The sequence below is a fragment of the Lysobacter sp. HA35 genome (genome assembly GCF_054061195.1).
Map to the genome: position 1 here is coordinate 2,477,166 of NZ_JBSSDY010000001.1, position 227,207 is coordinate 2,704,372.

Consider the following 227,207-nt stretch of genomic DNA (forward strand, 5'->3'; position numbering starts at 1 on the left):
GATCGGTCGACATTCCCATCCTCCAAGCCTACGAAGCGACCGCGACGGCCGGGTGACGGGCGCGCGACGACCGCCCGTAAAGTAGCGGCCATGCCCCTGCCCGCCGACGTGCGCGACGCCTTCCTGATTCCGGACGGCGCGATCTATCTCGATACCGCCTCCAACGCGCCGCGCACCCGTCGCGTCGATGCCGCATTGCGCGAGGCCTGGAGCGAGCAGGCCGCACCGTGGCGGCTGTCATTCGCCGACTGGGAGGCACACATCGAGCGGGTGCGGACGCAGGCGTCGCGGCTGTTCCATGTCGACCTGAAACCCGAGCCCGACGCGGTCGCGCTGGTGCCGTCCGTGGCGCATGCGATGTCGACGGTCGCGTCCGGCTGGCCACTGCAGCCAAGTGACATTGTCGGCATCGTCGACGGCGAATTTCCGTCGGCCCTGCTGCCGTGGCAGATGCGTTGCGAAGCGACGGGCGCGACGTTGCAATCGGTGCCGCGCGAGGATGCCAGCGACGGTTTCGTCGACCTCATCGAACGACGCAAGCCTGCGGTGATCGTGTTGTCGCATGCGCACTGGCGCGACGGCCGCCTGCTCGACCTGGACCGCGTTGCGATGACTGCACGCGCACACCACGTGCCTGTCGTGCTCGACCTCAGCCAGAGCCTCGGCGTGCTGCCGTGTGATGTCGAACGCTGGCAGCCGGCGTTCGCGATGAGCGTCGGCTACAAGTGGTGGCTGGCGCACAAGGGTCTGTGCGCGCTGTGGGTGTCGCCGGAGTGGCGCGGGCGTCTGCAGCCGCTGGAGCAGCACTGGCAGGGGCGCTTGCCGGCGCAGGCGTGGCGGTTCGATACCGACGAGGCGCCGCCGTATCGTGCCGGCGCCCGGCGTTTCGACGGGGGCGAGATTTCGGATCCGTTGCGGCTCGCCATCACGGAAGCAGGTTTGCACGATGTGCTGGAGTGGACGCCGCGTGCAATTTCCGAACGTCTCGGCGAACTGGTCGATCGGCTCAAGCAGCGACTGGCAGCAGCGGGACTCGCGCACTGGTACGTCGAGCCATCGTCACCACACCTGCTCGGCCTCGCACCGGACCAGGATCGCATCGACGCGGTGCGTACTGCATTTGCGGACAACGTGATCATCTGCATCGAGCGTGACAATGTCTTCCGTCTCGCGCCCCACCTGCATATCGACGAGCGCGACATCGATCGCGTCGCCGACGTCGTCATCGGCGCACGCTGACATCTATCGGGTGGCGCCTTAGCGCTGCGGCGTACGGATGAACTGCAGGAATTCGGCGCGCGTGCGCGCGTCTTCGCGGAACGCGCCGAGCATGGTCGACGTCGCCATGCTCACGCCGCGCTTGTGCACGCCGCGGGTGGTCATGCATTCGTGCGTCGCTTCGACCACCACGGCCACGCCCTTCGGCTGCAGCACGCGGTCGATCACTTCGGCGATCTGCGCGGTCATCTTTTCCTGCACCTGGAAGCGGCGCGCGAAGCTTTCTACCACGCGTGCGAGCTTGCTGATGCCGACGACCTTGCCGCTCGGCAGGTAACCGACATGCGCGCGGCCGATGATGGGCGCCATGTGGTGCTCGCAGTGGCTTTCGAATTCGATGTCGCGCAGCACGACCATCTCGTCGTAACCGGCCACTTCCTCGAACGTGCGTTCGAGATATGTTTTCGGGCAGATGCCGTAGCCGACGAACCAGTCGCCGTAGGCATCGACGACGCGGCGCGGCGTGTCGAGCAGGCCTTCGCGGGTCGGGTCATCGCCGGCCCAGCGCAGCAGCGTGCGCACCGCCGCTTCGGCTTCTTCGCGGGAGGGCTTTTCGATGTCGGCCATGCGTGCGGATCCTGCTCGTGATCGCGCGCATCGTAACCGAGCGGCCGTATGTCACGGGCATTGCAATGCGGGATGCGGCGTCCCGTGGCGCAAAAGAAAGAGGCCGGCAATGCCGGCCTCCGGTGCTGCGGGTAGCAGTCGCAGCGTTGGGAACGTACCGACCGTCGCGCGTGGCGCGTGCGGCGGTCGGTGTGGCTACGGTCGTGCTGCGGTATCGCGCACCTTCCGCGCTTGCGCGTTGAGAGGCTGCGCGAGCAGCCGATTAACGCCCGTCGCCGTCCGCATCACCCGGCATCGCCCGCTCGATGTGATGCCAGCCGTCACGCACGGCGCCGCGGGCTTCGCCCCACGCAAGGCGCGAATTGCCCTTGGTGGCATCCCACTTGCGCTCGAGCTCCGGCTCGACCGAGTCGAAATCCTTGCCGCGGTAGCTGCCGTAGGTCTCGTAGCCGTAGCGGTACGCCGGCTGGTAGTCGTTCCAGTCGCGCGAGCTGTTGTAGTAATCGGTCTTGGTGTAGTTGTCCTGGAAGTGCTTCTCGTAACCCGTCGGGTTCACGGCTTCGGCGATCGAGTCGCCCGCCTTCGAGCCGACGATGCCGCCCGCGACGGCGCCGACGAGGCTGCCGACCGGACCCGCGGCCGAACCGACCGCTGCACCGGTGAGGGCACCTGCGACAGCACCCGTGCCGGAACCGAGGTTATGGTCTTTCTTGACGTCGCTCATCGTTGGACTCCGTGTTCTACGTGGGGAAGCCGGCAACCGGCCGGCAGCGGTGCGAGTGACTCTGGGCGGCCGCCGGTACAACGCGAGTGAAGAAATGATGTGATTTCGCGAATGGCCGCTTAACGCGATGCGCGTTCGACTTCACTGCAACGCGACGTCACGCGTGCGTTACGCGCCCAGGCGACGCGCGAGTCCCGATACGCGACGTGCATGTCGCGACAGCGCAGTTGCGATCGACGCCGCCGGCCCAAGCACGTGCAATGCGCTGCGCGCACGCGTGATCCCCGTATAGAGCAGCTCACGCGACAGCACGCGCGTGTCGACCGCCGGCAGTTGCAGCCAGACGGTGTCGAACTCGGAGCCCTGCGCCTTGTGCACGGTCATTGCGAACGCACCGGTGTGCGCAGGCAAAGCGCCCGGCGGAAACGCGCGCAGGCCATCTGCGCCTTCGAACCATGCGAGCGTCGCGCCGTCGACATCGCGCAGGCAGACGCCGACGTCGCCATTGAACAGACCGTGTCGCGCGCTGTTCTCGGTGACCATCAACAGCCGGCCGGGAAAATAGGTATCGTGCTGTGTTCCCGCAAGCGCGGTTTCGATGCGCGCATTGAGCTGCGTCGCGCCCTGCGGGCCATCGCGCAGCGCGGTGAGCAGGCGTACGCGATTGACGCGTGCGAGCGCATCGGCCGGATCGGTGCAGCTGCGCAGTTCGCGCCACGGAGCCAGCAGTGCGTCGCGAAGATCCGACGCGAGCGGATCGATCGCGTCTTCATGGAAACGCACACCGCGCGCGCCGGACCGCAGCCCGGTCAGTGCCGCATCGACATCGCCACGTCGCACCGCATCGGCGACAGGTTCAAGCACGAGCGCGTCGGTCTGGCGATAGCCGCGGTCGAGATGCGCGCGCCGTCCGGCAAGGGGCGCGTTCGGTGACGGCAAGGCATCGGCAGCATCCGCCAATGCAGCGAGCACATCGCCGGCGTCGACCGACGGAAGCTGGTCGCGATCGCCAAGCAGCAGTAGTCGCGCGCTTTGTGGGAGCGCTTCGACGAGCTTGCACATCAGCGGCAGGTCGACCATCGAGGCTTCGTCGACGACCAGCACGTCGACCTTCAACGGATGCTTGGCGTCGAAACGCGCGCGTGTCTGTCCCGGCACCAGGCCGAGCAACCGGTGCAAGGTGCTCGCGCTGGTCGGCAACGTATCGCAGAGATCGCTGTCGATGCTGTCGTCGCGCAAGGCGTCCGCGATGCGACGCACGCTACCGGCCATGCGATCGGCGGCGCGACCGGTCGGGGCAGCGAGTGCGATGCGCGGCGGTGCGTGGCCGTCAGCGCGCGCCTGCGCCGCGACAAGCAGCAGCACGCGAGCGATTGTCGTGGTCTTGCCGGTGCCAGGGCCGCCCGTGACGAGCAGCAAAGGCGACTCCAAGGCACGCAGTGCCGCATGCGCCTGTGCATCGCCGGTGTCGCGCTCGGGAAACAGGCGCGCATGCAATGCATCGACGTCGGCATGCATCGCAGGCGACACGCCCATGCACAGACGCGACAATGCAATCGCAAGTCGGCGTTCGTATTCGCGATAGCGGCGCAGGTAGATGCGGCCGTCCTCGACCACCAGCGGCGATGCAGCATCGCTCTCGACGTCGCGATCGGGCTGTGCGATCCATGCGCACCCGGCAAGTGCGCCGCGCCACGAGGTCGCGTCCGGCCAGTCGATCGGCGTTTCGACGAGTTCGGGCGCGCTGTCGGGGTCGAACGCGGCATGGCCTTGTGCGACGGCGTACGACGCGAGTGCCGCGGCGACCAGCACCGGATCGGTCGCCGCACCATCGATGCGTTGCAAAGCGTGCGCGAGCGCAAGGTCGATCGGGCGCACTGCGCCGCTGCGCTGCAAGGCGTCGAGCAGGCTCATGCGCCGCCTCCGAACAGGCGGTCGAGTGCGTCGACCAGTGCGAATGGCAGGCGATCGGCGTGGACGCCCGGAGACGGCGAACGATGCGCATCGACACCGCGACAGAACACGTAGCGCACGCCGCCCATGTCGCGCTCGTAGTCGTAGGCAGCGCCGAGCCGGAAGCGCAGCCAGCGATGCAGGGCGAGCGTGTAGATCGCGGCCTGCAACGTGTACTCGCCCTCGTGCATCGCGCGCGCCAGCGTCGGCGGCATGTAGTCGGGCAGGCGGTTGGTCTTGTAGTCGAGAACGAAGTAGCGGCCGTCGTGCACGTAGACGAGATCGATCTTGCCGGTCATCAGGCCATCGAGCACGCGGCGCGCACCGAAACCTTCTCGCGCGCTGAGCAGGCCATGCGACTGCACCGTCGACAGCAGCGCATCGACGCCCACGTGGTCGAGTGCGAAGTGGAATTCCATTTCCGCGCGGCGCGACGTGTCAGGCAGGTCGCACAGTCGTGCACCTTCCGGAAGCGCGACGGTCAACGTGTTGCCAATGAGTGCGGTGAGCAGCGGCAGGCCATCGTCGATCTCCGACTGCGAATAACCGCCCGCACGGAATGCGTCGACCAACGCATCCTGCTGACCGTCCGGCGGCGGACCGTCGCGCCAGCCGCGCCATGCGGTGAAGTCGACGTTCTCGAACACCGCATGCACCGCGTCGCCGAAGCGCGTGCCGGCGAAGCGCGGGTCGTCCGCCGCTGCAGCGACGAGTTCGGCGGCGACGTCGAGCGGGGCGGCGGTGACTAGCGGTTCATCCATCGCTTCTTCGCGCTCACCGCGCGGCAACAGCGTTTCGACCGTGCCACTACCGAGTCGCGCGAGCGCACTGAAGGAATAGATCGACCAGTCGCGCGTCAGTGCGCGTTTGGCGGCGCGCGCTCGCGGCACCTGCGTGGACGCGATCGCTCGCAACGGTGCGGCGTCGACCGAACCGACCTCGCGGTCATCGATGACGATCTCGCCACCGGCAAGCGCACCGACATCGGCCAGCATCGGCGCGAGCGGCGTCGACGCATGCGCATACAGCGGGCCGGTGCACAGCCACAGCGCGTGCTCGGCGCGAGTCAGCGCGACGTAGAGCAGGCGCGCGTCCTCGGCCGCCTCGTCCTCGCGCCAGCGTTGCTTGCAGGCATCGTCGGGTTGCAGGTCGAGCACGCGCGTGTCGCCGTCGTGCACGCTGCACCAGCGCGGCGTCTTCGATGCGCCGCCGATGCCCGCGAACGGCAGGAACACCAGCGGGAACTCGAGGCCCTTGCTCTTGTGCACGGTGATCACCTGCACGCGGCGCGCGTCGGATTCCAGGCGCAGCTGCTGTTCCGGGTCGCGATCGTCAGCGCTCGCAATGCGCGCGCGCAGCCAGTCGACCAGACCTTGCGGGCCAAGCGCGCGCTGCGCGGCGTCCTGCAGCGCTTCGCCCAGCTGCATGAAGTCGGACAGGCGACGCTCGCCATCGATGAGCTCGAGCAGCCGCGGCGCGTTCTGCGCGCAGAGTTCGTTGACCAGCGACAGCGGACCCGCGCGCAGCCAGCGCTCGCGCCAACCGATCGCGCGCTGCAGTTCGCGCGCGCGGGCGACGTCGTCGCGGGCGAGCGCATCGATGCGATTGGCATCGAAGCCGAGCAGCACGGTGGCGAGCGCGGCATTGAGTCGCGGGATGTCCGCCGGTGCGAGCAGCGCGTCGAATACCGCGAGCAGTTCCATCGCCTGCACGGTCGCGAACAGGCTGGTGCGTCCTGCGGTGACTGCAGGAATGCCGAGCATCGACAGCGAGCGCTGCATCCGCGCGGCCTCGTCGTGCTTGCGCACCAGCACCGCGATATCGCCCGGCTCGACGGCGCGACCGTCGATGCTCATGCGCCCGGCCGCGGCGAGCGCCAGTGTTTCGTGCACGGCTTCGGCGCAGGCGTAGGTGGCAAGTTGGCGCGATGTGTCCGCGTCGAGCGGCTTGCCGTCATCGCTAGCAGGCAGACGACGGATCGTCAGCGCGGCCGCGGGTTCGCCATCGCGCAGGCAGGCACGATCGTCGCGACGCCCGCCGGCCTCGACAGAATGGAAGCGGATGCGCGGGTCGACGAACGCCGTCGAGCCCGCGTTGTTGTACATACGTTCGACGGCGCGCAACACGCAGGGGCGCGAGCGGAAGTTGCGCAGCAGCGACGGCGCCGGTTGCGCGACGTCGCGCGCGCGCAGGTAGGTGTGCACGTCGCCACCGCGGAAGCGGTAGATCGCCTGCTTGGGGTCGCCGATCAACGCGAGGAACGGCGCGCTGCGCACCTCGTCGTCGAGCAGCAGTGGCGCATCGGCGCCGTCGTCGGCGAACACGCGGCGGAAGATCGACCACTGCCGCGCATCCGTGTCCTGGAATTCGTCGACCAGTGCAGCGTGGTACTGGCGACGCAATTGCGCGCATAGCGTGCGGCCGCGCGGGCCTTCAAGCGCGTTCGCGACGCCGTCGATGAGATCGTCGAAGCTGCGCACGTGGCTCTGGCGCTTCGCCTTCGCGAGTTGACGCGCGGCTTGGTCGCGCACGCGATGCAGAAGCGCGAGGCGGCGTGCGTCGATCCAGTCGTCGTGCTGCCGTCTCGCCTCGACGTACGCCTGCGCTATGTCGAACAGCGGCGACGTCGGGCGCTGTGCGTCCTTGCCCTTGTTGGTGCAGGCGACGAGCTTGGCGGTGGTCAGCAGTTCAATCCTGTCGTGCGCGATTGCGTCGCCGTCGCGCCACGCATCGAGCGCCGCGTAGAGGTTGGCGAGCGTCGGAGCCTTGTAGCTGACGGCGCTGATCGCTTTCCCGGCGAGCGCGGCATTGATCGCGGCGTTGGACATCATCGCCATGCGCTCGCCATGCGCTTCGCAACGCATCAGCGGCACCGTGCAGCGCCGGCAACGGCGATTCGCCGATCTGCGGTGCTTCAGGACGCAGCGACGGCGCACGCAGCAGTTCGCCGAGATCGGCGGCCAGCGCATCCGGTGTGTTCCACCAGGTGTCGAGCAGGTCCGCGGCGTCGCTGTCGGCAGCGAGGGTGCGCCACAGGTCGTGCGCGACCGTTGCGAGCAGTTCGCGATCGTCGCCGGGCGCGCCGGCATCGTGGAACGACTCGCCCGTTTCGAGCGCGTGGTCGGCGAGCACGCGTGTGCAGAAGCCGTGGATGGTGTGCACTGCAGCGGCATCGATCTCGCGCGCGGCCTGTTGCAGGCGCCGGCGCAGCGCGACTGGATCCTCGACCTGCTGCTGGCGTTCGACGAGTTGCCGGCACAGCCCGACTTCCGCGTCGTCGCCGGGAATCACCGCCCCTGATGCCACCCGAGCGACAAGCTGCAGGCGTCGACGCAGGCGCTCACGCAGTTCCTGCGTCGCCGCTTCGGTGAAGGTCACCGCGAGAATCTGGCTCACGCGCATGCCGCGCTCGATGATGAGCCGCGTGACGATCGTCGCCAGCGTGAATGTCTTGCCTGTACCCGCGCTCGCTTCGATCAGTCGGATGCCGGTGAGCGGCATGTCGAGGAAGGCGTCCACGTCGTCGTGCGTGTCGATGTCGGGTGGCGGCAGGTCGACGATGCTCATGCGTCGATCTCGGCGCGCGCATGCAGCACCGCGTCGAACACGCGACGTGCGAGCGCCTGGAAGCGTGCGGCCCCGTCTTCGCCCGCGAACGGATCGCGGCCGCGCAAGGTGAGCTGCGCTGCCGCGGTGCCGCCTTCCGCCCATTGGCGCAGCCCGAGCCATCGATCGCGCGCGGCGCGCCATGCGCGATCATCCTGGCCGTCGTACCAGAGCCAGCCGGCGTACGCGCCGAACGGAAGCGGTTCGGTCAATCCATCGGAACGCAGCTTCAGCAGCATCGCGAGGATGTTGCGCGCCTGCGCGGGATCTACCGGCGCGCGTTCGATCGCATCGACGCGGCCGTCGTGGACGATGAACTGCACCAGCGGCACTGCGCGACCGAGCGCGCAGGCCACCAGCCAGTCGAGCCCATGCGCGATCTGTGCGGGGCCGTTCGCCTCGCCGAAGCGCAGTCGCGCAAGTCCGTGCGGATGCACATTGCGCAGGCGACCGTGCAGGCGCACCGCATCGACGTCGAGATCGAACCCGAATTCCTCGGCGACGGTCGATTCGTGCCAGCCGGTGAACAGCTCGGCGAACGGACGAATTTCATCGACGACGTCGTCGAGCACCCGCTGGCCGAAAACGCCTGAGGGCAGAAGACCCTGCGCGCGCAGTCGTCGCGCGAGTTGCTGCGTGCGGCCGGTGATGTGCGCGTCGAAGACCGCATCGCGCAGGCGATCGGCGCTGCGATGCTCGAGCACCAGCGGTTCGATATCGATGATCGGTGCGCCTGCGTCGGGCAGGCGCAGTTGCAGGCGCTGGCGCAGGAACGCGTCGGGCGGGCTGCGCAGGAATGCGGCGAGATCGCCGAGCGCGACTTCGCGCGTCGGCGGATGCGGCGGCGGCAACGGCGTGTTGACCCACGGCGGCGCTTCGCGTCGACGCTGCGGCGTGGTGCGCGCGGCCTGCTGCCACTCGCCGCGATAACTGAAACGCCGCGGTTCGATCGCATCGCCATCGACACCGAACGCTTCCGCGCAGAACGGCTGCAGCGGATGGCGCACGACGAAGCGCTTGCGTGTGTCGGCCGGGTCGGCGTGGTATTCGGCGGCGACGTCGAGCAGCTCGTTCACCAGCACCGACGGCTCGCGCACGCTGCCGTCGTGTGGATCGGCGCCGAGATAGCTCAGGTAGAAGACATCGTTCGCCGACGCGAGCAATTGCAGGAACATGAAACGGTCGTCGTCGCGCACCGAGCGATCGCCGCGGCGTCGATTCGGGCCGTCGAGTTCACGCAGGCGCTGGTCGAGGCCGCCGCCGGGATCGCTGCGCGGAAACTCGCCGTCGTTGAGGCCGAGGATGCAGATCGCGCGGAACGGCAGCAGGCGCATCGGCACCATGCGGCCGAAGCTGACGCCGCCATTCATCAGCGGCGCGCGCGTGTCGGGCTCGGCGAGCTTCGCGTCGAAATGCGCACGCACGACGTCGGGTTCGAGCGGCGCGGTGAACGCGGCGCGGCGTGCGGCGTCGGCGAATTCATCGATGAGCGTGCGCAGGCGATCGAGCGCGCGTTCGTCGGCGACGTCCCGCGGGCGTTCGGGGAACACCGCCGCGAGCAACGCCAGCAGGCGTTCGCGCCATTGTTCTGGCGGCATCGCGTTCGACAGCACGCGCTCGTAGCGTGTCAGCACGCGAATCAGGCCGATCAGCGTGTCGAGCGCGGCAAGATCGCCGCCTTCGAGTTCCGGCCAGCCGGCGACGTCGCCGAGCATCGCGTCCGAGCCCGTGGCGTGGCCGATCAGCAGGCGATCGAGCGCGAACTGCCAGGTGTAGATCGCATCGTCCGGCGCGCCGTGGCGCGCGCGATGCGCACCGTCGAGACCCCAGCACGCGCCGGCGTCCTGCAGCCAGTCGTGCAGGCGATCGAACGACGCGGGTTCGAGCCCGGCGTGTTGCGCGATCGCCGGCGTCGCCAGAAGATCCAGCACTTCGTTGAGGCCGAGGCGCGACACCGGCAACGCGAGCAGGCGCGAGAACACTTCGGCCAGTGGCTCGCTGGCGAGCGGGCTGGCGTCGGCGACGGTGTAGGGAATGAAATCGGTGCGCCCGTGCACGCCGCCGAACACGGCTTCGACGTACGGCAGGTACGGATCGATGTCCGGCGCAAGCACGGCGATGTCGCGCGGCTGCAGCGGCGGATCGAAGCGCGGGTCTTCGAGCAGCGCGCGCAACTGATCGTGCAGCACCTGCACTTCGCGAAGGCGCGTCGGTGCGGCATGCACCTGCAGGCTGGCGTCGCTGCGATCGAGCGTGTCGCGCCATGGTGTTGGCGGCGACGGGCGACGATGCAGCAGGTCGCGCCTCAATCGTTGCAGCAACGTTTCCTTCGATAGGTCGAGCTGCGCATCGGATTCGGGGTCGGCGTACGCGGCCAGGTCGAAATCCGGATGCACGATCTCGTAGCCGCCGAGCACCGCCATGAAGTCGCGGCCGGACGCGCCCCAGGCCTGCAGCAACGGGTTGTCCTCGACGTCCAGTACGTCGCCGAACGCGGCGTCTTCGCCGAGTTCCAGCCGATGCGGCAGCGTGCGCACGTCGCCCCAGTACGCGGCAACCGGCGACGGCAGGTAGAAGTGCAGCGGGCCGACGCGCGCCGCGGTGGCGATCACGCGCAGCGTGTCGGGCGAGACGTTGAGCGTGGCGAACACGAACAGGCGCGGCGGCAGGCCGGCGGGCGTTTCCGTCGCGTCGGCGCCGAAGCGGTCGAGGTAGCGCTGGATGCGTCGCGCGCGATGCGGGCGGTCAGCGCCGAGGCGTCGCCACAGCACCGCCTGCGGATCGCGCGGCGCCTGCCCGGCATCCCACGCGAGCAGCCAGTCGCGGCGCCAAGCCTGGTACTTGTCGAAGGTGCTAGCGAGCGCACCGGCCAGCGACCAGGCCTTGAGCGGGTCGGCGTCCCCGGCGTCGGGCGTCAGGTACGTGCGCAGCGGACGCAGCACCGGGTCGCGCATCGCGCGCTCGTCCTGCAGCAGCGCGAGCAGGCGCCAGCGCATGGCCTCGGCGTCGAGATCGTCGGCGCGGCCGTCGACATTGGCGTCGAGCACCTGCGCGACCAGCTCGCCGGGCGTGAGGAAGACGATGTTCGCGGCGATGCCATGCGCCTGCGCGAGCGTGGCCTGCAGCCAGCGGCGCATGGACGGCTGCGGGATGACCACAATGTCCGGCGCCAGCAACGCCTGCCCGGCCGTCGGCCGCCGGAGCTCCTCGGCCATGAGACCGGCCAGGATTTCCAGAGAATTCGAGTGGTACAGGCGGAAATCGGTGGCGGCAGCCATCCGGCCATCTTGCCGCAGGACGTCGCAGCCGGTGAGATGCGCGGCTCACGACACGGCGAGATGTATCGGAACGAGCGCGAGCGTCGCGAATCTCCGGCGTGCGGGAGATTGAACGTCGAGCCTCGCGACACACGCCGTTGCAGCCGCGATTGGTGCGCCGCTGGCCGCCCTGCGACAATGCGCGCACTCCCGGCCTGTTCAGCCGCGCGCCCGTAGCCTTCGCGCCGCCTTCGTGCGCGTGCACGTGACCGACCCCATGACCCAACCTTCGCCCATCGTCGCCCTGCGTGGGCTGCGCCTCACGCGCGGCGACCGCACGATCCTGCACGACGTGAACCTCGAGGTTCTGCCGGGCGAAGTCGTGGCCGTGCTCGGCCCGTCGGGCTGCGGCAAGTCGACGCTGCTGTCGGCACTGACCGGCGAACTCGCGCCGGCGGCCGGTACCGTCGAAGTTCTCGGTCAGACGATGCCGCGCGCCAGCCGCGCGCTGCTCGAACTGCGCCGCGGCATCGGCGTGATGTTGCAGGGCAATGGCCTGCTGACCGATCTCACCGTCGCCGAGAACGTCGCGCTGCCGCTGCGCACGCATACCGATCTGCCCGACGCGGTGATCCGTCGCCTGGTCGAAATGAAGCTGCATGCGGTCGGCCTGCGTGCGGCCGTCGACGCGTATCCGCGCGAACTCTCCGGCGGCATGGCGCGGCGCGTCGCACTGGCGCGTGCGCTCGCGCTCGACCCACCGCTGATGATCTACGACGAACCGCTGACCGGCCTCGACCCGATCGCATCGGGCGTCGTGATGTCGCTGGTGCGTCGCCTCAACGACACGCTAGGCCTGACCTCGATCGTGGTGACCCACCACGTGCACGAGACGCTTCCGGTCGCCGACCGCGCGCTGGTCATCGCCAACGGCCGCATCGTGTTCTCGGGCACGCCGTCCGAGCTCGAGCAGTCCGACGACCCGTTCGTGCAGCAGTTCCTGCGCGGCGCGCCGGACGGCCCGATCGCCTTCGATGCCGCGCCGCGCGCGGCGGGAGCCGCCGCCTGATGTTCGCGACGACCATCCGCACGCTCGGCCAGGCCGGGATGTTCTCGTTCTCGGTGCTGCGCGCGAGCCGCCCGACCGGCGACTTCCTGCGCGAGCTCGTGCGCGAGATCTACAAGATCGGCGCGCGCTCGCTGCCGATCATCTCGGTCGGCGGCGCCTTCGTCGGCCTGTCGCTGACGCTGCTCGGCTACAAGGCGTTGACCACCTACGGCGCGGCCAACCAGGTCAGCGCGCTGCTCGGCCTCGGCATGTACCGCGAGCTCGCGCCGGTGCTCACCGCGCTGCTGTTCATCGGCCGCGCCGGCAGCTCCATCGCCGCCGAACTCGGGCTGATGCGCGCGACCGACCAGATCACCGCGCTCGGCCTGATGGGTATCGACCCGGTCGGCAAGGCCGTCGCGCCGCGCTTCTGGGCGGCGGTGCTGAGCGTGCCGCTGCTGACCGGCTTCTTCTGCGCGGCCGGCATCCTCGCCAGCTATCTCGAAGCCGTGCACGTGATCGGCCTCGAGGCCGGCCCGTTCTGGCAGGTGATGCGCGACGCGGTCGACTTCCACGACGACTTCCTCGTCGCGCTGGAAAAGGCCGCGGTGTTCGGCGCGCTGTCGGCGTGGGTCGCCGCGTTCGTCGGCTACCACGCCGAGCCGACCATCGAAGGCACGTCGCTCGCGACCACGCGTGCGGTGGTCAATGCCTCGCTCTTGGTACTGATGTTCAACTTCGTGCTGTCGGCGCTGCTCTTTAGATAAGCCGCCATCGCCCTTGAATCCGGCGCGAAGCGCGCCAAGTAACGCTGGGAACCCGTCCAATGCGCAGTCCACGAATCGAATTCGCCGTCGGCGCCTTCCTGCTGCTCGCACTCGCGACGCTGCTGGTGCTCGCGATCGCGTCGACCAACGGCCACTGGGGCGGCCGCGGCGACACGTACGCGATCAAGGCGCGCTTCACCAACATCGGCGCGCTGCGTCCTAACGCGCCGGTAAAGATCGGCGGCGTGATGGTCGGGCAGGTGGCCGATATTCAGCTCGACCCGGTTAAATACGACTCCATCGTGACGCTGGCGATCGAGGGGAAGTACAAGCAGCTGCCGTCCGATACCGCCGCCGGCATCTTCACCAACGGGCTGCTCGGCGAAAGCTACATCGGCCTGACGCCGGGCGGCGATCCCACGCCGCTGAAAGCCGGCGACGAGCTCTACCTCACGCAACCTGCCGTCGACCTGATGCAGCTCGTCGGCAAGTACATGTTCAGTGGCGCCGGCAAGTCCGATGCCGCAAGCGATAGCGGCGCGGATGCCGCACCCAAGGAGTAAGTCATGAAGCGCACCGCATTGTCCGTCCTGCTCGCCGCCGCGTTCGTCGCGCCTGTCGCCATGGCTTCGGCCGCAGCGCCCGTCGCCTCCCAGCAGGCCGGCACGCCGTCCCGCCTCGTGCTCGAGAACAGCACGCGCATGCTCAACACGCTGGAAACGCGCCGCGCCGAGTTCGCCAAGAACCGCACCGCGCTCAAGCAGTTCGTGTCGAGCGAGTTCAACCAGATGTTCGACCGCAACTATGCGGCGCGCCTGGTGCTGGGCGCGCACGGCCGTGGCGCGTCGGATGCCGACGTCGCGACGTTCGCCGACGCGCTGAGCGAAAACCTGATGCAGCGTTACGGTTCGTCGCTGCTCGACTTCAACACGCGCCTGACGGTGAAGGTGAAGTCGGAGACGCCGATCGGCAACGGCCTCGCCACGCGCGTGTCGACGCAGATGCTGCGCTCCGGCGGCGAGCCGATTCCGGTCGACTACCTGATGCATCAGGTCAACGGCCAGTGGAAGGTGTTCGACGTGCTGGTCGAAGGCGTGAGCTTCGTGCAGACCTTCCGCAGCCAGTTCGACGGCCCGCTGTCGCATGCCTCGATCGCGCAGGTCGCCGCCGATCTCAAGGCGGGCAAGCTGCAGGCGAAGGCCAAGCAGTGACGACCGCGCGCGTCCGCCGCGACGGCGACGTGCTGCACCTGGACGGCCGCCTCGACCGGGCGGCCGTCGCTTCGACGTGGCGCGCCGTACAGCCGCTGCGTGCCGGCGCCACGCGCATCGACGTCACCGGCGTCGATGCGGTCGACAGCGCGGGCCTCGCGATGCTGGCCGAACTGGCCGCTGGCGGGCTTGCCGTGAACGGCGAACCGGCCGGCCTTGCCGAGCTGCGCGCGGCCTATCGCCTCGATGGATCGCTGGGTTTCGGCGCCTGACGGATCGCCCGTCCCGCCGTCCCCGCTAAAATGCCCGCATGACCCCTACCGCCGCCCTACGCCGCGCCCGTCGCCCGGGTGTCCCGGCCCGGTCGCTGCTCGTCCTCGCACTGATCGCCGCGACCTCGCCCGCATGGGCGCAGGACGCGACGCCGATCGCGACGCCGGCGCCGACTGAAAACGCTGCGCCGGTGGCGGATACGCCGCCTGTTGAAGCGTCGACGACGGCGCGCGATGCATCGACCGATGCGTCGACGCCGCCGACCGATCCGGCGCAGGACGCCACGAGTTCGCCGCCTGCTGACACCGCGACGTCGAGCGTTCCTGCCCACAGCGCCGAAGCGCTGCCGACCAACGAGCCGACATCCGCAGGCACGCCGCCGCCGACAGACGCAACACAGTCCCCGACGCCGGATGCCACCGCTGCCGAAGGCGACTTCGACACGCTGTACGGCCCCACGGGCGGCACCAACGTCGGCCGCGGGTCTGCCGGCGTGATCTGGGATCCGTGGGAGCCCTACAACCGCAAGATGCATCGGCTCAACAACGCGGTCGACAAGTACGCCGCGCATCCGCTCGCGAAGGCCTACGTCGCCGTGGTGCCGCGCCCGCTGCGCAGTGGCGTCAGCAACTTCTTCAGCAACCTCGGCCAGCCGATCACCGCGGTCAACGCGCTGCTGCAGGGCAAGCCCAAGCTCGCGGCGCATGCACTTGGTCGGTTCGTCATGAATTCGACGCTCGGCATCGGCGGCGTGTTCGACCCGGCCACCGACGCCAAGCTCGAGAACGGCAACGAGGACTTCGGGCAGACGCTCGGTGTCTGGGGCTGGAAGCGATCGCGCTATTTCGAGCTGCCGTTCTTCGGCCCGCGCACCGTGCGCGACATCGTCGGCATGGTCGGCGACGCGCCGCTGTCGCCGATGCGTGGCATGGAAGAGGACAAGGTGCGCATTCCGCTGCAGGGCCTGCAGCTGGTCGACCTGCGCGCGCAGCTGATGTCGACCGACGCCCTGCGCGAAGGCGTGCAGGACGACTACGCGCTGGTGCGCGATGCGTGGATGCAGCGCCGCATGTATCAGATCAACGGCGAGACCGGCCAGGATCTGCCCGAGTACCTGCGCGACGCGCCGATCGTGCCGGTCAACGCGATGCCGGTGCGCGGCGGCAGGTAATCACCGCGCGAGCGACGCTCAGCCGTCGCTCGGAATCAGCCGCCCCGTTTCGCCTTCGGCGACGAACGCGATGTCGTCGAGTTCGGGCAGCAATTCTTCCGACACCTTGCGCTTGCCGCGCGCGCCCAGCGCGACTAGACGACGTGCGCGCGGAATGACCGCCTGACGCGATTCGCTGAGGCGATTGCGTGCGTCGAGATACGCCTTGCTCGCGTCTTCGAGACGATTGCCGACGCGGTCGAACTCGCCGAGGAAACTGGTCAGCGCGTCGAGCAAGAGGCCGCCGGCCTCGCCGATCTCGCGCGCCTGCTTCTGGATGCGATCACGCGTCCACAGACGTTCGACCACGCGCAGCACCGCCATCAGTGTGTTGGGCGACGCGAACACCACACCCTTCTCGAATGCCTCGGTCTGGATCGCCCCATCGAAGCCGAGCGCCGCCGACAATGCGCCTTCGATCGGCACGAACGCGATGGTGACTTCCAGCGCGGTCTCGCCCATTAGGCGCGGATAGTTGCGATCGGCGAGGTCGCGCACATGCTGGCGCAGGCCGACCGCATGACGACGCATCGCATCGTTCTGCGCATCGGGCGTTTCGGCGTTCATCGCCTCCTCCCACGCGACCAGGTTGACCTTGCTGTCGACGACGACGCAGCGATCGCCCGGCAGGCGCACCACGACGTCGGGACGCAGCACGCGGCCGTCCTCGTCGCTGCCCTGCTTCTGGCGGTCGTAGTGCGTGCCTTCTTCCAGACCCGAGCCGCGCAGCACGTTCTCGAGCATCAGCTCGCCCCAGTCGCCGCGTACCTTCGCGTTGCCGCGCAGCGCCTTGGTGAGCGCAGCGGCCTGTGCCGCCATGTCCTGGTTGAGCGTGCGCAACTCGTTGACGGCGCCGACCAGCGTCGCGCGTTCGCGCGCTTCGTCGCTGTAGACGGTGTCGACGCGCTGGCGGAACTGGTTGAGCTGTTCCGCAAACGGTTTCAGCAGCGTTTCGATGTCGGCCTTCGACTGCACCGTCGCGTGGCGCACGTTCTTCTCGAACTGCTCGCCGCGCTCAGCGAACACCTTGCCCGCCATCTGCGCGAACGCATCGGACAACTTGGCCTGTGCCTGATCGACGAACGTGCGCATCTCTTCGTGCTGGCGTCGTGCGTGCTCGAGATGCGCGGTCGCCTGCGCGTGTTCCTCACGCCAGCGGGTGACGTCCGCATCGAGCGCGACGGTGCGGGCGCGCGCGGCTTCGAGCTGGCGGTTGCGATCCTCGAGTTCTGCGAGCGCGGCCGAACGGGCGACGCGCTCGTCTTCCAGCGCGACACGCAGGCTGTCGACCGCCACCTGCACCCGCGCGTGTTCGTCCTTTAGTCGCGCATGCGCTTCGGCGTCTGCGCGCAAACCACCCAATGCTTCGGCGTCGACGCGTGCACGATCACGCGAGGCATCGAGTTCCGCCGCAAGGCGATCACGATCGGCCAGCACCGCGGCAAACGCCGGATCGTTGCCGCTGCGCTTCTGCAGTCGCACCAGCGCATGGCCGACATAGCCGAGCGCGGCCACCGCGGCCAGCAGCAGGCCGTAGACGATCAGTGGGGACGTCGGGCCCATGCGGCCTCCAAGGCGGGAAAGCGTCACAGGGTAGGGTCATTTACGTCTCAATGCGTGAGACAGCCGGCGTCACGCCACTGAGACTGCGGCGGATTTGTGCTTTCCACCTTCCACGCGAGACGCACGCATGTTCTTCGACGGCTGGTGGGGTCCCTTGCGCATCGTGATCGTGGGCGTACTCGCCTACGTCGCCTTGTTGCTGCTGCTTCGCGTGTTCGGCAAACGCTCGCTGTCGAAATGGAACGCCTACGACCTGGTGCTGACCGTGGCGCTGGGCTCGACGATGGCGAGCGTGGTGATGTCGAAGGACACCACGCTGGTCGAAGGCATCGTCGGCTTCCTGCTGCTGCTCGTGCTTCAGTACCTCGTCACCAGCATCGCCGTGCGTGTGCGTGGATTCCAGACCACGCTCGCGTCGAAACCGACGTTGATGCTTGCGCGCGGCCGGCCACTGGCGCACACCCTGCGCGAGCAGCGCGTCACCCAGGAGGAAGTGCTGGCCGCCGTGCGCGCCAAAGGCCTGGGAAGCCTCGACGACGTGGCCGCCGTGGTGCTGGAAACCGACGGCAACTTCAGCGTGATCCCGAACGACGGCCTCGGCGACGGCTCCGCGCTGGCCGATGTACCGGGCGCGCAGGACCTGCGCGGCAAACGCACGTCTCACGGCGGCGGCAACGAACAGACGCGCCACGCGCAGCAGTCCGGCGGCGGTGAAACGATCCCGAAGTAAGCGCGCCGCCGGTGCCGCGTCTGCGACGATGGCGCCATGCTGAGCTTCGTAATTCCCGCCCACGACGAAGCGCCGCGCCTGCCGGCGACGCTGGCGTCGCTGCATGCGGCGGCGCGCGACTGCTGCGTGGAGCACGAAATCGTGGTGGTCGACGACGCGTCGACCGACGGCACCGGCGACGTCGCGAAAGCGAACGGCGCGCGCGTGATCCGCGCCGAACACCGGCACATCGCCGCGACCCGCAACTCCGGCGCGCGTGCGGCAGTCGGCACGATCCTCGTATTCGTCGACGCCGACACACTGGTGCCCGCGGCGACGCTCGCGGCCGCGCTCACTGCATTACGCGACGGAGCCATCGGCGGCGGCGCCGACATCCGCATGGACGGCGTACTGCCCTGGCATCAACGCATCGGTGTCACGCTTGGCGTCGCACTTGTGCGCGTGCTGCGCATCGCCGCCGGCTGCTTCGTGTTCTGCACCCGCGAAGCCTTCGACGCCACCGGCGGCTTCGACGAACGCTGGTACGCCGGCGAAGACGTGGCGATGAGTCGCGCGCTCGCGAGCGTCGGTCGATTCGTGCTGCTGCGCGAACCCGTGGTGACTTCGTCGCGAAAACTGCAGACGTTTACGCCAGTCGAGCATTTGCGATTGATGCTGCGTGTCGCGTTGCGAGGTCGAGGCGTACTGCGCTCACGCGAGCATCTCGGGCTCTGGTACGAGCGGCGCGAGAAGGATTGAGAGCGACAGGCAACGCGCCGCGATGTGTCGCGTGCCGTGTTGCATGTGGGCAGTCGCCGTCGCAACAAATCTACGCATGCTTGCGACGCGATGAGATCGAGTAGCAAGAAGCCGACGGCCGCTCCGCTCCGTAAAACGCGCTAACCCCTCAACTCACACGAGACCCGAAGGGCGGCGAGCAGGACGCGCGCCGTCCGCACCCGAGCCAGGATGGCGAGTGTGCGGATCGTATGGACCTACACGCCGCGGGCTGTAGATCCGTCGGGGAAGGTGCTTTCTTTTGGTTAACTTTTCTTTGCACCAGCAAAGAAAAGTAACTTGGGCGCTTCAGCGCACGAAACGCTCTTGCTTCACACCAAGACCAAACCCGGACTCAATCCAAAACCCGACAAAACACCGCCTTCAAATACCGCGACTCCTGCACGCTAGCCAGCACAGGATGATCCGCCCCCGCACCCGAAACCCGCAGAATCTGCACTGTGCGATTCGCATAGAACGCCGCACGCCGCAGCATGTCGAGGAACTGATCCTCGCTCACCAGACCCGTGCACGAGAACGTCGCGAGCAAACCGCCCGGCTTCGTAACGCCAAGCGCGAGCTTGTTCATGTCGAGATACTTCTTCAGCGCCGGGATCACCTGCTCGCGATCGCGCGTCATCTTCGCCGGGTCGAGGATCACCACGTCGTAGGCGTCACCGCGATTTCCGGCATCACGCAGCCACGGAAAAATGTCGGCCTGCACGAACTTGATGCGCTGGTCGTTGAGCTTCGCATTCGCCTTGGCGATCGAGAGCACGTCGTCATCGATGTCGATGCCGGTGACTTCGCTCGCGCCACGTACCGCGGCATACACGCCGAAGCCGCCGGTGTTGCAGCAGAGATCCAGCACGGTCTTGCCGTGGACCCGCTGGCTCAGCCACTCGCGGTTGTCGCGCTGGTCGGTGAAGAAGCCGGTCTTGTGCGCGCCCGACGGATCGGCGCGGAAGCGGATGCCGTTCTCGGTGATGATGGCGGCCGGCACTGCGGACTGCACGCGGAAGTCGAAGCTTTCCTGCTTCTGCACGTGCTCATCGGCGAAGCTGAAAAAGCGGCAGCCCGGGAACTGCTCGGCGAGCGCGACGTAGACCCATTCGCGATAACGGAACATGCCGGCCGAGAAGAATTCGACGACCAGCAGATCGGCATAACGATCGACCACAAGACCCGACAGCCCATCGCCCTCGCTATGCACCACGCGCCAGGCATCGGTGACGTCGTCGAGCTTGAGCAGGTCGCGGCGCAGCGACACCGCTTCGGCGATCTTGCGCGAAAACCAGCGCTCATCGACCACGACGTTGCGGTCAGTCTCGAGGATGCGCACGGCGATGCGCGAGTGGCCGTTGTAGAAGCCGCGGCCGATCCATTCGCCGTCGACGCCGATCACGTCGACCAGCGCGCCGGGCTTGGGCCGCTGCGCCGGCTTCTCGACCAGGCGCTGGAAAATCCACGGATGCGTGGACTTCCACGCGTTCTTGAGGTGTACGACGGGCAGTTCGTTCATCGGCCTATTGTAGGTGGCGCGGCGTTCGCGCCCGGCTGATGGGTCGTCACGGCCGTCACGCTGCGTCCGGTTTTATCGCCACAGCGTTCCACGGCCGCCACCAGCCAGCGGCCTTGCAATCGCCCGACCACGGCGCCAAGTCGATCGCATGCACCTGCACACGCCCGCGATGCCGACCGACCCCGCGCAGCAACGCCAGCTGGACCGGCGTCGCTGGCGGCGGGCCTTCAACGTGTCGCTGGCCGGCGTGCTCGCGCTACTGGCGATCTATTCGGCGCAGTCGACCTTCGACGTCGGCGCGTGGTCGGTGCGGCCGCACGATATCGACGGTCTGCGCGGCATCGCCACCGCGCCGCTGCTGCACGGCTCGATCGAGCATGTCGGCAGCAATGCGCTCGGCCTGCTCGCGCTCGGTACGTTGACCATCGCGCAATACCCGCGCGCCCTGCTGCGCACGGTGCCGCTGGCGTGGATCGGCTCGGGCCTGGCGGCGTGGTGGCTCGGAACGGCGGGCTCGGCGCACCTCGGTGCAAGCGGCGTCATCAACGGCATGCTGTTCATGGTGCTGACGCTGGGCCTGATGCGGCGCGATCGTCCCGCCGTCGCCGCGGCGATGCTCGGGCTCACCCTCTTCGGCGGCATGCTGTTGTCGGTGCTGCCGCACGAGGCCGGCATCTCGTGGCAGTCGCATCTCGGCGGTGCGATCGGCGGCGTGATCGGTGGTGTGTGGGCGCGTCATGCCGACCCGCTGCCGCCGCGCGTGCGCTACAGCTGGGAAGACGAGGACGAAGACGCTGCGGACATTGAGGTACTCGACGCGCCGGTCGAACCCGTGCGTCGCGACGTCTCGCGCATCAGCTGGGGCTGATCAGCGCGACGCGAGATCCAGCGCGAGGCCGGCGAACACCGCAAGCCCGACCCAGTGGTTGTGCAGGAACGCGCGGAAGCAGGCGCTGCGTTCGCGATGCCGTGCGATGTGGAATTCCCACACCACCAGCGCGACCGAGATGGCGAGCCCGACCACGTAGGCGGGCCCGAGCTGGCTCATCACGCCGACCACCGCAAGCAGCACGAAGAACAGCGTGTACAGGATCGACTGCGCGGTGAGGTCGTGGCGACCGAACAGGATCGCGGTCGACTTGCTGCCCATGCGCAGGTCGTCTTCGCGATCGACCATCGCGTACCAGGTGTCGTACGCCGTCGACCAGACGATGTTCGCGATGTACAGCACCCACGCGACGGTCGGCACCTCGCCGCGAATGGCCGCGAACGCCATCGGGATGCCCCAGCCAAACGCCATGCCGAGATACACCTGCGGGAAGTAGGTGTAGCGCTTGAGGTAGGGATAACTCGCAGCAAGCACGATGCCGACGAAACTCATCAGTATCGTCAGCCGGTTCAACGTGCATACCAGCGCGAACGCGGCGACCATCAGCACGCCGAACACCGCGAGCGCTTCGCGACCACGCACCGCGCCAGTCGCAAGTGGTCGATCCTTCGTACGTTCGACATGCGGATCGAGCCAGCGATCGGCGTAGTCGTTGATCACGCAACCGGCCGACCGCGTCAGCCAGACGCCCAACGAGAACACCGCCAGCGTCCACAGCGGCGGCAGCCCGCGCGCGGCCAGCCACAGGCCCCACCAGGTCGGCCACAGCAGCAGCAACCAGCCGATCGGGCGGTCGCCGCGCACCAGCGCCCAGTACAGGCGCAGCCGTTGCTGCCAGCCGGTGGACGGGGAAGAGGTCGGGTCGGAAGCGCTCATCGTGGGTCTGCGACGCCGCGACGCGCGGCGCCTACAGGGTACCGGCGACCAACGGCGACGTTCACCCGCAGCCGCCGCGACACCCGGCGAATACGGCTAGAATGCCCGTCCCGCGCGGCCTGCCGCGTGCGGTTTCAACGCAACGCGCCTGTAGCTCAGCCGGATAGAGTAGTGGCTTCCGAAGCCATTGGTCGGGGGTTCGAATCCCTCCAGGCGCGCCAATCATGCGGACTTTCGCGGCCGGGTCGGAATGACGACCACGGGATCCGAGCACGTGGAACGATCGCGTCGGCGTCCTTTGCAGCCGCCGGTGTCGTAACTGGCGATTTGTCGGCCGAATCCTTATCGTCCCGGCTCGCATTCGCCAGCAGGAGATTCCATGACTTCATCACGCAGCCACCTCGACATCGCGCTCGCCTCGATCGCCGTGTTCGCCAACGACGGCCGCCTCGACCACGCCGAACTCGACAAACTCCTCGAGCTCGCAGAACGCGACGGCACCTACGACGAGGATGAGAAGCGCGTGCTGGAGAGCATCTTCAAGCAGGCCGAACAGACTCAGCTGGACCCGTCGGTCGCCGCGCGCATCGCGGACGTCCGCAAGGCACACGGACTGGCTTGACCCACCGAGGTGCGCGGCCATTCGCCGCGCATTTCAGGCGAAACGATTCCACAACGTTTCGAAATGCCCGGCGAAGACCCGCGCGAGATACGGGTCTTTGCTGACGACGAGGTTCTCGAAGTTGTTGGCGCTGGCCGATCGCGTCCAGTTGAAGCTGCCATTGGCCACTGTGGCGCCATCGAACACCGCGAACTTGTGATGCATGTGATACGGCGTGGCGTCCGTGCGAACGTCAATGCCCGCAGCCGACAGTTCGTCGAGGTCACTACCGGTATCCAAGCGCTTGTCGTCGTCGCTGACGATGCGAACCGTGACGCCCCGGCGCTGGGCGTCGAGGATTGCGCGGGTGATGCGATCGTCGGAGATCGTGAAGACACACGCGTCGGCCGTACGTTTCGCACCCTGCCAGAGCGACTGCAACTGGCGTAGGCAGGCGTCACCGGGCGAAAAAAACGCGGTGGTGGCGGCGCTCGCGCCGACAGCCGCGACCTCCAGTGTCTTGACCACCTGCTCGAGCCAACGCAGCAGCTCGAGCGCTGTCGAGGGATCGGCGCGTACCGAGTCCCGCGCGATGTCGAAGGCGCGGTTGCGGAGGTAGCGCACCTGGTCCGCCGTGGCCTGCTGGCCGATGTCGCGCAGCTCGAGCCGCTCCTCGTTGTCGAGATGAGCGTCTTCTGCCGACTCGCGAAGTACGCGGTCGAGCGCCTGGAGATCGATCATGCCGGTGGCGCCGCCAGCCGCTTCTGCACGTCGTCACGCATGCGGGCAAGATCCTGCTCGGCCTGACGGCGCTTCTCGAAGCCATCGCGGTGTATCTGGCGCACATCCTCCACGGTCTGGATCAGCTGCTCGTGCACGTGCTGCAGTGTCTCGATGTCTATCACACCGCGCTGGTTCGCGCGCGCGGTGGCGATCGAGTTCTCGCGTAGCAGGTCAGCATTGCGCCGCATCAGCTCGTTGGTCGCGTCGTCGATCGCGGTCGCGAGCTGGACGGCGTTCTGCTGTTCGTTGAGCGAAAGCTGGATGGCGAAACTGCGCTTCCACGCCGGAATGGTGATGTCGCGCACCGATCCAAACTTCTCGATGAGCTGCATCGAGTTCGCTTGGATGAGGCGGATCATGGGCAACGTCTGTTCGGCCGCGTGCCGCATGAGTTGCAGGTCACCGACCCGTTTGTCGAGCAGGCGAATCGCCATGTCGAGTTCGCTTCGGCGCGCACGCGAATCCGTGTCGTCGGCGATGTCCAGTGCGCCGCGCTCTTGTTCGAGCTCGACCAGGCGCAGCTTGCCGGCGGCAACGTGCAGCCCCAACTGGCGTCGCTCTTCGCCCACGATGTCGTGCATTCGATCGAAATCGCGCACGCGTTTGCCGAGGTCATCCTGTTGCCGCGAAAGATCGCGCATCAGCTGATCGATCTGCTGATTGGTCGTGCTGAACTTCTGAACCAGCTCACCGCGAGCGTCGCGGAAGCGATCGATAAGAGCGCCGATTACCGGCACCTTGGAGCGACCCGCGAACTTCTGCAGGTTGAGTGAGCGCGCAATGCGCACCACTTCGCCGAGTTTCGAACCCGCATCGTCGAGATCCTTGTTGCGCACCTGGTCGAGCAGTTGGCTCGAGAACTGCGTGGTCCGCAGCGAGGCGTCAGCACCGAAGCCCTGCAGCTCCGTTGCGGGCTGCGCGGCGAGCGCGCTGCGCAGCACCTCGACGGCTTGCGCATCTTCGGGTTGCAGGTCGAGCGTCCGCAGGTCGGCTTCGCCCAGTTGGGCAGGAGGCGTCGCGGCGACGAGGTCTTGGGTCGATGCGGTCATTGCGGGCTCTCCGGTACGGAAGGGGGTGATACAGCAGGAGCGGCAGAGGCACGGGCGTGCAATGCGGACTGCAGGTCGGCGAGTTCACGCGCGGTGCGCGCGTGCGCGGCGGCCGCTTCGGCGAGACGCCCTTGCCGCCAGAGCGACACCAGCAGGTCGCGAACGTGGCGGTGCTGATCGAGTACAGCGCCCGCCGCCGCACGTGCAAGCACGAGTTGCGCACGGCTCATGCGCCAAGAGGCATCGAGCGCCTTGAGGCGCACCGGGTCATCCGGCGTCACGGGTGCCTGGTCCGCCTTGTTCTCAGAGCTGCGCGCGAGTCGCTCGGCCAGCGCCTCGAGATGAAAGCTCGCAGCGTCGATCGCCGCGTCGACATCGCGCATGAATGCCTGCGTCGCCTCGGCATGTGCTGCGCTGCGCTCCATGTGCACACGCAGCCGCGCATCCACAGGGTCGGGGTGCGCCGCCCGCACGAGGTCACGTGCGAACAACCGGTCGAGAAGACGCGAGCCACCGGTCGCGCCCGGCACCAATGTCTCAAGCACACGGTGCAATTCGGTCAGCAGCGCGGTAGCAGGCTGACGTGCGAGCAGATCGGCCATAGCCGCGAGCAGCACAGCGTCGGCCGGAGCGTCGACGTTCTCGCCGCAAGCTTCGTCGGGCACGATCACGGCGATGGAATGGAGCCCAGTTGTTCGAGCGCGCGATCGAGCGTGGCTTCGTCCGGCGTCGGATGATGCGGCCCGCGTACGGTACTCGACGGCGCCACGATCACCTGTCGCACGGCCTGCGCCTGGCGCAGTGATTCCGCCAATTGCAGCAGTGCGGCCCCAACGTGAGCCTGTTGATCGTGCGTGACACGAAGTGCATCCAACAGTGGCGACAAGGCGCCGTGAAGCGCCTCAGGTACGCGCGCCAGCAGTTCGTCGCCGTCGATCCCCGTGCGAGCCTGATCTGCTGGTGGGGCCGACGTTGCCATGCGATCCACCGTTTGGCGAAGCAGGTCGACCAGCTCACCCCATGGCGCCGGCGGCACCGCTTCAGCCGGTCGCGCGGCGATCGCTTCCATGGCCTGCAGGCCGCTCGCGATGTCCGCCAATTGCGCGACGACGCGACCGCCGACATCGGCGTCCTCGCTGCCCATCGCGCGGTTGCGCAGGAAGTCGCGCTTGATTTGCGCCCAGCGCGCGGACTCCTCATCGGTCAACAGCCCACGCAACTCCTTGAGCTTGAGCAGGTTCTCCTCGGCGCCCTGCGTGAGCAACTGCGCTTCGCCGAGATAGTGATCGGAGATCAGTTGCTGCAGCTCGGCGTCGTTCATTACCGGCGACACCTTCTCGGCGAGCTTGCCCATGTTGCGGTAGCTGCCCTGGAGCTTGAACGGCGGCTCCGTGCGGTACTTGTCGGCCTGGGCTGCGCTCGCGATGTACTCCTGGTTCACGCGGTACACCACGTCGCGCACGGCAAGCAGGCGCTGAAGGGTTGCGACGACCTCGTTGACCTCCGCCGCGCTATAGGCATGCGACAGCGCGTTGGTCGAAACCTCCTTGCCCATGGCGCGGTCGATCAGCAGGTACAGGTCGGCCATGTCGCGCGTCGCGAGCGGCGCCAGCACCGGGTTCGACGTCAGGCTGTTCTCGAGGTAGCTGAGCAGGAACGTATCCTCCATGCCGCCGAGGACGTCGCCCAAGTTGTAGACGTCCGCACGGTTGGCGAGCATGTCCGGGATGCGAAACACCTCGCCGGACTCCGTATAGGGATTGCCGGCCATGACGACGCAGAACCTCTTGCCACGCATGTCGTAGGTCTTGGTGCGCCCCTTCCACACGCCCTCGATGCGGCGCGTGCCATCGCATAGCGAGATGAACTTCTGCAGGAATTCCGGATTCGTATGCTGGATGTCGTCGACATACAGCATCACGTTGTTGCCCATCTCGAACGCAAGGTTGAGCTTCTCGAGTTCCTGACGCGCGGTGGCGTCGGGTGCCTGCGCGGGATCGACCGAACGCACGTCGTGCCCAAGCGCGGGGCCGTTGATCTTCATGAAGATCAGTCCGAGCCGGTTCGCCACGTATTCCATCAGCGTGGTCTTACCGTAGCCGGGTGGCGAGATCATCATCAGCAGGCCCATCAGGTCGCTGCGCTTGCCTTCGCCGACCGTACCCATCTGCTTGGCGAGGTTGTCGCCGATCAACGGCAGATAGACCTCGTTGATGAGCCTGTTGCGCACGAACGACGTAAGCGGACGCGCCTGGAATTCCGTGAGTCGCAGCGCTTCGCGTTCCCGCGTTGCGATGGCCTGGCGAAGCGATTGGTAACGGCGGTAATCGGGCACGAAACGCGTGCGGTGGGAACGCAGGCGCGCGAGCAGGTCATCGATGGCGAGCACCAACGTACCATTTTGGATACGTGGATGCTCCCCGAGCAGGCCTTCTACATTGATAACCAGCGAGGCCGCATTGTCATAGCGGACGGTCGCGTCCCGGGTCATCAGCCAAGCCGCCGCCTCGGGCACATAGGCGCGCAGAGGCGACAGCGTCGCGTCACCGCACATTGCGTCGAGCCAGTGCAGGGCGTGCCGCCAACGCGCGCCGGGGCGGTCGCGGAACTGCTCGAGCGTGAGGTCGAAGCCAGTTTTCAGGCCTGCACTCTCGAGGCGCGCGGCGAGCGCTTCGCCGAGCTCGCGCCCGTAGCGCGAAAGCACGAAACCTTCCTGCCCGGCCGTCAGTTCGTCCGCGAGATACGCCGCTGCGTCGCTCGCGACCGTTGGGTCGAACGGCAACGTAGAGGTTTCGATAAATGCCAGGAGTCGCTTCGCCATGTCCTCGAGCAAGGCGTCCAGACTGCTGCGTGCAGTGAAAAGCGCCTGCATGGCCTTCGCACCGGCGGCGCGACCCGCCCATTCGCGCACATCACCGTCCTCGGCTTGCCCCGCGACGAACAGCAGCGCGAGTGCACGCGCCGTCGGCGCGTGCACGAGCGTGCCGGCCGCGCCGCGCTGGCTCAGGAACGCTCGCAGGATGCGCGCGGCATCGTGGTCGTGGATGCCACGCTCGTAGCCATCGCGATAGCGCGGCGCGGCGAAGTCGCGAACGGCCTTGGCAAGCGCGTCGGGGTCCGCAGCAAGTTGCTGCAGTGCGTTTGGTGAGAGGCCATCGGTGCCGGCCTCGGCGGCGGCCAACACCTCGCCCGCGAGATATTCGCCGCGATAGAGGTCCGTCGATTCGGACTCCAGCGATACCTGCCAGTACTCACGCAGCTCATCCAGCTCGGCACCGGCGATGGGCTCCATGAAATCGGTGCCGGTGAGGTGCAGCGCCAGATGGTCCCCACGCGGAAGAATGGTGAGATCGAGCGGCTGCGTATTGACGCTGAAGCGATGACGGCCGAGGCGGATCACGTCGCCACCGCTCTCGAACAGGTCGCCACGATCACGCAGACCACGCACCGCCTGGTCGCGCGTCGCTTTCAGCCGCGCTTCGACGTCGTCGGCTTTCACGCTGTCGCGCAGCGCGCGCAGGCGATCGGCGAGTTCCCGCAGCTTGAGAATCAGCGCGTCGCCAGCGAAGAAGGCATTGAGCTCGTCGATGGTCTTGAATTTTTCGCAGCGCTTGCCGAGGCCGCCGAGGATGCGGTCCGCCGCATCCAGCACGGCCTGCGACTTGCGCTGGCGCTCATCGAGTAGCGCCTGCTTGTGGCTTTGGAACGTCTCGAGCAGTTCTTCACGTTTGGTGAGGATGTCGCCGAGAAACTGTTCGTGTTCGCCGAACTGGCTCTCGATTTCCTCGAGCTGCACCATGAGTCGTGACAGCTGCTCGTCCGCCTTTTCGGGATCGGTCGCGAGCCCGAGCGCGCCGGTGATCGACTGGCCAAACAGCGTGAACTGTGCGCCGAACTGCGCGACCGCCTCCGCGGAGCCGAGTGACTTGCGACGCTGTTCGGCGCGCGCGCGCGCCTGGTTGAGCCGCGCATAGATGCCGGCGATGGCGTCGACGACGCGGGTACGCTCGGTCGCGTCGTCAACTTTCAAGCCGGCCATGAGCGCGGACAACATGTCGAGATCGGCGGAGAGCGCCTTCAACGCTGCGAGCTGCTCGGCTAGTTGCTTCGCGGTCTGCGCCTGCTGCGCCGCGGTGTCGAGTTCGTCGACGCGCTTTCCGAATGGCGCGAGCGCGGTCGGGCCGGCGAGGAACGTGCCCGTCGCCGCACCGATGCGCGCCTGCGCCGCCTCGAGTTCGCCGCCCATGGCGTCGATGGCTACGACATCGATGTAGCGATAGTCGCGAATCGTCAGCAACTGCCCACGTTGACGCGTGATGTCGTTGAGCGCACCGACATAATCCTGGACCTGCGTCCAGTTCTCGGGCGTGAGTCGGGAGAGCAGCGCCTTGTGCTCCGCGCGCGCCTGTTCGATGGCCTGCTCGGATTGGCGGCGGATGCCTTCCACCTTCTCGAACTCGTCGAGCATCGCCTCGCCGGTTGCGGCGACCTCGCGCAATGCACCGGCCGCGCCGTTGCAGTGGGCGTCGTCAAGCCAGTGGTGTGCGTCGAACAACCGGCGGGTCTGTTGCACGAGCAACTGATAACGCGCCATCGAGACGTCGCTACGCTCGATTTCCCGGGCGAGCTCGACGAGATTCGAAATACCCCGCACCAGCTCGGCGTTGCCCAGTCGTCCCATGAAGCTGTTGCCCGCGGGTCGTGCGGCGGCGACCTCGTCGGAAACGAACGGGGTCTGCCAGACCTGCATCGCATGCACACGCGTCGGCGCGTCGCCCTCGGCACTGAAAAGCACCATGCGGCCGTCCGGCAATTCGGCATGGCCATGGCCGAACAGCGGGTTTTGTAACTGGCGCTGGATCATGTTGTAGACGAACAGCGCCGACCTGCCGGCCTCGTGTTCGTAGAACATGTACAACACATCCTCGCCGTTCGGCGAGCGGATGGCGCGCTGGAACTGCATGCCGTCCATCTGCGCGTCGAACGCTTTGTGCTCGCCGTTCTGCAGGTAGTAACCGCCGGGAAACAGCAGGCCGTGGTCCTCGGGCAACTGCACGCACGCCTGCACGATCGCGTCGAGCCGGGTGATTTTGCCGGTCAGCGTGTTGTAGATGAAACCGCGCCAGGCCTGCTCCCGATACGGCAGCACCTTGAGCAGGATCAGCGAGCCGAGCCTGGCGAAATCGAACTTGGCGTCGTCGAGCGATTGCGTCGCGTCATCGACTGCTTCAGCGTGCAGGCCCTCTCCGGTCTCCGTATTGTTTTCGACCTTGATCGTGAGGTCGCCACCCGTCGTCTCCACGAACAGCGTGTCGAGGATATTCAGGTGTGGATAGCGGCCGCTGACCATCAGGTCGCGCGTCGCGCGCGTCCATTCGAAGTCGAAAGGCGGCGGCAGCACGATGTCGCGTTCGCCACGCGCGTCGATATAGGTGATCTCGCCCTGCGGCGAAACCGCCCAGCGGAAGACACGTATATCGGTGTTTCGCTCGCCGATCTGGAACGCGGCGAGCAGCCTCCCCGCGGAGACGTCGAGCTGCAGAAGGCGCGCGTTCTTGTAGTACGCGTAGAGCTCCGCGAAGTCACGCACGAACTGCGCGTCGCCGAGGAAGGTCGAAGCGGCATCCACCGCCTCGACGTCGAATCCGTCCGCGTTTTGGACCAGGCGGTACAGCGCGAAGACGTCCGACACGGCCGTCGTCGTCTTCAGGCCCATGAAAACGTTGTAGCCGAACAGCAGCATGTCGCCGACGGGGACGATGTCGCGCCCGACGCAGTTGTGCTCGGTGCGCACGCGCAGACGGCCGATGACCTCAAGCCGGCTGTCGCCGAACTCGCTGATGCGCTGCGCATTGAGCGCGTCGGCGATGGCGCGCACCCTCGCGCCCTGCTCGGTCAAGCGCCGGCGCAGCACCTCGTACGCGCTGCCGTCGGCAACGGCGCGGTCGACCGCGGAGGTGGACGCATCCACGGACGCGACCGCTGGAATGGACTCGGACATCGCAGAAACCTTCTATTCCGTGAGCGAGCCGGGCGCATCGGAGCGCCCGGCGGTCCTTGGTCAGGCGGTCGGCTTAGCCGTCGCTGCGTCCGCCGCGTGCGCCGCGCGTTCGATAGCAGCGGCGATGGGCGCGGCACCACCGGGTTCCGTTGCATCGATCACGCGCTCGCGCGGCGCGGGCTTGGCGACGCCGAGGTAACGCTCCATCAGGTCCTGCGCGATCGGGCTCTTGGCGGCGAAACCTTCCACCGCCTTGCCGAGCGACAGAGCCTTCGAGAAGCTTTCGAACAGGCCGCCGTCGCCGCCGACCAGGTCAATGTTGGCCCCGCGCAGTGCCGTCGCGATGACCTCCGCGTTCTCCTTGCTGACGTCCTTGCCCGCAGCGATCGCGGCGAGAGCCTGCTCGAGGTTCTTCTCGAGCACCATGCGGAACTCCTCGTGTGCACGCGCGCTGTCGCTGAGCTCGTCGAGGGCGGCGAAGCGCTTGTTCAGGCCCTCGGCTTCGACATTGAATCGCTTGCCCAGCACCTCGGCTTCCGCGGTACCGATCGCCTCGGTCGCCTTGGCCTTGGCCAGGCCGAGCTTTTCCTCGCCCTGCGCACGCGCGGCGAGCGTTTCGGCGAGCACGCGACCCTCGGCATTGCCCTGCTTGTAGGTCGCCTCCGCTTTCGCCTCGAGCACGCGAACCTCGGCGATGCCCACCTTTTCGATGGCCGACGCGCTCGCTTCGCGCACTTGCGCATCGGCAAGGCCCGGCGCCGCACGCTCGGCCTTGACGCCTTCGGCAAGCACGCGCTTGGCCTCGGAGCGCTTGATCGACGACTGCAGCTCCGATTCCGCGGTGATCGTCGTTTCGTTCGCGCGATGCTTGGAGGCAGCTTCCGCGGCTTCCGCTTCCTTGACGGTCCGCACGAGCGCTTCCTGCGCGATGGCCTCGGCAGCAATGACTCGCGCCTGGCGCTGGCGCTCCGCTTCGGACACCACGCGCACTTCCTTGATGCGCTCTTCTTCCTGCGCAACGGTCTTGTCGATGGAAATGCGCTCGCGGGTGATGTTGGCAACGTCCATGCGTCCGGCTTCGACCGCCTTGTCGCGCTCGACGTTCTGCAGCTGAACCTCGCGCTCGGTGGTCACCTGTTCGAGCGAGCGTGCGCGATTAACGCGCTCGGCTTCGATCGCGACCGCGCGCTGGCGGTTCTGCTCCGCCACCTCGATCTCGCGCAGCTTGTTCTGGTCGCGGATCTGCAGTTTCTCCTCGGTCTCCAGACGCGCCTGCTCCGAAATCAGGCGCTGCTCTTCCTGCGCCTTCTTCGCGGCAGCTTCCTCGCGGGCACGGACTTCGGCGACCTCGCGCGCCTGGCGCGCTTCGGCCTCGGCGACCTGCTTTTCCATGGCGAGCGAGGCTTCGCGCGCGCTCGTGTTGCGCTTCTGGATTTCGAGCGTGGCGTTCTGCTCGAGATCGTTCGTGCGAACGTTCTGCGCCGAGGTCAGCTCGGTGATCTTCTTGATGCCTTCGGCGTCGAGGATGTTGTTCGGGTCGAGCAGATTCTTGGGCGTCTGTTCGAGGTAGTCGATCGCGACGTCTTCCAGCGCATAGCCGTTGAGATCGCTGCCGATGACCTTGACGATTTCGTCGCGGAACTCCTCGCGCTTGTCGAAGAGCTCGGTGAAATCGAATCGCTTTCCGACCGTCTTGAGCGCCTCGGAGAACTTGGCGTTGAACAGCTCGTCGACCGCCGCCTTGTCCGACGCGCGATGCGCCCCGATCGCCTTGGCGACGCGCAGCACATCCTGCTGGGTCTCATTGACGCGCAGGTAGAACGCGACGGATATGTCCGCGCGCATGTTGTCCTTGCAGATCAGGCCTTCCTTGCCCTTGCGATCGACCTGCAGGGTGATCAGCGAAATCTGCATGTACTCGGCCTTGTACAGGACCGGAATGATCAGGCCGCCGGTGAAACGCACCTTCGGCATGCTGCTGAGGTCGTTGACGATCAGCGCGGTGCCCTGCTCGACCTTGACATAGAAGGCCTTGAACAGGCCGAAGATGCCGAACAGCACCACCAGCAGTGCGCCGGTGCCAATAACGAACGGCATGATCAGGGACATACTCATTGCGACCTCTCCTTGAGGTGTGATGCTTACAGGCTGTTGAACTGCTGTTCGGCGATGACGCGGTAGGCATGCTGCGCATCGAGGTATTCGATGAGCACGACCCGGTCGCCGCGCTTGAATCGGCCGGAGTCGTTGGAACGGATCTGCAAGATCAAGCCGGCGCCGCCGTCGTCGACGGTGGCCTGCCCGTAACGATGGTCAACGTCAGGCGTGCCCACGACCGCGACGCGGCCCAGCAGGCTCGGCTCGATAGGCGGGCGCAACGCGAGGATCCAGCGGCTGACGGGCCGTAATACGAGCGACGTGGCGATGAGCCCGGGCACGAGCGCTGCGACATCGAGGGCGATGCCAAGGACGATTCGCAGCGACGTGTGCAGATGGTCGAGCACCAGCAGCTGGGCGTAGTACGCGCACATCCAGCCGAAGAAGCTGAGCACGGTCGCGATCACCATGACCGGCACGCCGGCAAGTCCAAGGCGGCCGAGCAACGCAGCGAGATCGCTGGCCTCGGCGTGATGGCCGTGGGCGTGCAAGTCTGCGCCGTGCACGTGCGCATGCAGCACCGCATCCGGCGCGTGGTAGTCCATGACGCCCGTCGCGGCGAGAAGCCAGTACAGCAGGCAAACCGCGAGCAGAACGCTGTAGACGAGCGTGGGAAAGGTAAGCGCAGTGACAAGGAAGTCGTGCATTACGGCGTCCTGCGTGTGGTGCGCGAGGTGGTGCGCGCCGGCGCCGGTTCTACGGCCGCACGTATGCGCGCAAGGATCGCGTCGACGCGTGCGCGACGATCGACACCGCTGTCCTGCAGCTTCGCGTCGAGCTCGTCGAGGTCACTGACGCTGGGGGCACTCGCGACGTGGTTTGCCGCGGACTCCTCCTGCTGGCGACGCGCGCGCTGTAGGGAGTCGAGTGCGGTGCGGGGGCGCGCGTCCTCGCCTTCCGAACGCTCGGCCACCGCGTCCTGGGCGCGCTGTACGGCCTGCGCAGCGCGCAGCACGTCGAGCTGGTGCCGCAGCCGCCGCAACTGGCGTTCGCCCTGCTCCACAAGCGGCGTCATCTGCGCGATGCATGCGTCGAGCTGGGCCATGAGTTCGGCTTCGTCATCGCGCGCCTGTTCCAGGCGGTCGATTTCGGCGGCCACTTCGGTCGCGAGTGCGTCCTGTCCGGCCTGCAAGGCGACCGCCGCCTGGGCCTCGCGTTGCAGGATGGTCGCTACCGTCGCGTCGTGGCGTTCTTTCGCAGCAAGCTGGCGCGCGCGGAACTCGGCAAGCGAGCCGCGCCAGTCGCGCAGCTGGTCATCGGCCGCGCGAATGCGGTCGTCGAGTGCGCGTTCGGCCTGCAGGCCGGCAAGGCTTTCGCCCAGCTCGACGAGCTGCTCGCGCACGCGCCCCACCAAGCGGCTGATCGGGTTCATGCGGCCGCCTCGTCGAGCAGGCCGGGCCGAAGGAAGGGCGCGTACGACTCAGCCGCACTCAACACGTTCTCGGCGAGGGTCTCGATCTCGAAGACGACATTGGCCAGGCTCGAGTGCGTGTCGAGCGAGCCGAACATGATGTAGCTCATGACGCCGCCGACCGGCTCGATGCCCATGGTGCTCAGCGGCAGCAACTTATGCGTACGAAGCACGTGGACGTCGAATGCGGCGGTGTCCACGACGTCGTGCACCGGCCACATCAGCACCTGCACGATGATCTGCTCGCCGCCGATCGCCACGAACACCGGCAGGTCGCCGTAGTCGTGCATCACCACGTGGAGGCTCGGCTCGGCGCCCTCCATCAGCTCGACGGTCACGCGGCCGGCCAGCACTGCACGCGTCGCGGCCAGCGCCGCGGCCAAGGCGTGGACCGTCCAGCCGGGTAACGCCGAGCGCTCACCGTCCAGACCCGACGCCGCACCCGGCATTTGCCGCAGCTGTTTTTCCACGGCGGCCAGCTCGGGCGCCCGCTCGGGACGAATCCAGACTTCGCGCTTGACGAGGCCCGACTCCCGCATCCGCTTGCGGAATTCGCGGACATAGTCCGTCGAGCTGCGGGGGCGGTCACCTTTCATGGAAGACGACTGTACGCTTACATGAAATGGTCCGCCAGATAGTGACGACCAGTTCCGACAAGCGGCAGTCGGCGGCATGCTGGCGAACGCGCGACAGTCATCGACGAGCGACTGCCTGCTGTGGCGCGCCTCGTTGTTCCGAACGTGACCAGCACGCTCATCGGCCTAGACATTCGGAATGTCCGCATCACCCCACGCAGGCAGCGAGTGTCCAGCGCTGTGACTTGCGCGCGCAGCCTCCGTACGGCCTCGGCCACGCTGAACACGTGAACTCCCGCGCAACACCGACTGTGCGAGCGTCGGCGGCTGTTGCTCCGTCCGGTGGATGCACGTGGCCCTTTCCCGCCTGTCCTGCCTCGCGTTTGCTGCGCTCGCGTTCGGCTTCGCGGTCGATGCGAAGGCCGACGTCTGCGCCGATCCGTCGACCGCCAGCGCGAACGACACGGCGTCGCGCATCGCGCGCATCGCCTGCGCCGAGCACGACCTCTGGTACGCGCCCTTCATCGACGAGAACGGGCGTCTCGCCAACATGCACATCTCGGAAGCCGAGAGTTCGCGTCTGCGCGACGGTGCGACGCCTGCATGGCGGCGCGTGGCGATGTACTGGCAGGGCAGCGGCGTGTCGTGGCCGGCATCGGGGCTGGCGGGCGATGCCGACTGCAATAGCGCGAGCGGCAGCAGCGTCGGCGCGGCGCTGTGCCGCACGTTCCTGATCGACACGCCATGGTCGGCGGTGTTCGTTTCCTATGTGCTGACGCATGCCGGCGTGCCGGGCTTCCAGCCGTCAGCGCGACATGTGGACTACGTGCGCGACGCGTTCCGCGGTGGCGACGCCGGGCCGTATCGGCTCGCCGACCCCGATGCGGAGGCGCCGACCACCGGGGATCTGGTGTGCTTCGTGCGTACCTCGCAGGTGTACGGCGTGCAGGGGTTTCGCACCTGGCTCGGTCAGTCGTCCGGCGCGTTGCCGATGCACTGCGACATCGTGGTGTCGACCGCCAACAGCCGCGCGCGCCTGGTCGGCGGCAACGTGCTGCAGGGCGTGACCATGCGCGTGCTGCCGCTCAATCGCCAGGGCAAGTTCTGGTCGCTCGCGCATCGCAGCGGTGGCGAGCCCGAATGCGACCCCGGCCTGCCGACCGCATGCAATTTCAATCGGCAGGACTGGGTCGCGCTGCTCAAGCTCAATCCGTCGGCGAACGTGCCACTGTCGGGAATGCCCAACAGCGCGCCGACGAAGTGCTGCACCGTCTGCATGCTGCCGATGCCGGCGGACATGCATCGCTGCCCGGTGCCGCCGCCGACGACGACACCGACGCCCTGACTCAGCGCTGCGCAGTCGACGCGTTGACCGCGTCGGCGACGTGCACCTGCCGGTTCGGCCAACCCGACGCGAGCGCGCGATACACCGCCACGCCCGACACCGCCGAGCGCGCGCGTGCATCGGCCAATGCATCCTCCGCCTGCAGTCGTACGCGGTCAGCGTCGAGCACTTCGAGCAGACTCGACGCACCCGCGCGATAACGCAGGCGTGCGAGTTCTGCGGCGCGTGTGCTGTCGGCCGCGGCGCGCGCGAGACCTTCGGTTTCAGCGTTCGCACGGTCGTGCCGCAGCAGCGCGGTTTCGGTGTCTTCGAGCGCGAGCAGCACGGCCTGCTGGTAGTCTGCGAGCGCGGCATCCGCATCGGCATCCGCCGCACGAATGCGTGCGCGCACGTGGCCGATGTCGAGGAACGACCAGTCGATGCCGAGCGCGACGAAACGCGTGCGCGTGCCCGACCCGAACAGGTCGCCCGAATCGATGGCCTGCGTGCCGAACAGCCCGCCAAGCGTCAGCTTCGGGAACAGATCCCCGGTGGCGACGCCGATGCGCGCCGTTGCTGCGTGCAGCCGATGTTCGGCCGCGGCGACATCGGGACGACGACGCACGACCGATGCCGGCGTCTCGCCATCGAGCGTGGCATCGACAATCGGAATCGGCGCGACCGGCGACAACGTCGCGATCAATGCCTCCGGCGTTCGACCGGTGAGCACCGCGAGCCGATGCATGGCCGCGCCCTCCTCGGCTTCCAGCGCGGGAATGCGCGACTGCGTGGTCTCGAGCAACGCGCGGGAACGCACGAGGTCGAAGTCGTTGTCGCGCCCGGCATCGACGCGTGACTTCACGAGCCGCAGCGACTCCTGCTGGTTCGCCGCGTTCTCGCGCGCCACGCGCAGACGTTCCTGCGTGCCACGCAGTTCGACGTACGTGCGCACTGCATCGCCGACCAGGCTGACCTGAAGCGCGTCGAGATCGGCAGCAGTGGCCCACGCATCCGCACGCTGCGCTTCGATGCCGCGACGGATGCGGCCGGAGAGGTCGATCTCCCAGCTCGCCACCGCCTGCGCCGAATAGCTGCGCAGGTCGGTGCCGTCGCCGCCCTGATCATGGCTGAGGTGATCGCGCGAAGCCTCGCCATGCGCGGTCACCGTCGGCAACAGGTCGAGACGTGCGCCGCGCAGCAATGCATTCGCGCGATCGAAACGCGCGACCGCCGCCTGCAGGTCGTAATTCGCGGCGAGCGTGTCGTCGACGATGCGATCGAGCACCGGGTCGTTCAGGCGATGCCAGAACTCGCGCGCATCGCCTGCGTTCGACGGCGCCGGTGCGTCGTTCGCCACTGCACGCACGAAGTGATCGGGCATCGGCGAATCCGGCCGCACGTAGTTCGGCCCGACGCTGCACGCCGCCAGCAGGGCGCTGGCGACGGCGAGCGGAAGCAGTCGTCTCACCACGGCAGCACCTCGCCCAGGTGATGGAAGCCGCCATTCGGGCCGTCGGCGCCGAGCAGCGCCATTTCGACGGCGGTGCGCGCACCCGTCTGCACGTCGAGATCGCCCTGCGCATTCATGTCGGTCTTCACCGAACCCGGATGCACGGCGTTGACCTTGATGCCGGTGCCGCGCAGTTCGTGCGCGAGATGCACCGTCCATGCATTGAGCGCGCTCTTGGACGCGTTGTACGCCGGCATCTTGAACTCGAAGATCGGCGACGACGGATCGGTATGCGAGGTCAGCGAACCGAGCAGACTGGAGACGTTGACGATGCGTGCGGCGGGCGCGGCGCGCAGCAGCGGCAGGAACGCCTGCGTGGTGGCGATGACGCCGAACAGGTTGGTGTCGAACGTGTCGCGCCAGGTGCGCAGCGACTGCTGCGAAGGCGCCAGGCTGAAGTCGTCGACGAACACGCCTGCGTTGTTCACCAGCACGTCGAGGCGGCCGAACTTCTCGGCAACGTCGCGTGCGGCCTTGTCGATGCTGACCGCACTGGTGACGTCGAGCGCGATCGCTTCGACCGACAGGCCTTCGGCCTGGAACGGCAGCGCGGCGGCGACGGCGCGGGTGTGGTCGCGGCCGGCGAGCAGAACGTGCAGGCCTTCGCTGGCGAGCTGGCGGACGGTTTCGAGGCCGAGGCCACGGGTGGCGCCGGTGACAAGGGCGATGCGGCGGGAATCGGTGGTCATGTCGTTGTCCTTGGTTGATCAGGCGGGGAGGAAGTCGGTGTCGCCGTCGACGACGTCGGCCGCGGGAGCGGCGCGACGCGTCACCAGCGTTCGCAGGGCGACGTAGAACACGGGGGTGAGGAACAGGCCGAACAGGGTGACGCCGAGCATTCCGGCGAAGACGGTGATGCCGGTGGCGCCGCGCACTTCCGCGCCCGCGCCGTGCGAGAGCACCAGCGGCACGGTGCCGGCGATGAAGGCGATCGATGTCATGACGATGGGGCGCAACCGCAGGCGACAGGCTTCGAGCGCGGCGTCGACGATGGAGCGGCCCTGCATTTCCAGTTCGCGGGCGAACTCGACGATCAGGATCGCGTTCTTGCATGCCAGGCCCATCAGCACCACGAGGCCGACCTGCACGAACACGTTGTTGTCGCCATGCGTGAGCCACACGCCGACCAACGCGGACAGCAGCGTCATCGGCACGATTAGGATCACCGCGAGCGGCAACGTCCAGCTTTCGTACAACGCAGCGAGCACGAGGAAGGCGAGCAGCACCGCGAGCGGGAACACGACGAGCGCGGCACGCCCCTGGCTGGCCTGCTGATAGCTCAGGTCGGTCCATTCGACGTCCATGCCCGGCGGCAGCACTTTCGCCGCGATGCCGGCCATCGCGTCCATCGCCTGCGCCGACGACATCACGCGCGGATCGGCTTCACCGGCGAGATCCGCCGCGGGATAACCGTTGTAGCGCAGCACCGGATCGGGGCCGTAGCTCTGGTGCACGGTCACCATCGAACCGATCGGCACCATCTCGCCACGAACGTTGCGCGTGCGCAGCTTGGCGATGTCCTCGACGCTGTCGCGGAACGGCGCGTCGGCCTGTGCGATCACCTGCCAGGTGCGGCCGAACTGGTTGAAGTCGTTGACGTAAGCACTGCCGAGGTACGTCTGCAGCGTGTCGAACAGTTCGGTGAGCGGCACGCCCTGCGCCTTGGCCTTGACGCGATCCACGTCGGCATCGAGCTGCGGCACGTTCGCCTGGTAGCTGCTGATCGGGAAGCTCATTCCCGGCGTCTGCGCGACGGTGCCCTGCATCGCCTGCACGGCGTTCTGCAGCGCGCCGAAGCCGGCACCCGAGCGATCCTCGATGAACAACTGGTAGCCGTTGCCGTTACCGAGCCCGAGGATCGGCGGCGGCATCATCGAGAACGTGAAGCCTTCCTGCAGCCCGGCGATCTTCTGGTTGATCTCGGCGTTGATCTCGGCCGCACTGCGATGGCGCTTGCCGAACGGTTCCAGCGACAGGAACGCGACACCGGTGTTCGGCGTATTGGTGAACTGCAGCGCATTGAGGCCAGGGAAGCTGATCGTGTGCTCCACGCCCTCGGTGTGCATCGCGATGTCGGTGACCTTGCGCAGCAACGCGTCGGTGCGTGCGATGGACGCGCCTTCCGGCAGCTTCACGCCGGCGATCAGGTAACCCTTGTCCTGCGTCGGGATGAAGCCCGGCGGCACGGTCTTGAACATCAGGCCCGTCGCGACGAGCAGCACCGCGTAGACCACGAACACCGCGCCGCGGCGACCGAGCGCCTTCGACACCGCGCCCTGATAGCGGTGCGAGCCCGTGTTGAACAGGCGGTTGAACGGACGGAACAGCCAGCCGAACAGGCGATCGATCAGGCGCGTCGGTGCGTCCTTCGCGGCGCCATGCGGCTTGAGCAGGCGCGCGGCGAGCGCGGGCGACAGCGTCAGCGAGTTGATCGCCGAGATCACCGTCGAAATCGCGATGGTCACCGCGAACTGCTTGTAGAACTGGCCGGTGACGCCGGACAGGAACGCCATCGGCACGAACACCGCGCACAGCACCAGCGCGATCGCGATGATCGGGCCGGAGACTTCCTTCATCGCCTGATGCGCGGCAGCGAGCGGGCTCAGGCCTTCCTCGATGTTCCGCTCGACGTTCTCCACCACCACGATCGCGTCGTCGACGACGATGCCGATCGCGAGCACCAGTCCGAACAGTGTCAGCGTGTTGATCGAGAAGCCGAGCAGGTGCAACGCGGCGAACGTGCCGACCACCGACACCGGCACCGCGATCAGCGGAATGATCGATGCGCGCCAGGTCTGCAGGAACAAAATCACCACCAGCACGACCAGCGCGATGGCTTCGAGCAGCGTCGACACCACCGCCTTGATCGAGTCGCGCACGAACACCGTGGTGTCGTAGACCGAGCGATATTCGATGCCGGCCGGGAAGGTCTTGGACAATGTGTCCATCCGCGCGATCACCTGGTCGCGGATGTCCAGCGCATTCGCGCCGGGCGCCTGGAAGATGCCGATGGCGACCGCGTTCTTGCCGTCGAGCTGCGAGCGCAGCGTGTAGTCGCCGGCGCCGAGTTCGATGCGCGCAACGTCGGCGAGCTTCACGGCTTCGCCGTCCTCGCCGTTCTTGAGCACGATGTCGCGGAACTCGTCGGTGTTCGACAGCCGGCCGCGCGCGTTGATCAGCGTCAGGAACTCGCTGTTGGGCATGGGCTCGGCGCCGAGCTGGCCGGCCGACACCTGCACGTTCTGCTCGCGCATCGCACGCACGGCGTCGCCTGCGGTCAATCCGCGTGCGGCGAGCTTGTCCGGATCGAGCCAGACGCGCATCGCGTAGTCGCCGCCGCCGAAGATCTGCGCGTCGCCGACGCCGCGGATCTTCGCGAGCTCGTCCTTGACGTGTAGTCGCGCGTAGTTGCGCAGGTACAACGTGTCGTACTTCGCATCGGGCGAAACGAGGTGCACCACCATCAGGAACGTCGGCGATTGCTTCTGCGTGGTCACGCCCTGCCGGCGCACGTCCTCGGGGAGTCGCGCCAGCGCCTGGCTTACGCGGTTCTGCACTTTCACCGCCGCGTCGTCGGGGTTCGTACCGGGACGGAACGTCACCGTCATCTGCAGAACGCCATCGGAACCGGCGACCGACTTGACGTACATCATGTCCTCGACGCCGTTGATCGCTTCTTCGAGCGGCGTGGCGACGGTTTCGGCGATGACTTTCGGGTTCGCGCCGGGATACACGGTGCGCACGACCACCGACGGCGGCACGACCTCGGGGTATTCGCCGATTGGCAGCAGCGGAATGGCGATGAGGCCGGCGGCGAAGATGATGATCGACAGCACGGCCGCGAAGATCGGGCGGTCGATGAAGAAGCGGGAAAAATCCATGTCGGGGTCCTTGCGGATATCCGGGCCGAACGGCCCCACGCCTCCGCGCATGGCGGAAGCGGGGGAATCAACTGCGGTGCGAAATAGTTACTTCGCGGCGAGCGTTTGCGAAGGCGGCGATGCGGTCATCGCAACGGTCTTCGGTGCGACCGGCATGCCGGGCATGAAGACCTTCTGCACACCCTGCACGATCACGCGGTCATCGGGTTTCAGCCCCGACGCCACCACGCGCAGGCCATCGACCACGCGACCCAGCGATACATCGCGACGCTCCGCCGTGTTGTGCGCGCCGAGCACGTAGACGTACTTGCGATCCTGGTCGGTAAGCACGGCCTTGTCGTCGACCAGCATGGCCGACTGCGCGGTGCCGCCCTGCAGCTGCACGCGGGCGAACAGGCCCGGCGTGAAGCGGCGATCGGCGTTGTCGACCACGGCGCGTGCGCGGATCGTGCCGGTCTGCGGATCGACCTGGTTGTCGACGAAATCGAGTCGGCCTTCGTGCGGATAACCGCTCTCGTCGGCAAGCCCGACGCGCACCGTGCTCTGCGCACCGCCGCGGCCGTCGCGCTCGAGCTGCTTGTAGCGCAGGAACGCCTGCTCGTCGGCGTCGAAGTAGATGTGCACGGGGTCAACCGAGACGACGGTGGTGAGCAGCGTGTTGTCGGCCTGCGCGAGATTGCCGCGCGTCACCATCGCGCGACCGACGCGACCCGACACCGGCGCGCGCACCTGCGTGTACTGCAGCTCCAGTCGCGCGGTGGCGACCGCCGCTTCGGCCGCACGCACCGCCGCACTGCCCTGCGCGCTGGATGCACGGCGGCTCTCGAACTCTTCGCGCGAGATGGCCTGTGCGTCGACGAGTTCCTTGGCGCGACGGTCCTGCGCCTGCGCGAGGCGTGCCTCGCTGCGTGCGCGGTCGAGATCGGCGAGCGCGCGATCGAGGTTCGCCTTGTAGCGACGCGGGTCGATCGAGAACAGCAGATCGCCCTGCCGCACTTCCTGCCCTTCGGCGAAGCTGACGCGGTCGACGTAGCCGCTGACGCGCGGTCGTAGTTCGACGGTATCGACGGCGGTAACGCGACCGGTGAATTCGTCCCACTGGCCAACGGGCTTGGTCAGCACTTTCGCGACGCTGACTTCGGGCGGTGGCGGCATGGCGGCCGATGTTTCCGCATGGCTGTTGCAGCCGGCGGCGGCGAGCAGCGCGGCAGTCGCGAGGGCGAGCACGACGCTGCGGCTGAGGATGTGCATTCGGCTCATGAAGAGGCGTCCTGGGGAGGAAGGGGAACGGCAAGTGATTCAAGAAGAGCGCGCGCGTCGGCGATATCCGCATCGCGTGGTGATGGCAGTCGCGGCGGCGGACGCGGTGCGTGGTCGAACTCGACGACCGGCGAAATGCAGACGCCGCGCGGCGCGGTCGCGAGCGCGACGGCCTGCGCGCCGATCGCACGCACGCGCGGCCATTGCGGGCACGCGTGCGCGGCGTTGCTGTCGGTGCATGCGGGCGCGTCGACGTGCAGCATCTGCACGCGCACGCCGCCGGGCAGTGCTTCGTCGTGCAGCACGCGCACCAGCATGCGCAGCGCGGCGGCGGTGACCGAGCGGTGTCCGTAACCGGCCCACGGACGCGTGCTGCCCGGCCCACCGATGACGACGTAGCGCGTCGCCTCGCCGTTGGATTCCAGCCACGGCAGCAGGTGGCGCGCGGCGATGGCTTGCGGGATCAGGTCTTCGTCGAGCCGATGGCGCAGGGCGTCGGCGCCGACATCGAGCACGCGGCCGCGATCGAGGCTGCCCTTGATCGCGACGATCACCGCATCGACCGGGCGGCCGAGCTTGCGCAGTTGCGCCACAAGCTTGGCGGCGCCTCGATCGCCGGACACCGTCGCGCGCAGCAGGGTGAGGTCGGCGTTCGGATGCGCAGCTTCCAGCGTCTTCAAAGCGCTGCAACCGCGCGCGACGGCAATGACCGCACGCCCGGCCTCGACCGCCGCGGCGACCACCGCGCGGCCCACCGTGCCGGTCGCGCCGAGCACCAGAATGGCCGCGGTCATTGTCCCGTTCCCGGGATTTTCCAGCCCGTATTCGGGATGACGACCCGTGGACCATGGCGGCGCACCACAGGGGCGACCACCGCGGCCGCGGTCACCGCGACGGGCAGGAGCACCGCGAACCCGGCGGACCAGGCGAACAGCCACAGCCCCGCATGCGAGCCGCCGGCCACGTGCCGGGCCAGCGTCGCGGCAAGCGTGAGCACCGCCACGGCGCCTGCGAGCAGCAGCGCGGTGGTCAGCATTCGGAGCGGAGTGGTGGCGGTCATGGCGGCGCCTCGTAGCAGAGGCTGCGCAGGCTAGACCTGCCCCCGCGTTTTGATTAGCCACAACTTTGGGGAATTATTATCCCGGCATCGGGACAGTCTGCCGGGTGGACCCGTGCGATCCTGCGATCCCGGATCCCAAGGAGGCGGCCCATGTCCCGCGACCTCAACGACACCCTGGTCTTCGTGAAGGTGGTCGAGCACGGCAGTTTCATCTCCGCCGCGCGCGCACTGCGCCTGCCCAAGACCACCGTCAGCCGCAAGGTGCAGGACCTCGAGACGCGTCTAGGTGCGCAGCTGCTCCATCGCACCACGCGCAAGCTCGGGCTGACCGAAGCGGGCAACGTCTACTTCGAACATTGCCAGCGCATCTCGCGCGAGCTCGACGAAGCCGAGAGCGCGGTGAGCCAGTTGCAGGGCGGCCCGCGCGGCTGGCTGCGCATCACCGCCCCGTATTCGATCGGCATCGCGTGGATCGCGCCATTGCTCGGCGAGTTCCATGCGCTGCATCCGGAAGTGCGCGTCGAGATGATCCTGACCAACGAGTCGCTGGACCTGATCGACAAGGAGATCGATGTCGCGCTGCGCGTCGGCTCGTTGCCCGATTCGAATCTGATCGCGCGCAAGCTCGCGTCGTTCCGTTCGCAGGTGTACGCGAGCCCCGGCTACATCGAACGCCATGGTGAGCCGCTGCATCCGGACGACCTGCAGCACCATCGCGCGCTGACGTTCTCCAAGTTCCGTCGCAATGGCACGTACGTGTGGCCGTTGTCGGATGGGGAGCGCAGCGTCGAATACCGCGTCGATCCGGTGCTGGTCGCGAACGATCCGGGCTTTCTCACCGGCGCGTTGCTGTGCGGCGAAGGCCTGATGCTGTCGAGCGACGTCACCATCAAGAGCTTCGTCGAGCAGGGCCTGGTGCGCCACGTGCTCGCTGGCTGGACCGGCCCGGAGCACGACTGCAATGCGGTGTTCCCGAAGGGCCGCGTGCAGTCGCCGAAGGTGCGTGCGTTCGTCGACTTCCTCGTCGACCGCCTGACCTTCGACGCCGACTACGTGCAGGCGGTGTGCCCGAACAAGCGCGCGTGTCCGAACATGGTGGACGAAGCGGTCGCGGTGGCGAAGGCGCAGGCGGAAACCGAAAAGGCGATCGCGCGACTCGACGTGTTCGAAGTCACCTGACCGCCACGGCGCATCGCTAGGCGGCGATGCGCTGCATGAATTCGTCGCCGGATTCGGGCTTCGCGAGCAGGAAGCCCTGCACACGGCGGATGCCCATGCCCTGCAGCGTCGACTTCTGGATGTCGGATTCCACGCCTTCGACCACGACATCCAAACCGAGGCTGCATGCGAGCGTCTGGATCGCCTGCAGGATCACGCGCACGGTTTCGTCCGACTCGACGTCGTCGACCATCGTCTTGTCGAGCTTGAGCGCGTCCACCGGGAATCGCTTGAGATACGACAGCGACGAATAACCCGTTCCGAAGTCATCGATGGCAAGACAGACGCCGAGCGCCTTGAGTTGATGCAGGTGATCGAGCGCTTCCTCGGCCTTCGCCATTACCGTGGTTTCGGTGATTTCCAGGCACAGGCTGCCGGGATCGAGCCCGCCGTCCGCAAGCGCGCTGGACACTTGCCGGCTCAGGTCGTCGCCGGAGAACTGCCGCGCCGACAGGTTCACGCGCACTGTGCGCGTCGAGCCATCGGGACGACGCGGCCATTGCGCGGCCGCGCGACAGGCGTGCTGCAACACATGCCGGCCAATCGGTTCGATCAGCCCGGTCGATTCCGCGACCTCGATGAACTCGCCCGCCGCGATCAATCGACCATCGGGATGACGCCAGCGCGCGAGCGCTTCCGCACCGACGACCTCGCCCGTTTCCAGGTCGTACTCGGCCTGGTACGCGACTTCGATGCGGTCTTCGCGCAGTGCTTCGCGCAGGCCGCGCTCGATCGCCAAGCGCTGCATCAGGCTCTGGTGCTGCTCGGGGTCGTACACCTCGACACGATTGCGACCGGCCTGTTTGGCGGCCTTGCTCGCCATGTCGGCGTCGCGCACCCATTCCTCGACACTGAATGACGGCGCCGCACGTGCGAACGCGATGCCGATGCTCGCGCTCGCTTCCCAACTGCGGCCGTCCTGCACGATCGGTTCCGCGATCGCCTGCAGCAATGCATCGGCGCGCGAGGTGACGTGCCATTCGGGGCCCGGCCGCGGCAGCAGCACGCCGAACACGTCACTTTCGAGACGGCCGATGGTCGCGTCGTCCGGCGTGTTCGCGTTGAGCCGCGCGGCAAGTGTTGCGAGCGCGCGATTGCCGCCGGCCTCGCCGAAGAATTCGTTGACCGAATGGAAGCGGTCGACATCGATGAAAAGCAAGGCCGCGCCGCTGCAGTCCCCGCTCTCGTGCAGCCGGCGCAGGCGCTGGTGCAGCATGCCGAGGAACAGCGCGCGATTGGCGACGCCGCTGGTGTCGTCGTACATCTGCAGGTATTCGAGTCGCGCTTCCGCTTCGCGTCGACGCTCGCGTTCGATGGCCACGCCGAGCACGTCGGCGAAGTGACGCGCGGTGGCGCGTTCGTCCGCATGCCAGGACCGCGTCGTATCCGACTCGAACACCATGCGGCCCCACGACACGCCGCCGACGATCACCGGCACATCGAGCAGAGCGAGCGTGCCCAGCTGTGCGAGTTCGCCGGCCCAGCCAGGCACGTCGCCGCTCAACTGTTCGTACGCGGCCATGCGTTCGGCGGCGGACGGCGTGGCTTCGCGGCGACCGAGCCCGACATGCGTGGACGCCGGCGGCCAGATCGATTTGCACTCCAGCCGATCGCCGTCGGTGCGTTCCCACAGGCTCACGCGCGACAGGCCGAGCGCATCGAGCGCAGCGGGTGCGAGCGTCGCGAATGCCCATTGCGTGCTGTCGCCCGACCGCAGGATTTCCGCCGCGGCGCGCACCAATGCGACGGTATGGCGGCGCAACCGCGCGGCGCGGGTGCGCGGAATGATGTCCGACGGCTGGCTCATGGCGACCTCCGGGTACAACGTCCGTGTTCATGGAAGCCTACGCCGCGCAGTGATCGACGACGCTCCGTCGGTCGCGCGGGCGGGTGACGCTACTGCGGAATGAAACGCAGGCCGACGCGCGGTTCGGTGGCGATCCAGCGCGGCGCCATCGCGTCGTCGCCCAGCTTGTTGCGCAGGCGGCCGGCGAGGATGCGCAGGTAGTGCGTGTCGTTTTCGTAGGTCGGCCCCCACAGCTCGCGCAGCAGCTGTTTCTGGGTGACCACGCGTCCGGCATGCTGGATCAGCATGGCCAGCAATGCGTATTCCTTGCGCGTCAGTTGCACGGGCACGCCGCCAACGGCGACGAGTCGACGTGAGATATCGACGCGCAGCAATCCATCGTCGAACACCTGCGGTTGCGGCGATTCGCGACGTGGCGTGCGAAGCAGCGCACGGATGCGCGCAAGCAGTTCCTGCACGCCGAACGGTTTGGTGACGTAGTCGTTTGCGCCGGCATCGAGTGCGCCGACCTTCGCGACTTCATCGTCGGTGACGCTGAGCACGATCACCGGCACGTCGGACCACTGCCGCAACTCCTCGATCAGGTCGCGACCGTTCGAATCGGGCAGGTGCAGGTCGATCATCACCAGGTCCGCGCCTTCCAGCGCGAGGCTTTCCAGGCCCTGCCGCCCGCGATCGGCCAGCGCGACGTTGTAGCCGTGGGCACGCAGGCTGATGTCGAGGAACTTGCGCATCTGCGGCTCGTCCTCGACCACGAGGATCCGCGCAGGCGCACTGACGGCGACGGCCGACGCACTCACGTGCAGGGCTCGCATCCGACCGGCGCGACCGGAAGCACGAGGCGCATGCGCGTGCCGGCGCCATCGCGGCCCGCATGCGCGCTGACTTCGCCACCGTGCGCGCGCACGATGCTCTGGCTGATCGCAAGACCGAGGCCGGTGCCGGCGCGCGCGGGGTCGCCACGGTCGGCGGAATAGAACATGTCGAACACGCGTTCGCGCTCGGCATGCGGAATGCCGGGGCCGACGTCGAGCACGTCGATCACCACCGATTCGGATTCATCGACCGACGCACGCACCGCGACCGCATCGCCATCCGGCGAGAACTTCGACGCGTTGTGCAGCACGTTGAAGATGGCCTGCTCGATCAGCGCGGCATGCACGCGGATCGGCGGCACGTTCGCGTCGATGCGCACGTCCAGCTTCACGTCCGGGTCGTAGCGACGCAGGCGCGCGGCGGCGGATGCGATCAGCTCGTCCATGGTCGTGGCTTCCACGTCCATCGACAGCTGTCCGTCGCCGATGCGGGTGACGTCGACCAAGTTCTGGATGTAGCGATCGAGGCGGCGACCTTCCACTTCGATGGTCGACAGCAGTTCGCTGCGGTCGTCCGAATCCAGCGATGCGCCGAACGAACGCAGGCTTTCCGCCGCGCCCATGATCGTGGTCAGCGGCGTGCGCAGGTCGTGCGATACCGATGCAAGCAGCGCGGTGCACAGGCGCTCGGATTCGTTGGCGACGCGTTCCTGCTGCAACTCGCCGGTCAGGCGCGCGCGCACCACCGAATGCGCGATGTCGGAGCTCAGCGACAGCGCGAGTTCTTCTTCGGCCGCGGTGTGGTGCGGGCCGCGCTGTACCCCGACGGCGCCCAAGCGCGAATCCACGCCGTTGAGCGGAATCCACAACCAGTCGCCCTGCTGCACGTGGCCATCGGCGAGAGCGGGCGGGCGCGGCACGTCGGTGGCGTCGCCGGAATAGAAGGCGCGCTCACCGAGCCACAGCACCGCGCGACGGCGCAGCGATGTTTCGACGAAGGCCAACGCGGCACGCACCACGCCGCTTTCGTCCGGCGCCTCGGCCAGGCGCTCGGCCAGCTCACGCCGGATCGAGCCATGCGCCTGGCGCACCGTGAGCGATTTCACCAGGCGTCGCTGGCCGGCGGCGATCCATGCGACCAGGCCGGCCGAACCGACGAATGCCGCGAGCACCACGACGTCGTTGCTCGAAAACAGCGGCATCGCGAGCGGGTCGTGCGACATCTTCACGCGATACATCACGAAGCTCAGCAGCGCGGCGACGAGCGCGTGCACCGCGGAGCCCGACGTGCCGATCAACGCGATGCCGACGAGGAACAACGCGGTCACCGCATCGCGCAGCAAACCATCCGCCGACGCCATCGACGCCAGCGCATACGCGGTGAGCGGCGCGGCGATGGTCGCGAGCCAGAGAAGGGGCAACGGAGCACGCGCCAGGCCACCGGCGGCGTCGCTCGCATTCGACATGCGCATGTGCACGGCGCCGGGGAAACGAAGGAAAGCGAGATTTTTCATGGCACCTCGCATCCTCGCAATACGTGAAGAAAATGTTACGGCGAATTTACGGAAAACACGGGTTTCAGGCTTTAGCCGTTACGGAAGCGCTCCGCATACTGGGCCGCCCCGTCTCTCCAGTCCGCGTGCACGGCAACGCCGATCGCCGCCGATGGATCCGAATCTTCCCAAGCGACTGTGCAGACGGGGTCACGGCTGCTTGGTCCTCCATGACCAAAGGCCTAACCGAATGATGAAGACGTCCCCGCTGCAACCCACCATCAGCTCCGGCGTGCCGGGCCTGGATCCCATCCTGGCCGGCGGTTTCACCTGCAATCGCCTGTATCTGGTCGAGGGCGTGCCCGGCGCCGGCAAGACCACGCTCGCGATGCAGTTCCTGCGCGAAGGCGTGGCGCGCGGCGAGAAGGTGCTTTACGTCACCTTGTCGGAAACGCTCGACGAACTGCGGGAGATGGCCGATTCGCACGGGTGGTCACTCGACGGCATCGAGATCTTCGAGCTTCTCGAGAACAACGAACATCTTGATGGCGACGCGCCGTACACGATGTTCCACCCGTCGGAAATCGAACTCGCCGAGACCACGCAGCGCGTGCTCGACAAAGTGCGCGCGACGCAGCCGCAACGGCTGGTGTTCGACTCGCTGGCCGAGCTGCGGCTGCTGTCGGGTTCCGCACTGCGCTACCGCCGCCACGTGCTGTCGCTGAAGCAGGCGTTGGCGGGACAACAGTGCACGACGCTGCTGCTCGACCACGCCGGCACCGACCAGCAGGGCCTTGAGGTGCACACGATCGTGCACGGCGTCATCCACCTGGCGTCGGCTGCATCGCAGTTCGGTGGCGACCGGCATCGTCTGCGCGTGAGCAAGTACCGCGGGCGACGCATCGTCGGCGGCTATCACGACTACCGCATCACCACCGGCGGCCTGCGCGTGTTCCCGCGCCTGATCGCCTCGCAGTTCCGCCGCGACCGCGTCAAGGAAACCGTATCGACGGGTTCGGCGCCGCTGGACGCACTGCTCGGCGGCGGCATCGATCGCGGCACCAGCACGCTGCTGGTCGGCGCATCGGGCACCGGCAAATCGTCGCTGTCGATCCTCATCGCGGAAACCGCTGCGGATCGCGGCGAGCGCTCGGCGGTGTTCGCATTCGAGGAGAGCCTCGCATCGCTGCTCACGCGAGCGGACGGGCTCGGCATGGCGCTGGAGCCCTACGTCGCTGACGGGACGGTGCACGTGCAGGCGGTCGACCCTGCCGAATTTTCGCCCGGCGAATTCGCCCAACTCGTTCGCGAAGCGGTCGAAGTGCGCGGTTCGCGCGTCATCGTCATCGACAGCCTCAACGGCTATCTCAATGCGATGCCGGAAGAAGAGCACATGATGCTGCAGCTGCACGAGCTGCTGGCCTACCTCGCGTCGATGGACGTGCTGACCGTGCTGGTGAGCGCGCAGCTCGGCCTGATCGGCACGATGACCAGCAGCGTCGACGTGAGCTATCTCGCCGACTCCGTGGTGCTGCTGCGCTATTTCGAGAACGCCGGTGAAGTGAACCAGGCGATCTCGGTGCTCAAGAAGCGCACCGGCAGCCACGAACGCACGATCCGCCCGATGGAACTCACTTCCAACGGCTTCGTCATCGGCGAGCCGCTGCGCGATTTCCGTGGCGTGCTCACCGGCGTGCCGCAGGAGCGTAAGCCGCCGGCCGGGGACGGGACGGCCAGCTGAGCATGGAGCGCGGACCCATCCCCGGGCTGCACATCAGCCTGTTGTTGCCGACCCCGCGCGACACCGCGCTGACGGCGCGCATCCTCAACAGCGCCGGCATCGCGACGCGGCGTTGCAGCGGCATCGAGGATCTCGATCCGCCGTCGCTGCTGCGTTCCGGCGCGATCATGATCGGCGAGGAATGGCTGGCGATGGGCGCGATGCACGCGCTGCGCCATGCGATCGAGACGCAGCCGTCGTGGTCGGACCTGCCGGTGCTCGTCGTTGCGCGCGCCAGCATCGATTCGGACCAGATCGGCATGTTGCTCGAACAGCTCGGCAACGCGACGCTGCTCGATCGCCCGTTGCGCATCGCCGCGCTCACCAGCGCCGCGCGCGCCGCATTGCGTGCACGCGAACGCCAGTACCAGATCCGCTCGCAGCTCGATGCGCTCGAACGCGCGAGCACCGAGCTCGCCGTCGCCGCCGAACGCAAGGACGAGTTCCTCGCGATGCTCGGCCACGAACTGCGCAACCCGCTCGCGCCGATCCGCAACGCGGTGCACATGCTGCGCCAGCTCGGCCTCGGCGGCCCCACCGAACGCCAGTTGCTCGACACCATGCAACGCCAGACCGACCACATGGTCCGCCTGGTCGAAGACCTCATCGACGTCGCGCGCCTCACGCGCGGCACCATGGAGCTGCGCCGCGAGCGCGTCCGGGTGCAGGAACTCATCGACGCCGCGATGGCACTGAGCCGCCCGCTGTTCGAGCGCGCCGGCCACGATGTGCGCGTCAACACCGAAGCGAATGATCTGATCGTCGACGCCGACCCCGTGCGCATGGCGCAGGTGTTCAGCAACCTGCTCAACAACGCCGCGAAGTATTCCGGCCCGCGCGGCCACATCGACATCCGCATCGCACGCGACGACGACGAAGCGCTGATCGCGATCGGCGATCACGGCATCGGCATCGAACCCGACGTGCTGCCCTACGTGTTCGATCCCTTCGTGCAGGGCAAGCGCAATCCCAGCGAATCCAACGACGGCCTCGGCATCGGCCTGGCGCTGGTCAAGCGCCTGGTCGAGCTGCACGGCGGCCGCGTGACCGCGAGCAGCGACGGCGCGGGTCACGGCTCCACCTTCGAAATCCGCCTGCCGCTCGCCCCCGCGGCGGCCGACGACGCCACACCCGAGGCCACGCCCATGTCCCTGCCCCAACACGAACCGTTTTCGCGCGGCCTGCGCGTGCTCGTCGTCGACGACAACCGCGATTCGGCCGACACGCTCGGCATGCTGCTGCAGACACTGGATATCCAGAACCGCGTCGTGTTCAGCGGCCCCGAAGCGCTGGAAGCCTTCGATATCTACCGGCCGACGGCGGTGTTCCTCGACATCGGCATGCCCGGCATGGACGGCTACGAAGTCGCCCGCCGCATCCGCGAACATCCGGCCGGCGAGCAGGTCGGGCTGGTCGCGCTCACCGGCTGGAGCCAGGAGCAGGACAAGGCGCGCACGCGCGAGGCCGGCTTCGATTTCCACATGACCAAGCCGGCGGATTTCGCCGAGCTGCAGCGCATCCTGCAATTGATGTCGACCGCGGCCGACGTCGGCTTCGCCTGGCAATGACGGCACTGAATGCATGGCATCGCCCTCACGGATGCGCGACGCGTCGCTTCGTATATCGAAGCGTCCGTTCGATGAGAACGGCGGAAACGAGCAGGGCGGCATGAATTACGATTTTCCGCTGGTGGGGATCGTCCAGCGACTCGCGGGCTGCATCGACGCCCAAAGCATCGTGTCGATCCTCGCGCGCTCCACGCGCGACCTGATCGGCTCGGATGGCGTCACCGTGGTCATGCGCGACGGCAGCCGCTGCCGCTACCTCGAGGAAGACGCGATCGGCGCGCTGTGGAAGGGTCAGGATTTCGCACTGGATTCCTGCATTTCCGGCTGGTGCATCACCGCCGGCGAATCGGTGGTCATTCCCGATATTCGGCAGGATTCACGCATCCCACTCGCGTTGTACGAAGCCACGTTCGTGCAGGCCATGGCGATGGCGCCGATCTCGCGCGACAAGCCGCTGGGCGCGCTCGGCGTGTACTGGTCGACGCAGCACGAGGCGACCGAACTCGAAATGGCCGCGCTGCGCGCACTCGCCGATTCCGCCGCGCTCGCGCTTTCGAACGTACGCCTGCTGGAGCAACTGCGCCGCGACAACGAGCGCAAGGACGCGTTTCTGTCGAGCCTCGCACATGAACTCGGCGAAACGCTGGGACCGATGCGCACCTCGCTGCACCTGCGCAAGGATGCACGCGACATGGCGGTGCAGGCGCGGCTCAACGAAGTCTTCGTCGAACAACTCGCGCGCCAGGCGCGGCTGATCGAGAACCTGGTCGACGGCAGCCAGCTGCTTACCGGCCAGGCGCGCCTGCATCCGCGTTTGCTCGACCTGCGCGAGATCGTCAGCCACGTCGTGCATAACCGCACGCCGCGCGCATCGCATGCCGAGCTCGACGTGCACGTGCAGATGCCCGGCGCGGCGGTGGACGTCTGGGGCGAGGAACGCCGCATCCAACAGGCGCTCGGCCACGTGCTCGACAACAGCATTCGCTGCACGCCGCCGGAAGGCCGCGTCGACGTGATGCTGGAAATGCGCGACGACTGCGCATGGCTGACGGTGCGCGACACTGGTATCGGCATCGCCGCCGACACCCTGCCGCACCTGTTCGAACCCTTCTACAAACCCGTGCACGAACCCGCGCGCAGCGTCGCCGGCCTGGGCCTCGGCCTGAGCATGGTCGCCAGCATCCTGCAGCTGCACGGCGGCGACGTGCGCGTCGACAGCCGGGGCGTCGGCCACGGCACCGATGTCGTCATGCGGTTTCCGCTGGGTTGCGTGTCGGCGCCGACGCGGGAGTCGGCGTTTTCGGTGTCGTAAGCGATCGCTGCGACTGCCGCTTTGACGCGCAGCAAGGCGCGATGCAGCCGTTACGCGCGACACTGCTCGCATTCCGCAATCGCACCGCCATGACCGACACCCCGCTTACCGAAGCCGACATCGCGCGTCTGGTCGATCGTTTCTACGAACGCGTGCAGGCACATCCGACGCTGGGGCCGGTGTTCGCGCCGGCGGTCGGCGACTGGGTGGCGCACAAGGCGACGCTGGTGGACTTCTGGTCGTCGATCGAACTCAAGACCGGGCGTTATCGCGGACGGCCGATGGCGGTGCATCGTCCGCATCCGATCCAGGCCGCGCACTTCGCCGACTGGCTGGCGTTGTGGGAAACCACTGCGCGCGAGGAGCTCACGCCGGCCCAAGCCGAACGGTTCATCGAGCACGCGCAGCGCATCGCGCGGTCGTTGATGTACGGGCTGGGGCTGGATGCGGACCGGCGTCCGCTGGGGTTGCCGCTGCTGGGCTGACGGCGGTCAAGCTTTCGGCGCCGCGGTCGATACCGAACGATGGAGCACCTTCGGCGCCAGTGCCGCGGGTGTAGGCTGGATGCGGGCCACGGCCCGACGTGACGCCGAAGGGGACGGCATGCGGATACGCACAGGATTCGGGGCGCTCATCGCGCTGCTCGCTTGCGGGCAGGCGATGGCCGCGCAACTAACGGTCGACATCACCGATCACCAGGGCAAGCCCATAGGCGATGCGGTGGTCACGCTGCTGCGTCGCGATGGCAGCGGACCGAAGCCCGGCACTGCGACGATGCATGCGATCGACCAGAAGGACCTGATGTTCCGGCCTTACGTCGAGGTCGCGCGGCCCGGCGATTCGGTGGTGTTCCGCAACAGCGACACCACGCGCCACCACGTCTATTCGTTCTCGCCGGTGAAGCAGTTCGAGTACGTGATCGCGCCGCACGACGCCGCGCCGGCAGTGAAGCTGCCGCGCGCCGGCGTGGTGGCGGTGGGCTGCAACATCCACGACGGCATGATCGCCTATCTCTACGTCACCGATGCGCCGTGGACTGCGCGCACCGATGCACGCGGCCACGTCGCGTTCGATGACCTGCCCGCCGGCGCGTACGACGTGCGCGTCTGGCATCCCCGCCTGCCGCCCGCGAAACCCGACCTCGTGCAGGACGGCGTGGTGCTCGGCGCGACCGACAGCCGCCGCGTGCCGTTCGCGCTGACGCTGCTGCCCGACCTGCGCTACCAGTTCGACCGCGAGCGCACGCGGTACTGAGCGATGACCTTCCGCACGCGCCTGGCGCTGTTCCTCGTCGCGATCCTGATCGTGGTGCAGGCGCTCACGGCCGGCCTCGTCTACGGCGTGACGCGACACGCGTTGATCGACGAAGGCCGCCGGCAACTCGACGTCGCCGCCGGTGCGTTCGCGCGCCAGCTCGATGATCTGTCGGCGCGCGTCGCGTCGAGCGTGCAGGTGTTGTCGCTGGACTTCGCCCTGCGTTCGGCCATCGCACAGCGCGATCGGGACACTGTGCTGTCCGCATTGCGCAATCACGGCCGCCGCGTCGGCGCGACGCAGATGCTGCTGGTCGGGCTCGACGGCCGCGTCGAAGCCGATACCGCCGGGCGCTTCGCGGAAGGCACCCCGTTCCCGTATGCGGATCTCGTCGAACGCGCGCCGCAGCAGCCCGCATCGGCAGTCGTCGCGTCGAATGGTCGCGCGAGCTGGATGGTGGTGGTGCCGGTGTTCGCACCGGATCTCGTGGGTTTCATCGCCGCGGCGATCCCGGTCGACGACGCACTGCTCGCGCGCCTGCAGGCGCAGTCCGCGTTGCCGAAGGAAGTGGAACTCGCGACGCGCGATGCATCCGGTTGGCATTCGATCGCGCGCGGCACCGGCAAGGGTGCGCTGACGCCGGCGCTCGACGCCTATGGCGCGGCACTGCCGACCACGCCGGAACTCGCGACGCTCGAGGGCCGCGAATATGTCGTGCAGGCAGTGGCACTCGATCATTCGCGCAACAGCGCGCCGGTCGCCGCGGTGCTCGGCTATTCGGTCGACGCCGCGTTGCAGCCGTATCGCGCCGTCGCGATCGCATGGGCCGGACTGCTGGGATTCGGGCTTGCGATCGGCCTGGCCGGCGCATGGCTGATCGCACGCGGCGTGTCGCGGCCGGTCGAACGCCTCGCCGCATCCGCGCGCCGCATTGAAGCGGGTGATTACGCGCCGGTCGACGCACCTGCGCGCGACGACGAGATCGGCGCGCTCGCCGCCGCATTCGATTCGATGACGCAGGCGATCCGCGAACGCGAGGCGCACATCGTTCATCAGGCCACGCACGATCCGGTGACTGGGCTCGCGAATCGGAGTGCGGCGGAAACCGCGATCCAGCGTGCGCTCGATGATGCGAGCGGCGATGCGGCATTGCTGATGGTGGGACTGGAGCGCGCCCCCGCGATCGTCAAGACACTCGGCCATGGCGTCGGCGACCGACTGATGCACGAGGTTGCGCAGCGTCTGCGCGGGCCAGTTGGTGATGGCCTCGTTGCACGCGTCACCGACAGCCAGTTCGCGGTGTTCGTGCCGGGCGCGACACGACAGGACGCGCATTCGCTCGCCCTGCGCCTGATCGACGTGCTGTCCGATCCGTATCGCGAAGCGGAACTGCGGCTCGACCTCGCACCCGCCGTCGGTCTTGCGTTGTCGCCAGTGCACGGGCGCGATGCCGCGACGTTGCTGCGTCGCGCTGATGTCGCGCTGATCGCCGCGCTCGGTGCGGACGAACCGGTGGCGGTATACGACGCCGCCACCGATCCGCATCGTCCGGAACGTCTGTCGCTGATGGGCGATCTGCAACGCGCGCTCGGCGGCGATGCGCTCGCGTTGCACTATCAGCCGAAACTGCATCTCGCGAGCGGCCGCATCGACGGTGCCGAAGGCCTGGTGCGCTGGTCACATCCCGAACGCGGCCCGCTCGCGCCGGACACGTTCGTTGGGCTCGCGGAAGAAACCGGCAACATCCGTCGCCTCACGCGCTGGGTGCTCGATGCCGGCATCGCGCAAGCGAGCCGCTGGCAAGTTGCCGGGCATCCGGTGCGTGTCGCGCTGAACGTGTCGGCGCGCGATCTCGAGGATGCGGAACTGCCGCGTCGGGTCGCGACGTTGCTATCGACGCACGATGTCTCGCCCGAACGTGTCGTGCTGGAGATCACCGAGAGCGCGCTGATGCGCGACCCGGACGCCGCGTTGCCGGTGCTGCATCGCCTCGCCGACCAGGGCATCGCGCTGTCGATCGACGATTTCGGCGTGGGGCAGTCGTCGTTCGCCTATCTGCGGCGGCTTCCGGTGCGCGAACTCAAGATCGATCGCGCGTTCGTCGCGCCGCTGGCGAACTCGCGCGAGGACCGGATGATCGTGCGTTCCATCGTCGAACTCGCGCATGCGCTCGGTTATCACGTCACCGCGGAAGGCGTCGAAGACCCGGCCGCGCTCGACTACCTCACCGGCATCGGCTGCGATCACGCGCAGGGCTTTCTGATCGCGCGACCGATGGAGGCGTCAGCGTTCGATGCGTTCGTCGCGACGCGTGCGAGTGGAGCGACCGCTTGAAGCGCGCCGTCGCGGTGCTGCTGGCGAGCACGCTGAGCGTCGGCGCGAACGCGCAGTCGCTGCAGGTGCACGGCGTCATCGATGCACGCGTCGGTACGACGAACACGAACAGCGCGAGCACGTTCGACGGCGGCCTCGGGAAGGCACGGCTCGGCGCGCACGACGACGCGTTCGACCTGCGCGGTGCGCTGCTCGCGACATGGCAGGTCGCACCAACCGTTCTTGCCTCTGCCGAAGCACGTTACGCGCCGGAATCGCGCAAGCCACTCGACCTGATCGACGCGTGGGTTCGCTGGCGTCCGGTGTCTACCAGTGCATGGCGCGGCTCGGTGAAGGCCGGCATGTTCTTTCCGCCGATCTCGCTGGAGAACGACGCGATCGGTTGGACCAGCCCGTACACGCTGACGCCGTCGGCGATGAATACGTGGGTAGGCGAGGAACTGCGCGTATTCGGCGTCGAAGGACGCATGGAACATCGCAGTGCGCGCGGAACGCTGACGACGAACGTCGCGCTGTTCCAGAAGAACGATCCGGCGGGTGAGCTACTCGCGACGCGCGGCTGGGCGATGCACGACGTCTTTTCCGGCCTCGACGGCAGCCTGCGGGAGCCGGATTCCATCGCGGCGAATGCGTCCGACATTCCGGTGCGTTTCCGCCCGTATCTCGAGATCGACCATCGCATCGGCGCGTACGCATCGATTGACTGGCAGACGCCGGCACAGGACCGCGTCAGCGCGCTGGTCTACGACAACCGCACCGACCCGTCGCGCGAAGTCGATTACGCCGGCCGCGAACTCTACGGCTGGCGCACACGCTTCTGGAGTTTCGGCGCGCAGCATCGATGGAACGACATCGTCGTCATTGCGCAGGCAATGCGCGGCAGCACGATCATCGAGCCGGTGCCGGCGCTGCAGTTCGATACGCGGTTCGCAGCGGGCTACCTGATGGCCGCGCGCGACGTCGGAACATGGCGCCCGGCCGCGCGGCTCGACCTGTTCCAGGCGAAGCAGACGCCCGGCGGTGGGCCGGCTGCGATGGACGAACACGGCCGCGCGATCACGCTCGCGTTGAACTGGCGACCGGACGATCGCTGGCGCGTGACCGGTGAAGTGCTGCAGATCGACAGCGTGCGCAACCAGCGTCGCATCGATGGGCTCGACCCGCGCCAGCGCGAACTGCAGATGCAGGCGAACGTGCGCTGGCTGTTCTAGCCGATCACTCGTTCGCGTTGTCGCGCGCTTCCAGTCGCTGCACGATCGCGCGGATCATCGTCAGCTGTTCGTCCTGTGTCTGCAGCAGCGCGGTGAGTTGCGCATCGCGCATGGCATCGAGTTTCTCGTGTAGCGCCATGATCTCCATCTCGGCCTTGAGGTTGACCTCGTAGTCGTGCGCGGCGTCTAGGCGATCCTTCGCGCCTTGGCGGTTCTGACTCATCATGATCACCGGTGCCTGTATCGCGGCGACCATCGACAGCACCAGGTTGAGGAAGATGAAAGGGTAGGGATCGAACGGATGCCGCAGCAGTTCGGTATTGACCGCCACCCACGCGACCAGCACCAGCGCGAACAGGATGATGAAGGTCCACGAGCCGCCGAACTGCGCGACGCGATCGGCGAGGCGTTCGCCCAGCGTCATGCGGTCGGCGAATGCGTTGTTGGTGTCGGTGCTGACCAGCTTGCGCTCGGCCGCGCGCTCGATCACGCGCCGCTCGCCTTCGTGCAGCTCGGCATAGGCGCGACCGAACCAGCGTCGCGCGGCGGGATCGTGGTCGGAAATCGTCATGACGCAGCTCCGGGAGCGGTGCGCGGACTGTAGCGTTGCGGCGTCAGCGAAGTTCGGTCGACATGTCGAAGTGTTCGATGCGGCGACCGAGCCAGCGCAGCAGCACGGCGGCCTCCGCACCCAGCACCGCAGCCGCGGCGATCGCGCCGACCAGCACCGCGAGCGTCCAACCCGTCAGCAGATGGACGACGAACATCAGTGCACCGGCGACGGCGGCCGCGGGCAGCAGCGACAGCACGAGCACCAGCAGATACACGCCGCCGAAGATCATGCGCTGGCCCATGACGTCGAAGCCACCACCGCGACCGCCGGGCGACCAGCCGGGAAACACGAGCATTCCTGCGAATGGCAGGCACAGCATCACCGCGCACAGCGTCGGCGCGAGCAACAGCGCGGCAACGGTGAGCGATGCGAGCAGTCCCGGCGTCAGCCATTCCATGCCGTGGAATGCGCGCGCTGCGGCGAGCAGCAACAGCCACTGCGCAGGCACGAGCATGGCGATCGGTGCGAGCAGTTGGCCCAGCGCGATCTGCCAGCCGCGTAGTGGTGTGGCACGCAGCACGTCGAGATGGTCGAGCATGCCGCGCAGGCTGCCCTGCACGAACATCGGCCCGACCACGGTGCTCCACGCAGCGACACCGAGGCTCACGATGCCGACGATCTTCAGGAAGGCGACGCCGACTTCGTGCGTCGACAACCACTGCGTGCCGGCCACGATGACGACCGCGGCGATCACCAGCGTGCGCAGGCGCCAGAACGGGCCGGCGGCGATCAGGCCTTTCCACAGGAATGCGATCGGTGCGAAGCCGCGCGGCCCGAGCGCGAACGGCGGCTTGCGTGCACGCGTGGGTGCCGCGCGCAGGCGCGAGCGGCCGTCGCGCATGGCCGACACTTTTTCGGCGCGACGCTGCGCCGACACCATCGTCGCTTCCTCGAACGACACCTGCGAACGCACGACCCAGATGTAGTGCAGCGCGAGCATGAGCAGCGCGCCGGGCAGCGCACGCACGAACGCCATGGTCGACGTCGCCACCATCGGCGCGGTGAGCGCGCGGAACGGCGTGAGGATCCAGAACGCGGGCCCGCTGCCGAGTACCGAACCCACATACGCGGTGACCTCGCGCGGCCCGGCGAGGTTCTGCGGCAGCGGTGCATGCGCGCGTGCCCAGTTGAAACAGATGGCGACGAACGCGACCAGCAAGGCGATCGCGATCAGTCGACGCCAGATCGGCCGCACGCCGAGGTCGAGCAGGCGTTCGCGGGTGAACGATGCGCCGAGGAAATGCAGGCGCGTGGTCGCGACGATCAGCCACAGCGCGGCGGCGTACTGGAATGGATTGACGCCGACCGCGCGACCGCGCTGCAGCAGCAGCGACAGCAGGAACACCGACACGAACAACATCAGCTGCGAGCGGATCACGCTGAAATGGATCAGCCCGGTGCGCGAGATCGGCGCCGGAAACAGGAACGCGGCTTCCGCCTCGTTGAAGCGCAGCGCCGCGCGGTCGCTGGCGAAGATCCACGCGGTCAGCATGAAGATCAGCGTGCCCACTGCCGCTAGCGCACCGAACACCTCGCCGAAGCCGGCCGGCATCATCGTGAAGCGCGCATGCCCGGCGGTCGGTCCGACAAGATGGCGGAACACCACGCCGTAGAAATACGCGACGCCCGCGATCGCGCCGATCAGGTACTTCGGCTGCTTCAAGCGACGGATGCGCTGGCGCACGCGGTTGGCCAGCGACACGCCCTGCATGTACGCCAGCGCGCGGACGACGTCGCTCATGCGCGCGGCGCGACCGGCGCGTCCTCGGTGGCGAGGAAGAACACGTCCTCCAGCGTCGCGCCATCGCCCGCGTACTTCGCGCGGATGTCGGCGACCGGGCCGACCGCCATCGCGCGGCCGTCTTTCAGGATCAGCAACGTCGTGCAGACCTCTTCGACCAGCCCGAGCAGGTGCGAGCTGAGGATGATCGACGCGCCCTGCGCCGCGAGCGTGCGCATCATGTCCTTCATGCGCCGCATGCCGCGAGGGTCGAGGCCGGTCAGCGGTTCGTCGAAGATCACCGCCTTCGGCCCGTGCAGCAGGCCGCAGGCGATCGCCAGCTTCTGCTTCATGCCGCGCGAGAGTTCGGCCGGCAGCAGGTCCTGCTTGTCGGCCATATCGAGATCGGCGAGCAGCGCGTCGCCGCGCGCCTTGTAGTCACCGATGCGGTAGAGCCGCGCAATGAAGGCGAGGTGCTGGGCGACGGTGAGGTATTCGAACAGCCGCGGCTCGTCGGGAATGAAGGCCATCGTGCGCTTGGCGCCGACCGGATCGGTCGCGAGATCGATGCCCCCGAGGCGGATGCTGCCGAGCGTGGCGGGAATGATCCCGGCGACGCAGCGCAGCGTGGTCGTCTTGCCGGCGCCGTTGGGCCCGACCAGGCCCATGACCTCGCCCGGTCGCACCGCAAAGGACAACGTATCGACGGCGGTGAAATCACCGTAGCGCTTGGTGAGTCGCTCGACTTCGATCATGCCCGCTCCCCTTCGGAGCCTGCATTGTGGACTCGCGCCGGGTGCGCGCAACCGCCGGTCGTAATGCCGCACCAGCCCGTTCCATCCATCGGTCTCGCGATGGCGACGCCGCGCGCCTATAACGTCGACGACCGCAACGGAGCGCCGCCATGATCCAGCTCGTGATTCCCGCCCGCCGTCGCGACCTCGGCGGCTTCGAGGTCGGGCGCGTGCTGCCGGCGCCGCTGCACCGCATGGTCGGCCCCTTCATCTTCTTCGACCACATGGGCCCGGCCGACTTCCCGCCCGGCCTGCCACGCAGCGTGGACGTGCGCCCGCATCCGCACATCGGCCTGTCGACGGTCACCTACCTGCTCGACGGCGAGATCATGCATCGCGACAGCGTCGGCTCCGAGCAGGCGATCCGCCCGGGCGAGGTCAACTGGATGACCGCCGGCCGCGGCATCACCCATTCCGAGCGGTTCGAGAAGGCGCGCGCGCAAGGGGATCGGCTCGACGGGCTGCAGGCCTGGGTCGCGCTGCCGGAATCGGCCGAGGAGTCGGATCCTGGCTTCGCCCACTTCGACGCCGCGGCGCTGCCGGCTTTTGCCGACACCGGCGTTCGTGGTCGCCTGATCGCGGGCAACGCGCTGGGGCTGACGGCGCCCGTGTCCGTTGCGTCGCCACTCTTCTATCTGCATCTCGACCTCGACGACGGCGCGCGCTTCGCGCTGCCGGCGGACCATCCGGAGCGCGCGTTCTACGTCGCGCGTGGCGAGGTCGACATCGACGGCCAGCGCTTCGGCGTCGGCCAGATGGCGGTGCTGACACCGGGGCGCTCGTCCGACGTCGTCGCGCGCGGAGCCGCCACCGTGATGGCGCTGGGCGGGGAGCCGGTCGGGCCGCGCTTCATCGAATGGAACTTCGTGTCCTCGCGCAAGGAGCGCATCGAAGAGGCCAAGGCCGACTGGCGTGCCGGCCGCATGAAGCTGCCCGACCTCGACCACGACGAGTTCATCCCCCTGCCCGCGGACCCGCCGCCGCCGGCGAATCCCATGTCCTGAGCCCGAATCGCGGGCCCGTCGCCGCGGGGCCGGTGATAAACTCCCGTGCCCGGTGGCGCCGCTGTGCGTGCGTCCACCGTCCCGACCAAATTCGGCTCCCGCGCGCCCGCACGCGCGCACAAGGTGGATCGTGCGCAATTACGACCTGGTGTTCCTCAAGAAATTCTCGATGGTGATCGGCTTCCTGTTGCTGATCATGCTCAGCCTCATCGGCGCGGCCATGTACATCAACAGCTCGCTGCCGCATGACCGCGATCCGTCGGTCGTGCGCATCACCGAAGACCGCATCGCGCCGATGGGCTCGGTCTACGCGGGCCAGACCGGTGCCGCGCAGCAGGCCGCCGCGGCTGCGGCCGCCGCTGCCGCCGCGTCGTCGCAGGTCGCCTACGGCGGCACCAAGGACGGCTCGGTGATCTTCGGCAACCTGTGCTCGGGCTGCCACGGCTCGGGCGCCGGCGGCGCGCCGACGCTGGACCACGCGCATTGGGACGCGCGCATCGCCAAGGGCAAGGACACGCTGCACAAGCACGCGATCGAAGGTTTCCAGGGCGCGGCGGGCGTGATGCCGGCCAAGGGCGGCAACCCGGCGCTGACCGACGAGCAGGTCATGGCCACCGTCGACTGGATGCTCGGCAACCTCAAGTAAGGCGTTCCGCCTTCCGCCACGACGCCGCCTCCGGGCGGCGTCGTCGTTTCCACGCCCCGCCGCGTAGGCTGCAGCGCATGCCGAATCCCGCATTTCCCGACGCGCCCGCCGGTGGCGTCGTCCCCGTGATGCTCGACGGCCCCGCCGGGCCGATCGAAGCCGTCATCGACACGCCCGAGGCCGGCGTCGCCGTGCGCGAGGTGGTCGCCGTGGTCTGCCATCCGCTGTCCACCGAGGGCGGGAGCCTGACCAACAAGGTGGTGACGATGGCCGCGCGCGCGCTGCGCGAACTCGGCGTCACCACCGTGCGCTTCAACTTCCGCAGCGTCGGCAAGAGCGCCGGTGCGTTCGACGACGGCATCGGCGAATCCGACGACCTGCGCGCGGTGGTCGACTGGGCGCGTGCCGAGAAGCCCGGCGCGTCGCTGTGGCTGGGCGGTTTCAGTTTCGGCAGCTTCGTCTCGCTGCGCATGGCCGACGAGCTGCAGCCCGACCTTCTGTTCTCGATCGCACCGCCGGCCGGGCGCAGCTGGGATTTCGAGAACATGGGGCTCTACACCGGCCCGTGGTTCGTCATCCAGGGCGAGGCGGACGAGATCGTCGAGCCGCAGCGCGTCTACGACTGGATCGCGCGCCTGTCGGAACTGCGCACGCCGCCGACGCTGCTGCGCATGCCGGGTGCGAGCCATTTCTTCCACGGCAAGCTCATGGACCTGCGCCAGGCGATGAAGGACGGCGTGGCGGCCGCGCTGCCGGGTTTCGACGCGCATGGCTGAGCCCGTCCGCACGCCATCGCAGCTGTATGCCGACGGCGTGGCGCGGGGCGGCTGGCAGTACGACGTTGCGCAGCAGCCCGCCCTCGCCGAGCTCGACCGCCTGCACGCCGCGCTGCTCGATCCGCCGAAGCTCGGCCTGTTCGATCGCCTGCAGGGCAAGCGCCCGCCCGCGCCGCAGGGCCTGTATCTCTGGGGCGGCGTCGGTCGCGGCAAGACGTTCCTGATCGACCTGTTCTACGCATCGCTGCCGTTCGCCGAAAAGCAGCGCACGCACTTCCACCGATTCATGCGCGAGATCCACGACGCGCTGCGTCGACACGCGGGCGCCAGCGATCCGCTCGCGATCATCGCCAAGGAATGGCGCGCGACGCTGCGCGTTCTCGTGCTCGACGAGTTCTTCGTCAACGACATCGGCGACGCCATGCTGCTCGGCCGCCTGCTCGATCGCCTGTTCGCCGAAGGCGTCGCGCTGGTCACCAGTTCGAACACCGAACCGGCCAACCTCTACAAGGACGGCCTGCAGCGCGATCGCTTCCTGCCGGCGATCCGCCTGCTCGAAGCGAACACGAAAGTTCTCTATCTCGACAGCGTCACCGACTACCGCCTGCGCGCGCTGACCAAATCACCGGTCTACCGCGCGCCGCTCGATGGCGCATCCGATGCGTGGCTCGCGACGCGTTGGCAGGAACTGTGCGGGCAGGCGCAGGTCGCGCACGGGCCGCTGCATGTGGAAGGCCGCGAGATCCCGGTGCGCGCCTGTCTCGACGGCCATGTCTGGTTCGACTTCGCCGCGATCTGCGAAGGGCCGCGCGCGGCGAGTGATTACATCGAGATCGCGACCGAGCACCACAGCATCTTCGTCGGTGGCATCCCGAAACTCGACGACACCCGCGCCGACGCCGCCCGCCGTTTCGTGCACCTGATCGACGAGCTCTACGACCGCCACGTCAACCTGGTCTGCACCGCCGACGGTGCGCCGACCGAGCTCTATCGCGGCGACAAGCTGTCCGGCGCGTTCGAGCGCACGGCGTCGCGCCTGATCGAAATGCAGTCGGCGGAATACCTCGCGCTCGAGCACCGCGGCTAGGCGGTGCCCGGCGCGTCGGCGTCAGTGCGCGGTGCGCTTCTTGCCGCGGGTGACGATGTCCTCGTCCACCCAACCCAGCGCCGCGTCGTCATCGTCCCAGCCGTCGGCGTAGTTGGTGCGGCGGAAGTCGTCGAGTTCGAGCCGCGCGATCACGCGGGTGCGGACCGGCGCAGCGGTGCGGGACGTTTCGGCGACATCGGCAGGCTTCAGCATCGCATTCATGGCGCACTCCCCTTCGTTGGTGAGCCGACGCTAGCCAGCGCGTTTTCAAACGTTTGTGAAGACGGACGTGCACGTCGCGCGTCGCGCAGCTGGCGTTCAGCGTCGAAGCGCGGCGTGTAGATCGCCGTCACGCAAACCGTCGCGCGGCTCATTACTCTTCGCGCCGTGATCCGACCTGCCCCGCTCTGTCTGCTCGCCTTCGTCGGCGCTGCGCAGGCCCAAACCGCCGCCCCCTCCACCGACCCCGCGATGCTCGATCGCGTGCAGGTCATCGCCACGCGCGCGCCACGTGCGATCGACAGGACGCCCGCCGCGGTAAGCGTGATCGAAGGCGATGCGCTCGATACGTCCGGCAACGGCGCGACGCTGGCCGAGAAGCTCGTGGGCGTGCCCGGCGTGCTGGCGCGCACGCGGCAGAACTGGGCGCAGGACGAACAGATCTCGATCCGCGGCTTCGGCACGCGTGCGAGTTTCGGCATCCGCAGCGTGCGTCTGTATGTCGACGGCATTCCCGCGACGATGCCGGACGGCCAGGGCCAGGTTTCGCACTTCCCGCTCGGCGATGCGCAGCGCATCGAAGTGCTGCGCGGCCCGTTCGCCGCGCTGTACGGCAATGGTGCGGGCGGCGTGGTGCAGCTCACCACCGCCGACGGCGGCGAACCCGATCGCGTCGGCGTGGATGCGTCCTTCGGCAGTTTCGACACGTGGCGGCTCGGCGCGCACGCACGCGGCGCGGCAGGCGATCTCGACTATGCGGTCGGCGCGTCGCACTTCAGCACCGGTGGCTGGCGCGAGCACAGCCGCGCGCGTCGCGAATCGATCGACGCCAAGCTCGGGATGTCGTTCGCTGGCGGGCATCTCACGCTCGTCGGTAACGCGTTCGATTCGCCCGACACGCAGGATCCGCAGGGCCTCACGCGCGAACAGGCCGAGGCCGATCCGCGGCAGGCGAGCCCGAGCGCGCTCACCTTCGACACTCGCAAGAGCGCGCGACAGGTGCAGCTCGGCGCGGTGTTCGAACGTTCGCTCGGTGCGGGCGAACTGCGCCTGCTCGGCTACGGCGGGCATCGTCGCGTCGAACAGGTGCAGTCGACGCCGCCATCCGCGCAGCGCAGCCCGCTGAGCGCCGGCGGCTGGATCGATCTCGACTCGCCGTACGCGGGCATCGATGCACGCATGACCTGGCATCGCGACCTCGCCTCGCGCCCGCTGGATGTCGTGCTCGGCCTCGACGTCGAACAGCAGCGCCAGGATCGTCGCGGCTACGAGAACTTCGTCAGCAGCACGCTCGGCGTGCGCGGCGCATTGCGCCAGCAGCAGGCCGACCGCGTGCGCAACGTCGATCCGTACCTGCAGGCCACGTGGGACGTCACGCCGACGTGGAGCATCAGCGGCGGCGTGCGCGCGAGCCGGGTGACGTTCGACTCGCGCGATGCCTACATCACCGCGACCAATCCCGACGACAGCGGCCGCGTCACGTATTCGGCGACGTCGCCGGTGATCGGTGTGACGTGGACGCCGTCGCGCGCATGGTCGATGTACGCGTCGGCCGGTCGCGGCTTCGAAACACCGACGTTCAACGAACTCGGTTATCGCAGCGACGGCGGCAGTGGCCTGAACTTCCTGCTGCGCCCGATGCGCATGCGTAACGCGGAAGTCGGTGCGCGCGTAAACGCACACGGCATCCGCGGCGAACTCGCGTTGTTCGACAGTGATACGCGCGACGAACTCGTCGTCAACACCAGCAGCGGCGGGCGCACTACGTTCCGCAATGCGGGGCCGACACGACGTCGCGGTGTCGAAGCGTCGTTGTCGCTGCCGCTGGCCGAGCGCCTGAAACTCGATCTGTCGGGCACGTGGCTCGACGCGGAGTTCCGCTCCGACATCGCCGCTTGCGAGGGCACGGCATGCCGCGCGCCGGTCGCGATCGTGCCGTCGGGAACGCCGCTGCCGGGCGTGCCGCATGCCGAAGGTGTGATCGCGCTGCGCTACCGCGGCGACACCGGTTTCACCGCGACGCTCGACACGCAGCACGTCAGCGGCGTCACCGGGACCACCGCCGGCGACGTGCGCACCGGCGGCTACACGGTGCTGGACGCGAGCATCGGCTGGCGCGTGCAGCGCGACCACGACCACGGCCGCGTGTTCGCCGGCATCGCCAACCTGCTCGACCGCCGCTACATCGGCTCGGTGATCGTCAACGAGGCGAACGCGCGCTACTTCGAGCCAGGCGCCGGTCGCGCGCTGACGCTGGGCGTCGAATGGAACTGGGGCGACTAGATCGAGGTCGCTACCGCGGGTTGCACGGTGGCGAGCACGTCCATCAGGCGATCGAATTCAACCGGCTTGACCAGGTGATGGCCGAAACCCGCAGCGCGCGACAACGCGCGATCGTGCGCCTGCCCGTAACCCGACAACGCAATGTAGACGGCTTGCCCGTGGCCGCGTTCGCGCAAGGTCGTCGCGAGTTCGTAACCGGTCATGTCGGGCAGCCCGATGTCGAGCACGCAGGCGTCGAAGCCGCGTTCGCAGAGCACCAGCGCGTCGGCTGCAGTGAGGGCGACATACGGCACGTGCCCGAGCACTTGCAGCACGTCGGCGAGCGTGCGCGCGGCGTCCTCGTTGTCGTCGACGATCAACAGGCGCAGTGCGCGCGCTGACGTCGCGTCCGGCACGGGGTTAGCGAACGCCGCCGGCTCCGGCATGCGCACGCACGGCAGGCGCACGGTGAACCGGCTGCCCTGATGCAGGCCATCGCTGCGGGCTTCGACGGTTCCGCCGTGCAGCTGCACGAGGCTGCGCACCAAGGACAACCCAATTCCCAACCCGCCTTGCGCGCGGTCCGGCGTGCGCTCGGCCTGCGCGAACAGGTCGAACACGTGCGGCAGCAACGATGCGTCGATGCCGATGCCGTTGTCCGTTACGCCGATCTCCACCATGTCGTCGACGGCGGCGATCTCGAGGCTGATGACACCGCCCTGCGGCGTGTACTTCGCGGCGTTGTTGAGCAGATTGGCGATGACCTGCACCAGCCGTGTGCGGTCGCCTTCCACCGCGAGGTCATGCCGCAGCACGGACTCCAGCCGATGGTGCCGCGACTCCAGCAACGGACGCGCCTGCTCGATCGCCGCTTCGACGATGGACGCGGCCTCGTGCGGCGCGCGTTCGATCTCGATCAGCCCGCGCGTGACCCGCGAGACGTCGAGCAGGTCGTCGACCAGATGCGTGAGGTGCGCAGCCTGCCGCGCGATCATCTCGCCGAGCGAGTGCAGGCGTTCGGGGTCGTCGCTCATGCGCATCAGCTGCGCGGCGGTGCTGATCGGCGCGAGCGGATTGCGCAGTTCGTGCGCGAGCATGGCAAGGAACTCGTCCTTGCGGCGGTCGGCGCGCTCCAGTTCCTCCTTGACTTCACGCTGGCGCGCGGCGAGGTCCTCGGCGCGCTTGCGCGCGAGCATCAGTTCGCGTTCGTAGGCGTGGCGATCCTTCGCGATGAACACCGCGATCTCGTCCTGCCACGTGTCGCCACGCGCGCGACGCACCGCATTGACCACGACCGGGATGCGCTCGCCGTCGGCGCGACGCAGTTCGAGCTTCACTTCCGAGATCGAGCCCTGCATCTGCAGCAGCGGCGCGAAATGCGTCTGGTGGAAGATGCGTCCGCCGATGGTGAGCAGGTCGGGGAAGCGGATGCCGGCAAGCGCGTCGACGTCGAGGCCGGCCCAGCGGCAGAACGTGCGGTTCGCACGCAGCACGCGGCCGTCGTGGTCGGTCAGCAGCAGTCCGCAGGGCGCCTCGTCGTACAACGATTCCGCGGCGGGTTCGTCACGCAGGCTCACGGGCCAGCCGGAGCGATTCGAGGAACTCGTCCATCGCATCGATGCTTTCGGCCGGCGCGCTCAGGTGCGGGCAGTGGCCGACGTTGCGGATGATCCGCATCGTGCCCTTCGGCAACGTGCGTTCCAGATACTCGCCGACGGCGACCGGCGCGATGATGTCGTCGCTGCACTGCAGGACCAGCGTGGGCACCTGCAGTTTCGACAGGTCGGCGCGGTTATCCGACAGGAAGGTGACGCGCGCGAAATGCTTGGCGATCTCGGGATCGGTACGGCAGAAGCTGTTGGTCAGTTCTTCGGCGAGCTGCGGCTGCTCCGGCGCACCCATGATCGCGGGCGCCATGGTGCTGGCCCACCCGAGATAGTTGCTGTCGAGGGTTTCCAGCAGGCTGTCGATGTCCGCGCGATCGAAGCCGCCGACATAGTCGCCGTCGTTGACGTAGCACGGCGACGGGCCCAGCCAGATCTGCGCGGCGAACAGCTCGGGTGCCTTCAGGCCGGCGAGCAGGCCGATCATGCCGCTCACCGAATGGCCGACGAACACCACCGGGCCATTCGCAGTGGCGCGCACCACGTCCACCAGGTCGTCGGCATGCCCCTGCAGGCTGCCATGGCGGTCGTAGTCGTAGGACGGCAGGTGCGAGCGGCCGCTGCCGAGCAGGTCGTAGGTCACCGCGCGGTAGCGCTCGGCGTAGTGCGGGGCGACGAAGCGCCACATGCTCTGGTCGCAGCCGAAGCCGTGTGCGAACACCAGTGTCGGTTCGCCGTCACCGTGGGCCGTGACGTGGTGACGGTCGGTAACGTGCATGGGCCTGCCCGGTTCGCAAAGCGCGGTATTGCACGCTTGTGGGGGTGACGGAACCGTTAAACGGACGCGACCTCGGCATTGGCCGGCGACCGCCTTACGATGCGGGTCCCGTGTCTGGAGCCGTGCCGATGAAGTCCCGTGCCGCCGTCGCATTCGCCGCGGGCGAACCGCTGAAGATCGTCGAGATCGACGTCGAACCGCCGCGCGCCCGCGAGGTACTGGTGCGCATCACGCACACCGGCGTCTGCCACACCGATGCGTTCACGCTGTCGGGCGAGGACCCGGAAGGCCTGTTTCCCGTCGTGCTCGGTCACGAAGGCGCGGGGATCGTGGTCGAAGTCGGCGAAGGCGTGACCTCGGTGAAACCCGGCGACCACGTGATCCCGCTGTACACCGCCGAATGCGGCGAGTGCCTGTTCTGCAAGTCGAACAAGACCAACCTGTGCGTCGCCGTGCGCGCCACGCAGGGCAAGGGCGTGATGCCCGACGGCACGTCGCGGTTCTCGTACCAAGGCCAGCCGCTGTACCACTACATGGGCTGCAGCACCTTCAGCGAATACACGGTGGTGGCCGAGGTGTCGCTCGCGAAGGTCGACGCGAACGCGAATCCGGAGCACGTTTGCCTGCTCGGTTGCGGGGTCACCACCGGCATCGGCGCGGTACACAACACGGCGAAGGTGCAGCCGGGCGATTCGGTTGCCGTGTTCGGCCTCGGCGGCATCGGGCTCGCGGTGATCCAGGGCGCGCGCCAGGCGAAGGCGGGCCGCATCATCGCCATCGATACGAATCCGTCGAAGTTCGACATGGCGAAGCAATTCGGCGCCACCGACTTCGTCAACCCCAAGGATTTCGACAAGCCCGTGCAGCAGGTGATCGTCGAGATGACCGGCTGGGGCGTCGACCATTCGTTCGAATGCATCGGCAACGTCGAAGTCATGCGCGCGGCGCTGGAGTGCGCGCACCGCGGCTGGGGCCAGAGCGTGATCATCGGCGTCGCCGGCGCGGGCCAGGAGGTCCGCACGCGGCCGTTCCAGCTGGTGACCGGTCGCAAGTGGATGGGCACCGCGTTCGGTGGCGTCAAAGGCCGCAGCCAGTTGCCGGGCATGGTGCAGGCGGCGATGCGCGGCGACATCGAACTCGCGCCGTTCGTGACGCACACGATGCCGCTGCCGGAAATCAACCGTGCGTTCGACCTGATGCATGCGGGCGAATCCATCCGCAGCGTGGTGCACTTCTGATGCAGCGCATCGAATCGCATGCGTGCTTCGGTGGCGTGCAGACGGTGTGGCAGCACCGGTCGGATGCGCTGGACTGCGATATGCGCGTCGCGGTCTACCTGCCGCCGCAGGCATCGCGTCAGGCATGCCCCGCGCTGTATTGGCTGTCGGGCCTGACCTGCACCGAGCAGAACTTCATCACCAAGTCGGGTGCGCAGCGGTACGCGGCCGAGCATGGCGTGATCCTCGTCGCACCGGACACTAGTCCGCGCGGGCCGGGCATCCCGGATGCGGAAGGCTACGACCTCGGCATCGGCGCGGGTTTCTATCTCGACGCGACCGAAGCGCCGTGGGATTCGCACTACCGCATGCACGACTACGTGGTGCGCGAACTGCCCGCGCTCATCGAAGCGAATTTTCCGACGACGGATGCACGCAGCATCAGCGGGCATTCGATGGGCGGGCATGGTGCGCTCGTCATCGCGCTGCGCAACCCTGGTCGCTATCGCAGCGTGTCCGCGTTCTCGCCGATCGTCGCGCCCTCGCAGGTGCCATGGGGCGAGAAGGCATTCACCGCCTACCTCGGTGACGATCGCGATGCGTGGCGCGCATGGGATGCGTGCGAACTCATCGCCGATGCACGCGAGCGCCTGCCGCTGCTCGTCGACCAGGGCGAGGCCGACGAATTCCTCGCGACGCAGCTGCGTCCCGAACTGCTGCGCGCAGCCTGCGATGCCGCAGGCCATCCGCTCGATCTGCGCATGCGCGCCGGCTACGACCACAGCTACTACTTCATCGCGACGTACATCGGCGAGCACATCGCGCACCACGCGGCGGCGGTGGGCGCATAGCCGCGAATGCGGTCGGGTCGCGCGCGGCGACCCGACCGATGCATCCGGATTACGGTGCCGGTACGTGCACGCGTCGGCGCATCAGGTGCAGCACGCCGTAGACCAGCACCAGCACGCCCAGCGACACGGCGATCGCGCGCCATTCTTCGGGCTTCAGCGTGGTGCAGATCGCCGCCATGATCGCGAAGCCGACGATCGGCATCAGCGCGCCACCCGGCATGCGAAACGGTGCACCGCGTTCGGCGACACCGCGACGCTGCAGCTGCCACGCGCCCAGCGCGACCGCCGCGTACACCAGGCAGATCGCGCCGCCCGACACCGCGGCAAGGCCATCGAACGAGCCGCGCACGGCGAGGAAGCAGGCGAGGCCGGCATGCGTGATCAGGCCGAGCAGCGGCACGCGGAACCGCGGGCTCGCACGGCCGTAGACCGCGGGCAGATAGCCGTCGCGGCCCAGCGCGAACAACAGTCGCGACGAACCCAACAGGTTGCCGAGCAGGAAGCCCGCCATCGACACACAAGCGGTCGCGAGCAGCAGCGTGCGCCCCGTACTGAAGATCTTGCCGGCGGTGTCGGCGATCGGCACGGCGCTGGTCGCCAGCCCGCTACCGAGCACGCCTTGGCCGACGATCTGCAGGCCGAGGTAGAGCGCGACGACGATGAGGATGGCGACGATGGTCGCGCGCGGCACGGTCTTCGCCGGGTCGTCGAATTCGCCCGACGGCACCAGCGCGGTCTCGAGGCCCGAGTACGCGAACATCACCAGCACCAGCGAACCGCCAAGCGCGGCCAGCGACGGCACGTCGCCGGGGTTGAAGCTGATCTGGCTCCAGTCTACGAACGGCAGGCCGATCAGCACCAGCATCACCAGCGGTGCAAGCTTGATGCCCGCCAATGTCGCCACCGCACGCGAGCCCAGTTTCACGCCGAACGCATTGAGCAGGAACAGCGACACGTAGGTGCCGATGATCAGTGCACTACGCGCAAGCGGCTCACTCATCGACGGTGCGAGGTTCGCGACCTGCTGCGAGAACGACGCCGCCACCGCGGCGCTGGACGCGACATGACTGATCCACATCAATGCGCCGGCGACGAAGCCCACAAACGGGCCGAACGCGACGGACAGGTAGGTGTACGGCCCGCCGGTCGCGTGGGTGCGACTGCCCGCCGCGGCGAAGCACAGAGCAATGGGAATGATCGCGAACGCGCCGACGATCAGCGACAACGGCGCCGCGATGCCGACGTCGGTCGCGAGTGCACCGGGCATGCGGAAGATGCCGCCGCCGATCGTGGAGTTGACGATCGCGGCCGCGAGCACGAGCGTGCCGATGGCGCGAACGAGCGCGGCGTCGCCCTGCAACGGGCGTGGGGAAGGCGGGGTCGAGGACACGGTCAGCCCAATGAATGGAATCCGTGCCGAGCGTCGCACGCCAAGCGCTTTTTTGCAGCCGGGGCGCTGGAACTCTGGAGTAGCATCGACGGCCCGTTTTCCGGATGCCGCGCATGCGCCTCGCCCTGCTGACCATTGCACTCGCCGCGACCCTCGCGACCGCGACTGCCCACGCCGCGGTGCGCCCCGAGGTCGACGCCGCCGCGAAGGCCGTGCAGGCGCAGGTGGTGAGCTGGCGTCGTGACTTCCACGAGCATCCCGAACTCTCCAACCGCGAAGAGCGCACCGCCAAGGTTGTCGCCGACGCGCTGCGCAAGATGGGCCTGACGCCGCGCACCGGCATCGCGCATCACGGCGTGGTCGCGATCATCCAGGGCGGCAAGCCGGGGCCGAAGCTCGCGCTGCGTGCCGACATGGACGCGCTGCCGGTCACAGAACGCGTCGACCTGCCGTTCGCGTCTAAGGTCACCACGACGTTCAATGGCCAGACCACGGGCGTGATGCACGCCTGCGGCCACGACGCGCACACCGCGATGCTGCTTGGCATCGCGCAGTCGCTGGTGAAGATGCGCGCGCAGTTGCCGGGCCAGGTGATGCTGATCTTCCAGCCCAGCGAGGAAGGCGCGCCGGTCGGCGAGGAAGGCGGTGCGTCGCTGATGCTCAAGGAAGGCCTGTTCAAGGACTTCAAACCCGATGCGGTGTTCGGCATGCACGTGTTCTCGACCGTGCAGGTCGGGCAGATCGCGGTGCGCAGCGGTCCGGAAATGGCGGCAAGCGATCGCTTTAACATCACCGTGAGGGGCCGGCAGACGCACGGCTCGCGTCCGTGGGGTGGCATCGATCCGATCGTGACCGCAAGCGAGATCGTGACCAGCAGCCAGAGCATCGTCGCGCGTCGCACCGATGTCGCGAAGCTGCCGGTGGTGGTCAGCTTCGGCGCGATCAATGGCGGCATCCGCTACAACATCATTCCTGACGAAGTGAAGATGATCGGCACCATCCGCACCTTCGACGAAGGCATGCGGCAGAAAGTGTTCGCCGACCTCAAGAACGTCGCCGAGCATGTCGCCGCCGCGAACGGCGCGACCGTCGATGCGAACGTGCCGGACACGCAGGGCAATCCGGTGACGTACAACGATCCGTCGCTGACGCAGAAGATGCTGCCGAGCCTGAAGGCCGCGGTGGGCGATGCGAACGTCATCGAGCCGCCGCTGCAGATGGGCGCCGAGGACTTCTCGTACTTCGCGAAGCAAGTGCCGGGCCTGTTCTTCTTCGTCGGCGCGACGTCAGCGGGCATCGATCCGCAGACGGCGCCCGGCAACCATTCGCCCGAGTTCAAGCTGGACGAGCAGTCGCTCGACGTCGGCGTGCGCGCGATGCTCGAAGCCACGCTCGATTACCTCGACGCACCGCAGGCGGGCGCATGACCGAGGCATCGATTCCGCTCGGTCGCCACGTCGACTATCCGTCGACCTACGACGCGTCCTTGCTGTTTCCGATCGCGCGCTCGCAGGGCCGCGATGCAATCGGCGTCGCCGAGCCGCTGCCGTTCGCGGGCCACGATCGCTGGCATGCGTATGAACTGTCGTGGCTGGACACGCGCGGCAAGCCGCATGTCGCCACCGCGACCATCTGCGTGCCGGCGAGCACGCCGCACCTGATCGAATCGAAGTCGCTCAAGCTTTATCTCAACTCGTTCAACGGCACCACGTTCGCGGGTTACGACGACGTGCGTTCGCGCATCACGCAGGATCTGTCGCGCGCGGCGGGCGGCGTGGTGTCCGTCTCGTTCGGCCTGCCGCCGGTGGATCGTCCCGGCCCGGCAGTGCTGCTCGATAACATCGAAACCGACATCGCGCATTACGGCCCGCCGGATGCGTCGCTGCTCGCGCTGGATGCATCGCGCGGCGATGTCGAGGAAACGCTGACCAGCGAACTGCTCAAGTCGAACTGCCCGGTGACGGGCCAACCGGACTGGGCGCGCGTCACCATTACCTATCGCGGCGCCGCGCTCGACCAGGCCAGTGTGCTGCGTTACGTCATCTCGTTCCGCGACCACTGCGAATTCCACGAGCAGTGCGTCGAGCGCATCTGGACCGACATCGCCGCGCTCGCCAAGCCGTCGACGCTGTCGGTCGAAGCGCGCTACACGCGACGTGGCGGGCTCGACATCAATCCCTGGCGTGCAACGCCGGGTACGCCAGCGCCGACCGCCGCGCGCGACGAGCGGCAGTAAGCAAGCGACAGTTCACGGCGAACTGCCGCTGCGTTAACAACACGGATGCGACGGTGGCCGCGCCCTTCCACCGGCCATCGTCATGACTCCGCAGAACCCCGACTTCTCCAACGTGCGTTCGGGCACGTCGTCCGTGCCCGCGTCGCAGCCCGACTTCTCCAATGTACAAAGCGGCACCAGTGCCGTGCAGGGCGGCGGTAGCACCGGCGAGCAGCACTACACCGTGCAGAAAGGCGACACGCTTTCGCACATCGCCAAGCACTTCTACGGCAAGGCCAGCCACTGGCACGCCATCTTCGAAGCCAATCGCGGCCAGCTCGACGATCCCGACCTGATCCGTCCCGGGCAGGTCCTCGTGATTCCCGCATCCGACAGCAAGGCCTGACAGGAGATGTCCATGACACCGATGACCCGACGCGCGCTCGTCGTCGCACTGATGACCGCCGCCACGCTCGTGGGCTGCAAGAAGCACGACGAAACGCCTGCAGCCACCACCGATACGACGCCCGCGGCCAGCACGCCGACGACCATGCCGGAACCGGCACCGATGCCGACCACCACGACGCCGGCCGCATCATCGAACGTCAGCGACCTGCAGCTCGGCACCGCGGTGGGCGCGGACAACCGCGTCGGCACGCCGGCCACCGCTTTCGGCGTCAAGGACACGCTGTACGCATCCGTCACCACCGCGGCTAATACGACCGGCAAGCTCGGCGCGCGCTGGACCTACCTGGGTTCGGACGGCAGCTCGGCGCCGACCGAAGTCGACACACAAACGAAGGACGTGAGCGGCGCGGCCGCGACCACGCACGAGTTCCACATCAGCAAGCCCGACGGTTGGCCGGCCGGCAAGTACCACGTCGACATCACGCTCGACGGCAGCGTCGTGCAGTCGCGCGACTTCGACGTCCGCTGATCCATCACGATACCGGGCGCGGCTTCGGCCGCGCCTTTTTTCGTTTCCTCCACGGCGCGCACTACCATGGCGCCCCCGCCGTACCGAGTTCCGCCCATGAAAGTCGCCCCGCCGCTGTCCGACGCGCAGATCGAACGCCTGTCCGAACTGCTCGACCAACGCGCCGTGCCGTTCAAGGGCTTCAACCTCGAAGCACTCGACGGCTACCTCACCGCGCTCGCGCTGTCGCCCGAAGTGATCGCGTTCGACGAATGGGAAGCGCCGGTGTGGGGCAGCACGCCGCGCTGGGCCGACGAAGACGAAGCACGCGACGTGCGCGCGCTGCTCGCCACGCATGCCGCCACCGCCGAACAGCGCGTGCGCTACGGCGACGACGACCTGCCGGACAGCTACGCGCCGTTGCTGTGGCTGCCGGAAAATCTCGAAGAACATGACGACGACGAACTCGACGTCGGTCGCGACTGGGCGCACGGCTTCTTCCGTGCCGTCGACCTGCGCGAAGCCGCATGGGAAAAGTGGCTCGACGACAACGACTGGATGGAAGAAATCTTCGACCTGATCGACCGCCTCGCCAGTGGCGAAGTCGCCGCCGAAGAACCCACCGACCCCGGCACGCCCATCTCGTACAAGGAACGCCTCGAGATCATCGCCAGCCTGCCCGGCATGCTCAACGACCTGCACCACCACCGCATCGAAGCACTGACCCCGCGCGAACCGATCCGCCGCGACGCGACGCCGGAACGTAACGAACCGTGTCCCTGCGGGAGTGGGAAGAAGTACAAGAAGTGTTGCGGGGCGGCGGGCGCCGCGTAACCGCGTCGATGATGGGACGCCGCCGATCGCGGAGATCACGGGACGGCTTGTGCGCCATCTGAGCGCGGCGGCCCTGACGTAGCACTGCTGCGCGTCAACTCGCGCCGCATCGGCTAATGCATTCATCCGGCACGAGCGAAGGGCCCGCCGGCGCATCCGCCGCTTATGCTTGGCCTTTCCCGCCAGCCGGAGCCGCCATGCGTGCGTCGACCCTCGCCCTTGCCACCGTTCTCGTCCTGGCGGGTTGCCAGACTGCAACGATGAATACGTCATCGATGCCCCCGGCCACCGCGCCCGCGCAAAACGCCGACGCCCGCTTCAAGGCGGTCACCAGCGAATGGCTCGACGGCTGGATGCGGCTGAACCCGATCGCGGCGACGCAGCTCGGCGATCACCGCTTCGACGATCGCATCGACGACCTGTCGGCGAACGGTCGCCAGCAGCTCGTCGATTTCAGCCAGCAGTTACTGACCAAGCTCGACGCGATCGACCGCACGCAGCTCTCGCGCGACAACCAGGTCGACGCGCTCATCCTGCGCAACCAGCTGCAGGGCGACATCTGGAACATGCAGACGTTCCAGAGCTGGGCGTGGGATCCGCAGGTGTACAGCGGGCTCGCCGGCGGTTCGATCTACAACTTGATGGCGCGCGAGTTCGCGCCGATGCCGCAGCGCCTGAAGTCGGCGACCGCGCGCATGGAGCAGTTGCCCGCGTTGTTTGCGCAGATGCGCGCCAATCTCGACCCGGCGCGCGTGCCGTCGATCCATGCGGAAACCGTCGCCAAGCAGAACGCCGGCGTGCTGCAGCTGGTCGATGAATTCATCACGCCGAATGCGGGGCAGCTGACCGGTGCGGATCGCACGCGACTCGATGCCGCGGTCGCCAACCTGCGCAAGGCCGTCGCCGAGCAGCAGACCTGGCTCGACAAGACACTGGTGCCGAATGCGAAGGGCGACTTCCGCATCGGCGGCAAGCTCTACGACCAGAAGCTGCAGTTCGCGCTGATGTCGTCGCTGTCGCGGCAGGAGATCGGCGAACGCGCGAAGGCCGAACTCACGCGCGTGCGCGGCGAGATGTACGGCATCGCGCAGAAGGTGCTGGCCGGCAAGAAGGGTGCGCCGCCGCTGCCGGCGAACCCGACCGACGAACAGCGCCAGAAGGCGATCGAAGCCGCGCTGGAACTCGCGTATCGCGACCATCCCTCGCGGGATGGCGTGGTCGATGCCGCGAAGTCCGCGCTCACGCAGGTCACGCAGTTCGTGCGCGACAAGAACCTGGTCAGCGTGCCCAACGATCCGGTCAAGATCATCCTGATGCCGGAGTTCCAGCGCGGCGTCGCGGTGGCGTACTGCGATTCGCCGGGCCCGCTCGACAAGGGTCTGGACACGTACTTCGCGATCTCGCCGATCCCGGACGACTGGACCAAGGAACAGACCGAGTCGTTCCTGCGCGAATACAACTCGCGGATGATCCACCTGCTCACCATCCACGAAGCGATGCCGGGCCATTACCTGGAAGGCGCGTACTCTGCGCGTTATCCGTCGACGCTGCGCGGCGTGCTGCGCTCGGGCCTGTTCGCCGAAGGTTGGGCCGTCTACACCGAAAACCTGATGGCCACGAACGGCTACATGGGCGACGACCCGCTGTTCCGCCTCGTGCAGCTCAAGTTCTACCTGCGCACGATTGCCAACGCGATCCTCGACCAGGGCGTGCATGTCGACGGCTGGAGCCGCGAGCAGGCGATGCACCTGATGACGCACGACGCGTTCCAGCAGGAACGCGAGGCGGCGGGCAAGTGGGTGCGCACGCAGCTCAGTTCCGCGCAGCTGCCGACCTATTTCGTCGGCGTGCAGGAGCAGTACGACACGCGCAAGGCGGTGGAAGCCAAGCAGGGCGCGGCGTTCAACCTCAAGGCGTACCACGACCAGGTGTTGAGCTACGGCGCGCCGCCGGTGCGTTTCGTGCGCGAGATGATGCTCGACCAGCCGATCGAGTAAGCCTGCTCCGTTACGACATCGAAGGCCGGCGGCGACATGCCGTCGGCCTTTTTTGTTTGGGAAGTTCGACGTCGACGCACCGTGTGAAATCGCGACACATGCCGCGTCTTGCACGGAACCCGTTTCGCTTCAAGGGGTTGCGATGCGGGGCCATGCGGGCGAGCATCGCTGCATGGCGAGTGCAGTGATGGCGCCGGACCTCCGACGGTTCGTCGCCGCCAAGATCCATTCGGTGCCGATGCTCGAGGCGCTGCTTCTGCTGCGCTCCCGCGATGACGGGTGGGCGACGGGTGATCTTGCCGAACGCCTGTACCTGCCCGAATCGAAGGTCGCGCAGCTGGTGGCGGACCTCTGCCGCGAGCAGCTCGCGCGCATCGAGGACGGCCGCGCGTTCTACGCGCCGGCAACGCAGGACATCGAACGCCTCGTCGACACGCTGGTCGCGACGTACAGCCGTCAGGTGGTCGCGGTGACGGAGCTGATCCATTCCGGCGTGGGCCGGCAGGCGCGCGATTTCGCCGATGCGTTCGTGTTGCGGAGAGACGAGTGAACACGATCATTTACACGTTGTGCGCGCTCGCTGCGCTGCTGTGCACTGTGCTGCTCGGGTCGGCGGCGCGACGCGTGCGTTCGCGCATGCTCGTGTGGAGCGCGATCTGCTTCGGCCTGCTCACCGCGGCGAACGTCGTGCTGGTGCTGGATTTCCTGGTGTTTCCGGGCATCGCGCTGTGGCCGGTGCGGCAGGGCCTGTCGGTGCTCGCGCTCGGCGCGCTCATCTACGGCCTGATCATGGAGGAACGCTGAGTGCAGACGTTCATGCTCGGGATGATCTCGATGGGCTCGGCCGTCGCCGCGCTGCTGTTCCTGCGCTTCTGGCGCAGCGGCCGCGATCGGTTATTCCTGTGGTTCGCCGCTGCGTTCGCGTGGGAAGCAGTGAACCGCGCCGTGTTCGCCTGGCAGGGCGCGCGTGACGAGGCGACCACGCCCTATCTCATCGCGCGACTGGTGTTCTTCGCGCTGATCATCGTCGCCATCGTCGACAAGAACATGCGCGCGCGGCGACAGCGCTAACGCCGCGACACGCCGACCGGCAGCGTCGCCACGCGCAACATCTCGCCCGAATCGAACGCCGCGCGATCGCGCAGCCAGTCCTCGAACATCGCGGTCGCGTCCTCGCCCCAGAACACCTCGCCGCCCGCGGCGAGCGTCGGCACGCCGAACACGCCATCGGCGACGGCCGCATCGAAATTCGCCTGAAGCTGCGCCTTCACGTTCGCATCGGCGATCGCGGTCGCGGCATCGAGTCCGAGACGCTGCGCGACCGGGGCCAGCGATTCCGCATCGTCACCGCGCAGGCCGTCGCGCCAGAGGTGGTCGAAGATCGCGTCGATCGCGCCGTCGGTGCAGCCGGCGGCGATGCACAGCCGCAACGCGGCGAGCGGATTGAATGGATGCGCGGGCGGAAAGCGCAGCGGCCGGCCCATCTGTCGCGCACGCCAGACCACGTGCCGATAGGTGAAGCGACGCTTGTCCGGCATTTCCGCCGGGCCCTTGTGATCGAGCCGCTGCAGCAGGCCGGCGAACAGGATCGGTCGGTATTCGACGGCACGCTGCCGCGCGAGTTGGCGCACGCGCGGGCGCTGCAGGTAGGCGAACGGCGAGATGAAATCGAAGTACCAGCGGATGGTCATGCGCAGCCCCGGAGGTGCGCCCGCTGTTCAGTGCGGCGGGCGGGCGGCTGGCTCGTGCGCGTCGGTGGGCGGCGCGACATCCAGCAGCCGGCACGAATCGTCCCACGCGCTGCGGCACTCGGCGAGTTCGGCGGCGGCTTCGTGATCGCGGCCGAGGTCGAGCAGCCGCTGCGCGAGCGCGGAATGCAGGCCGATGCGATTGACTGCATTGCGCAGCTCATGCAGCCACACTTCGCGCGTGCACGAATGGCTGGTCGAGTTATCGACGGGACGAACGTCCATGAATTGCCCGCGGTCGTGGATCACGGCCTATCCAATCGCGCGGCGCATCGCGTTGCAAGCGGCCTTGGCGCTGCTGACCAACGTATTCATCGTGGGGCGCAACATCGGCGTCGCTGGTGCATGAGGCAGGGCCGGTTCATGATGGACGATCAGCCCAAACTGTCGACGCATGAACGCTGATACCGGAATGCCCGAGCCCAAGAGCGGCCGGCCCAGCCACCTGGATTTCCCGGTGGTGGGGATCGGCGCATCGGCCGGCGGGCTGGTGGCGCTGAAACAGTTCTTCGAAAGCATGCCCGCCGAAACCGGCATGGCCTTCGTGATCGTGCTGCACCTGTCGCCCTCGCATGAGAGCAGCGCCGACCAGATCCTCGCGCGCTCCACGCGCATGCCGGTGCTGCAGGTGCGCGAGCCGGTGGCGATCAAGGCCAACCACGTCTATATCATCTCGCCGAAGAACGACCTGCGGATGGACGACGGCCAGCTGGTGGTGACGCCGGCGCGCCGCGCGCGCGGCCAGCACGTCGCCATCGACCTGTTCTTCCGCACGCTGGGCGAGATACATGCCGATCGCGCGATCGCGGTGGTGCTGTCGGGCACCGGCGCCGACGGTTCGGTGGGCATCACGCGGGTCAAGGAGTTCGGCGGCGTCACCTTCGCGCAGCTCCCTGACGACGCCGAATACGAAGACATGCCGCGCAACGCGATCGCGACCGACTTCGTCGACTTCGTGCTGCCGGTGGCCGAGATCCCGCAGAGGCTGGTCGACCTGTGGGAGAACGCGCAGCGCATCGAGCTGCCGGCGGTGCCGGAAATGGAAGCGCGGCCGCTGCCGGACGACCCGGATGTGCGCGCCCGCAGCGAGCAGGCACTGCGCGAGATCCTGGACCTGCTGGCCGCGCGCACCAGCCACGATTTCCGCCACTACAAGCGGGCGACGGTGCTGCGCCGCATCGAGCGGCGCCTGCAGGTCAACATGCTGCCCGACCTGCCGGCCTATCGCGACTACCTGCGCGCGACGCCGGACGAAACGTCGCGCCTGCTCGACGACATGCTGATCAGCGTGACGAACTTCTTCCGCGACCGGGAAGCGTTCGAGGCGCTGGAACGTGAGGTGATCCCGTCGCTGTTCGCCGAGCACGGCCCCGACGAGCAGGTCCGCGTCTGGGTGCCGGCCTGCGCGACCGGCGAGGAAGCGTATTCACTCGCGATGCTGCTGGCCGACCACGCGTCGACGCTGGCGAATGCGCCGGGCTTCCAGGTGTTCGCCAGCGACATCGACGAGCGCGGGCTGTCGGTCGGGCGTTCGGGTGCGTATCCGGAATCGATCATCACCGACGTGCCGCCCGGCCGCCTGCGCCAGTTCTTCACCAAGGAACCGCAGCGCTACCGCATCGCCAAGTCGATCCGCGACCGCGTGCTGTTCGCCCAGCACAACGTGCTGCGCGATCCGCCGTTCTCCAAGCTCGACCTGATTTCCTGCCGCAACCTGCTGATCTATCTCGACCGCGAGATCCAGGCGCGGCTGCTCGAGGTGTTCCACTTCGCGTTGCGTCGCGGCGGCCTGCTGTTCCTCGGCAGTTCGGAATCGGCCGACGCGGCGTCGCGCTATTTCGACGTGGTCGACAAGAAGAACCGCATCTATCGTGCGCGCGCGTTGTCGATGACGCGCACGCCGGCCGCGGCGTTCCCCGTGCATGCCGCCGAACGGCGGCGCGCACCGCCGGACGCCGAATCGCCGACGCGCGAGCGCCGCGGCTTCTCGTTCGCCGAAGTGCACCAGCGCGTGCTGGAGCACTACGCGCCGCCGAGCGTGATCGTCGACCGCGAGTCGACCATCGTGCACATGTCCGACCGCGCGGGCCGCTTCCTGCAGTTCGTCGGCGGCGAGCCGTCGCACAACCTGCTGAAGGTGGTGCATCCGGAACTGCGGCTGGAGCTTCGCACCGCGCTGTTCCAGGCCGTGCATACCGGCAAGAGCGTGGAAGCGCGACGCGTCAAGATCGACCGCGGCGGCAAGCCGTTCTTCGTCAACATGGTGGCGCGCCCGTTTCGCGACCCGGACGCCGGCGGCGAATTCGTGCTCGTGCTGTTCGACGAAGTCGAAGACACCATGAGCGCCGACCCGAGCATCACCGGCAGCGAGCGCGACGCGGTGATGCTGCACCTCGAAGAGGAACTGCATCGCACCAAGGAGCGCATGCAGGCGACGATCGAGCAGTCGGAAACCTCGAGCGAGGAGCTCAAGGCCTCGAACGAGGAACTGCAGGCGATCAACGAAGAGCTGCGCTCGGCGACCGAAGAACTCGAGACCAGCAAGGAAGAGCTGCAGTCGGTCAACGAAGAGCTCATCACGGTCAACTACGAGCTCAAGACCAAGGTCGAGGAGACCGCGAAGGTCAACGACGACCTGCGCAACTTCATCGCCTCCACCGACATCGCCACCGTGTTCGTCGACGCCGGCCTGCGCATCCGCCGCTACACGCCGCGCGCCGAAGACATCTTCAACATCATCCCGGCGGATGTCGGCCGCTGCCTGCTCGACATCACGCATCGCCTGAACTACCCCGACCTCGCCACCGACGCGACCGCCGCGTTCGAAGCGCTGATGCCGGTCGAGCGCGAGGTGCGCAGCCAGGACGGCAAGCTGTTCGTCGCGCGCGCGCTGCCGTATCGCACCACCGAAAACCGCATCGACGGCGCGGTGCTCACCTTCGTCGACGTCACCCGCCTGCGCATGGCGCAGGAACGCGTGGACATGGCCGAGGACCGCCTGCGCGTCGTGGCGATCCATGGCGTGGAGCACGCGATGATCGTGTTCGACGCCACCGGCGTGATCACCGCCTGGAACGAAGGCGCCGAGCGCATGTTCGGTTACTCGGCGGCGGACATCGTCGGCGAGTCGATCGGGCGCCTCAGCGTGCCGGACGACATGGCCACCAATCATGCGCAGCGCATGCGTCGCGCCGATACGGAAGGCCATATCGAGGATGAGCACTGGTGCATGCGCAACGACGGCACGCGCCTGCATTGCCGCGCCTCGCTCACGCGCGTGCGCACCGAACATTTCGACGGCTACGTGCAGGTGGTGTTCGACACCACGCGCGGGCTGGCCGACATCGAACGCGCGGAGGCCGAGCTCACCACCGCACGCTCGCAGCGCGCGAAGGCCGAAGCCGAGAGCGCACTGAAGGACGACTTCCTCGCGGTGATGTCGCACGAGCTCAAGAACCCGCTCAACCTCATCAGCGTGAACACCGAGCTGGTCGCGCGCGCGCCGGAAGTGCGCGACGCGGAGCTGGTGCAGCAGTCGATCGAAGGCATCCGCCGGGCGATCCGCGGGCAGACCAAGATCATCGACGACCTGCTCGACATGTCGCGCATCCGCACCGGCAAGCTGCAGCTCAGCCTGGTGCCGGTCGACATGGCCGCGCTGGTCGAATCCATCGTGGACGTCGCGCGTGCCGACGTGTCGAGCGCGGGGCTCGACATCAGCTGCGACGTCGGCGACCAGCCGGCGCTGGTGCAGGCCGATCCGTCGCGGCTGGAGCAGATCGTGTGGAACCTGCTGGGCAACGCGATCAAGTTCACGCCGGCCGGCGGGCGGATCGAGGTGCGCGCGCAGGCCGAGGGCCGCTTCTGCCGCCTCTCCGTCAGCGACACCGGGCTCGGCATCGAGCCGCAGTTCCTGTCGCGGGTGTTCGAGATGTTCGGCCAGGCGCCGGGCCGCGCGCTCAGCGGCAAGAGCGGGCTGGGCATCGGCCTGGCCGTGGTGCGCGAGATCGTGACGCTGCACGGCGGCCGCATCGAGGCCGATTCCGACGGCCTCGGCCACGGCGCGACGTTCAACGTGTGGCTGCCGCGCATGATGCCGGCGCGCCGACGCGTGCGTGCGGCGCTACCGGCGCCGACCCCACAGCCGTGGCCGGGCCTGCGCCTGCTGGTGGTGGACGACACCGCGGCGACGGTCGACGGCCTGGCGCGCCTGCTCGAGCTCGAAGGCGCGACCGTGCTGCGCGCGTACGGTGGTGCGCAGGCGCTGCAGCTGCTCGATTCGAATCCGGTCGACGTGGTGCTGTCGGACCTCGGCATGCCGGAGATGGACGGCTACGAACTCGCGCGCCGCATCCGCGCCGATGCGCGCTTCGCCACGCTTCCGCTGGTCGCGCTCACCGGCTTCGCGCGCGAAGCGGACGTGCGCGAAGCGACGGCGGCCGGCTTCACCGCGCACGTCGGCAAGCCGATCATGCTCGAGGCGCTGGCCGACGTCGTGGCGCACACCGTGGAGCGCCGCGACCCGGCCTAGCGTGGCGCGCTACTGCTGCCCGTTGAGCCAGATGTAGACGAAGAACGCGATCAATGCGGCGAGCACCGCGAATGTGATCTTGACCCAGCTCCAGGGCCGCTGCCCGGCGATCGTGCCCGTGTAGCCGTTCGCCAGCAGCTGGAAGCTGCGCGCGCCGTAGGTGTAGCTCACCAGCCACACCGGCATCAGCACGTGCTTGAACGTGCGGCCGTGGTACGTCGACTGCACCTGCAGGTTGCGCTGTGTGTCGCCCGGCACCGCCTGCTCGCAGAGCCGCCGCACCTCGAACTCCATGTTCGTCATGTTGAGGTCGGCAGCCAGGCGCAGGTCGACCTGGTAACGCTCCACCGTCCAGCCGCGCACGAACTCCGGCGCATAGGGCTTGAGGTCGGTGGTGGTGGGAAACGGTCCGATCTTCTCCAGCAGGTCGCGCTGCGCGCCTTCGCTGCCGGGCACGAGATCGTCGTCGAAGAAATGATCGAGCTCGCCCGACGCCGGTTCCCAGCGCACGTGCTGCACCTGGCGCGTTTCGATACGACCGTTCCGCATCGTCTGCTCGGTCGTGTAGTAGTACGTGCCGGATTCGGCCGTCCATGCCGCGTGCACGTGCGCGTCGAACGTCCAGTACGGCAGGTAGATGCCGCGCAGCGTGTCGGTGAGCGCGGCGCGCTTGAGCTTGTTCGGCGCGAACCAGCGCGTGCCGTACCAGCGACGGATCGCGTCGCGCACCTGGTCCTGCGGAACGCGGAACGGCAGCAGGCTCTGCGGCGTGATCGCATCCTTCAGCGCGGTGTACGGCACGATCGCCGGCGAACCGCAGAACGCGCAGCGCGCCGCGACCTTGTCGGCCTCGAACACGGTGATCGCCTTGCAGCTCTGGCACTGCACTTCGCGACGCGCATCGCCGTAGCCGCGTCCGCCGTCATCGGCCTTCGCCAGCGCATTGGCGAGGTCGAGTTCGACGATCGCGCCGGGCGCGGCCGTATCCGGCTTCCACGGCGCCACCGTGCCGCAGAACGGGCAGACCAGCGCCTGCTTCGCCGCGTTCCATTCCAGGTCGCCGCCGCATTCCGGGCAGGCGCGCTTGTCGAGCGTCGCGGACGCTTCGGGTGCGAGCGGCGCGGCCATCGATCAGGCGCCGCGCAGGTACTCGTCCAGCGACGCGCGCGCGATGCGGTAGGCGTTGCCGATCTTCCGTCCCTTCAACTCGCCCTTGTCGATCGCGGCGATCACGTCTTCGGCCGACACGCCCAGCGCCTGCGCGGCCTGCTCGGGCGTGAGCACGTCGAGCGTCGGCGCGGCAGTCGTCGCTGCTGCCGCCGCGGCCGGGGCGGTCATGCCCTGCGCCATCTGCTGCGCCATCGCGAAACCGATCGCCATTTCGGCCGGCGCCGCGGCCACGCTTCCGCCGCCCTGGCCCATGCCGGTGCCCATCTGGAACTTCACGTAGTCGTTGAGGTTGCCGACCGCGGCCATGCCCGAGCGCTTGTCGATGGCCTGCTCGACTTCCGGCGGCACCGACACGTTCTCGACCACGAACGCGCTGATCTCGATGCCGTACTTGCCCTGCATGATCGGGTTGACCACCGGCAGCAGCGCATCGCCGACCTCGCTGTAGCGCGTGGCGATGTCGAGCGCGGGAATCTTCGCGGTGGCGAGCGCTTCGGTGAACACGCTGACGATGCGCGAACGCATCGTGCCTTCGAACTCGTCGAGGCGGAAATTCTGGTCGGTGCCGGCGACTTCGCGCAGGAACTTCGGCGCGTCCACGATGCGGAAGTCGTACGTGCCGAACGCGCGCAGGCGCACCAGCCCGAAATCGGCGTCGCGCATCATCACCGGGTTCGCCGTGCCCCACTTGTTGCCGGTGAACGCGCGGGTGTTGAGGTAGTAGACGTCGCACTTGAACGGCGATTCGAAGCCGTACTTCCAGCCGAGGATGCGCGACAGGATCGGGATGTTCTCGGTCTTGAGCGTGTGCTTGCCGGGGCCGAACAGGTCAGCGAACTGGCCGGCGGCGACGAACTGCACCAGCTGGCTGTCGCGCACGATCAGCTGCGCGCCGTTCTTGATTTCCTTGTCGTCGTCCGGGTAGCGGAACGCCAGCGTGTCGCGCGAGTCGTCGGTCCACTCGATGATCTCGAGGGCCTGGCCCTTGATGAAATCCAGAACGCCCATGTGCCGCTCCCTGCCTGTGGCGCCGCGCGCCGTCCGGGCCGATTCTAGGCATGCGTCGGCGACAATGGATGGCCCATTCGACGGACCGGCCCATGCGCGCACCGCTGATCGCCCTGCTGGCCACGCTGCCGCTGCTCGCGCACGCCGGCGACTACGTGCTGCGCGGCGTGTCGAAACAGTTCGACCTGACCGTGCACCCGCGCTTCGCCTGCAAGGACGCGAGTGACGTGGAATCGCCCTGCATCGGCCCGGCGACGCTGAGCTTCAAGCCGCACGGCGGTCGCGTAATCCCGGCGCTGCGCGTCGACACGCTCAAGCTCGACGTCGACGACCGCGGCGTCGCGCGCACCAACGACGCGACGATGTACGGCGAGCAGTCCATGCTCATCGCCGGTGATTTCAACTTCGACGGCCACGACGACCTCGCCCTGCGCACCGGCGACGACGGCTCCTACGGCGGTCCGACCTACGACGTCTTCGTGTTCGACGCCCGCAGCGGGCGCTTCGTCGAGGACGGCGCGCTGGGCTCGCTGACGCAGGAGACGCTCGGCATGTTCGAGGTCGATGCCAAGCGCCATCGCATCGGCACGTGGTCCAAGAGCGGCTGCTGCTGGCACGAGTACGTCGAGTACACGAACGATGCGAAGGGGTTGGTCGCCGTGTACCGCCGCACCGAGGACGCGACGCGCGACCCGATGACGATCACCGAGGAACGCCTCGACGCCCACGGCCGCTGGCACACGCGCCGCCACCGCGAGCCGGTGAAGGGCTGAGCCGTCGGCGATAATGGCCGCGCCTTTCCGCCGCACCGCCACATGGTCCATCCCTGCCTGTCCTGCGGCGCCTGCTGCGCCCACTTCCGCGTCGCGTTCCACTGGTCGGAGACCGACGATGCGCCCGGTGGCCTGACGCCTGCCGTACTCACCGAGCCCCTCGACCCGCATCGCGTCGTCATGCGCGGCACCTACGGCGGCGCTGCGATGCGGTGCACGTCATTGCGCGGCGTCGTCGGCGTCGCCACGTCCTGCGGCATCTATGCGCAGCGGCCGTCGCCGTGCCGGGATCTGCAGGCCAGCTGGGAACACGGCGCGGCGGTCGAGCAATGCGATCGAGCACGCACCGCGCATGGCCTCGCGCCGCTTCGTCCTGAAGACTGGATCCGCACGGCCGCGCCCGCCTGAGCGGCCGTACGCCGTCGCACGGCGGCTTCCGCGGAATGCAGTCATGCCGCGATGTCTTTGCCGCGGTGGCGGGCGAGACGCGACAATGCGCGGTCCCGCGATGCCCGCATCGCCTTCGCACGCCGCGACCCGCGCGTGCCCGATCCCGCGAGTGCCTCCATGTCGAACACCCCGAAGATCATCTACACGCTGACCGACGAAGCGCCCTTCCTGGCCACGGCCTCGCTGCTGCCGATCGTGGAAGGCTTCGCGCGCAGCGCCGGCATCGCGGTGGAGACGCGCGACATCTCGCTGGCCGCGCGCATCCTCGCGCAGTTCCCGAAGGAACTCGGCGACAACGCGGTGAAGGACGACCTCGCCGAACTCGGCCAGCTCGCGACCACGCCGGACGCGAACATCATCAAGCTGCCGAACATCTCGGCATCGGTGCCGCAGCTCAAGGCCGCGATCAAGGAACTGCAGGCCAAGGGTTACGCGCTGCCCGATTACCCGGAAGAGCCGGCCAACGATGCCGAGCGCGACATCAAGGCGCGCTACGGCCGCGCGATGGGCTCGGCGGTGAACCCGGTGCTGCGCGAAGGCAATTCCGACCGTCGCGCGCCGGCCTCGGTGAAGGCGTACGCCCGCAAGCATCCGCACCGCATGGGCAAATGGTCGAGCGAATCGAAGTCGCATGTCGCGCACATGGACGGCGGCGACTTCTACGGCAGCGAGACGTCGACGACGGTCGCCAACCCGACCAGCGTCCGCATCGAATTCGTCGGCGCCGACGGCATCACGCGCGTGCTCAAGGAAAAGACGTCGCTGCAGGCGGGTGAAGTGATCGACACCGCATCGATGAACACCGCGAAGCTCGCCACGTTCATCGACGCGCAGATCGACGATGCCAAGGCGCAGGGCGTGCTGTTCTCGCTGCACCTCAAGGCGACGATGATGAAGGTCAGCGACCCGATCATGTTCGGCGTCGCGGTGAAGCGCTTCTATCGCGAGGCGCTGGCGAAGCATGCCGACGCGCTCGCACGCATCGGCTTCGACGCGAACAACGGCATCGGCGACCTGTACGCGCGGCTGCCGCAACTCGACGACGCGACGCGTTCGGCGATCGAAGCCGACCTGCAGGCCGCGTATACGAATCGTGCGGCCGTCGCGATGGTCAATTCCGACAAGGGCATCACCAACCTGCACGTGCCGAGCGACGTGATCGTCGACGCCTCGATGCCGGCGATGATCCGCGACAGCGGCGGCATGTGGAACGCCGAGGGCAAGCTGCAGGACGCGAAGGCGGTGATTCCGGATCGCTCGTACGCCGGCATCTACCAGGCGGTGATCGAAGACTGCAAGGCGAACGGCGCGTTCGACCCGGCGACGATGGGCAGCGTGCCGAACGTCGGCCTGATGGCGCAGAAGGCCGAGGAATACGGCTCGCACGACAAGACGTTCCAGCTCGACGCGCCGGGCACCGTGCGCGTGGTCGATGGCAACGACAACGTGCTGCTGTCGCAGACCGTCGAAGCCGGCGACATCTTCCGCATGTGCCAGACCAAGGACGCGCCGATCCGCGACTGGGTGCAGCTCGCCGTCAACCGCGCACGCCTGTCGAACACGCCGGCGGTGTTCTGGCTCGACGCCAACCGCGCGCACGATGCGCAGCTGATCGCGAAGGTCGAGCGCTACCTCGCCGAGCTCGACACGAAGGGTTTGGACATCCGCATCCTGTCGCCGGTTGATGCGATGAAGTTCTCGCTCGAGCGCATCCGCAAGGGCCAGGACACGATCAGCGTCACCGGCAACGTGCTGCGCGACTACCTCACCGACCTGTTCCCGATCATGGAACTCGGCACCTCCGCGAAGATGCTGTCGATCGTGCCGCTGATGGCGGGCGGTGGCCTGTTCGAAACCGGCGCCGGCGGCAGCGCGCCCAAGCACGTGCAGCAGTTCACCGAGGAGAACTACCTGCGCTGGGATTCGCTGGGCGAGTTCCTGGCGCTGGCGGCGTCGTTCGAGCATCTCGCCAACTTCGCATCGATGCCGCGCGCGCAGGTGCTGGCCGACGCGCTGGATCGCGCGAACGCGCAGATCCTCGACAACGATCGCGGCCCGGCGCGCAAGGTCGGCGGGCTCGACAACCGCGGCAGCCACTTCTACCTCGCGCAGTACTGGGCGCAGGCATTGGCGTCGCAGACGCAGGACGCCGAACTCGCCACGCGCTTCGCGCCGGTCGCAAAGGCGCTGACCGACGGCGAAGCGCAGATCCTCAAGGAGTTGGTCGACGTGCAGGGCCACGGCGTCGACATCGGTGGCTACTACAAGCCGGACATGGGCAAGCTCGCCACCGCGATGCGCCCCAGCGCGACGCTCAACGCGGTGATCGACGGTCTGCGCGCCTGACCCGCTCGCCGGGCGGGGCCTTCCCTGCCCCGCCCGGCGCTGCCCTCACGCGAAGCTGCCCTTACTCGAAGAAGTACTCCTCGAACTCCTGGTCGACGCTCGGCGCCGGCAGCGCGTCGGCGTCGTTGGCGGGGTCGGGGCTGGTGCCGTCGTGCAGGGCGCGCACGTGGCCGTAGCGGCGCGTCCACGCCAGGCCGGAGCTGAAGAGCGGAACCGGCGGCGGCTGGATGCCGGGGCTGCGGAAAAGATCCATGGCGGCGGTCTCGGTGTCGGGGGACGCGTGCAGCCTCGCGCGCCGAGATGACACGACGATGCCGCGCGCGTTGCAGTTCGGCGGCGGCCGCCACGCGCTGCCGGTAAGCTCCGCGCACATCCCCTGCTGGAGCGACCCATGCGCACGATCCTGCTCGCCGCCGTCCTGTCGACCTCCGTCCTCGCGCTCGGCGCCACTGCCGCCACGAAGTCGCCCGCACCGAACGCGGCCATGTCCAGCGCGCTCGACGCCGCCATCCACGGCAGCTGGCGCGACCCCAAGAACGCCGCGCGCGACGTCTACCGCCATCCCAAGCAGACGCTCACCTTCTTCGGCGTGCGCAACGACCAGACCGTCATCGAGATCACGCCGCCGCCGGGCTGGTACAGCGAGATCCTCGCGCCCTACCTGCGCGACAAGGGCCAGTACATCGCGGCGGTGGTCGACCCCGCGTCGCAGCCCGACGAAAAGAACCGCACGTACTACGCGAAGAACCGCGACCAGCTGCAGCAGAAGTTCGACGCCGACAAGGCGCACTACGACCGCGCGAAGATCATCGCGTTCGATCCGAAGGCGCCGGTGTTCGGTGCGCCGTCGTCCGCGGACGTCGTGCTCACCTTCCGCAACGTGCACAACTGGCGCATGGCCGGCACCGCGCCGCAGATGTTCAAGGCCTTCTTCGACGTGCTGAAGCCGGGCGGCACGCTGGGCGTGGTCGAGCATCGCGCCAAGGCCGACGTCGGCGACGACGACAAGACCGGCTACGTCGGCCAGAAGCAGTTGATTGGGATGGCCGAGGCGGCGGGTTTCCACTTCGTCGGCAACAGTGAGGTCAACGCCAATCCGCGCGACACCAAGGACTATCCGGGTGGCGTGTGGACGTTGCCGCCGACCAATTCGCACGATGCGAAGGACGACGCGAAGTACAAGGCGATCGGCGAGAGCGATCGCATGACGCTGCGCTTCGTCAAGCCGCATGCCTGATCCGTCGCCCGCATGGGCCGCGCGCGTGCCGCTGGGCGCGGCGCGCTGGCGGCTCGTGCGGATCACGCGTCGCGGCGTCGGCATGACGCTCGCAAGCGCGGTGTTCTGGCTGGCGATGGCGCTGGTCGCCGCGTTCGCCGGACTGGATGCCGCGCATCTCGGCCTGTTCTTCGTGATCGGCGGCGCGCTGGTGTATCCGGGCGGTTACCTGCTCAACCGGGTGTTCGGTGGCAACCTCACCGCGCGCGGCAGCGAGTTCGGCGGCATGGTCGGTGGGATCACCGTGGCGCAGATGCTCGGCTGGCCGCTGATCGTCGCAGTGCTGGTGATGGACGTGCGGCTCATCGCGTTCGCGCTGTCGGCGATGCTCGGCGCGCATTTCCTGCCCTATGGATGGCTGTATCGCTCGCCTGCTTATTACGCGCTCGGCATTGCGGGCGCGGTGGTCGGCGCGGCGCTGCAATGGGCGACGCCGCTGCATGCGAACGTCGCGATCGCCGCGTCGATGGCGGTGCTGTACCTCGCCACGGGGATCGCAGTACTGCGCCAGAACCGTCGCGAACAGGTCGACGCCGCGTCGTCATGTTGATCGCCTTCAACAAACCCTACGGCGTGCTCTGCCAGTTCACCGATCGCAGCACGCCGCCGCGCCCCACGCTCGCGGGCTTCGGCCTGCCGCCCGATGTCTACGCCGCGGGCCGGCTCGACCACGACAGCGAAGGCCTGCTGCTGCTCACCGACGACGGCGGCCTCGCGCACCGCCTCACCGATCCGCGCCACAAGCAGCCCAAGACCTACTGGGTGCAGGTCGAGGGTGATCCGCAGGACGCGCAGATCGACGCACTGCGTCGCGGCGTCGAACTCAACGATGGACTCACGCGACCGGCGCAGGCGCGTCGGATCGAAACGCCGACGCTGTGGCCGCGCGATCCGCCGGTGCGCTTTCGCAAGACGGTGCCGGACGCGTGGCTGGAACTCGTGATCACTGAAGGCCGCAACCGGCAGGTGCGGCGCATGACTGCGGCGGTCGGGCTGCCGACGCTGCGACTGGTGCGCGTCGCAGTCGGCGAACATCGCGTCGACGACCTCGCACCGGGCACGTGGCGCCGCGTTTCGTGAGTGCGCGCAACGGCGCGCGGTGAATCGTTCACCGAGTCTGAATAGGCGCAACGGCATAAAACGGGGTCGTCTGTTAAGGTCGGTGACTCCTGAATGCGCCACGGATGGGCGCAGACGTCGCGAGGGCGAATGGTCAGCACCACCGGTACTGCCGCGAGAATCCTGGTCGTCGACGACCAACCGGCGAACCTGCGCGTCGTCGGCATGCTGCTTTCGCGGCAGGGCTATCAGGTGGTGACCGCGGACAGCGGCCCGAAGGCGCTGGAGATCTGCGAGAACGAACCGCCGGATCTCGTGCTGCTCGACATGATGATGCCGGGCATGGACGGCTTCCAGGTGATGGAAGAAATGCGCGCGGGTGCTGCGCCGCCGAGTCTTCCCGTCGTCTTCGTCACCGCCGCGCAGGATCGCGACCTTCTGCTGCGCGCGTTCGATGCCGGCGCGGTCGACTACGTCACCAAACCGTTCCTGCCCGAAGAACTGCTCGCGCGCGTGTCCGCACACGTGGGCCTCAAGCTCACGCGCGATCGCCTCGAGCGCGTGGCGCGCGAGCGCGAGGAGCTGGTCAACCTCGTCGCGCACGACCTCAAGAACCCGCTGTCGTCGGTGCTGTTCGCCAGCGAGATGCTGATCACCGGCGCGACCAAGCCCGAGCGCGTGCCGCGCTACATGACGATGATCCACGAGAGCGCGACCGATGCGCTCGGCTACATCCGTCAGTACCTGGAAAGCACCGGTCGTCGCGACGATGACGCCGTTGCGCCGAGTGCATCGCTTACCGCCACGCTCGACTGGCTGGTGCAGCGCTACGAATACCAGCTCGAAGCGCGCGGCATTCGCGTCACCGCGCAGCGCCCGTCGCACGACGTGCACGTGCGCATCGACGATCGCGTGCTGCGCCAGGTGAGCGAGAACCTCGTCACCAACGCTATGAAGTACGCGCCGGAAAGCGAGCTCACCATCGCCGCGCGTCCGGGTGCGCCGGGCTACTGGCAGATGGTGGTCGAAGATCGCGGCCCGGGCATTCCCGCGCACAAGCAGCGCGAGCTGTTCAAGCCGTTCGTGCGCCTGCATGAAGGCGATGACGGTATTTCGTCGGGCCTCGGCCTGTCGCTCGCGAAGCAGATCATCCAGAAAGCCGGCGGCCAGCTCTGGTACGAAGACCGCAAGAACGGCGGCGCGCGTTTCGTGATCGAGCTGCCGCAGAGCGCGTAAGTAGCACGAGTTCGGCAGCGTGTTGTTGCGCTGACTTCGCGTTACGCAACGCCGTTACCTGATCGCACAAACGAAGATGCCGCCGGAAGCCGGCGGCATCGACGGGTCGGCCCGGGCCGACCTCTGCTTAAAACTCAGTGTTCGGTGCGCGGCTCGCTGCGCGACCGCGAACGGCTCGTCGACGCGCGGCGGGCGCCCGCGGTCCGACGCTTCGCACGCGTGGTGCTTGCCGTGGTGTCGGCGTCGCCGCTGCGTGCCTCGATGCGGCGCGAACGCCCTTCGATGGCATCGCCATTGCCGTTCTCGGCACGCTTGGCGCGACGTCGCGCGGCGTACCAGAGCAGCCCGGCACCGGCCAGCGCTGCGCCGAATACCACCGGGTTGCGACGGACGACCTTCATGCCGACCTTCGACGCGCCCTTGAGTGCGCCAAGCTTCGCGCCGGCGTCGAGCCACTCGCTCGCGCGCGGGGCCAGCTGGCCGATGCGATCGCCGGCGGTGCTTGCGAGGTCCATCATGCGTTCGGGGAGACGGTCCAGCGTGCTCATGTGCGGTGTCCTGCGGGGAATCGACCGACAGTGTTGGCGCGAATTCGTCGAAGCAATGTGAGTAATTGCCCACCGGCGGCTGAACGCCCAAGATGCGCGCTCGACTGGAGCACGCCCGATGATCCGCACGCTCACCGATGTCCTGACGCCCGCCGAAATTGCACAGGTGCGCGAGTGGCTGCCGCAGGTCGGCCTTACCGACGGCCGGATCACGAATCCCGACTCAGGCGTCAAACGCAACCTGCAGGCACCGCAGGGTGACGCCGCTAACGAACGCATCGCACAACTCGTGCGCGACGCGCTGGGTCGGCATCCGGATGCGCGCCGACTGATGCTGCCCAAGCAGATGGCACGCACGACGGTGGTGCGCTACGAACCCGGCATGACCTACGGATGGCACGTCGACGAAGCGCTGTTCCCGTCGACGCCGCCGATGCGCAGCGACATCTCGTGCACCGTGTTCCTCAGCGATCCATCCGATTACGACGGCGGCGAACTCACGATGCAGCTCGGCGAACAGGAACTCGCCTACAAGTTGCCCGCGGGTTGCGCGCTGATCTATCCGTCGACGACGATCCATCAGGTCGCACCGGTCACGCGTGGCGTGCGTGTCGCCGCGATCACCTGGTTGCAGAGCTGGATCGCCGACGCCGCCCGGCGCGAACTCATGGTGCAGTTGGAGGAAGCGCGCGTGCTCGCGGCGCGCGGGCAGGCGAGCGACGCGGCACGTGTCGAAGTGCTGCTGGCTGCGGTGCGATCGAACCTGTTCCGCATGTGGGCGGATACGTAAGCGCAACGCACACGTTTCGCGCGGCATGACGCCGCTTACGCGGCACGGTCAGGTCGACGTCACCGATGTCGCGCTGTTGCGTTGAAGTGGTTTTCCGCACGACGTCGACACTCGGCGACGCGACTACGTCCCGCGCGGTTTCGCACGATGCGTCGCTTTCGCAGTCCACGGATCATCCGGCCACGGATGCTTGGGATAGCGCCCTTTCATTTCCTTTTTCACTTCCGGGTACGTGCGTTCCCAGAACCCGCGCAGGTCCTGCGTGACCTGCAGCGGTCGGCCTGCGGGTGAGAGCAGATGCAGCGTGAGCCGAACGCGGCCGCCGGCGATGCGTGGCGTGTCGGCGAGGCCGAAGAGTTCCTGCAGTTTCACCGCGAGCACGGGTGACTGCGGTGTGCCGTCGACGTCCGTTGCATACGTGATGCCGCGCTCCATGCCCGACGGCACCGCGATGCGCGTCGGTGCGAGTGCGTCGATGCGTTGTCGCAACGACCAGTCGACACCGGCCTTCAATGCTTCGCCCAGATCCTGTTCGCTCAGTGCGTCCAGTCGCGTCTTGCCGCTTAGTGCGGGCTTCAGCCACGTGTCCAGTGATGCGAGCAATACGTCGTCCGATAGATCGGGCAGCGCGTCCGCCATTTCGGGCATCCACGTACCCAGTCCACGCACGCGATCGCGCCATTGCCGCAGAGATTCGCTCCACGGCAGTGCATCGAGACCGAGTTGGCGCACCGCGTCGACGAGTGCATCGGCGTAGCGTGAAGGATCGGGCCTCGGCAGCGGTCGCGTGTCGAGCACGATTCGGTCGAAGCGACGCTCGCGCACCGCACTGATCGCGCGGGCATCGACGTCCCAGACCACGCGATCTTCGGTGACGAAGCGCGACGGGAAGTCGCGTTCGAGTCGTGATTCATCGAGCGGCGCCGCCTGCAGGATGCGTGCATCGCGCACCTCGTCGCGAAGTTCGTTGACCACCAGCCACGGCTCGCCACGCAGCAGCGACTCGTCGAACAGGCGCACGGTGCGGCCGCTGGCGAGCTGGTAACGCAGCGCATCGACCGGGTGGCGACGTGCGATGCGGTCGGGGAATGCATGAAGCAAGACGTCGCCGAGCACGTGCGGTGGTGCGTGCGCGGGTGGGTTCGCATCGAGACGCAGGCGACGCCGCCATTGCTTGGCCGACTGGTCGATCTGCGCGAGCGCGCTGCCCGACGCGTCGGAGGGTGCGCGGCCGCTGCGAAACATTGCTAGCGCCTGCCAGCGATCGGCGAGCGCGTCGCTGCGAAAGCGACCCGGCATGGCGCGCAGCGGGTCGCGTGCTTCGATCAGCGCGGCGAGGTCGCAGGCCAGCGTCTGTTCGCGCGTATCCGTCGGTGCAAGCAACATGGCGGCTAGACGGGGATGCGTGCCGAGCGCGAGCATGCGCTTGCCGAGCGCGGTGACGGCGGCGCCATCGAGTGCGCCGAGCCGTTGCAGCAGATCGCGCGCCGCATTGAGTGCGCCGCCCGGTGGCGCATCGGGAAAACGCAGATCACTGCCGCCCCAGAGCGCGAGCTCCAGCGCGAGCGACGACAGATCGACCTGCGCGATCTCGGGGCGACGTTGGGGTTCCAGTCGTTGCGACTGCGGCCACAGCCGATAGGCCCAACCATCCGACACGCGGCCCGCGCGACCGGCACGCTGATCGGCGGAGGCCTGTGCGATCGGCACGACATCGAGACGCGAAAACCCGCTCACCGGATCGAAGCGCGGCTCGCGTGCGAGGCCGGTGTCGATGACCACGCGCACACCGGGCAGGGTGACGCTGGATTCGGCGATGTTAGTGGCGAGCACGACGCGTCGACGTCCGTCCGTTGACGGTTGCAACACACGCGACTGCTGTTCGACCGGCAGTTCGCCGTGCAGCGCGAGCACGTCGGCGTCGACATGTTCGACGAGCGACTGCACGCGGGAGATCTCCCGTTGCCCGGGCAGGAACACCAGCAGGTCGCCGGGATGCGTGGCCAGCGCATGTTCGATCGCGCGTCGCACCTGATGTTCGCTTTTCTCGTCGCGACGCGCGGGAAGGTGCGCGATCTCGACCGGATAGCTGCGACCTTCGCTGGACAGCCGCGGCGCGTCGAGGAAGTTCGCGAGCCGTTCGCCATCGAGCGTCGCCGACATGACGACGATGCGCAGGTCGTCGCGCAGCTGCGACTGCACATCCAGCGCGAGTGCGAGGCCGAGGTCGGCGGCCATGTGCCGCTCGTGGAATTCGTCGAACAGGATCGCGCCGATGCCGTCGAGCATCGGATCGTCCTGGATCATGCGCGTCAGGATGCCTTCGGTGACGACCTCGATGCGCGTGTCCGGGGAGACGCGGTTCTCGAAGCGAATGCGATAACCGACGGTTCGCCCGACCTCCTCGCCGCGACTTTTCGCCATGAACATGGCGGCCGCACGCGCGGCGACGCGGCGCGGTTCGAGCATCAGGATCTTGCGATCACCCAGCCACGGCGCATCCAGCAGCGCCGGCGGCACCTGCGTGGTCTTGCCCGCACCCGGTGGCGCTTCGAGCACCAGGCGTGGGTGCGCCACGAGGAACTCGCGGATGCGCGGCAGCAGGGGATCGATGGGGAAGGGCACGTAATGCGCGAGCCGGGCGGGATCGGCCATTCTCGCAGCCCGTGCGCGCCGGGTCGCTAGAATCGCTGCCTGCTTTCCGCGACGCATCCCCGTGCAGCTCATCGACATCGGCGCCAACCTGACCCACGACTCGTTCGATCGCGACCGCGACGCGGTGATCGCCCGTGCGCTCGAAGCGGGCGTCTCGCAGATGGTGGTGACCGGCGCCAGCCGTGAACATTCGCCGATGGCGCTGGAGCTGGCACGCAAATATCCCGGCGTGCTGTTCGCGACTGCGGGCGTGCATCCGCACCATGCGGTCGAGTACACGGCCGAATGCGATGCCGAGATGCGCGCCTTGCTCGCGCACGACGAAGTCGTCGCGGTCGGTGAATGCGGGCTCGACTACTTCCGCGACTTCTCGCCGCGCCCGGCGCAGCGTCGCGCGTTCGAGATGCAGCTGCAGACTGCGGTCGATACCGGCAAGCCGCTGTTCCTGCATCAGCGCGACGCGCACGACGACTTCATCGCGATCATGAAGAACTTCGAAGGCCGCATCGGCGCGGCGGTGGTGCATTGCTTCACCGGCACGCGCGACGAAGCCTTCGCGTATCTCGACCGCGACTGGCACATCGGCATCACCGGCTGGCTGTGCGACGAGCGCCGTGGGCAGCACCTGCGCGAGATCGTGCCGCATATCCCGGCGAACCGCCTGATGATCGAGACCGATGCGCCGTATCTGCTGCCACGCACGTTGAAGCCGATGCCCAAGGATCGGCGCAACGAGCCGGCGTTTCTCGCGCATATCGTCGAGGAGCTGGCGCGGGATCGCGGCGAGGAAGTGGCCACCGCCGCCGCGACGACCACTCGCAACGCGCGCGGTTTCTTCGGCCTGCCGGCGGCCTGACGCATGCGCCAGTCGATCGTCCACGTCACGCTGCTTGTTCGCGATTACGACGAGGCGATCGCGTTCTACGTCGGCCGACTGGGCTTCGAACTGATCGAGGACACCTACCGCCCGGAGCAGGACAGGCGCTGGGTGGTGGTGGCACCGCCGGGATCGACCGGCACGTCGCTGTTGCTGGCGCGCGCATCGACCGACGAGCAGACGGCCCGTATCGGCGATTCGACCGGCGGCCGCGTCGCGCTGTTCCTTCAGACCGACGATTTCGCGCGCGATCACCGCCGCCTGGTCGATGCCGGCGTCGAGTTCGTGCGCCCGCCCGCTGTGCATGACTACGGCACGGTCGCGGTATTCCGCGACCTCTACGGCACGTTGTGGGACCTGATCGAATACCGCGACGCGGAGTGATGCCGCGGCCGGCACTGCTCCGTCCACATACCCACCCGTATCCTTGGCGGCCTCGGCCATCGGCCCGGTTTCCCGACCCCATGCGCAATCGCACGCTCCGCTTCATTCCCATGCTCGCCGTCGTCGTGCTCGCGCTCGCCGGCTGCGGCAAGAAGGACGACGCCACCAAGGCGCCCGCGGAAACGCCGGCGATGGCCGTCACCGTGGTGCCCGCGCGCCAGCAGGAGATCCCGCGCGAGATCCGCGTGTCCGGCCCGGTCGCCGCGCGCGAGGAGATGCAGCTCGGCGTCGAGCTGAGCGGGTTGCGTGTCACCGGTCTCTACGTCGATGTCGGCGAGTTCGTGCATCGCGGACAGGTGCTGCTCGATCTCGATGCGCGTTCGCTGCAGAGCGAACTCGAGCAGGCGGAGGCGAGTTACCGCGAGGCGCAGGCCGCCGCATCGCTCGCGCAAGCGAATCTGCGTCGCGCCGAACCGCTGCTCGCGCAAAAGTACATCTCGGCCGGGCAGGTCGACGAGTTGCGTGCGGCGCGCGACCAGGCGAATGCGCGCGTCGCCACCGTGCGTGCATCGCTGGACGCCGCCAAGCTGCGCCGCAGCTATGCCGAACTGCGCGCGCCGGACGACGGCATCGTCAGCAAGCGCGCCGTGCAGCCGGGGCAGATCGTCGCCGCGGGCACCGAACTGATCGGCCTGATACGCGATGGCCGCCTCGAATGGCGCGCCGAGCTCGCGGACGTCGAACTCGCCGCCGTCAATGTCGGTGACGCGGTAATCGTGCACGCACCGGACGGACGTGACGTCGAAGGCGAAGTGCGCGCGGTGCCGCCGGGTGTCGATCCCGCGACGCGCACCGGCACCGTCTACGCCGACCTGCCCGATCCCGACGGCCTGCGCACCGGCGCCTACCTGCCGGGCCGCATCCTCGTCGGCAATGCGAAGGCGCTGGTCGTGCCCGCATCGACCGTGGTCGAACGCGACGGCAATCCCTACGTGTTTACCGTCGACGCGAAGGGCATCGCGCATCGCGTGCGCGTCAACACCGGCACGACGTCGAGCGGCGTGGTCGAAATCCTCGGCGGTCTCGCGCCGGGTGCGCAGGTGGTCGACCAGGGCGCTGGTTTCCTCGGCGATGGCGATCGCGTGCGCGTGGTGCCGCCTGCAACGGCGGCGACAACGACGACGGGCGCGTCGCGATGATCAACGTTTCGGCCTGGGCGATCCGGCGGCCGCTGCCGGCGCTGATGATCTTCTTCGTGCTGTGCGTGGCCGGGCTCTGGGGCTTCTGGAAGCTGCCGGTCGCCCGCTTTCCGGATGTCACGTTCCCGATGGTGGTGGTGACGATCAGCCAGCCCGGCGCGTCGCCGAGCCAGCTGGAAACCGAAGTCACGCGCAAGGTCGAAGACCAGGTCGCGACGCTCACCGGCGTCAAGCGCGTCACCTCGACGGTGACCGAGGGCGTAAGCACCACCGCGATCGAATTCCAGCTGGAAACCGACCTCGCCGGTGCGCTCGACGACACGCGCGCGGCGGTGAGCCGCATCCGTTCGGACCTGCCGCAGGACATCCAGGAACCGCTGGTCACCAAGGTCACGATCGGCGGTGCGCTGATGACGTATGCGGTGCAGTCCGACCGCATGGGCGTCGACGAGCTGTCGTGGTTCGTCGATCGCGATATCACCCGCACGCTGTTCGGCGTGCCGGGCGTCGCGCAGGTGTCGCGACAGGGCGGCGTCGAGCGCATGGTGCGCATCGACCTCGATCCCGATGCGCTGCAGGCCTACGGCACCACCGCGGGCGCGGTGAATGCGCAGCTCGCGCGTTCGCAGGTGGAGAGGCCGAGCGGCAAATCGGAAGTCGGTGGCGGGCAGCAGGTGCTGCGCACGATCGCGACCGTCAGCGACGCGCGGGAACTCGAAAACTTTGCGATCACCTTGCCCGACGGCCGCGCGGTGCGGCTCGGCACGCTGGCGCGCATCAGCGATTCGGTCGCCGACCCGACGCAGGTCGCACTGCTCGACGGCAAGCCGGTGGTCGCGTTTTCGGTGTCGCGCACGCGCGGGTCGAGCGAGCTGAAGGTGGCCGAAGGGGTGACGGCGGCGCTCGACGCGCTGGCGAAGAAGAACCCGGGCATGCATTTCCAGCAGGTCACGTCGACGGTCGGCGAGACCGAGCGGTCGTACCACTCATCGATGGAGATGCTGGTCGAAGGCGCGCTGCTCGCGCTCGCAGTGGTCTGGCTGTTCCTGCGCGACTTCCGCGCGACGTGGATCTCCGCGGTCGCGCTGCCGCTGTCGATCGTGCCGACCTTCGCGGTGATGTACTGGTTCGGCTTCTCGCTCAACATGATCACGCTGCTCGCGCTGAGCGTGGTGGTCGGCATCCTGGTCGACGATGCGATCGTCGAGATCGAGAACATCGTGCGCCACCTGCGCATGGGCAAGACGCCGCTGGAAGCCGCGCGCGAAGCGGCGGACGAAATCGGCATCGCGGTGATCGCGACGTCTATGACACTGGCCGCGGTGTTCGTGCCGGTCGCGTTCATGCCGGGCATCGCCGGCAAGTTCTTCCGCGAATTCGGCTGGACCGCCGCGACGGCCGTGCTGTTCTCGCTGATGGTCGCACGCCTGCTGACGCCGATGATCGCGGCGTACCAGCTGAAGTCGCACGGTGTGGAGGAGAAGGAAGGCCCGCTGATGCGGCGCTACCTCGGCCTGGTTGATGCGGCGCTGCGCCATCGCTGGATCACGCTGGCGATCTCGACGGTGTTCTTCATCGCATCGCTCGCGCTGGTGCCACTGATCCCGACCACGTTCATTCCATTCACCGACATCGGCCGCAGCAACCTGCAGATCGAACTGCCACCCGGCACGCGGCTGGAAGACACCACGCGCATCGCCGAACTCGCGCGCGCCAAGCTGCACGCGATCCCGGAACTCAAGCAGGTCTATACGACGGTGGGCAGCGTGCTCGACGTCGGCGACCCGAACAAGACCGGCGTCGGCGAGCCGCGCAAGGCGACGCTGGTGCTCGACTGGGGCAATGCGCGCGACCGCGATCGCGACCAGAAGCAGCTCGAGCGCGACGTGCGCACGCAGCTCGGCGATCTCCCGGGCGTGCGCATGTCGTACATCTCGAACGAGCCGGGCGAGAACCTGATGCTGGTGCTGGCGGGGGATGATCCGCAGCGCCTGCAGGATGCGTCGATCACGCTCGAGCGCGAGCTGCATACGATCAAGGGGCTGGGCAGCATCAGTTCGTCGGCGTCACTGCTGCGACCGGAAATCGAGATCCGCCCGGATCCTCAACGCGCCGCGGATCTCGGTGTGTCCACCGCCGACATCGCCGAAGCCGCGCGCATCGCGACCAGTGGCGATTACACGCAGCGTCTGGCGAAGCTCAATCTTCCCGAACGTCAGATTCCGATCCGCGTTGGGTTCTCGCAGGCGACGTTGCGCGATCCCGCATTGATCGGCCAGCTGCGCGTGCCGGGCAAGAACGGGCCGGTACCGCTCGCGGCGGTCGCCGACATCTCGCCGGGCAGCGGCCCATCGGTGATCTCGCGCTACCAGCGCCAGCGCAACGTCACGTTCACCGCGGAGCTCAACGGGCGTCCGCTCGGCGACGTCATGAAGGAAGTGCAGAAGCTGCCGACGGTGAAAGCGCCGCCGCCGGGCCTGAGCTTCATCAACACGGGCGACGCGGAAGTCTTCGTCGAACTGTTCACCGGTTTCGTGGTCGCGATGATCGCGGGCATCGCCTGCATCTACATGGTGCTGTTGCTGCTGTTCAACCACGCGTTGCAACCGCTGACGATTCTTACGGCGGTACCGCTGTGCGCGGGCGGTGCGTTCGGTGCGCTGCTTCTCACGCACAACCTGTTGTCGCTGCCGGCGCTGATTGGTTTGCTGATGCTGATCGGCATCGCGACCAAGAACTCGATCCTGCTGGTGGACTACGCGGTGATGGCCGAGGACGAGCATGGGCTCAGCCAGCACGATGCGCTGGTCGACGCCTGCCGCAAGCGTGCGCGGCCGGTGTTGATGACGACGCTGGCGATGGGTGCGGGCATGTTGCCGATCGCGCTGGGGTTGTCGGGGGATTCGAGTTTCCGGCGGCCGATGGCGGTGGCGGTGATCGGGGGGTTGATCACGTCGACGTTGTTGTCGCTGGTGGTTATTCCGGCGGCTTATACGGTTGTTGATGATCTCGGTGGTTGGATGCGGAGGAAGCTGCGGCGTGAGAAGAAGGCTGAGGCGTCGCCTTCTGCGTGAGGCGTGTGCTTAAAGGCAAAAGCGTTTCGTGCGCTGGCGCGCCCGAGTTACTTTTCTTTGCTGGTGCAAAGAAAAGGTAACCAAAAGAAAGCACCTTCCCCGATCAGATCTACAGCTCGCGGTTTGTGATTCCACACGATCCGCACACTCGCCATCCTGGCTCGGGTGCGGACGACGGCCATCCATGGCCGCCGCCCTTCGGGTTTCACGATTGTTGTGGTGGCTGACAGTTCGTTTGGTCCACGCAAAGTTCGCACGCCCTTGTTCTGGATCTACAAACGAAAACGCCCACCTAATTGGTGGGCGTTTTGTTTTGTCGTCGGTGCGGTTTACGAGACCACGCCTTTCGACTTTCGGAACATGCCGGTGATCTTGCGGAAGCCGGCGGTGATGGCGAGGAAGAGCGGGATGAGCAGCTTCTTCAGGCCGAGCAGGAGCAGGCCGATTTTGGCGAAGAGGCCGGTCTTGGCGGCGATGCCGCCGGCGACGAGTGCGGCGAGGCCGTAGGCGGCGACCTTGTCGGTGCTCTTGTCGAAGTCGGCGTAGCGGGCGCCGCTGTCGAAGCTGACGCGCGGGAGAAGTTGCTCCATGCCGGTCTTGACGGTCGGCAGGTCGTCCATCGCGGATACGGCGTTGAAGCTCAGGTAGCCGTCGCGGCCGAGGACGCGGATGTCGTAGTTGAGCGTGTGCGCGGATTCACCTTCGAAGTCGACTTCCTTCGCCCAGTACAGCTTCTTGCTGGAGGCGTCGTAGCGCGGCGGCACCGCCCAGCCGACGATGTGCAGGGCGCCGAAGCCGCCCTTCTTGCGTTCGTCATTGGCTTCGTCGGTGCCCTTCTTCATGTCGGCGAGCAGATCGGTGTAGTCGATCTTCGCTGCGTCGTCGTCGCTGACGTGGCCATCATGCGCCTGCGTCACCACCACCGCCCACGAGCCGTCCTCGGCAAGCGACGGGGAGCGCGGCACGACGAGGCCGACGATGTCGTCGTCCGGCGGATTGCCCCACAGGTCTTCGAGCACGCGACGCGCGTCGTCATGCGCGAGATAGCGGAAGTCGGAGCCGAGATCGACGTGCGCTTTCGCGTCGCCGAGCGCGACGTTGCCGTCCTCGAAGTGCAGCGAGCTGACGAAGGTCTGCACCTTCTGCTTGGCCTGCGCGTCATCGGCATCCTGTGCATGCGCAAGCGGTGCCACGGCCAGCAGGCCGGGCAGCAACCATTTCAACGACATCGGTTTTCCCCTGGTGAGCGGGCGTCCCCACGCCCGTACCGGGAATTCTCGCGAATGCTGGCGCGCCGGCACAAGCCGCGCGCGATGGCTCAGTGCTTGGCGGGCTTCTTCGCGCCGAAGTGCACGCCCTGCGCTTCCAGCTGCGCGCACATGGCCTTGCGTTCGGTGGCGCTCATCGCCTTGACGCGCGCGGACTCGGCGGAATACGCGGTCGCGAACTGCGTGTCGAACGTCTTGGGCAGCATGTGGCGCGCGTTGAGCATCTGCTTTGCGCCTTCGCGTGCATTGCGGCGGTGTTCGTCCGCGGTGCCGGGCCCGCAGTTGGCGGCAGCGATCGCGCCGGCGGCGCTGGCATGGATGACGTCCGACGCGGTCATCGTCGGAGCGGCCGAGGCCGCGGTGGCGGCGGCGAGAAGCGCAGTGGCGAGGAAGGTACGGAGCATCGCGATGCGTCCTGCAGTGGAATGCGCCGCAGTGTAGCGACGCATTCTGAACCGGCCGTCACGTCACTCGTAGCGCAGCGCCTCGATCGGATCGAGACCCGCCGCCTTCGATGCGGGCATCAGCCCGAACACGACGCCGACGAGCGCAGAGAACCCCGCGGCAACCAGCACCACCCACAGCGGCACGCTCGCCGGCGGGAAATTCGGAATCAGCGCGGCGATGCCGGCACCCGCGCCGAAGCCGAGCACGATGCCGACCACGCCGCCGAGCAATGCGAGCAATGCGGCCTCGAGCAGGAACTGCACGAGGATGTCGCGCCGCGTCGCACCCAGCGCTTTCAGGATGCCGATCTCGCGCGTCCGCTCGGTCACCGACACCAGCATGATGTTCATGATGCCGATGCCGCCGACGAGTAGCGAAATACCGACGATGCCGCCGAGCACGGCGGTCGCGGTGCCGGTGATCTTCTCGAACTGCTGCTTGAACGAATCGGCGGCCTGCACCTTGAAGTCGTCGTCGACGCCCGGCTTCAGGCCGCGGCTCGCACGCAACGCGCGTCGTGCACGTTCGCGCACGGCGTCGAGCTCTTCCATGTGCTGCACGGTGAACGACGCGCTGATCATCGGCTCGGCGGAATTACCCGTCATGCCACGCGCGACGTCGAACGGAATCGCGACGTAATCGTCCTGGCTGAAACCGAACACCTCGCCCTTCGGTTCCATCATGCCGACGACCTTGAACCAGTCGCCGCCGAGCTTGATGTATTCGCCGACCGGATCCTTCGGCAGGTGCAGGTCCTCGCGCAGCTTCGCGCCGATCACCGCGACGTGGCGACGCCCCGCATCGTCCGCGGGAACGAGAAAGCGCCCGACCTGCGGATAGCGCGCGCGCACCTGCTGGAATTCACTGCTGGTGCCGAGCACCTGCGGGTTGCTGGTGCGTCCGTGCCAGCCCGCCTGCGCGGCGGGCACGACCAGGATCGGCGCGACTTCGCCCACGCCCGACACGCGGCGGCGCAGCGCGTCAATGTCCTGCGCGGTGAGCGTGTTGATCTTGCCGCTGCGGAAATTGTCGTTGTCGTTGATCGCGTCGACGCTCAGCGTGGTGCCGCCGATGTCGGCGAACTGGCCCTTGATCGATTCCGACAGGCCCTGAACCAGCGACACAACCGCGATCACGCTGGCGGTGCCGATCAGGATGCCGAGCGTGGTCAGGAAGCTGCGCATGCGATGCGCGGACAGGCTGCTCAGCGCGGCGCGGAACGCTTCGAGATAGGCCTGCATCAGTGCGCTCCCGCGGTGCGCGGTTCCTGCTGCGAGTCCTCGACGATGAGCCCGTCGTGCACGCGAAGCACGCGATGGCAGTGCGCGGCGATGTCGGGTTCGTGCGTCACCACCACCACCGTCTGCCCCTGCGCATGCAGCGCATCGAACAGCGCCATGATTTCGGCGGAGGTCTGCGAGTCGAGGTTGCCGGTGGGCTCGTCGGCGAGCAGCAGCGATGGTTCGCCGACCAGCGCACGCGCCACGGCGACACGCTGGCGCTGGCCGCCGGAGAGTTGATTCGGTCGATGGTCGAGCCGATTGCCGAGGCCGACCTTCGTCAGCGCTTCGGTCGCGCGACGCACGCGTTCGGCGCGCGGCATGCCGCGATACACCAGCGGCTGCATCACGTTCTGCAGCACGCTCTGGCGCGGCAGCAGATGGAAGCTCTGGAACACGAAACCGATTTCGCGATTGCGCACGCGCGCGAGTTCGTCATCGTCCATGCCGGCAACATCGCGGCCGTTGAGCACGTAATGCCCTTCGCTCGGCGAATCCAGGCAGCCGAGCAGGTTCATCAGCGTGGACTTGCCCGAACCCGACGGCCCGGTCAGCGCGACGTATTCGTTGCGGCCGATCGAGAGGTCGACGCCGCGCAATGCGTGCACGGTTTCCTCGCCCATCGTGTAGCGCTTCACGATGCCGGCCAGCTCGATCACTTGGCGGCCTCGCCGTCCTTCGCGTCTTCGAGTTCCTTCGCGCTCTTCTCGACCACCGCATCGCCGTCGTGCAGCGTGCGCAGTGTCTTGGCCGGCCCGATGATCACGCGGTCGCCGGCCTTCAGGCCCGACACCACCTGCCAGCGATCGTCCGCCACGCCGGTCGTCACCGATTGCTTGCGTGCATGGCCTTCGCGCGCGACCCATAGATACGACTTGGCGACGACCGCCTTCGCGGCTTCGTGCTTCGGCGCCTTGTCGTCGTCGGTGTCGGCGGCGGCGGCGGTGTCGTCGCCGTCATCCATCACCGCTTCGACCGGCACCGCGAGTTGCGGGCGGCCGTCGCCGAGGTAGACGTCGGCGCGCGCACTCATGCCCGAACGCAGGTTGAGGCCGCTCGGCGGATCGAGCGTCACCGTCACCTTGTAGGCGCGGGCCTGGCCTTCGATGGTCGGTGCGAGCGCGATCTTCTCGACGCGGCCATGCAGCGCGGTGTCCGGATACGCGGCGGGGTAAACGTCGACGGCCTGGCCGATCGACACCTGGCCGATGTCGGCTTCGTCGACCTTGAGCTCCGCGGTGAGCGCCGAGACGTCGGCGATCTTCATCAGCTTCGCGCCGGCGAGCGCGTTGGTCGACGGGATCGCGGTTTCGCCGACCTTGATCGGCAACTCGACGATGCGGCCGCTCATGGGCGCGCGGATCTCGGTCTTGGCGAGCTGGTCGAACGCGTCGCCGAGCACCGCCTGCGCCTGGCGCAGGCTTTCGCTGCTGGTCGCGAGCTGCGCGCGCGCCTGGTCGACCGCAAGGCGATCTTCTTCCAGCTTGTTGCGATCGATCAGCTGCTGCGCCGCGAGCTTCTGGCTGCGCGCGTACTGCGCCTCGCGCAGCTTGAGCGTGGCGCGCTGGCGCTCGATATCGATCTGCCCTTCGCGGCGGCCAGCCGAGCTGCGGTCGATCGCGTTGCGATAGGTCTTGGGGTCTAGCGTCATCAACAGCTGGCCCTTCTGCACCACGTCACCTTCGGCAACGAGGATGCGCTCGACCTTCGCGACGACTTCCGCGGTGAGGTTCACCTCGGTGCCGTACGCGAGCGTGCCGGAGGCGAGGATCGTCGGCCGCACCGCGTGCGTCGCGAGCGGCTGCACCTGCACGGCGGTGCCGTGATCGCCGTGCAGGCGCCGCAGCGCGAACGGCAGCACTAGGACCGCCACGACCAGCCCGGCGGCCAGCCCCTTCTTCGTATTCGGACTCATTGCGTTCTCAGCCGGGGATCAGCGCCATCACGCCGTAGACCACGAGGTACGGCAGCACGGCGACGAGCAGCGCCTGCGTCCACGATGCACGCGTGAACGTGCGCCAGCCGAGCGCGGCGAGGAACAGCGTCCACAGCGACAGCAGGTCGGCGCCCTGCGCGACGCGGTGCCAGTGGGAACCGGTGGTGTCGACCATCAGCGGATCGATGTGCGTGAGCATGAGCGATTCGATTGGCGTCTGCGGCGACATGGTGAACGCGCCGACCAGCGCGACCAGCGTGCCGAGCACGCCCGGCATCGACGACCACGCGGCAAGGCTGACGCCGTGCTTGTAGTTGAGCGCAGCGCCGGTGACCTTCGATGCGATCCAGTAGTAGAGACCGATGAGCGCGAATGCGACCGCCAGACCGATCGGTCCGCCGACGGCGCTGAACATCGCCATCGTGTGCGCGCCCGGCATCATCTTTCGGGCCTGCGCGATTTCCTTGGCGGTCATCGTGGCGCGCTTGGCGTCGAGCATGTGGTCGACGAACCAGTTGCCGTCCACGCGCATGAAGTAGGCCAGCGTCAGCGCGACGGTGAGCACCGCGAGCACGACGTACGGCACCACGAACGTCGGGCGCTCGCGCTCTTCGGCGAACACCTTCGACGGCTGAAGAAAAATATCGACGAGCTTGGCCATCCCTGTCCCTCCCCGGACTAGTGGCGCGGACTGTGGACCCGTGCGATCCCCATCGCACGGGCCGGAAGTCATCCTAGCTGCGCAGGCCGACGCCGCGCTTGAGCAGCCACAGGGCGAGCGCGGTGAGCGCGGCGACGAACGCCAGCATCAGGCCGTAGGCGACGGCGAGCGGCACGTCGCTGCGATCGAGCAGGCCGTAACGGAACGCGTTCACCATGTAGAAGATCGGATTCAGGTGCGTGGCCGCTTCGGCCCACGTCGGCAGCAGCTTCACCGAATAGAAGACGCCGCCGAGATAGGTGAGCGGGGTGAGGATGAAGGTCGGCACGATGGCGATGTCGTCGAACTTCTTGGCGTACACCGCATTCACGAAACCGGCGAGCGCGAAGATGGTCGCGCCCAGCAGCACGGTGGTGAAGGTGACGAACGGGTGCGGCACGCGCACGTGGGTGAACAGCATCGCGATCAGCAGCACAATCGCACCGACCATCAGGCCGCGCAGCACGGCGCCTGCGACGTAACCGGTGAGGATCACCCAGTTCGGCATCGGGCTGACCAGCAGTTCCTCGACGTGGCGGCCGAACTTCGCGCCGAAGAAGCTTGACGAGATGTTGCCGTAGCTGTTCTGGATGATCGACATCATCACCAGGCCCGGCACGATGAAGTCCATGTAGCCGATGCCGTCCATCTGGCCGACGCGCGAGCCGATCAGCCCGCCGAAGATCAGGAAGTACAGCGTCATCGTAATCGCCGGCGGCACCAGCGTCTGTCCCCAGATGCGCAGGATGCGGTGCACTTCGCGACGCACGATCGTGCCGAGCGCGATGAGGTGGCCGGCGCGCGGCGTCTGGACGATTGCGGGAGATGTGGACATCGGAGTTCCGTGAATGCGTCGGCGTTCGGAGCGGTCAGACCGCGGCGGTGCCGGCGTTCTCGCCGGTCAGTCGCACGAACAGTTCTTCGAGGCGGTTGGACTTGGTACGCATCGAGCGCACGCGGATGCCGTGCGCGTCGAGCGCGGCGAACACGCGGTTGAGATCCATCGCGCGCGGCATGTCGATGTCGAGCGTGTGGTCGTCGGTCGCGGTCATCTCGGTGCCTTCCACCTGCGGAAGCGCCGGCGGCAGCACGCCGTCGATGTCGAGCACGAAGCCTTCGACGTCGAGCTTGGACAGCAACGCCTTCATCGAACCCTGCGCGACGATGTTGCCGCGATCGATGATCGCGACGTTGCGGCACAGGCTCTCGGCTTCCTCGAGGTAGTGCGTGGTGAGGATGATCGTGGTGCCGGACGCGTTGATGTCCTTCAGCGTCTTCCACATGCCGCGGCGGATCTCGATGTCGACGCCCGCGGTGGGCTCGTCGAGGATCAGCAAACGAGGCTGCGTCATCATCGCGCGGGCGATCATCAGCCGACGCTTCATGCCGCCCGACAGCGTGCGGCTCATGACGTTCGCCTTTTCCCACAGCTGCGAGCGGCGCAGTTCGACCTCGGCGCGCTTGAGCGCCTCCTCACGCGGTACGCCGTAGAAACCGGCGTAGTTCACGAGGATGTCGATCGGCTTTTCGAACATGTTGAAGTTGATTTCCTGCGGCACCAGCCCGATCTGCCGCATCGCCGCGGCGCGATCGCGCGTGAGGTCGATGCCGAACACGTCGACCGCGCCGGAGGTGAGGTTCACCAGCGAGCTGACGATGCCGATCAGCGTCGACTTGCCGGCGCCGTTGGGCCCGAGCAGCGCGAAGAAATCGCCCGGCATGACGTCGAGCGACACGCTTTTCAGCGCTTCGACGCGGTTGTCGTAGGTCTTGCGCAGATCGCGCACGGACAACGCGGGAGTGGTGACGGCTGCGGCCATGTCAGGGCTTCGAACGGCGATCCCGCTAGTATAGGCAGCCCGTGCATGCGCCCCGCGCGCTGCAGTGTTCCAGCGGCCGCGCCCTCGTTCGATGCGCGTGGCCCGTCAGGATTCGAACGCCTTGGCCATCGTCCAGTTTCCGCTCCAGCTCGTCTCGCGCCGCATGCTCGCGCCCAGCGTCGGCCACTACTCGTTCGTGCGGGGCGACGGGCAGCCGCTGGATTTCATCCCCGGCCAGTTCATCCAGGTGCACTTCACCTACGCCGACGGCACCGCGACTAAGCGCAGCTATTCGCTGGCGACGATCCATGACCATGCGATCGGGCCCGGCGAAGCGGTCGACATCGCGGTGAGCTACGTGCCCGGCGGCGCGGCGACGGCACTGTTCGAAAGCCTGGAGATCGGCGGCACGGTGAATGCGAGCGGCCCATTCGGGCGTTTCTGCCTGATGCCGAACGACGCGAACCGTCGCTACCTGCTGATCGCCACCGGCACCGGCGTCACGCCGTACCGCGCGATGCTGCCGGAGCTGGAACGCCTGATCGGCGAACGCGGCATCGAAGTCGTCGTGCTGTTCGGCGCGCGCACGCCGGAAGAACTGCTTTACGGCGACGAGTTCCGCGCGTTCGCGACGAAGCATGCGTCGAACGTCCGATTCGTGCCGTGCTTCTCGCGCGAGATGCCGGCCGCGGATTCACCGCAGGCGCATGACGACGTTCGCCACGGCTACGTGCAGCAGTTCCTCGCCGAGTTCGCGCCGAATGCGGAAGGCGACATCGCGTATCTGTGCGGCAACCCGAACATGGTCGACGCCTGCTTCGAGGCGTTGAAGGAATTCGGTTTGCCCGTGCCGCAGATTCGTCGCGAGAAGTACGTCAGTTCGAAGTAAGTGTTCGCTGCAACACACGCCTGAATCGTTTTGCGCGCCTCCTGCCGCTCGTCGGCCGCCGTGTAAAGCACGCTTGACACGCCCGCGGGCCCGGCCCTAACGTGGCTGTCAAGTTTGTTTGACAGGCCGCCATGACCCGTTTTTCCGCCCGCAACCTGATCATCGTCGGCGTGCTGCTGCTTGCCGCGGCCACAGCCGTCGAGCTGCTGCTGTCGGACCGCGTGCCGGATTTCTTCCGCGGCCTGCTGTTCGGCGTCGGCGCGGCGCTGTGCTTCGCCGGCCTGCTGCGCTCGCGCATGCCCGACCCCTGCGACGCCAGCACGCCGTCGCTGCGCAAGCGCTACGTGCGCGAGTTCACGCCGCCGATGGTCGGCTACGTCGTCACCCTGATGGGGTCGGTGTGGCTGCTGAAGACGATCAGCGATCCGGCATTGCGCGCAGTGGTCGCGCTGGCGCCGGTTCCGTTCGTGGCGCTGACGATGCGCGCGGTGATTCGCTACATCCGCGACACCGACGAATTGCAGCGCCGCATCGAGGTCGAAGCGGTGAGCATGGCGACGGCGCTGGTATCGCTGGGCTACTTCGCTGCGGGCCTGCTGCAGTCGGCGAAGGTGATCGACATCCCGTCGAGCGCGGCGATGATCTGGGTGTTCCCGCTGATCTGCCTGGTCTACGGCCTCGCCAAGGTCGTGATCGCGCGCAGGTTCGCCTGAGCCATGGAGAGCCGCGTGCGCGAACTCCGCGAAACGCAGGGCTGGTCGCAGGGCGAGCTCGCGGAACGGCTGGCCGTGTCGCGACAGACCATCAACGCCATCGAAACCGGCAAGTACGACCCCAGTTTGCCGCTCGCATTCCGCATCGCGCGGCTGTTCCGCGAGCCGATCGAATCCATCTTCATCCCGGGAGACCTCGCATGAATCCCCTGCACAACCGCCGCGCCGCGTTGATCCTCGCGTTCGTCGCGGTCGCCTGCGCGCTGGCCGCGATCCTTGGTGATCGCCCGGTGTTCGCCACCACGCTGTTCCCCGCGATCTGGATCCCGATGCTGGGCCGCTCGCGTCGCTGCCCGCGATCGTTGCCGTGATCGACGCACTTCGTCCGCCTTACCGGAAGCATTCCATGTCCCGCACCCGCATCCTCGCGACGGCGCTCGCCGTCGCGCTCGCCGGTTGCAGCGCCCCGCACGGGCCCACTGCGAAACCGGAAGCCGAATCCGCCAAGCGCCTGGTCGGCCGCATCGAATTCGAACCGTGCGCGCTATCGAGCGCACTCGCCGCGCAGACCGTCGACGGCATGTGCGGCACGCTCGCCGTGCCGGAAGATCCGTCCAAGCCGAACGGTCGCAAGGTCGACCTGCGAATCGCGTGGCTGCGGCCCGGCGACAACGCCCAGCCGGTCGCGGACCCGGTGTTCTTCCTCGCCGGCGGCCCGGGCCAGGCGGCGTCGGAATACGCCGCGACCGTGTCGGCTGCGCTGCATGAAGTGCTGAAGAACCGCAGCGTGTTCCTTGTCGACCAGCGCGGCACCGGGCAGTCGGCACCGCTCGATTGCCCGAAGGACCTGCGCGACCAGTACAAGGATCGCGAGGACGACGACGCGATCGCCGAGTACGCCGCCAAGTGCGCCGCTGCGCTGAAGTACGACCCGCGCTTCTTCACCACGACGGTGGCGGTGGAAGATCTCGATACCGTGCGCAAGGCGATCGGCGCTTCGACGATCGACCTGGTCGGCGTGTCGTACGGCACGCGCGTGGCGCAGCAGTACGCGATGCGGCATCCGGCGCAGACGCGCGCGGTGGTGCTCGACGGCGTGGCTGCCGAACGACGTCGTCGCCGGTGGTGAATTCGCGCGCACGTTCGAGCGTTCGCTCACGCTGCGCGGTGCGGCCTGCGCGAAGGATCCGGTGTGCGCCAAGCGCTATCCGCAGGATCTGCGCGCGCAGCTGGCGACGCTGAAGCAGCGCCTCGCGAACGCGCCGGTCGATGTCGAATACCGCGACCCGGCGACCGGCGAAGCCAAGCACGACAAGCTCACCGCGCAGACGGTGGTCGGCCTGACGCAATTGTTCTCGTACGTGCCGCAGGCCGCCGCGCTGTTGCCGGTGGTGGTCGACGATGCGGTGCAGGGTCGCTACGGCCCGTTGATGGCGCTCGCCTCGCTCGGCGGCGAATCGATGTCGGGCAGCATGAATCGCGGCATGCAGTGGTCGGTGATCTGCGCGGAAGATGCGGACCGCTACGTCGAAGACCCGAACGATGCGAACACCGCACTCGGCACCGACATGGCGAAGACGTTCTTCGCTGCGTGCCGCACCTGGCCGCACGGCACGCGCCCGGCTGATTTCACCAAGCCGCTGACCGGCAACGTGCCGGTGCTGCTGATGTCGGGCGAGCTCGATCCGGTGACGCCGCCGGAATACGCCGAGCGCGTCGCGAAGACGTTGCCGAACTCGAAGACGGTGGTGCTGAAAGGCCAGGGCCACGGCCAGATGGGCACCGGCTGCATGCCGAAGCTGATCGGCAAGCTCATCGAAACCGCGAACGCGAAAGCGCTCGACACGAAATGCCTGGAGACGGTGGCGCCCGTGCCGCCGTTCACCAGCTTCAACGGCTGGGAGCCGTGACCCCATGATTACCGCACGCAATCTGCACAAGTCATTCAAGACCAAGACCGGCGTGGTCAAGGCGGTCGACGGCGTCGAGTTCGAAGCCCGCGACGGCCAGATCACCGGCCTGCTCGGCCCGAACGGCGCCGGCAAGACCACAACGCTGCGCATGCTGTACACGCTGATGCGCCCGGACAGCGGCGAAGTGATGGTCGACGGCGTCGACGCGGCGAAGGACCCGCTCACGGTGCGTCGCGCGCTCGGCGTATTGCCCGACGCACGCGGCGTCTACAAGCGCCTCACCGCACGCGAGAACATTGCCTACTTCGGCGAACTGCACGGCATGTCGTCGGCGCAGATCGCCGAGCGCACCCAGCTGCTCGCACGCGCGCTGCAGATGGAGGACATCCTCGATCGACAGACCGAAGGTTTCAGCCAGGGCCAGCGCACCAAGACGGCGATCGCACGTGCACTGGTGCACGACCCGAAGAACGTGATCCTCGACGAGCCCACTAACGGCCTGGACGTCATGACCACGCGCGCGATGCGCGCCTTCCTGCAGCAACTCAAAGCAGAAGGGCGTTGCGTGATCTTCTCCAGCCACATCATGCAGGAGGTTGCCGCGCTCTGCGATCGCATCGTGATCATCGCGAAGGGGCAGGTGGTCGCCAGCGGCACGCCGGACGAGCTGCGCAAGCGCTTCGGTGAAACCAACCTCGAGGACGCCTTCGTCAAGGCGATCGGCTCGGACGAAGGACTGCACGCATGAAGACCGGACTTCTTTCCACTGTTTGGTCGGTGATGCGCAAGGAGTTGCGCGACATCTCGCGCGATCGGCGCACGCTCGCCATCGCCCTTCTGCTCGGCCCGTTGCTGTATCCGCTGATCATCATCGGTACCGGCTCGATCGCCGAAAAGCGCGCGAAGACCGAACTCGATCGCACGCTGGTGGTGCCGGTCGAAGGCATGGAGCGCGCACCGAATCTCGTTGCGTTCCTCGCCACGCAGGGCATCCAGGCCAAGAAGGCGCCGAAGGATCTCGACGGCGCGGTCGCGCGGCAGGACGAGGACGTGGGCCTGCGCATCGACGAGGAGTACGCGAAGGATTGGCGCGAGGGCAAGCCGGCGGTGGTCGAGATCGTCGCCGACAGCACGCGTCGCAACGCGGAAATCCCGATGGCGCGCGTGCGTGCGGCGCTTGAAGGTTATCGCGACCAGATGGGTGCGCTGCGACTGCTCGCACGTGGCGTCGATCCGTCGGTGACGCGCGCGGTGAACGTCGGCAGTCGCGACGTCGCCAGCGAACAGGCGAAGAAGGGCCAGGTGCTGTCGATCCTGCTGCCGTACCTGCTGATCCTGAGTTCGTTCCTCGGCGGTGCGTACCTGATCCTCGACGCGACTGCCGGCGAACGGGAACGGCAATCGCTCGAGCCGTTGCTCGCAACACCTGCGCGTCGCGGCGCGATCGTCACCGGCAAGATCGCCGCTGCGTGTTCGCTCGGCCTGCTGTCGATGCTGCTCACGCTGCTATCGTTCAAGGCCAGCGCGCAGATGGCGACCACCGCACGCATGCTCGACGTCAGTTTCCCCGCGATCGCGAAGATGCTGTTCACGCTGCTGCCGATGCTGCTGATCGGTACGTCGTTGCTCACCTTCCTCGCCGCGGCGGCGAAGAGCATGAAGGAAGCGCAGAGCCACATGACGTGGTTGATGCTGTTGCCGATGCTGCCGTCGATCACGCTCATGGCGAACCCGATCAAGACGCAGCTCTGGCAGTTCGCGGTGCCGTTCCTGGCGCAGAACCAGTTGCTGCTGAAGATCGTGCGTGGCGAACCGGTCGACGCGCAGATGTGGGCGGTCTACCTGGCGTGCAGCTTCGGCCTCGCATTGCTGCTGTGGTACGCCGCGGTGCGTCGCTATCAGCAGGAGCGCCTCGCGATCTCGGCTTGATGCGGGTCCTGGGTCTTTGCGGTTCCCTGCGGCAGCGTTCGCTTTCGGCGGCGCTGCTGCAGGCGTTTGTGGCACTCGCATCGGGCGATGTCATCGTCGATGTGTTCGATCAACGTGGCGAGTTGCCACTGTTCAATCCCGACATCGAGCACGCGCCGACGCCGGCCGTGCTCGCGTTGTGGAATGCAGTCGCGAGCACCGATGCGCTGATCGTCGTCAGCCCCGAGTACGCGCACGGCATCACTGCGGTGATGAAGAACCAGCTCGACTGGCTGGTCGGACAGGTGTCGATCGTGGACACGCCCGTCGCGGTGGTGAATCCCGCGTCCGGCTCGCAGCACGCGGACACCGCACTGCGCGAAGTGCTGCACACGATGTCGGCGCGACTCGTCGATGCGGCCTGCGTGCGCATGCCGGTGATCGGTGCAGGCGTCGAAGTCGAGGCGATCGCACGCGGTGAAGCGTTCGCCGACGACATCCACGCCGTGCTCGACGCGCTGTCGACATCGGTGACCGGCGCTTGACCGGCTAACGGCCGCTTTCACCCCATGGCGGCGGCAGCGGTTCGACGCTGGACGCCTGTCACGGAGGCCGACCCATGCGCAGCATTCTTTCCACACTCAAATCCGAACACGACCAGCTCCGCGCGCTGTTCGACCAGGTCAATGCGACGACCGATCGCGCCGAGAAGACGCGTCTTGAACTTCTGCAGAAGATCGAAGCCGCGCTGGTGCCGCATGCGAAGTGGGAGGAACTCGTTTTCTATCCCGCGCTGAAGTCGCGCGCGAGCCACGAGCAGAAGCTGCTGTGGGCGGCAGCGATGCAGGAGCATCGCGCGGTCGAGCAGAGCGTGTTGCCCGACCTCAAGGCCTGCGAGCCGACCAGCCGTGAATTCGCTGGCAGCGCGAAGGTGATGGGCGAATTGCTCGACCATCATGCGAAGGAAGAAGAACGCGACATCTTCGCGGTCATGCGCGAGCTGTTCACCGCGCAGGAACTCGCCGAGATGGACGAGCAGTACGAGGAATGGAAGGCGTCGGGCATGGGCGAGGGCGTGGCCCTGCACGCGAAGATCAAGACCGGCATCGCCTCGATGTTGCGCGCGCCGGGCTCGCCGGGTTGATGCAACGCGCGCTTTCATCGCGCGCATAAAGAAGCCCGGCCGAAGCCGGGCTTTTTCGTTGCACGTCGAACCGGTCAGGTGCCGGGGTTGAACGTGATCGTACGGCGCGTGGTGACCGGCGCATCGACCGGCTGGAAGCGCCAGCGCTTGACCGCGTTGACGGCGGCGCGATCGAAGATGCGCGGCGGGTTCGCACGCACCACACGGGCGGCGCTGACCGAACCATCGGCGGCGACGGTGAACTCGACCTGCACTTCGCCCGACTGGGCCGAACGCAACGCTTCCGGCGGGAACGCGGGAGCGGGCGTCGACAGTGCACGCAGTTCGCTGTTGCCAGAGGAGGCCGGTGCGGCGGGACGCGACGGTGCGGCGGCCTGTGCGGCGGCACGCTGCTGGGCTTCGCGATCGGCAGCGGCCTTGTCGGCAGCGGCCTTGTCAGCAGCTGCGCGATCGGCAGCAGCCTTATCGGCGGCGGCGCGATCGGCGGCGACCCGGTCGGCGGAGGTCTTGTCGGCGAGCTGCTTGGCGGCCAGTTCCTGCTGCTTCTTCTGGTCTTCCAGGCGCTGCTTCTCGAGGTCAGCCTGCTTCTTGGCCTGGTCCTCGGCGCTGAGTTGCTGCTGCGTGGCGCGCTGCTGCGCGACCTGCTGCTGCTCGGTGATCGAGGTCTTCAGACGGTTGAGCGCCGGATGCTTCGGGTCGGCCTTCTCGAGCAGCGCGGTCAGGCGCTGCGCTTCGCTGAAGTCGTCGCGCGCGACGCTCTGCTCGGTCGCGATCACCGCCATCGGCAGCAGGTCGGTGAGTGCGCTCGACACCGCCGGATCGTTCGGCGACTTGTCGCGCAGCGCGAGGTAGTACTCGATCGCGTTGTCGCCGGCCGGCGCGTACAGACGGTTCTCGTTGTACGCCTTGCTGGCGGAGTCGCGCAGCTGGTCGGCGGTCATCGCGCTGACCTTGTCGGAAATCACCGTGGCCGGCGTGGCCGCCGGTGCGGCGGTCGACGCGGCCGGCGTGCCCGCGGTCGGCGCGGTGTCGTTCTTGCCGCATGCGGCTAGCAGGCCACCGAGCGCCAGCACGAGTGCGGCGCGCGGCAGGACGGAGACGCGCGGCATCAGCCGGACGCGGGTATCGGAATTCATCGGTCTCACTCCCCAGAGGTGCGCGCGGCGCGCGCACGCGCCTAGATCGCTTGCCGTACGGGGCTTTGTCAAGCATTGGACAGCCGCTGTTACACGCGGATCGTGAAGCCCGTCGCACCCGGCCCGCATGCGGCGCCGTTCTGCGTCATAGACCGACGCGATGCGGCAACCGCGACGGCGAGGCGGCCTGCGTGTTCAGGCGTCGACCGTGGCGTGTGTGCGCGAGCGTGCGAGTGCGCGTGGTTCATCGATCGGCGGGATCGACCGGCTTCACCGAGTGCAGGTCGACGCCGGCGGCGGTGATGCAGTCGCGGTCCCGGCGCTGGGCCCGACGGTGAAGGCAACGCCGCGACCGAAGTGCGCACGCCGTTCCCGTCGGGCGCATGTCCGTTGGGGCGGCCCATCGCGAGATGGAGGAAGACGAGATCGGGCGCGATCCCATCAACGCTACTTGCCGATACAGAAGCTCGAGAAGATGTGGCCGAGCAGGTCGTCGGCGTGCACGCGACCGGTGATCGCACCGAGCGCATCGTGTGCGCGACGCAACTGCTCGGCGGCGAGGTCGAGATGCTCGTGCGCAAGTTGCTCGCGCGCGAGTGCGAGTTCATCGCGCGCCTCATTCAATGCATGCACGTGGCGCGTGCGCGCGGTGAATGCGCCTTGCGTGGTTTCCGCATTCGGCCCGAGCGCGAGTGCATGCAGATGGCGACGCACGTCGTCGAGGCCGACGCCGGTGTGCGCCGATACGGCGACGAAGCCGTGAGGCGCGACGCCATTGAGCAGATCGATCTTGTTGGCGATGCGCAGCACATGCGGCACGCCTGCGATCGCATCACGCACTGCGGCCTCGCCGGCGATCGCGTCACGCGCATCGACCACCACGATCGCAAGGTCCGCGCGCTCCAGTTCCGCGTGCGCACGCCGCATGCCTTCGCGTTCGATCGCATCGCCGCTGTCGCGCAGGCCGGCGGTGTCGACCAGCGTGAGCTCGACGCCTTCGATGCGCACGGTTTCGTGCAGCACGTCGCGCGTGGTGCCGGCGATGTCGGTGACGATGGCGCGGTCGACGCCGGCCAGTGCATTGAGCAGCGAACTCTTGCCCGCATTCGGTGGGCCGACGATGACCGCATGCAGACCGTCGCGCAGGCGGCTGCCCTGTTCGGCGGCGGCGAGCAATGCATCGAGATCGTGTTCGATCGCATCGAGGCGCCGACGCAGATCGTCGCCACCGAGCGTGTCGATCGGCTCGTCGGCGAAATCGATCGCGGCTTCGCAGTGCACGCGCACGTGCAGCAACTGTGCGGCGATCGCGTCGACGCGATGCGAGAACTCGCCGTCGAGTGCACGCCGTGCGGCGCGTGCAGCGCGCACGTCGGCCGCAGCAATGAGATCGGCGACGGCTTCGGCCTGCGCGAGGTCGAGCCGGCCCTCTAGAAACGCGCGTTCGGTGAATTCGCCGGGACGTGCCGGACGCGAACCCAACGCGAGACAGGCGTCGAGCAATTGCGCGAGCACCGCGGGGCTGCCGTGCGCCTGCAGTTCGACGACATCCTCACCGGTGTAGCTCGCGGGCGCGACGAACAGGATCGCGAGGCCGTCATCGATCAGCACGTCGCCCGAATGAAAGCGCACGTGGTGCGCATGACGCGGCGTCAACGCACGCTGCGCGATCGCTTCGCCGATGCGGCGCGCATCGCGCCCGGACAACCGAACAATGCCGACGCCCGCACTGCCGGCGGCGGTAGCGATCGCGGCGATGGTGTCGCGGTCATGCATGCGCGGATCGTGCGCCTCGAACGACGAAGCCCGCCATGCGGCGGGCTCCGGGATGCGTCAGGCCTTCTTCTGCGGCTCGCCGTGCTTGCGCAGGAAATACCACTGCTGCGCGAGCGTGAGCAGGCCGTTGGTGACCCAGTACAGCACCAGGCCCGACGGGAAGAACGCGAACATGACGCCGAACACCAGCGGCATGAACTGCATCATCTTCGCCTGCGCCGGATCCATGCCCGCGGTCGGCGTGAGCTTCTGCGTCACCAGCATCACGGCGGCGTTGAGCGCCGGCAGCACGAAGTAGGGATCGCGCGCGGTGAGGTCGTGGATCCAGCCGATCCACGGCGCGTGTCGCAGCTCGACGGATTCGGACAGCATCCAGTACAGCGCGAGGAAGATCGGCATCTGCACGAACAGCGGCAGACAACCGCCGGCCGGATTGACCTTCTCCTTGCGGTACAGCTCCATCATCGACTGCTGGAACTGCTGGCGATCCTCGCCATGGCGTTCCTTGAGCTGCTGCAGCTTCGGCTGCAGGCGGCGCATCTTCGCCATCGAGCGGTACTGCGTGTTCGCGAGCGGGAGCAGCGCGAGCTTGATGAGCACAACGAGACTGATGATCGACCAGCCCCAGTTGCCGATGTAGCCGTGCAACCACGCCAGTACCGCATACAGCCAGCCCGCGAGCGTCGCCATCACCGTGTAGCTGGAGAAGTCGACGGCGCGTTCCAGGCCGGGCACGTTCTGCGCCGCGATCTGCTCGACGCTCTTCGGGCCGACCCACAGCCGCGCCTGCGTGCTGACGTGCTGGCCGGGCGCGACATTGAATGTCGGGCCGGTTTCGCGGATCAGGTAATTGGTGCCGCCGATGCCTTCGACCGACAACGTCTCGAGCTTCGCGTTGTCGGTGCCCTGCGGGATCCACGCGGTAAAGAAGTGGTGCTGCAGGAACGCAATCCAGCCGCCCTTGCCGGTCTGGTTGAGCGGGTCGTTCTTGCCGTACTTGTCGAACGCGAGCTTGTCGTACTTGCCCTGCGGGCCGTACCAGGCGGCGCCCTGGAACGCGAACACGCGGCCGGCGGTGATGCCGCCCTTGGGCGCGGGCGGCATGGTGCGGCTGAGCTGGCGGTAGATCATGCCCGGCCATGCGACCGTGCCGGCATTGGTCACATCGTCACGCACGCGAACGGTGTAGCCGCCGCGGGTGAACGTATAGGTGCGGCGGATGCTGACGCCGTTCGCGCCCTGCCAGACGAAGGGCACGTCGACCGTCGATGCACCCGGCGCCAGCGTGTAGTTGCGCGTCGTGTCGGCAGGAACGAAGCCGGTCTGATGCGTCGGCGCCGGTGCGCCGGTCGCGACCCAGCCACTCTGCGCGACGAAGTAATGCGCGGGGTCAGCCGAGAACAGGCGAACCGGACGGCTCGGGTCATCGAGATCGGCGTAACCCGGCAGGTCGGCCTGCAGCATCTGACCGCCATCGAGCTTCACGTCGAGCACGTCGGTGTGCACGGTGACGATGCCGGGCGTCGCCACGGGCTGCGCGTTCGGCGCGGCGACGGTCGGGACTGCGCCCGGGCCCGCGGCGGTCGGAACTGCTGCGGCGGGGTTCCCGTTGGCGGTCGCGGTGGTCGTGGCGACCTCCGGCGGCGCGGACTTCTCGCGCGTCCATTCCATCCAGAGCAGCGACGCCACCAGAAGCCAGGCGAAGAGGAGGAAGGCGCGGGTCTGGTTCATGGGCAGGCAGGCTCGTGCCGGACGCGTCGATTACGCGCCGGCGGAAGGGTCGGAGGACGGCGGCGGCATTGTGCCGGCGGGGGGCGGGGCCGGCAACGCGCGGGCCCGACGCAGGAGATCGAGGAACGCGGCGCGCAATTCAAGGCCGGAGCGCTGTGCGGCGCCCGGTCGCGCGACGACGACGTAATCACCGGGCGCGAGCGTGGACCGCAGCCGACGGAATTCGTCGCGGATCTGGCGCTTGATGCGGTTGCGGCCGACCGCGTTCGGGTCGACCTTGCGCGAAACGGCAAGGCCGAGTCGCGGCGCGATCGTGTCGTCGCGGTTCCAGTGCAGCGCGAGCACGGGCAAGCCGGTGCGTCGTCCGTCCTTGAACACACGATCGAAATCGGCACGCGTTCGCACGCGCGCCGATCGGGGAAAGCGCTGGGAGTTCATGGTGCGTCGTTGACGCAGGCGTCCGCGACGATCGATCGCGGCACGGACGCAGCCCGGCGCATCACGCCAGGCGACCGGCCGGAGCCGATCAGGCCGTGAGGCGCTTGCGGCCCTTGGCGCGGCGACGCGCGAGGATCTTGCGGCCGTCGGCCGTGGCCATACGCGCACGGAAGCCGTGGTCGCGCTTGCGCTTGAGGTTGCTGGGCTGGTAGGTGCGCTTGGTGGCCATGAGGCGACTCGCGTAAGACGGCAAAAGTGAACCCGGAAGTCTAGCGGTGCAGGCATCCGTGGGTCAAGCCGGCGTGACGACGCATCCGCCGGGCGGTGTGGACAAGCCTGTCCCGGCCCTGTGGATAAATGGTAGTCTGCCCGACCCCCGAACCGTTGGACGCGGCCTCACCCGAGGCATCCGCGCCGGCGGTCCGTCGCCCTCTTTTCGCTGCAATTCGCGGGTTTTTCGTACGTGTCGATGATGGATGCCTGGCCGCGCTGCCTCGAACGCCTGGAAGCCGAACTCCCGGCCGAGGACGTCCATACCTGGCTGCGCCCGCTGCAGGCCGACCTCTCGGGCGATCGCGCCGTGCTCTACGCGCCGAACGCCTTCGTGGTCGACCAGGTGCGCGAGCGCTACCTGCCGCGCATCCGCGAGCTGCTGAGCTATTTCGCCGGCGCCGACGACGTGCGCCTCGAAGTCGGCGCGCTGCCCAAACCCAGGGGCGCAACCGCCCCGATCGCCACGCCGGCCTATCCGACCGCCGCCTCGCAAGCGCCGGTGCCGATGTCCTTCCACGGCAACCTCGACAACCACTACACGTTCGAGAACTTCGTCGAAGGCCGCAGCAACCAGCTCGGCCGCGCCGCCGCGATGCAGGCCGCACTCAAGCCCGGCGATCGTGCGCACAACCCGCTGCTGCTCTACGGCGGCACCGGCCTCGGCAAGACGCACCTGATGTTCGCGGCCGGCAACCTCATGCGCACCAATAACCCGGGTTTCCGGGTGATGTACCTGCGCAGCGAGCAGTTCTTCAGCGCGATGATGAAATCGCTGCAGGACAAGACCATGGACGCCTTCAAGCGGCAGTTCCAGCAGGTCGACGCACTGCTGATCGACGACATCCAGTTCTTCGCCGGCAAGGACCGCACGCAGGAAGAGTTCTTCCACACGTTCAACCAGCTGTTCGATGGCCGCCAGCAGATCATCCTCACCTGCGACCGCTATCCGCGCGAGGTCGAAGGCCTGGAGCCGCGTCTGAAGTCGCGCCTGGCCTGGGGCCTGTCGGTGGCGATCGAGCCACCGGATTTCGAGACGCGCGCGCAGATCGTGCTGAGCAAGGCCCGCGAGCGCGGCGTCGAGATTCCGGAGGACGTGGCGTTCCTGCTCGCCAAGAAGATGCGCAGCAATGTTCGCGACCTCGAGGGCGCGCTCAACACGCTGTCGGCACGGGCGAACTTCACCGGCCGCGCGATCACCGTCGAGTTCGCGCAGGAGACGCTGCGCGACCTGCTGCGCGCCCAGCAGCAGGCGATCGGCATCCCCAACATCCAGAAGGTCGTGGGCGACTACTACGGCCTGCAGATGAAGGACCTGCTGAGCAAGCGTCGCACCCGCTCGCTGGCGCGCCCGCGTCAGATGGCGATGGCGCTGGCCAAGGAGCTCACCGAGCACTCGCTGCCGGAGATCGGTGATGCCTTCGCCGGCCGCGACCACACGACCGTCCTGCACGCCTGCCGGCAGATCCGCACCCTGATGGAGACGGACGGCAAGCTGCGGGAAGATTGGGACAAGCTCATCCGCAAGCTGAGCGAGTAAGGTGTGCACGGCGTCTGTAGGCGCCGGGGGCAAGCTGTGGACAATTCGGGGCGGTCGCGATGACGGCCGGTTTGTCCACAGGTTGACCACGATCCGAAGGGGCGTTTCCAACAGGGTCGTGGGGTCAAGAAATACCAAGTAATTCATAGGGTTGAGAGGGTTTTCCCGGATTTCGGCGCCCACCACCACCACCATGCTTTTGATTTAATCCACTCCTTAGAAACGGAACGGGGATCGGGGTCCAGATGCGCTTTTCCCTTCAACGCGAAGTGTTCCTGAAGCCGCTCGCGCAGGTCGTCAACGTCGTCGAGCGACGCCAGACCCTGCCCGTGCTCGCCAATCTGCTGGTGCAAGTGCAGGGCGGCCTGCTCTCGCTGACCGGCACCGACCTCGAGGTCGAGATGGTCTCGCGGGTCGCCGTCGACGATGCCCAGGACGGCGAGACGACGATCCCGGCCCGCAAGCTGTTCGAGATCGTGCGTGCCCTGCCCGACGGCAGCCGCATCACCATCAGCCAGTCGGGCGAGCGCATCACAGTCCAGGCGGGGCGCTCGCGCTTCACGCTGTCGAGCCTGCCGTCGACCGACTTCCCGTCACTGGACGACGTGGATGCCACCGAGCGCGTGCAGGTGCCGGAAGCGGCGCTCAAGGAACTGATCGAACGCACGGCGTTCGCGATGGCCCAGCAGGACGTGCGCTACTACCTCAACGGCCTGTTGTTCGACCTGCGCGAAAGCTCGCTGCGCTGCGTCGCCACCGACGGCCACCGCCTCGCGCTCTGCGAGTCCGGGCTGGAAGGCACCGGCGCGCAGACCAAGCGCCAGATCATCGTGCCGCGCAAGGGCGTGACCGAGCTGCAGCGCCTGCTGGAAGGCGGCGACCGCATCCTCGAACTCGAGATGGGGCGCGGCCACCTGCGTGTGAAGCGCGACGACGTGACGTTTACCAGCAAGCTCATCGACGGGCGCTTTCCGGACTACGAAGCAGTGATCCCGATCGGCGCCGACAAGGAAATCCGCATCGACCGCGACGTGCTGCGTGCCGCCCTGCAGCGCGCGGCCATCCTGTCGAACGAGAAGTACCGCGGCGTGCGCATGGAAGTGTCGCCCGGTCAGCTCAAGATCTCGGCGCACAACCCCGAGCAGGAAGAAGCGCAGGAAGAGGTCGAGGCTGAGACGCGCGTGGATGACCTCGCGGTCGGCTTCAATGTCGGCTACGTGCTGGACGCGCTGAGCTCGCTGAAGGACGAGGTCGTTGTGGTGCAGCTGCGTGACGCCAACTCGTCGGCGCTGATCCGCGAGGCCTCGAACGAGCGCTGCCGCCACGTGATCATGCCGCTGCGTCTCTGACGAGTGGTTCCACGTGGAACATCGGACGCCCGGCTTCGGCCGGGCGTCGTCGTTTCGGGTCCGCTGGACGACAATGGTTAGGCGCAGTCACCGGTCATGGCCGGGGTCCTCGCTACCCTCCTCTGCCTTTCCGGTCTATCTCGCCCGTGCAGGTCACCCGTCTCGACATACGACAGCTGCGCCGTTTCGAGGACGTGAGCCTCGCGCCTGCTCCGGGCCTCAACCTGCTGATCGGCGACAACGGTGCGGGCAAGACCAGCGTGATCGAGGCGCTGCACCTGATGGCGTACGGACGTAGCTTCCGAGGGCGGGTTCGCGAGGGGCTGGTCCAGGCCGGTGCCGAGGCGCTCGAGGTGTTCGTCGAATGGGATGAGCCGGGTGCCGCCGGCAGCCGCACGCGTCGGGCCGGCCTCCGGCACGGCGGCGGGGACTGGACCGGTCGGCTCGACGGTCAGCCTGTCGCGCAGATTGGCGAGCTGTGCGCGGCGCTAGCGGTAGTGACGTTCGAACCGGGCAGCCACGAACTGGTGCATGGCAGCAGTGAGGTTCGCCGCCGCTTTCTGGACTGGGGTTTGTTCCACGTGGAACACGCCTTCCTTCGACCTTGGCGCCGCTACGCCCGAGCGCTGAAGCAGCGGAACATCCTGCTCAAGCAGCGAGTTCGTGACGCCCAGCTCGACGCATGGGACGCGGAACTCGCCGAAACCGGCGAGGAGCTGACCGAGCAGCGCCAGCGTTACGTCGACGCACTGGCGCCGGGTTTCGCGGCTATCGCAGACGAGCTGGCGCCGATGCTGGGCAACGCAACCCTCGCCTACGCGCCCGGCTGGCGCCGCGACGAACTGTCGCTAGGGGACGCCCTGCTGCTGGCCCGCGACCGAGACCTCATCGCCGGACACACCAGCGTCGGCCCGCACCGCGCCGACTGGCGCCCGGCCTTTTCCGCCATCCCGGGCCGCGACGCGCTGTCGCGCGGCCAAGCCAAGCTCGCCGCTCTCGCCGCATTGCTCGCTCAAGCCGACTTCCATGCCGAAGCCACTGGCCAGCAACCCGTTTTCGCCCTGGACGACCTCGCATCCGAGCTAGACCGCCACCACCAGCGCCGCGTGCTGCAACGCCTCGCCGAGCGCGGCAGTCAGGTCTTCGTCAGCGGCACGGACATTCCGGCCGCCGTCGCCGAACTCGGCCTCTCACCGAGGATGTTCCACGTGGAACACGGCAAGATCACGACGAATTGAGTCCGCCGTTCATCCGCCGTCCGCCGAGCCGATGAGACGCGCTGCTATACTTCGCGCACGTAAAGCTAATGTGTCGCGATGCTCCCGCTCCCGCGGATGCCGGTGTCGCGCGAGGCGCCTGCCTGATGTCTGAAATGCACGACGACGCGATGCCCACGGCGGCACCGTCCGATTCCTACGACTCCTCCAAGATCACCGTGCTGCGCGGCCTCGAGGCCGTGCGCAAGCGTCCTGGTATGTACATCGGCGACGTGCACGACGGCACCGGCCTGCACCACATGGTGTTCGAGGTCGTCGACAACGGCATCGACGAAGCACTCGCCGGCCATGCCAACGAAGTGCTGGTCACGCTGCATGCCGACGGCTCCTGCTCGGTGTTCGACAACGGCCGCGGTATCCCGGTCGACATCCACAAGGAAGAAGGCGTGTCGGCGGCCGAGGTGATCCTCACCGTGCTGCATGCCGGCGGCAAGTTCGACGACAACTCGTACAAGGTCTCGGGCGGCCTGCACGGCGTCGGCGTGTCGGTGGTCAACGCGCTGAGTTCGCGCCTCTGGCTCGAAGTCTGGCGCGATGGTTACCACTGGCGCCAGGAATACGCGCTGGGCGAGCCTGTGTACGCGCTGGAGCGCCTCGAAGCGTCCGACCGCAAGGGCACGTTGCTGCGCTTCCTGCCAGCGGCCGAGATCTTCACCGACGTCGATTTCCACTACGACATCCTCGCCAAGCGTCTTCGCGAGCTGTCCTTCCTGAATTCCGGCGTGCGCATCGTCCTCACCGACGAGCGCGGCGAAGGCAAGCGCGACGTGTTCGAGTACGAGGGCGGCATCCGCTCCTTCGTCGAGCACTTGGCGCAACTCAAGAACCCGCTGCATCCGAATGTCATCTCGGTGACGGGCGAGCAGAACGGCATCACCGTGGACGTCGCTCTCCAATGGACCGATGCCTATCAGGAAACGATGTTCTGCTTCACCAACAACATCCCGCAGAAGGACGGCGGCACGCACCTGATCGGTTTCCGCGCGGCGCTGACGCGCACGCTGCAGAACTACATCGAGCAGGCGGGCATCGCCAAGCAGGCGAAGGTCGCGCTCAGCGGTGACGACATGCGCGAAGGTCTGATCGCCGTGCTGTCGGTGAAGGTGCCCGACCCGAGCTTCTCGTCGCAGACCAAGGAAAAGCTGGTCAGTTCCGAGGTTCGGCCGGTCGTTGAGAGCACGTTCGGTGCACGTTTGGAGGAGTTCCTGCAGGAACACCCCCATGAGGCCCGTGCGATCGCCGGCAAGATCGTCGACGCCGCGCGTGCCCGCGAGGCCGCCCGCAAGGCGCGCGATCTCACCCGTCGCAAGGGTGCGCTCGACATCGCCGGCCTGCCCGGCAAGCTCGCCGACTGCCAGGAAAAGGATCCGGCGCTGTCGGAGCTCTTCATCGTCGAGGGCGACTCGGCGGGCGGCTCGGCCAAGCAGGGCCGCAACCGCAAGACGCAGGCGATCCTTCCGCTCAAGGGCAAGATCCTCAACGTCGAGCGCGCGCGCTTCGATCGCATGCTCGCGTCCGCCGAAGTCGGCACGCTGATCACGGCGCTCGGTACCGGCATCGGCAAGGACGAGTACAACCCGGACAAGCTGCGCTACCACCGCATCATCCTGATGACCGACGCGGACGTCGACGGCTCGCACATCCGCACGCTGCTGCTCACGTTCTTCTATCGCCAGATGCCCGAGCTGATCGAGCGCGGGCACGTCTACATCGGCCTGCCGCCGCTCTACAAGATCAAGCAGGGCAAGACCGAGATGTACATGAAGGACGATGCCGCGCTGGATGCGTATCTCGCCGGCAATGCGGTCGAAGGCGCGTCGCTGATTCCGGCGGACGGCGAACCGCCGATCGTCGGCGAAGCGCTGGAGAAGTTGCTTCTCGCGTATGCGAATGCGCGCGATGCGATCCGTCGTCATTCGCACCGCTTCGATCCGCAGGTGCTCGAAGCATTGCTCGACATCGCGCCATTCAATGCGGCGACGCAGGAACTCGATGCCGCCGCGTTGTCGGTGATCGAAGCGCGCATCAATGATGGCTACCTCGGCAAGCCGGTCTATCGCCTCGAATGGAATGCGGCGAACGAAGCGCGTCCGGCGGCACTCATCGTGCATCGCATGCACATGGGCGAGGACTCGATCCAGGTGCTGCCGATGACCGCGTTCGAAAGCGGTGAGCTGCGCACGCTGCGCGAGGCCGCAACGCAACTCAACGGCCTGGTGCGCGACGGTGCGCAGATCGTGCGTGCGAATCGCGCGCAGCCGATCGAACGTTTCGCCGACGCGTATGCGTGGCTGATGGACGAAGCGAAGAAGGGCCGCCAGATCCAGCGCTTCAAGGGCCTTGGCGAAATGAATCCGGAGCAGTTGTGGGAGACCACGGTGAATCCGGAAACGCGTCGCCTGCTGCAGGTCCGCATCGAAGACGCGGTTGCTGCCGATGCGATCTTCTCGACGCTGATGGGCGACGTGGTTGAACCGCGCCGCGAGTTCATCGAAGAGAACGCATTGAAGGTCGCCAACCTCGACGTGTGATGCGCGCGTTCGCAATGCGATCGATCAGAGCCCGGTTCGCCGGGCTCTTTTTTTGCCCGCGAGAAATTTCGCAGCTCACGCGTCGATCACATGCGGACGCCGCGATTGGCGCGATTCAGATTGGTGGCAGTCGCTTGACGATGCGTTGATCGAGCGCCGCCTACAACCGGAGTCCCATTCAGCCGGTACGCCTCCATGAAGCCGCTTCTGCTCGCACTGACCATCTCCCTCGCAGTTTCCGGCTGCGTGAGCACCACGACGTCACCGACGGGCCGCAAGCAGACCGTGGGCGGCGTGTCGCAGGAGCAACTCAACCAGCTCGGTGCCGAGGCGTTCGCGCAGGCCAAGGCGGAAACGCCGCTGAGTTCGAACGCGCAGCAGAATGCTTACGTGCGTTGCGTCGTTGGCGCGCTGACGAACCAGTTGCCGGCCGAGTGGAACCAGACGGGTTGGGAGGTCGCGCTGTTCCAGAAGGACGATCCGAACGCGTTTGCGTTGCCCGGGGGCAAGGTCGGCGTGTACACCGGAATCTTCAAGGTCGCGCAGAATCAGGACCAGCTCGCAGCGGTCATCGGCCACGAGATCGGCCACGTGATCTCGCGTCACCACGAAGAGCGCATCACCCGGCAGATGGAGGCGCAGACGGTGGTCGGCCTTGCCGGCGCGGTGATCGGCGCGAAGTACGGCGCGAATGCGCAGAGCGCGGTGTCGCAGTACGGCGCGGCAGGTGCGCAGGCGCTGTTCCTGCTGCCGAACTCGCGTGTGCAGGAGAGCGAGGCGGACGTGGTCGGCCAGCAGATCATGGCGAAGGCGGGCTTCGATCCGCGTCAGGCAGTGAATCTGTGGCAGAACATGGCCGCGCTCGAGTCGAGCCGTCCGCCGACCTTCCTGTCGACCCACCCGGACCCGCAGTCGCGTCTCGCGGAACTCAGCCAGCGTGCCGGCGGTCTAGTGCCGACGTACCAGCAAGCACAGGCCGCGGGCCGCAAGCCGCGCTGCGGCTGACCGTCAACGCAACAGCCTCTGCAACTCCCTACGCCGGCGTTCCACCGCCGGTCGTGATTCTGCTAGCGTGACCGCCCCCGCGGCCGTGCGCGCCGCCTTTTTGCCGCGCCGGTCGCGGTCGATCGAGGACGTCTCCCCCATGAAGATCCGCCCCGCCCGTCGCCAAGTGATGGCGACTGCGTTCGTAACGCTCGCGACCGTCGCCACCCTTGTGCCGATTGCGCACGCCCAGGAAGCGACCGACACGTCCTCGACCAGCATCGCGGGTCGCCGTGAAGCGCGCCGCGCGAAGGAAGTCGCGCAGCAGCAGAACACCAGCAAGCCTGCCGACACGCAGACGGCCGTGCGCTATCCGGACGCCACGCGCCAGAACCCGGGCGCCAAGGCATCCGCCAAGGGCGCGAAGCATCTGCAGGCCCTCGTCGAACTCTTCAACGCCAAGAAGGATGCCGAGACGCGCGCAAGCGCTGACCAGATCATCGCCGACGCCGCAGCGACGCCGTACGAGAAAGCATTCGCATCGCAGCTCGCCGCGCAGGTCGCGATCGGCGCGAAGGATTACGACGCCGCGCTGAAGTACATCAGCACCGCCGTCGACGCCAACATCCTCGACAACGATCAGCACTTCACCCTGCTGCTCCAGCGAGCGCAGTTGCAGGTCCAAGCCAAGGATTACGCCGGCGCGCTGACGTCGGTCGACCGCTTCCTCACCGAAACCAAGTCGAATGATCCGGCGGCGCTCGCCGTCAAGGGCAACGCGCTGTATCGCCTTGGTCGCTACGACGATGCGGTGCAGGCGCTGCGTCCGGCCGTTGCCGCGCAGCCCGAGCGCGACGATCTCAAGCAATTGCTCGCCGACTCGCTTCGTCGCACCGGCAAGGCCGACGAAGCCATCCACCTCGCCGAGCAGTCGGCCACTGGCAACCCGGGCGACAAGCAGGCTCAGTTCAACCTTGCGCAGAACTACATCCAGGCCAAGCAGTACGACAAGGCGGTTGCCACGCTCGAGCACATGCGTGCGTCGGGCCAGCTCACCGACGACTCGGACTATCGTCAGCTGTTCTCGCTTTACGCCAACATGGAAGGCAAGGAGAAGCAGACGATCGACGTCATCAACGAAGGCGTCTCGAAGGGCGTCCTGAAGCCCGACTACGGCGTGTACCTTTCGCTCGCGCAGTCGTACTACTTCAGCGACAACGTCGACAAGGCCATCGAGAATTACAACAAGGCCGGCCCGCTTTCGAAGGACGGCCAGGCCTACATGAATCTCGCGCTGCTCCTGAAAAACGAGCAACGGATTCCCGAAGCAAAAGCGGCCGCGCAGAAGGCACTCGACAAGGGACTGAAGAAGCCTGAGGACGCGAAGAAGATCCTCGCGTTGCCGAGCAAGTAAAACAACGCGGCAGCGGTCACAAGCATGCATAAACCGCTTGGAACCGCTGCCGCCGTTTGGTATATGCTTGCCAGTTCCCACGGGCGTGAAGATCCCATGGGTTTGAACCACGCCCGAGGCGCCATGGCGTCCGGAATTCCCTCCTGAGCAATGGCGCATGACGCAAGACTTCTCCCACGCCACTCGTCGTGATAGCGAAGGACTGAACTGGCCTCGTATTGCCGGTGTGTCCACCGCTATCGCCGTGCACGTCGCGGCACTGCTGCTCCTTCTCGTCCCGGCCACCGCGCCGAAGGTGCAGAAGGAAGAAGAGCAGGTCACCGTCGTGAACCTGATCAAGCCGCCGCCGCCGCCGCCGCCGCCGCCGCCGCCGCCGCCGGAACCTCCGAAGCAGTTGCTTCTGAATCCGCCGAAGCAGCAGATCGTGCAGCCGACGCCTACGCCGCCGCCGCCGGACCAGCCGCCGATCGAGAACAACGATCCGAGCCCGGTCGATCCGCCTGCACCGCCGCCGGCTCCGCCGTCGCCGCCGGCCGCCGCGCCTGCGCCGCCTGCGAACGTCGTCAACGGTCAGGCCAGCGTCTGCAGCAAGACGCAGCCCGCTTATCCGCCGACGGCACTGCGCGAGCAGGCTGAAGGCACTACGGTTGTCCAGGTCACCTGGACGGGCGACGGCACCATCACCGATGCCAGTGTTCGCAAGAGCGCCGGCAACCGCGACCTCGACCGTGCTGCGGTCAGTGCGGTACGCCGCTGGAAGGTCTGCCCCGGTGATCCGGGCACGGCCGTCGTACCGGTGGTGTGGTCGCTGCAGTAAGCGGCCCACGACCTGATCCCAGTATTCCTTTGCACCACCTTTCAACTACTCAACAAAGGTAAGCGTCATGCTGCAGGAAACCCTCGCCCAAGCCGCCGCCACCGGAGGCAACGCCGCAAATGCCCTGACGCAGATGGGCCCGTTGCACCTGCTCCAGGAAATGACCGGTAGCCCGGGTCAGTACATCATTTCGTGGGTCGTCCTCCTGACCCTGACCCTGATGTCGGCCATGTCGATCTACTGGATCGTCATGAACTTCATCAAGAACACCCGTCTGCGCACCACCAGCGACCGCGTCATCAGCACGTTCTGGGAAACCCCGAACGCGCAGGATGCGATCCGTTACATGGAAGAGCAGCCGCGCTTCGAGCCGTTCTCCAAGATCGCGCTCGACGCCGCCCAGGCCGCCGCGCACCATCAGCGTCACGAAGGTTCGCGCCTCGTCGAGTCGCTGAACCGCTCCGAGTTCGTCGACCGCGCGCTGCGCCAGGCCGTCACCCGTGAGTCCTCGCGTCTCGAAGCCGGCCTGACCGTGCTCGCCACCGTCGGTTCGACCGCTCCGTTCGTCGGTCTGCTCGGTACGGTGTGGGGCATCTACGGCGCGCTGATCCGCATCGGTGCTTCCGGCCAGGCGTCGATCGACGCGGTCGCGGGTCCGGTCGGTGAAGCACTGATCATGACCGCGCTCGGCCTGTTCGTCGCGATCCCGGCGGTGCTGGCGTACAACTTCTTCAACCGCCTCAACCGCGTCACGAACAACAAGTTCGACACGTTCGCGCACGACCTGCACGACTTCTTCGCAACCGGCGCGCGCGTCGGCGAAGTCCCGGTCAAGCGCTGATCCCCGGTCGAACGTCCTAACCGGAGTCGAAAATGGCCTTCAGTTCAGGCAACAGCGGCGGCCCGATGGCCGAGATCAACGTCACCCCGCTCGTGGACGTGATGCTGGTGCTGCTGATCATCTTCATGATCACGGCACCGCTCATGACCCACAAAGTGAAGGTGGAACTGCCCCAGGCCAACCTCGACAAGCGTACTGAGGAGATGCCGCCGGTGCCGCCGATCACGCTTACCGTCCAGGAAGACGGATCGGTGTACTGGAACGACGAGGCGATCACCAAGAACGCGCTCGAAAGCCAGCTCTCGGTCACCGCGCAGCAGACGCCGCAGCCGCAGATCAACATCCGCGGCGACAAGACCACGAAGTACCAGACGTTGAACGAATTTGTGCAGATGGCCCAGAAGCAGGGCATGCGCAAGGTCGGCTTCGTTGCCACCAAAGAAAGGTAAGGAACCGTCATGGCTTTCAGCACAGGCTCCGGCAGCGGCCCCATGGCCGACATCAATGTGACGCCGCTCGTCGACGTCATGCTGGTGCTGCTGATCATCTTCATGGTGACGGCGCCGACCCTTTCGTACCCGATCGACATCAACCTGCCGCAGCCGACGTTGAACCCGCCGCCGCAGGACAAGGAACCGCCGCCGCCGGTCTCGCTGAAGATCGACGCGTCGGGCACCGTGTTCTGGGACAACGCGCCGATCGCCCTGAACCAGCTGCAGAACGTCATGACGCAGACGGTCCAGCGCGATCCGACGAACCAGCCGCGTCTGGAAATCGACGTCAACGGCCAGGCGCAGTACGAAGTGCTGGCCAAGGTTCTGGCGGACGCGAAGAACGCGCAGATGGACAAGATCGGGTTCGTCCAGCCGAACGAGTAATCGCTTTACGGCGCGCCAGAATTCGAACAAAGGCGCGATCGAAAACACGTAACAACGCTTACCTTGTTGAAAGCGCCACCTTCGGGTGGCGTTTTTTTTGGTCCTTCACAGCGATCGCGCGCAGTGCATTGGCTTGCACCGCGCGCAAGCGTCGGACGCGCGAACGCGTTGTCCGGCTCTGCATTAGTTGCGTGCAGCGCTCTACCTCATCCGCGTAATGGTGAGGTAGCTCGTGCGTATCGAGTACGCGCCAGATCAAGGCAACGATGTTCTCGAAGCACGCGGTTGCTGCGTTGGAACATTCGCGGTCTGCGCATCGAGCCGCACTCGTGTCGATGCTGACCCCGCCGCCCGCTAGCGTCCGCCGCTCGTCGTCGCGAGACGCTCTCCGCCGCGCTGCGATCGTGCGCCCGTGAGCGCGCCTAAAAGGTTGCTAGCGACATGACGTGTGGATTTCGCTTGCCGGTCGGAGTAAGCCGCGTTGCGGTGCACGACTCACATGCGGTGCGCACTGTTCGCCAACGTAGCAATCCAACGAACGACACCTACATTCCACGCAACGCTTACGCTTACTCGCCTTGAATCACGCGCAAGTAGTTCGCGATGGTTGGGACGAGCCCCGCGTACAGAGCTTCGCTGATCAATGCGTGGCCAATCGATACCTCGAGGACGTCCGGAACTTCGCGGACGAACACGCCGAGATTCGCTTGGCTCAGGTCGTGTCCTGCGTTGACGCCGAGGCCGGCGCCCTGCGCGCGCGTCGCTACCGTTCGCGCGGCTGCAAGCGCTGTCGACGCATCGCCCGCGGCGAAGGCCTCCGCGAACGGGCCGGTGTAAAGCTCGACGCGATCGGCGCCGACGACGGCCGCTTGTTCCACGCCGCGCTCCATCGACACCGATGCAGCCGCGTCGTCCGCATCCACGAACAATGACACGCGGCAGCCGAGAGCTTTCAACGCGGCGACCAGTTCGCGTAGCGCGCCGAGGTCGGACGCGAAATCGAAACCGTGGTCCGACGTGATCTGCGCATCGCTATCGGGAACGAGCGTCGCCTGTGCCGGGCGGACGGCCTCGCACAGGGCGAGGAACCCCGGGTAGCCGGCGCGAGGCGGCGCAAACGGGTTGCCTTCGAGGTTGAACTCGACGACGCGCTCGCGCGTGAGTGCCGAGAGCGCGTGGACGTCGCGCTCGGTGATGTGGCGCGCGTCGGGCCGTGGGTGCACGGTGATGCCGGCGGCGCCCGCATCGAGGCAGGTCGCAGCGGCGCGGACCACGTCGGGCTCCGCGCCGCCGCGTGAGTTGCGGAGGACAGCGATCTTGTTGACGTTGACGCTGAGTAGAGTCATGCGCGAATCCTAGCGCGTCGAAGATGCGTCGACCGACAGCGAGCGCGTGCAGCGACCCTCAAGCGGCAGCGACGGCTGGACGTCAAAGAGGTCCGCGACGAAGACGAGGCGTGTCGCGCCTCGAACAGGCTCTGCGTTCGGAGCAACGCGGCGACAGGACGAAGCTATCGCGATTGCAAATGCCTCGGCCGAAAGCAACCGCTTCCATCACTTGCCGATGATCGGCGATCAGCACGTCGGTCTGACCGCACAGCGCGGTGGACGCCGGGATGCTGTCGCGCCATCCGTTGCCCTCCTATCAGCCGCCAAAACCGGCCATGCGTTGTAGCCCTGCACGCGAACACGCTCGTTACCGCACCGCGGCTTTCATGACGACGTGAGGCGTTCCAAGCATCGCCACGCAAACACCGCAGCGAACAACCGAACCCTTACTCAGTCGCCGGCGGCGCCCCGTCGACGGCGGCGCGACGCGCTTCCGCCTGTTCGCGAAGTCGGGTCAGTTCGACGGGATCGATGATCATTGATGCATCGGCACTTCGGCTTTCCATGCGCGAGGCCAGCATGCCCATCAGCCACGCGACCAGCAGGGCGAGGGCGACGATCAGCGCGACCACCATCAGGGCGGTCGAGGCGGTCTTGAAGGCGACCGCCAGCGCGGCGATCGCGAGCAGCAGATAGAGCCAGGACATGCGCGGTTCCTCGTGCGAGCCACCGGAGTGTAGCGCCGCTCAGGCCGTCCGGTGGCCGTCAAGCCGACGAACGCGACCCTTGATCGGTGCCGGCCGGCTTACCGAAGCCGCGAATCAACTCGAACGAAGTCGCCCGCGCCGCGCACATCAAATACCGCGCGTTATCTACGGCATAACGCGCCGGTCATCCGAGGCGGATATCACTGGTGAGCTTCCGCAAAGCCGCAAAGCCGCGACGTTCGGGTTGGAGATCCATCAAGCCGCGCACGCACCTGCGTTCGCAACGCTCCCACTCATCGTCCGCAACGTCAGCCGCAAACCACTTGCGACACGCCGAACGGCAGTCCGTCACCAACGCAGCGCCAACCCGGAACGCCTACAACAACGGCGACATCAACCGTGCCAGCGCTTCCGGCAACTTGGTACGGAAGAACGCGCGACGCCGATCCGGCCGTACCCGCGGGGCCTGCGACATGTCGTGCTGCAGAAGCTCGGCGAGCGTGGCCGCAATGCCCGCATCGCGGAACAGCATCGAGACCTCGAAGTTCAGCCGGAAGCTGCGGTGGTCGAAGTTCGCGCTGCCGATGATCGCGATCTCGTCGTCGCACAGCAGTGCCTTGGTGTGCAGCAGGCGCGGGCCGTATTCGTGGATGCGCACGCCGGCGGCGAGCAGGTCGTCGAAGTAGGAGCGTGCGGCGTAGGTGACGAGCCGTGAGTCGCTACGACGCGGCACCAGCAGCCGCACGTCCAAACCCGCGAGTGCGGCCGAGGTCAGCGCCATCATCGCGGCCTCGCCGGGCACGAAGTAGGGCGTCGCCAGCCAGACGCGCTGGCGCGCGCCGTGGATCGCCGACACATGCATGCGGTGGATCGCTTCCCACGGGCCGTCCGGACCCGACACCAGCACCTGCGTGGAGACGTCGCCCTGCACGTTGTCCTGTCGCGCGATGCTCGGCGGCTTCTGTCCGGTCGCGTAGATCCAGTCTTCGAGAAAGACCTGCTGCAGCGAGCCGACCACGTCGCCTTCCAGGCGCAGGTGCAGGTCGCGATACGCGTCGCCGCGCAGACCTTCGTCTTCCTCGTCGGTGACGTTGATGCCGCCGGTGAAACCGATGCGTCCGTCGATGATCACGATCTTGCGGTGCGAACGCAGGTTGAGCCAAGGACGCCGCCAGCGCGCGAGCATGGGATGGAACCATGCGACTTCGCCGCCCGCGTCCGTCAGCGGTGCGAGGAAGCGCGCACTCAGTTTCGCCGAGCCGACCGCGTCGACCAGCAGTCGCACCTTGATGCCAGCACGCGCGCGTTCGACCAGGGCATCGCGCACGCGCGTGCCGGTGCGGTCGGGCTCGAAGATGTAGTACTCGAGGTGCACGTGTTCCTGTGCCTGTGCGATCGCGGTACACAGCGCGTCGTAGGTCGCGTTGCCGTCGACCAGCATCTGCACGTCGGTCGCGGTCGATGCAGGCAGGCGCGTCGTTGCCAGGCCAAGCCTTGCAAGTTCGCGTGACTCCGCCGCATCCACGCTGCCCGACGTCTCCGGCATGCGTGCACGCGCGCGCCCACGACGCAGGCGCTGACGCCGGATTCGCTGCGGGCCGAACACGTAATAGACGAGGAAGCCGATGTACGGCAGCACGGCGAGGCTGATGAGCCAGGCGAGCGTCGCCGCCGGCTCGCGCTTCTGCATCACGATCCACAGACCGAGGCCGATCAGGTAGGCAAGCCAGCCCGCGAACAGCCACGCGCCCAGCGTGGGATGCGCGGTGACCAGCGCGTCGAACGCGTGCAGCAGGCTCAGCATCGGCAGGACCGGCGCGGCGTGGACTGCGGGCGGACGGGCAGGGCGGCGCGCATCGATGGCATCGGAAAGCGGGCGCCCGATCATACGGCCGGCCCGACCAAGCGGCCGTGACGCGGCGGTCGCACAGGTTGAGACGCGCGCCGCCGACAATCGGCGGATGACCGACGCGCGCAAGCCGCAGAAGCCGATCAAGGGCCGTGGCGCCGCGTCGCGCGTGGCCGGCCGTTTCGAGGTGACCACGATCGAGGGCGCCGACGACGGCTGGGGCTCGGTCTACGAAGACCTGATCGACGCGCCGAAGCCGGCGACCACGGTCACCGAAGAGCGCGCGCGGACCATCCTGACGCGCAATCAGTCGCCCGACGTCGGATTCTCGCAGTCGCTCAATCCGTATCGGGGATGCGAGCACGGCTGCGTCTACTGCTTCGCGCGGCCGTCGCACGCGTATCTCGACCTGTCGCCCGGTTTGGATTTCGAGACCAAGCTGTTCGCGAAGACCAACGCGCTCGAACGCCTGCGCGACGAACTCGCGAAACCCGGCTACGTGCCGCAGGCCACCGCGCTCGGCATCAACACCGACGCCTACCAGCCGATCGAACGCCGCTATGGCATCACCCGGCAGGTGCTCGAACTGTTCGCGGAGACGAAGCACCCGGTGAGCTTCGTCACCAAGAGTGCGCTGATCGAACGCGACGTCGACCTGCTCGCACAGATGGCGCGCGACAACCTCGTCAGCGTGCATTTCTCGGTGACCACGCTCGACAACCGGCTCGCATCCAAACTCGAACCGCGCGCATCCGCCCCGCATGCGAAGTTGCGCGCGATGAAGGCGTTGACCGACGCCGGCGTGCCGGTCGGCGTGATGGTCGCGCCGGTGATCCCGATGATTACCGACATGGAAATGGAGCACATCCTCGAAGCCGCGCACGCGCACGGCGCGCGCGAAGCCGGCTACACGCTGCTGCGCCTGCCGCACGAGTTGAAGGATGTCTGGCGCGAGTGGCTCGAGCTGCATTACCCCGAGCGCGCGGCGCACGTGATGAGCCTGGTGCAGCAGATGCGCGGCGGCAAGGATTACAACGCCGACTTCGGCACGCGCATGACCGGCACCGGCGTGTTCGCGCAACTCGTGCAGCAACGCTTCCGCAAGGCGCGTGCGCGACTCGGCTACACGCGCTATCCGGACCTCGACACCAGCCGGTTCACGCCGCCGCGCAAGGCCACGCCACAGGGCGAGCTGTTCTAGCGTCGCGCGACAACACGTTGCGCATGGCTAGACTGCGGCGATCCCGCCATCGGTCATGCCATGTTCGACATCGCGATCATCTGCCTCGTCGTCACCGCGCTGCTGGCGTATCTCAACGCGCGCTTCGTCGGGCTGCCGTCGACGATCGGCGTCATGGCGATCGCGCTGTCGATGTCGGTGCTGTTCGTGCTGCTCGACCGCCTCGGCTTTCCCAGCCTGCACGACCTCGAGACGCGGCTGGTCGAATCGATCGACTTCTCGCGGCTGCTGATGGACGGGCTGCTGTCGATGCTGCTGTTCGCCGGCGCGTTGCACGTGGACGTCAGTTTGCTGCGGCGGTTCCGTTGGCAGGTCGGCGTGCTCGCCGTCGGCGGCACCGTGCTGTCGACGCTGATCGTCGGTGTCGCGCTGTGGTGGCTGCTGCCGCTGTTCGGGTTTCCGCTGGCGCCGACGTGGTGCTTCGTGTTCGGCGCGCTGATCTCGCCGACCGACCCGATCGCGGTGATGGGCATCCTGCGCACGGCGAATGCGCCGGACGACGTCGGCCTGGTGGTCGCGGGCGAATCGCTGTTCAACGATGGCGTCGGCGTGGTGCTGTTCGCCGTGTTGCTGGAGATGGCGACACGCGGCGAGGCGCCGACGTGGTCGCACAGCCTCGGCGTGCTCGCGCATGAAGCCGGCGGCGGGCTGCTGCTTGGGGCGGTCGTCGGGTACGCGCTGTTCCTGCTGCTGCGGAGCATCAACCACTACCAGGTCGAAGTGCTGCTGACGCTGGCCGCGGTGCTCGGCGGGTATCGGCTCGCGACGGCATTGCACGTGTCCGGGCCGCTCGCGCTGGTGGTGGTCGGCCTGCTCACCGGCAACCGCGGCCGCGCGCAGGCGATGAGCGATACCACGCGCCACCACGTCGACCTGTTCTGGGAACAGCTCGACGAGATGCTCAACGCGCTGCTGTTCGTGCTGATCGGACTGGAGATCGTGCTGGTGCCGTTCGACAGCGCGACGCTCGCCACCGCCGCCGCGGTGATCGCACTCGTGCTGCTCGCGCGCTGGCTGGCGGTCGGCCTGCCGATGCAGGCGGCGCCGCGTCTGTTCCGGTTACCGCACGGCGCGTGGAAGGTGCTGACCTGGGGCGGTCTGCGCGGCGGCATCTCGGTGGCACTCGCGCTGTCGTTGCCGGCCGGCGCGGCGCGCGACCTCATCCTCGCGCTCACGTATTCGGTCGTCGTGTTCTCGGTGCTGGTGCAGGGCCTGACCATTCGCCGCGTGATCGTGCGCGCGCTGTCGTCGCCGCGGTCGGGGCTCGCTCCCACCGTGCACTGATCGTGCCGCGGCCAAGGGTGCGCGAGCACGGACCGACGCGCCACGGATGCGTCGGTACGCCATCAACCCCGCGGTGACGGTCGACGCGATCGCGATACCGGGCCGGACCGGATGGTTCACGACGAAATCGCGCGCTAAGCGGGACGCGTGGAACCCGGGCGACGCTCGCTGGCATTCACTGCCGAACGCGCGGCATCGACGCAGGCAGCTCGAATCCGCTCGCAAGCGGTGGCGGGCGACTGTTCCGACCGCGGCGCGTGCAGTTCACCGAACGCCTACACTGCATCGACACCGGTGGCCGCCACCGCCGCATCGCACTCCGCACTCCCGACGTCGCCATCAGACGTTTCGCGTCCGGCACGCACGCCCGAGTCGTCGCAAGGAGCTTTCGATGCAGCTGTCCCGATTCATCCAGACGCAGATGGACGCGATCCTTACCGACTGGGAGGACTTCGCGCGTCGCAACGCGCCGGGCGAGTCGCACATGACCGACTTGGCGCTGCGCGACCACGCGCGCGACATCCTGCATGCGGTCGCGCTGGATCTGGAGTCGCCGCAGTCGCAGGACGAGCAGTTCGCGAAGTCGCAGGGTGATTCCGATGACGCGCGCGGCCCGCGCACCGCTGCGGCCATCCACGGCGCACTGCGCCAGGACAGCGACTTCTCGCTGCTGCAGCTCAGCGCCGAATTCCGCGCACTGCGCGCCACCGTGCTGCGCCGGTGGCTGCCGACCGTCGGCGAAGTCGACGAGGAAACACTCGACGACATGGTGCGGTTCAACGAAGCCATCGACCAGGCGCTCGCGCAGTCGATCGTCGCGTATTCCGAACGCGCCAACGTCGCGCGCGACCTGTTCCTCGCGGTGCTCGGCCACGACCTGCGATCGCCGCTCGCCACCGTCGCGATGATCGGCCAGTTGCTGACCGGTAGCGGCGTCTCACCCGAGCAGGCGCGGCAGCTCGGACAACGTGCGTCGCGCTCGGCGCGCTTCATGAACCACATGGTCGACGACCTGCTCGGCTACACGCGCGTGCAGATGGGTCCGGGCATTCCAACCTCGCTGGTCGAATGCGATCTTGCCGACGTCGTGCGTGCCGCGATGGTCGATGCGGGTGCGACGTATCCGAACGCACAGTTCGAAATGCAGCTCGACGGCGATCTTTGTAGCCATGCCGATCCCGTGCGTCTGCAGCAGTTGCTGACCAACCTTCTCGTCAATGCCGCGCAGCATGGCGCGAGCGGTTGCCCGGTACGGCTCGAAGCCGAAGGCCATGCCGACGATCTCGTCGTGCGCGTCATCAACCAGGGCCGACCGCTGCCTGCCGAGGACATCGAGCGCATCTTCAAGCCGCTGGTGCAGCTGCCCGCCGCGACCACGCGCACCACCAGCCTCGGGCTCGGCCTCTACATCGCGCGGGAAATCGCGATGGCGCATGGCGGCACGCTTCGCGTCAGCTCCGACAGTGAACACGGCACCATCTTCGAACTGCGCATGCCGCGAAGCGCACCGGTCGCGGTGTCGCTCACATCGGCCATAACGGACCACCCAGCCATAACCACTGCGCCATCCACGCACTGACGACCGCGATCGTCGCGGTGAGTGGCGCGCCGACTTTCAGGAAGTCGGCGAACCGGTACTGGCCGGGGCCGAGGATCAGCAGGTTGCCGTGGTGGCCGATCGGCGTGAGGAATGCGACGACTGCGCCCAGCGCCGTGCACACCACGAAGGGCGTCGCCGGCAGATGCAGCGACTCGGCGATGTTGAGCGCGATCGGTGCGAGCAGCACGGTGGTCGCGCCGTCGGACAGGATCTGCGTGAGCAGCGCGGCGGCGCCGAACATCACCAGCAGCACGCCCAGCGCCGGCCAGTGCGCGATGAAGTGCAGCAGCCCGTTCGCCAGCAACTGCGCGGTGCCAGTGGACTCCATGGCGATGCCGAGCGGGATGACGCCGGCGATCATCACGAAGATGCGTACGTCGATCTCGCGATAGGCGCGTTCGACGTCGACGCAGCGCGTGGCCACCATCGCGACCGCGCCGAACAGGAAGGCGAGCGGCGCGGGCAGCCATTCGGTCGCGGCGACCAGCACGGTCACGCCTAGGATGATGAGCGCGAGCGGCGCACGCAGGCGGCGCTGTGCTTCGCCGGCGAACGGCATCAGCATCAAAAAACCGTGGTGCGCCGCGAGTTCGGCGAAGCGCGACGCGCGGCCGTAGAGCACCAGCAGATCGCCTTCGCGCAGGCGCTGATCCGCCACGCGCGCGGACTGCAAGCCGCTACGTCGCCATAAACCGGCGACGACGGTGTGGAAGCGTCGCGCGAAGTCGAGTTCGCGCAGCGAGCGGCCGATGAATTCCGACGCCGGCGCGACCAGCGCCTGCACGAGCTGCGTGTCACCCGCGCCGTCGACTTCGTGACCGAAACGCCGGACCGCGTGCAGGTCGAGGCCGGGATCATCGTGCAGCGACGCGATCGCATCGGCGGAAGCTTCGACCAGCAGTAGGTCGCCGGCGATCAGCGGGCTGTTGTCGCCGAGGTCGTCGCGCACGCGGCCGTCGCGCACCCAGCCGTGCAGTTGGAACGTGTCGCCGAGCATCTCCTTCAGTTCGGCGAGCGGTCGCGTGCTCCAGCGTTCGCCTTCGACGATGCAGAGCTCGGTGCGGTACTGGCCGAGCGTCATCCAGTCCGAATCGTCGGCCGCGCCCGCGCCGCGCGGCAGGATCCAGCGCGCGACCAGCATGTACGGGATGCTGATCGCGACCAGCGCCAGGCCGATCGGCGTGATCGAGAAGATGCCGAGGCGGCCGGTGTGCGTGCGCTCGAGCAGGTCGGCGGCGAGCAGGAATGCCGGCGCGCTGACCAATGTCAGCGTGGTGCCGAGCGACGCGGCCAGCGACATCGGCATCAGCAGTCGCGACGGTGACAGCCCGCGCGCACGCGCGAAGCGGGTCACGATCGGCAACATCATCGCGGTCACCATCACGTGGTGGGTGAACGATGACAGCGCCGCCACCGCCGGCATGATCACCAGCACCGCGCGCCATTCGGCCTGGCCTGCGGCACGCCCGATCCACTGGCCCAGGCGTTCGGTGAGGCCGGTGGCAGCGAGCGCGCCCGAGATCACGAACACCGCGGCGACGATGATCGCCGGCTCGCTCGCGAAACCCGACAAGGCCTGCTTGGAATCCAGCACGCCGGTCAGCACCAGCGCGAGCAGCGTCAGCATGGCGGTCACGTCCACGCGCAGCCGCTCGCTCACGAACAGGTAGAGCGAGCCGGCGAGGATCAGCAGGAACGTGATCTGGTGGAGATCCATGGGCGCGCCGCGACGGTCGAAGCCGATGCTGCCATCGCGGCCGGTGCAGGCGACGCGAGCGTCCGTGGACCACCCCGTCACCCCTGCTGGCTACACTCGGTGGTTTCCGCGAGCCGGCCTTCCCCGTGCCCACCTCAATGCCGACCGACCGGATGGATCCGACGGCCGTCGCCCCCGCGGCGTGGCTCTCGGCGTGCGCGGCACCGACTGCACTGGTCGCGGCCGACGGGCGCGTGATCGCGACCAATGCCGCGTTCACCCGACGCCTGCACATCGCCGCCGATGCGCGGCTGGTCGAACTCGACCCGCGGCTGGCCGACATCGCATCGGTCGATGCACCGGTGACGCTCGCAGCATTGCCGGGCGGGCAGCTGCACGTGCATCCGGTCGACGCCTCGCACTGGCTGGCGCAATGGCTGGATGCGCCGGCCGACGGCCATGCCGAACAACGCCAGCTGCAGATGTTCGCCGACACCGTCGCGCACGACCTGCGCGCGCCGCTGCGATCGATCGAAAGCTTCGCCAAGCTGCTCGAGGACCGCGCGTCGGCCAAGCTCGACGCATCCGAGCGCATGCATCTCTCCCGCATCCGCGCCGCCGCGACGCGCATGTCCGGCCTGTTGCTCGCGCTCGGCGAACTCTCACGTGCGGCGAGCGCGCCGATGAACCCGACGGAGGTCGACGTGTCGATCCTCTGCGAATGGGCGCTGGCCGAACTGCACGACCTCGAACCCGGCCGCACCGTCGCCGTCGACGTACAGCCCGGCCTGCAGGCGGTGGGCGACGAACGCCTGCTGCGCCAGATGCTCAAGGTGCTGCTGGAGAACGCGTGGAAGTTCACGCGCAACGCGGCCGATGCACGCGTCGAAGTACACGGTGAACGCGTCGGCAACCGCATGCGTCTGCTGATCCGCGACACCGGCAGCGGTTTCGACATGCAGTATGCTCACAAGCTGTTCCAGCCGTTCCAGCGCCTGCACGGGTTGGACCAGGGCGCAGGCCACGGGCTCGGTCTCGCCATCGCGCAACGCATCGCGCATCGGCATGGCGGACATGTCACAGCCGAGTCCACCGAGGGTCAGGGGAGCACGTTCACCGTGGACTTGCCCGCTGTCGATGACTGAGGCGCGGATGCACAAAGAAATCCTGCTGGTCGAGGACAATCCGGACGACGTCGAGCTGACCCGGCTCGCGTTCGACGAAGCCAAGATCGCGAACCAGCTCGCGGTGGTCGGTGACGGCGCCGAAGCGCTGGACTATCTCTTCGCACGCGGTCGTTTCGCCGATCGCGATGCGGCCGATCTTCCCTCGCTGGTGCTGCTCGATCTCAACCTGCCGAAGGTCGACGGCCGCGAAGTGCTGCAGGCGATCCGCGCGAACGAAGCGACGCGCGCATTGCCCGTCGTCGTGCTGACCACCAGTACCGAGCCGTTCGATGTCGAAGCCACGTACGCACTGGGCGTGAACAGCTACATCCAGAAGCCGGTGGATTTCGAGCAGTTCGTGTGGGCGGTCAAGCAGGTCGGCCTGTACTGGCTCGTGCTGAATCACTCGCGGCCTTGAGCCGTCGCGCGACGCATGTCGCGCTTGCCCTGCTCGTTACGTTGCCCGTCGCGTTGGTCGCGACGTTCGCACTCGCGCCTCTCTGGCGATGGATCGACGCGCACGCCGGGATCGAAGCGATCGGTCATTCGGGACCGGCGGCGTGGTGCTTCGGCGCGGTCGAAGGCGTGTTGGCGATTGTCGTGCTGAGCACGTTCGCGGCGAAGCGCTGATCGAAACGCGCGGTCAGCGATCGATGCGTTCGTCCCACGCCGCGTCGGGCGCGTCGCGATACCAATGACGCCAACCATGTCGATAGGCGCGCGTGATGTACGGGCCGCGCAGGATCATCGCGTTCGCCTGCGTCGATGCATCGTCGCCGAGCAGATAGACCGCGCCGGCGAACGGCAGCACGTACTCGCTCGGCATGCGCGCGAGTTCGCGGTCGACCAGTGACGCGGCGTCTTCGACCGAAACGGCACGCACGAGGAAGCAGGTGTCCGGGCCATCCGGGCCGCCGCTGTCGACGTCGTCCGATTCGTTGCCCCAACGGATGACCTCGTAGAGATGCATCGCGCTCATCGCGCGCCGAACAGCACTTCGGCGCGCTGGAACAGGATCCAGCTGGTCGCGATCACCTTGTCGCCGCCCTGCGGACGATTGCCGCGATGCGTATGCGTGAACGCGGCGGGCGCGATCAGCAGCGAGCCGGTCTTCGGCGCGACCTTGCGTCGCTGGTAGAGGAACTCGGTCTCACCTTCGGTAAACCCGTCATTGAGGTAGACCGTCCACAGCAGGTGGCGATGCAGCGTCTCGGCGCTCGCGTCGCGCGGCATCAGCTCGCAATGCCAGTACGGATAGCCGCCGCGGCCGGCGGTGTAACGCTGCAGGTTGATCATGCCGGGCCGGAAGATCTGCATGAGCAGCGGCGTCAGCGCGGCATCGTCCATGGCCTGCAGGCGTTCGCCGGTGAGACGGTGGCGCTTGCCGTCCTCCTGCGTCTCCAGCATCAGCGGCGCGACCAGCGTATGCGGCCAGCGGCGCACGTAGGAGCGCAGGCCGGCGATCACCGCCTCGTTGAGCGGCTCGACCACGTCGCGCCAGTCCTCGCGCCCTGAAATGGCGAGGTCGCGGCTGTCCTTCATGTCCGGGAAAACGCCGCCGCCGATGCGGCCCGGCTGCAGCTCGGCGCTGCGGGCGAGGCGCTCGACCACCTGCGCGCACCAGGCCGCGTCGAGCGCGCCGTCCACCACGTGGATGAAGTCGTCGGACGGAGCGGGGGCGTCGGGGCTCATGCGATCGGGGAGTTCGGCCGGGGCGCTGATCCTCGCACGCGGGTCGCGGTTGCGCGGATGAAACACGGCCGCGACCGCTCGCGCCGACCGCCGCTTGGGCGCGCAAACCGTTGCCCTGCGTCGTCCGGCGGGCGGGAGCGTGGCAATGGCCGCTGTCACGGCGTCGCGATGTCGGTGAATTCTGCCTGACCCGTGTTGCATCCGTGCAACGTTTCCCGGTGTCGGAGGCCAAGCGGCCGCAGCCTTCACGGGAGAAACACCTTTCCGAACAACGACTTAAAAACTTGGCACGCGACTGGCTCTAAGGGCGATACCCCGACGGAGTGCGCCCGTGTCCCTTCCCCGCCGTACCGCCCTGCTGCTGACCCTCACCGCCGCGTTCGTGGCGGGACCGGCCTGCGCGGGCGACCCGGTGGTGGCTCCCCCGGACACGCTCGTTCCCCCGCAGATGGACGCGGCGGTCGACCAGACCATGGTCCTCGTTCGCGACGTCAACCCGCGCATCGCCTACCGGGGCCCTGCAGACACCACCGACAACCCGGCGCGCGTCACCGCGACCGTCTTCCCGACCCGCGTGTTCAACCGTGCGCTGGACGGAATGATGGTGAGCCTGGTGGGCGACGCCTCGCTCGGCGATACCGCGCCGACGGCGCTCGGTGCCCAGCCCGACCCGGCCCGGTTCGGCAGCGACATGCCCGAACTCCGCGACGGCCGGCCGCTCGGCGCGGGCGGCGTCAGCACGCCGATGGGCTCATCCGGCGCGATGGGTTCGATCGGTGGCGCGGTGATGAGCGCGACCTCCGGCATCGCCGACACGATCACCGCCGCGACCATGCGCGCCAGCGCGATCGGAGCCGGCCCGTGACGCGTGTGGCGGTGGCCGTCCTGCTGCTCGCGATCGCACCGATCGCCGCCGCGCAGTCGCACGACGAAAGCCGCATCGACGGCAACGCCGCTGCGAACGTGTCCGGCGCGGCCAGCCTCAACGTCGCCGCCGGCACCGGCAATGCGCAGACCAATCTTCGTGCGATCGCGATCGGCGATGTCGGCCTCGCGCTCGCCTTCGGCGCGCAGTCCGTCGACACCACCGGCGCCGATCTCACGCGCTCGGCCAAGGCGACGATCAGCGGCGGCGCGCTCGGCAACAGCACCGGCGTCGTCGGCCTCAACCAGGCGGCCGGCAGCGCTAACGCGCAGGCCAACCTCGTCGCGATCGGCACCGCCGCGGGCGCCGGCTTCGTGCAGTCGGTCGACGAGTCCGCACTTGCCGCCACCGCCGCACCTGCATCCACCAGCACCACCACGCCGACGTCGAGCGGTACGCGCGAAGCGCGCATCGACGCCGGTGCGATCGCGGCGCCCAGCGGCGTCATGCAGATCAACCAGACAGCGGGCGTCGGCAATGCGTCGACGAACGCGATCGTGCTCCAACTGCCGGGGGGCACGCCGTAACCACGGCAGCTAGGCAGATCCCGCGTCAAGCAACCCACGTCAACAGGAGAGAGAACCCATGAAACTGCACCGCACGCTCATCGCGCTGACCGTCAGCGCACTTTTCGCCGCACCGGCCTTCGCGTCGGGCGACGCCCTGATCCTCAACTACACCGATTCGACCGACTACGCGGTCACGTTCGGCTTCATCGACGTCTACGGCGATGTCAGCGTGACCAGCAAGTCCGCTGCGGTCACCGACCAGACGCAGGAAACGATCGGCAACCTGTCCATCGGTGATGGCTCGCACGCCGCCGACTTCAACGGCAACGCGCTGTTCGGCGCGCAGGGCAACATCGGCGTGAACGTTGCCGCGGGCGTGGGCAACGAGCAGGCCAATGACGCCGCGCTGTCGTCGGTCGACGCCGGCAAGGTGTTCGCGACCGCGATGTCCACCTCGCAGCAGCTGACCGAATTCAACGGCGGCGGTTCCGCGTCGTACACCGACGGCTACTACAGCGGCGTCATGAACGGCCAGGCGCTCGCGCTGGCGCGCGGCAACATCGGCGTGAACGTCGCCGGCGGCGTCGGCAACGCGCAGAGCAACTCGCTCGCAGCTTCGGTCAACACCTCGGGCCGCTATGCGATCGCGTCGTCGGCCAGCTACCAGGGCGCCGGCTATAACGAACTCGTCGCGTATTACGACCTCGACACGTTCGCCGTGCTCGGTGGCAACGCGCTGTTCGGCGCGCAGGGCAACATCGGTGTGAACGTCGCTGCCGGCGTCGGCAACGTCCAGCACAACGGCCTCGCGATCGCTTCCGCGGTCGACGGCCCGTAATTCCGTACATCACGAAACCATCTAACAGAAGGAATTGGTCATGAAGCTTCGTCATTCGCTCCTCGCGCTCGGCCTCGTCGCCGTCGCCTCCCCGGCCTTCGCCTACGGCGACGCCGAAATCCACAACCTGACCGTCTCGGTCGACTTCGCCGAAACCGACGCGCTGGTGTTCGCGTTCGGCGCGTTCGAAGTGTCGAGCAAGTCGGCGGCCGTTGCCGACCAGACGCAGGAATCGGTCCTCAACTCGTCGTTCGGCGATGGCGACCACATCGCCAACTTCGGCGGCAGCGCGCTCTCCAACGCGCAGGGCAACATCGGCGTGAACGTTGCCGCGGGCGTGGGCAACGAGCAGGCCAACGACGCCGCGCTGTCGTCGGTCGACGCCGGCAAGGTGTTCGCCACCGCGATGGGCACCTCGCTGCAGCTGGTCGAAGGCAACTACGCCGAAAGCTCCGACATCGACACCAACTACACGGCGTCGATGGACGGCAACGCGCTTCGCAACGCTCGCGGCAACATCGGCGTGAACGTCGCCGCTGGCGTCGGCAATGCGCAGGGCAACACGATGACCGGCTCGGTCAACACCTCGGGCCGCTATGCGATCGCCACCTCGGCGAGCGCGCAGCTGACCGAAGGCAATGAACTGAACTCCGACACCTGGGCGTTCTCCGACCTCGACGTGTACGCCACGCTCGGCGGCAACGCGCTGCAGGGTGCGCAGGGCAACATCGGCGTGAACGTCGCCGCTGGCGTCGGCAACGCGCAGCACAACGGCCTCTCGATCGCTTCGGCGGTCGACGGTCCGTAATCCGCTCCATCGGTTCCACGTCGTAACCGCGGTGGCCGGACCCCACGCCGGCCACCGCGCTTTTGGAGATTGCATGTCGCGCTTCCCGCTGCTGATGTCCCTCGCACTGCTCGCCGCGTTCGCGCTGCCTGCGCGTGCGTCGAGCCTGTCGATGGCGAACATCGTCGACGGTGCGCCGGTGGCCAAGCCGGTCACGACGTTCCGCGACCTGCGCTATCGCGACATGGTGCGACAGCAGTACGACTTCAGCTGCGGATCCGCCGCGCTCGCCAGCGTGCTGCGCTACGGCTACGGCGTGCAGGTCGACGAGCCGCACATGATCCGCAGCATGCTCACGGGCAACGATCCGAAAGAGATCGTGCGCAACGGCTTTTCGATGCTCGACATGAAGCACTACGTCGAGAGCATCGGCGGCTTCCGTGCACATGGTTTCCGCATCGACACCGCCGCGTTGTATCGCCTGCAGATGCCGGTGATCGCGCTGCTCGATCTCAAGGGTTACAAGCATTTCGTGGTGGTGAAGGGCGCCGAATCCGGGCGCGTCTTCGTCGCCGATCCCGCGCTCGGTCATCGGGTGATGAGCGAGAAGGATTTCGTCGCAGGATGGAACGGCATCGTTCTCGCCGTGGTGGCGGACAAGCCGCTCGAGGACTCGTATCTCGTGCACGGTCGCCGCTCGCTCGCGCTTTCGCGGCGCGGCGATGCAGTGGTCGAAGCCTCGATGCCGATTCCGGTCGTCGAACTCGGCCTCATCCGCGCCGACCTGTTCTAAAGCAACGCAATGATTCGCATCGAGGGACCATGAACAACCGCCTCCTCCCCCACGCCGTTCTCATGGCCTTCGTGGCAGCGGCGAGTGCCGGCCCGGCATTCGCCCTGCCCCCTTCTTCCGCACCGGTCGCACCGCTGCGCGTCGCGCTCGTCGACGACGCCACGCTGGGCACGCTCACCGGCAAGTACAACAACGCCGACATGCTGGTCGGCGTGCGCATCGACCTGGTGTCGACGCTCGCCACCGCGCAGGGCGGCACCGCGAGCGCAGTGGGTTCGCTGTACATCCAGCGCACCGATTCGGGCTACAACGTGCAGGTCGACACGCATGCGAATGCAGCCGCGGGCAGCGGCGATGCGCCACCGTCGGCGAACGTCGCGTCGGGCGGTGAGCAGATCCATGTCGAAGGCATCGGCCAGATCACGCAGATCGCGGGCGACGGCAATCGCATGGGCAACCTCACCGTCGTGCAACTCGGCACCAACCCGGCCGCGCCGTCGGGCTTCAACGGTGCATCCAGTGCGCAGGCCCAGGACGGCGGCCTGCAGGCGCAGATCAGTTTCGTCGGCGGCGGCATCCAGCTCGGGCTGGTCGCGCCAGGCGCTACCATCGGCCAGCAGGTGACGCCGGGCGCGTCGGGCCGGATCACGCAGATCGGGCAGATCGCCGGGGATGGCTTCACCGCGAGCAATGCCCTGAATCTGCAGATGATGACGTCGGCCATGCCGACGTCCGCGGTGCAGCAGCTGGGCATCCAACAGGCGCTTTCGGCGATGTCCGGACTGCGCCACTGACCGCAGCCGCCTCAAGGATTGAAGAAGAATGCCGTCGCACTCGTCGCGTCTGACTGCCCGCCTGCTCCCGACCGCCCTCGCACTCGCCCTCGCAAGCCCCGCCGCCTTCGCCGACCCGCCGTCCGCCATTGCGGCGACGTCCGACGTCGACGCCAAGCTCGGCGCACTCACCGCCAAACTCGACGCGCAGCAGGAAGAGATCGCGCGCCTGCGTGCGCAGGTCGAAGAACTGCAACTGCAGCAGATGCGCGGACGCGGCCTCACCGGCGAAGGCGGCCCACAGCAGGCCAGTGCGCCGCCGCCCGTCGACACCGCACGCATCGCACGCGAGAAGTCGACGCCGCCACCGCCCGCGGACGACCTGCAGGTCGGGCAGACGCAGCGCGACGCCGATGAGCAGCGTCGCCAGCAGGAAAAGACGCTGGTCGTGCGCGAGCACGCGCCGTTGTTCGAGCGCAAGTTCACGCTCGATACCGGCATGAGCTACAGCTACTACGACCGCCGCGCGTTGTCGCTCAGCGGCTTCCTAGCGCTCGACGCGATCTTCCTCGGCACGATCAACCTCGACCAGAGCAAGTCGTCGATCGCCACGTTCGACGTCACCGGCCGTTACGGCATCACCGATCGACTGAGCCTCGAAGCCGACCTGCCGTGGGTCGCGCGCGAGACGCGTTTCGTCAGCGGTGGCGCTGGCGGTGCGGCGAGCACGCTGAGCGAAGTGAAGGTGCGTTCCAGCGGCGTCGGCGACGTCAGCGCCGCGGCGTACTACCAGTTCGTCAAGGAATCGGCGACACATCCGGACATCGTCGGCAGCCTGCGCGTGCGCGCACCGACCGGCCGCGATCCGTTCGGCCTGAAGGTCATCCAGGCCGACGGCAATAACAGCAACCTCAACGTGCCGGAGACGTTGCCCACCGGCATCGGCGTGTGGAGCGCGACGGCCAACGTCTCGGTGCTGCGCACCTACGATCCGGTGATCATGTTCGGCAACTTCGGCTACACCTGGAACCGCGCGCAGTCGTTCGACGACATCTCGCCGACGGTGGGCACCGTGTCGCCGGCCGAAGTATTCCTCGGCCACATGTTCAACCTCAGTGGCGGCGTCGCGATCGCGCTCAACGATCGCGCGGCGATCAGCATGAGCGTGGGCAGCGCGATGCAGGCCGGCACGCGCGTGCGTGCGCCGGGCGCGAAGTCGCAGCGCATTCCGGGCAGTTCCAGCAATGCGACCGCGCTAAGCATCGGCACCAGCTACGTGCTGCCGTCGGGCTGGACGTTCAACGGGCAGCTGGCCGCCGGGCTTACGCCCGACGCGCCCAACTTCGTGTTCTCACTGCGCGGTTCGCGCGCGTTCTGATCAGGCGATCGACAGCCCGCGCGTCCGACGACGTTCGGCCGCGGGCGGTCCACTGCGATCGGTTTCGCGACGCCCGCCGGTTACCGACATCACGGCCTTGATCTGCGGCGGCGCGAGGTCGTTGCCCGCGCCGTCGTCATGGCTGCCGTCCGCGCCCAGGCCGTAACGCTGCATCAGGCGATAGAGCGTCACGCGTGAGACGTCGAGCTCGCGCGCGGCGTCGATGAGCCGACCGTGGCTGCGTCGAAGCGCCGCCTCGATCGCACGACGCGTCGCATCGTTGCGCACGTCCTCGAGCGTCGGCGGCGTCGGTGCGACCACTTCGCCGAGGCCGAGGTCCATCGCGGTGATCAGGCGACCTTCCGCCATCACCACCGCCTGACGCACGCGGTTGATCATCTCGCGCACGTTGCCCGGCCAGTCGTAGGCGTGGATCGCGCGGCGCGCGCAGGGCGAGAAACCCTTGATGACGCGCTGGCCTTCGGTCGAATAACGCGACAACGCGTGCTGCGCGAGCAGGTCGATGTCGTGCCCGCGTTCGCGCAGTGGCGGCTGCGCCAGGCGCAGCACGCAGAGGCGGTGATAGAGATCGGCGCGAAAACGCCCCTGCGCGATCGCGGTTTCCAGGTCGTGGTGCGTCGCCGAGACGATGCGCACGTCGACGCGAACCGTGTCGTGCCCGCCCAGGCGCTGGAACGCGCCTTCCTGCAGGAAGCGCAGCAGCGAGGCCTGGCTTTCCATCGGCAGGTCGCCGATTTCGTCCAGAAACAGCGTGCCGCCGTTGGCCATCTCGATGCGGCCGAGCTTGCGGTTCTGCGCGCCGGTGAACGCGCCGCGCTCGTAGCCGAACAGTTCGGACTGGATCAGCGAATGCGGGATCGCGCCGCAGTTGATCGCCACGAACGGCATCGGCTTGCGACGCGAGTTCGCGTGCAGCGCCTGCGCGGCCAGTTCCTTGCCGGTGCCGGTCTCGCCGGCGATGAATACCGGGGCTTCCGTCATCGCGGCCTTGCACAGCGTGCGCGCCAGCGCCTTCATGCCAGCGCTTTCGCCGATGATGCCTTCAAGCCCGTCGTGCACCAGGCGCACCGCCGAGTCGCAGGCCAGCCGCGCCATGCCGTGCGCGTGGCCGATCACCGTGTCGAGCACGCCATCAGGACACGGCAGGGTGACGTAGTCGTAGCAGTAGTCGCGGATCAGCCGACGCACCGCCGGCTGGTCGAGCTGCGCGGTGTCGACCCCGGCGACCCAGCCGACGTTGCTCGCCGCCAGCACCGGGCCGTATTCGGCGAGGTCGGTTTCCGAGAACCCGTCGCGCAGGTCCAGCAGTGCGGCGAAAGGATGCGTCGCGCGTCGCTGCACGATCCGCAGCGCGCCACGTGCGTCCGACGCGGACTGCACCTTCCAACCCAGTTGTTGCAAACGCGCCGGGGGCGTTCCTCGCCCCGCGCGCGCGACGTACACGACGTCGCGCCCTGCGCCTCCGTCAGCCATCTCCGACTCCCTGTCGGCGCCCCACGCACCGGACTACAAAGGTAGTCCTTGTCGGTGACAGGTCAAGCTTCTGTGACGCACTTCACGCCCGGCGGCCGTCGAACGGCGATCAGGCGGCGGCCGCAGCCTGACCGTCGTGGTCCTGGTGATAGCGGACGGCCGCCTCGACTTCCTGCTTGGAACCGAGGAACACGGGCACGCGCTGATGCAGACCGGTCGGGCTGACCTCCAGCATCCGCTGGCGGCCGGTGCTGGCCGCGCCGCCGGCCTGCTCGACCAGGAACGCCATCGGGTTGGCCTCGTACATCAGCCGCAATTTCCCGCCTTTCCCCGCGCACTTGGCGTCCAGCGGATAGCTGAAGATGCCGCCCCGGGTCAGGATGCGGTGCACGTCGGCCACCATCGAGGCCACCCAGCGCATGTTGAAGTCCTTGCCGCGCGGGCCCTCCTTGCCGGCCAGCAGGTCGCCGACGTACTGCTGCATCGGCGGCTCCCAGAAGCGCTGGTTCGACATGTTGACCGCGAATTCCTTCGTCTCCTCGGGAATCGTCATGCCGCGGGTGGTCATCACGAACGAGCCGATCTCGCGGTCCAGGGTGAACGCGTGGGTGCCGTTGCCGATGGTCAGCACCAGCATCGTGCTGGGGCCGTAGGTGCAGTAGCCGGCGGCGACCTGCGCGGTGCCCGGCTGCAGGAAGTGCTCGTCGCCGACCGTCTCGACGCCTTCCGGGCAGCGCAGCACCGAGAAGATGGTGCCGACCGAGATGTTGACGTCGATGTTGGACGAGCCGTCGAGCGGGTCGAACAGCAGCAGGTACTTGCCGCGCGGGTATTCGTCGGGGATGACGACGCAGTGGTCCATCTCCTCCGACGCCAGCGCGGCGAGGTGGCCGCCCCAGGCGTTGGCCTCGAGCAGGATCTCGTTGGACAGCACGTCGAGCTTCTTCTGCGCCTCGCCCTGGATGTTGATGCTGGCCTCGCCCTCACCGGCGTCGCCGAGCACGCCGCCCAGAGCGCCCTTGCCGACCGCGATCGAGATCGACTTGCAGGCGCGGGCGACGACCTCGATCAGCAGGCGCGCGTTGGGGCCGATGCGGCCTTCGCGCTGTTCCTCGAGCAGGTAGCGGGTGAGCGAGATGGGCGAGGCGGTCGGAGTCATCGGCGACGGGCAGGCGGGCGGGGCGCCCATTCTCGCCGATCGCCTGCGAACCGCGTCACACGTGGCTTTGACGATCAGGCGACGCGGCGATCCCGCGGCAGCATCAGCGCGTGCCGGCGCACCAAGCGGGCGAGGTTTTCGCGGGCCAGCGCCAGCATGCGCACCGGTGCCTCGGGTTCCGCGGCGTCCATCACCCGGCGCGCCGCTTCCGCCACGTCGGCCACGGCCTGCGCGGCGCTGCGGTCCGACAACATGGCCTGCAGCAGCTTGGCCTGGCCCATCAGCCGGCGCTCCAGCACCAGGTCCGGCCCGGCGCCCGCACGCCGCAACGCATGCGCGACGCCGTCCTCGAGGTAGGCGTGCTGTTGCTGGAGGCGGTCGGCGGTGACATCGAGCATGGCGGGTTGGCGCTTCGGCGAGACCGCGGAAGGGTGGGCGCGCTGATGTGAGTGGCAGGTCGCGGTCGCGGCCGCTGTTGCCGGTAATTCAGCGGCTGCATCGCGCGACAATCTGTCCATCGTGTCCGTCGCCTCGTCCATCGCGATCCCGCCTCCGTCATCCGATGGCGGCGAACGCTGCGCGTCGCGCATTGCATGCATGTGTCGACGATGCGTCGGAGCGGCTGCGCCATGACCCCGCGCAAGGTCATCCATGTCGACATGGACGCGTTCTACGCGAGCGTCGAGCAACGCGACGAGCCGTCGTTGCGCGGTCGGCCCGTCGTCGTCGCCTGGCGCGGCGCGCGTTCGGTGGTGTGCGCGGCGAGTTACGAAGCACGCGTGTTCGGCATCCGCTCGGCGATGCCCGCGGTGCGCGCCGAACGCTTGTGTCCTGATGCGGTGTTCGTGCCACCCGACTTCGTCCGCTACAAGCTGGTCTCGCAGCAGATCCGCGAAATCTTCGGCCGGCACACGCCGCTGGTCGAACCCTTGTCGCTGGACGAGGCCTACCTCGACGTCACCCATCCGCTCACCGACCTGCCGACCGCCACCGACATCGCGAAATCCATCCGCGCCGAGATCCGCGAGGTGACGCAGCTCACCGCGTCGGCCGGCGTCGCGCCCAACAAGTTCGTGGCCAAGATCGCGTCCGACTGGAATAAGCCCGATGGCCTGTTCGTGGTGCCGCCATCGAAGGTCGAAGCCTTCCTCGCACCGTTGCCGGTCGGGCGCCTGCCCGGTGTCGGCAAGGTCACGCAGGGCGAGCTCGAAGCAATGGGCCTGGCCACCGTCACCGACCTGCGCGGTGCAGGGCGCGATGCGCTCGTCGAGCGTTTCGGCCGATGGGGCCGTCGCCTGCACGACCTCGCCTGGGGCATCGACGACCATCCGGTCGAACCCGAACGCCCACACACGCAGATCTCGAGCGAGGACACGCTGGAGTCCGACTTGGTGCTCGACGAGCTCGCGCCGCACATCGCGCGCATGGCGGAGAAAACCTGGGCCGCGTGGATGCGCCAGCGCGAGCGCGACCTGCGCGAGGACCGTCCACCGCGACGTCCGCGCACGGTGGTGCTGAAGCTCAAGACGTCCGACTTCCGCATCCTCACCCGCTCGCTCACGCCGACCCGCATGCCGGACAGCGCCGATGCACTCGTCCGCACGGCGCTCGAATTGCGCGCTCGCGTGGCCTTGCCGGCGTCGACCCGCTACCGCCTGATCGGCGTCGGCCTGGCGAACCTCGGCGACCTCGATCCGCAGGTCGACCTGTTCGACGACGCAGCCGCGTCGTAGCCAGCTACCCACGCCCGGCGCGCGAAACGCGACGCAGTTGGTAAACAGGGGGTTCGCAGGCGTCTTCACGCGTGGCAAGGTGAAGGACTGAACGACGCGTGGGGACGCCGTGACCGACGACTTCGATGCATTCGACGCCAGCCCGGTGCCGATGTGGGTCTTCGACGAGTCGACGTTGGACATCCTCGATGCCAACACGGTCGCGGCCGAGATGTACGGCTACGACCGCGACACCATGCGCGGCTTGAGCATCCTCGACCTGCGCCCCGAGAACGAACGCCCGCACATCACGCGCTACATCCGCGACAGCGCAGGCGAACCGCGGCCCGAAGCGGTGTGGCTGCATCGCCATCGCGACGGCGCACTGATGCACGTGCAGATCCGCACCTCGCGCGTGGACTGGCGCGGCTCGCCGGCGCGCCTGGTCGTCGCGCGCGATGTCAGCGAAGTCGAACGCGCGCAGGAACGCGTGCACCTGATCGCACAGGCGGTGAGCGACGCCGCCTACGACTGGGACGTCGTCAACGGCGCCGTCTGGTTCAGCGACAGCTTCGCCACCAACTTCGGCTTCGACGACACGACGCTGCCGCGCGACATCGACGCTTGGGCCGCACTCGTGCATCCGGACGATCGTGCGCGCGTCGGCGCGAGCCTCGCCATCGCAATCGAAGGCAGCGCCACGCAATGGACCGAGGAATATTCGTTCCAGCGCGGCGATGGCACCTACACCGACGTGCTCGATCGCGGCTACATCCAGCGCGACGGCCACGGCACGCCGCTGCGCATGGTCGGCGGCATGATCGATCGCTGCCCGCAGCATCTCCTGTCGACGCGAATGCGGTTGCTCGAACGCGCGGTGCAGGCGTCCGCCAGCGGCATCGTCATCGCCGATGCGCAGCGCGACGGTTATCCGATCGTCTATGCCAACGCCGCGTTCGAACAGATCACGGGTTATCGCGAAACGGAAATCGAAAGCCGGCCGTTCGATGTCGTGCAGGCCTTCGATCCGCAGCGCACCGGCAGCGCGCTGGTGCGCGATGCACTCGATGCGGTGACCGACCTGCACGTCGCGTCGCAAGGCACGCGTCGCGACGGCACGCCGTTCTGGTACGAGCTGCAACTCACGCCCATGCGCGACGCCGATGGCCGCGTCACCCACGTGCTCGGCATGATCACCGACACCAGCGAACGCCAGCGCCACGCGCAGCAGTTGCACTGGCGTTCGACGCACGACGTTTTGACCGGCCTGCCGAATCGCCACCTCGTGCTCGAACGCGTCGCCGAAAGCGTGGCACGCGTGCAGGCCGACGGCGGCCGCGTCAGCGTGCTGATCGTCGACCTCGACGAATTCAAACTGGTCAACGACGAACTCGGTCACGCCACGGGCGACCGCGTGCTGTGCGAGATCTCGACGCGACTGCAACGCGTCGCCGGGCCGCGCGCATTGATCGGCCGTTCCGTCGGCGATGAATTCGTCATCGTGCTCGAAGGCGACGACGAACTCGAAACCGAACGCCTCGCCGCACGCGTGCATGCCGCGTTGTCGGAACCGTTGGAAGTCGCCGCACGCCGATGCAAGGTCAGCGCCTGCGTCGGCTACAGCCATTGCCCGGAAGATGCGGTCAGCGCCGAAAGCCTGCTGATGAGCGCCGAACTCGCGATGTACCAGGCGAAGAAGCAGGGCCGCAATTGCACCGTCGCGTATCGCGCCGGCGCAACGCCATCCGGCGGCGGCAAGCTGCAACTGCTGCAGGAATTGCGCGAAGCACTGGAGCGCAAGGAATTCCGCCTGCTGTTCCAACCGCTGTTCTCCGCCGACCTGCAACTCGTCGCGCTCGAAGCACTCGTGCGCTGGGAACATCCGATGCGCGGCCTGTTGCCGCCGTCGGACTTCATCGCGATCTGCGAAGAGAGCGGGCTGATCGTCGAACTCGGCCGACGCGTGCTGCACGAAGCCGCGCGCCATCATGCGTTCCTCGTCGCGCAGGGTCTCGGCCACGTGCGCATCTCGGTCAACGTCTCCGCGATGCAGTTCGCGCACGGCCTGCTGGACGACGTGCGACGCGTCATCGACGAATTCAACCTGCCGCCGGGCGCGCTTGAACTCGAACTCACCGAAAGCGTCATCGTCGACGACCCCAAGCGCGCCGCCGACGTCATGAGCGCACTAGCGGAACTCGGCGTGACGCTTGCGATCGACGACTTCGGCGTCGGCTATTCCAGCCTGTCGTACCTCAAGCGCCTGCCGATCCACCGCCTCAAGATCGACCGCTCGTTCGTCAACGATCTCGAATCGGATGCAAGCGATCGCTCGATCTGCGAAGCGGTGATCGCGCTGGCGAAAACGTTGCGGCTTGGTGTCGTCGCGGAAGGTGTCGAGTCACCGTTCCAGCGCGACTGGCTGCGTACGCGCGGTGCGGGGGAGCTGCAGGGGTATCTGTTTGCGAAGCCGCTGCCGTTTGATCGGGCGACGCGCGTCGAAACCGCATCGACCGAACTCGTCGGCTAACGCTTCGCCTCGCGTTGACGCGGTGCAGCGATGCTGTCGCGGTTTTCCATCGGAGCAGGGCCATGATCCTCAATCGATTGATGTTCGTCGGGTTGACCGCGCTCGCATTGACGGCGTGCCAGAAGAACGACGCGACGACCGACACCGCGACGCCGGCGGCGGATACCACGGCATCGGGCGATAGCGCGACGACCGCCGACTCGGCAGCGCAGCAGCAGTCGGCGGCGCAGGCTGCAGCGGCGGCGGCTGATGCGGCCGCTGCACAGGCAGCGAACTCGCCGGCTTCGACGACGGGCGACACGATGTCGACCGATACGACTGCCGCATCGACCCCGGCGGGCACGCCTGCATCATCAACCACGTCGCCCAGCGATACGCCGGCATCGACAACGAACGACACCGACAAGAAGTAACGCGCAACAAAAAGGGCGGGGAAATCCCGCCCTTCGTTCGTATCGGGTCGCTACACAAGCGCGCCCCGTCGCATCACGCGATCAGACATCCCCATCCATCAACCAACCCTCGCCGGTGCCGCGATTGAACACGCGGTCGCTGTCGAGCACGTTGCCGGCGGGCACGGTGTCCTGCGTCGCCAGCTGCGCATAGATCGGCGTGAAGTCGGGCTTGGTCGCGTCGAACAGCTGCTCGAAGCTGTCGATGACGAAGTACGTCTTCTGGTACGTGTCGATGCGGTAGCGCGTGCGCATGATGCGTTCCAGGTCGAAGCCGATGCGGTTCGGTGCGTTCGATTCGAGGCAATGGATCGATTCGCCCTTCGACGACAGGATGCCGCTGCCGTAGATGCGCAGGCCGTCGGGGTCGCGGATCAGGCCGAATTCGGCGGTGTACCAGTACAGGCGCGTCAGGCAGGCGAGCGCGTCGGGGCCGATGCCGTGCGCTTTGACGCCACCGCGCCCGTACGCCTGCATGTAGTCGGCGAACACAGGGTTCATCAGCAGCGGCACGTGGCCGAACAGGTCGTGGAAGAGATCCGGTTCGGACAGGTAGTCCATCTGCTCCGGCTTGCGGATCCACCACGTCACCGGGAAACGGCGGTTGGCGAGGTGGTCGAAGAAGGTGAGCTCGGGCAGCAGGCCTTCGACGCCGACCAGCTCCCAGCCCGTCGCCGCGCGCAGCGTGCGGTTGAGGTCGTCGAACTTCGGGATCTCGTGCGCGCTCATGTGCATGTCGCGCTGCGCGGCGAGGAAGGCCTCGCTGGCGCGGCCGACCAGGATCTTCTGCTGGCGCTCGAACAGCTGCGCCCAGACGTCGTGGTCGATCGGCGTGTAGGTCGACCACGGCTGCTCGATCACCGCGGTCGTGTAGACCGGGACGTAGCCCTTGTCGGTGAGCTGGTGTTCGACGCGTTGCGGTTCGGCATTCATGGCGTGACTCCGCTGGACGTCCCAATCTAGGGGCTGGCGGACGCAACGGGATTGCGTTGTTGCGCCGGCAGCCGCGCTTGGCGCACGATCCGTGCGTCAAACAGAGGAAAGGCGCAACGAATGGCCGCCGTCGAGCTGGATCGCACTGACCTGCTGCTGCTCGCCGCCCTGCAGGGCGAGGGCCGGCTGACCAATGCCGAGCTCGCCGAGCGCGTGCATCTCTCGCCCTCGGCCTGCCTCAGGCGCGTCCAGCGGCTCGAGCGCGACGGGGTGATCGCGGGCTACTCGGCGCAGGTCGACCCCGAGCGCTTGGGACTCGGCCTGCAGGCGTTCGTGCGCGTGCAGCTGGCCAAGCACGACGCGGCGTCGATCGATGCCTTCACCGGCTTCGTGCAGCAGTGGGACGAGGTGGTGACCTGCCACGCGCTCACCGGCGACATGGACTACCTGCTGCAGGTCGCGGTGCGCGACCTCGAACACTTCTCGCGATTCCTGCTCGACCGCCTGCTCAACCAGGCGGGCGTCGCCGACGTCAATTCGAGCTTCGTGCTGCGCACGGTCAAGGCGTTCCGCGGCATGCCGCTGCCGGGGCGCTGAGCGGCGTCAGGCGACGTCGTTCGATACTTCGCTCCAGCGTTGCAGCAATGTCGCCAGCACCGGGTTGCTCTGCGCCTGCGATTCCACGTCAGGCAGCACGTCCAGCCACTCGTCCGTGCTCGCGCTGCGGTGGTGCAGCGTCTGGAACGCATGGAAGCCCATGTGCCAGCGATCGAACACGCGCTCGACCGGCGTTGCACGCTGCAACACGCGCAGGTCGTGATGCAAGGTCGACGCGGCGATGGCCGCGAGCGTGCGCTCGACCTCATCCGGCGGGCCTTCGAGCATCTGCAGGATACAATTGCCACGCTTGAGCAGTGCGCCGGTGATGCCGCGGCGCGCATTGCGCACGCGTGAGCCGATCAGGATGACGTCGAGTTCGGCGTCGGTCAGCGCGGCATCGGCGCGGCTTTCGTAGACGAGAGCGGTCAGCATGGCCGCATTTTGCATGGGTCGAATGACGACGACGATGACAACGATCGCGTCAGCGGGCGGCCTCGGCCACCAGCCCGACCGTGCCGATCACGACCAGCACCCAGGTCACGACGCCGAGTGCCAACCAGATCCAGTTGGCCCAGGTCAGGCGGCGGTTCGCAGTGCCGCGCGGGTCGCCGCACGCGATATTCGCGATGCACTGCGTCCGCCACAGCGACCACGCCAACGGCACGAGCGCCGCGAGGCTCACGAGCGGAAGCCAGGGCGGCCCGAAATGGTTCGATGACATGCGGTCCGCGACGACGCTGGTGATCGCGAATACGACGTAGAGCGTCGTCGTGTTGCCGGGCGACCAATGCACGGTCGCGACTCGACGCGCGCGATGGTCCACCTCGTTGTTGAGCTCGTGCACGTAGAAGAGCGAGAACAGCGCGCGGGCAACCGGCCACATCGGCGTACCGGTTGCGCGCCGGAAGCGTGTCCACTGCATGTACGACCAGTAGTAGCGGTACAGGCCCAGCGTCATCACGTACATCAGCACGAGCTTGTACGGCGCGACCACGAAAAACGGCGTGCCGGTAGCGGCGTCGGTTGCGCGCGTGTCGGCCACCGCGGCCATGGGCGGTGCGTAAACGTTGTCCTGCATGGAAATCCCCCCGATGTCCCCGGGGCGATCCTAACGCGCGGCGTCAGCCCTTGCAGTCGTCCTTGTGCATCCAGTCGGGCAGTTTCGATGGCGTGCACGCGGGCTTGGCGGGCAGCAGCGCGGGCTTGGGCATCCGCGCCTTCTGCAACTGCGCGAGCTTCGCGCGGATCTGCGGCAGCGCGGCGACAGCCGCACGTTCGCCTTCCAGGATCACCGCCGCCTTCTGCTCGAACGCCGCAGGGCCCACCGTGTTGACGTTCGGACGGATCACCACGTCGGCGCGTGCGAGTTCCTGCTCGCCGAGCTTCTGTCCCATGATCGTGATCGACTGGTTGACCGTGCCGAGCAGGCTGCCCGGCGCGGTACCGGGCGCCTTGCTGGAGATGTCGACGGCGATGACGAAATCCGCGCCGAGCTGGCGTGCGGCGTCGACCGGCACCGGGCTCACGATGCCGCCGTCGATGTAATGGAACTTGCCGATGGGCACCGGCTCGAACACGCCGGGAATGCTGCTCGACGCACGCACCGCCTGCCCAGTATTGCCGCGGTTGAATACGGTGCGCTGCCCGGTTTCGAGTTGCGTCGACACCGCGGCGAACGGCTTGCCGAGTTTCTCGATCGAGCGGTTGCCGACCGACGTGTTGACGTAGTCCTGCAGCGCCTGGCCCTGCACCAGCCCGCCGCCGAACAGGCGCACGTCCTTGATGCGATCCTCGTCGAGCGCGACTGCCTGCTTCTGCAGCGCGAACGCATCCATGCCGCTCGCATACAGCGCGCCGACCACGCTGCCCGCACTGGTGCCGCTGACCACGTCGATCCTGATGCCGTTCGCTTCGAGCATCTTGATGACGCCGATATGCGCGAAGCCCTTCGCCGCGCCGCCGCCGAGTGCGAGGCCGATACGGATCGGCTTGGGTGCCGGCGCGACGACCTGCGGATTCACCGCATCCGGTGACGGACGAACGTCGCCGCCGCCGCACGCAGTGAGTGCAGTGGCGAGCGCGAGGGGCAGGGCGATGCGAAGACGAGCCATGGGCATCCGACAGTAGGAAAACGGTCCGGCGCATCGCTGACGCACCGGACCGCAAGGATCAACGCTGGGCCGACAGCGCGCGCTTAACGGGCGGCTTCCGCGCGTGCGTTGTCGCGGTGGGCCATGTCGCGGCCGACGCAATAGCCACCCGCCAGCAGCGCGAGCACGGCGATCGCTGCGACCACCAAGTAAGGTCGGCGGCGGCTTGCGGTCGATGCGTTCGGCATCGCCGCGTCAGAACCCGTTGTCGCCATCCAGCAGGCGACCGAGCCCGCCGAGCACCGAGCCTTCGCCGACGCTCTTGCCGCCGCCCTGCGGCGCCGCGGCCAGCATGCGGCCGGCCATGCGCGAGAACGGCAGCGACTGCAGCCACACCTTGCCGGGGCCGGTGAGCGTGGCGAGGAACACGCCTTCGCCGCCGAACAGCATCGACTTGATGCCGCCGACCGGACGGATGTCCATGTTCACCGTCGGATGGAAGGCCATGACGCAACCGGTGTCGACATCGAGCCGCTCGCCGGCCGCGAGGTCGCGTTCGACCAGCGTGCCGCCGGCGTGCACGAACACCCAGCCGTCGCCGTCGAGGCGCTGCATGATGAAACCTTCGCCGCCGAACAGGCCGGTGAGGATCTTCTTCTGGAAGAAGATGCCGAGCCGCACGCCGCGCGCGCCGGCCAGGAACGAATCCTTCTGGCAGATCAGCGTGCCGCCGTGGTCGGACAGGCGGATCGGCAGCACCGTGCCCGGATACGGCGCCGCGAAGGCGACGCGCGCCTTGCCCTGGCCCTGATGGGTGAACACGGTGGTGAACAGGCTTTCGCCCGTGACCACGCGACGCGCCGCCGCGAACAGCTTGTCGCCGATGCCGCTGGCGCCGCTGGCCTTGCTGCCGTCGCCGAACACCGTGTCCATCTGGATGACGGCGTCCTTGTACATGAGCGCGCCCGCTTCGGCGATCGCGCTTTCGCCCGGATCGAGCTCGATCTCCACGAACGGCATGTCGTTGCCGACGATGCGGTAGTCGATGTCGTCGGCCGTGCTGCGGCTGGCATAGCCCGGCGGCGGCGTGGGTGGCATGTGCGACGGCTGCGCACCGACGACCTCGGCGAACTCCGGCATCGAACGCACCGGCTGCCAGCCGGACAGGCCCTCGCGCCAGCACATGTGGTTCGGGTTCTGACGCGCGAAATCGAGCGCGGCGTCAGGATCGAGCGGGCCGACGCGCTCGCTGCTCTGCGGATGGACGAAGAACCACTGGCTCACGGCGCACTCCCTGTCGACGGAAGCGCGCAGTGTAGCGATCGCTCGCGGTATGGCATCCCTCGGACGTCATGCCTGCATCGATGCGACGATGGCGGCGGGGATCGGACGGGGAGGGGTCGTCATGTCGATTGGTGCAACTGCATCCGCGCGACGTACGCCGTCGCGCATCGAAGGGGTGCTGCTGCTCTGTGGCGTCGCGCTGGCGATGGTGGTGTCGTGCATCGTCGCGCGTGACCGCATGACCTGGGCGATGGAAACGGTGTGGGTGATGCTCGCCTTGCCGTGGCTCGCGATCGACCGGCGCCTCGCACCGACGCGGCTGCTCGCGTGGTTGCTCGCGCTGCATGCGTTGGTGCTGATCGAAGGCGGCGCCTACACGTATGCGCAGGCGCCGATCGGCGAGTGGTTGCGCGATGTGCTGCACACGCAACGAAATCCGTGGGATCGCATGGGGCATGTGATGCAGGGCGTGGTGCCGGTGATCCTTGCGCGCGAGGTGTTGCTGCGTCGCACGCCGCTGCGGCCGGGTGGTTGGCTGACGTATCTGTGTGTTGCCGCGGCGTTGAGCTTTTCGGCGTTCTTCGAGCTGATCGAGTGGTGGAGTGCGCTATCCCTCGGCGCGGATGCCGATGCATTTCTCGCGACGCAGGGGGATGTGTGGGATACGCAGTGGGATATGTTTTGTTGTCTATGTGGGGCGATCGGATCGTTGGTTGTTTTTTCGCGGGTGCATGATCGGCAGATGGGGTTTCGCGACTAGGTTGCGCATCTCGTCCGCGGCGTGCGCACAGCCGGTGCGGCGGTGAAGCAAAGGCGTTTCGTGCGCTGAAGCGCCCGAGTTACTTTTCTTTGCTGGTGCAAAGAAAAGTAACCAAAAGAAAGCACCTTCCCCGATCAGATCTACAGCGCGCGGTTTGTGATCCCACGCGATCCGCACACTCGCCATCCTGGCTCGGGTGCGGACGGCGCACATCCATGTGCGCCGCCCTTCGGGTCCCGCGATTTAGATCGCTCGCCGATGCGCTTGGCTTACGGCACTCGGGCGGCCACCCACGCATCGACCCGCTTCACACCGGCCCGCTTCAACGCCGCCGCAGCCGCACGTAACGTCGCGCCCGTCGTCATGACATCGTCGATCAACGCCACATGCTCCGGCAGCGGCAATTTCGGCCACGCCTGGAACGCATCCTTCAGATTCCGACGCCGCGCCACCGCCGACAGCCGCGACTGCTCCTGCGTCGGCCGATGCCGCACCAGCGCATGGTCGAGTACCGGCAGATCGAGCGCGCGACCCAACGGACGCGCGATCTCCAGCGCCTGGTCGAACCCGCGCTGCCGCAGCCTCGCGCGATGCAGCGGGACCGGCACCAGCGCCTGCGGACGCGAAACATCCCGCAACCGTTCGGCCATCAACTGCGCGACCAGCCGGCCGGCAGCGAGGTCGCCTGCAAACTTCAGCCGCGGAATCAGGCGATCGAGCGGCGCGGAATAGAGGAACGCCGCGTGGACCTCGGACAACGCGCCCGGCCGCGCCTTCAGGCAATCACCGCAGACCACACCGGCCTCGTGCATGGGCAATGCGCAGCCGAGGCAGGCGATCACGTTGACCGGAAGCCCGGCCTCGCAGGCATGGCAGAGGTCGAGTCCGTCCAGACCGGGGTCTTCGCAGGCGAGGCAGCGAGTCGGCCACAGGAGGCGGGTGGCGTCGTTGCGCAGCCAGAAGCCGAGGCGGGCGCGGAGCCCGTCAACCGGCGGCGGGGCGATCAGGTTGACAGTGGTGTCCATGGTTTCCAGACTGCCCGGCCTACCTCGCTGTGACTGTCGGAAAACTCCTATGGAAGCTGTCAGTGAACTGCGCGCCGTGCCTACTGGCCTGCGCCACGACTGGTCCCGCGACGAGATCCTCGCGCTGTTCGATCTGTCGCTGACCGAGCTCTTGCATCGCGCCGGCAGCGTGCATCGCCAGCATTTCGACCCCGCCGAGGTGCAGGTGTCGACGCTGCTGTCGGTCAAGACCGGCGGCTGCCCCGAGGATTGCGCGTACTGCCCGCAGGCGCAGCGCTATCACACGGGCGTCGAGGCGACGAAGCTGATGTCGACCGACGCCGTGCTCGATAAGGCCAGGCAGGCCAAGGCCGCCGGCGCCTCGCGCTTCTGCATGGGCGCCGCGTGGCGTTCGCCGGCCGACCGCGACATCCCGAAGGTCGCGGCGATGATCCGCGAGGTGAAGTCGCTGGGCCTCGAGACCTGCGCCACGCTCGGCATGCTCAGCGACACGCAGGCCAAGGCGCTGCGCGACGCCGGCCTCGACTACTACAACCACAACCTCGACACCGCGCCGGAGTTCTACGGCGAGATCATCCACACGCGCGAGTACCAGGATCGGCTCGACACGCTGTCGCATGTGCGCGACGCGGGCATGAAGACCTGCTGCGGCGGCATCGTCGGCATGGGCGAGACGCGCTCGCAGCGCGCGGGCCTACTGCAGGCGCTCGCGAACCTGCCGGCGCATCCGGATTCGGTGCCGATCAATCGTCTGGTGAAAGTCGAAGGCACACCACTCGCCGACAGTGCGGAACTCGATCCGTTCGAATTCGTGCGCATGATCGCGGTCGCCCGGATCATGATGCCGCGCTCGATGGTGCGCCTGTCCGCCGGCCGCGAATCGATGTCGGATGAGCTGCAGGCGCTCTGCTTCGCCGCCGGCGCGAACTCGATCTTCTACGGCGAAAAACTGCTGACCACCGGCAACCCCGACACCGAGCGCGACATGGCGCTGTTCGCGCGCCTGGGCTTGCGTCCGATGCAGGTCGTCGAAGCGCCGAACACCGTGCACGCCGACATCGTCGACGTCGAACCTGCCGACTTCGGCGCCGCATCGATGGGTTGCGGCACCGGATGCGGTTGCGCCGCCTGAGGTGCGCTGGCCGCAGCGCATCGGCGACGCGAAGGCCGCGCGTGACGCCGCGGCCCGCCGCCGCGGGCGCCGCACGGTCACGCGGCGTGACGGCATGCGCTGCGAGGTCGACGGTCGCGAGCTGCTGAGCTTCTGCAGCAACGACTATCTCGGCCTGTCGCAACATCCCGAGGTCATTGCCGCCTTGCGCGACGGTTGCGTCGACGGCGTCGGCAGCACCGCGTCCGCACTGGTCTGCGGTCACCACGCATTGCACGAGGCGCTCGAGCGCGAAGTCGCCGACTGGTTGCAGCAACCGGCGGCGCTGCTGTTCGGTAGCGGGTTCGTCGCCAATCTCGCCGTGCTGCAAGCGCTGCTGCACAGCGGCGACACCTGCGTGCAGGACCGCTTGAACCATGCATCGCTGATCGACGCCGCCAAACTCTCCGGCGCCACGTTGCGTCGCTATCCGCATCTCGATGCCGAAGGCGCGGCGCGCCAGCTCGACACGCACGAAGGCGACGGCCTTGCGCTGATCGCCACCGACGGCGTCTTCAGCATGGACGGCGACGTCGCTCCGCTGCGCAAACTTGCGTCGCTCGCTGAAGGCCGCGACGCATTGCTCTACGTCGACGATGCACACGGCGTCGGCGTGCTCGGCCCGGAAGGGCGCGGCAGCGTCGCCGATGCCGGGCTTTCCACCTACAACGTGCCGCTGCAACTCGCCACGCTCGGCAAGGCACTCGGCACGTATGGCGCGATCGTTTCGGGTGACGCCGACCTCATCGGCCATCTCGCAGAGACCGCGCGCGGCCACATCTATTCCACCGCGCTGCCGCCGGCGCTTGCGGCAGCGTCACTGGCTGCGGTGCGCATCGCGCGCGTCGCCGACGACCGTCGCGCACATCTGAACGCGATGATCGAGCGCTTCCGCGACGGCGTCGCGCGCAACGGGCTCGACGTGCTGCCATCGAGCACGCCGATCCAGGCGGTCATGGCGTTCGACGACCGCATCGCGCTTGCGATGTCGCACGTGCTCGAGGACGTCGGCTTTTGGGTGTCCGCGATCCGCCCGCCGACCGTGCCCGAGGGCCGCGCGCGACTGCGCGTCACGCTCACCGCGCTGCACACCGAATCCGAAGTCGACGCGCTCGTCGACGCCCTTGCCCGCGCGCGCGACGCCGCGGACACCATCATCACCGCATCCGCATGACCGGCGAAGCCCACCTCCCCAGCCTTCTCGCCAAGCTCGACGTCGACGTGCGTCCGGGCACGTACGTCGTGCTTTCGCGCCCCGCACCCGACGCCGCCTTCGATGCCGTCGCCGAAGCGCGCATCAACGAAGTCGAAGGCGTCACGTATGTAGTGCCCGAGGCGTTCGGTCGTGCGCAGGGCGAGCCGCCGGATTTCGTCGCCGCATGGCTGACGCTGAAAGTGCATTCGGCCTTGAACGGTGTTGGACTCACCGCCGCGGTGTCGGGCGTGCTCGCTGAGCGCGGCATCGCCTGCAACATCATCGCGGCGCGCTACCACGACCACATCCTGGTGCCGACCGCGCGACGCGATGACGCCATTGCCGCCATCCGCAGCCTGCGGACGCGCTGACATGCACGTCGAGACACAGGGCCACGGGCACTCGATCGCGCTCATCCACGGGTGGGCGATGCACGGCGGCCTGTTCGCGCCGCTGGTCGAACGCCTGCGCGATCGCTACACGCTGCACCTCGTCGACCTGCCCGGGCACGGCCATGCGCGCGAGAGCACGCAGCCACTCGATCCGCATGCATTGTCGGGCGCGTTGGTCGACGCAGTGCCTGATGCGGTGTGGCTCGGTTGGTCGCTGGGCGGACAGTTCGCGCTGCGCAATGCACTCGATCATCCCGATCGCGTGCGCGGGCTGGTGATGCTCGCCTCGTCGCCGCGTTTCGTCATCGACGAGGGGTGGCCGCATGGCGTCAAGCCGACGCTGTTCCGCGATTTCGGCGAAGCGTTGTCGAAAGATTTCCGAGGCACGCTCGATGGCTTCCTCGCACTCGAGTCGCTGGGATCGACCAGCGCGCAGGCCGAACTGCGCGACCTGCGCGCGCATGCGTTCGAACGCGGCGAGCCTGCGCCCGATGCATTGCTGCGCGGTCTCGAACTGCTCGATACGTTCGATGCTCGCGAACAGCTCAAGCATCTACGCGTGCCGAGCCTGTGGATCTCGGGACGTCGCGATCGGCTTGTTCCTGCAGGTGCGATGCCCGCCGCCGCGCAGCTCGCGCCGAACGCGACCAGCCTGGTGATTCGCGACGCCGGCCATGCGCCGTTCCTCGGCGCGGCCGACGAAGTTTCGCGGGCGATCGATGCGTTCGCGTCGCCGCTGTTCGCGGAGACAGGCGTGGCGCACGGCAACGCATCGGTGGCACCGCGATGACCGATCTCTTCGACCACCGCCAGGTCGGCCGCGCGTTCTCGCGCGCCGCCACGCATTACGACGAAGCCGCCGCATTGCAGCGCGAAGTCGGCACGCGTCTCGCCGAATCGCTTCCGTACTACGAGGACAAGGCGCTGGGCGGGCGCACGCCGCAGCTCGTCGTCGACGTCGGTTGCGGTACCGGGCACGGCACGGCGCTGCTGCAGGCGAAGTGGCCGAAGGCTCAGGTGCTCGCGCTCGATCTCGCGCCCGGTATGGCGAGCGAAGCGCAGCGTCGCCTGTCCGCCAAGCGCGGCCTGCTCGACTTCTCACGCAAACCACAAGTGATCCGCGCCGACGCGATCGCGCTGCCGCTGCGCGAGAACAGCGTCGACGTGCTGTTCTCCAACCTCTGCCTGCAGTGGGTCGAAGACCTGCCGGCGGTGTTCGCCGGTTTCCGTCGCGTGCTGAAACCCGACGGCCTGCTGCTGGTGTCGACCTTCGCGCAGCAGACGTTGATGGAACTGCGCGAAGCGTTCGCCGATGCCGACGACGCACCGCACGTCAGCCCCTTCATCGACATCGCGCGTTTCGGCGATGCATTGATCGCCGCGGGGTTCCGCGATCCGGTGCTCGATCGCGACGTATTCCGCCTCGCGCAACCCGACCTCCCCTCGATCATGCGCGAGCTGCGAACGCTGGGCGCCACGAACGCGATGCACGATCGACGTCGCGCGCTCACGGGACGTGCGCGCTTTGCACGCGCCGCGCAGGCGTACGAAGCGATGCGCGAGCCGAATGGGCTGCCGGTGACGTGGGAAGTCGTCTACGCGCAAGCATGGGGCCCGGCGCACGGCGCACCCATCCGCAACGGCGGCATCGAGGAAGTGCGCGTACCGGTGTCGAGCATCCCGATCCGGCGTCGCCCGTGAAGGTCGACGCACGCACGGCGATCAGTGCCGTCGGCCTCGCGCTGCTGTCGGCGCTGTTCTTCACTTCGACCTATGTGTTGAACCGCGCCGCGGCGGTCGACGGCGACCATTGGGCGTGGACCGCGGTGCTGCGCTATGCGTGGACCGCGCCATTGATGCTGCCGCTGATGCGCGGACGCTGGACGGCGCTGTGGCGCGTGATGCGCGCGAAGCCCGGCCCGTGGTTCCTGTGGAGCGGCATCGGCTTCGTGCTGTTCTACATCGGCCTCACGTATGCGGCGTCGAGCGGGCCCGCGTGGCTGATCGCCGGCACGTTCCAGCTCACGGTGATTGCCGGCATGTTGTGCGCGCCGCTGCTGTATCGCGATGCGCGGCGTCGCGTGCCGATGTCGGCGCTGGCCTGCGGTGCGCTCGCGGTGATCGGTGTCGCGTTGATGCAGTCGTCGCAGGCGAACGGCAGTCTGCATGCGGATGCGTGGATCTCGATTGCGTGCGTCGCGTTCGCGGCGGTCGCGTATCCGCTCGGTAATCGCGGACTGCTCTTGCACCTCGAGCGCGAAGGCATCGAACTCGACGCCACGCAGCGTGTGTTCGGCATGACGCTGGCGAGCCTGCCGCTCTGGATTCCCGTCGCGATCTACGCCGCGGCGAACGCGGGTGCACCGCCGATGCGGCAGGTGATGCTTTCGGGCGGTGTCGCGCTCGGCGCGGGCGTCATCGCGACCGTGCTCTTCTTCCGCGCGACCGGCATGGTGCGTCGCGATCCCGTTGCGCTCGGCGCCGCGGAAGCGATGCAGGCGGCGGAGATCCTGTTCGCCGAAGCGCTGGGCGCGCTGTGGCTCGGCGAAGCCTGGCCACACGGCATCGCGGCGATCGGCGCGATGGTGGTGATCGCCGCGATCGCGCTGTTCAGCGTGCTGGCGACGCGACGCCCTTAGCGACGCCCTGCTTGTCCGCACGGAAGAAGACGCGGCCCTGGTAGGGCGTGCCGAGCAGCTTCACCACCGCGCCCTGTTCCTGCATGAAAGCGGCGACGCGCGGCCAGTCCTCGACGCGGCAGATCCACAGGCGCGGACCTTCGTCCTCGGTGAGTTCCTGTCGCGCATTGCCGTCGTATTCCGGATTGAACTTCGAGTCGTCGGCCGGATACAGCGACAGCTTCTCGACCTGCACGTGCGGGCCCAGATGCAGATGCACGCCGTAACGCACCATGTCCTCGACGAAGACAATTTCCTCGATCGGGCCGTCGGCACGCAGCGCGATTTCATGCGCCCAGTTCTCGGCGTTCTTGTGCGTGGGGAAATGCCAGGACGCGTACTTCAGGCCGAACATCAGCAGGCCCCAGACCACGATCGCACCGACACGCGGTAGCGTGCGACCTTCGCGCAGCGACTGCAGCGAGACCAGCAGCGCCAGCGGCGCGAACAGCGGCAGGATGTAGAGCGGCAGGCGCGAGCGCGCGATGCAGAAGATGGTCAGCGGCACCAGCGCCCATAGCGTCGGCAGCAGCCATGGCGCGTCGGCGATGCGCGCGGATGCATTGCGTCGCCATGCCTGCACCTGCGCGTGCAGACCGCGCATCCAGTGCCACAACGGCCGCGACCACGGCAGCGTGCCCAGCAGCAGCGTAGGCGCGTAGATCACGAGCCAGCCGTACCACTCGCCGTGGCGCTTGAACTCGTCGGTGGCGACGCGGCCGACCACTTCCGAGCCGAGGAAGTAGCCCATCAGTCCGGGCGTCTTCTGCGTCACCGCGATGTACCAGGGCGCGGCGATCACGACGAACAGCAACAGCCCGAGCGGACGGAACACGCCGGGCCGATCCTTGGTGCGCGTCAGCAGGTCGAACAGCAGGATCGGCAGCAGCGGCAGCAGGCCCGGCGGGCCCTTGGTAAGGAAGGCGAGGCCGAACGCGCCCCACATGAGCACCAGCCAGCGTTTCGGATGCGACGGCCCGAAGCGCGCTTCGACAAACGCCCACAACGCCGTGGTTTCGGTCAGCGTCAGCAGGTAATCGGTGGTGATCATCTGCGACGCGCCGAACGGGAACATCATCGTCGCGTACACCAGTGCCGCACGAACGCCGTTGCCCTTGGCGAGGCGACGGCCCATCAGGCCGACCAGCAGCACGCACAGCACGTGCGACAGTGCTGCCGGCACGCGCGCGGCGAACGCATTGCTGCCGAACACGGCGACGCTCGATGCGATCGCCCAGTAGGTGAGCGGCGGCTTGGTCCAGTGCTCGACTTCGTAGCTCCGGCGCGGGATCAGCCAGTCGCCGCTGTCGAGCATGTTGAGCGCAACGTTCGTGTAGCGGCCTTCGTCCGGATCCCAGAGGCCGCGCATGCCGAGGAACGCGAACGCGGTGACCACCGCGAACAGCGCGATCCACAACGCGGGATGTCGCCACCACGGGCGCTCGGCGGGCATCGTGTTCATGCGTTCACCAGCGCGGCGATGTCGACGTTGCCGCCGGACAGCACGATGCCGACGCGCCGGCCTTCGAAGATCTCCCGATTCGCCAGAACCGCAGCGAGCGCGACCGCCGACGATGGTTCGATGAGCTGCTTCATGCGCGTCCACACCAGTCGCATCGCCGCGAGCGTCGCGGTGTCGTCGACCACCAGTGCCTTCGCACCGTGCGCGCGCAGCAGGTCGAAGTTGATCGCGCCCAGCGTGCCGCGCAGGCCGTCGCAGATCGTGTCGGGCGTGAATTCAGTGACGCGTTCGCCGCGCTGCAGCGACGCCGCGGTTTCCGCCGCACCCGCGGGTTCGGCCACGTAGAACTTCGTCGATGGTGACGCACCGGTAATCGCGAGCGCGGTACCGGATGCGAGCCCGCCGCCGCCGACCGGCACCACGATCGCATCGAGCGGATGCGTCGCGAGCAGCTCGAGCGCGGCGGTGCCCTGGCCGGCGATCACCAGCGGGTCGGTGTAGGGATGCACGAGGCGTGCGCCGAGCGACTGCTGCAAGTCGGCGCACATCGCCTCGCGCGCGGCGATGGTCGGCGCGCAGCAATGCAGCACCGCGCCATACGCGGCAATCGCCGCGAGCTTGCCCGGCACCGCGCCTTCCGGCACCACCACATGGCAGGCGATGCCGCGGCTCTTGGCAGCGAGCGCCAGCGCCGCGCCGTGGTTGCCGGAGGAATGGGTGACGACGCCCTGTCGCGCTTCGTCCTCGTCCAGCGCCCACACCGCGTTGCAGGCGCCACGGAATTTGAACGCGCCGATGCGCTGCAGGTGCTCGGCCTTGAAGTGCAGCGTGCAGCCGGCGAGCTCGTCGATCGTGCGCGAGCGCAGCACCGGCGTGACATGCGCATGCGGCGCGATGCGCGCGGCGGCGGCGAGGACGTCGTCGAAACCCAGGTCGGTCATGCGGAGTGCGGCGGCAGCGGGGCACTTAGGGTAGTGCCGCGCGCGGGCGTCCGCATTACGCCGGCGTCATGTCCTGCGGCGGCCGAGCAGGCTCACCGCCGTCGAGCCGGCCACGACCAGCATCGCGCCGATCCAGCCGACCATCGACATCGGCTCGGGCGCGAGCATCGCCGGCCACAGCGAATGCACCGCGGCGACCACGCCGAGGCAGAGCAGAGGCGTCATCGCCAGCACTGCGGACACACGCGAGGCTTCCCAGTGTGCGAGCGCTTCCGCGAACGCGCCGTACGCGACCACCGTGTTGAGCGCGCAGTACGCGAGCAGCATCCACTGCACGTCGTCGAGGTTCGCAAGGTGGCTCGGGTGGGCGAACGGCCACAGCAGCAGCGTCGCCGCGACGTAGATCACCGCGAGGATCTGCATCGAGCCGAGCTTCACCAGCAACTGTTTCTGCGCGAGCGCGTACACGGCCCACACCACCGCGCCGAGGATGACCAGCAGTGAGCCGACGAGATACGTGTGCGCATCGCCGTGGCCGGGCGTCGCGTCGACATGCACCAGCTGGTCGCGGAAGAACAGGCCCAGCCCGCAGACCAGCAGCGCCATGCCGAGCCACTGCGCGGCACGGAAGCGCTCGCCGAAAACAACGATCCCGCCCACCGCCATCAGCAGCGGCGCGAGCTGGATCAGCAGCTGTGCATTCCCCGGCGAGGTGCGGCCCACGCCGAGCAGGTAGAAGACGTAATTGCCGACCAGCATCACCGCGGCGATGCCGAGCAACGTCCAGCCACGACGGCCGAGTGCACCGAGCCCGACCAGCCGACGGCGTGCGCCGAGCCAGGCCAGCGTGAGCAGTGCCGCGACGAGGAAACGGAACCATGTCAGCGTGAGCGGATCGAGCACCTGCAGCGTCACCTTCAGCGCGACCGGCAACGTCGCCCAGCACAGCGCGGTGACCAGGCTCAGCATCAGCCCGAGGCGGGTTCGTCCGGACGCGCGATGCAGGGTCGACATGGAAGTGTCCGGTACGGCGGCGTGCGATCCTCGCAGGCACGCTGCATGCGGGCAACGTCGTGGGTGGACCGCTGTATCCGGCTGAACCGCTCAGCCGCACCACGCCCAAGGCGAAAAAGTTAAGCGGTAGTTCAACGCGAGCGGCCGAAGCTGGCCAAATAAGTGACAGGGGTGATCGCCATGATCCGCAAACTGATTCTTCCGCTCGCCGCCACCGCGCTGCTCGCGGGCTGCGTCGCCATGCCTTACGACTACCGGTCCGACGGGCACGGCGACTACTACTACGGCTCGCCGTCGGTCGAGTACCGCTACGAGGGCGGCTGGCCGTACTCGGGCTTCGGCTATCCGGGCTACTACGGCCCGTACCGTTCGGGCTTCTCCGTGTGGGGCGGCTACTACGGTGGCGGTTACCCGGGCTACTACGGTTCGCCCTATTACGGTTCGCCCTATTACGGTTCGCCGTACTACGGCTATCCGCGCTACGGCTACCCATACCACAACAGCCATCCGAACTATCCGCGCCCGAACTATCCGAACAACAACGGTCATCGACCCGACGGCGGGCCGTGGCGCAATCCGGACGAGATCGTCCGTCGTCGCCGACAGGTCGATGGTGGCGGTGGCGGGGTCATGCCGATCGCGCCGCGTCCGGACCTGCCCTCGGTCAGTCGTCCCGATGTCGGCGGCGTGGGGCCGCGCATGGGTGGCGGTCGAGGCGGTGATGGCACGGCGACCGGTGACGTGATTCGCCGCGCGCGTCGTGGGAGCGGAAACGAGCCCTGAAACGTGACCGCGGCGGCTTGCGATGCCGCCGCACGGGCCTCAAGCTAAACGGGCTCCGTCCGCCCCCGCGGGCGGCCGCGCCGTTTCCGCCATGTCGGACCCCGGCGAGGATCTTCGGATCCCCCCTGTTCCGCCCCTCGCCGGGGGCCGGCACCCGGTCGTCGACCGGCGCACGCATCCCCCGAAAAGATGAAGGGCCGGACGTCCCCCGACATCCGGCCCTTCGTGCTTCCCCGCGGGCGCTTGGCCAGCCCCTGTTCCAATACCGGCCGACGCATGCGCCTGCCCCGCTGGGTGCAGTGACCATCAGTGCACGAAGCGTGCCATCGACGTGTCGACGCGGTCGCATGTCCGGAATCGGACAACTGTCACGTTCCGCGACCCGATCGGTTTAGGCGGCCCCGCCCGAATGTGACGCAGTGCGGCCAAGCGCGGCCCGGCCGGTCATGCGCTGACGTTCGCGTCGCATCCCTGTTCAGCAACTCGCCGCCTTCGCGGCTGCGCGACAATGCGCGGGCATTTCGAGGCAAAGCAATGAGCGACTCCTTCTACCGGTTCGACGTGATTGTGGTCGGCGGCGGCCATGCCGGTACCGAGGCCGCGCTGGCGTCCGCGCGTGCCGGTGCACGCACGCTGCTGCTGACGCACTCGATCGAGACGGTCGGCGCGATGAGCTGCAACCCGGCGATCGGTGGCATCGGCAAGGGGCATCTCGTCAAGGAGATCGATGCACTCGGCGGCGTGATGGCCCGTGCGGCCGACGCCGCCGGCATCCAATGGCGTCGCCTCAATGCGAGCAAGGGCCCCGCGGTGCGCGCGACGCGCTGCCAGGCCGATCGCTCGCTCTATCGCGCGTACATCCGTCGCGCCGTCGAGTCGCAGCCGAACCTCACGATCTTCCAGGCCGCGGTCGACGACATCGGCTTCGACGGTGGCCGCGTCGATTCCGTCCTGACGCAGACCGGCCTGCGCTTCTTCGCGCCCGCCGTCGTGCTCACCGCCGGCACGTTCCTCGCCGGCAAGGTGCACATCGGCGCGACGACGTACGCCGCCGGCCGCGCCGGCGATCCGCCCGCCGCGACGCTCGCCGCCAAGTTGCGCGAAGGCCCGTTCGTGGTGGACCGCCTGAAGACCGGCACGCCGCCGCGCATCGACGGCCGCACGCTCGACTACTCGGTGATGGACGAACAACCCGGCGACGATCCGCGCCCGGTGATGTCGTTCATGGGTTCGACTGCCGACCATCCGGCGCAGGTCTCGTGCTGGATCACGCACACGTCGGAACGCACGCACGACATCATTCGCGGCGCGCTGGATCGCAGCCCGCTGTACACCGGACAGATCGAAGGCATCGGCCCACGCTACTGCCCGTCCATCGAGGACAAGGTGGTGCGCTTCGCGGAGAAGGCGAGCCACCAGATCTTCGTCGAGCCCGAAGGCCTCGACGTCGCCGAGATCTACCCGAACGGCATTTCGACATCGCTTCCGTTCGACGTGCAGCTCGATCTCGTGCGCAGCATCCGCGGCTTCGAGAACGCGCACATCACGCGTGCCGGCTATGCCATCGAATACGACTTCTTCGACCCGCGTGGCCTGAAGACGACGCTTGAAACGAAGGCGATCGAGGGCCTGTTCTTCGCCGGCCAGATCAACGGCACCACCGGGTACGAGGAAGCTGCCGCACAGGGCCTGCTCGCGGGCGTCAATGCGGCGCGCTTCGTGCGCGGTGTCGACGGCTGGAGTCCGCGTCGCGACGAGGCCTATCTCGGCGTGCTCGTCGACGACCTGACCACGCACGGCACCAGCGAGCCGTATCGCATGTTCACCTCGCGCGCCGAATACCGGTTGCAGCTGCGCGAAGACAATGCGGACCTGCGACTCACGCCGGTCGGCCGCGATCTCGGTCTGGTCGACGACGAACGCTGGCAGCGCTTCGACACCAAGCGCGAGGCTATAGACCGCGAAACCGCACGCCTGCGTTCGACATGGGCGGCGCCCAACAATCCGCTCGGGCGTGAGATCGCCGATGCGCTCGGCATCGAGATCACCCGCGAAGCCAATGCGCTCGACCTGCTGCGTCGTCCCGAACTCGACTACGCGAAGCTGATGCGCGTGCCGTCACTCGCGCCGGCCGTCGATGACGTCGCGGTGGCCGAGCAGGTCGAGATCGACGCGAAGTATTCCGGCTACCTCGATCGCCAGCGCGAGGAGATCGAACGCGCGCGGCGTCATGAGGACACCGCGATCGCGCAGGACTTCGACTACGCGCAGGTGCGCGGGCTGTCGGCCGAAGTGCGGCAGAAGCTCGAGCGCGTGCGTCCGCAGACGGTCGGGCAGGCGCAGCGCATTCCGGGCATGACGCCTGCGGCGATCTCCTTGCTGCTCGTGCATCTGGTGCGCGCACGCCGCGAACGCGTCGCCTGACGCATCAGATCTCGACCGGCGCGCCCATCTCGACCAGGCGATTGCCGGGGATGCGGAAGAAGTTGCTCGCCGCAGCCGCGTTGCGATGCATGAAGGCGAACAGCGCATCGCGCCAGATCGGCATGCCGCGACGGGGCGTCGCGACCACGGTCTCGCGGCTGGCGAAGTAGGTCGTCTCCATCGGATCGAAGCAGATGCTGCTGCAGTCCACCGCACGCATCAGCGCGAGCGGCACGTCTGGCGTTTCCATGAAACCGAAGCGCAGCGTCGCGCGATGGAAGCTGTCGCCGAGCGGCTTGATCGCGAGCCGTTGCGCCACAGGTACGAACGGCACCGGCTTGGTTTCCACCGTCAGCAACACGTTGTGCTCGTGCAGCACGCGGTTGTGCTTGAGGTTGTGCAGCAGCGCCTTCGGGACCACCGCCGGCTGCGACGTCAGGAACACCGCCGTGCCCGGCACGCGCAACGGCGGCGCGAGCATCAGCGCATCGACGAACTGCTCGACCGCGATACCGTCCTTCAGCACTTCGGCCTGCAGCAGCTTGCGGCCGCGACGCCAAGTGCGCAGCACCGCGAACACCAGCACGCCGAGCAGCAGCGGGAACCATGCGCCGTCGAAGAACTTGGCGAGGTTCGCGCCGAGGAAGGCGAGGTCGACGCCGACGAACACCGCGACCATCGGCCAGTACAGCCACGGCGACATCGGTGTGCGATGGCGCGTGGTGACGATGAGCAGCACGCTGGTAATCAGCATCGTACCGGTCACCGACACGCCGTATGCGGTCGCGAGCGCGGTGGAGCTGCCGAAGCCGATGACGGTCGCGATCGTGCCGATCATCAGCATCCAGTTGATCGCCGGCACGTAGATCTGGCCGAACGCATCGCGCGAGGTGTGGCGGATGCTGAGTCGCGGCAGGTAGCCGAGCTGCACGGCCTGTCGCGCCGCCGAGTACGCGCCGCTGATCACCGCCTGCGACGCGATCACCGTCGCCAGCGTCGACAGCCCGATCATCGGATACAGCGCCCACGACGGAACGCCGAGATAGAACGGGTTGTCGATCGCGGTGGGATGCGCGAGTACCAGCGCGCCCTGCCCGAGGTAGTTGAGCGTCAGTGCGGGCAATACGACCAGCGTCCACGCCCACTGGATCGGGCGGCGACCGAAGTGGCCCATGTCGGCGTACAGCGCTTCGCCGCCGGTGACCGCCAGCACCACCGCGCCGAGGATGAAGAAGCCATGCGCGCCGTGCGCCTCGAAGAAACGCATCGCCCATATCGGATTGAGAGCGGACAGCACCTGCGGATGCAGCGCGATGCCGCGTATGCCGATGACACCGAGCGCGGCGAACCACACGAGGATCACCGGGCCGAACGCCTTGCCGACCGCATCGGTGCCGAATCGCTGGGACGCGAACAGCACAACGAGCACCGCGATGGTGATCGGCAGCACCCAGTGCGACAGCGCAGGCGCCGCGACTTCCAGCCCTTCGATCGCCGAGAGCACCGAGATCGCCGGCGTCAGCACGCCATCGCCGAAGAACAGCGCCGCGCCGAACACACCGAGCAGGCCGACCACGTAGATGCCGCGCGTGCCGCTGAGCGTGCGCTCGGCCAGCGCGGACAACGCCATGATGCCGCCCTCGCCACCGTTGTCGGCACGCATGATCACGCCGACGTATTTCGCGGTGATCACGATCATCAGTGCCCAGAACACCAGCGACAGCAGGCCGAGCATGGTCGGCGCGTCGGGCGTCAGGCCGTAGTGCGGCAGGAAGGCTTCCTTGATCGTGTACAGCGGGCTGGTGCCGATGTCGCCGAAGACGACACCGAGTGCGCCGAGCGCGAGCGTGCCGAAGCGCCCGCGCGGCGCGTGGGCGGGAGTGGTTGGGGTGTCGATGCGCACGAGGCGCTCCGCGATGATCCGGGCGTGCAGTGTCGGACCGCGGCGCGTAAAGGCGGAAGCCCGAAACCCGCGTCGCCGCGTAAAGTCCGCATAAATTCGACGGGTCGATGCGTATCGACGCCTACGCAACGGTGACAATGACGCGACTTCGAGGCCGACCGACGTGAACGCGCCACCGCTCGCCCGTCCGCAACGTCCCGTGACCGCCTACATGCTCGCCGTCGCCGGCAGCATCGCGGCGGTCGCGACCGCGCAGCTCCTGCAACGCTGGCTCGGCGTCAACGATCTCTCGCTGGTGTTCATGCTCGCGGTGCTGGTGGTGGCCTCGCGCACGCGCACGGGTCCCGCGGCGCTCACCGCGGTGCTGTGTTTCCTCGCCTACAACTTCTTCTTCATCGAGCCGCGCTACACGCTCTACATCGGCGCGTCGCACAGCGTGGCCACGGTGCTCGCGTTCCTCGCCGCGGCGCTGCTTGCGGCTCGCCTGGCGACGCGACTGTCGGAACAGATCGAGGCCATGGCCGAAGCGCAACGCCACGGCGCGGCGCGACAGGCACTCGGACAGCAGCTCGCTGTTGCGGCCGACGAATCGGACGTGGTGCGCGCCGCGCATGACGGTTTCCGGCACGCGCTCGATGCGGAAGCATGGCTGCGTCTCGACGGCCATGCGCGTCACGAGTCCGTCGAAGACCAGGGCTGGTGGATGCTGCCGCTGCGCACGCCCGACCGCGTGCTCGGTACGCTGGGCCTGAAACTGCCCGATGGCCTGCCGCGACTGGAGCCCGGCGAACGCGACGTCGCCCGTGCGATGGCGGACGACATCACGCAAGCATTGCTGCGCACGCGGCTAGTCGCCGAACTCGAAGCGCAACGCGTCGCCGCCGAAACCGAACGCCTGCGCAGCGGGCTGCTCGCCTCGGTGTCGCATGACCTGCGCACGCCGCTGGCGTCCATCATCGGCGCCGCCGAAACGCTCGAAGCCTGGGGCGACGACATAGCCGCCGACGACCGCAGCGCGCTGCTCGCCACAGTGCGCGAAGAAGGCCTGCGGCTGGATCGCTATATCCAGAACCTGCTCGACATGACGCGGCTCGGGCACGGCGTCGCACCGGTGCGCGACTGGTTCGGGCTCGACGAACTCATCGGCGCGGCGATCGCGCGCGTGCAGCGGCACCGTCCTCACGCACGCGTGGACGTCGACGCCGAACCGTCAATGCCGCCCGTGTTCGTGCAGGGCGCGTTGATCGAGCAGGCGCTTTACAACGTGATCGATAACGCGCTGAAGTTCGGTGGCGACCGCAACACCGTCCATGTTGACCTGCGTCGCAATGACACGTCATTCGATATCGCCGTCCGCGACCACGGCCCCGGCATTCCCGAAGCCGAACGCGAGCGTGTGTTCGAGATGTTCCATCGCATCGAACGCGGCGATCGCGGGCCGTCAGGCACGGGACTCGGTCTCGCGATCGCCCGCGCGATCGTGCTCGCACACGAAGGCACGATCGCGATCGAACCGGCACCGGGCGGCGGCGCATGCGTACGCATCACGCTGCCTGCGAGCGATGCCGCATGACCGACACCCCGCCCGCACGCGTACTCGTGATCGACGACGAGCCGCAGATCCGTCGCTTCCTCGACATCTCGCTGCGCACGCAGGGTTACGTCGTGATGGCGGCCGCGACGGCGGATGAAGGCCTCGCGCAGCTCGCCACCGAAGGCGCCGACCTCGTCATCCTCGATCTCGGCCTGCCGGACCGCGACGGCATCGATGCGCTGCGCGAACTGCGGCAGTGGTCGAGCGTGCCGGTGATGGTGCTGACCGCGCGCAGCGACGAGGACGAGAAAGTCGCGGCGCTCGACGCCGGTGCGAACGACTACGTCACCAAACCGTTCGGCATTCGCGAACTGATGGCGCGGCTGCGTGCATTGCGGCGCACGCAGGCGACGGTCGACGGCGAACCCGCGGTTTATGACGACGGCGAACTGCGCGTCGATCCGCTGCGTCGTGAAGTCACCATGCAGGGCCGCGCGCTCGCACTGACCCGCAAGGAATACGTGCTGCTCTCACTGCTGGTGCGCCATGCCGGCCGCGTGGTGACCCAGCCGCAATTGCTGCGCGAGGTGTGGGGCCCGACGCATCAGGACGACACGCACTACCTGCGCATTCTTGTCGGCAAGCTGCGACAGAAGCTCGGCGACGACGCCACGCATCCGCGCTGGATCGCGACCGAGCCCGGCGTCGGCCTGCGTTTCCTCGGGCGCGGCTGATCGCGACTGCCGCAAACGAAAACGCCCGCCATAAGGCGGGCGCTGTACATCGATATCGCGAAACAGTTACTGCAGCGAAGCGCGCGGCGGCGACTGCTCGGAACCGACCTGACCCTGCTGCTTCTTGATCAGTTCGATCTGCTCGGCGCCCATCTGCATCAGTTCCTTCTTGCGCGCGGCCATCTGCGTGCCGAGCTCGTCGAGCTGCTCGCGGCTCAGCACCTGGCGCGCCGTCTTGAACATGTCGGTCTCTTCTTCCTTCGCGTGATGCTCGATGAGCTCCTTCAGCACCTTCGCGCGGCCGCTGAAACGATCGCTGGTGACGTCGGTGGCGAGCAGGTCGGGCAGCACGAGTTCACCGGCCGCGCGGTGTTCTTCCAGCGCTTCGAACACGGTGGCTTCGTCGTCGCCTTCGCCCACCGCTTCCTTGAACGCCGGGTAGAAGATTTCTTCCTCGATCTGCGTGTGCACGTCCAGCTCGAGGCGGATCTGCTCCAGCAGCTGCGTACGGGTCTTCTCGGCGCGCTTGGTGGTTTCGGTCAACTGCGAGAGAAGGCCACGCACCTTCTCGTGGTCGGCCTTGAGGAGTTCGATGGCATTCATGCGGTCACCCGGTCGGTGGAGGAAAGGTAGGCCTGCGACGATGCCAGCGGCCCTGTGAGGCCAGCGTCAGACGTGCTTGACGATCCAGTCCACAACGCGTTCGTGATAGTCGACGCGGTGTGATGGTTTGCCGCTGCCCGCCAGCGAATGCGTGCCGCCCGGGTACACGACCATCATGCAGTTCTCGTTTCCCGCACGAATGAGGTTCGCGAACATCTCCTCAGATTGTCCGACCGGACAACGCTGGTCGTCCTGACCGTTGAGCATCAGCATCGCCGCGCTCGTATCGGGCACATGGTCGATTGGCGACAGGCGCGTGTAACGATCGTTCGCCTCGAACAGGTTCGCGTCCATCGCGTACGGCGTGACGTAATAACCCGTGTCCGAGTTGCCGCCATGCGATTGCAGGTTCGCGACCGGTGCACTCACCACCGCGGCCTTGAACAGTTCCGTCGTGGTCGCCGCCCACGCACTCAGGTAACCGCCGTACGACTTGCCGTAACAGCCGAGTGAATCGTTGATCGTGCCTTCGTCGCGCAGGGTCCTGATGATGGCTTCGACCTGCGGCATGTCGTACTCGCCCCAGTGTCCGCATAGCCTGCGTGCGAACTCGGGGCTGTAGCTGCCCGAGCCCACCGGATTCGGTGCGACCACCGCGTAACCTTTCGCGAGCAACGGATACCAGTACACGTGGCTCGCGAAGTCGAGCAGCGTCACGCTCTCCGGGCCGCCGTGGAATTCCAGCAGCGCAGGGAACGGGCCGTCGCCCTGCGGCGGCAGCAATACCCAGGCTTCGACACGCTCGCTGCCGCCCTTCGCGTCCGGCACGTCGAACCAGCGCTTGCGCACGCGCGGCCGCAGCCGCTTGGAGAACCAGCCGCGATTGAAGGACGTCAGGCGACGTTCGTTCCCGCCGTCCCAGTCGACCCGGTACGTCTCGTCGAGCTGTCGTATCGACGCGGCGACGAACACCAGCCCGTCGCCGCTATCCGACAGCGCGGTGACATGCCGCAGCCGACGCGCGACAGAAGTGAGTTCACCGCGGTCGACATGCAGTACCGCGATCTCGAACAGGCCGCGCCGCGACGCGATGGTCGCGATGCGATCGCCATCGGGATGCCAGACGATGGACGCGCCTTCGAGCTGCAGCTCATCGCCCTTCGGACAATCGCGCCGCCCGCTTTCGACGTCGTGGATGTAGAGCTGCACCAGCGACTCGCCTTCGATGCGGCCGCGCGCCAAACGCGATGCGGCGGCCGTCGGGCGAGAACTTCAGGCCGCTGATTGAATACAGATCGGTGACGATGCGATGCGGGTTGCCGCCTTCGCCATCGGCGAGCCAGAGATCGGTCTGGTGACGCTGCATGCCCTCGCGCTTGCGCGAGTAGGCGAGATGCTTGCCGTCCGGCGACCACGCGGCATCCGACACATCGAAGTCACCCTCGACCAGCGGCGTGATCTCGCCGCTTTGCGCATCGACCGACACCAGCCGCGTACGCGAACCAACCTTGGTGCCGGATCCATCAAGCTTGTAGGGCAGGTAGCGCACGACGATCGGACGGTCCTTCGCCTTCGGGTCGTCGCGCTCGTCCTCCTTCCATTGCACGCTCTGCAGTGCGAGCAGCCGCTTTCCGTCGGTCGACCATGCCAGCACGCTCGAGATCGAATCCTTGGTATTGGTGACCGCGCTCGCTTCGCCGCCGTCGAAGTCGATGACGTAGATCTGCGAGCCCTTCTGCGGGTCGCGTTGACTGACGAACACTGCGCGCGTTCCATCGTGCGAAACGACGATCGACCGCGCGTCGAACTCGGGCGCCGTCAGCCGCTTCGCGCCGCGACCGCCATCGCGTTGGGTATCGAGAAGCCATGCCGTCGATCGATAACCGCCGCTGCGCTTGGCACGCGACATGACGACCACGGCGCGCGTCGAATTCGGGGTTCCGCTCAGGTCCTGCAGATGGCGATGGCGATAGATGTCGTCAGGCGTAACGGGTCGCATACGCAGTGGCAGATCTCGGGATGGATAAAAAAAGAACGCCCCGGCGATAGCCAGGGCGCGGGTAGACGCTGACGGCCGCGCGAAGCGGCCGTCGTGGTCATGCTTAGCGGCGCTGGTCGCGGTTCTGCTCGTTGTTGTTCTGCTGCGAGCCACCTTCGCGGCGCTGCTCGTTGTTCTGCTGCGAGCTGCCTTCGCGGCGCTGCTCGTTGTTGTTGTTCTGGTTGTTCTGGCCTTCGCGGCGCTGTTCGTTGTTCTGGTTGTTCTGGCTCATTGGTCTGCTCCTGTGGGGGATTAGATGGGCCGGTCGGTGCCGGCCCTTTAGCATTTCAGTGGCGCCGCCCTCGGCGTCCTCGCGTCTTCGTGTTCGTCGTTTGTTGCGTACAGTTGACCCGAATCACGGTTAGCGTCGCGTGCAATTTAGGTCGTTACCGCGTCACGACGAGCAGCAGTGCTGAAGCGTTAAACGATGTGGACACTGCGTCAGTGCCGCACATGCGCAATGACTTCGAGCTCCTCCGCAAGCCAGCTGCGCACGCGCGCTTCATGCCGCTGTTCGTTGGCGAGTGCATTGCGGAACTCGGTGACGAGTTCGTCTTGGCCGAAACCGTCGAGCAGTTCGATCAGCAGTTCCCAGGACGCGTTGTCGATGAGCTCGGCCGCCAGCAGCACCTCGAGCGCCTGCGCGAACGTCGTGCGCGGATCATTGATCGCCTGCAACAGGCCCATGCCCTGTACGCCGGTGACGTCTGCGCACGGCGTCTGCACCGTGCTGTCGCCACCGAGGCGCTCGATCGACTGCGCGAGCAGTGCGAAGTGCGAGGCTTCGTCGTCGCGGATTTCCTGCAGCGCGTTGATACTCATGTCGCCTGGCAGTCGGTCGACCAGCGCGGCCTTGCGCAGCGCCGCGTCGTACAGGCGCACGCCGCTGCGTTCGAACGCAGCGCGCTCGCCGAGCTTGTCGAGCAGCACGTGCATGCGATGGCCGGTGAGTGCCTGCGCCGCGGCGCCGACGACGCCTTTCACCGACGTCGGCGGCGGCACCGAGCCGACGCTTTCGCCGTCGGTCACATACTCGGCGCGCAATTCATCGGCGCTGATCGGCGGGCGGCCGACGTCCAACTGATAGTTCTGCATCTCGCGCAGCTCGCCCGCGTCGATGGGCGAGGCCTTGATGCCGGTGCGGTTCTTTCCAAGCGTGATATCGGGTTGCATATGGAGTCCTCGATCGTCAGGCCGCGCGCGCCATCGGCGCGGCGAGTTCGGTACCCGGGCGGTAGACGTAGCCTTCGGCCACGGCCTCGGTCGGCGAGCCCTGCGAATTCATGTGCTCGCGATACGCGATGGACGCTTCGCTCTCCGCACCGTCCTGCTGGTATTCGGCGCCGATGACGCGATAGTCGACCTCGCGGGTCAGCACGTCGCGCACGTAGTCGCGCTGGCTGGCGAATGGAATCGGATCGGGCAGCGACTCGCCGAGCAGCTCGGCCGGGTCGCGACGCGCCACCTGCTTGAACAGTTCCATCACCGTCTGCAGCTGGCCCATCTCGTAGTCGAGGAAGCGTTCCCAGATCGCCTTGATGCGCGGGTTGGTTTCCTGCTGCACGCAGCCGTAGTAGTTGTAGACCTCCATCAGCTCGTGCATGAGCCACTGCTCCATCCACGTCTGGTCGGGGTCGATGATCGATTCGTACTGGGTGACGTGCTGTTCCTCGATCGATGCGATCTCCGCGTAGAGCAAGCGGGCGACCGGGTCGGTAAACAGCGGCCCCACATTCATGTAGTAGTTGTGGGTCTGCTGCTCGCTGGCCATGATCGTCAGCGCATGCAGTTTGCTCAGCGGATGCGCGGTCTTCGCATCCATCGGCGTGCGCAGGTCGTCTTCGGGGTCGCGGTGTTCGACGATAGTCGGGCGGCCGGGAAGAATGTCGGTGTAGCACTGCAGGATGTTGTTCGCGTCCTTGCCTTCCAGCCGGTCCAGCATCGCGCTGTAGCGATACATATGGTCGAAGTCTTCGAGCAGGCCGAAGCGATAGGTCTGCGCGAGGTATTCGTCGGGCTCGCGCTGCGCGACCGCCGCAGTGACTTCGATCGCCACCTGCTCATACGCGATGGTGGTTTCCAGCGGCGAATGATCCGCACCGATCAGCCAGTTGATCATGGTCGCCTGGTGCTGCTCGACGCGACGGATCTTCGCGAGCGGCAGTCGTAAATCGCGATTCATGCGCGCACACATGTGCGAGAAACGATTGGCTTCCAGCTCAAGCCCGTTCATGAGGATGATGCGCACGCGCGTAAACGCGTCGTCATCCAGTTTGCTGATCGGCGTCTGCACGAGTTCGCGCCAGGTGAATCGCTGCCGGTCGATCGGACAGCCCTTGATGTCGTTGAGGCTCAATGCCATCGCAACGCACTCCTGATGGATGGTGGTGCCGCATCCATTCGCAATGAGCGTGCCAGCGTGCGAATCGCATGCATGTCGTGCGAACGCGTTCGAAGCGACCGCCCGTCGGCGTGCAATTCGTGCGGTGGTGCGCAGCGGCCATGCCTTCACGAGCCGTCGCCCTGAACGGGGGTAGCGTCGCCGTCCGGCCCACACACGGGTCCATGCTTCGAACCGCTACGTCGCAGCATCCCCACGAATGGAGACGTCCGCATGAACGCCAAAACCCCTCTCGCACTCGCAGCCGCCGCGCTGGTGATGCTCGCAACCACCGCGTGCAATCGCAACGCCGATACCGCCGGTGGCACCAACAACACGCCGGCGCCGACGACCGACACGGCAGCGAACGACGCCACCAACAGCGGCACCACCGCCGCCGGCACGCCGACCGCAACGCCGCCGGCGGATACCGCTGCTACGCCGCCGGCCACGCCGCCGAGCCAGGGCGAAGCGCTCGCACTGCTCAACGTCGTCAATGATCACGAGATCAAGACGGCCGAGCAGGCGAAGAGCAAGAAGGTCACCGGCGACGTGCTCGCGTATGCGAACCAGATGCAGACCGAGCACGGCAAGAACATGTCGGACACCAAGAAGCTGCTCGACAAGAACGGCGGCGCGCCGGCCGACACGCCGGCGATCACCGACCAGAAGTCGAAGGGTGATGCCGAAACGCAGCAGCTCGCCGCGCTCGACGGCGATGCCTATGCGAAGGCCTACATCGACGCGATGGTTACCGACCACCAGGACGCGTTGAACAAGCTCGACACGGTGCTGATTCCGGCCGCGACCGACGACGCCGTCAAGAAGCACCTGCAGATGACGCGTGACCACGTGCAGCAGCATCTGGACAAGGCCAAGGCCCTGCAGGCCAAGCAGGGTGGTTCGAACACGCCCGCCGGCGCCTGATCCATCCCGCGGCAATCAATGGGACCCGCGCTTCGGCGCGGGTCTTTTTCGTTACGTCTCATGAATTTCGTTGCTGAATGCGCTCAGGCATCACGCAGGTTTACGGCGCACCGGCGACGCTGACACGGCTCGCAGAGGACTCCGCCATGACGCGTTCACCATCATCCGATCACGCGTCGCCCGCATCGAACGCCGGCGACGACGAACGCACATCGAACGAGAAGGATCGCGGAGAGCGCCTGCACGACGCGGCCGACCGCGACGTCGAAAGTGGACGCAACAGCGGACGCGCATCCGACGATACGCGTCAGGGGACGTAAGCCCGTCTAACCGTTTCCGCCGTCCGCGCGCGGCGTGCCTTCGGGTGCGGTTTCGGTGCGCGGTTCGGCGAGCGGATCGCGGCGGATGTCGCGCTCGTGGCCGTCATTCGGCGGCGTCAGCACCGCGCCCTGGCCGGGCTGGTCGTGGCGATCATCGGGCTTGCGCAGTTCGCCGCGCTCGAAGCGCACTTCCTCGTGGTTCGGATCGTCGCCATGCAACTTGGTCATCGCCGTACTCCGCGAACAGGACAGCTCGACGCTAGCGCGCCTGCCGCTGCCGGCGCGTGAGCATCACTTTTCCTTGCGATAGTTCAGCGATGCACGGTTTTCCACCGTGCTCGATTCGAAGGTGAAGTCGACGCCGCGGCGGATCAGGTACTTCAGCGTCAGCACCTGGCCGGAACCGAACAGCGATACGCCGTAGCCGACGTACAACCGCGGCGACAGGTACTTGCCGATGCCGATCACGCTGCCGCCGAGCGTGCGGCTCTGGCTCACGCCCGCATCGTCGAGACCGAGTCGCGCACCAAGCTGCGAAGCGAGCAGGCTGCCGCCGGCCGACAGGGCCGCGCTCGCCGCACTGATCTGGTCGCCCTGTTCACCGCCCACCGTCGGCAGCGGACGGCCGAGCGCGAGATACGACAGCGCTTCGGACTGCGTGCCGCCATCGCTCGACCACACGTTCGCGCGCGGCCGCGATGCGCGACCGGTGACGTCGATGCCCGCGGTCACGCCACCGGCATCGCGTTCGGCGCGCACGTCGAGAATCGGATCGCCGATGTCGCCGCCCTGCCAGACCAGATGTCCGCGGGTGACGTCGAGCTTCTGCCCGTAGGCGACGTAGCGGCCGCTCACGTCCATCTGCCCGCGCGCCGACGTGCCGCTGCCCGGCGACTGCCGCACCTGCACGCGCCCGGTCAGCTTGCCGTCGAGGCCGAAGCCCTGCAGGCGCACGTCATTTCCCGCGACCAGTGCGAGATCGAGTGCGAGCGGCGTCTTGACCTCGGCCTTCGCATCGACGGGATCGAGCACGACGACATCGGGCGATGCGCTCACGGGCCCGTCGAGACGCTCGAGCATCAGCAGCGCCGACGGCACGACGACGGTGCCGGTGACGGTGATCGGCTGGCCCGCCGACGTGCGCACCTGCACATCGGGATTGGCGACGGCGCGCAGTTCGCGGGTGTTCGCGACCTGCACGTTCGTGCCGCGCAGATTGAGCTGCAGCGGCGCGCCGGTGTCGCGCCAGCCGAGGCGGCCGTCGATGTTGAGCACGCCATCGCCGGAGCGCACATGACCATTGATGCGCGCGTTGCCGTCGGGCCCGGCATCCAGCGTCGCCACGCCCTGCGACAGGTTGAGGCCGAGCGCCGGCATCTCGGTGGTGAAGCCGGTGAGTTGCGCATGCCCGCCAAGTGCCGGCGCGAGCCGCGTGCCGCCGAGCGTGATGCGACCGGTGACGTGTCCGCGCGGGTCGACGATGTCGGGCGAGAACAGTTCCATCCAGGTGAGCTCGTCGGTGTCGACGCTGACGTCGCCCGACAGCGGCGCATACGCCGCCCAGCCGCTGCTCACGTGGCCCTGTATGCGGCCGCGATCGAACAGGCCGGAGTTGAGGTCGACCTGCAGTCGCTGCGGATCGAACGCGACGCGCGCATCGAGTGCACGCCAACGCAGCACTTCGTACGCCTGCGTGGCATCCAGCCGGAAGCCGCCCTGCGGCGACGTCACGTGCGCAGTGCCGCGCCACGACGCACCGGCGGAACGTACCTGCGCCTGCGCGTCCACGCTGCCGCTGACCAGCCACGGCGTGCCGTCCGCGCGCGCCGGCAGGTAGCCGGCGATCAGCGTCAGCGGCAGGCCGCGCGCGGTGACGTCGGCGCCGCGACGCGGCCAGTCCGCATTGCCGCAGAGCTCGCCGCCGGCGGACGAACGCAGGCATGTGGAGTCGACCGCGATCGCACCGCCGCCGAAGCGCACCTGTGTCGCGCGCGACAACTGCCATGCCGCGCCGCGTGTCGGCGAGAGTTGCAGCGTCGCGACGTTCGCCTGCCACTGCGCGCCCACATGACGCAGCGCGCCCGCGACGGTCGCGCCACCGAAATCGCCGTGTGCATTCGCGCGCAGCTGCAGCGCTTCGACCGCGCCGCGTGCATCGGCATCCAGAGCGTCCAGCGGCATGCCGAGCTGCAGCCCGCTGCCGTGCACGGTGAGCGCACCCGGCGCGCCGCCCGCATGCCAGGGCAGTCGGCCCTTCGCGACCAGCGTGGTCGCGCGATAACTCGCAAACGCGACGTCGCGACCGTCGAGATCGGCCGCCACATCCGGCGCGGTGCGCGGGCCGGTGACGCGCAGCGTGCCGCGTACCACGCCGCGCGCGTCGGGCAGCAGATCGGCGAGTTGCACCGGCGAAAGCTTGGCGTCGATATCGAGCCGATCGCCGATGCGGCCGCGTGCGTCGAGACGACTCGTGCCGGCGGTGAGCTGCACCTCGCCGTCGACATCGCTACCGCGCAGGTGCGCCTTGCCGTGCCCGGCCAGCGCCCGACCGCGCAGCGTGCCGCCAATGCGCGGCACGTCGAAGGTCGCATCGAGAACGCCGGCATGCCCCGGCGTTCCGGCCGAGCGCGACCCGCGCGTGTGCAGCGACGCGTCCACCGCGCCCGGCCAGCCCGCGACGAGGAACGCGGGATCGAACCGTTGCAGCTGCACGTTCGCATCCCAGCGCGCGAGCGGCGCGAAGCCCGCGCTGCCCTGCGCGAGCAGGCGGCCCCCGCCGACATTCAATGCCGCGACGCCCCGATACAGCCCGTCGTCGAGCGCGACATGCGCGCTGCCGCCCATGCGACGCGCGCGCAACGTGCCGCCGAGTTGCGGTACGTCGATCACCGCGTGCAGCGCGCCGGCGTCGTCGCGATGGCCTGTCGTTGCGATCGCGCCATGCAGCGCACCGCTCCACGCGGGTGCGAAATAGCCGGGATCGAAACCCGCCAGCTGCGCGTGCAGATTCCAGTCGAGCAGCGGTCGCGCGGTGATGCGGCCGTTCGCGTCGAGCACGCCGGTCGGCATGCGCGCCTGGAGCTGCTGCAAGGTGAGTTCGGTCTGGCGCCCGGTGCCCGCGAGCGTCAGCTGCGCATTGCGACCGTCGCGCGACAGCGTGCTGCGTCCGTTGACCGTCCATGCGGCCTGCGTACCGGCGATCGCAAGATCCGCATCGGCGGCGACCTGCGACGTGCCTTCGCCCCAGCGCAGCCCGCGCGCGGCGACGGTGTAGTCGACACGCGCATTGCGACGCTCGCCGAAATCACCACGTCCGCGCACCACCACACGTCCGCCGAGCAGCTCGACATCCAGTGGCGCGAACGCGAGCACCTGCTGTTCGAGATGCAGCGTCGACGGATGCACGACCACGCGCGTGTCGCCGCTGACGACGGCGCCCTGCAGCGTGCCGTCGCCACCGAGGCCGTGCGCATCGAAATCGATGTCGGTGGTTTTCGGCGGATCGGCGGGCGTGCCGGAGAGCGCGGCGGTGTCGATGCCATGCGCGTTCGCGCGCAGCTGCCAGCGCGGGCGATCGGCGCCGCGCAGGGTGAGCGTTGCGCGCACCGGGCCGGGCGCCGCGCCCGCGAGCGCGACGTCCATCGCATCGAGATCGCCACGTGCGACGAAGCCCAGTCGCAGCGGCGTACGTGAATTCTTCACCGGCACCAGCGCGGTCGCGACCAGGTCGGTGCGGTAGTGGTCGACCGGCGCGTACGTGCCGTTCAACGCGAAGTGCCCGCGATCGCTGTCGATATCGACGTGCGACACGGTGAGCTTGCCCGTCGCCGCATCGAGCCCGCCGCGCACACGGCGGATGTCGATCAGCGGCGCGGCCTGGCGCGTGACGCGCAGCCCGTCGATGCGGATGTCGTCGGCCTGCAGCGACAACGGCGGCGCGATCTGCGGCAGCGAGTCCGGCCAGCGCGGCAGTTCGAAGGGTTTGTCGCTGGGCGGAAGATCGAGCGTCGCGCTTTCGATCTGCATCGCGTCCAGACGCAGGCGTCGGCCGAACAGCGGACGCAACGCCGGATCGATGGTGACGCGCTGCGCGGCGAACGCCAGCTTCTTCCAGCGAAAGCGCACGTCGTGCAGCGTCATCGGGCCAGATGCGGGCCCTTCCGCATCCTTCCATTCCAGCGATGCATCGGCGGGAAGCCGCGACTTGATCTGCGCGAGCAACAAGTCGCGACCGGCGATCGTCGTCAGCAACCAGTACGCGAACGCGACCACGGCGACGAGCAGAACGCCGGTGGAGATCGCGCTGCGGACGCCGAGCTTGCGCAGCCGCGCATGGCGTTTCGCACGCAGCTCGCGGATGCGCGCCTCGCGTTCCTCGGGCGTGGGTTCGCGCGGGTCGCGCGGCGGTGCGTCGGGCAGCGGGCTCACAGTTCCGCTCCCAGCGAGAGATAGATCTGCACCGGCGAATCGGGTGAGTTCAGGCCGTGCGCGATGTCCACGCGCACCGGGCCGACCGGCGACTTCCAGCGCACGCCGATACCAACGCCGGTGTGCAGGTCGGGCTTGTCGTTGAACGCGCTACCGGTGTCGACGAAACCGGCGACGCCCCAGCTGTCGTTGAGGTAGTGCTCGAACTCCGCGCTCGCGGTCACCACTTTTTCCGCGCCGACGGCGAAGCGCCGACCGGGCGGGCCGATGCGCGGGCCGACTTCGCGCCAGCCGTAACCGCGGATGCTGCGCTCGCCGCCCGCATGGAAACGCAGGCTCGGCGGCAGCAGGTCGGTCGGCGTGTCGCTCCAGGTCTGCCCGAGTTCGCCGCGTGTGATCAGGCGATTGCGCGGGCCGAGGCCGTGATACCAGCTCAGCGCCGCATGCGCCTGCACGAACAGCACGCCGCTCACGCCTTCCGCGGTGCCGCGGCCGCCGCGCAGGAACGCGCTGGCGCCGTAACCGCGACGTGGCATCAAACGATCGTCGACATCGACATAGCTCGCGTCCATCTGCGGGTATACGAACGACGCGTAGCGATAATCCGGCGGTGTCGACGGGTCGCCGTCGTCTTCCGCCTCGTAGGCCCAGCGCTCGCGCAGCACATGCGCGCCGACCACCGCATCGAAATGACGATTGATGCGCCCGCTGCGGCTCGCGATGAATTCCAGGCGGCGATCGTCGATGAAGTCGGTCTGCTCGTCCGCGCCCTGCAGCGCGACGGTGTACCAGCCGTCGACCCAGGCGAACGCGGGAATGCGGTATTGCAGCGTCACCGTCTTGCGGCGCTGTGCGTAGTCGAGGTCGACCATCGCCTTGTGCCCGCGACTGTTGAGCCAGCGACGATCCATGCCCAGGTGCACGCCCGCGCCGCTGTCAGAGCCATAGCTCAGGCCGACCGTGTACACGCTGCGCTTGGCGGGCGTCAGCGTGACGTCGATCGGCACTTCGCGATCGACTGCTTTTTCGGGACGCGCCGCGACGTCGATGCCCGAGAAATAGTCGAGCCGCTGCAGCGATTCGCGCAGGCGTTCGACGCGCGCCTGCTGGTACGGCGCGCCCGGTTCCCAACGCACCATCTTGTGCAACAGCGAGTCGTTGATGATGGCTTTCGGCGTCTGCGTGAACGTCACCGCCCCCATGCGGTAGCGCGCGCCGCTGGCCCAGAGCAGGTCGATGTTCGCGTCGCCCGTTGCGCGCGTGACTTCGACACGATGCGTGGTGAGGTCGGCATCGAAATAACCACGCTCGGCCAGCGTGCGCGACACGCGCGACTTGCTCGCCTCGTACGCGGTGTGATCAAGCACCTCGCCGACGACCGGGCGAAACGCGTCGAGTTGCGTGCGCACCGCATCGTCCTTTGATGCCTCGCCTTCCACGCGCACGGACTCGCGGCCGATCTTGACCGGCGAGCCGAGCGTCACGTCGACGCGCACTACCTCGCCGTCGCGGCTCACCTTCACCGTCGGCGAGTAATAGCCGAACGGTTCCAGCGCGGCGCGCGTTTCCGGTTCGACCTGTTCGATCAGATACGCGAGCCGGCGATCACCGAGATCGGTGCCGGTTTCGTCGTTGATGGTGAGCGACTCGACGACGTTCGTCGTCATCACTTCGTCGAGCCCATGCACTTCGACGCGCGCGACGCGTGCCGCCCATGCCGGGAAACACGCGCCGAACGCGAGGAGTAGGACGATTACGGCGCGTCGGCCGCGCGGACGGGTCGGCATCGGCTCAGGATAGCGACGGCCACGTTAAACCGGCCGTGACGGCCAGATGTCAGGTGGACAGGTACTCGATCGCGGCGACGCTGCCGAGGCGGTCCGCCAGCCGCTGCAGTAGCGCGAGGCGATTACGGCGCACGGCCTCGTCGTCGACGTTGACCATCACCTTGTCGAAGAACGTATCGACCACGGGGCGCAACGCCGCAAGGCGCGCCAGCGTGCCGACGTAATCGCGCGAATCGAGCAGTGGATCGGTGTCGGTGATCGCGGCATCGACCGCACTCGCCAGTTCGCGTTCCGCATCCTCGGCATACAGCGACGGGTCAAGCGTGGTCGCGACTTCGCCGTCAGCCTTGCGCAGGATGTTGCGGATGCGCTTGTTCGCCGCGGCCAACGCTTCGGCTTCCGGCAGCTGCGCGAACTCGCGGATCGCGGCGAGGCGCACATCGAAGTCCGGCAGCGATTCGTGCACGACGTTGAACACTGCATCGAACTGCTGCGGCGTGATGCCGCGATCGGCGTAGTAGCCGCGCAGGCGGTCGTAGATGAAGTTGGTGACGTCGTACGCGCTGGCGTCCTTGGTCTGCACCGGCTGCAGCGCGACCGCGCGTTCGACGACGTCGTGCAGCACCAGGTCATGCCGGCCCTCGAGCAACGTGCGCGCAAGGCCCAATGCATTGCGGCGCAGCGCGAACGGATCCTTGTTGCCGGTCGGACGCAGGCCTGCGGCGAAACCGCCCGCCAGCGTATCGAGGCGTTCGGCGATCGCGACGACCTGGCCCAGCGTCGAGCCCGCGATCGCATCGCCGGCGAAACGCGGCATGTAGCCTTCGTCCAGCGCCTGCGCGAGTTCGTAGCGAACCGGTGTCGCCGACGTCGGCCAACGCTTCGTCGTGCAACGCGTAATAGCGACCGGCGATGCCCTGCAGTTCCGGGAACTCGCCGACCATGCGCGACTGCAGGTCGTTCTTCGACACTTCCGCGGCGCGTCGTGCGAGCGAGGGCTCGACGCCGACTGCGGCCGCGATGCCTTCGGCCAGCGACGCGACGCGCGCGGCCTTGTCGGCGACGGTGCCGAGCTTGGCCTGGTAGGTGACGGTCGACAGCCCGTCGCCCATCGCGGCCAGGCCCTGCTTGAGGTCCTCGTCGAAGAAGAACTTCGCATCGGCGAAGCGTGGACGGATCACGCGCTCGTAGCCCTTGCGCACTTCCGACTCGTCCTTGGATTCGATGTTGGCGATGCCGACGAAGTGCTCGGAGAGGCGGTCGCTGGAATCGAGCACCGGGAAGAACTTCTGGTTCGCCTCCATGGTGGCGATCAGCGCTTCCTGCGGCACGGCGAGGAACTCGCGCTCGAAGCTGCAGAGCACGGCCTTCGGCCATTCGACCAGGCCGTTGACCTCTTCGAGGATGCCGGGCTCGATGCGCGCGACGCCTTCGACCGAACGCGCGGCGCGCTCGACCTCGCCCCGGATCTGTCCGCGGCGCTCGTCGGGATCGACCAGCACCTTGGCCATGCGCAGCGATTCGACGTAGTCGGTGGGATCGGTGAACCACACCGGCTTGTCGTGCATGAAGCGATGGCCGCGGCTCATGCGGTCGGCCTTAACGCCCAGCAGTTCGACGTCGACGATGTCGCCGCCGAGCAGCACCACCAGCCAATGCACCGGACGCGCGAAGCCGAACTCGTTCGCGCCCCAACGCATGGGCTTGGGAATCGGCATGCCGGCAACGGCCTCGGCGAGGATCTCGCCCAGCAGCGACGCGGTCGACGCACCCGGCTTCACCGCGCGATACACGAAACGCTCGCCCTTGTTGTCGGTGACGCGCTCCAGTTGCGTCCAGTCGACGCCGGCCTTCTGCGCGAAACCTTCCAGCGCGCGCGTCGGCGCACCGTTCGCGTCGAGCGCGACGTTGAGATACGGCCCCAGCACTTCCGACTTCTGTTCCGGCTGCTGCAGCGCCACCTTCGGCAGTGCGACCGCGAGGCGACGCGGCGTGTACAGCGGCTTCGCGCCCGTGCGGTCGATTTCCACGCCGCGCTTTTCCAGCCCGGCGACGACACCGTCGAAGAATGCCTGCGCGAGCGCCGGCAATGCCTTGACGGGCAGTTCCTCGGTGCCGAGTTCGATCAGCAGCGGCTTCATCGCGCTCATATGACGTCCTTGCGCATCGCGATCAGATCGTCGCGGCCACGCTCATGAAGATTCGGAGGAATCGGGTGGGCCTGCGCGTTTTTCCACAGCAGTACCAGACCCGCAATCGGCGCGAGAAAAAAGCCGAACGCGAACCACACCCAAGGATTTCGGTTCGTCGTCTGCGCCCAGTACGCGCAGAACACGCCGGCCATAAACGCGCCCCAGCCCGTGGAGACGACGACAGGGTTGGTCATGCCGCGCGATCCGTCGGCTGCGGAACGAGGAATGGAACGTAGTGCGACGCGAACACCTCGAGCGCTTCGCAGCGTTCGACATGCGCGGCGAGCGCGGGCCAGCGCGACAGTTGGACCGGCGCGGCGTTGCTGCCATGGGTGACGTAGCAGGCGACGGTGATGTCGGCGAGCGTCATCGTGTCGCCGACCAGCCATTGGCCTGCACGCGCGGTGCACGTGGCGTCGAGCGCGTCGTACGTGCCTTCGATCTGCGCGAGGCTGCGATCGAGCAGCGGCTGCGAGCGCTTGTCCGGCGAATGGAAGATGCGCTCGAGCACGATCGCCACGGCGCGATCGGCCGCACCACTCGCAAGCCCGATCAGGCGCATCGCTTCGCGACGTTCCGCACCGCTCGCGGGCAACAACGGCGCGCCCGGCGTTTCGTGTTCGATCCAGTCGAGGATCGACGACGACTCCATCAGCACGTCGCCGTCGTCGAGCACCAGCACCGGCACGCGGCCGAGCGGGCTGTAGTCGCGGATGCGGTCGAAGTCCGCACCGACCGACCACGGACGATGCTGGAACGCGATGCCGCGCAACGCCAGTGCGATCGCGACGCGGCGCGTGAACGGCGAGTCGTACATGCCGATCAGGATCATGCCGTCACCGCCGGCTTCTTCAGCCCCGGGAAGCCGAGCTTCTCGCGCTGCGCGAAGTAGGCCTGCGCCACGCCCTGCGCCAGCTTGCGCACGCGCAGGATGTAGCGCTGGCGCTCGGTCACGCTGATCGCGCGACGCGCGTCGAGCAGGTTGAACGAATGCGAGGCCTTGCAGACCTGGTCGTAGGCCGGCAGCGGCAGGCCGAGTTCGATCAGCTTGTTGGCCTCGGCTTCGCAGGCGTCGAAACGATGGAACAGTTCGGCGACGTCGGCGTGCTCGAAGTTGTACGCGCTCTGCTCGACCTCGTTCTGGTGGTAGACGTCGCGATAGGTGACGGGCGTGCCGTCGGGGCCGATCGTCCACACCAGGTCGAACACGTTGTCGACGTTCTGCAGGTACATGCAGAGGCGCTCGAGACCGTAGGTGATCTCGCCGAGCACCGGGCGGCATTCGATGCCGCCGGCCTGCTGGAAATAGGTGAACTGCGTGACTTCCATCCCGTTGAGCCAGACCTCCCAGCCCAGTCCCCAAGCGCCGAGCGTCGGCGATTCCCAGTTGTCTTCCACCAGGCGCAGGTCGTGCACCTGCGGATCCACGCCGAGCGCCTTCAGCGAGTCGAAGTACAACTCGACGATGTTCGGCGGCGACGGCTTCATCACTACCTGGTACTGGTAGTAACGCTGCAGGCGGTTCGGGTTCTCGCCGTAGCGGCCGTCGGTGGGACGACGACACGGTTGGACGTAGGCCGCGTTCCACGGCTCCGGCCCGAGCGCGCGAAGGAACGTCGCGGGATGGAACGTGCCGGCGCCGACCTCAAGGTCGAGCGGCTGGATGAGCGTGCAGCCCTTGTCGCCCCAGAAGGCGTTGAGGCGCTGGATGAGTTCCTGGAACGTAGGGGCCGGCATGCGTCGTTCCGTGTGGCTTCGCGGAAAGCGGGCTAGTATAGCGACGGCATTTTCGCCCCCTTTTTCCGGGCCTTCAGCGGCCCGATCGCGACGCGCACGCGTGCCCGCTCCCACCCGTTTCCATGGTCCCCCGGCCGTGATGCCTCCCGTCCTCATCCTCGAAACCGGCCAGCCGGTCGCCTCGATGCGCCGCTACGGCGGTTTTCCCCATTGGATCCGCACCGCCGCCGGCCTGCCGCGCGACGCGGTGGTGGTGGTCGACGTCGAGCATGGCCAGCCGCTGCCGGCACGCGACGACTTCGCCGCCGTGGTCATCACCGGCTCGGGCGCGATGGTCACCGAGCGCTTGGACTGGAGCGAGCGCACCGCCGCGTGGTTGGGCGACGCCGCCCAGGCCGGCCTGCCGCTGTTCGGCATCTGCTACGGCCACCAGCTGATCGCGCACGCGCTCGGCGGCGAGGTGGGCTGGCACCCGGAAGGCCGCGAGATGGGCACGGTGGAGATCGAACGCCTGCCGCCGTCGAACGACGACCCGTTGTTCGCGCGCCTTCCGCATCATTTCGCGGCGCAGGCCACGCACCTGCAGTCCGTGCTCAAGCTGCCCGAGGGCGCCACCTTGCTCGCCAAGTCCGACCACGACCCCGTACACGCCTACCGCTGGCGCGATTCCGTGTGGGGCGTGCAGTTCCATCCGGAATTCAGCACCACGCACATGCGCGGTTACGTGCGCGCGCGCCGCGATGCGCTGCACGGCGAAGGCCTGTGCGCGGAGTCGACCGAACGCGGCGTCAGCGCGACGCCGCATGCGCGTCGCGTGCTGCAGCGGTTCGTGAAGTTCGCCTTCGACCGCGCGGAGGGCCGCGCATGAACGTGCGCAAGGTGCCCGTCGCGCGCGGCGTGGAGTGGATGAAGGAAGCGGTCAACATCGGCCGTCGCAATCCCCGCGCGGTGTTCGGTGCGGCGGTGCTGTTCCTGTGCACGCTGTATTTCGCGTCGGTGCTGGCGGTGTTGCCGGTGGCGTCGCGCCTGCAGGGCCGCAACGATCTTTCGCTGGGCGAATCCGTCGCCGTCGCGATCCCGCTGTTCGTCGTGCTGACGCTGGTGATGCCGGTGCTGCTCGCGGGCCTCATCCATGTCATGCACGAGGCCGAGAACGGCCGGCCGACGCGTGCACGCGACCTGTTCGCGGCCTTCGGCCACGGCCGCGCGCGTCCGCTGATGACGCTGGGCCTGGTGCAGATCGTGTTCAACCTCGGCTGCGTCGCGCTGATCGTGCTGCTCACCGGACCGCAGTACTGGGCCGACAGCATGAAGGCGTTGCAGGGCGCACTGAGCGGGCATTACATCGTGCCGCCCGAGCCGCAGCATCCGGTGCTGCTGTTCTTCGTGCAGATCCTGCAGTTCGTCTTCAACTACTTCAGCGCAGCGCTGATGCTGCTGTGCGTGCCGCTGATCGCGCTGTCGAACGTCGGCATCGTCGAAAGCCTGCGTCTGGGCTTCCGCGCATCAGTGGTGAACCTCGGCGCGAACCTGCTGGCGTCCTTGGTGTTCCTGGTCGGCTTCGTGGTCGCCGCGATCGTGGTGACGCTGATCACCGCGGTCGTCGGTGGCATCGCCGCCGTCATCCATCCGGTGCTCGGCGCGATGATCGCGCTCGCGGTGTGGGCGGCGTTCGCGGTCGGCGTGCTGGTCGTGCTGGTCGCCGTGAGCTACTACGCCTGGCGCGACATGTTCGACCCGCCGGCAGAAGCCGGCAGCGTCGACACGCGCATGCAGATCGAAGCCTGAGTCAGCGTTTCGCGACGAGCGCCGAGGCGACGATGCCGGCCTCGTACAGCAGGCACATCGGGATCGCGAGCATCAGCTGCGATACGACGTCGGGTGGCGTGATCACCGCCGCCACGACGAAGATGCCGACCACCGCGTAGCCGCGCCATTCGCGCAGCTGCGCCGGCGTCACCCAGCCCAGCAGCGACAGGATCACCAGCGCGACGGGCAGCTCGAAGCTGACGCCGAACGCGAGGAAGATCACCGACACGAAGTCGAGGTACTTGCCGATGTCGGGCGTCTGCGCGACGACGTCCGGCGTGAAGCGCGCGAGGAACGCGAACGCGGCGGGCAGCACCACGAAATACGCGAACGAGCAGCCCGCGTAGAACAGCGTCACCGCCGACACCAGCAACGGCAGCGCGATGCGTTTCTCGCGCTTGTACAGGCCGGGCGCGACGAAGGCCCACGCCTGGTAGAGCAGCCACGGCGCGGTGATGAAGATCGCCGTCATGAAGGCGAGTTTCATCGGCACGAAGAAGCCACCGGCGGGTTCCGTCGCGATCAGGCGGCCGGTGCCGGTCAGCGTCTTGACCAGCGGCTGCGCGAGCAGCGTGTAGAGCTTGCCGGCGAACGGCATCAGCGCCACGAACGCGAGGATCACGCCGACGGCGCCACGCAGCAGCCGCGCGCGCAGTTCGATCAGGTGATCGAGCAGGCGCGGGGCATCGGGCGGAAGCTGCGCGTCAGCGCTGCTCATGCGGTGTGTTCGAGGGCGGCATGGAATCGTCGACGGGCGCGGGGCGCGTCATCGAAGCTTCGACGTCGGCGAGTTGCGCCTGCAGTGGCGTCGCATCGGTCGATGGCAACGGCGTGCCGAGTTCAGGCGCATCGCCGGCACGCGTCATCCGCGCTTCGACGTCGGCCAGCTGCGCACGAAGCGATTCCTGCGCCTCGCGCAGTTCGTCGCGCGCACGCAGGATGCTGCGCCGCATGTCCTCGTCGGCGAGTTCGTTCTCGAGTTCGTTCTTGACCGCCTGCCACTGCGTGCGGGCGCGGCGGATCCACATGCCGGCCATGCGCGCGGCCTTGGGCAGCTTCTCCGGGCCGAGCACGATCAGCGCGACCAGCGCGGTGAGCAGCAGCTCGGAGAAGCCGATGTCGAACATGGCGCCGCGCGGGCGCTCAGCGGCGGTCGCGGTCGGTATCGCTGGTGTCGCGGCTGCGCGTGTCGACGTCGTCCTTGCGGCGCTCGTCGCGCAGGCGATCAGGTTCGTCGTCGCCGCGAACGCCCTTCTTGAACTCGCGCACCGCGTCGCCGATGTCCTTGCCGGCGTTCTTCAGGCGGCTGGTGCCGAAGATCACCACGACGATGACCAGCACGATCAACCAGTGGGTGATGCTCAGGCTGCCCATGGCGCTGCTCGCTACGAAAAAATGGAGACGATCAGGATAACGCAGCGCCTATCGACGCGTTTACGGCAGCGGTTCGGTTTTCACCGACGGATCCGCGTTCTGGAACGGCTGCGGCTTCGGATCGGCGCTGGCCGACGCCGACGCCGCGACCGGCGTGCTGCTGCTCGCCGGCGTCACCGTGGTGACCGGCGCGACGTTCGCGGAGGCGGGAATGGTGGCGGTCGCAGGCGCGGTGCCGTTGCGTTCGGCGCGCGCGGCGGCGGTGGCTTCCTCGAGCGCGTCGCGGAAGTCGACCAGCGCGTTCGACGGCGCACCCTTGGCGCGGCCTTCGAAGATCATGCGCGGCGTGGTGCCTTCGCCGTAGGCGAGCTGGTCGGCCACGTCGTCGACCTGCAGCACCGCGCCATCGAGCGCGACGCCCGCGAACAGGCCGCGTGCGCGCGACCACGACCAGATCTCGGCCTTGAGCTGGCCGTCGGTGGCGGTGGCCGCGCTGCGACCGACCGGGCCGGCCGCGACCGCCGCGTCCGCGCCCAGCGTGACCTTGCCGTTGACGATGGAATCGATGCCGCGCTCGCCGCGGAACACCAGCACGATGTCCGCCGACTGCAGGCCGGCCTGCAGGCCGATCGAGCCGCCGGTGAGCTTCACGAACGCCGGCTGCGACCAGGTGCCGTCCGGGTTCTTGACCGCCATGACGCCGTGGCCGCGACGGCCGCCAACCACCAGGCCGATCTTCAGCGCGTCGGGCACCACCACGATTGCGCGTGCCTCGTCGAGCAGCCGGTCGGGGATCGACGACTCCGGGATATCGCGGATCTCGCGAAGCACGCGCAGCGCGTTCTGCGCGCGGGCGTCTTCGGCGGGGCCGGCAAACACGGTCGGTGCGGCGACGGCGAGGCTCAGGGCGAGGACGAGGCCGGACAGGCGGGGACGACGGGCCATGACGGATACCGGGCTAAACGGGTGGTTCAGGCTAGTGATGTCGCGATGAATATCAAGCAACCGGAGCGACGGTCGCTTGCGGGGCCGTTCGGGCGACGCGTCGTTGCAGTCTGCGGCACCGAAGCGGCCGGTCGCGCTGTCATGCTATCGGGATGACTTCCGCCGCTCCGCGCACCGCGCTCGTACTCGTCAACCTCGGCACGCCCGACGCGCCGACGCCGCGCGACGTGCGTCGCTACCTCGCCGAATTCCTGCACGACCACCGCGTCGTCGACCTCACGCGCTGGCTGTGGTGCCCCCTGCTGCACTTCGTGATCCTGCCGGTGCGCGGCAAGCCGGTGGCGAAGAAGTACGCGTCCATCTGGATCGAAGGCGAGGACGGCGGCTCGCCGCTCGCGGTGTACACGCGACGCCTTGCGCGCGCCGTGCAGGCGGAGATGCCCGACGTGCGCGTGGTCGATGCGATGCGTTACGGGCGGCCGTCGCTGAAGGACGCGCTGGCGCGACTGAAGGACGACAACATCGAACGCGTCGTCGTGCTTCCGCTGTATCCGCAGTATTCGACCTCGACAACCGCGTCCGTTTCCGACGTCGTCGATCGCATTCCGTCGCTGCCGACGCGCTTCATCGACGAGTACCGCTTGGATGCCGGCTGGGTCGCGGCCGTCGCCGACAGCATCCGTGCCGCGCGTGCGAGCACGACAGGCGATCGCCACCTGCTGTTCTCGTTCCACGGCCTGCCCGAGCGCTTCATCCGTCGCGGCGATCCGTACCAGGCGCAGTGCGAGGCGTCGTCGGCCGCGATCGCGCAGGCGCTCGGGCTCGAGCGTTCGCAGTGGTCGCTGTCGTACCAGTCGCAGTTCGGCAAGGAAAAATGGATCGGGCCGTCGACGCAGGCCACGCTGCAGGACTTCGCGTCGCGCGGCGTGCTCGATGTCGACGTCGCCTGCCCGGGTTTCGCGGTCGACTGCCTGGAAACGCTCGAGGAAATCTCGGACATGCTCGCGCACGAATTCGCGGCGGCCGGCGGTCGCATGAACTACATCCCCTGCCTCAACGACACGCCATCGCATGCGCGCGTGCTCGCCGACATCGCGCGTCGCGCGTTCGCCGGCTGATGCGCGAGATCACGCTCGATACGCCGTTCGGGCGGCTGGCCGCGCTGCGCTTCGGTCATGGCGGCACGCCGGTGCTCGCGCTGCACGGCTGGCTCGACAACGCGGCGAGTTTCCTGCCGATGTCGGCGCATCTTCAGGGGCTCGATCTTGTTGCGCTCGACCTGCCGGGCCACGGCGCGAGTGCGCATCTGCCGTCGTCGGCCGAATACACGCTGGTCGCGGCCGCGCGCGCCGTGCTGTCGGCGGCCGATGCGCTCGGCTGGTCGCGCTTCTCGCTGCTCGGGCATTCGATGGGCGGCGCGACGTCGACGCTGGTGGCTGCCGCCGCGCCCGAGCGCATCGAAAAGCTCGCATTGATCGAAGCACTCGGCGGCCTCACCGAAGCCGAAGACCGAACCGCCGTTCGATTGCGTGACGCGTTCGCATCGCATGGCGAAGCCGCCGGTTCGCGACGCCGCGTCTTCCCCGACATCGCGACCGCCGTGCGTGCGCGACTGCAGGCGGGCGGGCTGACCGAACCCGCGGCGCGGCTGATCGTCGAACGCGGCCTCGCGCCTGCAGGCGAAGGCGGCTTCACTTGGCGCAGCGATGCGCGACTGACGAAACCCACCGCGGTGCGCATGACCGAAGGCCAGATGCGCGACGTCATCGCGGCGATCGAATGCCCGGTCAAGCTCGTGCATGCGGTGCCGGCGTTCCGCTTCTTCCCGGCCGATGCGCGGGACGAGCGTGCGGCGCGGCTGCGCGATGTCGACGTGGTCGGCATCGACGGCGGGCATCACCTGCACATGGAAATTCCCGGGCAGGTCGCCGAAGTCATCGCGCCGTTCCTACGCGGCGAGTGATTCATCGCGCATGAAAAACCCCGCGCCGAAGCGCGGGGTCGCGGGCCGTCACGTTCGTGCGTGGGGGACTCAGAACGTGATCGGCAGGCGCACGGTGAACGTGGTGTCGGGCGTATCGCGGGTGACGCCGACGCCCAGCGAGATGTTGAGGCTCGCGTGCTGGTTGAAGGTGTATGACGCGCCGACCAGCAGCGTGCCGAGCATCAGGCGCGCGGAGCCGGGAAGCGTTTCGCCGTTCTGCTTGATGTTGTCGACCCAGGAATGGTCGTAGCCGAACGACAGCGCCGCCTTCTCGTTGAGCGCCAGGCCCAGGCCCACGTTGAAGCCGAGCACGTCGCCGGCCTTGATGTCGCCGATCGGGTCGGTGGTGGTCTGCGGGAAGCCGTCGGGCGCGCCGGTGAGCACCGTGCGCGAGACGTCGTGGCGCTCGAAGTTGTGCGTGTAGCTGAAGCCGCCGAAGAACACGACGGGGTCGGATGCGTACAGCCAGGTCACGCCCGGCTGCAGCGACTGGAAGCCGGTGCCGGTCGGCAGTTCGAGCGGCAGGCCGGTGCCGGTCGCGTTGTCGACGCAGCGGGTCACGCAGTCGGTCGGAACTTCGAACACGTCCTTGCCGGTGCGCGACTTGTAGCGCAGCCAGCCGACCCAGTACGCCTTGTCCGGGCCGCCCTGGTTGAACTGGTAACGCGCGGTCATCTCGACGTCGCCGATGCCGCTGCCGTGCGTGTTGAACACGCGATCGGTGGCCGAGCCGGTGAAGATCTCGCGGCTGATCGTGTCGGTGTTCGCGTAGAGGTACGGAACGCGGCCTTCCAGCTCGAAGCGGTTGGTGACGCCCCAGCGGCCGGTGAGCGTCGCGGTGGCGACGGTCGCCTTGACCTGGCGCACGTCGATCAGGCCGATGAGGATCGCGGGGATGATCGTGTAGCCGATCAGCGCGACGCGGTCGGACGCCGAATAGCCGAGCTGCAGCGACGGTTCGAGCACGAACTTGCCGTGCGGCGTGAGCACGCCCGGCTGGTCGAAGATCTGCGCGACCTGCGGCCGCGTGGCTTCTTCCGTCGGCGCGCGGCCGACGGGCTGCTGGCCCGGCGGCGTGCCCTGCTGCGGCGCTGCGGGCGCGCCGCCACCACTCGTCGACTGCGGAAGCGGCGACATCGCATCCAATGTCGCCGCCGCGGATACCACGCTGGTCGCCGCCGCAGCGGCGCCCGCGAGCGACGCGGCGGGTGCGCCTTCGCCGCGCAGGGCATCGAGGTCGCGATCGTGCAGCTGTTGCCGCAGGTCGGCGATGTCGTGCGACTGCGCATCGACGGTCTGTTTCATCGCGGCCAGCGCGGCGGCCTGCTCGTGCACGAGCGCCTCGAGCTGGGTGACGCGGTCGGCCTCCTGCGCCTGCGCGTTGCCGGCCAGGGCGAGGGAGATCGCGGCGGCGAGGGACAGGCGGATTGGCATCCTTGACATGGGCATCCTCACAGGTGGCATCGCGGCATTACGGCCCGCCCAGGCGCAGTGAATCGCCCAGCGACTGGGTGAAATGAATGTCGTGCAACAGACTCAGGGTATTGACGGTGGCGTGAAGAGACGTCAACGACTCGATGGTCTGGCCGTCGAGCGCGTTCTGGATCACCAGCGTCCCCATGCCCGGCGTGATCGAAGTTCCGCCGCCGACCTGCACGGTCTGGCCCTGGGTGATCGACGCCAGCTGCGTGGCTTGGTCGATCGTCATCTTGGAAATGTCGGGGATCTCGATCTGCTGGGTCACCAGCAGCTGGCCGTTGACGGTGACCAAGCGTTCGAAACCGAACGCGACCGACAGGCCGGGGTTGATGTCGAAGCCGCCACGCAGTTCGTCGAGGCGGTCTTGCGGAACGGGCGGGCCGAGGTCGACCTCGTCGGCGCGCGCGGGCGTCGCGAAGGTCAGCACGGCGAAGAGGAACGGAGCGAGCAGGGCAGGAAAGCGCATCAGAAGTCTCCCGGTCCGTGCTTGGGCGTTGCGAAGTTCTGCAGGCCCTCGCGTTGGATGACGGTGTCGATCGGCGCGCCGGGCGCAATGCGCCAGTCGGCCGGTCGGTTGAATTGGGCGAGTTCGCGGCGGTTGTGCACCACGAACAGCACTCGGTTGTCCCAGAGGCGTTCGAACTGGTTTCGCGGCATGGCGCGGGTGCCGCGCGACGGATCGCCCAGCAGCACGCGTTCGCCACGAATGCCTTTCACCACGACGAAGTGCCGGTAGCCGCGGTCGTTGAGCAGCACGATCGCGGGCAGGCCTTCCTCGGCCAGCTTGTCGAGCGGGAGCTGGAACCCGTCGGCCTCGAAACCCTGCGACGCGAGATAGCGCCGCATGTCGAGCATCGAAAAGCCTTCCTTGCGGATCCGGCGCGGATCGCCGGTGGAGAACATCTGCTGGAAGACCTCGGCCTCGCTGACCGGATGGCCGTACTGGAAGGTCAGCAGCGTCGCCGCCGCCGCCGAGCCGCAGCTGAAGTCGTACTGCTGGCGCACGGTCGTGCGGAAGCGCGCCTCCTTCAGGCTGGTGACCGGTACCGAGTACCGCTGGCCGGGCGGTCGTACGTCGAGCGTGGTCGCGCCAGCGCCCGTCGCGAGCGCGAGGCCGACCACCAGCAACCAGGCCGCGCCCTGCCTCATGGCGTGGGCGAGAACTGGATGCTGACGATCGTGCTGTTCTGGATCAGCACGTTGTTGCCGCTGTTCTGGATGACGGTATTGAGGCCGGCGGCGTTGCCGAACGAGCCCCCCGCGACCAGGTTGGCGCCGCTGACGGTATTGACCGCGGTATTGCTGTCGACGTTGCCGTCGATGTCGGAGGTGTTGGTGATGATGGTCTTGTTGTCGGTGCCGCCGCGCAGGTCGTCGAGCGCGTCGGTGGCGACGGGCGGGGCGAGCAGCGTTTCGGGTGAGGTCGTCGCATCGGACGGAAGGGCCGGCAGTTCGGCCGCCGCGTGGGCGACGACGGAAACCAGCAGCGGATCGATCGTTTCGGTGGCACGCGCGGTAGTCGCCGCGAGCGCCGAGGCGCCGACGATCACGAGAGCCGCGTAGAGAGGCAGTCGCATGGGCAGTCTCCTGTCAGGAGGTCCGCAGACCTGGGACGGAACCGGCGGGGCGAACCCCGCCGGCGTCGAAGTACCGGGATGCGCCGCCGGAGCGGCGCACCAGATCCGGACTCAGTGACCGCCCACGTTGAGGTTGGACTGCACCGTCACAGCCTGCTGGACCATGGACATCGCGCCGCTGTTCTGGCCGATGATCATGATGCCGGCCGCCGCATTGGCCGAGCCGTTCGCCTGGTTCGACATGTCGAACGCGCCTGCATCGGCATACGCCGAGCCGCCCGCGCCGCCGGACGCGCCCGCGCCGCCCGTGCCGGTGCCGGTGCCCGTGCCCGAGCCGTCGCCGGTCGCGATCGAGCCGCCCGTGCCCGCGCCGCCGGTCGACGCCGCGCTGTCGCCAGCGTCGCCGGCCGTCGCGTCCGTCGTGTCGCCGCCGCCCACGCTGCTCAGGATCGGGATGAGCGCGCTGGTGCCGCCCGCCGCGCCCGCGCCGCCGCCGTCGCCACCGCGACCGCTACGCGAACGGCCGCCGCGGCCGTCTGCGCCGTCACCGCTGCCGCTCACGCCGAGGCCGAGACCCAGGCCGAGGCCCGCGCCGCCGTCGCCGCCGCTGCCGCCACGCGCGCCACCGGAGTTGGTTGCACCGTTACCGACCGAGCCGAAGCCGTTGCCGCTGACCGAGCCGAGCAGCGTCGTCGCCGCGACTGCCGTGTTGGTGTTGAACGAGTCGGAGATGTTCGAGCTCGCCGTGCCGCCGTTGTTCGCCGCGGCGCTACCGAGCGTGGCCAGAGCGACGCTGTTGTCGGTCGAGTTGTCGGTCGAGTTGTCGTCGTGCGAGTCGTTGGTCGAGTTGTCGTTGCCGGAATCCGTGATCGACAGGCCGAAGTTGCCCGAATCGTTGGTCGAATTGTCGTTGTTGGAATCGTTGGTCGAGTTGTTGTTGAAACCCGAGCGGCTGTCGTTATTCGAATCGTTCGTCGAGTTGTCGTTGAAGGAGTCGTTCGTCGAGCTGTCGAGGGCCAGCAGGCCGGTCGTGCTGCGGGAATTGTCGTTCGCGGCATCGGTGATGCTCTGGGCGAACGCGGGGGCGGCGACGAGGCCGAACGCCAGCGCGACGGAAGCGGCGATGAGTGTCTTGCGCATGAGAGTCTCCTGGAGATGTCGAATTGCTAGGGGAGGAAGCGCCCCTTTCGGACGCATCGCCCACATCGCACATCTCGTGCCAACTCGTGACGCACGTCACGTATTCGCAAACAAAGCACGACCGTGAATGCTTTCCCAACGCAAGCGGCTTTCGCGCTTGATGTGGTTTGCACGTTTTCACAGAAAAGCCTGCGTCGCGCCGGAAAATTTTGCGTGGCGCGTGTCGTTACGGACGGGTTCGCTTTAACGGGATATCCACGAAAAAACGATGGCCGTTTCGCGCGCAGTGCACGTTTTGCATCGATATCCGTCGCGATTGCGTGATGCGCGCATATAGCCGGACGCGAGCATGCAAAAGCGTGCCGACGACACTCAATCGTGTGGCAGTACGCGTGCTTCGCAGACCGCGCGCAACGCGGCCTTGATGGGACGTCCACGCGAACGCAACAGATCGCGCTGCGGTTGCCAGTCCGGATAACGCTGCTCGACCTCGCTCCAGAACGCGGGCGAATGATTCGCCTGGATGAGGTGGCAGAGCTCGTGTACCAGCACGTACTCGAACGCGGACGGCGGAGCGAGCACGAGCGCGAGATCGAGGCGCATGCGGTCGTTCGGTGCGAGCGAACCCCATAGCGAGGTCAGCGGCCGGATGGTGATCGCACGCGGGCCGCGCGGCAGTGTCGGCAGGTACTTCGGCATCCAGCGGCCGACATCGGCGCGCGCCTGAGTCAGGTAGAAATTCGAAAACGCCTTGCGCACCGCGACTTCGGAAATCGCGGCCGGCAACGCCGCGACGATGCCAGCGTCCTCGACCTCGACGCGCAGGAAGCGGCCCTCGCGCCAGTGCAGCGGCGCATCGACGCCACGCAAGAGCAACGTCGCGCTTTCGCCGATGCGCAGCGGCTGCACGTCGCCGAACGTATGCGCGAGCTGGCCGGCGAGCCACGCCGCGTTGTCCTGCACGAAGGCGAGCGCGCGACGGTCGCTGGTGCGCGGCGGCACGGTCAGTCGCACGCCGCGCTCGGTCACCGTCAACCGCAGGCCGCGCACGCTGCGGTTGTCGACGCGCTTGACGTCGACGACGCGGCCGTCGGGCAATGTCACCTGCAGCGGCACGCGCACCGGCGGCGGCGCGACGCGCGGCGGACGGGCGCGGAAGAACATGCCGCGGTTACTCCACCTTCGACAGCTTGAGGGCGGGCTCGAGCACGGTGAACAGTCGGCGCAGTTCGTGGCTCATCAGTGCGAACCGCGCTTCGAGTTCGGCGCGCAGATCCTCGCGCTCGGTGTTCTCCAGCGTGTCGACCGCACCATCGAGCAGCTTGAACTTGCGGATGACTAGATCCTCGCCGAGCACGAAGGTGACATGGTCGTCGAGGTTGAGCGCGAGCCGCGTGACCTGCTTGCCCGACTGCAGGTGCTTGTCGATCTCCGGGTTCTTCTCCAGCTCCATGCGCTGGCACTTCACGATGGCGCCCTGGTCGAGCGCGTCGCGCAGTTCGCATTCGTCGCCAAGGCTGAGCCCGTCCGGCAGCGCTTCGCCCGCGACCCAGCCGGTCAGCACCGAACGCGGCGCGACTTCGGCGTTGAGCGGCAGTGCGGGAAAGCTCCCGAGCGCACGTCGGATCTCGCTGACAACGTTTTCGGCGGACTTCTTGCTCGACGTGTCGATCGCGACGATGCCCTGCTTCATGTCGAGAATCGCGTCGGTGCGCGAGGGTCGCACGAATGCGCGCGGCAGCAGTTCGGTAATCAGTTCGTCCTTCAGGCGCTTCCGCGTACGGCCGCCCGGACGACGGCCTTCCTTCTGCTCGATGTCGTCGAGCTTCTTCTGCAGCATGTCGTTCACGACCGAGCCCGGCAGCAGGCGGTCTTCGCTGCCGACGGCGAGCCAATAGGCCTCGTCGAGCATGTGCTTGAAGCCTTCGGTGTCGCGACCGAACGGGGAGACGAAACCGCGCGTGGACAGTTCCATCGGGCCGACGGGACGAAGCGCGGCTTCCGCGAGGCCGGCGTCGAAGGCTTCGAGTTGCAGGGAGGTGGGGAAGCGGAACAGGGTGAGGTTGCGGAAGAACATTCGGTGTTGGGCTTCTTGTTGTTTGTTCGGCGCGGGGTTTCGCGCGGGGTGTCTCGTTTGCGTGTCGGGAAAGCAAAGGCGTTTCGTTCGCTTACGCGACCGAGTCACTTTTCTTTGCTGGTGCAAAGAAAAGTAACCAAAAGAAAGCACCTTCCCCGATCAGGTCTACAGCTCGCGACGGGCGGGTTATGTCGCGATCGCCACACTCGCCATCCTGGCTCGGGTGGCGACGGCGCGCGTCCTGCGCGCCGCCCTACGGGTCTTACGGTTGGTGCGGCTGTTGGAGAAAGAGCGAAGCGTTAGGCGGGTTGGTCTTCGTCTTCGGGTGTGCCGGCGAGCCATGCATGCGCGTCGGGCAATGGTGTGTCGCTGCGAGCGCCGAGTGAGAGGAAGTCGAAGAGGTTGGCGTCGCTCAGTTGCGAGGGGCGGATGTCGCCGAGCGCACGCGAGATGGTTTCGATGCGGCCGGGCGATTCGCGTTCCCAGGCGTCCATCATCTTCTTGACCTGTTTGCGTTGCAGGTTTTCCTGCGAGCCGCAGAGGTTGCAGGGAATGATGGGGAACTGTTTCGCTTCGGCATACGCGCTGATGTCGTCTTCGCGGACATAGGCGAGCGGGCGGATCACGACGTGCTTGCCGTCGTCGCTCAACAGCTTCGGCGGCATGCCCGAGAGCTTGGCGTGGAAGAACAGGTTGAGGAAGAACGTGGCGACGAGGTCATCGCGATGGTGACCGAGCGCGATCTTGGTGAAGCCTTGCTGCTCGGCATACGTGTACAGCGCGCCGCGACGCAGGCGTGAGCACAGCGAACACATCGTCTTGCCTTCGGGCACGACGCGCGTCACCACCGAATACGTGTCCTGCTCGAGGATCTTGTACGGCACGCCGACCGATTCGAGATATGCGGGCAGCACGTGCTCGGGGAAGTCGGGCTGCTTCTGGTCGAGGTTCACCGCGACCAGCTCGAACTTCACCGGCGCCTTCTTCTGCAGCTGCAGAAGGATGTCCAGCATCGTGTAGCTGTCCTTGCCGCCGGACAGGCAGACCATCACCTTGTCGCCGTCTTCGATCATGCCGAAATCGGCGATCGCGCGGCCGACCTGGTGACGCAGGCGCTTGGCGAGTTTGTTGGCCTCGTGCTGCGCACGCCGCGCGCGCGGCGGCAGCGGTTCGGGCAGCGGGATGACGGGCGAGGATGCGACGGTGCTCATCCCGTCATTCTACGGGGCGACCGTCGCAGCACCTGACGGCATTCAGCGTCGGCCGTGCTCGCTGGTCACATGCCCGCAGGCTAAGCTGGACGCATGAATGACGGTCGCAGTCCCGCCGATATCGCCCGCCAGCTCGCCGACCTGCGCGAGCAGCATCGGGACCTCGACCTCGCGATCGAAGGCCTGTGGCATGCGCCGGTGCGCGACGAGCTGGCGATCACGCGCCTGAAGAAACGCAAGCTGCAGCTCAAGGACTGCATCGCCAGGCTGGAGTCGTCGCTGATCCCGGACGAGCCGGCGTAAGCGAAGCGGCGTCAGGCCGGCTTCGCCACCGCTTCCGGGCTGACCTTCTCGATCGAATGCCGCAGTTCGCGGCCGAGGATGAACTTCGCGTCCTTCGCCCACGAGTCCAGGCGCTCGTCGAAGGTGAGCTTGCCGTTCTCGTCGGCCCACACCATGCGCAGTTCCCGCAGCTTGGCGATGAAGCCGCGGAACAGCGACTTGTCGAAGAACTCCGGCGCGGCAGGTGCGTACAGCAGCGACAGGCGCTGCGCCGCCAGGTGGCAGAGCGTTTCGAGTTCGCCCGCGCTGAGCGTGCCCGGGCCGTTCTTCACCAGCACGCTGATGGCGATGTAATAGCGCTCGAACGCCTGCTGCAGCGAGTGGCCGATGGCGCGAAGACGGAACACCTCGTCGGACTGGCTGGCATTGCGTGAGAGCTGGTCGCCTTCCTCATCACCCTCGCGCTTGCGCAGCAGGCCTTCGGCGTCGAACAGGTCGACGGTGACGCGCAGGCGCTCGACGAATTCGTCCTCCGTCCACGGCAGGAACAGCTCGGCCTGCAGGAACGGGTACACGCTGCGACCCAGGCGCAGCACCGACGACAGGTTCATGCGCCGGTTGTGCTGGAAGCAGCACGCGACCCACGCCGCCGCGGTGAACAGGTGCAGCACGTTGTTGCGGAAATAGCTGAGCAGCACCGCCTTTTCTTCGTCGACTTCGAGCACGTCGCCGAGCGGATGCTTGACCCGCACCAGCACGTTGATCTCCTCGCCGTGCGCGATGATTTCCTCGGGCGTGTGCGGGGTGACGGTGACGCGGTCGGAATACGGCAGCTGCGCGAGCAGCTTCTTGCTCAGCGTGATCTGCTCGAGCAGGTCCGCCTCGCTCATCGCGTGCTTCGGCGTCGACAGCAGCGCGAGCGCAAGCAGGTTGATCGGGTTCACGTCGGCCGCGCGGTTGACGTTGACCTGGATGCGCTCGGCAAGCACGTCGACGGTGGTTGCGAGCCATGCGGGCTTGGCATCTTCCGGCAGCGGCGAGCCATCCCAATCCGGCGCCTGTTCGGCGAGCACGTCGTTGAGGCGGATCGGCTCGCCGAAGTTCACCACCACTTGGCCGTAGTTGCTGCTGAGCACCTTGGGGATGCCCATCATCAGCGACCAGATCGATTCCTTTTCCTTCGGCTTGCCCGACAGCTCGTCGAGATAGCTGCGGCCTTCCATCAGCTTTTCGTAGCCGATGTAGACGGGCTGGAACATGACGGGGCGCGTCGGCGCGCGCAGGTAGGCGCGCAGCGTCATCGCGATCATGCCGCCCTTGGGCTGCAGCAAACGCCCGGTGCGCGAGCGGCCGCCTTCGATGAAGTATTCGATCGAATAACCACCTGCGACGAGTTGCGCGAGGTATTCGGAGAACACGGCCGAATACAGCGCGCTGCCGCGGATCGAGCGTCGCAGGAAGAACGCGCCGCCCTTGCGCAGCAGCGTGCCCACCACCGGCAGGTTGAGATTGACGCCCGCTGCGATGTGCGGCGGCACGATGCCGCGCGAATACAGCAGGTAGCTGATCAGCAGGTAGTCCATGTGGCTGCGATGGCAGGGCACATAGATGACTTCGTGGCCGGGCGCGTCTTCCTTCACGCGGTCGAGGTGATGCACCAGCACGCCGCGATAGATGCGGTTCCACACCGGCTGCAGCAGGAAGCTCGCCGAGCGCACCACCGGATGCGAATAGTCAGCGGCGATTTCATACGCCAGCGCGTGCGCCTTCTTCCACGCGTCGGCGAGGCCCGTGTTGTCGCGACGCGCCTGGTCGGCGATCGCCTCCATCACGTTCGGCGTGGTGAGCACGCGGTCGACCAGCAGACGGCGCGTCGACAGATCCGGGCCGATCACTGCGGTGCGGATGCGGCGGAAGTGAGCACGCAGCACGCGCGAAAGTTTGCGCACCGTGCGTTCCGGCGGCAGGCCCTCGTCGACGATGGTGCGCAGCGACACTGGCGGCGCGAAGCGCACGTAGGTCTCGCGGCCGTTCAACGCGATCGACAGCAGGCGACGGAAGCGGCCGACCAGCTGCCAGTTCTCCGAGAACAGCACCGAGAACCAACCGGTCGTCTTCTCCGGCGCGCGGCCGACGAAGATCGATACCGGTACCAGCTGCACATCGAGCGACGGATCGGTGCGATGCGCCTCGATCAGGCGCGCCAGCGACTCCGAGTGCGACTTGCCGTTCGGCATCTGCGGGCGTTCGAGCACGCCGGGGATGTTCGGGAGCGGCGCGAGCGGGCCGACGTTGCGACGCGACAACGCGACATACGCGCGACCGCGGCCGGTCGGATCGCCCGGCAGCGGCATCAGTGGCGACGGCAGGCCGGCTTCGCGGCAGGCGCTGTCGAGGATCAGCGCGTTCGACAGGCCGTAGTCCTCGAGCACGTAGCAGACCGGGCCGCCGTTCCAGTCGGGCACGTGCTCGGCCGGCGACGACGGTTCGATCTTCAGCCCGACCCACGGCGCCATGACGCGTTCGAGCACGCGCGCCCAAAGCGGACGCGAGCGCGGACCGTCCGGCCGCGACGGGCGCGGAGGTTTCGGGTCGAGCAGCGAATCGGCGGGTGCGACGCCCGGCATCGGCAGGTCGCGCTGGTCGGGATCCACGACGGGCGTGACATCGACGGGCTCGGCCGACGCGCCGTCCAGGTCGGACGCCTCCGGCAGCGATGCCGTGTCGACGATCGGATCGTCGCCGGCGGGCGGCTTGGGTGCGTCGGGAAACGGAAGGGGCGTCTGTTGGGCCATCGCCGGCATTATGCCGAAGCGCGTTCACGTGCCCGGGCTGGCGGCGTCGCAGGCGTAGGCGAACGGCCGGGTTCGTGAAGCAGTGCCCGGAACGCCCAAGAAAAAAGGAGGCCCTAAGGCCTCCCCCAAATCCGGCCGAGGCCGGCGGGACAACAACGATTCTGGACAGTGCCGGTCGAACCGGACGTGACCAGCTTAATAAAGCGTTATTCCGAATGCAATACCTGCAGAGACGACGATAAGTTATTGATTGTTCGTCAGCCTTCGAGCAGGGCACGGATCGCGGCGAAGCCGGCATCGGCCCGCGCCTTCTTGTTTTCGGCGTCCGCGACCGGGTCGGCACCGTCGCGCTGCAGCTCGGTCACCGGCAGTTCCTCAAGGAAGCGGCTGGGTTTCAGGCGCAGCACCTCACCCCAGCGCTGCGCCATCTTCGAATACGACAGCCAGAGCCGTTCCTTTGCGCGGGTAATGCCGACGTAGAGCAGGCGGCGCTCCTCGTCGAGCCGGCCTTCGTCGATGCTGGCCTCGTGCGGCAGCGTGCCGTCCTCCATGCCGACGATGAAGACGTAGCGGAACTCCAGGCCCTTCGCCGCGTGCAGGCTCATCATGCGGACCTGGTTGCCGGCGTCGCCCTTGTCGGCGTGCGAGAGCAGCGCGAGCTGCGCGGCAAGTTCGCCCGGCCCGGCATTGCGCGCGCCCTCGAACCAGCCGGCGAGTTCGTCGATGTTGGCCTTGCGGCGCTGGAACGAGGCTTCGTCCTTGCACTGCGCGCGCACCGAGGCGAGCAGGCCGCTGCGTTCGGCGACTTCGCCGACGAGTTCCGACGGCGTTGCATGCTGCGACTTCGCGCGAAGCTGGCGCACGAGGTTGGAGAACCCATCCAGCGCATTCGCCGCACGTGGCGGCAACTGCTTCAACGCGCCGACGTTCTCGATCGCGCGCGCCATCGGCATGTGCGCATGCCCGGCGAGTTCGCCGAGCTTGGCCAGCGTGCCGGCGCCGACCTCGCGCTTGGGCGCCTGCACCGCGCGCAGGAACGCGGCGTCGTCATCGGGATTGGCGAGCAGGCGCAGCCAGCTCAGCACGTCCTTCACTTCGCCACGGTCGAGGAACGCGGTGCCGCCCGACACGTGATACGGCACGCGCATCAGCTGCAGTGCCTTCTCCAGCGGGCGGCTCTGGAAGTTGCCGCGGAACAGGATGCAGAAATCGCTCCATGGCGCCTGCTTCGACGCATTGATGAACTGGATTTCCGCCGCGATGCGCTCGGCTTCGTGTCCCGCTTCGCGACATTCCCAGATGCGGATGCGCTCGCCGTCGGCCTGGTCGGACCACAGCGTCTTCGGATGCTCGTGCGGATTGTTCGCGATCAACGCGTTCGCGGTGCGCAGCACACGATTGCTGCAGCGGTAGTTCTGTTCGAGCTTGACGATGCGCAGCGTCGGGTAGTCCTTTCCGAGCTGCAAAAGGTTGTCCGGATTCGCGCCGCGCCACGCGTAGATCGACTGGTCGTCGTCGCCCACGCAGGTGAACAGGCCGCGCGGGCCCGCCAGGCATTTGAGCAGGCGGTACTGCGCGTCGTTGGTGTCCTGGCACTCGTCGACGAGCAGGTAGCCGATGCGCTCGCGCCAGGCGAGGCACATGTCTTCGTCGGCCTCGAGCAGTTGCACGGGCAGGCGGATCAGGTCGTCGAAGTCGACCGCGTTGAAGCTCGACAGACGCGCCTGGTAGAGCTCGTATACCGTCGCGGCTTCGACCTCGCGCGGGCTGCGCGCTTCGCGCATCGCCTCTTCAGGCGACAGGCCGGCGTTCTTCGCGCGCGAAATCAGGTTGCGCACGGCGTCGATCACGTCGGGCTTGCTGCCGGTCGGAAGCAGATCCTTGATCTGCGCGGTGGAATCGTCGGAATCGAAGATCGAGAATCCGCGTCGCAGGCCGGCCTTCGCATGCTCGATCTGCAGAAACTTCAGGCCGAGCGCGTGGAACGTGCAGATCGTCAGGCCTTCGACGGCATCGCCCTTGATGCGCTTGGCGACGCGCTCGCGCATTTCCTTCGCGGCCTTGTTGGTGAACGTGATCGCGGCGATGCGCTTGGCCGGCATGCGGCCGGTCGCGATCAGGTGCGCGATCTTCTCGACGATGACGCGCGTCTTGCCCGAGCCTGCGCCGGCGAGCACGAGAAGGGGGCCGTCGCAGTGCTCGACGGCGGCGCGTTGCTGGGGATTGAGGCCGTGCATCGGGTCCACCTGCGGGCCGCGTATTGTGCCCGACGGCAGGGCGGCGGCCTGAACGCGGTCAGGCGTGCGGGGCGGCGCGCGGACCGCCTAAACTGACGCCATGGCGAAGCTGTATTTCTACTACTCCGCGATGAACGCGGGTAAGACCACCACGCTGCTGCAGTCCGCGCACAACTACGCCGAGCGCGGGATGCGCACGTTCATCCTGACGCCCGCGCTGGACGATCGCGCCGGGCGCGGGGTGGTGGCCTCGCGCATCGGGCTTTCGGCGCAGGCGGTGGCGTTCTCGCGCGACGACGACCTGCAGCACTGCGTCCAGCGCGACATCGAAGCGCATGGGCCGCTGCACTGCATCCTGGTCGACGAGGCGCAGTTCCTGACGAAAGCGCAGGTCTGGCAACTCACCGAGGTCGTCGACGAGCTGCGCATCCCGGTGCTGTGCTACGGCCTGCGCACGGATTTCCGCGGCGAACTGTTCGAAGGCTCGCAGTACCTGCTCGCATGGGCCGACGAGATCGACGAAATCAAGACGATCTGCCACACCGGCAAAAAGGCGACGATGACCGTGCGCGTCGATGACCAGGGCCGCGCCGTGCAGGACGGCCCGCAGGTCGAGATCGGCGGCAACGAGCGCTACGTGTCGGTCTCGCGCGCGCAGTTCAAGACGATCACGCGCGGCGAAGGTGCGATCGAGTCGATGCAGGTGCCGTTTCCGTTCGAGCGCACGTAACGACGCGACGCGTCATTCCATGTCGTCGCGCATGGTGACCTGCACGCTCGGGCGCTGGCATTCGCGCCGCAACTGTTCGAGCTCGCGCAGCACCACGCTGCCGTCGGGCTGGGCGACGCGCACGGCTTCGATGAGTCGATCGAGATGCCGTGCCCCGGCCGAACGCGGACGACCTGCGCAGCGCACCGCGTCCGCATAACCCGCGGCGCGCCATGCCAGCGGTTGTGGACGCACCGAATCGCGGCCCGATGCGGCGATGACATCGAGCAGTCGCAACGCGACCGCATCGCCCTGCACGGCCTGCGCATGCGCGAGCGACAGCTGCGCCAGGCGCGTGCGCGGATCGCGTCCGCCGTAACCCTGCCGCAGGAAATGCAGCGCGCGGGTGAGTTCGGGAATCGCGCGGGGATCGTCCGTCGCCGCATCGATATCGCCGAGGCGACGGTCGATGTCCGCCACCGATGCATCGGCCGCGCCGTGCCGCTCGATGCGCATGGTGCGTGCCTCGTCGAGCAGCGCGCGCGCTTCGTCGTTCTGTCCGGCCTCATGCAACACCTGCGCCTGCAGCGCGAGGCTGTCGGCGATAGCATCGACGTCGCCGCGATGGCGGTCGATCGCGAGTGCGGCCTGCAGCGAGGACATCGCGGCGGGCAGCCGCCCGAGCTGCCATTCCACGCGTGCCAGCATCAGGTGGCTGTCGCGCAGTTCGGGGCTGTTGGCCGGCAGGCGGGCGCTGAGTTCGGCATGGCGCGTGCGCAGCGGCAAGGCCGCATCGCGATAACGCGACTGGTCGATCAGCACGTCGGCGAGTTCGCGACGCACCGCGAGCGTGATCGGATGCTGCGCGCCGTGCACGTCCTGCGCGATGGTCAGCGTGTCGACAAGTTCGCGTTCGGCGCGGCCGGGATGACCGAGGCGACGTTCCACTGTCGCGATCTGCCGGCCGATGTCGACCTGCAGCGGATGGCGCATGCCGACTTCCGCATCGAGGCGATCGCGCGCGACGCGATATGTGCGCAGCGCGTCGTCGAATTCGCCCTGGTCGACCTGCAGCGTCGCGAGGTCGAGGCGGCTTTCGATCTCCGCGACCGCCGAACCGGGCGCATTGATCGACTGTCGCAATGTGAGCGCACGGGTGAACAGCGAGCGTGCGCGCGGCACGTCGCCCAATGCGCGTTCGCAGCGGCCGAGCTGCGAGAAGAATTCGGCGGCGGGCGTCGGCAATGCGGCCTGACGACTTTCCGCCAGCGTTTCCAGCGGACGCATGCCCGCGACGCAGGCGCGCGGATCGCCAGTGCGTCGCAGCACGTCACCGCGCAGAGCACTCGCTTCGATGCGCAGGCTTTCGGGCATGTCGGCGTCGTGCTCGATCAGCGCGCGCTGGCGTTCGAGCAGTGCAAGCGCCTGCGGGTAGTCGCCCAGGCCCATGCGCAGGCGCGCGACCAGCCCGAACAGTTCGGCCTGCGATGCGGGCTCGCGCGCGAGTTCGCGATCACCGCGTTCGACAGCAGCGTCGAGCAGCGTGCGCAGATCGACCGCGCCGGCGTCGCGCGTTTCCGCGGCCTTTTCGAACACGCCGGCGATGAAATCGCGCATGGCCTGCGCGCGTTGCGCTTCATCGACCGCTTCGCGGCTCTGTCGCCAGGTCACACCGACTGCGACGCCGACGAAGACGACCGCCGCGACGGTGCCCGCCAGCGCCCATCGATGACGACGCATGTATTTGCGCGCGATGTAGAGCAGGCCCTGCGGGCGCGCCTGCACCGGACGGCCGTCGAGATGGCGCGCGAGGTCTTCGCTGAGTGCTTCGACCGACGGATAACGCTGCTCTGGCGGCTTGCACAGCGTGCGCATCACGATGTTGTCGAGGTCACCGACCAGACGTCGCGCGCGGCGTCGCAACTGCTGGCGTTCGAGGCCCTGCTTGGGTTCCGCGAGCCGCTGCAGCATCTGCGACGGGCGAACGGGATCGAGCGTCAGGATCGCTTCTTCCCACTCGGCATCGCTCTGGCGCTTGAGGCGATACGGCTTGGTGCCGGTCAGCAGTTCGTACAGCACGACGCCGAGCGAATACACGTCGGTCATCGTGGTGACGGGCGCACCGCGGATCTGCTCGGGCGCGGCGTAGTGCAGGGTGAATGCGCGCGCGCCGGTGCGCGTGTTTTCGCTGCGCGGCGCGCCGCCGTCGAGCAGCTTGGCGATGCCGAAGTCGAGCAGGCGCACCTGCCCGTCCTGTGTCACCAGGATGTTCGACGGCTTGAGGTCGCAATGCACCACGAGGTTGGCGTGCGCATGGCTGACCGCCGCGCACACCTGCCGGAACATGCGAAGGCGTGCGTCCAGCGGTACGTCGAGCCGCTGCCAGTAGCGCGTGATCGGCTCGCCCTCGACGTATTCGAGCGCGAGGTAGGGAATGCCTTCCGTGCTGACGCCGGCGTCGAGCAGCCCCGCGATGTGCGGATGCGCGAGGCGCGCGAGGATCTGCCGTTCGCGTGCGAAACGCAGCCGCAGGTTCTGGTCGGTGAGGCCGGGGCGCAGCAGCTTGAGCGCGACGCGCCGCTGGTACAGGCCGTCCGCACGCGACGCACGCCAGACTTGGCCCATGCCGCCTTCGCCGAGCAGTTCTTCGAGGCGATACGGGCCGACCTCGCTGCCTTCGCGCAGCAGCGCTTTCGGCACGATGATCGGTTCGGCGAGGAAGTCGTCGCGGCCGTCTTCCAGCGCGAGCATCTTGGTGAGATCGGCGGCGAGCGCGGCGTCGTCGCCCGCAATCTGCGTCAGCCGGATATCGCGCTCGGTCGGATCGAGCTCGAGCAGCTCATCGAGGTGTGGCGACAGGCGCAGCCAGGTTGCGGCGTCCATGAGTCAACGACCGCGCACGCGACGCTCAGGCCGCCTGCTCGTCGCCTTCCAGGCTTGCGAGCAGGAACAGGCGCGCCTTCTGCCAGTCGCGGCGGATCGAGCGCTCCGAGCGGTCCTGCAGCGCGGCGATTTCGAGTTCCGACAGGCCGCCGAAGTAACGCAGCTCGACCACCTGCGCCAAGCGCGGGTCAACCGCGGCCAGCTTGTCGAGCGCGCCGTCGAGCGCGAGCAGGTCTTCGTCGAGGCGGATCGCGCCTTCGCCGTCTTCCGGAATGGAAGTGACGCGCTCGAGACCGCCGCCGCGCTTCTGCGCCAGGCGCTGGCGCACGTGGTCGACCACGACGCTACGCATCGCGGTGGCGGCGTAGGCGAAGAAGTGCGCACGGTCGCCGAACTGCGCGCCGTGGCTGCCGATGAGCTTGAGGTAGGCCTCGTGGACCAGCGCGGTCGCGTCGAGTGTCTGCTCCTGCTGGCCGGCGAGCTGGCGACGCGCCATGGCGTGCAGCTCGTCGTAGAGGGTGCCGAGCACGCGATCGAGCGCCTCGCGGTTGCCATCGCGCGCGGCGTCCAGCCAGTTCGTGATGTCCGCTGCGTCGGTCATCGGCGCGTCCTCCAGCCCGGACTATACGCCGGCCGATGGGGCCGACTGTGGGCCGGAAGGCATGGGAGGCGGGTCTTGTTGGACCGGCGGTCAGCGTTGGCAGGCCGGACACCAGACGCTTGCACGTTGTCCGATCGACGCCTGCTTCAGCGCGCGCCCGCAGGTCGGGCAGGGTTCGCCGCCGCGGCCGTACACCGCGAGCTCCTGCTCGAAGTAGCCCGGCGCGCCGTCGGGGCTGATGAAATCGCGCAGCGTGGTGCCGCCGCGGCCGATCGCGTAGGTCAGGATCGCCTTCACCGCATCGGCGAGACGCGCATAGCGTTCGCGTGAGACTTTGCCCGCCTCGCGCAGCGGCGAGATGCCTGCGCGGAACAGCGCCTCCGCCGCGTAGATGTTGCCGACGCCGACCACCACGGCCTGGTCCATCAGGAACGTTTTGACCGGCGCGCTGCGGCCGCGCGAACACGCGAACAGATAGTCGCCGTCGAACGCGTCCGACAGCGGCTCGGGGCCCAGACTCGCAAGCAACTCATGTGTTTCGCCGACCGGCTGCCACAGCAGGCAGCCGAAGCGTCGCGGGTCGTTGAAGCGCAGCACGCGATCGGAATCGAGCGTCATGTCGACGTGGTCGTGCGTGCGCAGCGGCGTGTCGGCGGGCAGCACGCGCAATGAACCCGACATGCCCAGGTGCAGCAACGCGCTGCCCGCCGCAGTGTCGAGCAGCAGGTATTTCGCGCGACGACGCACCGCATCCACGCGCTGACCCGGCAGCAGGTCCGACACCTCCGGCGGAATCGGCCAGCGCAGGTCCGGCCGACGCAGCGTCACGCCGGTGATGCGACGACCTTCGACGTGCGGCGCAAGGCCGCGTCGCGTGGTCTCGACTTCGGGCAGTTCGGGCATGCGGGCGGCCGACGGTGGATGCGTGCAACGTGGCGGCGCCGTGCGCATTCCGCAAGGCCGCGGCCGCTTTCACGTGAAGGTGCGCGGCCGTATGCGTGAACCGCCGACATCGACCCACTTTCCGGTGGGCCGGGGTACACGGCGCGATGGCATCATTCGAACGTCGCCCGAGCGACACGGCCCTGCGGCCGCTTCCCCCTGGAGTGTTCGATGTCCTCTTCTATCAGCGATTTCCTGGTCGGCGGCGCACTGCAGCTGGGCTGGGGATCGATGCTGGTGTACCTGCTGGTCGCCACGCAGATCACCATCTTCACGGTCACCCTCTACCTGCATCGTTCGCAGGCGCACCGCGCGGTGGACTTCCACCCGGTGCTCGCGCATTTCTTCCGCTTCTGGTGCTGGCTCACCACGTCGATGATCACCAAGGAGTGGGCGGCGATCCATCGCAAGCACCACGCCAAGTGCGAGACCGAAGAGGACCCGCACAGCCCGCAGATCAAGGGCATCAAGACCGTGTTCTGGCGCGGCGTCGAGCTGTATCGCGAAGCGCGTGCGCAGCGCGAGGACATCGAGAAGTACGGCAAGGGCTGCCCGGACGACTGGATCGAACGCAAGCTCTATACGCCGTTCGCCACGATGGGCCCGACCATCCTGCTGTTCCTGAGCTTTGCGCTGTTCGGCTTCAAGGGCGTTGCCGTGTGGGCGATCCAGATGGCGTGGATTCCGTTCTGGGCGGCCGGCGTCGTCAATGGCCTCGGCCACTGGTGGGGCTACCGCAACTTCGAGACCACCGACACCGCAACCAACCTCACCCCGTGGGCGGTGTGGATCGGCGGCGAGGAGCTGCACAACAACCATCACGCGTTCCCGTCGAGCGCGAAGTTCTCGCTGCGCAAGTGGGAGTTCGACATCGGCTGGGTGACGCTGCGCGGCCTGCAGGCGATCGGCCTCGCGAAGGTGTTGCGCGTCGCGCCGTCGCTGGACGTGCGCCCGAACGTCGCCATGCCCGACGGTGAAACGCTGAAGGCGCTGCTGGCGATCCGTTTCCAGGCGATGACCGACTACTACCGCGGCGTCACCCTTCCCGCGCTGCGCGAGGAAGCGGCGGCCGCCGGCGCGAAGGCGCGCAGCATGCTCCCGCGTCCGCTGCGAAAGGGCCTCGCCGACGGCGGCCGCTGGCTGGACGACGAGAAGAAGGCGCGCCTGCAGGCGTTTCTCGCCGAGCGTCCGAAGCTCGCGACCGTCGCTGAATACCGCGCGCGTCTTGCCGCGGTGCTCGACGACCGCTCGCATGACGCCAAGGCCACGCTCGCCCGCCTGCACGCCTGGTGCCAGGAAGCCGAGGCCAGCGGCATCGCGTCGCTGCAGCAGTTCTCGGCGCGCATGAAGGGTTATGCGCTCGCGTCCGCGCACTGACATGCGCATCGGCATTCGCCACCTCGGGGCCGCGCTGATCTGCGCGGCCTCGTCGTTTGCAGGCTTCGCGACCGCCGCCGGGCCCGTGTCGACCAGCGGTGACTACCTCTCGCGAATGGACACCGACAGCGACCGCCGCGTATCGGTCGCCGAATTCCAGTCGTGGATGGGCTATGCGTTCGAACGCATGGACGTCGACCACGACGGCATCGTCTCGCCGGCCGAGCTGCCGGGCGGGCGCGGCAAGGCGATCTCGCTGGCCGAGCATCGCAATGCGCTCGCCGCGACGTTCGCCAAGCAGGACCGCAACCACGACGGCTTCCTCGACGCGCGCGAGCTCGCGGCACCGCCGCAGCGTTGATGGCGCGTACTGCGCCGCCGCCGATCGATGGCGTCGGGCCCAGTCGGGTGCAGTTGCGGCCCGGTGATGGCGCGACGGTGCTCGATGCGCTGGTCGCGCGGTTTCCTTCGATCGATCGCGCGACGTGGTTGTCGCGGTTTGCGCGTGGGCGTGTGCTGGATTCGTCGGGTTGCACGCTTGATGCGTCGTGCGAGCTGTCGGTCGGTGGCGACGTCTATTACTACCGCGAAGTAGCGGACGAGCCCGTGTGTGCGGGTGTCGAAACGCTGCTGCATGTCGCTGACGACATCGCGGTGGTCGACAAGCCGCATGGGCTCGCGGTGATGCCAGCGGGACGGTTCGCGAGCGATACGTTGCTGGCGCGCGTGGTGCGCCGGCTGGGTGTCGCCGATGTCGTGCCACTCCATCGGATCGATCGCGATACGGCGGGACTGGTGATGTTTTCGCTGCGTGCTTCGACGCGGGATGCGTATTCGGCGTTGTTTCGCGAGCGGCGGATTCGTAAGCGCTACGAGGC

208 protein-coding genes, 1 tRNA gene and 2 pseudogenes (2 of these 211 cut by a window edge) are annotated in these 227,207 nt (G+C 67.7%); 108 read left to right on the plus strand and 103 right to left on the minus strand.

Annotated elements, in window-relative coordinates; all coding sequences use genetic code 11:
- Positions 1–13: the 5' portion of an ergothioneine biosynthesis protein EgtB gene (egtB, locus tag ACVWZN_RS12040; protein WP_456954019.1), read on the minus strand. The gene continues 1,274 nt to the left of window position 1, outside the view; 13 of the gene's 1,287 nt are visible here — the first part of the coding sequence; the start codon lies at positions 11–13; its stop codon lies beyond the left edge, outside the window.
- Positions 14–90: 77 nt separating this feature from the next.
- Between egtB and ACVWZN_RS12045 the strand changes: the two genes are divergently transcribed.
- Positions 91–1,239: an aminotransferase class V-fold PLP-dependent enzyme gene (locus ACVWZN_RS12045; RefSeq protein WP_456954020.1), complete on the plus strand. Its 1,149-nt coding sequence runs from the start codon at positions 91–93 to the stop codon at positions 1,237–1,239.
- Between the two features lie 18 nt (positions 1,240–1,257).
- Here ACVWZN_RS12045 and folE read toward each other — a convergent pair whose 3' ends face one another.
- From folE to recC, 6 genes are all read right to left on the minus strand, one after another.
- Positions 1,258–1,845, minus strand: coding sequence for a GTP cyclohydrolase I FolE (gene folE, locus ACVWZN_RS12050; protein ID WP_456954021.1), 588 nt, complete (start codon positions 1,843–1,845; stop codon positions 1,258–1,260).
- Between the two features lie 262 nt (positions 1,846–2,107).
- Positions 2,108–2,569, minus strand: coding sequence for a glycine zipper domain-containing protein (locus ACVWZN_RS12055; protein ID WP_051234539.1), 462 nt, complete (start codon positions 2,567–2,569; stop codon positions 2,108–2,110).
- Between the two features lie 168 nt (positions 2,570–2,737).
- A complete protein-coding gene (gene recD, locus ACVWZN_RS12060; protein WP_456954022.1) occupies positions 2,738–4,483 on the minus strand; it encodes an exodeoxyribonuclease V subunit alpha in 1,746 nt (581 codons plus the stop codon).
- Positions 4,480–7,053, minus strand: a complete 2,574-nt coding sequence (locus ACVWZN_RS12065) for a 3'-5' exonuclease (RefSeq protein ID WP_456954765.1) — start codon at positions 7,051–7,053, stop codon at positions 4,480–4,482. Before ACVWZN_RS12065 ends, recD begins: the two co-directional genes overlap by 4 nt.
- Positions 7,054–7,210: 157 nt before the next feature.
- Positions 7,211–8,089, minus strand: coding sequence for a UvrD-helicase domain-containing protein (locus tag ACVWZN_RS12070; protein WP_456954023.1), 879 nt, complete (start codon positions 8,087–8,089; stop codon positions 7,211–7,213).
- The gene (gene recC, locus ACVWZN_RS12075) at positions 8,086–11,406 is read right to left on the minus strand and encodes an exodeoxyribonuclease V subunit gamma (RefSeq protein ID WP_456954024.1); all 3,321 of its coding nucleotides are present in this window, start codon (positions 11,404–11,406) and stop codon (positions 8,086–8,088) included. Before recC ends, ACVWZN_RS12070 begins: the two co-directional genes overlap by 4 nt.
- A 256-nt stretch (positions 11,407–11,662) precedes the next feature.
- Here recC and ACVWZN_RS12080 point away from each other — a divergent pair, with 256 nt between their 5' ends.
- From ACVWZN_RS12080 to ACVWZN_RS12105, 6 genes are read left to right on the plus strand one after another with little or no spacing between them, the layout of a single operon-like run.
- Positions 11,663–12,454, plus strand: coding sequence for an ABC transporter ATP-binding protein (locus ACVWZN_RS12080; protein WP_456954025.1), 792 nt, complete (start codon positions 11,663–11,665; stop codon positions 12,452–12,454).
- A complete protein-coding gene (locus ACVWZN_RS12085) occupies positions 12,451–13,200 on the plus strand; it encodes an MlaE family lipid ABC transporter permease subunit (protein WP_456954766.1) in 750 nt (249 codons plus the stop codon). The genes ACVWZN_RS12080 and ACVWZN_RS12085 overlap by 4 nt, the downstream gene beginning before the upstream one ends.
- Positions 13,201–13,259: 59 nt before the next feature.
- Entirely contained in the window at positions 13,260–13,763 is a 504-nt protein-coding gene (gene mlaD, locus ACVWZN_RS12090; RefSeq protein WP_027081557.1) for an outer membrane lipid asymmetry maintenance protein MlaD, read from the plus strand.
- Positions 13,764–13,766: 3 nt separating this feature from the next.
- On the plus strand, positions 13,767–14,411 hold the full coding sequence (locus ACVWZN_RS12095; RefSeq protein ID WP_456954026.1) for an MlaC/ttg2D family ABC transporter substrate-binding protein: 645 nt from the start codon (positions 13,767–13,769) through the stop codon (positions 14,409–14,411).
- On the plus strand, positions 14,408–14,683 hold the full coding sequence (locus ACVWZN_RS12100; protein ID WP_027081555.1) for an STAS domain-containing protein: 276 nt from the start codon (positions 14,408–14,410) through the stop codon (positions 14,681–14,683). Before ACVWZN_RS12095 ends, ACVWZN_RS12100 begins: the two co-directional genes overlap by 4 nt.
- A gap of 38 nt (positions 14,684–14,721) precedes the next feature.
- Entirely contained in the window at positions 14,722–15,855 is a 1,134-nt protein-coding gene (locus ACVWZN_RS12105; protein WP_456954027.1) for an MlaA family lipoprotein, read from the plus strand.
- A gap of 18 nt (positions 15,856–15,873) precedes the next feature.
- Here the strand turns inward: ACVWZN_RS12105 and rmuC are convergent, their stop codons facing one another.
- A complete protein-coding gene (gene rmuC, locus ACVWZN_RS12110) occupies positions 15,874–17,457 on the minus strand; it encodes a DNA recombination protein RmuC (RefSeq protein WP_456954028.1) in 1,584 nt (527 codons plus the stop codon).
- A gap of 127 nt (positions 17,458–17,584) precedes the next feature.
- On the opposite strand from rmuC, the gene ACVWZN_RS12115 reads away from it, so the two are divergent.
- Together ACVWZN_RS12115 and ACVWZN_RS12120 are read left to right on the plus strand one after the other, a co-directional pair.
- Positions 17,585–18,187 carry a DUF421 domain-containing protein gene (locus ACVWZN_RS12115; protein ID WP_456954029.1) on the plus strand — a complete coding sequence of 201 codons (603 nt, stop codon included), beginning with the start codon at positions 17,585–17,587 and terminating at the stop codon, positions 18,185–18,187.
- A 36-nt stretch (positions 18,188–18,223) separates the two neighbouring features.
- Positions 18,224–18,925 (plus strand): glycosyltransferase, encoded by a 702-nt coding sequence (locus tag ACVWZN_RS12120; protein ID WP_456954030.1) that lies wholly within the window; start codon positions 18,224–18,226, stop codon positions 18,923–18,925.
- A 373-nt stretch (positions 18,926–19,298) separates the two neighbouring features.
- Here the strand turns inward: ACVWZN_RS12120 and ACVWZN_RS12125 are convergent, their stop codons facing one another.
- On the minus strand, positions 19,299–20,465 hold the full coding sequence (locus ACVWZN_RS12125; protein WP_456954031.1) for a class I SAM-dependent rRNA methyltransferase: 1,167 nt from the start codon (positions 20,463–20,465) through the stop codon (positions 19,299–19,301).
- Positions 20,466–20,613: 148 nt separating this feature from the next.
- Between ACVWZN_RS12125 and ACVWZN_RS12130 the strand changes: the two genes are divergently transcribed.
- Complete coding sequence (locus ACVWZN_RS12130) at positions 20,614–21,333, plus strand: rhomboid family intramembrane serine protease (RefSeq protein WP_456954032.1); 720 nt, start codon at positions 20,614–20,616, stop codon at positions 21,331–21,333.
- Here the strand turns inward: ACVWZN_RS12130 and ubiA are convergent, their stop codons facing one another.
- Positions 21,334–22,230, minus strand: a complete 897-nt coding sequence (ubiA, locus tag ACVWZN_RS12135; protein ID WP_456954033.1) for a 4-hydroxybenzoate octaprenyltransferase — start codon at positions 22,228–22,230, stop codon at positions 21,334–21,336.
- A gap of 144 nt (positions 22,231–22,374) precedes the next feature.
- On the opposite strand from ubiA, the gene ACVWZN_RS12140 reads away from it, so the two are divergent.
- Positions 22,375–22,451, plus strand: a tRNA-Arg gene (locus ACVWZN_RS12140).
- A 158-nt stretch (positions 22,452–22,609) separates the two neighbouring features.
- On the plus strand, positions 22,610–22,852 hold the full coding sequence (locus ACVWZN_RS12145) for a hypothetical protein (protein WP_456954034.1): 243 nt from the start codon (positions 22,610–22,612) through the stop codon (positions 22,850–22,852).
- A gap of 33 nt (positions 22,853–22,885) precedes the next feature.
- On the opposite strand, the gene ACVWZN_RS12150 is transcribed toward ACVWZN_RS12145, so the two are convergent.
- The 8 genes from ACVWZN_RS12150 to ACVWZN_RS12185 are packed head-to-tail and all read right to left on the minus strand — an operon-like array spanning position 22,886 to position 34,828.
- A complete protein-coding gene (locus tag ACVWZN_RS12150) occupies positions 22,886–23,572 on the minus strand; it encodes a phospholipase D-like domain-containing protein (RefSeq protein ID WP_456954035.1) in 687 nt (228 codons plus the stop codon).
- Entirely contained in the window at positions 23,569–24,663 is a 1,095-nt protein-coding gene (locus ACVWZN_RS12155) for a toxic anion resistance protein (protein ID WP_456954036.1), read from the minus strand. Before ACVWZN_RS12155 ends, ACVWZN_RS12150 begins: the two co-directional genes overlap by 4 nt.
- Positions 24,660–25,334 (minus strand): hypothetical protein, encoded by a 675-nt coding sequence (locus ACVWZN_RS12160; protein WP_456954037.1) that lies wholly within the window; start codon positions 25,332–25,334, stop codon positions 24,660–24,662. The genes ACVWZN_RS12155 and ACVWZN_RS12160 overlap by 4 nt, the downstream gene beginning before the upstream one ends.
- Positions 25,331–30,664: a DNA repair ATPase gene (locus tag ACVWZN_RS12165; protein ID WP_456954038.1), complete on the minus strand. Its 5,334-nt coding sequence runs from the start codon at positions 30,662–30,664 to the stop codon at positions 25,331–25,333. Before ACVWZN_RS12165 ends, ACVWZN_RS12160 begins: the two co-directional genes overlap by 4 nt.
- A 60-nt stretch (positions 30,665–30,724) precedes the next feature.
- On the minus strand, positions 30,725–32,779 hold the full coding sequence (locus ACVWZN_RS12170) for a hypothetical protein (protein WP_456954039.1): 2,055 nt from the start codon (positions 32,777–32,779) through the stop codon (positions 30,725–30,727).
- A gap of 26 nt (positions 32,780–32,805) precedes the next feature.
- Positions 32,806–33,468, minus strand: a complete 663-nt coding sequence (locus ACVWZN_RS12175; protein ID WP_456954040.1) for a hypothetical protein — start codon at positions 33,466–33,468, stop codon at positions 32,806–32,808.
- The gene (locus tag ACVWZN_RS12180) at positions 33,468–34,193 is read right to left on the minus strand and encodes a PspA/IM30 family protein (RefSeq protein ID WP_456954041.1); all 726 of its coding nucleotides are present in this window, start codon (positions 34,191–34,193) and stop codon (positions 33,468–33,470) included. The genes ACVWZN_RS12175 and ACVWZN_RS12180 overlap by 1 nt, the downstream gene beginning before the upstream one ends.
- Complete coding sequence (locus ACVWZN_RS12185; protein WP_456954042.1) at positions 34,190–34,828, minus strand: YjfI family protein; 639 nt, start codon at positions 34,826–34,828, stop codon at positions 34,190–34,192. The genes ACVWZN_RS12180 and ACVWZN_RS12185 overlap by 4 nt, the downstream gene beginning before the upstream one ends.
- Before the next feature lie 331 nt (positions 34,829–35,159).
- Here ACVWZN_RS12185 and ACVWZN_RS12190 point away from each other — a divergent pair, with 331 nt between their 5' ends.
- On the plus strand, positions 35,160–36,152 hold the full coding sequence (locus ACVWZN_RS12190; RefSeq protein ID WP_456954043.1) for a DUF2272 domain-containing protein: 993 nt from the start codon (positions 35,160–35,162) through the stop codon (positions 36,150–36,152).
- Position 36,153: 1 nt separating this feature from the next.
- Here ACVWZN_RS12190 and ACVWZN_RS12195 read toward each other — a convergent pair whose 3' ends face one another.
- The 6 genes from ACVWZN_RS12195 to ACVWZN_RS12220 form a co-directional block, all read right to left on the minus strand.
- Positions 36,154–37,599 carry an efflux transporter outer membrane subunit gene (locus ACVWZN_RS12195; protein WP_456954044.1) on the minus strand — a complete coding sequence of 482 codons (1,446 nt, stop codon included), beginning with the start codon at positions 37,597–37,599 and terminating at the stop codon, positions 36,154–36,156.
- Positions 37,596–38,330: an SDR family oxidoreductase gene (locus ACVWZN_RS12200; protein ID WP_456954045.1), complete on the minus strand. Its 735-nt coding sequence runs from the start codon at positions 38,328–38,330 to the stop codon at positions 37,596–37,598. The genes ACVWZN_RS12195 and ACVWZN_RS12200 overlap by 4 nt, the downstream gene beginning before the upstream one ends.
- An 18-nt stretch (positions 38,331–38,348) precedes the next feature.
- The gene (locus ACVWZN_RS12205; protein ID WP_456954046.1) at positions 38,349–41,522 is read right to left on the minus strand and encodes an efflux RND transporter permease subunit; all 3,174 of its coding nucleotides are present in this window, start codon (positions 41,520–41,522) and stop codon (positions 38,349–38,351) included.
- A gap of 87 nt (positions 41,523–41,609) precedes the next feature.
- Positions 41,610–42,782 carry an efflux RND transporter periplasmic adaptor subunit gene (locus tag ACVWZN_RS12210; RefSeq protein ID WP_456954047.1) on the minus strand — a complete coding sequence of 391 codons (1,173 nt, stop codon included), beginning with the start codon at positions 42,780–42,782 and terminating at the stop codon, positions 41,610–41,612.
- Positions 42,779–43,576, minus strand: coding sequence for an SDR family NAD(P)-dependent oxidoreductase (locus tag ACVWZN_RS12215; RefSeq protein ID WP_456954048.1), 798 nt, complete (start codon positions 43,574–43,576; stop codon positions 42,779–42,781). The genes ACVWZN_RS12210 and ACVWZN_RS12215 overlap by 4 nt, the downstream gene beginning before the upstream one ends.
- Positions 43,573–43,842, minus strand: a complete 270-nt coding sequence (locus ACVWZN_RS12220; protein WP_456954049.1) for a hypothetical protein — start codon at positions 43,840–43,842, stop codon at positions 43,573–43,575. The genes ACVWZN_RS12215 and ACVWZN_RS12220 overlap by 4 nt, the downstream gene beginning before the upstream one ends.
- 150 nt (positions 43,843–43,992) lie before the next feature.
- Here ACVWZN_RS12220 and ACVWZN_RS12225 point away from each other — a divergent pair, with 150 nt between their 5' ends.
- Positions 43,993–45,021 carry a LysR family transcriptional regulator gene (locus tag ACVWZN_RS12225; RefSeq protein ID WP_027083727.1) on the plus strand — a complete coding sequence of 343 codons (1,029 nt, stop codon included), beginning with the start codon at positions 43,993–43,995 and terminating at the stop codon, positions 45,019–45,021.
- A 16-nt stretch (positions 45,022–45,037) separates the two neighbouring features.
- On the opposite strand, the gene ACVWZN_RS12230 is transcribed toward ACVWZN_RS12225, so the two are convergent.
- The 3 genes from ACVWZN_RS12230 to ACVWZN_RS12240 form a co-directional block, all read right to left on the minus strand.
- Positions 45,038–46,867, minus strand: a complete 1,830-nt coding sequence (locus ACVWZN_RS12230) for a putative bifunctional diguanylate cyclase/phosphodiesterase (protein WP_456954050.1) — start codon at positions 46,865–46,867, stop codon at positions 45,038–45,040.
- 89 nt (positions 46,868–46,956) lie between these two features.
- A complete protein-coding gene (locus tag ACVWZN_RS12235; RefSeq protein WP_027083726.1) occupies positions 46,957–47,667 on the minus strand; it encodes a response regulator in 711 nt (236 codons plus the stop codon).
- Positions 47,664–49,196 carry a sensor histidine kinase gene (locus ACVWZN_RS12240; protein ID WP_456954051.1) on the minus strand — a complete coding sequence of 511 codons (1,533 nt, stop codon included), beginning with the start codon at positions 49,194–49,196 and terminating at the stop codon, positions 47,664–47,666. Before ACVWZN_RS12240 ends, ACVWZN_RS12235 begins: the two co-directional genes overlap by 4 nt.
- A 232-nt stretch (positions 49,197–49,428) precedes the next feature.
- Here ACVWZN_RS12240 and ACVWZN_RS12245 point away from each other — a divergent pair, with 232 nt between their 5' ends.
- From ACVWZN_RS12245 to ACVWZN_RS12275, 7 genes are all read left to right on the plus strand, one after another.
- Positions 49,429–50,916: an ATPase domain-containing protein gene (locus ACVWZN_RS12245; RefSeq protein WP_456954052.1), complete on the plus strand. Its 1,488-nt coding sequence runs from the start codon at positions 49,429–49,431 to the stop codon at positions 50,914–50,916.
- A gap of 2 nt (positions 50,917–50,918) precedes the next feature.
- Complete coding sequence (locus ACVWZN_RS12250) at positions 50,919–52,523, plus strand: hybrid sensor histidine kinase/response regulator (protein WP_456954053.1); 1,605 nt, start codon at positions 50,919–50,921, stop codon at positions 52,521–52,523.
- Between the two features lie 100 nt (positions 52,524–52,623).
- Entirely contained in the window at positions 52,624–53,835 is a 1,212-nt protein-coding gene (locus tag ACVWZN_RS12255) for a sensor histidine kinase (protein WP_456954054.1), read from the plus strand.
- Between the two features lie 89 nt (positions 53,836–53,924).
- Complete coding sequence (locus tag ACVWZN_RS12260) at positions 53,925–54,320, plus strand: group III truncated hemoglobin (RefSeq protein ID WP_456954055.1); 396 nt, start codon at positions 53,925–53,927, stop codon at positions 54,318–54,320.
- Positions 54,321–54,495: 175 nt separating this feature from the next.
- Positions 54,496–55,089 carry a carboxypeptidase regulatory-like domain-containing protein gene (locus tag ACVWZN_RS12265; RefSeq protein ID WP_456954056.1) on the plus strand — a complete coding sequence of 198 codons (594 nt, stop codon included), beginning with the start codon at positions 54,496–54,498 and terminating at the stop codon, positions 55,087–55,089.
- A gap of 3 nt (positions 55,090–55,092) precedes the next feature.
- Entirely contained in the window at positions 55,093–57,423 is a 2,331-nt protein-coding gene (locus ACVWZN_RS12270) for a putative bifunctional diguanylate cyclase/phosphodiesterase (RefSeq protein WP_456954057.1), read from the plus strand.
- Positions 57,420–58,634, plus strand: a complete 1,215-nt coding sequence (locus ACVWZN_RS12275) for a hypothetical protein (protein ID WP_456954058.1) — start codon at positions 57,420–57,422, stop codon at positions 58,632–58,634. Before ACVWZN_RS12270 ends, ACVWZN_RS12275 begins: the two co-directional genes overlap by 4 nt.
- Positions 58,635–58,638: 4 nt before the next feature.
- On the opposite strand, the gene ACVWZN_RS12280 is transcribed toward ACVWZN_RS12275, so the two are convergent.
- Genes ACVWZN_RS12280 through ACVWZN_RS12290 form a run of 3 tightly spaced genes read right to left on the minus strand, consistent with a single transcriptional unit; the run spans position 58,639 to position 61,722 of the window.
- Entirely contained in the window at positions 58,639–59,205 is a 567-nt protein-coding gene (locus tag ACVWZN_RS12280; protein ID WP_456954059.1) for a DUF1003 domain-containing protein, read from the minus strand.
- Between the two features lie 43 nt (positions 59,206–59,248).
- Positions 59,249–60,988, minus strand: a complete 1,740-nt coding sequence (locus ACVWZN_RS12285) for a putative ABC exporter domain-containing protein (RefSeq protein WP_456954060.1) — start codon at positions 60,986–60,988, stop codon at positions 59,249–59,251.
- The gene (locus ACVWZN_RS12290; RefSeq protein ID WP_456954061.1) at positions 60,985–61,722 is read right to left on the minus strand and encodes an ABC transporter ATP-binding protein; all 738 of its coding nucleotides are present in this window, start codon (positions 61,720–61,722) and stop codon (positions 60,985–60,987) included. Before ACVWZN_RS12290 ends, ACVWZN_RS12285 begins: the two co-directional genes overlap by 4 nt.
- Positions 61,723–61,871: 149 nt before the next feature.
- Between ACVWZN_RS12290 and ACVWZN_RS12295 the strand changes: the two genes are divergently transcribed.
- The 4 genes from ACVWZN_RS12295 to zapE all read left to right on the plus strand — a co-directional run bounded on the left by ACVWZN_RS12295 (position 61,872) and on the right by zapE (position 65,274).
- Complete coding sequence (locus ACVWZN_RS12295) at positions 61,872–62,765, plus strand: pirin family protein (RefSeq protein WP_456954062.1); 894 nt, start codon at positions 61,872–61,874, stop codon at positions 62,763–62,765.
- 130 nt (positions 62,766–62,895) lie between these two features.
- Positions 62,896–63,411 (plus strand): c-type cytochrome, encoded by a 516-nt coding sequence (locus ACVWZN_RS12300; RefSeq protein ID WP_456954063.1) that lies wholly within the window; start codon positions 62,896–62,898, stop codon positions 63,409–63,411.
- A gap of 77 nt (positions 63,412–63,488) precedes the next feature.
- The gene (locus ACVWZN_RS12305) at positions 63,489–64,187 is read left to right on the plus strand and encodes an alpha/beta hydrolase (RefSeq protein ID WP_456954064.1); all 699 of its coding nucleotides are present in this window, start codon (positions 63,489–63,491) and stop codon (positions 64,185–64,187) included.
- Positions 64,180–65,274, plus strand: coding sequence for a cell division protein ZapE (gene zapE / locus ACVWZN_RS12310; RefSeq protein WP_456954065.1), 1,095 nt, complete (start codon positions 64,180–64,182; stop codon positions 65,272–65,274). Before ACVWZN_RS12305 ends, zapE begins: the two co-directional genes overlap by 8 nt.
- A 21-nt stretch (positions 65,275–65,295) precedes the next feature.
- Here zapE and ACVWZN_RS12315 read toward each other — a convergent pair whose 3' ends face one another.
- On the minus strand, positions 65,296–65,496 hold the full coding sequence (locus ACVWZN_RS12315; RefSeq protein WP_027083714.1) for a hypothetical protein: 201 nt from the start codon (positions 65,494–65,496) through the stop codon (positions 65,296–65,298).
- A gap of 165 nt (positions 65,497–65,661) precedes the next feature.
- Here ACVWZN_RS12315 and ACVWZN_RS12320 point away from each other — a divergent pair, with 165 nt between their 5' ends.
- Positions 65,662–67,776 carry a TonB-dependent receptor family protein gene (locus tag ACVWZN_RS12320; protein WP_456954066.1) on the plus strand — a complete coding sequence of 705 codons (2,115 nt, stop codon included), beginning with the start codon at positions 65,662–65,664 and terminating at the stop codon, positions 67,774–67,776.
- Here ACVWZN_RS12320 and ACVWZN_RS12325 read toward each other — a convergent pair.
- Both ACVWZN_RS12325 and ACVWZN_RS12330 read right to left on the minus strand, forming a co-directional pair.
- On the minus strand, positions 67,773–69,332 hold the full coding sequence (locus ACVWZN_RS12325) for a hybrid sensor histidine kinase/response regulator (protein WP_456954067.1): 1,560 nt from the start codon (positions 69,330–69,332) through the stop codon (positions 67,773–67,775). The two genes, ACVWZN_RS12320 and ACVWZN_RS12325, sit on opposite strands and share 4 nt — an antisense overlap.
- Positions 69,319–70,137, minus strand: a complete 819-nt coding sequence (locus tag ACVWZN_RS12330; protein WP_456954068.1) for an alpha/beta fold hydrolase — start codon at positions 70,135–70,137, stop codon at positions 69,319–69,321. The genes ACVWZN_RS12325 and ACVWZN_RS12330 overlap by 14 nt, the downstream gene beginning before the upstream one ends.
- 128 nt (positions 70,138–70,265) lie before the next feature.
- On the opposite strand from ACVWZN_RS12330, the gene ACVWZN_RS12335 reads away from it, so the two are divergent.
- Complete coding sequence (locus tag ACVWZN_RS12335) at positions 70,266–71,375, plus strand: S-(hydroxymethyl)glutathione dehydrogenase/class III alcohol dehydrogenase (RefSeq protein ID WP_456954069.1); 1,110 nt, start codon at positions 70,266–70,268, stop codon at positions 71,373–71,375.
- Complete coding sequence (gene fghA, locus ACVWZN_RS12340; protein ID WP_456954070.1) at positions 71,375–72,205, plus strand: S-formylglutathione hydrolase; 831 nt, start codon at positions 71,375–71,377, stop codon at positions 72,203–72,205. The genes ACVWZN_RS12335 and fghA overlap by 1 nt, the downstream gene beginning before the upstream one ends.
- 49 nt (positions 72,206–72,254) lie before the next feature.
- Here fghA and ACVWZN_RS12345 read toward each other — a convergent pair whose 3' ends face one another.
- Positions 72,255–73,595 (minus strand): APC family permease, encoded by a 1,341-nt coding sequence (locus ACVWZN_RS12345; protein ID WP_456954071.1) that lies wholly within the window; start codon positions 73,593–73,595, stop codon positions 72,255–72,257.
- A 113-nt stretch (positions 73,596–73,708) separates the two neighbouring features.
- On the opposite strand from ACVWZN_RS12345, the gene ACVWZN_RS12350 reads away from it, so the two are divergent.
- The 9 genes from ACVWZN_RS12350 (at position 73,709) to ACVWZN_RS12390 (ending at position 80,628) form a co-directional block, all read left to right on the plus strand.
- Positions 73,709–75,022, plus strand: a complete 1,314-nt coding sequence (locus tag ACVWZN_RS12350; RefSeq protein ID WP_456954072.1) for an amidohydrolase — start codon at positions 73,709–73,711, stop codon at positions 75,020–75,022.
- Positions 75,019–75,831: an NADPH-dependent 7-cyano-7-deazaguanine reductase QueF gene (queF, locus tag ACVWZN_RS12355; protein ID WP_456954073.1), complete on the plus strand. Its 813-nt coding sequence runs from the start codon at positions 75,019–75,021 to the stop codon at positions 75,829–75,831. Before ACVWZN_RS12350 ends, queF begins: the two co-directional genes overlap by 4 nt.
- An 82-nt stretch (positions 75,832–75,913) precedes the next feature.
- The gene (locus ACVWZN_RS12360) at positions 75,914–76,216 is read left to right on the plus strand and encodes a LysM peptidoglycan-binding domain-containing protein (RefSeq protein WP_027083705.1); all 303 of its coding nucleotides are present in this window, start codon (positions 75,914–75,916) and stop codon (positions 76,214–76,216) included.
- 12 nt (positions 76,217–76,228) lie between these two features.
- Complete coding sequence (locus ACVWZN_RS12365; RefSeq protein ID WP_456954074.1) at positions 76,229–76,747, plus strand: hypothetical protein; 519 nt, start codon at positions 76,229–76,231, stop codon at positions 76,745–76,747.
- A 96-nt stretch (positions 76,748–76,843) separates the two neighbouring features.
- Entirely contained in the window at positions 76,844–77,560 is a 717-nt protein-coding gene (locus ACVWZN_RS12370; RefSeq protein WP_456954075.1) for a UPF0149 family protein, read from the plus strand.
- A 197-nt stretch (positions 77,561–77,757) separates the two neighbouring features.
- Positions 77,758–79,557, plus strand: a complete 1,800-nt coding sequence (locus ACVWZN_RS12375; RefSeq protein ID WP_456954076.1) for a DUF885 domain-containing protein — start codon at positions 77,758–77,760, stop codon at positions 79,555–79,557.
- A gap of 187 nt (positions 79,558–79,744) precedes the next feature.
- Positions 79,745–80,107 (plus strand): hypothetical protein, encoded by a 363-nt coding sequence (locus ACVWZN_RS12380; protein ID WP_456954077.1) that lies wholly within the window; start codon positions 79,745–79,747, stop codon positions 80,105–80,107.
- Positions 80,104–80,361: a DUF5985 family protein gene (locus tag ACVWZN_RS12385; RefSeq protein WP_456954078.1), complete on the plus strand. Its 258-nt coding sequence runs from the start codon at positions 80,104–80,106 to the stop codon at positions 80,359–80,361. Before ACVWZN_RS12380 ends, ACVWZN_RS12385 begins: the two co-directional genes overlap by 4 nt.
- A complete protein-coding gene (locus tag ACVWZN_RS12390; RefSeq protein WP_027083698.1) occupies positions 80,362–80,628 on the plus strand; it encodes a DUF5985 family protein in 267 nt (88 codons plus the stop codon).
- On the opposite strand, the gene ACVWZN_RS12395 is transcribed toward ACVWZN_RS12390, so the two are convergent.
- Positions 80,625–81,248 carry a DsbA family protein gene (locus tag ACVWZN_RS12395; RefSeq protein WP_456954079.1) on the minus strand — a complete coding sequence of 208 codons (624 nt, stop codon included), beginning with the start codon at positions 81,246–81,248 and terminating at the stop codon, positions 80,625–80,627. The genes ACVWZN_RS12390 and ACVWZN_RS12395 overlap by 4 nt on opposite strands.
- Before the next feature lie 27 nt (positions 81,249–81,275).
- Complete coding sequence (locus ACVWZN_RS12400; RefSeq protein ID WP_456954080.1) at positions 81,276–81,554, minus strand: hypothetical protein; 279 nt, start codon at positions 81,552–81,554, stop codon at positions 81,276–81,278.
- Between the two features lie 145 nt (positions 81,555–81,699).
- Here ACVWZN_RS12400 and ACVWZN_RS12405 point away from each other — a divergent pair, with 145 nt between their 5' ends.
- Positions 81,700–85,836 (plus strand): CheR family methyltransferase, encoded by a 4,137-nt coding sequence (locus tag ACVWZN_RS12405; protein WP_456954081.1) that lies wholly within the window; start codon positions 81,700–81,702, stop codon positions 85,834–85,836.
- 9 nt (positions 85,837–85,845) lie between these two features.
- Here ACVWZN_RS12405 and ACVWZN_RS12410 read toward each other — a convergent pair whose 3' ends face one another.
- Both ACVWZN_RS12410 and ACVWZN_RS12415 read right to left on the minus strand, forming a co-directional pair.
- Positions 85,846–86,964 (minus strand): Trm112 family protein, encoded by a 1,119-nt coding sequence (locus ACVWZN_RS12410; protein WP_456954082.1) that lies wholly within the window; start codon positions 86,962–86,964, stop codon positions 85,846–85,848.
- A gap of 3 nt (positions 86,965–86,967) precedes the next feature.
- Positions 86,968–88,014, minus strand: coding sequence for an SPFH domain-containing protein (locus tag ACVWZN_RS12415; protein ID WP_456954083.1), 1,047 nt, complete (start codon positions 88,012–88,014; stop codon positions 86,968–86,970).
- 92 nt (positions 88,015–88,106) lie between these two features.
- On the opposite strand from ACVWZN_RS12415, the gene ACVWZN_RS12420 reads away from it, so the two are divergent.
- The 3 genes from ACVWZN_RS12420 to ACVWZN_RS12430 all read left to right on the plus strand — a co-directional run bounded on the left by ACVWZN_RS12420 (position 88,107) and on the right by ACVWZN_RS12430 (position 91,583).
- Positions 88,107–88,787, plus strand: a complete 681-nt coding sequence (locus ACVWZN_RS12420) for an XAC2610-related protein (RefSeq protein WP_456954084.1) — start codon at positions 88,107–88,109, stop codon at positions 88,785–88,787.
- Between the two features lie 42 nt (positions 88,788–88,829).
- The gene (locus tag ACVWZN_RS12425) at positions 88,830–89,195 is read left to right on the plus strand and encodes a YkgJ family cysteine cluster protein (protein ID WP_456954085.1); all 366 of its coding nucleotides are present in this window, start codon (positions 88,830–88,832) and stop codon (positions 89,193–89,195) included.
- A gap of 159 nt (positions 89,196–89,354) precedes the next feature.
- A complete protein-coding gene (locus ACVWZN_RS12430) occupies positions 89,355–91,583 on the plus strand; it encodes an NADP-dependent isocitrate dehydrogenase (RefSeq protein WP_456954086.1) in 2,229 nt (742 codons plus the stop codon).
- A 61-nt stretch (positions 91,584–91,644) separates the two neighbouring features.
- Here ACVWZN_RS12430 and ACVWZN_RS12435 read toward each other — a convergent pair whose 3' ends face one another.
- On the minus strand, positions 91,645–91,836 hold the full coding sequence (locus tag ACVWZN_RS12435) for a hypothetical protein (protein ID WP_456954087.1): 192 nt from the start codon (positions 91,834–91,836) through the stop codon (positions 91,645–91,647).
- Positions 91,837–91,974: 138 nt separating this feature from the next.
- Here ACVWZN_RS12435 and ACVWZN_RS12440 point away from each other — a divergent pair, with 138 nt between their 5' ends.
- The 4 genes from ACVWZN_RS12440 to ACVWZN_RS12455 all read left to right on the plus strand — a co-directional run bounded on the left by ACVWZN_RS12440 (position 91,975) and on the right by ACVWZN_RS12455 (position 95,154).
- On the plus strand, positions 91,975–92,820 hold the full coding sequence (locus tag ACVWZN_RS12440; protein ID WP_456954088.1) for a class I SAM-dependent methyltransferase: 846 nt from the start codon (positions 91,975–91,977) through the stop codon (positions 92,818–92,820).
- Entirely contained in the window at positions 92,813–93,409 is a 597-nt protein-coding gene (locus ACVWZN_RS12445; protein ID WP_456954089.1) for a DUF7010 family protein, read from the plus strand. Before ACVWZN_RS12440 ends, ACVWZN_RS12445 begins: the two co-directional genes overlap by 8 nt.
- Positions 93,403–93,939, plus strand: a complete 537-nt coding sequence (locus tag ACVWZN_RS12450; protein ID WP_456954090.1) for a pseudouridine synthase — start codon at positions 93,403–93,405, stop codon at positions 93,937–93,939. The genes ACVWZN_RS12445 and ACVWZN_RS12450 overlap by 7 nt, the downstream gene beginning before the upstream one ends.
- 129 nt (positions 93,940–94,068) lie before the next feature.
- Positions 94,069–95,154: a hybrid sensor histidine kinase/response regulator gene (locus ACVWZN_RS12455; protein WP_456954091.1), complete on the plus strand. Its 1,086-nt coding sequence runs from the start codon at positions 94,069–94,071 to the stop codon at positions 95,152–95,154.
- 134 nt (positions 95,155–95,288) lie between these two features.
- On the opposite strand, the gene ACVWZN_RS12460 is transcribed toward ACVWZN_RS12455, so the two are convergent.
- Positions 95,289–95,702, minus strand: coding sequence for a hypothetical protein (locus tag ACVWZN_RS12460; protein WP_456954092.1), 414 nt, complete (start codon positions 95,700–95,702; stop codon positions 95,289–95,291).
- A 118-nt stretch (positions 95,703–95,820) separates the two neighbouring features.
- On the opposite strand from ACVWZN_RS12460, the gene ACVWZN_RS12465 reads away from it, so the two are divergent.
- Positions 95,821–96,492 carry a Fe2+-dependent dioxygenase gene (locus ACVWZN_RS12465; RefSeq protein ID WP_456954093.1) on the plus strand — a complete coding sequence of 224 codons (672 nt, stop codon included), beginning with the start codon at positions 95,821–95,823 and terminating at the stop codon, positions 96,490–96,492.
- 123 nt (positions 96,493–96,615) lie between these two features.
- On the opposite strand, the gene hrpB is transcribed toward ACVWZN_RS12465, so the two are convergent.
- Positions 96,616–99,147, minus strand: coding sequence for an ATP-dependent helicase HrpB (hrpB, locus tag ACVWZN_RS12470; protein WP_456954094.1), 2,532 nt, complete (start codon positions 99,145–99,147; stop codon positions 96,616–96,618).
- Between the two features lie 61 nt (positions 99,148–99,208).
- Between hrpB and ACVWZN_RS12475 the strand changes: the two genes are divergently transcribed.
- The 4 genes from ACVWZN_RS12475 to ACVWZN_RS12490 all read left to right on the plus strand — a co-directional run bounded on the left by ACVWZN_RS12475 (position 99,209) and on the right by ACVWZN_RS12490 (position 104,681).
- Positions 99,209–100,003: a TatD family hydrolase gene (locus tag ACVWZN_RS12475; RefSeq protein WP_456954095.1), complete on the plus strand. Its 795-nt coding sequence runs from the start codon at positions 99,209–99,211 to the stop codon at positions 100,001–100,003.
- A 3-nt stretch (positions 100,004–100,006) separates the two neighbouring features.
- Positions 100,007–100,408, plus strand: coding sequence for a VOC family protein (locus ACVWZN_RS12480; RefSeq protein WP_456954096.1), 402 nt, complete (start codon positions 100,007–100,009; stop codon positions 100,406–100,408).
- Positions 100,409–100,488: 80 nt separating this feature from the next.
- A complete protein-coding gene (locus tag ACVWZN_RS12485; RefSeq protein WP_456954097.1) occupies positions 100,489–101,607 on the plus strand; it encodes an efflux RND transporter periplasmic adaptor subunit in 1,119 nt (372 codons plus the stop codon).
- Positions 101,604–104,681 (plus strand): efflux RND transporter permease subunit, encoded by a 3,078-nt coding sequence (locus tag ACVWZN_RS12490; RefSeq protein WP_456954098.1) that lies wholly within the window; start codon positions 101,604–101,606, stop codon positions 104,679–104,681. Before ACVWZN_RS12485 ends, ACVWZN_RS12490 begins: the two co-directional genes overlap by 4 nt.
- A gap of 329 nt (positions 104,682–105,010) precedes the next feature.
- Here ACVWZN_RS12490 and ACVWZN_RS12495 read toward each other — a convergent pair whose 3' ends face one another.
- The 8 genes from ACVWZN_RS12495 to ACVWZN_RS12530 form a co-directional block, all read right to left on the minus strand.
- Positions 105,011–105,910 (minus strand): DUF2167 domain-containing protein, encoded by a 900-nt coding sequence (locus tag ACVWZN_RS12495; protein ID WP_456954099.1) that lies wholly within the window; start codon positions 105,908–105,910, stop codon positions 105,011–105,013.
- A gap of 89 nt (positions 105,911–105,999) precedes the next feature.
- Positions 106,000–106,353: a hypothetical protein gene (locus tag ACVWZN_RS12500; protein ID WP_456954100.1), complete on the minus strand. Its 354-nt coding sequence runs from the start codon at positions 106,351–106,353 to the stop codon at positions 106,000–106,002.
- 63 nt (positions 106,354–106,416) lie between these two features.
- Entirely contained in the window at positions 106,417–107,637 is a 1,221-nt protein-coding gene (locus tag ACVWZN_RS12505; protein WP_456954101.1) for an ABC transporter permease, read from the minus strand.
- A complete protein-coding gene (locus ACVWZN_RS12510; protein ID WP_027083680.1) occupies positions 107,637–108,335 on the minus strand; it encodes an ABC transporter ATP-binding protein in 699 nt (232 codons plus the stop codon). Before ACVWZN_RS12510 ends, ACVWZN_RS12505 begins: the two co-directional genes overlap by 1 nt.
- Positions 108,332–109,591, minus strand: coding sequence for an efflux RND transporter periplasmic adaptor subunit (locus tag ACVWZN_RS12515; protein WP_456954102.1), 1,260 nt, complete (start codon positions 109,589–109,591; stop codon positions 108,332–108,334). The genes ACVWZN_RS12510 and ACVWZN_RS12515 overlap by 4 nt, the downstream gene beginning before the upstream one ends.
- A 7-nt stretch (positions 109,592–109,598) precedes the next feature.
- A complete protein-coding gene (locus ACVWZN_RS12520) occupies positions 109,599–110,273 on the minus strand; it encodes a YIP1 family protein (protein ID WP_027083678.1) in 675 nt (224 codons plus the stop codon).
- A gap of 73 nt (positions 110,274–110,346) precedes the next feature.
- Positions 110,347–111,147 (minus strand): ABC transporter permease, encoded by an 801-nt coding sequence (locus tag ACVWZN_RS12525; RefSeq protein ID WP_456954103.1) that lies wholly within the window; start codon positions 111,145–111,147, stop codon positions 110,347–110,349.
- 34 nt (positions 111,148–111,181) lie between these two features.
- Positions 111,182–112,132 carry an ABC transporter ATP-binding protein gene (locus ACVWZN_RS12530; RefSeq protein ID WP_456954104.1) on the minus strand — a complete coding sequence of 317 codons (951 nt, stop codon included), beginning with the start codon at positions 112,130–112,132 and terminating at the stop codon, positions 111,182–111,184.
- 91 nt (positions 112,133–112,223) lie between these two features.
- Between ACVWZN_RS12530 and ACVWZN_RS12535 the strand changes: the two genes are divergently transcribed.
- From ACVWZN_RS12535 to ACVWZN_RS12575, 9 genes and pseudogenes are all read left to right on the plus strand, one after another.
- Entirely contained in the window at positions 112,224–113,021 is a 798-nt protein-coding gene (locus tag ACVWZN_RS12535) for a ferredoxin--NADP reductase (RefSeq protein WP_456954105.1), read from the plus strand.
- A 131-nt stretch (positions 113,022–113,152) separates the two neighbouring features.
- The gene (locus tag ACVWZN_RS12540; protein WP_456954106.1) at positions 113,153–113,734 is read left to right on the plus strand and encodes a hypothetical protein; all 582 of its coding nucleotides are present in this window, start codon (positions 113,153–113,155) and stop codon (positions 113,732–113,734) included.
- A 3-nt stretch (positions 113,735–113,737) separates the two neighbouring features.
- Entirely contained in the window at positions 113,738–113,938 is a 201-nt protein-coding gene (locus ACVWZN_RS12545) for a helix-turn-helix transcriptional regulator (RefSeq protein ID WP_027083673.1), read from the plus strand.
- Entirely contained in the window at positions 113,935–114,105 is a 171-nt protein-coding gene (locus tag ACVWZN_RS12550; RefSeq protein WP_456954107.1) for a hypothetical protein, read from the plus strand. The genes ACVWZN_RS12545 and ACVWZN_RS12550 overlap by 4 nt, the downstream gene beginning before the upstream one ends.
- A 35-nt stretch (positions 114,106–114,140) precedes the next feature.
- Positions 114,141–115,644, plus strand: a pseudogene (locus ACVWZN_RS12555) (alpha/beta hydrolase).
- A gap of 4 nt (positions 115,645–115,648) precedes the next feature.
- Positions 115,649–116,395: an ABC transporter ATP-binding protein gene (locus tag ACVWZN_RS12560; protein WP_456954108.1), complete on the plus strand. Its 747-nt coding sequence runs from the start codon at positions 115,649–115,651 to the stop codon at positions 116,393–116,395.
- Entirely contained in the window at positions 116,392–117,576 is a 1,185-nt protein-coding gene (locus tag ACVWZN_RS12565) for an ABC transporter permease (RefSeq protein WP_456954109.1), read from the plus strand. Before ACVWZN_RS12560 ends, ACVWZN_RS12565 begins: the two co-directional genes overlap by 4 nt.
- On the plus strand, positions 117,576–118,100 hold the full coding sequence (locus ACVWZN_RS12570; protein ID WP_456954110.1) for an NADPH-dependent FMN reductase: 525 nt from the start codon (positions 117,576–117,578) through the stop codon (positions 118,098–118,100). The genes ACVWZN_RS12565 and ACVWZN_RS12570 overlap by 1 nt, the downstream gene beginning before the upstream one ends.
- A gap of 74 nt (positions 118,101–118,174) precedes the next feature.
- The gene (locus tag ACVWZN_RS12575; protein ID WP_456954111.1) at positions 118,175–118,699 is read left to right on the plus strand and encodes a hemerythrin domain-containing protein; all 525 of its coding nucleotides are present in this window, start codon (positions 118,175–118,177) and stop codon (positions 118,697–118,699) included.
- Between the two features lie 74 nt (positions 118,700–118,773).
- Here the strand turns inward: ACVWZN_RS12575 and ACVWZN_RS12580 are convergent, their stop codons facing one another.
- The 5 genes from ACVWZN_RS12580 to rpmH form a co-directional block, all read right to left on the minus strand.
- Positions 118,774–119,835, minus strand: coding sequence for a TonB family protein (locus ACVWZN_RS12580; RefSeq protein ID WP_456954112.1), 1,062 nt, complete (start codon positions 119,833–119,835; stop codon positions 118,774–118,776).
- Between the two features lie 447 nt (positions 119,836–120,282).
- Positions 120,283–121,611 carry a tRNA uridine-5-carboxymethylaminomethyl(34) synthesis GTPase MnmE gene (gene mnmE / locus ACVWZN_RS12585; RefSeq protein WP_456954113.1) on the minus strand — a complete coding sequence of 443 codons (1,329 nt, stop codon included), beginning with the start codon at positions 121,609–121,611 and terminating at the stop codon, positions 120,283–120,285.
- A gap of 57 nt (positions 121,612–121,668) precedes the next feature.
- Positions 121,669–123,342, minus strand: coding sequence for a membrane protein insertase YidC (gene yidC, locus ACVWZN_RS12590; RefSeq protein WP_456954114.1), 1,674 nt, complete (start codon positions 123,340–123,342; stop codon positions 121,669–121,671).
- A gap of 30 nt (positions 123,343–123,372) precedes the next feature.
- Entirely contained in the window at positions 123,373–123,780 is a 408-nt protein-coding gene (gene rnpA / locus ACVWZN_RS12595) for a ribonuclease P protein component (protein ID WP_456954115.1), read from the minus strand.
- 88 nt (positions 123,781–123,868) lie between these two features.
- Positions 123,869–124,009: a 50S ribosomal protein L34 gene (gene rpmH / locus ACVWZN_RS12600; protein ID WP_027083663.1), complete on the minus strand. Its 141-nt coding sequence runs from the start codon at positions 124,007–124,009 to the stop codon at positions 123,869–123,871.
- Between the two features lie 243 nt (positions 124,010–124,252).
- Here rpmH and dnaA point away from each other — a divergent pair, with 243 nt between their 5' ends.
- From dnaA to ACVWZN_RS12650, 10 genes are all read left to right on the plus strand, one after another.
- Positions 124,253–125,590, plus strand: a complete 1,338-nt coding sequence (gene dnaA / locus ACVWZN_RS12605) for a chromosomal replication initiator protein DnaA (RefSeq protein WP_456954116.1) — start codon at positions 124,253–124,255, stop codon at positions 125,588–125,590.
- Between the two features lie 245 nt (positions 125,591–125,835).
- Positions 125,836–126,939 carry a DNA polymerase III subunit beta gene (gene dnaN, locus ACVWZN_RS12610; RefSeq protein ID WP_456954117.1) on the plus strand — a complete coding sequence of 368 codons (1,104 nt, stop codon included), beginning with the start codon at positions 125,836–125,838 and terminating at the stop codon, positions 126,937–126,939.
- A 146-nt stretch (positions 126,940–127,085) separates the two neighbouring features.
- Positions 127,086–128,177 carry a DNA replication/repair protein RecF gene (gene recF, locus ACVWZN_RS12615; protein WP_456954118.1) on the plus strand — a complete coding sequence of 364 codons (1,092 nt, stop codon included), beginning with the start codon at positions 127,086–127,088 and terminating at the stop codon, positions 128,175–128,177.
- 134 nt (positions 128,178–128,311) lie between these two features.
- Entirely contained in the window at positions 128,312–130,747 is a 2,436-nt protein-coding gene (gene gyrB / locus ACVWZN_RS12620; protein ID WP_456954767.1) for a DNA topoisomerase (ATP-hydrolyzing) subunit B, read from the plus strand.
- Positions 130,748–130,942: 195 nt separating this feature from the next.
- The gene (locus ACVWZN_RS12625) at positions 130,943–131,752 is read left to right on the plus strand and encodes a M48 family metallopeptidase (RefSeq protein ID WP_456954119.1); all 810 of its coding nucleotides are present in this window, start codon (positions 130,943–130,945) and stop codon (positions 131,750–131,752) included.
- Between the two features lie 139 nt (positions 131,753–131,891).
- Positions 131,892–133,145, plus strand: coding sequence for a tetratricopeptide repeat protein (locus ACVWZN_RS12630; RefSeq protein WP_456954120.1), 1,254 nt, complete (start codon positions 131,892–131,894; stop codon positions 133,143–133,145).
- A gap of 157 nt (positions 133,146–133,302) precedes the next feature.
- Positions 133,303–133,962: an energy transducer TonB gene (locus tag ACVWZN_RS12635; protein WP_027083656.1), complete on the plus strand. Its 660-nt coding sequence runs from the start codon at positions 133,303–133,305 to the stop codon at positions 133,960–133,962.
- Between the two features lie 67 nt (positions 133,963–134,029).
- A complete protein-coding gene (locus ACVWZN_RS12640) occupies positions 134,030–134,803 on the plus strand; it encodes a MotA/TolQ/ExbB proton channel family protein (protein WP_027083655.1) in 774 nt (257 codons plus the stop codon).
- A gap of 32 nt (positions 134,804–134,835) precedes the next feature.
- The gene (locus ACVWZN_RS12645; protein WP_456954121.1) at positions 134,836–135,252 is read left to right on the plus strand and encodes an ExbD/TolR family protein; all 417 of its coding nucleotides are present in this window, start codon (positions 134,836–134,838) and stop codon (positions 135,250–135,252) included.
- A 9-nt stretch (positions 135,253–135,261) separates the two neighbouring features.
- Positions 135,262–135,681 (plus strand): ExbD/TolR family protein, encoded by a 420-nt coding sequence (locus tag ACVWZN_RS12650; protein WP_456954122.1) that lies wholly within the window; start codon positions 135,262–135,264, stop codon positions 135,679–135,681.
- Between the two features lie 569 nt (positions 135,682–136,250).
- On the opposite strand, the gene ACVWZN_RS12655 is transcribed toward ACVWZN_RS12650, so the two are convergent.
- From ACVWZN_RS12655 to cls, 3 genes are all read right to left on the minus strand, one after another.
- Positions 136,251–137,027, minus strand: a complete 777-nt coding sequence (locus ACVWZN_RS12655; RefSeq protein WP_456954123.1) for a pyridoxine 5'-phosphate synthase — start codon at positions 137,025–137,027, stop codon at positions 136,251–136,253.
- Between the two features lie 428 nt (positions 137,028–137,455).
- Positions 137,456–137,716, minus strand: coding sequence for a hypothetical protein (locus ACVWZN_RS12660; RefSeq protein ID WP_456954124.1), 261 nt, complete (start codon positions 137,714–137,716; stop codon positions 137,456–137,458).
- A 376-nt stretch (positions 137,717–138,092) separates the two neighbouring features.
- Positions 138,093–139,520, minus strand: coding sequence for a cardiolipin synthase (cls, locus tag ACVWZN_RS12665; RefSeq protein WP_456954125.1), 1,428 nt, complete (start codon positions 139,518–139,520; stop codon positions 138,093–138,095).
- A 157-nt stretch (positions 139,521–139,677) separates the two neighbouring features.
- Here cls and ACVWZN_RS12670 point away from each other — a divergent pair, with 157 nt between their 5' ends.
- The 3 genes from ACVWZN_RS12670 to ACVWZN_RS12680 all read left to right on the plus strand — a co-directional run bounded on the left by ACVWZN_RS12670 (position 139,678) and on the right by ACVWZN_RS12680 (position 143,668).
- The gene (locus ACVWZN_RS12670; protein WP_456954126.1) at positions 139,678–140,766 is read left to right on the plus strand and encodes a PA0069 family radical SAM protein; all 1,089 of its coding nucleotides are present in this window, start codon (positions 139,678–139,680) and stop codon (positions 140,764–140,766) included.
- A gap of 60 nt (positions 140,767–140,826) precedes the next feature.
- Positions 140,827–142,089, plus strand: a complete 1,263-nt coding sequence (locus ACVWZN_RS12675) for a cation:proton antiporter (protein WP_456954127.1) — start codon at positions 140,827–140,829, stop codon at positions 142,087–142,089.
- A gap of 391 nt (positions 142,090–142,480) precedes the next feature.
- Positions 142,481–143,668 carry an ATP-binding protein gene (locus ACVWZN_RS12680; RefSeq protein ID WP_456954128.1) on the plus strand — a complete coding sequence of 396 codons (1,188 nt, stop codon included), beginning with the start codon at positions 142,481–142,483 and terminating at the stop codon, positions 143,666–143,668.
- On the opposite strand, the gene ACVWZN_RS12685 is transcribed toward ACVWZN_RS12680, so the two are convergent.
- Positions 143,613–145,406 (minus strand): SLC13 family permease, encoded by a 1,794-nt coding sequence (locus ACVWZN_RS12685; RefSeq protein WP_456954129.1) that lies wholly within the window; start codon positions 145,404–145,406, stop codon positions 143,613–143,615. The genes ACVWZN_RS12680 and ACVWZN_RS12685 overlap by 56 nt on opposite strands.
- A gap of 152 nt (positions 145,407–145,558) precedes the next feature.
- Between ACVWZN_RS12685 and ACVWZN_RS12690 the strand changes: the two genes are divergently transcribed.
- Genes ACVWZN_RS12690 through ACVWZN_RS12700 form a run of 3 tightly spaced genes read left to right on the plus strand, consistent with a single transcriptional unit; the run spans position 145,559 to position 147,181 of the window.
- The gene (locus ACVWZN_RS12690) at positions 145,559–146,530 is read left to right on the plus strand and encodes a sensor histidine kinase (RefSeq protein WP_456954130.1); all 972 of its coding nucleotides are present in this window, start codon (positions 145,559–145,561) and stop codon (positions 146,528–146,530) included.
- Positions 146,531–146,537: 7 nt separating this feature from the next.
- The gene (locus tag ACVWZN_RS12695; protein WP_027083635.1) at positions 146,538–146,969 is read left to right on the plus strand and encodes a response regulator; all 432 of its coding nucleotides are present in this window, start codon (positions 146,538–146,540) and stop codon (positions 146,967–146,969) included.
- Positions 146,966–147,181 (plus strand): hypothetical protein, encoded by a 216-nt coding sequence (locus ACVWZN_RS12700; RefSeq protein ID WP_456954131.1) that lies wholly within the window; start codon positions 146,966–146,968, stop codon positions 147,179–147,181. Before ACVWZN_RS12695 ends, ACVWZN_RS12700 begins: the two co-directional genes overlap by 4 nt.
- 13 nt (positions 147,182–147,194) lie before the next feature.
- Here the strand turns inward: ACVWZN_RS12700 and ACVWZN_RS12705 are convergent, their stop codons facing one another.
- Positions 147,195–147,530 carry a hypothetical protein gene (locus ACVWZN_RS12705; RefSeq protein ID WP_456954132.1) on the minus strand — a complete coding sequence of 112 codons (336 nt, stop codon included), beginning with the start codon at positions 147,528–147,530 and terminating at the stop codon, positions 147,195–147,197.
- Positions 147,527–148,243: a 2OG-Fe(II) oxygenase gene (locus ACVWZN_RS12710; protein ID WP_456954133.1), complete on the minus strand. Its 717-nt coding sequence runs from the start codon at positions 148,241–148,243 to the stop codon at positions 147,527–147,529. Before ACVWZN_RS12710 ends, ACVWZN_RS12705 begins: the two co-directional genes overlap by 4 nt.
- Positions 148,244–148,574: 331 nt before the next feature.
- On the opposite strand from ACVWZN_RS12710, the gene ACVWZN_RS12715 reads away from it, so the two are divergent.
- The 7 genes from ACVWZN_RS12715 to ACVWZN_RS12745 all read left to right on the plus strand — a co-directional run bounded on the left by ACVWZN_RS12715 (position 148,575) and on the right by ACVWZN_RS12745 (position 154,246).
- Positions 148,575–149,108, plus strand: coding sequence for a hypothetical protein (locus ACVWZN_RS12715; RefSeq protein ID WP_456954134.1), 534 nt, complete (start codon positions 148,575–148,577; stop codon positions 149,106–149,108).
- Positions 149,105–149,695 carry a hypothetical protein gene (locus ACVWZN_RS12720; RefSeq protein ID WP_456954135.1) on the plus strand — a complete coding sequence of 197 codons (591 nt, stop codon included), beginning with the start codon at positions 149,105–149,107 and terminating at the stop codon, positions 149,693–149,695. Before ACVWZN_RS12715 ends, ACVWZN_RS12720 begins: the two co-directional genes overlap by 4 nt.
- 58 nt (positions 149,696–149,753) lie before the next feature.
- Positions 149,754–150,515 (plus strand): hypothetical protein, encoded by a 762-nt coding sequence (locus tag ACVWZN_RS12725; protein ID WP_456954136.1) that lies wholly within the window; start codon positions 149,754–149,756, stop codon positions 150,513–150,515.
- Positions 150,516–150,555: 40 nt separating this feature from the next.
- The gene (locus ACVWZN_RS12730; protein ID WP_456954137.1) at positions 150,556–151,323 is read left to right on the plus strand and encodes a hypothetical protein; all 768 of its coding nucleotides are present in this window, start codon (positions 150,556–150,558) and stop codon (positions 151,321–151,323) included.
- Between the two features lie 73 nt (positions 151,324–151,396).
- A complete protein-coding gene (locus ACVWZN_RS12735; protein WP_456954138.1) occupies positions 151,397–152,095 on the plus strand; it encodes a C39 family peptidase in 699 nt (232 codons plus the stop codon).
- A 62-nt stretch (positions 152,096–152,157) separates the two neighbouring features.
- A complete protein-coding gene (locus ACVWZN_RS12740) occupies positions 152,158–152,889 on the plus strand; it encodes a hypothetical protein (RefSeq protein WP_456954139.1) in 732 nt (243 codons plus the stop codon).
- Between the two features lie 28 nt (positions 152,890–152,917).
- Positions 152,918–154,246 (plus strand): hypothetical protein, encoded by a 1,329-nt coding sequence (locus tag ACVWZN_RS12745; RefSeq protein ID WP_456954140.1) that lies wholly within the window; start codon positions 152,918–152,920, stop codon positions 154,244–154,246.
- Here ACVWZN_RS12745 and ACVWZN_RS12750 read toward each other — a convergent pair whose 3' ends face one another.
- The 3 genes from ACVWZN_RS12750 to ACVWZN_RS12760 form a co-directional block, all read right to left on the minus strand.
- Positions 154,247–155,740: a sigma 54-interacting transcriptional regulator gene (locus ACVWZN_RS12750; RefSeq protein ID WP_456954141.1), complete on the minus strand. Its 1,494-nt coding sequence runs from the start codon at positions 155,738–155,740 to the stop codon at positions 154,247–154,249. It lies immediately after the preceding gene.
- A 109-nt stretch (positions 155,741–155,849) separates the two neighbouring features.
- The gene (locus ACVWZN_RS12755; RefSeq protein WP_456954142.1) at positions 155,850–156,899 is read right to left on the minus strand and encodes a class 1 fructose-bisphosphatase; all 1,050 of its coding nucleotides are present in this window, start codon (positions 156,897–156,899) and stop codon (positions 155,850–155,852) included.
- 74 nt (positions 156,900–156,973) lie between these two features.
- Positions 156,974–157,489, minus strand: coding sequence for a hypothetical protein (locus ACVWZN_RS12760; protein ID WP_456954143.1), 516 nt, complete (start codon positions 157,487–157,489; stop codon positions 156,974–156,976).
- Between the two features lie 39 nt (positions 157,490–157,528).
- Between ACVWZN_RS12760 and dinB the strand changes: the two genes are divergently transcribed.
- The 3 genes from dinB (at position 157,529) to ACVWZN_RS12775 (ending at position 161,554) form a co-directional block, all read left to right on the plus strand.
- Complete coding sequence (gene dinB, locus ACVWZN_RS12765; RefSeq protein ID WP_456954144.1) at positions 157,529–158,632, plus strand: DNA polymerase IV; 1,104 nt, start codon at positions 157,529–157,531, stop codon at positions 158,630–158,632.
- 109 nt (positions 158,633–158,741) lie between these two features.
- Entirely contained in the window at positions 158,742–161,141 is a 2,400-nt protein-coding gene (locus ACVWZN_RS12770; protein WP_456954145.1) for a sensor domain-containing protein, read from the plus strand.
- A gap of 62 nt (positions 161,142–161,203) precedes the next feature.
- Entirely contained in the window at positions 161,204–161,554 is a 351-nt protein-coding gene (locus tag ACVWZN_RS12775) for a hypothetical protein (protein ID WP_456954146.1), read from the plus strand.
- An 81-nt stretch (positions 161,555–161,635) separates the two neighbouring features.
- On the opposite strand, the gene phhA is transcribed toward ACVWZN_RS12775, so the two are convergent.
- On the minus strand, positions 161,636–162,526 hold the full coding sequence (gene phhA / locus ACVWZN_RS12780; protein ID WP_456954147.1) for a phenylalanine 4-monooxygenase: 891 nt from the start codon (positions 162,524–162,526) through the stop codon (positions 161,636–161,638).
- A 120-nt stretch (positions 162,527–162,646) separates the two neighbouring features.
- On the opposite strand from phhA, the gene ACVWZN_RS12785 reads away from it, so the two are divergent.
- The gene (locus ACVWZN_RS12785) at positions 162,647–163,123 is read left to right on the plus strand and encodes an Lrp/AsnC family transcriptional regulator (RefSeq protein ID WP_027083619.1); all 477 of its coding nucleotides are present in this window, start codon (positions 162,647–162,649) and stop codon (positions 163,121–163,123) included.
- 6 nt (positions 163,124–163,129) lie between these two features.
- Here the strand turns inward: ACVWZN_RS12785 and ACVWZN_RS12790 are convergent, their stop codons facing one another.
- The 4 genes from ACVWZN_RS12790 to ACVWZN_RS12805 form a co-directional block, all read right to left on the minus strand.
- On the minus strand, positions 163,130–163,558 hold the full coding sequence (locus ACVWZN_RS12790; RefSeq protein ID WP_456954148.1) for a BLUF domain-containing protein: 429 nt from the start codon (positions 163,556–163,558) through the stop codon (positions 163,130–163,132).
- Positions 163,559–163,607: 49 nt separating this feature from the next.
- Positions 163,608–164,204 carry a hypothetical protein gene (locus tag ACVWZN_RS12795; protein WP_456954149.1) on the minus strand — a complete coding sequence of 199 codons (597 nt, stop codon included), beginning with the start codon at positions 164,202–164,204 and terminating at the stop codon, positions 163,608–163,610.
- A 43-nt stretch (positions 164,205–164,247) separates the two neighbouring features.
- The gene (locus ACVWZN_RS12800) at positions 164,248–165,243 is read right to left on the minus strand and encodes a patatin-like phospholipase family protein (RefSeq protein ID WP_456954150.1); all 996 of its coding nucleotides are present in this window, start codon (positions 165,241–165,243) and stop codon (positions 164,248–164,250) included.
- Positions 165,244–165,471: 228 nt separating this feature from the next.
- On the minus strand, positions 165,472–166,500 hold the full coding sequence (locus tag ACVWZN_RS12805) for a TIGR00266 family protein (RefSeq protein ID WP_456954151.1): 1,029 nt from the start codon (positions 166,498–166,500) through the stop codon (positions 165,472–165,474).
- Between the two features lie 121 nt (positions 166,501–166,621).
- On the opposite strand from ACVWZN_RS12805, the gene ACVWZN_RS12810 reads away from it, so the two are divergent.
- Positions 166,622–167,260 carry a DUF2238 domain-containing protein gene (locus tag ACVWZN_RS12810; protein WP_456954152.1) on the plus strand — a complete coding sequence of 213 codons (639 nt, stop codon included), beginning with the start codon at positions 166,622–166,624 and terminating at the stop codon, positions 167,258–167,260.
- A gap of 269 nt (positions 167,261–167,529) precedes the next feature.
- On the opposite strand, the gene ACVWZN_RS12815 is transcribed toward ACVWZN_RS12810, so the two are convergent.
- Complete coding sequence (locus ACVWZN_RS12815; protein ID WP_456954153.1) at positions 167,530–168,285, minus strand: double zinc ribbon domain-containing protein; 756 nt, start codon at positions 168,283–168,285, stop codon at positions 167,530–167,532.
- 49 nt (positions 168,286–168,334) lie between these two features.
- Between ACVWZN_RS12815 and bioB the strand changes: the two genes are divergently transcribed.
- From bioB to ACVWZN_RS12845, 6 genes are read left to right on the plus strand one after another with little or no spacing between them, the layout of a single operon-like run.
- A complete protein-coding gene (gene bioB / locus ACVWZN_RS12820) occupies positions 168,335–169,417 on the plus strand; it encodes a biotin synthase BioB (RefSeq protein WP_456954154.1) in 1,083 nt (360 codons plus the stop codon).
- 1 nt (position 169,418) lies between these two features.
- The gene (bioF, locus tag ACVWZN_RS12825; protein ID WP_456954155.1) at positions 169,419–170,609 is read left to right on the plus strand and encodes an 8-amino-7-oxononanoate synthase; all 1,191 of its coding nucleotides are present in this window, start codon (positions 169,419–169,421) and stop codon (positions 170,607–170,609) included.
- Positions 170,606–171,001 (plus strand): ACT domain-containing protein, encoded by a 396-nt coding sequence (locus tag ACVWZN_RS12830; protein ID WP_456954156.1) that lies wholly within the window; start codon positions 170,606–170,608, stop codon positions 170,999–171,001. The genes bioF and ACVWZN_RS12830 overlap by 4 nt, the downstream gene beginning before the upstream one ends.
- Position 171,002: 1 nt before the next feature.
- A complete protein-coding gene (gene bioH / locus ACVWZN_RS12835) occupies positions 171,003–171,812 on the plus strand; it encodes a pimeloyl-ACP methyl ester esterase BioH (RefSeq protein ID WP_456954157.1) in 810 nt (269 codons plus the stop codon).
- Positions 171,809–172,723, plus strand: coding sequence for a malonyl-ACP O-methyltransferase BioC (gene bioC / locus ACVWZN_RS12840; protein ID WP_456954158.1), 915 nt, complete (start codon positions 171,809–171,811; stop codon positions 172,721–172,723). Before bioH ends, bioC begins: the two co-directional genes overlap by 4 nt.
- Positions 172,720–173,661 carry a multidrug resistance efflux transporter family protein gene (locus ACVWZN_RS12845; RefSeq protein ID WP_456954159.1) on the plus strand — a complete coding sequence of 314 codons (942 nt, stop codon included), beginning with the start codon at positions 172,720–172,722 and terminating at the stop codon, positions 173,659–173,661. Before bioC ends, ACVWZN_RS12845 begins: the two co-directional genes overlap by 4 nt.
- Here the strand turns inward: ACVWZN_RS12845 and ACVWZN_RS12850 are convergent.
- The 3 genes from ACVWZN_RS12850 to ACVWZN_RS12860 form a co-directional block, all read right to left on the minus strand.
- A complete protein-coding gene (locus tag ACVWZN_RS12850; protein WP_456954160.1) occupies positions 173,633–175,162 on the minus strand; it encodes an ArnT family glycosyltransferase in 1,530 nt (509 codons plus the stop codon). The two genes, ACVWZN_RS12845 and ACVWZN_RS12850, sit on opposite strands and share 29 nt — an antisense overlap.
- Positions 175,159–176,103, minus strand: a complete 945-nt coding sequence (locus tag ACVWZN_RS12855) for a pyridoxal-phosphate dependent enzyme (protein WP_456954161.1) — start codon at positions 176,101–176,103, stop codon at positions 175,159–175,161. The genes ACVWZN_RS12850 and ACVWZN_RS12855 overlap by 4 nt, the downstream gene beginning before the upstream one ends.
- 66 nt (positions 176,104–176,169) lie before the next feature.
- Entirely contained in the window at positions 176,170–177,117 is a 948-nt protein-coding gene (locus ACVWZN_RS12860; RefSeq protein ID WP_456954162.1) for a DMT family transporter, read from the minus strand.
- A 180-nt stretch (positions 177,118–177,297) separates the two neighbouring features.
- On the opposite strand from ACVWZN_RS12860, the gene ACVWZN_RS12865 reads away from it, so the two are divergent.
- Positions 177,298–177,900 carry a hypothetical protein gene (locus ACVWZN_RS12865; protein ID WP_456954163.1) on the plus strand — a complete coding sequence of 201 codons (603 nt, stop codon included), beginning with the start codon at positions 177,298–177,300 and terminating at the stop codon, positions 177,898–177,900.
- A 534-nt stretch (positions 177,901–178,434) separates the two neighbouring features.
- The gene (gene mnmG / locus ACVWZN_RS12870; RefSeq protein WP_456954164.1) at positions 178,435–180,324 is read left to right on the plus strand and encodes a tRNA uridine-5-carboxymethylaminomethyl(34) synthesis enzyme MnmG; all 1,890 of its coding nucleotides are present in this window, start codon (positions 178,435–178,437) and stop codon (positions 180,322–180,324) included.
- Positions 180,325–180,328: 4 nt separating this feature from the next.
- Here the strand turns inward: mnmG and ACVWZN_RS12875 are convergent, their stop codons facing one another.
- Positions 180,329–182,227, minus strand: coding sequence for a potassium transporter Kup (locus tag ACVWZN_RS12875; RefSeq protein ID WP_456954165.1), 1,899 nt, complete (start codon positions 182,225–182,227; stop codon positions 180,329–180,331).
- A 163-nt stretch (positions 182,228–182,390) separates the two neighbouring features.
- Between ACVWZN_RS12875 and ACVWZN_RS12880 the strand changes: the two genes are divergently transcribed.
- Positions 182,391–183,800, plus strand: coding sequence for a sensor histidine kinase (locus ACVWZN_RS12880; RefSeq protein WP_456954166.1), 1,410 nt, complete (start codon positions 182,391–182,393; stop codon positions 183,798–183,800).
- Positions 183,797–184,495, plus strand: coding sequence for a response regulator (locus ACVWZN_RS12885; protein ID WP_456954167.1), 699 nt, complete (start codon positions 183,797–183,799; stop codon positions 184,493–184,495). The genes ACVWZN_RS12880 and ACVWZN_RS12885 overlap by 4 nt, the downstream gene beginning before the upstream one ends.
- A gap of 66 nt (positions 184,496–184,561) precedes the next feature.
- Here the strand turns inward: ACVWZN_RS12885 and ACVWZN_RS12890 are convergent, their stop codons facing one another.
- The 6 genes from ACVWZN_RS12890 to ACVWZN_RS12915 form a co-directional block, all read right to left on the minus strand.
- The gene (locus tag ACVWZN_RS12890) at positions 184,562–185,098 is read right to left on the minus strand and encodes a hemerythrin domain-containing protein (protein WP_456954168.1); all 537 of its coding nucleotides are present in this window, start codon (positions 185,096–185,098) and stop codon (positions 184,562–184,564) included.
- Positions 185,099–185,164: 66 nt separating this feature from the next.
- Positions 185,165–186,340, minus strand: a complete 1,176-nt coding sequence (locus tag ACVWZN_RS12895; RefSeq protein WP_456954169.1) for a S9 family peptidase — start codon at positions 186,338–186,340, stop codon at positions 185,165–185,167.
- Positions 186,249–187,097, minus strand: a complete 849-nt coding sequence (locus ACVWZN_RS12900) for a TolB family protein (protein WP_456954170.1) — start codon at positions 187,095–187,097, stop codon at positions 186,249–186,251. The genes ACVWZN_RS12895 and ACVWZN_RS12900 overlap by 92 nt, the downstream gene beginning before the upstream one ends.
- A gap of 103 nt (positions 187,098–187,200) precedes the next feature.
- Complete coding sequence (locus ACVWZN_RS12905) at positions 187,201–187,368, minus strand: hypothetical protein (protein WP_155914376.1); 168 nt, start codon at positions 187,366–187,368, stop codon at positions 187,201–187,203.
- 209 nt (positions 187,369–187,577) lie between these two features.
- A complete protein-coding gene (locus ACVWZN_RS12910; RefSeq protein WP_456954171.1) occupies positions 187,578–188,309 on the minus strand; it encodes a ferritin-like domain-containing protein in 732 nt (243 codons plus the stop codon).
- A 16-nt stretch (positions 188,310–188,325) separates the two neighbouring features.
- The gene (locus ACVWZN_RS12915; RefSeq protein ID WP_456954172.1) at positions 188,326–189,498 is read right to left on the minus strand and encodes a hypothetical protein; all 1,173 of its coding nucleotides are present in this window, start codon (positions 189,496–189,498) and stop codon (positions 188,326–188,328) included.
- Between the two features lie 252 nt (positions 189,499–189,750).
- Between ACVWZN_RS12915 and ACVWZN_RS12920 the strand changes: the two genes are divergently transcribed.
- Together ACVWZN_RS12920 and ACVWZN_RS12925 are read left to right on the plus strand one after the other, a co-directional pair.
- Positions 189,751–190,443, plus strand: a complete 693-nt coding sequence (locus ACVWZN_RS12920) for a DUF4142 domain-containing protein (RefSeq protein ID WP_456954173.1) — start codon at positions 189,751–189,753, stop codon at positions 190,441–190,443.
- 146 nt (positions 190,444–190,589) lie between these two features.
- A complete protein-coding gene (locus ACVWZN_RS12925) occupies positions 190,590–190,763 on the plus strand; it encodes a hypothetical protein (protein ID WP_456954174.1) in 174 nt (57 codons plus the stop codon).
- 6 nt (positions 190,764–190,769) lie between these two features.
- Here ACVWZN_RS12925 and ACVWZN_RS12930 read toward each other — a convergent pair whose 3' ends face one another.
- From ACVWZN_RS12930 to glyQ, 7 genes and pseudogenes are all read right to left on the minus strand, one after another.
- The gene (locus ACVWZN_RS12930) at positions 190,770–190,991 is read right to left on the minus strand and encodes a hypothetical protein (protein WP_456954175.1); all 222 of its coding nucleotides are present in this window, start codon (positions 190,989–190,991) and stop codon (positions 190,770–190,772) included.
- A 63-nt stretch (positions 190,992–191,054) separates the two neighbouring features.
- The gene (locus ACVWZN_RS12935; RefSeq protein ID WP_456954176.1) at positions 191,055–195,191 is read right to left on the minus strand and encodes a translocation/assembly module TamB domain-containing protein; all 4,137 of its coding nucleotides are present in this window, start codon (positions 195,189–195,191) and stop codon (positions 191,055–191,057) included.
- Entirely contained in the window at positions 195,188–196,978 is a 1,791-nt protein-coding gene (locus ACVWZN_RS12940) for an autotransporter assembly complex protein TamA (RefSeq protein WP_456954177.1), read from the minus strand. The genes ACVWZN_RS12935 and ACVWZN_RS12940 overlap by 4 nt, the downstream gene beginning before the upstream one ends.
- A gap of 151 nt (positions 196,979–197,129) precedes the next feature.
- Positions 197,130–199,128 (minus strand): annotated as a pseudogene (gene glyS / locus ACVWZN_RS12945) (glycine--tRNA ligase subunit beta); the annotation flags it as partial.
- Entirely contained in the window at positions 199,125–199,364 is a 240-nt protein-coding gene (locus ACVWZN_RS12950; RefSeq protein WP_027083596.1) for a hypothetical protein, read from the minus strand. The gene ACVWZN_RS12950 and the pseudogene glyS, both read right to left, overlap by 4 nt.
- The gene (locus tag ACVWZN_RS12955; protein WP_456954178.1) at positions 199,361–200,002 is read right to left on the minus strand and encodes a glutathione S-transferase family protein; all 642 of its coding nucleotides are present in this window, start codon (positions 200,000–200,002) and stop codon (positions 199,361–199,363) included. Before ACVWZN_RS12955 ends, ACVWZN_RS12950 begins: the two co-directional genes overlap by 4 nt.
- A complete protein-coding gene (gene glyQ / locus ACVWZN_RS12960) occupies positions 199,999–200,907 on the minus strand; it encodes a glycine--tRNA ligase subunit alpha (RefSeq protein ID WP_027083594.1) in 909 nt (302 codons plus the stop codon). Before glyQ ends, ACVWZN_RS12955 begins: the two co-directional genes overlap by 4 nt.
- A 139-nt stretch (positions 200,908–201,046) precedes the next feature.
- On the opposite strand from glyQ, the gene ACVWZN_RS12965 reads away from it, so the two are divergent.
- Positions 201,047–201,775 carry a glutamine amidotransferase gene (locus tag ACVWZN_RS12965; RefSeq protein ID WP_456954768.1) on the plus strand — a complete coding sequence of 243 codons (729 nt, stop codon included), beginning with the start codon at positions 201,047–201,049 and terminating at the stop codon, positions 201,773–201,775.
- Positions 201,772–202,695 carry a hypothetical protein gene (locus tag ACVWZN_RS12970; RefSeq protein WP_456954179.1) on the plus strand — a complete coding sequence of 308 codons (924 nt, stop codon included), beginning with the start codon at positions 201,772–201,774 and terminating at the stop codon, positions 202,693–202,695. The genes ACVWZN_RS12965 and ACVWZN_RS12970 overlap by 4 nt, the downstream gene beginning before the upstream one ends.
- A 1-nt stretch (position 202,696) precedes the next feature.
- Here ACVWZN_RS12970 and tatC read toward each other — a convergent pair whose 3' ends face one another.
- The 4 genes from tatC to ACVWZN_RS12990 are packed head-to-tail and all read right to left on the minus strand — an operon-like array spanning position 202,697 to position 205,035.
- Positions 202,697–203,434 (minus strand): twin-arginine translocase subunit TatC, encoded by a 738-nt coding sequence (gene tatC / locus ACVWZN_RS12975; RefSeq protein ID WP_456954180.1) that lies wholly within the window; start codon positions 203,432–203,434, stop codon positions 202,697–202,699.
- Positions 203,421–203,843 (minus strand): Sec-independent protein translocase protein TatB, encoded by a 423-nt coding sequence (tatB, locus tag ACVWZN_RS12980; protein WP_456954181.1) that lies wholly within the window; start codon positions 203,841–203,843, stop codon positions 203,421–203,423. Before tatB ends, tatC begins: the two co-directional genes overlap by 14 nt.
- Positions 203,844–203,859: 16 nt before the next feature.
- Positions 203,860–204,090 (minus strand): Sec-independent protein translocase subunit TatA, encoded by a 231-nt coding sequence (gene tatA, locus ACVWZN_RS12985; RefSeq protein WP_456954182.1) that lies wholly within the window; start codon positions 204,088–204,090, stop codon positions 203,860–203,862.
- A gap of 60 nt (positions 204,091–204,150) precedes the next feature.
- Positions 204,151–205,035 (minus strand): lipid-binding SYLF domain-containing protein, encoded by an 885-nt coding sequence (locus ACVWZN_RS12990; protein WP_456954183.1) that lies wholly within the window; start codon positions 205,033–205,035, stop codon positions 204,151–204,153.
- A 152-nt stretch (positions 205,036–205,187) separates the two neighbouring features.
- Between ACVWZN_RS12990 and hemH the strand changes: the two genes are divergently transcribed.
- Together hemH and ACVWZN_RS13000 are read left to right on the plus strand one after the other, a co-directional pair.
- Positions 205,188–206,153 carry a ferrochelatase gene (hemH, locus tag ACVWZN_RS12995; protein WP_456954184.1) on the plus strand — a complete coding sequence of 322 codons (966 nt, stop codon included), beginning with the start codon at positions 205,188–205,190 and terminating at the stop codon, positions 206,151–206,153.
- Complete coding sequence (locus tag ACVWZN_RS13000) at positions 206,153–206,998, plus strand: alpha/beta fold hydrolase (protein WP_456954185.1); 846 nt, start codon at positions 206,153–206,155, stop codon at positions 206,996–206,998. The genes hemH and ACVWZN_RS13000 overlap by 1 nt, the downstream gene beginning before the upstream one ends.
- 69 nt (positions 206,999–207,067) lie before the next feature.
- Here ACVWZN_RS13000 and ACVWZN_RS13005 read toward each other — a convergent pair whose 3' ends face one another.
- The 8 genes from ACVWZN_RS13005 to ttcA form a co-directional block, all read right to left on the minus strand.
- Positions 207,068–208,462, minus strand: a complete 1,395-nt coding sequence (locus ACVWZN_RS13005) for an acetate kinase (protein WP_456954186.1) — start codon at positions 208,460–208,462, stop codon at positions 207,068–207,070.
- 28 nt (positions 208,463–208,490) lie between these two features.
- The gene (locus tag ACVWZN_RS13010) at positions 208,491–208,964 is read right to left on the minus strand and encodes a hypothetical protein (protein ID WP_456954187.1); all 474 of its coding nucleotides are present in this window, start codon (positions 208,962–208,964) and stop codon (positions 208,491–208,493) included.
- Complete coding sequence (locus ACVWZN_RS13015) at positions 208,964–209,647, minus strand: C39 family peptidase (protein ID WP_456954188.1); 684 nt, start codon at positions 209,645–209,647, stop codon at positions 208,964–208,966. The genes ACVWZN_RS13010 and ACVWZN_RS13015 overlap by 1 nt, the downstream gene beginning before the upstream one ends.
- The gene (locus ACVWZN_RS13020; RefSeq protein ID WP_456954189.1) at positions 209,644–210,075 is read right to left on the minus strand and encodes a hypothetical protein; all 432 of its coding nucleotides are present in this window, start codon (positions 210,073–210,075) and stop codon (positions 209,644–209,646) included. Before ACVWZN_RS13020 ends, ACVWZN_RS13015 begins: the two co-directional genes overlap by 4 nt.
- Positions 210,076–210,186: 111 nt before the next feature.
- Positions 210,187–211,215 carry a hypothetical protein gene (locus tag ACVWZN_RS13025; protein ID WP_456954190.1) on the minus strand — a complete coding sequence of 343 codons (1,029 nt, stop codon included), beginning with the start codon at positions 211,213–211,215 and terminating at the stop codon, positions 210,187–210,189.
- A 372-nt stretch (positions 211,216–211,587) separates the two neighbouring features.
- Entirely contained in the window at positions 211,588–212,379 is a 792-nt protein-coding gene (locus tag ACVWZN_RS13030) for a M48 family metallopeptidase (RefSeq protein WP_456954191.1), read from the minus strand.
- Between the two features lie 7 nt (positions 212,380–212,386).
- On the minus strand, positions 212,387–213,292 hold the full coding sequence (locus ACVWZN_RS13035) for a recombination-associated protein RdgC (protein ID WP_456954192.1): 906 nt from the start codon (positions 213,290–213,292) through the stop codon (positions 212,387–212,389).
- Positions 213,293–213,591: 299 nt separating this feature from the next.
- Positions 213,592–214,503 carry a tRNA 2-thiocytidine(32) synthetase TtcA gene (gene ttcA, locus ACVWZN_RS13040; RefSeq protein WP_456954193.1) on the minus strand — a complete coding sequence of 304 codons (912 nt, stop codon included), beginning with the start codon at positions 214,501–214,503 and terminating at the stop codon, positions 213,592–213,594.
- 93 nt (positions 214,504–214,596) lie between these two features.
- On the opposite strand from ttcA, the gene ACVWZN_RS13045 reads away from it, so the two are divergent.
- Positions 214,597–214,806, plus strand: coding sequence for a YdcH family protein (locus ACVWZN_RS13045; protein WP_456954194.1), 210 nt, complete (start codon positions 214,597–214,599; stop codon positions 214,804–214,806).
- An 11-nt stretch (positions 214,807–214,817) separates the two neighbouring features.
- On the opposite strand, the gene plsB is transcribed toward ACVWZN_RS13045, so the two are convergent.
- Together plsB and ACVWZN_RS13055 are read right to left on the minus strand one after the other, a co-directional pair.
- Positions 214,818–217,589: a glycerol-3-phosphate 1-O-acyltransferase PlsB gene (plsB, locus tag ACVWZN_RS13050; RefSeq protein WP_456954195.1), complete on the minus strand. Its 2,772-nt coding sequence runs from the start codon at positions 217,587–217,589 to the stop codon at positions 214,818–214,820.
- A 248-nt stretch (positions 217,590–217,837) separates the two neighbouring features.
- The gene (locus tag ACVWZN_RS13055) at positions 217,838–219,817 is read right to left on the minus strand and encodes a UvrD-helicase domain-containing protein (protein ID WP_456954196.1); all 1,980 of its coding nucleotides are present in this window, start codon (positions 219,815–219,817) and stop codon (positions 217,838–217,840) included.
- A gap of 100 nt (positions 219,818–219,917) precedes the next feature.
- Between ACVWZN_RS13055 and ACVWZN_RS13060 the strand changes: the two genes are divergently transcribed.
- On the plus strand, positions 219,918–220,547 hold the full coding sequence (locus ACVWZN_RS13060) for a thymidine kinase (RefSeq protein ID WP_456954197.1): 630 nt from the start codon (positions 219,918–219,920) through the stop codon (positions 220,545–220,547).
- Positions 220,548–220,559: 12 nt separating this feature from the next.
- Here the strand turns inward: ACVWZN_RS13060 and ACVWZN_RS13065 are convergent, their stop codons facing one another.
- From ACVWZN_RS13065 to mutM, 3 genes are all read right to left on the minus strand, one after another.
- The gene (locus ACVWZN_RS13065; protein ID WP_456954198.1) at positions 220,560–223,409 is read right to left on the minus strand and encodes a protein kinase domain-containing protein; all 2,850 of its coding nucleotides are present in this window, start codon (positions 223,407–223,409) and stop codon (positions 220,560–220,562) included.
- Positions 223,410–223,434: 25 nt separating this feature from the next.
- Positions 223,435–224,010 carry an ECF-type sigma factor gene (locus ACVWZN_RS13070; RefSeq protein ID WP_027083575.1) on the minus strand — a complete coding sequence of 192 codons (576 nt, stop codon included), beginning with the start codon at positions 224,008–224,010 and terminating at the stop codon, positions 223,435–223,437.
- 90 nt (positions 224,011–224,100) lie between these two features.
- Positions 224,101–224,913, minus strand: coding sequence for a bifunctional DNA-formamidopyrimidine glycosylase/DNA-(apurinic or apyrimidinic site) lyase (gene mutM / locus ACVWZN_RS13075; RefSeq protein ID WP_456954199.1), 813 nt, complete (start codon positions 224,911–224,913; stop codon positions 224,101–224,103).
- A gap of 210 nt (positions 224,914–225,123) precedes the next feature.
- Here mutM and ACVWZN_RS13080 point away from each other — a divergent pair, with 210 nt between their 5' ends.
- The 3 genes from ACVWZN_RS13080 to ACVWZN_RS13090 form a co-directional block, all read left to right on the plus strand.
- A complete protein-coding gene (locus ACVWZN_RS13080; RefSeq protein WP_456954200.1) occupies positions 225,124–226,329 on the plus strand; it encodes a DesA family fatty acid desaturase in 1,206 nt (401 codons plus the stop codon).
- A gap of 1 nt (position 226,330) precedes the next feature.
- On the plus strand, positions 226,331–226,690 hold the full coding sequence (locus ACVWZN_RS13085; protein WP_456954201.1) for a hypothetical protein: 360 nt from the start codon (positions 226,331–226,333) through the stop codon (positions 226,688–226,690).
- A 77-nt stretch (positions 226,691–226,767) separates the two neighbouring features.
- A protein-coding gene (locus ACVWZN_RS13090) for a pseudouridine synthase (RefSeq protein ID WP_456954202.1) crosses the window boundary here: on the plus strand, positions 226,768–227,207 show its 5' portion. 370 nt of this gene lie beyond the right edge of the window; the window shows 440 of its 810 coding nt (coding positions 1–440); the start codon lies at positions 226,768–226,770; its stop codon lies beyond the right edge, outside the window.

Bases quoted from the DNA above. Each gene is read 5' to 3' on its own strand.
- ACVWZN_RS12350 (WP_456954072.1), top strand. From the start codon at position 73,709: ATGCGCCTCGCCCTGCTGACCATTGCACTCGCCGCGACCCTCGCGACC.
- ACVWZN_RS13025 (WP_456954190.1), bottom strand. From the start codon at position 211,215: ATGCGCAAGACACTCATCGCCGCTTCCGTCGCGCTGGCGTTCGGCCTC.
- ACVWZN_RS12055 (WP_051234539.1), bottom strand. From the start codon at position 2,569: ATGAGCGACGTCAAGAAAGACCATAACCTCGGTTCCGGCACGGGTGCT.
- ACVWZN_RS12375 (WP_456954076.1), top strand. From the start codon at position 77,758: ATGCGTGCGTCGACCCTCGCCCTTGCCACCGTTCTCGTCCTGGCGGGT.
- ACVWZN_RS12785 (WP_027083619.1), top strand. From the start codon at position 162,647: ATGGCCGCCGTCGAGCTGGATCGCACTGACCTGCTGCTGCTCGCCGCC.
- ACVWZN_RS12640 (WP_027083655.1), top strand. From the start codon at position 134,030: ATGCTGCAGGAAACCCTCGCCCAAGCCGCCGCCACCGGAGGCAACGCC.
- ACVWZN_RS12125 (WP_456954031.1), bottom strand. From the start codon at position 20,465: ATGAACGAACTGCCCGTCGTACACCTCAAGAACGCGTGGAAGTCCACG.
- ACVWZN_RS12990 (WP_456954183.1), bottom strand. From the start codon at position 205,035: ATGGCCCGTCGTCCCCGCCTGTCCGGCCTCGTCCTCGCCCTGAGCCTC.
- ACVWZN_RS12210 (WP_456954047.1), bottom strand. From the start codon at position 42,782: ATGAGCCGAATGCACATCCTCAGCCGCAGCGTCGTGCTCGCCCTCGCG.
- ACVWZN_RS12215 (WP_456954048.1), bottom strand. From the start codon at position 43,576: ATGACCGCGGCCATTCTGGTGCTCGGCGCGACCGGCACGGTGGGCCGC.
- queF (WP_456954073.1), top strand. From the start codon at position 75,019: ATGACCGAGGCATCGATTCCGCTCGGTCGCCACGTCGACTATCCGTCG.
- ACVWZN_RS12455 (WP_456954091.1), top strand. From the start codon at position 94,069: ATGGTCAGCACCACCGGTACTGCCGCGAGAATCCTGGTCGTCGACGAC.
- ACVWZN_RS12120 (WP_456954030.1), top strand. From the start codon at position 18,224: ATGCTGAGCTTCGTAATTCCCGCCCACGACGAAGCGCCGCGCCTGCCG.
- ACVWZN_RS12200 (WP_456954045.1), bottom strand. From the start codon at position 38,330: ATGACCACCGATTCCCGCCGCATCGCCCTTGTCACCGGCGCCACCCGT.
- plsB (WP_456954195.1), bottom strand. From the start codon at position 217,589: ATGCCGGCGATGGCCCAACAGACGCCCCTTCCGTTTCCCGACGCACCC.
- ACVWZN_RS12680 (WP_456954128.1), top strand. From the start codon at position 142,481: ATGCAGCTGTCCCGATTCATCCAGACGCAGATGGACGCGATCCTTACC.
- ACVWZN_RS12810 (WP_456954152.1), top strand. From the start codon at position 166,622: ATGTCGATTGGTGCAACTGCATCCGCGCGACGTACGCCGTCGCGCATC.
- ACVWZN_RS12255 (WP_456954054.1), top strand. From the start codon at position 52,624: ATGAATTACGATTTTCCGCTGGTGGGGATCGTCCAGCGACTCGCGGGC.
- ACVWZN_RS12045 (WP_456954020.1), top strand. From the start codon at position 91: ATGCCCCTGCCCGCCGACGTGCGCGACGCCTTCCTGATTCCGGACGGC.
- ACVWZN_RS12290 (WP_456954061.1), bottom strand. From the start codon at position 61,722: ATGATCGAAGTCGAGCGACTCACCAAGCGCTACGGTGATTTCACCGCC.
- fghA (WP_456954070.1), top strand. From the start codon at position 71,375: ATGCAGCGCATCGAATCGCATGCGTGCTTCGGTGGCGTGCAGACGGTG.
- ACVWZN_RS13080 (WP_456954200.1), top strand. From the start codon at position 225,124: ATGTCCTCTTCTATCAGCGATTTCCTGGTCGGCGGCGCACTGCAGCTG.
- phhA (WP_456954147.1), bottom strand. From the start codon at position 162,526: ATGAATGCCGAACCGCAACGCGTCGAACACCAGCTCACCGACAAGGGC.
- ACVWZN_RS13070 (WP_027083575.1), bottom strand. From the start codon at position 224,010: ATGACCGACGCAGCGGACATCACGAACTGGCTGGACGCCGCGCGCGAT.
- ACVWZN_RS12745 (WP_456954140.1), top strand. From the start codon at position 152,918: ATGCCGTCGCACTCGTCGCGTCTGACTGCCCGCCTGCTCCCGACCGCC.
- ACVWZN_RS12925 (WP_456954174.1), top strand. From the start codon at position 190,590: ATGACGCGTTCACCATCATCCGATCACGCGTCGCCCGCATCGAACGCC.
- yidC (WP_456954114.1), bottom strand. From the start codon at position 123,342: ATGAACCAGACCCGCGCCTTCCTCCTCTTCGCCTGGCTTCTGGTGGCG.
- ACVWZN_RS12735 (WP_456954138.1), top strand. From the start codon at position 151,397: ATGTCGCGCTTCCCGCTGCTGATGTCCCTCGCACTGCTCGCCGCGTTC.
- bioH (WP_456954157.1), top strand. From the start codon at position 171,003: ATGCACGTCGAGACACAGGGCCACGGGCACTCGATCGCGCTCATCCAC.
- ACVWZN_RS12710 (WP_456954133.1), bottom strand. From the start codon at position 148,243: ATGAGCCCCGACGCCCCCGCTCCGTCCGACGACTTCATCCACGTGGTG.
- ACVWZN_RS12260 (WP_456954055.1), top strand. From the start codon at position 53,925: ATGACCGACACCCCGCTTACCGAAGCCGACATCGCGCGTCTGGTCGAT.
- ACVWZN_RS12220 (WP_456954049.1), bottom strand. From the start codon at position 43,842: ATGACCGCCACCACTCCGCTCCGAATGCTGACCACCGCGCTGCTGCTC.
- ACVWZN_RS12970 (WP_456954179.1), top strand. From the start codon at position 201,772: ATGAACGTGCGCAAGGTGCCCGTCGCGCGCGGCGTGGAGTGGATGAAG.
- hemH (WP_456954184.1), top strand. From the start codon at position 205,188: ATGACTTCCGCCGCTCCGCGCACCGCGCTCGTACTCGTCAACCTCGGC.
- ACVWZN_RS12265 (WP_456954056.1), top strand. From the start codon at position 54,496: ATGGCCGCGCAACTAACGGTCGACATCACCGATCACCAGGGCAAGCCC.
- ACVWZN_RS12245 (WP_456954052.1), top strand. From the start codon at position 49,429: ATGAAGACGTCCCCGCTGCAACCCACCATCAGCTCCGGCGTGCCGGGC.
- ACVWZN_RS12480 (WP_456954096.1), top strand. From the start codon at position 100,007: ATGCGCCAGTCGATCGTCCACGTCACGCTGCTTGTTCGCGATTACGAC.
- ACVWZN_RS13015 (WP_456954188.1), bottom strand. From the start codon at position 209,647: ATGAGGCAGGGCGCGGCCTGGTTGCTGGTGGTCGGCCTCGCGCTCGCG.
- ACVWZN_RS13030 (WP_456954191.1), bottom strand. From the start codon at position 212,379: ATGTTCTTCCGCGCCCGTCCGCCGCGCGTCGCGCCGCCGCCGGTGCGC.
- ACVWZN_RS12445 (WP_456954089.1), top strand. From the start codon at position 92,813: ATGCCTGATCCGTCGCCCGCATGGGCCGCGCGCGTGCCGCTGGGCGCG.
- ACVWZN_RS12380 (WP_456954077.1), top strand. From the start codon at position 79,745: ATGGCGCCGGACCTCCGACGGTTCGTCGCCGCCAAGATCCATTCGGTG.
- ACVWZN_RS12790 (WP_456954148.1), bottom strand. From the start codon at position 163,558: ATGCTGACCGCTCTCGTCTACGAAAGCCGCGCCGATGCCGCGCTGACC.
- ACVWZN_RS12230 (WP_456954050.1), bottom strand. From the start codon at position 46,867: ATGAGCCAGCCGTCGGACATCATTCCGCGCACCCGCGCCGCGCGGTTG.
- ACVWZN_RS12540 (WP_456954106.1), top strand. From the start codon at position 113,153: ATGACCCGTTTTTCCGCCCGCAACCTGATCATCGTCGGCGTGCTGCTG.
- ACVWZN_RS12420 (WP_456954084.1), top strand. From the start codon at position 88,107: ATGCGCGCACCGCTGATCGCCCTGCTGGCCACGCTGCCGCTGCTCGCG.
- ACVWZN_RS13005 (WP_456954186.1), bottom strand. From the start codon at position 208,462: ATGTCAAGGATGCCAATCCGCCTGTCCCTCGCCGCCGCGATCTCCCTC.
- ACVWZN_RS12500 (WP_456954100.1), bottom strand. From the start codon at position 106,353: ATGCTCCGTACCTTCCTCGCCACTGCGCTTCTCGCCGCCGCCACCGCG.
- ACVWZN_RS12725 (WP_456954136.1), top strand. From the start codon at position 149,754: ATGAAACTGCACCGCACGCTCATCGCGCTGACCGTCAGCGCACTTTTC.
- ACVWZN_RS13055 (WP_456954196.1), bottom strand. From the start codon at position 219,817: ATGCACGGCCTCAATCCCCAGCAACGCGCCGCCGTCGAGCACTGCGAC.
- ACVWZN_RS12520 (WP_027083678.1), bottom strand. From the start codon at position 110,273: ATGGCCAAGCTCGTCGATATTTTTCTTCAGCCGTCGAAGGTGTTCGCC.
- ACVWZN_RS12465 (WP_456954093.1), top strand. From the start codon at position 95,821: ATGATCCGCACGCTCACCGATGTCCTGACGCCCGCCGAAATTGCACAG.
- dnaN (WP_456954117.1), top strand. From the start codon at position 125,836: ATGCGCTTTTCCCTTCAACGCGAAGTGTTCCTGAAGCCGCTCGCGCAG.
- dnaA (WP_456954116.1), top strand. From the start codon at position 124,253: ATGGATGCCTGGCCGCGCTGCCTCGAACGCCTGGAAGCCGAACTCCCG.
- ACVWZN_RS12410 (WP_456954082.1), bottom strand. From the start codon at position 86,964: ATGGCCGCGCCGCTCGCACCCGAAGCGTCCGCGACGCTCGACAAGCGC.
- ACVWZN_RS12105 (WP_456954027.1), top strand. From the start codon at position 14,722: ATGACCCCTACCGCCGCCCTACGCCGCGCCCGTCGCCCGGGTGTCCCG.
- ACVWZN_RS12165 (WP_456954038.1), bottom strand. From the start codon at position 30,664: ATGTCCGAGTCCATTCCAGCGGTCGCGTCCGTGGATGCGTCCACCTCC.
- ACVWZN_RS13000 (WP_456954185.1), top strand. From the start codon at position 206,153: ATGCGCGAGATCACGCTCGATACGCCGTTCGGGCGGCTGGCCGCGCTG.
- ACVWZN_RS12270 (WP_456954057.1), top strand. From the start codon at position 55,093: ATGACCTTCCGCACGCGCCTGGCGCTGTTCCTCGTCGCGATCCTGATC.
- cls (WP_456954125.1), bottom strand. From the start codon at position 139,520: ATGCTGAGCCTGCTGCACGCGTTCGACGCGCTGGTCACCGCGCATCCC.
- ACVWZN_RS12295 (WP_456954062.1), top strand. From the start codon at position 61,872: ATGATCCAGCTCGTGATTCCCGCCCGCCGTCGCGACCTCGGCGGCTTC.
- ACVWZN_RS12205 (WP_456954046.1), bottom strand. From the start codon at position 41,522: ATGGATTTTTCCCGCTTCTTCATCGACCGCCCGATCTTCGCGGCCGTG.
- ACVWZN_RS12625 (WP_456954119.1), top strand. From the start codon at position 130,943: ATGAAGCCGCTTCTGCTCGCACTGACCATCTCCCTCGCAGTTTCCGGC.
- ACVWZN_RS12285 (WP_456954060.1), bottom strand. From the start codon at position 60,988: ATGAGCGACGTCGTCCGCGCGCTGGCGTACATGCAGGGCGTGTCGCTG.
- ACVWZN_RS12550 (WP_456954107.1), top strand. From the start codon at position 113,935: ATGAATCCCCTGCACAACCGCCGCGCCGCGTTGATCCTCGCGTTCGTC.
- ACVWZN_RS12435 (WP_456954087.1), bottom strand. From the start codon at position 91,836: ATGGATCTTTTCCGCAGCCCCGGCATCCAGCCGCCGCCGGTTCCGCTC.
- ACVWZN_RS12115 (WP_456954029.1), top strand. From the start codon at position 17,585: ATGTTCTTCGACGGCTGGTGGGGTCCCTTGCGCATCGTGATCGTGGGC.
- ACVWZN_RS12405 (WP_456954081.1), top strand. From the start codon at position 81,700: ATGAACGCTGATACCGGAATGCCCGAGCCCAAGAGCGGCCGGCCCAGC.
- dinB (WP_456954144.1), top strand. From the start codon at position 157,529: ATGACCCCGCGCAAGGTCATCCATGTCGACATGGACGCGTTCTACGCG.
- ACVWZN_RS12760 (WP_456954143.1), bottom strand. From the start codon at position 157,489: ATGCGCGACGCGCAGCGTTCGCCGCCATCGGATGACGGAGGCGGGATC.
- ACVWZN_RS12095 (WP_456954026.1), top strand. From the start codon at position 13,767: ATGAAGCGCACCGCATTGTCCGTCCTGCTCGCCGCCGCGTTCGTCGCG.
- ACVWZN_RS12315 (WP_027083714.1), bottom strand. From the start codon at position 65,496: ATGAATGCGATGCTGAAGCCTGCCGATGTCGCCGAAACGTCCCGCACC.
- ACVWZN_RS12690 (WP_456954130.1), top strand. From the start codon at position 145,559: ATGGATCCGACGGCCGTCGCCCCCGCGGCGTGGCTCTCGGCGTGCGCG.
- ttcA (WP_456954193.1), bottom strand. From the start codon at position 214,503: ATGAGCACCGTCGCATCCTCGCCCGTCATCCCGCTGCCCGAACCGCTG.
- ACVWZN_RS12425 (WP_456954085.1), top strand. From the start codon at position 88,830: ATGGTCCATCCCTGCCTGTCCTGCGGCGCCTGCTGCGCCCACTTCCGC.
- ACVWZN_RS12145 (WP_456954034.1), top strand. From the start codon at position 22,610: ATGACTTCATCACGCAGCCACCTCGACATCGCGCTCGCCTCGATCGCC.
- mlaD (WP_027081557.1), top strand. From the start codon at position 13,260: ATGCGCAGTCCACGAATCGAATTCGCCGTCGGCGCCTTCCTGCTGCTC.
- ACVWZN_RS12565 (WP_456954109.1), top strand. From the start codon at position 116,392: ATGAAGACCGGACTTCTTTCCACTGTTTGGTCGGTGATGCGCAAGGAG.
- ACVWZN_RS12365 (WP_456954074.1), top strand. From the start codon at position 76,229: ATGACACCGATGACCCGACGCGCGCTCGTCGTCGCACTGATGACCGCC.
- ACVWZN_RS12955 (WP_456954178.1), bottom strand. From the start codon at position 200,002: ATGATCCTGATCGGCATGTACGACTCGCCGTTCACGCGCCGCGTCGCG.
- ACVWZN_RS12415 (WP_456954083.1), bottom strand. From the start codon at position 88,014: ATGGGCGTTCTGGATTTCATCAAGGGCCAGGCCCTCGAGATCATCGAG.
- ACVWZN_RS12890 (WP_456954168.1), bottom strand. From the start codon at position 185,098: ATGAATGCCATCGAACTCCTCAAGGCCGACCACGAGAAGGTGCGTGGC.
- ACVWZN_RS12545 (WP_027083673.1), top strand. From the start codon at position 113,738: ATGGAGAGCCGCGTGCGCGAACTCCGCGAAACGCAGGGCTGGTCGCAG.
- tatB (WP_456954181.1), bottom strand. From the start codon at position 203,843: ATGTTCGACATCGGCTTCTCCGAGCTGCTGCTCACCGCGCTGGTCGCG.
- ACVWZN_RS12525 (WP_456954103.1), bottom strand. From the start codon at position 111,147: ATGTCCACATCTCCCGCAATCGTCCAGACGCCGCGCGCCGGCCACCTC.
- ACVWZN_RS12635 (WP_027083656.1), top strand. From the start codon at position 133,303: ATGACGCAAGACTTCTCCCACGCCACTCGTCGTGATAGCGAAGGACTG.
- ACVWZN_RS12460 (WP_456954092.1), bottom strand. From the start codon at position 95,702: ATGAGCACGCTGGACCGTCTCCCCGAACGCATGATGGACCTCGCAAGC.
- ACVWZN_RS13045 (WP_456954194.1), top strand. From the start codon at position 214,597: ATGAATGACGGTCGCAGTCCCGCCGATATCGCCCGCCAGCTCGCCGAC.
- mutM (WP_456954199.1), bottom strand. From the start codon at position 224,913: ATGCCCGAACTGCCCGAAGTCGAGACCACGCGACGCGGCCTTGCGCCG.
- mnmE (WP_456954113.1), bottom strand. From the start codon at position 121,611: ATGCATGACCGCGACACCATCGCCGCGATCGCTACCGCCGCCGGCAGT.
- ACVWZN_RS12535 (WP_456954105.1), top strand. From the start codon at position 112,224: ATGCGCGTGGCCCGTCAGGATTCGAACGCCTTGGCCATCGTCCAGTTT.
- ACVWZN_RS12080 (WP_456954025.1), top strand. From the start codon at position 11,663: ATGACCCAACCTTCGCCCATCGTCGCCCTGCGTGGGCTGCGCCTCACG.
- ACVWZN_RS12155 (WP_456954036.1), bottom strand. From the start codon at position 24,663: ATGACCGCATCGACCCAAGACCTCGTCGCCGCGACGCCTCCTGCCCAA.
- ACVWZN_RS12575 (WP_456954111.1), top strand. From the start codon at position 118,175: ATGCGCAGCATTCTTTCCACACTCAAATCCGAACACGACCAGCTCCGC.
- ACVWZN_RS12675 (WP_456954127.1), top strand. From the start codon at position 140,827: ATGTTCGACATCGCGATCATCTGCCTCGTCGTCACCGCGCTGCTGGCG.
- mnmG (WP_456954164.1), top strand. From the start codon at position 178,435: ATGAGCGACTCCTTCTACCGGTTCGACGTGATTGTGGTCGGCGGCGGC.
- ACVWZN_RS12485 (WP_456954097.1), top strand. From the start codon at position 100,489: ATGCGCAATCGCACGCTCCGCTTCATTCCCATGCTCGCCGTCGTCGTG.
- ACVWZN_RS13065 (WP_456954198.1), bottom strand. From the start codon at position 223,409: ATGGACGCCGCAACCTGGCTGCGCCTGTCGCCACACCTCGATGAGCTG.
- ACVWZN_RS12865 (WP_456954163.1), top strand. From the start codon at position 177,298: ATGATCCGCAAACTGATTCTTCCGCTCGCCGCCACCGCGCTGCTCGCG.
- ACVWZN_RS12755 (WP_456954142.1), bottom strand. From the start codon at position 156,899: ATGACTCCGACCGCCTCGCCCATCTCGCTCACCCGCTACCTGCTCGAG.
- recD (WP_456954022.1), bottom strand. From the start codon at position 4,483: ATGAGCCTGCTCGACGCCTTGCAGCGCAGCGGCGCAGTGCGCCCGATC.
- ACVWZN_RS12505 (WP_456954101.1), bottom strand. From the start codon at position 107,637: ATGCAGGCCTATCTCGAAGCGTTCCGCGCCGCGCTGAGCAGCCTGTCC.
- ACVWZN_RS12650 (WP_456954122.1), top strand. From the start codon at position 135,262: ATGGCTTTCAGCACAGGCTCCGGCAGCGGCCCCATGGCCGACATCAAT.
- ACVWZN_RS12630 (WP_456954120.1), top strand. From the start codon at position 131,892: ATGAAGATCCGCCCCGCCCGTCGCCAAGTGATGGCGACTGCGTTCGTA.
- ACVWZN_RS12705 (WP_456954132.1), bottom strand. From the start codon at position 147,530: ATGAGCGCGATGCATCTCTACGAGGTCATCCGTTGGGGCAACGAATCG.
- ACVWZN_RS12250 (WP_456954053.1), top strand. From the start codon at position 50,919: ATGGAGCGCGGACCCATCCCCGGGCTGCACATCAGCCTGTTGTTGCCG.
- ACVWZN_RS13085 (WP_456954201.1), top strand. From the start codon at position 226,331: ATGCGCATCGGCATTCGCCACCTCGGGGCCGCGCTGATCTGCGCGGCC.
- ACVWZN_RS12660 (WP_456954124.1), bottom strand. From the start codon at position 137,716: ATGTCCTGGCTCTATCTGCTGCTCGCGATCGCCGCGCTGGCGGTCGCC.
- ACVWZN_RS12740 (WP_456954139.1), top strand. From the start codon at position 152,158: ATGGCCTTCGTGGCAGCGGCGAGTGCCGGCCCGGCATTCGCCCTGCCC.
- ACVWZN_RS12915 (WP_456954172.1), bottom strand. From the start codon at position 189,498: ATGGCATTGAGCCTCAACGACATCAAGGGCTGTCCGATCGACCGGCAG.
- ACVWZN_RS12515 (WP_456954102.1), bottom strand. From the start codon at position 109,591: ATGAGTCCGAATACGAAGAAGGGGCTGGCCGCCGGGCTGGTCGTGGCG.
- ACVWZN_RS12930 (WP_456954175.1), bottom strand. From the start codon at position 190,991: ATGACCAAGTTGCATGGCGACGATCCGAACCACGAGGAAGTGCGCTTC.
- ACVWZN_RS12185 (WP_456954042.1), bottom strand. From the start codon at position 34,828: ATGAAAGGTGACCGCCCCCGCAGCTCGACGGACTATGTCCGCGAATTC.
- ACVWZN_RS12240 (WP_456954051.1), bottom strand. From the start codon at position 49,196: ATGAAAAATCTCGCTTTCCTTCGTTTCCCCGGCGCCGTGCACATGCGC.
- ACVWZN_RS12850 (WP_456954160.1), bottom strand. From the start codon at position 175,162: ATGAACACGATGCCCGCCGAGCGCCCGTGGTGGCGACATCCCGCGTTG.
- ACVWZN_RS12495 (WP_456954099.1), bottom strand. From the start codon at position 105,910: ATGTCGTTGAAATGGTTGCTGCCCGGCCTGCTGGCCGTGGCACCGCTT.
- ACVWZN_RS12305 (WP_456954064.1), top strand. From the start codon at position 63,489: ATGCCGAATCCCGCATTTCCCGACGCGCCCGCCGGTGGCGTCGTCCCC.
- ACVWZN_RS12885 (WP_456954167.1), top strand. From the start codon at position 183,797: ATGACCGACACCCCGCCCGCACGCGTACTCGTGATCGACGACGAGCCG.
- ACVWZN_RS12335 (WP_456954069.1), top strand. From the start codon at position 70,266: ATGAAGTCCCGTGCCGCCGTCGCATTCGCCGCGGGCGAACCGCTGAAG.
- ACVWZN_RS12570 (WP_456954110.1), top strand. From the start codon at position 117,576: ATGCGGGTCCTGGGTCTTTGCGGTTCCCTGCGGCAGCGTTCGCTTTCG.
- ACVWZN_RS12750 (WP_456954141.1), bottom strand. From the start codon at position 155,740: ATGGCTGACGGAGGCGCAGGGCGCGACGTCGTGTACGTCGCGCGCGCG.
- ACVWZN_RS12830 (WP_456954156.1), top strand. From the start codon at position 170,606: ATGACCGGCGAAGCCCACCTCCCCAGCCTTCTCGCCAAGCTCGACGTC.
- ACVWZN_RS12330 (WP_456954068.1), bottom strand. From the start codon at position 70,137: ATGCACGTTACCGACCGTCACCACGTCACGGCCCACGGTGACGGCGAA.
- ACVWZN_RS12370 (WP_456954075.1), top strand. From the start codon at position 76,844: ATGAAAGTCGCCCCGCCGCTGTCCGACGCGCAGATCGAACGCCTGTCC.
- ACVWZN_RS12430 (WP_456954086.1), top strand. From the start codon at position 89,355: ATGTCGAACACCCCGAAGATCATCTACACGCTGACCGACGAAGCGCCC.
- ACVWZN_RS12655 (WP_456954123.1), bottom strand. From the start codon at position 137,027: ATGACTCTACTCAGCGTCAACGTCAACAAGATCGCTGTCCTCCGCAAC.
- ACVWZN_RS12815 (WP_456954153.1), bottom strand. From the start codon at position 168,285: ATGGACACCACTGTCAACCTGATCGCCCCGCCGCCGGTTGACGGGCTC.
- ACVWZN_RS12900 (WP_456954170.1), bottom strand. From the start codon at position 187,097: ATGCGACCCGTTACGCCTGACGACATCTATCGCCATCGCCATCTGCAG.
- glyQ (WP_027083594.1), bottom strand. From the start codon at position 200,907: ATGCCGGCCCCTACGTTCCAGGAACTCATCCAGCGCCTCAACGCCTTC.
- ACVWZN_RS12150 (WP_456954035.1), bottom strand. From the start codon at position 23,572: ATGATCGATCTCCAGGCGCTCGACCGCGTACTTCGCGAGTCGGCAGAA.
- gyrB (WP_456954767.1), top strand. From the start codon at position 128,312: ATGCACGACGACGCGATGCCCACGGCGGCACCGTCCGATTCCTACGAC.
- ACVWZN_RS12280 (WP_456954059.1), bottom strand. From the start codon at position 59,205: ATGACGATTTCCGACCACGATCCCGCCGCGCGACGCTGGTTCGGTCGC.
- ACVWZN_RS12130 (WP_456954032.1), top strand. From the start codon at position 20,614: ATGCACCTGCACACGCCCGCGATGCCGACCGACCCCGCGCAGCAACGC.
- rpmH (WP_027083663.1), bottom strand. From the start codon at position 124,009: ATGGCCACCAAGCGCACCTACCAGCCCAGCAACCTCAAGCGCAAGCGC.
- tatC (WP_456954180.1), bottom strand. From the start codon at position 203,434: ATGAGCAGCGCTGACGCGCAGCTTCCGCCCGATGCCCCGCGCCTGCTC.
- bioB (WP_456954154.1), top strand. From the start codon at position 168,335: ATGGAAGCTGTCAGTGAACTGCGCGCCGTGCCTACTGGCCTGCGCCAC.
- ACVWZN_RS12490 (WP_456954098.1), top strand. From the start codon at position 101,604: ATGATCAACGTTTCGGCCTGGGCGATCCGGCGGCCGCTGCCGGCGCTG.
- zapE (WP_456954065.1), top strand. From the start codon at position 64,180: ATGGCTGAGCCCGTCCGCACGCCATCGCAGCTGTATGCCGACGGCGTG.
- ACVWZN_RS12920 (WP_456954173.1), top strand. From the start codon at position 189,751: ATGAACGCCAAAACCCCTCTCGCACTCGCAGCCGCCGCGCTGGTGATG.
- ACVWZN_RS12450 (WP_456954090.1), top strand. From the start codon at position 93,403: ATGTTGATCGCCTTCAACAAACCCTACGGCGTGCTCTGCCAGTTCACC.
- ACVWZN_RS12905 (WP_155914376.1), bottom strand. From the start codon at position 187,368: ATGAGCCAGAACAACCAGAACAACGAACAGCGCCGCGAAGGCCAGAAC.
- ACVWZN_RS12175 (WP_456954040.1), bottom strand. From the start codon at position 33,468: ATGCACGACTTCCTTGTCACTGCGCTTACCTTTCCCACGCTCGTCTAC.
- ACVWZN_RS12180 (WP_456954041.1), bottom strand. From the start codon at position 34,193: ATGAACCCGATCAGCCGCTTGGTGGGGCGCGTGCGCGAGCAGCTCGTC.
- ACVWZN_RS12695 (WP_027083635.1), top strand. From the start codon at position 146,538: ATGCACAAAGAAATCCTGCTGGTCGAGGACAATCCGGACGACGTCGAG.
- bioC (WP_456954158.1), top strand. From the start codon at position 171,809: ATGACCGATCTCTTCGACCACCGCCAGGTCGGCCGCGCGTTCTCGCGC.
- ACVWZN_RS12795 (WP_456954149.1), bottom strand. From the start codon at position 164,204: ATGCAGGACAACGTTTACGCACCGCCCATGGCCGCGGTGGCCGACACG.
- ACVWZN_RS12070 (WP_456954023.1), bottom strand. From the start codon at position 8,089: ATGAGCATCGTCGACCTGCCGCCACCCGACATCGACACGCACGACGAC.
- ACVWZN_RS12440 (WP_456954088.1), top strand. From the start codon at position 91,975: ATGCGCACGATCCTGCTCGCCGCCGTCCTGTCGACCTCCGTCCTCGCG.
- ACVWZN_RS12685 (WP_456954129.1), bottom strand. From the start codon at position 145,406: ATGGATCTCCACCAGATCACGTTCCTGCTGATCCTCGCCGGCTCGCTC.
- ACVWZN_RS12730 (WP_456954137.1), top strand. From the start codon at position 150,556: ATGAAGCTTCGTCATTCGCTCCTCGCGCTCGGCCTCGTCGCCGTCGCC.
- ACVWZN_RS12360 (WP_027083705.1), top strand. From the start codon at position 75,914: ATGACTCCGCAGAACCCCGACTTCTCCAACGTGCGTTCGGGCACGTCG.
- ACVWZN_RS12775 (WP_456954146.1), top strand. From the start codon at position 161,204: ATGATCCTCAATCGATTGATGTTCGTCGGGTTGACCGCGCTCGCATTG.
- ACVWZN_RS12580 (WP_456954112.1), bottom strand. From the start codon at position 119,835: ATGAATTCCGATACCCGCGTCCGGCTGATGCCGCGCGTCTCCGTCCTG.
- ACVWZN_RS12670 (WP_456954126.1), top strand. From the start codon at position 139,678: ATGACCGACGCGCGCAAGCCGCAGAAGCCGATCAAGGGCCGTGGCGCC.
- ACVWZN_RS12910 (WP_456954171.1), bottom strand. From the start codon at position 188,309: ATGCAACCCGATATCACGCTTGGAAAGAACCGCACCGGCATCAAGGCC.
- ACVWZN_RS12940 (WP_456954177.1), bottom strand. From the start codon at position 196,978: ATGCCGACCCGTCCGCGCGGCCGACGCGCCGTAATCGTCCTACTCCTC.
- folE (WP_456954021.1), bottom strand. From the start codon at position 1,845: ATGGCCGACATCGAAAAGCCCTCCCGCGAAGAAGCCGAAGCGGCGGTG.
- ubiA (WP_456954033.1), bottom strand. From the start codon at position 22,230: ATGAGCGCTTCCGACCCGACCTCTTCCCCGTCCACCGGCTGGCAGCAA.
- ACVWZN_RS12855 (WP_456954161.1), bottom strand. From the start codon at position 176,103: ATGACCGACCTGGGTTTCGACGACGTCCTCGCCGCCGCCGCGCGCATC.
- ACVWZN_RS12170 (WP_456954039.1), bottom strand. From the start codon at position 32,779: ATGAGTATGTCCCTGATCATGCCGTTCGTTATTGGCACCGGCGCACTG.
- ACVWZN_RS12950 (WP_027083596.1), bottom strand. From the start codon at position 199,364: ATGACCAACCCTGTCGTCGTCTCCACGGGCTGGGGCGCGTTTATGGCC.
- hrpB (WP_456954094.1), bottom strand. From the start codon at position 99,147: ATGGCCGATCCCGCCCGGCTCGCGCATTACGTGCCCTTCCCCATCGAT.
- ACVWZN_RS13060 (WP_456954197.1), top strand. From the start codon at position 219,918: ATGGCGAAGCTGTATTTCTACTACTCCGCGATGAACGCGGGTAAGACC.
- ACVWZN_RS12395 (WP_456954079.1), bottom strand. From the start codon at position 81,248: ATGACCATCCGCTGGTACTTCGATTTCATCTCGCCGTTCGCCTACCTG.
- ACVWZN_RS12645 (WP_456954121.1), top strand. From the start codon at position 134,836: ATGGCCTTCAGTTCAGGCAACAGCGGCGGCCCGATGGCCGAGATCAAC.
- ACVWZN_RS12860 (WP_456954162.1), bottom strand. From the start codon at position 177,117: ATGTCGACCCTGCATCGCGCGTCCGGACGAACCCGCCTCGGGCTGATG.
- tatA (WP_456954182.1), bottom strand. From the start codon at position 204,090: ATGGGCAGCCTGAGCATCACCCACTGGTTGATCGTGCTGGTCATCGTC.
- recC (WP_456954024.1), bottom strand. From the start codon at position 11,406: ATGGCTGCCGCCACCGATTTCCGCCTGTACCACTCGAATTCTCTGGAA.
- ACVWZN_RS12530 (WP_456954104.1), bottom strand. From the start codon at position 112,132: ATGGCCGCAGCCGTCACCACTCCCGCGTTGTCCGTGCGCGATCTGCGC.
- ACVWZN_RS13010 (WP_456954187.1), bottom strand. From the start codon at position 208,964: ATGCGCTTTCCTGCCCTGCTCGCTCCGTTCCTCTTCGCCGTGCTGACC.
- ACVWZN_RS13035 (WP_456954192.1), bottom strand. From the start codon at position 213,292: ATGTTCTTCCGCAACCTCACCCTGTTCCGCTTCCCCACCTCCCTGCAA.
- rmuC (WP_456954028.1), bottom strand. From the start codon at position 17,457: ATGGGCCCGACGTCCCCACTGATCGTCTACGGCCTGCTGCTGGCCGCG.
- ACVWZN_RS12225 (WP_027083727.1), top strand. From the start codon at position 43,993: ATGTCCCGCGACCTCAACGACACCCTGGTCTTCGTGAAGGTGGTCGAG.
- ACVWZN_RS12965 (WP_456954768.1), top strand. From the start codon at position 201,047: ATGCCTCCCGTCCTCATCCTCGAAACCGGCCAGCCGGTCGCCTCGATG.
- rnpA (WP_456954115.1), bottom strand. From the start codon at position 123,780: ATGAACTCCCAGCGCTTTCCCCGATCGGCGCGCGTGCGAACGCGTGCC.
- ACVWZN_RS13020 (WP_456954189.1), bottom strand. From the start codon at position 210,075: ATGCGACTGCCTCTCTACGCGGCTCTCGTGATCGTCGGCGCCTCGGCG.
- ACVWZN_RS12800 (WP_456954150.1), bottom strand. From the start codon at position 165,243: ATGCCCATGGCTCGTCTTCGCATCGCCCTGCCCCTCGCGCTCGCCACT.
- ACVWZN_RS12560 (WP_456954108.1), top strand. From the start codon at position 115,649: ATGATTACCGCACGCAATCTGCACAAGTCATTCAAGACCAAGACCGGC.